231 protein-coding genes, 7 pseudogenes and 2 riboswitches (2 of these 240 cut by a window edge) are annotated in these 228227 nt (G+C 55.8%); of the genes and pseudogenes, 150 read left to right on the top strand and 88 right to left on the bottom strand.

Annotation, left to right across the window (positions count from 1 at the left end; translation table 11 throughout):
- Window positions 1-242, top strand: the 3' portion of a protein-coding gene (locus M3A44_14435) for an AbrB/MazE/SpoVT family DNA-binding domain-containing protein (GenBank protein ID MEQ6342803.1). 10 nt of this gene lie to the left of the window's left edge; only the last 242 of its 252 coding nucleotides appear in the window; its start codon lies beyond the left edge, outside the window; its stop codon occupies window positions 240-242.
- Complete coding sequence (locus M3A44_14430; GenBank protein ID MEQ6342802.1) at window positions 239-634, top strand: type II toxin-antitoxin system VapC family toxin; 396 nt, start codon at window positions 239-241, stop codon at window positions 632-634. Before M3A44_14435 ends, M3A44_14430 begins: the two co-directional genes overlap by 4 nt.
- A gap of 343 nt (window positions 635-977) precedes the next feature.
- On the opposite strand, the gene M3A44_14425 is transcribed toward M3A44_14430, so the two are convergent.
- Window positions 978-2144 carry an IS4 family transposase gene (locus M3A44_14425; protein ID MEQ6342801.1) on the bottom strand — a complete coding sequence of 389 codons (1167 nt, stop codon included), beginning with the start codon at window positions 2142-2144 and terminating at the stop codon, window positions 978-980.
- Window positions 2145-2392: 248 nt separating this feature from the next.
- Window positions 2393-2674: an XRE family transcriptional regulator gene (locus M3A44_14420; GenBank protein ID MEQ6342800.1), complete on the bottom strand. Its 282-nt coding sequence runs from the start codon at window positions 2672-2674 to the stop codon at window positions 2393-2395.
- Between the two features lie 574 nt (window positions 2675-3248).
- Here M3A44_14420 and M3A44_14415 point away from each other — a divergent pair.
- The 3 genes from M3A44_14415 (at window position 3249) to M3A44_14405 (ending at window position 5583) form a co-directional block, all read left to right on the top strand.
- On the top strand, window positions 3249-3821 hold the full coding sequence (locus M3A44_14415; protein ID MEQ6342799.1) for an LPP20 family lipoprotein: 573 nt from the start codon (window positions 3249-3251) through the stop codon (window positions 3819-3821).
- Window positions 3821-4432: a penicillin-binding protein activator LpoB gene (locus M3A44_14410; protein ID MEQ6342798.1), complete on the top strand. Its 612-nt coding sequence runs from the start codon at window positions 3821-3823 to the stop codon at window positions 4430-4432. The genes M3A44_14415 and M3A44_14410 overlap by 1 nt, the downstream gene beginning before the upstream one ends.
- 134 nt (window positions 4433-4566) lie before the next feature.
- A complete protein-coding gene (locus M3A44_14405) occupies window positions 4567-5583 on the top strand; it encodes an LPP20 family lipoprotein (GenBank protein MEQ6342797.1) in 1017 nt (338 codons plus the stop codon).
- 114 nt (window positions 5584-5697) lie between these two features.
- On the opposite strand, the gene mutS is transcribed toward M3A44_14405, so the two are convergent.
- From mutS to suhB, 3 genes and pseudogenes are all read right to left on the bottom strand, one after another.
- Entirely contained in the window at window positions 5698-8253 is a 2556-nt protein-coding gene (gene mutS / locus M3A44_14400; GenBank protein MEQ6342796.1) for a DNA mismatch repair protein MutS, read from the bottom strand.
- Window positions 8254-8320: 67 nt separating this feature from the next.
- Window positions 8321-8701 (bottom strand): annotated as a pseudogene (locus M3A44_14395) (GxxExxY protein).
- Between the two features lie 62 nt (window positions 8702-8763).
- Window positions 8764-9561, bottom strand: a complete 798-nt coding sequence (gene suhB / locus M3A44_14390; protein MEQ6342795.1) for an inositol-1-monophosphatase — start codon at window positions 9559-9561, stop codon at window positions 8764-8766.
- Between the two features lie 112 nt (window positions 9562-9673).
- Here suhB and M3A44_14385 point away from each other — a divergent pair, with 112 nt between their 5' ends.
- The 14 genes from M3A44_14385 (at window position 9674) to der (ending at window position 22678) form a co-directional block, all read left to right on the top strand.
- Complete coding sequence (locus M3A44_14385) at window positions 9674-10411, top strand: RNA methyltransferase (protein MEQ6342794.1); 738 nt, start codon at window positions 9674-9676, stop codon at window positions 10409-10411.
- A 65-nt stretch (window positions 10412-10476) separates the two neighbouring features.
- A complete protein-coding gene (gene cysE / locus M3A44_14380; GenBank protein MEQ6342793.1) occupies window positions 10477-11259 on the top strand; it encodes a serine O-acetyltransferase in 783 nt (260 codons plus the stop codon).
- Window positions 11260-11336: 77 nt separating this feature from the next.
- Window positions 11337-11810 carry a Fe-S cluster assembly transcriptional regulator IscR gene (gene iscR / locus M3A44_14375; protein MEQ6342792.1) on the top strand — a complete coding sequence of 158 codons (474 nt, stop codon included), beginning with the start codon at window positions 11337-11339 and terminating at the stop codon, window positions 11808-11810.
- A gap of 40 nt (window positions 11811-11850) precedes the next feature.
- Window positions 11851-13008, top strand: a complete 1158-nt coding sequence (locus M3A44_14370; GenBank protein ID MEQ6342791.1) for a cysteine desulfurase — start codon at window positions 11851-11853, stop codon at window positions 13006-13008.
- Between the two features lie 14 nt (window positions 13009-13022).
- Entirely contained in the window at window positions 13023-13346 is a 324-nt protein-coding gene (gene iscA, locus M3A44_14365) for an iron-sulfur cluster assembly protein IscA (GenBank protein MEQ6342790.1), read from the top strand.
- 134 nt (window positions 13347-13480) lie between these two features.
- Window positions 13481-13912 carry a nucleoside-diphosphate kinase gene (gene ndk / locus M3A44_14360; GenBank protein MEQ6342789.1) on the top strand — a complete coding sequence of 144 codons (432 nt, stop codon included), beginning with the start codon at window positions 13481-13483 and terminating at the stop codon, window positions 13910-13912.
- Window positions 13913-13939: 27 nt separating this feature from the next.
- Window positions 13940-15049, top strand: a complete 1110-nt coding sequence (gene rlmN, locus M3A44_14355; GenBank protein MEQ6342788.1) for a 23S rRNA (adenine(2503)-C(2))-methyltransferase RlmN — start codon at window positions 13940-13942, stop codon at window positions 15047-15049.
- Window positions 15050-15799: a type IV pilus biogenesis/stability protein PilW gene (gene pilW, locus M3A44_14350; protein MEQ6342787.1), complete on the top strand. Its 750-nt coding sequence runs from the start codon at window positions 15050-15052 to the stop codon at window positions 15797-15799.
- Window positions 15796-16773 (top strand): DUF4115 domain-containing protein, encoded by a 978-nt coding sequence (locus tag M3A44_14345; GenBank protein ID MEQ6342786.1) that lies wholly within the window; start codon window positions 15796-15798, stop codon window positions 16771-16773. The genes pilW and M3A44_14345 overlap by 4 nt, the downstream gene beginning before the upstream one ends.
- Window position 16774: 1 nt before the next feature.
- Window positions 16775-17866: a flavodoxin-dependent (E)-4-hydroxy-3-methylbut-2-enyl-diphosphate synthase gene (ispG, locus tag M3A44_14340; protein MEQ6342785.1), complete on the top strand. Its 1092-nt coding sequence runs from the start codon at window positions 16775-16777 to the stop codon at window positions 17864-17866.
- A gap of 63 nt (window positions 17867-17929) precedes the next feature.
- Window positions 17930-19201 carry a histidine--tRNA ligase gene (hisS, locus tag M3A44_14335; protein MEQ6342784.1) on the top strand — a complete coding sequence of 424 codons (1272 nt, stop codon included), beginning with the start codon at window positions 17930-17932 and terminating at the stop codon, window positions 19199-19201.
- Between the two features lie 58 nt (window positions 19202-19259).
- Window positions 19260-19892 carry a tetratricopeptide repeat protein gene (locus tag M3A44_14330; protein ID MEQ6342783.1) on the top strand — a complete coding sequence of 211 codons (633 nt, stop codon included), beginning with the start codon at window positions 19260-19262 and terminating at the stop codon, window positions 19890-19892.
- A complete protein-coding gene (gene bamB, locus M3A44_14325; protein ID MEQ6342782.1) occupies window positions 19873-21168 on the top strand; it encodes an outer membrane protein assembly factor BamB in 1296 nt (431 codons plus the stop codon). The genes M3A44_14330 and bamB overlap by 20 nt, the downstream gene beginning before the upstream one ends.
- Window positions 21169-21292: 124 nt before the next feature.
- Window positions 21293-22678, top strand: a complete 1386-nt coding sequence (der, locus tag M3A44_14320) for a ribosome biogenesis GTPase Der (GenBank protein ID MEQ6342781.1) — start codon at window positions 21293-21295, stop codon at window positions 22676-22678.
- A 34-nt stretch (window positions 22679-22712) separates the two neighbouring features.
- Here the strand turns inward: der and folE2 are convergent, their stop codons facing one another.
- From folE2 to M3A44_14300, 4 genes are all read right to left on the bottom strand, one after another.
- The gene (folE2, locus tag M3A44_14315; GenBank protein ID MEQ6342780.1) at window positions 22713-23528 is read right to left on the bottom strand and encodes a GTP cyclohydrolase FolE2; all 816 of its coding nucleotides are present in this window, start codon (window positions 23526-23528) and stop codon (window positions 22713-22715) included.
- A gap of 14 nt (window positions 23529-23542) precedes the next feature.
- Entirely contained in the window at window positions 23543-23923 is a 381-nt protein-coding gene (queD, locus tag M3A44_14310) for a 6-carboxytetrahydropterin synthase QueD (protein MEQ6342779.1), read from the bottom strand.
- 18 nt (window positions 23924-23941) lie between these two features.
- The gene (gene dxs / locus M3A44_14305; protein ID MEQ6342778.1) at window positions 23942-25840 is read right to left on the bottom strand and encodes a 1-deoxy-D-xylulose-5-phosphate synthase; all 1899 of its coding nucleotides are present in this window, start codon (window positions 25838-25840) and stop codon (window positions 23942-23944) included.
- Between the two features lie 90 nt (window positions 25841-25930).
- Complete coding sequence (locus tag M3A44_14300; GenBank protein MEQ6342777.1) at window positions 25931-27037, bottom strand: hypothetical protein; 1107 nt, start codon at window positions 27035-27037, stop codon at window positions 25931-25933.
- A 349-nt stretch (window positions 27038-27386) separates the two neighbouring features.
- On the opposite strand from M3A44_14300, the gene M3A44_14295 reads away from it, so the two are divergent.
- From M3A44_14295 to rplQ, 33 genes are all read left to right on the top strand, one after another.
- Window positions 27387-28262, top strand: a complete 876-nt coding sequence (locus M3A44_14295) for a DMT family transporter (protein MEQ6342776.1) — start codon at window positions 27387-27389, stop codon at window positions 28260-28262.
- Between the two features lie 270 nt (window positions 28263-28532).
- On the top strand, window positions 28533-28907 hold the full coding sequence (gene rpsL / locus M3A44_14290) for a 30S ribosomal protein S12 (protein MEQ6342775.1): 375 nt from the start codon (window positions 28533-28535) through the stop codon (window positions 28905-28907).
- 58 nt (window positions 28908-28965) lie between these two features.
- Window positions 28966-29436, top strand: a complete 471-nt coding sequence (gene rpsG, locus M3A44_14285; GenBank protein MEQ6342774.1) for a 30S ribosomal protein S7 — start codon at window positions 28966-28968, stop codon at window positions 29434-29436.
- A 53-nt stretch (window positions 29437-29489) separates the two neighbouring features.
- Window positions 29490-31592, top strand: a complete 2103-nt coding sequence (gene fusA, locus M3A44_14280; GenBank protein MEQ6342773.1) for an elongation factor G — start codon at window positions 29490-29492, stop codon at window positions 31590-31592.
- 32 nt (window positions 31593-31624) lie between these two features.
- The gene (gene tuf, locus M3A44_14275; GenBank protein MEQ6342772.1) at window positions 31625-32815 is read left to right on the top strand and encodes an elongation factor Tu; all 1191 of its coding nucleotides are present in this window, start codon (window positions 31625-31627) and stop codon (window positions 32813-32815) included.
- Window positions 32816-32819: 4 nt separating this feature from the next.
- Window positions 32820-33131: a 30S ribosomal protein S10 gene (rpsJ, locus tag M3A44_14270; GenBank protein ID MEQ6342771.1), complete on the top strand. Its 312-nt coding sequence runs from the start codon at window positions 32820-32822 to the stop codon at window positions 33129-33131.
- A gap of 74 nt (window positions 33132-33205) precedes the next feature.
- Window positions 33206-33850 carry a 50S ribosomal protein L3 gene (gene rplC, locus M3A44_14265; protein ID MEQ6342770.1) on the top strand — a complete coding sequence of 215 codons (645 nt, stop codon included), beginning with the start codon at window positions 33206-33208 and terminating at the stop codon, window positions 33848-33850.
- Window positions 33851-33860: 10 nt separating this feature from the next.
- Window positions 33861-34481, top strand: a complete 621-nt coding sequence (rplD, locus tag M3A44_14260; protein MEQ6342769.1) for a 50S ribosomal protein L4 — start codon at window positions 33861-33863, stop codon at window positions 34479-34481.
- A complete protein-coding gene (rplW, locus tag M3A44_14255) occupies window positions 34478-34774 on the top strand; it encodes a 50S ribosomal protein L23 (protein ID MEQ6342768.1) in 297 nt (98 codons plus the stop codon). Before rplD ends, rplW begins: the two co-directional genes overlap by 4 nt.
- Before the next feature lie 31 nt (window positions 34775-34805).
- Window positions 34806-35627: a 50S ribosomal protein L2 gene (rplB, locus tag M3A44_14250; protein MEQ6342767.1), complete on the top strand. Its 822-nt coding sequence runs from the start codon at window positions 34806-34808 to the stop codon at window positions 35625-35627.
- 18 nt (window positions 35628-35645) lie between these two features.
- Complete coding sequence (gene rpsS, locus M3A44_14245; protein ID MEQ6342766.1) at window positions 35646-35918, top strand: 30S ribosomal protein S19; 273 nt, start codon at window positions 35646-35648, stop codon at window positions 35916-35918.
- Between the two features lie 11 nt (window positions 35919-35929).
- Window positions 35930-36262: a 50S ribosomal protein L22 gene (gene rplV / locus M3A44_14240; protein MEQ6342765.1), complete on the top strand. Its 333-nt coding sequence runs from the start codon at window positions 35930-35932 to the stop codon at window positions 36260-36262.
- Between the two features lie 12 nt (window positions 36263-36274).
- A complete protein-coding gene (gene rpsC, locus M3A44_14235) occupies window positions 36275-36961 on the top strand; it encodes a 30S ribosomal protein S3 (protein MEQ6342764.1) in 687 nt (228 codons plus the stop codon).
- Window positions 36962-36976: 15 nt separating this feature from the next.
- Window positions 36977-37390 carry a 50S ribosomal protein L16 gene (gene rplP, locus M3A44_14230; protein ID MEQ6342763.1) on the top strand — a complete coding sequence of 138 codons (414 nt, stop codon included), beginning with the start codon at window positions 36977-36979 and terminating at the stop codon, window positions 37388-37390.
- Entirely contained in the window at window positions 37390-37587 is a 198-nt protein-coding gene (rpmC, locus tag M3A44_14225) for a 50S ribosomal protein L29 (protein ID MEQ6342762.1), read from the top strand. Before rplP ends, rpmC begins: the two co-directional genes overlap by 1 nt.
- A complete protein-coding gene (gene rpsQ, locus M3A44_14220; GenBank protein ID MEQ6342761.1) occupies window positions 37584-37844 on the top strand; it encodes a 30S ribosomal protein S17 in 261 nt (86 codons plus the stop codon). Before rpmC ends, rpsQ begins: the two co-directional genes overlap by 4 nt.
- Window positions 37845-37876: 32 nt before the next feature.
- Window positions 37877-38245 carry a 50S ribosomal protein L14 gene (gene rplN / locus M3A44_14215; protein ID MEQ6342760.1) on the top strand — a complete coding sequence of 123 codons (369 nt, stop codon included), beginning with the start codon at window positions 37877-37879 and terminating at the stop codon, window positions 38243-38245.
- 28 nt (window positions 38246-38273) lie between these two features.
- The gene (gene rplX / locus M3A44_14210) at window positions 38274-38591 is read left to right on the top strand and encodes a 50S ribosomal protein L24 (protein MEQ6342759.1); all 318 of its coding nucleotides are present in this window, start codon (window positions 38274-38276) and stop codon (window positions 38589-38591) included.
- Window positions 38592-38606: 15 nt separating this feature from the next.
- Complete coding sequence (gene rplE / locus M3A44_14205; GenBank protein MEQ6342758.1) at window positions 38607-39146, top strand: 50S ribosomal protein L5; 540 nt, start codon at window positions 38607-38609, stop codon at window positions 39144-39146.
- A 9-nt stretch (window positions 39147-39155) separates the two neighbouring features.
- Window positions 39156-39461 (top strand): 30S ribosomal protein S14, encoded by a 306-nt coding sequence (rpsN, locus tag M3A44_14200; protein ID MEQ6342757.1) that lies wholly within the window; start codon window positions 39156-39158, stop codon window positions 39459-39461.
- A 51-nt stretch (window positions 39462-39512) separates the two neighbouring features.
- Window positions 39513-39908, top strand: a complete 396-nt coding sequence (gene rpsH / locus M3A44_14195; GenBank protein MEQ6342756.1) for a 30S ribosomal protein S8 — start codon at window positions 39513-39515, stop codon at window positions 39906-39908.
- 15 nt (window positions 39909-39923) lie between these two features.
- Complete coding sequence (gene rplF / locus M3A44_14190) at window positions 39924-40457, top strand: 50S ribosomal protein L6 (GenBank protein ID MEQ6342755.1); 534 nt, start codon at window positions 39924-39926, stop codon at window positions 40455-40457.
- Between the two features lie 11 nt (window positions 40458-40468).
- Window positions 40469-40822 (top strand): 50S ribosomal protein L18, encoded by a 354-nt coding sequence (rplR, locus tag M3A44_14185; GenBank protein MEQ6342754.1) that lies wholly within the window; start codon window positions 40469-40471, stop codon window positions 40820-40822.
- Window positions 40823-40833: 11 nt separating this feature from the next.
- Window positions 40834-41340: a 30S ribosomal protein S5 gene (gene rpsE / locus M3A44_14180; GenBank protein MEQ6342753.1), complete on the top strand. Its 507-nt coding sequence runs from the start codon at window positions 40834-40836 to the stop codon at window positions 41338-41340.
- A gap of 5 nt (window positions 41341-41345) precedes the next feature.
- Window positions 41346-41540 carry a 50S ribosomal protein L30 gene (rpmD, locus tag M3A44_14175; GenBank protein ID MEQ6342752.1) on the top strand — a complete coding sequence of 65 codons (195 nt, stop codon included), beginning with the start codon at window positions 41346-41348 and terminating at the stop codon, window positions 41538-41540.
- Complete coding sequence (gene rplO, locus M3A44_14170; protein MEQ6342751.1) at window positions 41540-41971, top strand: 50S ribosomal protein L15; 432 nt, start codon at window positions 41540-41542, stop codon at window positions 41969-41971. Before rpmD ends, rplO begins: the two co-directional genes overlap by 1 nt.
- Window positions 41972-41986: 15 nt before the next feature.
- Window positions 41987-43327 (top strand): preprotein translocase subunit SecY, encoded by a 1341-nt coding sequence (gene secY, locus M3A44_14165; protein MEQ6342750.1) that lies wholly within the window; start codon window positions 41987-41989, stop codon window positions 43325-43327.
- A 151-nt stretch (window positions 43328-43478) separates the two neighbouring features.
- Entirely contained in the window at window positions 43479-43592 is a 114-nt protein-coding gene (gene rpmJ, locus M3A44_14160; protein MEQ6342749.1) for a 50S ribosomal protein L36, read from the top strand.
- Between the two features lie 105 nt (window positions 43593-43697).
- Window positions 43698-44054 carry a 30S ribosomal protein S13 gene (rpsM, locus tag M3A44_14155; protein ID MEQ6342748.1) on the top strand — a complete coding sequence of 119 codons (357 nt, stop codon included), beginning with the start codon at window positions 43698-43700 and terminating at the stop codon, window positions 44052-44054.
- 23 nt (window positions 44055-44077) lie between these two features.
- On the top strand, window positions 44078-44467 hold the full coding sequence (gene rpsK, locus M3A44_14150) for a 30S ribosomal protein S11 (GenBank protein ID MEQ6342747.1): 390 nt from the start codon (window positions 44078-44080) through the stop codon (window positions 44465-44467).
- Window positions 44468-44482: 15 nt separating this feature from the next.
- On the top strand, window positions 44483-45109 hold the full coding sequence (gene rpsD / locus M3A44_14145) for a 30S ribosomal protein S4 (GenBank protein ID MEQ6342746.1): 627 nt from the start codon (window positions 44483-44485) through the stop codon (window positions 45107-45109).
- 73 nt (window positions 45110-45182) lie between these two features.
- Window positions 45183-46184: a DNA-directed RNA polymerase subunit alpha gene (gene rpoA / locus M3A44_14140; protein MEQ6342745.1), complete on the top strand. Its 1002-nt coding sequence runs from the start codon at window positions 45183-45185 to the stop codon at window positions 46182-46184.
- A gap of 128 nt (window positions 46185-46312) precedes the next feature.
- Window positions 46313-46708, top strand: coding sequence for a 50S ribosomal protein L17 (gene rplQ / locus M3A44_14135; protein MEQ6342744.1), 396 nt, complete (start codon window positions 46313-46315; stop codon window positions 46706-46708).
- Between the two features lie 300 nt (window positions 46709-47008).
- Here rplQ and M3A44_14130 read toward each other — a convergent pair whose 3' ends face one another.
- The 3 genes from M3A44_14130 to M3A44_14120 all read right to left on the bottom strand — a co-directional run bounded on the left by M3A44_14130 (window position 47009) and on the right by M3A44_14120 (window position 49324).
- Window positions 47009-48517, bottom strand: coding sequence for an IS66 family transposase (locus tag M3A44_14130; protein MEQ6342743.1), 1509 nt, complete (start codon window positions 48515-48517; stop codon window positions 47009-47011).
- Between the two features lie 151 nt (window positions 48518-48668).
- On the bottom strand, window positions 48669-49010 hold the full coding sequence (gene tnpB / locus M3A44_14125; protein MEQ6342742.1) for an IS66 family insertion sequence element accessory protein TnpB: 342 nt from the start codon (window positions 49008-49010) through the stop codon (window positions 48669-48671).
- Window positions 49007-49324 carry an IS66 family insertion sequence element accessory protein TnpB gene (locus M3A44_14120; protein ID MEQ6342741.1) on the bottom strand — a complete coding sequence of 106 codons (318 nt, stop codon included), beginning with the start codon at window positions 49322-49324 and terminating at the stop codon, window positions 49007-49009. Before M3A44_14120 ends, tnpB (M3A44_14125) begins: the two co-directional genes overlap by 4 nt.
- Before the next feature lie 54 nt (window positions 49325-49378).
- Between M3A44_14120 and M3A44_14115 the strand changes: the two genes are divergently transcribed.
- Together M3A44_14115 and tnpB (M3A44_14110) are read left to right on the top strand one after the other, a co-directional pair.
- Complete coding sequence (locus M3A44_14115; protein MEQ6342740.1) at window positions 49379-49624, top strand: hypothetical protein; 246 nt, start codon at window positions 49379-49381, stop codon at window positions 49622-49624.
- Complete coding sequence (tnpB, locus tag M3A44_14110; GenBank protein ID MEQ6342739.1) at window positions 49621-49962, top strand: IS66 family insertion sequence element accessory protein TnpB; 342 nt, start codon at window positions 49621-49623, stop codon at window positions 49960-49962. Before M3A44_14115 ends, tnpB (M3A44_14110) begins: the two co-directional genes overlap by 4 nt.
- 86 nt (window positions 49963-50048) lie before the next feature.
- Here tnpB (M3A44_14110) and M3A44_14105 read toward each other — a convergent pair whose 3' ends face one another.
- The gene (locus tag M3A44_14105; GenBank protein MEQ6342738.1) at window positions 50049-50198 is read right to left on the bottom strand and encodes a hypothetical protein; all 150 of its coding nucleotides are present in this window, start codon (window positions 50196-50198) and stop codon (window positions 50049-50051) included.
- On the opposite strand from M3A44_14105, the pseudogene M3A44_14100 reads away from it, so the two are divergent.
- The 9 genes and pseudogenes from M3A44_14100 (at window position 50136) to M3A44_14060 (ending at window position 63573) form a co-directional block, all read left to right on the top strand.
- A pseudogene (locus tag M3A44_14100) lies at window positions 50136-51365 on the top strand (IS66 family transposase). The gene M3A44_14105 and the pseudogene M3A44_14100 overlap by 63 nt on opposite strands.
- A gap of 75 nt (window positions 51366-51440) precedes the next feature.
- Window positions 51441-52284 (top strand): annotated as a pseudogene (locus tag M3A44_14095) (IS66 family transposase).
- A gap of 449 nt (window positions 52285-52733) precedes the next feature.
- Window positions 52734-53699: a hypothetical protein gene (locus M3A44_14090; GenBank protein MEQ6342737.1), complete on the top strand. Its 966-nt coding sequence runs from the start codon at window positions 52734-52736 to the stop codon at window positions 53697-53699.
- Between the two features lie 481 nt (window positions 53700-54180).
- The gene (locus tag M3A44_14085; GenBank protein MEQ6342736.1) at window positions 54181-55032 is read left to right on the top strand and encodes an outer membrane lipoprotein-sorting protein; all 852 of its coding nucleotides are present in this window, start codon (window positions 54181-54183) and stop codon (window positions 55030-55032) included.
- A 290-nt stretch (window positions 55033-55322) separates the two neighbouring features.
- Complete coding sequence (locus M3A44_14080) at window positions 55323-55706, top strand: hypothetical protein (protein MEQ6342735.1); 384 nt, start codon at window positions 55323-55325, stop codon at window positions 55704-55706.
- Window positions 55703-57169: a hypothetical protein gene (locus M3A44_14075; protein ID MEQ6342734.1), complete on the top strand. Its 1467-nt coding sequence runs from the start codon at window positions 55703-55705 to the stop codon at window positions 57167-57169. The genes M3A44_14080 and M3A44_14075 overlap by 4 nt, the downstream gene beginning before the upstream one ends.
- Window positions 57170-57350: 181 nt before the next feature.
- Window positions 57351-59834: an MMPL family transporter gene (locus tag M3A44_14070; protein MEQ6342733.1), complete on the top strand. Its 2484-nt coding sequence runs from the start codon at window positions 57351-57353 to the stop codon at window positions 59832-59834.
- Window positions 59835-59841: 7 nt separating this feature from the next.
- Complete coding sequence (locus M3A44_14065) at window positions 59842-60762, top strand: hypothetical protein (protein ID MEQ6342732.1); 921 nt, start codon at window positions 59842-59844, stop codon at window positions 60760-60762.
- Window positions 60763-60843: 81 nt separating this feature from the next.
- Entirely contained in the window at window positions 60844-63573 is a 2730-nt protein-coding gene (locus M3A44_14060) for a tetratricopeptide repeat protein (protein MEQ6342731.1), read from the top strand.
- A gap of 7 nt (window positions 63574-63580) precedes the next feature.
- On the opposite strand, the gene M3A44_14055 is transcribed toward M3A44_14060, so the two are convergent.
- Window positions 63581-64306: an ABC transporter permease gene (locus tag M3A44_14055; protein ID MEQ6342730.1), complete on the bottom strand. Its 726-nt coding sequence runs from the start codon at window positions 64304-64306 to the stop codon at window positions 63581-63583.
- A 95-nt stretch (window positions 64307-64401) separates the two neighbouring features.
- On the bottom strand, window positions 64402-66036 hold the full coding sequence (locus tag M3A44_14050; protein ID MEQ6342729.1) for an ATP-binding cassette domain-containing protein: 1635 nt from the start codon (window positions 66034-66036) through the stop codon (window positions 64402-64404).
- A 156-nt stretch (window positions 66037-66192) separates the two neighbouring features.
- Between M3A44_14050 and tsaD the strand changes: the two genes are divergently transcribed.
- The 3 genes from tsaD (at window position 66193) to M3A44_14035 (ending at window position 69107) form a co-directional block, all read left to right on the top strand.
- Window positions 66193-67206, top strand: coding sequence for a tRNA (adenosine(37)-N6)-threonylcarbamoyltransferase complex transferase subunit TsaD (gene tsaD, locus M3A44_14045; GenBank protein MEQ6342728.1), 1014 nt, complete (start codon window positions 66193-66195; stop codon window positions 67204-67206).
- 17 nt (window positions 67207-67223) lie between these two features.
- Window positions 67224-68252 (top strand): VIT1/CCC1 transporter family protein, encoded by a 1029-nt coding sequence (locus M3A44_14040; protein ID MEQ6342727.1) that lies wholly within the window; start codon window positions 67224-67226, stop codon window positions 68250-68252.
- Window positions 68253-68372: 120 nt separating this feature from the next.
- The gene (locus tag M3A44_14035; protein ID MEQ6342726.1) at window positions 68373-69107 is read left to right on the top strand and encodes an outer membrane lipoprotein-sorting protein; all 735 of its coding nucleotides are present in this window, start codon (window positions 68373-68375) and stop codon (window positions 69105-69107) included.
- Between the two features lie 115 nt (window positions 69108-69222).
- On the opposite strand, the gene M3A44_14030 is transcribed toward M3A44_14035, so the two are convergent.
- From M3A44_14030 to M3A44_14015, 4 genes are all read right to left on the bottom strand, one after another.
- Entirely contained in the window at window positions 69223-70233 is a 1011-nt protein-coding gene (locus tag M3A44_14030) for a PstS family phosphate ABC transporter substrate-binding protein (GenBank protein ID MEQ6342725.1), read from the bottom strand.
- Window positions 70234-70266: 33 nt separating this feature from the next.
- Window positions 70267-71748 (bottom strand): porin, encoded by a 1482-nt coding sequence (locus M3A44_14025; GenBank protein ID MEQ6342724.1) that lies wholly within the window; start codon window positions 71746-71748, stop codon window positions 70267-70269.
- Between the two features lie 190 nt (window positions 71749-71938).
- Complete coding sequence (ispA, locus tag M3A44_14020) at window positions 71939-72838, bottom strand: (2E,6E)-farnesyl diphosphate synthase (GenBank protein MEQ6342723.1); 900 nt, start codon at window positions 72836-72838, stop codon at window positions 71939-71941.
- Entirely contained in the window at window positions 72828-73070 is a 243-nt protein-coding gene (locus tag M3A44_14015) for an exodeoxyribonuclease VII small subunit (GenBank protein MEQ6342722.1), read from the bottom strand. The genes ispA and M3A44_14015 overlap by 11 nt, the downstream gene beginning before the upstream one ends.
- 276 nt (window positions 73071-73346) lie before the next feature.
- Here M3A44_14015 and tgt point away from each other — a divergent pair, with 276 nt between their 5' ends.
- The 8 genes from tgt (at window position 73347) to M3A44_13975 (ending at window position 81173) form a co-directional block, all read left to right on the top strand.
- A complete protein-coding gene (tgt, locus tag M3A44_14010) occupies window positions 73347-74462 on the top strand; it encodes a tRNA guanosine(34) transglycosylase Tgt (GenBank protein MEQ6342721.1) in 1116 nt (371 codons plus the stop codon).
- Between the two features lie 78 nt (window positions 74463-74540).
- On the top strand, window positions 74541-74867 hold the full coding sequence (gene yajC / locus M3A44_14005) for a preprotein translocase subunit YajC (protein MEQ6342720.1): 327 nt from the start codon (window positions 74541-74543) through the stop codon (window positions 74865-74867).
- Window positions 74868-74935: 68 nt separating this feature from the next.
- A complete protein-coding gene (secD, locus tag M3A44_14000) occupies window positions 74936-76795 on the top strand; it encodes a protein translocase subunit SecD (protein MEQ6342719.1) in 1860 nt (619 codons plus the stop codon).
- Between the two features lie 16 nt (window positions 76796-76811).
- The gene (gene secF, locus M3A44_13995) at window positions 76812-77747 is read left to right on the top strand and encodes a protein translocase subunit SecF (protein MEQ6342718.1); all 936 of its coding nucleotides are present in this window, start codon (window positions 76812-76814) and stop codon (window positions 77745-77747) included.
- A gap of 290 nt (window positions 77748-78037) precedes the next feature.
- Window positions 78038-79000, top strand: coding sequence for an acetoin utilization protein AcuC (locus M3A44_13990; GenBank protein ID MEQ6342717.1), 963 nt, complete (start codon window positions 78038-78040; stop codon window positions 78998-79000).
- On the top strand, window positions 78997-79464 hold the full coding sequence (locus M3A44_13985; protein ID MEQ6342716.1) for a Mut7-C RNAse domain-containing protein: 468 nt from the start codon (window positions 78997-78999) through the stop codon (window positions 79462-79464). Before M3A44_13990 ends, M3A44_13985 begins: the two co-directional genes overlap by 4 nt.
- A 135-nt stretch (window positions 79465-79599) precedes the next feature.
- A complete protein-coding gene (htpX, locus tag M3A44_13980) occupies window positions 79600-80487 on the top strand; it encodes a protease HtpX (protein ID MEQ6342715.1) in 888 nt (295 codons plus the stop codon).
- A 143-nt stretch (window positions 80488-80630) separates the two neighbouring features.
- The gene (locus M3A44_13975; GenBank protein ID MEQ6342714.1) at window positions 80631-81173 is read left to right on the top strand and encodes an N-acetyltransferase; all 543 of its coding nucleotides are present in this window, start codon (window positions 80631-80633) and stop codon (window positions 81171-81173) included.
- Between the two features lie 68 nt (window positions 81174-81241).
- On the opposite strand, the gene M3A44_13970 is transcribed toward M3A44_13975, so the two are convergent.
- The 3 genes from M3A44_13970 to epmB all read right to left on the bottom strand — a co-directional run bounded on the left by M3A44_13970 (window position 81242) and on the right by epmB (window position 86057).
- A complete protein-coding gene (locus M3A44_13970) occupies window positions 81242-83035 on the bottom strand; it encodes a hypothetical protein (GenBank protein ID MEQ6342713.1) in 1794 nt (597 codons plus the stop codon).
- A gap of 156 nt (window positions 83036-83191) precedes the next feature.
- Window positions 83192-84949 carry a hypothetical protein gene (locus M3A44_13965; GenBank protein ID MEQ6342712.1) on the bottom strand — a complete coding sequence of 586 codons (1758 nt, stop codon included), beginning with the start codon at window positions 84947-84949 and terminating at the stop codon, window positions 83192-83194.
- A 100-nt stretch (window positions 84950-85049) separates the two neighbouring features.
- On the bottom strand, window positions 85050-86057 hold the full coding sequence (epmB, locus tag M3A44_13960) for an EF-P beta-lysylation protein EpmB (GenBank protein ID MEQ6342711.1): 1008 nt from the start codon (window positions 86055-86057) through the stop codon (window positions 85050-85052).
- A gap of 245 nt (window positions 86058-86302) precedes the next feature.
- Between epmB and efp the strand changes: the two genes are divergently transcribed.
- From efp to M3A44_13945, 3 genes are all read left to right on the top strand, one after another.
- On the top strand, window positions 86303-86872 hold the full coding sequence (efp, locus tag M3A44_13955) for an elongation factor P (GenBank protein ID MEQ6342710.1): 570 nt from the start codon (window positions 86303-86305) through the stop codon (window positions 86870-86872).
- 37 nt (window positions 86873-86909) lie between these two features.
- On the top strand, window positions 86910-87896 hold the full coding sequence (gene epmA / locus M3A44_13950) for an EF-P lysine aminoacylase EpmA (protein ID MEQ6342709.1): 987 nt from the start codon (window positions 86910-86912) through the stop codon (window positions 87894-87896).
- A gap of 331 nt (window positions 87897-88227) precedes the next feature.
- Window positions 88228-88566, top strand: coding sequence for a PilZ domain-containing protein (locus M3A44_13945; GenBank protein MEQ6342708.1), 339 nt, complete (start codon window positions 88228-88230; stop codon window positions 88564-88566).
- A 23-nt stretch (window positions 88567-88589) separates the two neighbouring features.
- On the opposite strand, the gene M3A44_13940 is transcribed toward M3A44_13945, so the two are convergent.
- From M3A44_13940 to M3A44_13930, 3 genes are all read right to left on the bottom strand, one after another.
- Window positions 88590-88775, bottom strand: a complete 186-nt coding sequence (locus M3A44_13940; protein ID MEQ6342707.1) for a DUF3330 domain-containing protein — start codon at window positions 88773-88775, stop codon at window positions 88590-88592.
- Between the two features lie 223 nt (window positions 88776-88998).
- A complete protein-coding gene (locus M3A44_13935) occupies window positions 88999-89535 on the bottom strand; it encodes an NUDIX hydrolase (GenBank protein MEQ6342706.1) in 537 nt (178 codons plus the stop codon).
- Window positions 89536-89550: 15 nt separating this feature from the next.
- Window positions 89551-90147, bottom strand: coding sequence for a class I SAM-dependent methyltransferase (locus M3A44_13930; protein ID MEQ6342705.1), 597 nt, complete (start codon window positions 90145-90147; stop codon window positions 89551-89553).
- 136 nt (window positions 90148-90283) lie between these two features.
- Between M3A44_13930 and M3A44_13925 the strand changes: the two genes are divergently transcribed.
- Both M3A44_13925 and M3A44_13920 read left to right on the top strand, forming a co-directional pair.
- The gene (locus M3A44_13925) at window positions 90284-92014 is read left to right on the top strand and encodes a Kef family K(+) transporter (protein ID MEQ6342704.1); all 1731 of its coding nucleotides are present in this window, start codon (window positions 90284-90286) and stop codon (window positions 92012-92014) included.
- Window positions 92015-92220: 206 nt separating this feature from the next.
- Entirely contained in the window at window positions 92221-92601 is a 381-nt protein-coding gene (locus M3A44_13920; protein MEQ6342703.1) for a hypothetical protein, read from the top strand.
- A gap of 169 nt (window positions 92602-92770) precedes the next feature.
- Here M3A44_13920 and M3A44_13915 read toward each other — a convergent pair.
- A pseudogene (locus M3A44_13915) lies at window positions 92771-94026 on the bottom strand (integrase).
- Window positions 94027-94149: 123 nt separating this feature from the next.
- Window positions 94150-94376: riboswitch (cobalamin riboswitch) on the top strand.
- A gap of 123 nt (window positions 94377-94499) precedes the next feature.
- On the opposite strand from M3A44_13915, the gene btuB reads away from it, so the two are divergent.
- The 24 genes and pseudogenes from btuB (at window position 94500) to M3A44_13795 (ending at window position 119568) form a co-directional block, all read left to right on the top strand.
- Window positions 94500-96347 (top strand): TonB-dependent vitamin B12 receptor, encoded by a 1848-nt coding sequence (gene btuB / locus M3A44_13910; GenBank protein MEQ6342702.1) that lies wholly within the window; start codon window positions 94500-94502, stop codon window positions 96345-96347.
- Window positions 96348-96359: 12 nt separating this feature from the next.
- Entirely contained in the window at window positions 96360-96941 is a 582-nt protein-coding gene (locus M3A44_13905; GenBank protein ID MEQ6342701.1) for a hypothetical protein, read from the top strand.
- Window positions 96938-97570, top strand: a complete 633-nt coding sequence (gene cobO / locus M3A44_13900; protein MEQ6342700.1) for a cob(I)yrinic acid a,c-diamide adenosyltransferase — start codon at window positions 96938-96940, stop codon at window positions 97568-97570. The genes M3A44_13905 and cobO overlap by 4 nt, the downstream gene beginning before the upstream one ends.
- Window positions 97567-98886, top strand: coding sequence for a cobyrinate a,c-diamide synthase (locus M3A44_13895; protein ID MEQ6342699.1), 1320 nt, complete (start codon window positions 97567-97569; stop codon window positions 98884-98886). Before cobO ends, M3A44_13895 begins: the two co-directional genes overlap by 4 nt.
- 13 nt (window positions 98887-98899) lie before the next feature.
- Window positions 98900-99085 carry a CbtB-domain containing protein gene (locus tag M3A44_13890; GenBank protein MEQ6342698.1) on the top strand — a complete coding sequence of 62 codons (186 nt, stop codon included), beginning with the start codon at window positions 98900-98902 and terminating at the stop codon, window positions 99083-99085.
- Window positions 99076-99798 carry a CbtA family protein gene (locus tag M3A44_13885; protein ID MEQ6342697.1) on the top strand — a complete coding sequence of 241 codons (723 nt, stop codon included), beginning with the start codon at window positions 99076-99078 and terminating at the stop codon, window positions 99796-99798. The genes M3A44_13890 and M3A44_13885 overlap by 10 nt, the downstream gene beginning before the upstream one ends.
- 2 nt (window positions 99799-99800) lie before the next feature.
- Window positions 99801-100595, top strand: a complete 795-nt coding sequence (cobM, locus tag M3A44_13880; GenBank protein ID MEQ6342696.1) for a precorrin-4 C(11)-methyltransferase — start codon at window positions 99801-99803, stop codon at window positions 100593-100595.
- Complete coding sequence (locus tag M3A44_13875; GenBank protein MEQ6342695.1) at window positions 100592-101518, top strand: sirohydrochlorin chelatase; 927 nt, start codon at window positions 100592-100594, stop codon at window positions 101516-101518. The genes cobM and M3A44_13875 overlap by 4 nt, the downstream gene beginning before the upstream one ends.
- A 175-nt stretch (window positions 101519-101693) precedes the next feature.
- Complete coding sequence (locus M3A44_13870; GenBank protein ID MEQ6342694.1) at window positions 101694-102377, top strand: precorrin-8X methylmutase; 684 nt, start codon at window positions 101694-101696, stop codon at window positions 102375-102377.
- Window positions 102378-102396: 19 nt separating this feature from the next.
- On the top strand, window positions 102397-103503 hold the full coding sequence (locus M3A44_13865) for a cobalt-precorrin-5B (C(1))-methyltransferase (GenBank protein ID MEQ6342693.1): 1107 nt from the start codon (window positions 102397-102399) through the stop codon (window positions 103501-103503).
- A gap of 14 nt (window positions 103504-103517) precedes the next feature.
- Window positions 103518-104843, top strand: a complete 1326-nt coding sequence (cbiE, locus tag M3A44_13860; protein ID MEQ6342692.1) for a precorrin-6y C5,15-methyltransferase (decarboxylating) subunit CbiE — start codon at window positions 103518-103520, stop codon at window positions 104841-104843.
- Window positions 104836-105627 carry a precorrin-2 C(20)-methyltransferase gene (gene cobI / locus M3A44_13855; protein ID MEQ6342691.1) on the top strand — a complete coding sequence of 264 codons (792 nt, stop codon included), beginning with the start codon at window positions 104836-104838 and terminating at the stop codon, window positions 105625-105627. The genes cbiE and cobI overlap by 8 nt, the downstream gene beginning before the upstream one ends.
- Before the next feature lie 246 nt (window positions 105628-105873).
- Window positions 105874-106617, top strand: coding sequence for a cobalamin biosynthesis protein CbiG (locus M3A44_13850; protein ID MEQ6342690.1), 744 nt, complete (start codon window positions 105874-105876; stop codon window positions 106615-106617).
- A complete protein-coding gene (locus tag M3A44_13845; GenBank protein ID MEQ6342689.1) occupies window positions 106617-107021 on the top strand; it encodes a cobalamin biosynthesis protein in 405 nt (134 codons plus the stop codon). Before M3A44_13850 ends, M3A44_13845 begins: the two co-directional genes overlap by 1 nt.
- The gene (cobJ, locus tag M3A44_13840) at window positions 107008-108336 is read left to right on the top strand and encodes a precorrin-3B C(17)-methyltransferase (GenBank protein ID MEQ6342688.1); all 1329 of its coding nucleotides are present in this window, start codon (window positions 107008-107010) and stop codon (window positions 108334-108336) included. The genes M3A44_13845 and cobJ overlap by 14 nt, the downstream gene beginning before the upstream one ends.
- A 199-nt stretch (window positions 108337-108535) precedes the next feature.
- Window positions 108536-108859 (top strand): ferredoxin, encoded by a 324-nt coding sequence (locus tag M3A44_13835; protein ID MEQ6342687.1) that lies wholly within the window; start codon window positions 108536-108538, stop codon window positions 108857-108859.
- Window positions 108846-110936, top strand: a complete 2091-nt coding sequence (cysG, locus tag M3A44_13830; GenBank protein MEQ6342686.1) for a siroheme synthase CysG — start codon at window positions 108846-108848, stop codon at window positions 110934-110936. Before M3A44_13835 ends, cysG begins: the two co-directional genes overlap by 14 nt.
- Window positions 110933-111844: an adenosylcobinamide-phosphate synthase CbiB gene (cbiB, locus tag M3A44_13825; GenBank protein ID MEQ6342685.1), complete on the top strand. Its 912-nt coding sequence runs from the start codon at window positions 110933-110935 to the stop codon at window positions 111842-111844. The genes cysG and cbiB overlap by 4 nt, the downstream gene beginning before the upstream one ends.
- A complete protein-coding gene (gene cobD, locus M3A44_13820; protein MEQ6342684.1) occupies window positions 111828-112862 on the top strand; it encodes a threonine-phosphate decarboxylase CobD in 1035 nt (344 codons plus the stop codon). Before cbiB ends, cobD begins: the two co-directional genes overlap by 17 nt.
- Window positions 112859-114392, top strand: a pseudogene (locus tag M3A44_13815) (cobyric acid synthase). The gene cobD and the pseudogene M3A44_13815 overlap by 4 nt, the downstream one beginning before the upstream one ends.
- Window positions 114393-114451: 59 nt before the next feature.
- Complete coding sequence (gene cobU / locus M3A44_13810; protein MEQ6342683.1) at window positions 114452-114973, top strand: bifunctional adenosylcobinamide kinase/adenosylcobinamide-phosphate guanylyltransferase; 522 nt, start codon at window positions 114452-114454, stop codon at window positions 114971-114973.
- On the top strand, window positions 114970-116022 hold the full coding sequence (cobT, locus tag M3A44_13805; GenBank protein MEQ6342682.1) for a nicotinate-nucleotide--dimethylbenzimidazole phosphoribosyltransferase: 1053 nt from the start codon (window positions 114970-114972) through the stop codon (window positions 116020-116022). Before cobU ends, cobT begins: the two co-directional genes overlap by 4 nt.
- A 49-nt stretch (window positions 116023-116071) precedes the next feature.
- Entirely contained in the window at window positions 116072-116821 is a 750-nt protein-coding gene (locus M3A44_13800) for an adenosylcobinamide-GDP ribazoletransferase (protein ID MEQ6342681.1), read from the top strand.
- Window positions 116822-117030: 209 nt separating this feature from the next.
- Complete coding sequence (locus M3A44_13795) at window positions 117031-119568, top strand: S8 family serine peptidase (protein ID MEQ6342680.1); 2538 nt, start codon at window positions 117031-117033, stop codon at window positions 119566-119568.
- A gap of 237 nt (window positions 119569-119805) precedes the next feature.
- Here the strand turns inward: M3A44_13795 and M3A44_13790 are convergent, their stop codons facing one another.
- Both M3A44_13790 and ccsA read right to left on the bottom strand, forming a co-directional pair.
- Window positions 119806-121095 (bottom strand): HlyC/CorC family transporter, encoded by a 1290-nt coding sequence (locus M3A44_13790; GenBank protein ID MEQ6342679.1) that lies wholly within the window; start codon window positions 121093-121095, stop codon window positions 119806-119808.
- Window positions 121095-121901, bottom strand: a complete 807-nt coding sequence (gene ccsA, locus M3A44_13785; GenBank protein ID MEQ6342678.1) for a cytochrome c biogenesis protein CcsA — start codon at window positions 121899-121901, stop codon at window positions 121095-121097. Before ccsA ends, M3A44_13790 begins: the two co-directional genes overlap by 1 nt.
- 202 nt (window positions 121902-122103) lie before the next feature.
- On the opposite strand from ccsA, the gene M3A44_13780 reads away from it, so the two are divergent.
- The 3 genes from M3A44_13780 to M3A44_13770 all read left to right on the top strand — a co-directional run bounded on the left by M3A44_13780 (window position 122104) and on the right by M3A44_13770 (window position 125350).
- Window positions 122104-122868: a 3',5'-cyclic-nucleotide phosphodiesterase gene (locus M3A44_13780; GenBank protein MEQ6342677.1), complete on the top strand. Its 765-nt coding sequence runs from the start codon at window positions 122104-122106 to the stop codon at window positions 122866-122868.
- Between the two features lie 49 nt (window positions 122869-122917).
- Window positions 122918-124399 carry a 4-hydroxy-3-polyprenylbenzoate decarboxylase gene (ubiD, locus tag M3A44_13775; protein MEQ6342676.1) on the top strand — a complete coding sequence of 494 codons (1482 nt, stop codon included), beginning with the start codon at window positions 122918-122920 and terminating at the stop codon, window positions 124397-124399.
- A gap of 210 nt (window positions 124400-124609) precedes the next feature.
- The gene (locus M3A44_13770; GenBank protein ID MEQ6342675.1) at window positions 124610-125350 is read left to right on the top strand and encodes a carbonic anhydrase; all 741 of its coding nucleotides are present in this window, start codon (window positions 124610-124612) and stop codon (window positions 125348-125350) included.
- 61 nt (window positions 125351-125411) lie between these two features.
- On the opposite strand, the gene M3A44_13765 is transcribed toward M3A44_13770, so the two are convergent.
- Complete coding sequence (locus tag M3A44_13765) at window positions 125412-126293, bottom strand: SDR family oxidoreductase (GenBank protein ID MEQ6342674.1); 882 nt, start codon at window positions 126291-126293, stop codon at window positions 125412-125414.
- 50 nt (window positions 126294-126343) lie between these two features.
- Between M3A44_13765 and M3A44_13760 the strand changes: the two genes are divergently transcribed.
- Window positions 126344-127357 carry a CDP-6-deoxy-delta-3,4-glucoseen reductase gene (locus tag M3A44_13760; protein ID MEQ6342673.1) on the top strand — a complete coding sequence of 338 codons (1014 nt, stop codon included), beginning with the start codon at window positions 126344-126346 and terminating at the stop codon, window positions 127355-127357.
- A gap of 146 nt (window positions 127358-127503) precedes the next feature.
- Window positions 127504-127635, top strand: a pseudogene (locus M3A44_13755) (group II intron reverse transcriptase/maturase).
- A gap of 132 nt (window positions 127636-127767) precedes the next feature.
- Here the strand turns inward: M3A44_13755 and M3A44_13750 are convergent.
- On the bottom strand, window positions 127768-129744 hold the full coding sequence (locus M3A44_13750; GenBank protein MEQ6342672.1) for a ThiF family adenylyltransferase: 1977 nt from the start codon (window positions 129742-129744) through the stop codon (window positions 127768-127770).
- Window positions 129745-130543: 799 nt separating this feature from the next.
- On the opposite strand from M3A44_13750, the gene M3A44_13745 reads away from it, so the two are divergent.
- The 3 genes from M3A44_13745 to M3A44_13735 all read left to right on the top strand — a co-directional run bounded on the left by M3A44_13745 (window position 130544) and on the right by M3A44_13735 (window position 134048).
- Complete coding sequence (locus M3A44_13745; protein ID MEQ6342671.1) at window positions 130544-131359, top strand: PEP-CTERM/exosortase system-associated acyltransferase; 816 nt, start codon at window positions 130544-130546, stop codon at window positions 131357-131359.
- A 203-nt stretch (window positions 131360-131562) separates the two neighbouring features.
- Window positions 131563-131808, top strand: coding sequence for a hypothetical protein (locus M3A44_13740; GenBank protein MEQ6342670.1), 246 nt, complete (start codon window positions 131563-131565; stop codon window positions 131806-131808).
- 206 nt (window positions 131809-132014) lie between these two features.
- The gene (locus M3A44_13735) at window positions 132015-134048 is read left to right on the top strand and encodes a S8 family serine peptidase (protein MEQ6342669.1); all 2034 of its coding nucleotides are present in this window, start codon (window positions 132015-132017) and stop codon (window positions 134046-134048) included.
- On the opposite strand, the gene M3A44_13730 is transcribed toward M3A44_13735, so the two are convergent.
- The 7 genes from M3A44_13730 to M3A44_13700 form a co-directional block, all read right to left on the bottom strand.
- Window positions 134039-136243 (bottom strand): outer membrane beta-barrel protein, encoded by a 2205-nt coding sequence (locus M3A44_13730; protein MEQ6342668.1) that lies wholly within the window; start codon window positions 136241-136243, stop codon window positions 134039-134041. The genes M3A44_13735 and M3A44_13730 overlap by 10 nt on opposite strands.
- Window positions 136244-137113: 870 nt before the next feature.
- Window positions 137114-139093, bottom strand: a complete 1980-nt coding sequence (locus M3A44_13725) for a dynamin family protein (protein MEQ6342667.1) — start codon at window positions 139091-139093, stop codon at window positions 137114-137116.
- 88 nt (window positions 139094-139181) lie between these two features.
- Complete coding sequence (locus M3A44_13720; protein ID MEQ6342666.1) at window positions 139182-139505, bottom strand: DUF167 family protein; 324 nt, start codon at window positions 139503-139505, stop codon at window positions 139182-139184.
- Entirely contained in the window at window positions 139502-140077 is a 576-nt protein-coding gene (locus M3A44_13715; protein ID MEQ6342665.1) for a YggT family protein, read from the bottom strand. Before M3A44_13715 ends, M3A44_13720 begins: the two co-directional genes overlap by 4 nt.
- On the bottom strand, window positions 140070-140909 hold the full coding sequence (gene proC / locus M3A44_13710; GenBank protein MEQ6342664.1) for a pyrroline-5-carboxylate reductase: 840 nt from the start codon (window positions 140907-140909) through the stop codon (window positions 140070-140072). Before proC ends, M3A44_13715 begins: the two co-directional genes overlap by 8 nt.
- A 178-nt stretch (window positions 140910-141087) precedes the next feature.
- The gene (locus M3A44_13705) at window positions 141088-141792 is read right to left on the bottom strand and encodes a YggS family pyridoxal phosphate-dependent enzyme (protein MEQ6342663.1); all 705 of its coding nucleotides are present in this window, start codon (window positions 141790-141792) and stop codon (window positions 141088-141090) included.
- Between the two features lie 13 nt (window positions 141793-141805).
- Window positions 141806-142876: an IS30 family transposase gene (locus M3A44_13700; GenBank protein ID MEQ6342662.1), complete on the bottom strand. Its 1071-nt coding sequence runs from the start codon at window positions 142874-142876 to the stop codon at window positions 141806-141808.
- A 123-nt stretch (window positions 142877-142999) separates the two neighbouring features.
- Here M3A44_13700 and M3A44_13695 point away from each other — a divergent pair, with 123 nt between their 5' ends.
- A complete protein-coding gene (locus tag M3A44_13695) occupies window positions 143000-144037 on the top strand; it encodes a type IV pilus twitching motility protein PilT (protein MEQ6342661.1) in 1038 nt (345 codons plus the stop codon).
- Window positions 144038-144086: 49 nt separating this feature from the next.
- Here M3A44_13695 and M3A44_13690 read toward each other — a convergent pair whose 3' ends face one another.
- The 5 genes from M3A44_13690 to M3A44_13670 all read right to left on the bottom strand — a co-directional run bounded on the left by M3A44_13690 (window position 144087) and on the right by M3A44_13670 (window position 147260).
- On the bottom strand, window positions 144087-144533 hold the full coding sequence (locus M3A44_13690) for a DUF2442 domain-containing protein (GenBank protein ID MEQ6342660.1): 447 nt from the start codon (window positions 144531-144533) through the stop codon (window positions 144087-144089).
- Window positions 144530-144763, bottom strand: a complete 234-nt coding sequence (locus tag M3A44_13685; protein MEQ6342659.1) for a DUF4160 domain-containing protein — start codon at window positions 144761-144763, stop codon at window positions 144530-144532. Before M3A44_13685 ends, M3A44_13690 begins: the two co-directional genes overlap by 4 nt.
- A 66-nt stretch (window positions 144764-144829) precedes the next feature.
- Window positions 144830-145600 carry an ABC transporter ATP-binding protein gene (locus M3A44_13680; protein ID MEQ6342658.1) on the bottom strand — a complete coding sequence of 257 codons (771 nt, stop codon included), beginning with the start codon at window positions 145598-145600 and terminating at the stop codon, window positions 144830-144832.
- Window positions 145600-146565, bottom strand: coding sequence for an iron ABC transporter permease (locus M3A44_13675; GenBank protein MEQ6342657.1), 966 nt, complete (start codon window positions 146563-146565; stop codon window positions 145600-145602). Before M3A44_13675 ends, M3A44_13680 begins: the two co-directional genes overlap by 1 nt.
- Before the next feature lie 11 nt (window positions 146566-146576).
- Window positions 146577-147260 carry an HAD-IB family hydrolase gene (locus M3A44_13670; GenBank protein MEQ6342656.1) on the bottom strand — a complete coding sequence of 228 codons (684 nt, stop codon included), beginning with the start codon at window positions 147258-147260 and terminating at the stop codon, window positions 146577-146579.
- A gap of 194 nt (window positions 147261-147454) precedes the next feature.
- On the opposite strand from M3A44_13670, the gene M3A44_13665 reads away from it, so the two are divergent.
- Together M3A44_13665 and ptsP are read left to right on the top strand one after the other, a co-directional pair.
- Window positions 147455-147997 carry an RNA pyrophosphohydrolase gene (locus M3A44_13665; protein ID MEQ6342655.1) on the top strand — a complete coding sequence of 181 codons (543 nt, stop codon included), beginning with the start codon at window positions 147455-147457 and terminating at the stop codon, window positions 147995-147997.
- 50 nt (window positions 147998-148047) lie between these two features.
- Window positions 148048-150363 carry a phosphoenolpyruvate--protein phosphotransferase gene (ptsP, locus tag M3A44_13660; GenBank protein MEQ6342654.1) on the top strand — a complete coding sequence of 772 codons (2316 nt, stop codon included), beginning with the start codon at window positions 148048-148050 and terminating at the stop codon, window positions 150361-150363.
- Between the two features lie 154 nt (window positions 150364-150517).
- Here the strand turns inward: ptsP and acnA are convergent, their stop codons facing one another.
- Window positions 150518-153319 (bottom strand): aconitate hydratase AcnA, encoded by a 2802-nt coding sequence (acnA, locus tag M3A44_13655; protein ID MEQ6342653.1) that lies wholly within the window; start codon window positions 153317-153319, stop codon window positions 150518-150520.
- 180 nt (window positions 153320-153499) lie between these two features.
- Between acnA and M3A44_13650 the strand changes: the two genes are divergently transcribed.
- Window positions 153500-154495: an HDOD domain-containing protein gene (locus M3A44_13650; protein ID MEQ6342652.1), complete on the top strand. Its 996-nt coding sequence runs from the start codon at window positions 153500-153502 to the stop codon at window positions 154493-154495.
- On the opposite strand, the gene M3A44_13645 is transcribed toward M3A44_13650, so the two are convergent.
- On the bottom strand, window positions 154450-155901 hold the full coding sequence (locus tag M3A44_13645; protein ID MEQ6342651.1) for an IS66 family transposase: 1452 nt from the start codon (window positions 155899-155901) through the stop codon (window positions 154450-154452). The genes M3A44_13650 and M3A44_13645 overlap by 46 nt on opposite strands.
- A gap of 446 nt (window positions 155902-156347) precedes the next feature.
- Between M3A44_13645 and M3A44_13640 the strand changes: the two genes are divergently transcribed.
- The 4 genes from M3A44_13640 (at window position 156348) to M3A44_13625 (ending at window position 159111) form a co-directional block, all read left to right on the top strand.
- Window positions 156348-156581: a hypothetical protein gene (locus M3A44_13640; protein MEQ6342650.1), complete on the top strand. Its 234-nt coding sequence runs from the start codon at window positions 156348-156350 to the stop codon at window positions 156579-156581.
- Window positions 156582-156676: 95 nt separating this feature from the next.
- Window positions 156677-156749, top strand: a riboswitch (SAM riboswitch).
- 82 nt (window positions 156750-156831) lie between these two features.
- A complete protein-coding gene (locus M3A44_13635) occupies window positions 156832-158040 on the top strand; it encodes an O-succinylhomoserine sulfhydrylase (protein ID MEQ6342649.1) in 1209 nt (402 codons plus the stop codon).
- A 64-nt stretch (window positions 158041-158104) separates the two neighbouring features.
- Window positions 158105-158728 carry a glutathione S-transferase N-terminal domain-containing protein gene (locus M3A44_13630; GenBank protein MEQ6342648.1) on the top strand — a complete coding sequence of 208 codons (624 nt, stop codon included), beginning with the start codon at window positions 158105-158107 and terminating at the stop codon, window positions 158726-158728.
- A 5-nt stretch (window positions 158729-158733) separates the two neighbouring features.
- A complete protein-coding gene (locus M3A44_13625) occupies window positions 158734-159111 on the top strand; it encodes a ClpXP protease specificity-enhancing factor (protein ID MEQ6342647.1) in 378 nt (125 codons plus the stop codon).
- A gap of 25 nt (window positions 159112-159136) precedes the next feature.
- Here M3A44_13625 and M3A44_13620 read toward each other — a convergent pair whose 3' ends face one another.
- The 3 genes from M3A44_13620 to argA are packed head-to-tail and all read right to left on the bottom strand — an operon-like array spanning window position 159137 to window position 161358.
- Complete coding sequence (locus M3A44_13620) at window positions 159137-159802, bottom strand: hypothetical protein (protein MEQ6342646.1); 666 nt, start codon at window positions 159800-159802, stop codon at window positions 159137-159139.
- A 6-nt stretch (window positions 159803-159808) separates the two neighbouring features.
- A complete protein-coding gene (locus M3A44_13615) occupies window positions 159809-160003 on the bottom strand; it encodes a hypothetical protein (GenBank protein ID MEQ6342645.1) in 195 nt (64 codons plus the stop codon).
- Window positions 160000-161358, bottom strand: coding sequence for an amino-acid N-acetyltransferase (gene argA, locus M3A44_13610; protein ID MEQ6342644.1), 1359 nt, complete (start codon window positions 161356-161358; stop codon window positions 160000-160002). Before argA ends, M3A44_13615 begins: the two co-directional genes overlap by 4 nt.
- Window positions 161359-161363: 5 nt before the next feature.
- On the opposite strand from argA, the gene M3A44_13605 reads away from it, so the two are divergent.
- Complete coding sequence (locus M3A44_13605; GenBank protein ID MEQ6342643.1) at window positions 161364-161501, top strand: hypothetical protein; 138 nt, start codon at window positions 161364-161366, stop codon at window positions 161499-161501.
- A gap of 392 nt (window positions 161502-161893) precedes the next feature.
- Here M3A44_13605 and M3A44_13600 read toward each other — a convergent pair whose 3' ends face one another.
- Window positions 161894-162850, bottom strand: coding sequence for a complex I NDUFA9 subunit family protein (locus M3A44_13600; protein ID MEQ6342642.1), 957 nt, complete (start codon window positions 162848-162850; stop codon window positions 161894-161896).
- A gap of 116 nt (window positions 162851-162966) precedes the next feature.
- Between M3A44_13600 and M3A44_13595 the strand changes: the two genes are divergently transcribed.
- A complete protein-coding gene (locus M3A44_13595; GenBank protein MEQ6342641.1) occupies window positions 162967-164334 on the top strand; it encodes an NAD-dependent succinate-semialdehyde dehydrogenase in 1368 nt (455 codons plus the stop codon).
- A 194-nt stretch (window positions 164335-164528) separates the two neighbouring features.
- On the opposite strand, the gene M3A44_13590 is transcribed toward M3A44_13595, so the two are convergent.
- A complete protein-coding gene (locus M3A44_13590; protein MEQ6342640.1) occupies window positions 164529-164906 on the bottom strand; it encodes a hypothetical protein in 378 nt (125 codons plus the stop codon).
- Window positions 164907-165131: 225 nt separating this feature from the next.
- Between M3A44_13590 and lpxB the strand changes: the two genes are divergently transcribed.
- Both lpxB and rnhB read left to right on the top strand, forming a co-directional pair.
- Window positions 165132-166289 (top strand): lipid-A-disaccharide synthase, encoded by a 1158-nt coding sequence (gene lpxB, locus M3A44_13585; GenBank protein ID MEQ6342639.1) that lies wholly within the window; start codon window positions 165132-165134, stop codon window positions 166287-166289.
- Window positions 166286-166861 (top strand): ribonuclease HII, encoded by a 576-nt coding sequence (rnhB, locus tag M3A44_13580; GenBank protein MEQ6342638.1) that lies wholly within the window; start codon window positions 166286-166288, stop codon window positions 166859-166861. The genes lpxB and rnhB overlap by 4 nt, the downstream gene beginning before the upstream one ends.
- A 7-nt stretch (window positions 166862-166868) precedes the next feature.
- Here rnhB and M3A44_13575 read toward each other — a convergent pair whose 3' ends face one another.
- The 12 genes from M3A44_13575 to M3A44_13520 form a co-directional block, all read right to left on the bottom strand.
- Window positions 166869-168941 (bottom strand): EAL domain-containing protein, encoded by a 2073-nt coding sequence (locus M3A44_13575; protein MEQ6342637.1) that lies wholly within the window; start codon window positions 168939-168941, stop codon window positions 166869-166871.
- A gap of 9 nt (window positions 168942-168950) precedes the next feature.
- Window positions 168951-169391: a response regulator gene (locus M3A44_13570; protein ID MEQ6342636.1), complete on the bottom strand. Its 441-nt coding sequence runs from the start codon at window positions 169389-169391 to the stop codon at window positions 168951-168953.
- Between the two features lie 526 nt (window positions 169392-169917).
- The gene (locus tag M3A44_13565; GenBank protein ID MEQ6342635.1) at window positions 169918-170331 is read right to left on the bottom strand and encodes a hypothetical protein; all 414 of its coding nucleotides are present in this window, start codon (window positions 170329-170331) and stop codon (window positions 169918-169920) included.
- A 129-nt stretch (window positions 170332-170460) separates the two neighbouring features.
- Window positions 170461-171681 (bottom strand): ABC transporter permease, encoded by a 1221-nt coding sequence (locus M3A44_13560; protein MEQ6342634.1) that lies wholly within the window; start codon window positions 171679-171681, stop codon window positions 170461-170463.
- Window positions 171681-172397: an ABC transporter ATP-binding protein gene (locus M3A44_13555; GenBank protein MEQ6342633.1), complete on the bottom strand. Its 717-nt coding sequence runs from the start codon at window positions 172395-172397 to the stop codon at window positions 171681-171683. The genes M3A44_13560 and M3A44_13555 overlap by 1 nt, the downstream gene beginning before the upstream one ends.
- Entirely contained in the window at window positions 172398-173579 is a 1182-nt protein-coding gene (locus tag M3A44_13550; protein ID MEQ6342632.1) for an efflux RND transporter periplasmic adaptor subunit, read from the bottom strand.
- A 42-nt stretch (window positions 173580-173621) separates the two neighbouring features.
- Complete coding sequence (locus M3A44_13545; protein MEQ6342631.1) at window positions 173622-175058, bottom strand: TolC family protein; 1437 nt, start codon at window positions 175056-175058, stop codon at window positions 173622-173624.
- A 157-nt stretch (window positions 175059-175215) separates the two neighbouring features.
- Entirely contained in the window at window positions 175216-175536 is a 321-nt protein-coding gene (locus M3A44_13540) for a DsrE family protein (GenBank protein ID MEQ6342630.1), read from the bottom strand.
- A complete protein-coding gene (locus tag M3A44_13535; GenBank protein MEQ6342629.1) occupies window positions 175533-176108 on the bottom strand; it encodes a class I SAM-dependent methyltransferase in 576 nt (191 codons plus the stop codon). The genes M3A44_13540 and M3A44_13535 overlap by 4 nt, the downstream gene beginning before the upstream one ends.
- A 137-nt stretch (window positions 176109-176245) precedes the next feature.
- Window positions 176246-176755: a Slp family lipoprotein gene (locus tag M3A44_13530; GenBank protein ID MEQ6342628.1), complete on the bottom strand. Its 510-nt coding sequence runs from the start codon at window positions 176753-176755 to the stop codon at window positions 176246-176248.
- A 3-nt stretch (window positions 176756-176758) separates the two neighbouring features.
- Entirely contained in the window at window positions 176759-177274 is a 516-nt protein-coding gene (locus tag M3A44_13525; protein MEQ6342627.1) for a Slp family lipoprotein, read from the bottom strand.
- Complete coding sequence (locus M3A44_13520) at window positions 177253-177534, bottom strand: hypothetical protein (protein ID MEQ6342626.1); 282 nt, start codon at window positions 177532-177534, stop codon at window positions 177253-177255. The genes M3A44_13525 and M3A44_13520 overlap by 22 nt, the downstream gene beginning before the upstream one ends.
- A 155-nt stretch (window positions 177535-177689) precedes the next feature.
- Between M3A44_13520 and M3A44_13515 the strand changes: the two genes are divergently transcribed.
- The 6 genes from M3A44_13515 (at window position 177690) to M3A44_13490 (ending at window position 181897) form a co-directional block, all read left to right on the top strand.
- Window positions 177690-178970 carry a NarK/NasA family nitrate transporter gene (locus tag M3A44_13515; protein MEQ6342625.1) on the top strand — a complete coding sequence of 427 codons (1281 nt, stop codon included), beginning with the start codon at window positions 177690-177692 and terminating at the stop codon, window positions 178968-178970.
- A gap of 135 nt (window positions 178971-179105) precedes the next feature.
- Window positions 179106-179345 carry an AbrB/MazE/SpoVT family DNA-binding domain-containing protein gene (locus tag M3A44_13510; GenBank protein MEQ6342624.1) on the top strand — a complete coding sequence of 80 codons (240 nt, stop codon included), beginning with the start codon at window positions 179106-179108 and terminating at the stop codon, window positions 179343-179345.
- 20 nt (window positions 179346-179365) lie between these two features.
- Window positions 179366-179740: a type II toxin-antitoxin system VapC family toxin gene (locus tag M3A44_13505; protein MEQ6342623.1), complete on the top strand. Its 375-nt coding sequence runs from the start codon at window positions 179366-179368 to the stop codon at window positions 179738-179740.
- 529 nt (window positions 179741-180269) lie between these two features.
- Window positions 180270-180560, top strand: coding sequence for a DUF1778 domain-containing protein (locus tag M3A44_13500; GenBank protein ID MEQ6342622.1), 291 nt, complete (start codon window positions 180270-180272; stop codon window positions 180558-180560).
- The gene (locus tag M3A44_13495; protein ID MEQ6342621.1) at window positions 180557-181054 is read left to right on the top strand and encodes a GNAT family N-acetyltransferase; all 498 of its coding nucleotides are present in this window, start codon (window positions 180557-180559) and stop codon (window positions 181052-181054) included. The genes M3A44_13500 and M3A44_13495 overlap by 4 nt, the downstream gene beginning before the upstream one ends.
- A gap of 351 nt (window positions 181055-181405) precedes the next feature.
- On the top strand, window positions 181406-181897 hold the full coding sequence (locus M3A44_13490; protein ID MEQ6342620.1) for a hypothetical protein: 492 nt from the start codon (window positions 181406-181408) through the stop codon (window positions 181895-181897).
- On the opposite strand, the gene M3A44_13485 is transcribed toward M3A44_13490, so the two are convergent.
- Window positions 181862-182617, bottom strand: a complete 756-nt coding sequence (locus M3A44_13485; protein MEQ6342619.1) for an IS5 family transposase — start codon at window positions 182615-182617, stop codon at window positions 181862-181864. The genes M3A44_13490 and M3A44_13485 overlap by 36 nt on opposite strands.
- Before the next feature lie 119 nt (window positions 182618-182736).
- Here M3A44_13485 and M3A44_13480 point away from each other — a divergent pair, with 119 nt between their 5' ends.
- Window positions 182737-183600: a hypothetical protein gene (locus M3A44_13480; protein ID MEQ6342618.1), complete on the top strand. Its 864-nt coding sequence runs from the start codon at window positions 182737-182739 to the stop codon at window positions 183598-183600.
- 144 nt (window positions 183601-183744) lie between these two features.
- On the opposite strand, the gene M3A44_13475 is transcribed toward M3A44_13480, so the two are convergent.
- The 3 genes from M3A44_13475 to M3A44_13465 form a co-directional block, all read right to left on the bottom strand.
- The gene (locus M3A44_13475; protein MEQ6342617.1) at window positions 183745-185031 is read right to left on the bottom strand and encodes an ISL3 family transposase; all 1287 of its coding nucleotides are present in this window, start codon (window positions 185029-185031) and stop codon (window positions 183745-183747) included.
- Window positions 185032-185313: 282 nt separating this feature from the next.
- Window positions 185314-185709 (bottom strand): type II toxin-antitoxin system VapC family toxin, encoded by a 396-nt coding sequence (locus M3A44_13470; GenBank protein MEQ6342616.1) that lies wholly within the window; start codon window positions 185707-185709, stop codon window positions 185314-185316.
- A complete protein-coding gene (locus M3A44_13465; GenBank protein MEQ6342615.1) occupies window positions 185710-185940 on the bottom strand; it encodes a CopG family transcriptional regulator in 231 nt (76 codons plus the stop codon). It abuts the gene before it with no gap.
- Window positions 185941-186223: 283 nt separating this feature from the next.
- Between M3A44_13465 and M3A44_13460 the strand changes: the two genes are divergently transcribed.
- From M3A44_13460 to M3A44_13445, 4 genes are all read left to right on the top strand, one after another.
- Window positions 186224-187921 (top strand): protein kinase, encoded by a 1698-nt coding sequence (locus M3A44_13460; GenBank protein MEQ6342614.1) that lies wholly within the window; start codon window positions 186224-186226, stop codon window positions 187919-187921.
- A 249-nt stretch (window positions 187922-188170) separates the two neighbouring features.
- A complete protein-coding gene (gene nirB / locus M3A44_13455; protein ID MEQ6342613.1) occupies window positions 188171-190615 on the top strand; it encodes a nitrite reductase large subunit NirB in 2445 nt (814 codons plus the stop codon).
- A 113-nt stretch (window positions 190616-190728) separates the two neighbouring features.
- Entirely contained in the window at window positions 190729-191052 is a 324-nt protein-coding gene (nirD, locus tag M3A44_13450; protein ID MEQ6342612.1) for a nitrite reductase small subunit NirD, read from the top strand.
- A 12-nt stretch (window positions 191053-191064) separates the two neighbouring features.
- Window positions 191065-193749 (top strand): molybdopterin-dependent oxidoreductase, encoded by a 2685-nt coding sequence (locus tag M3A44_13445; protein ID MEQ6342611.1) that lies wholly within the window; start codon window positions 191065-191067, stop codon window positions 193747-193749.
- 147 nt (window positions 193750-193896) lie between these two features.
- Here the strand turns inward: M3A44_13445 and M3A44_13440 are convergent, their stop codons facing one another.
- Together M3A44_13440 and M3A44_13435 are read right to left on the bottom strand one after the other, a co-directional pair.
- A complete protein-coding gene (locus M3A44_13440; protein ID MEQ6342610.1) occupies window positions 193897-195546 on the bottom strand; it encodes an electron transfer flavoprotein-ubiquinone oxidoreductase in 1650 nt (549 codons plus the stop codon).
- A gap of 167 nt (window positions 195547-195713) precedes the next feature.
- The gene (locus M3A44_13435; protein MEQ6342609.1) at window positions 195714-196640 is read right to left on the bottom strand and encodes a LysR family transcriptional regulator; all 927 of its coding nucleotides are present in this window, start codon (window positions 196638-196640) and stop codon (window positions 195714-195716) included.
- A 123-nt stretch (window positions 196641-196763) separates the two neighbouring features.
- Here M3A44_13435 and M3A44_13430 point away from each other — a divergent pair, with 123 nt between their 5' ends.
- From M3A44_13430 to M3A44_13420, 3 genes are read left to right on the top strand one after another with little or no spacing between them, the layout of a single operon-like run.
- Window positions 196764-197516, top strand: coding sequence for an electron transfer flavoprotein subunit beta/FixA family protein (locus M3A44_13430; protein MEQ6342608.1), 753 nt, complete (start codon window positions 196764-196766; stop codon window positions 197514-197516).
- Window positions 197513-198442: an FAD-binding protein gene (locus M3A44_13425; GenBank protein MEQ6342607.1), complete on the top strand. Its 930-nt coding sequence runs from the start codon at window positions 197513-197515 to the stop codon at window positions 198440-198442. Before M3A44_13430 ends, M3A44_13425 begins: the two co-directional genes overlap by 4 nt.
- Before the next feature lie 18 nt (window positions 198443-198460).
- Window positions 198461-199237 (top strand): ferredoxin--NADP reductase, encoded by a 777-nt coding sequence (locus tag M3A44_13420; GenBank protein ID MEQ6342606.1) that lies wholly within the window; start codon window positions 198461-198463, stop codon window positions 199235-199237.
- A gap of 53 nt (window positions 199238-199290) precedes the next feature.
- Here the strand turns inward: M3A44_13420 and recQ are convergent, their stop codons facing one another.
- A complete protein-coding gene (gene recQ, locus M3A44_13415) occupies window positions 199291-201126 on the bottom strand; it encodes a DNA helicase RecQ (GenBank protein MEQ6342605.1) in 1836 nt (611 codons plus the stop codon).
- 64 nt (window positions 201127-201190) lie between these two features.
- On the opposite strand from recQ, the gene folC reads away from it, so the two are divergent.
- The 3 genes from folC to M3A44_13400 are packed head-to-tail and all read left to right on the top strand — an operon-like array spanning window position 201191 to window position 203460.
- Window positions 201191-202456: a bifunctional tetrahydrofolate synthase/dihydrofolate synthase gene (gene folC, locus M3A44_13410; GenBank protein ID MEQ6342604.1), complete on the top strand. Its 1266-nt coding sequence runs from the start codon at window positions 201191-201193 to the stop codon at window positions 202454-202456.
- Window positions 202457-202491: 35 nt separating this feature from the next.
- Window positions 202492-202773 (top strand): ORF6N domain-containing protein, encoded by a 282-nt coding sequence (locus M3A44_13405; GenBank protein ID MEQ6342603.1) that lies wholly within the window; start codon window positions 202492-202494, stop codon window positions 202771-202773.
- 3 nt (window positions 202774-202776) lie between these two features.
- Window positions 202777-203460, top strand: coding sequence for an SPOR domain-containing protein (locus tag M3A44_13400; GenBank protein MEQ6342602.1), 684 nt, complete (start codon window positions 202777-202779; stop codon window positions 203458-203460).
- 115 nt (window positions 203461-203575) lie between these two features.
- Here M3A44_13400 and M3A44_13395 read toward each other — a convergent pair whose 3' ends face one another.
- Entirely contained in the window at window positions 203576-205069 is a 1494-nt protein-coding gene (locus tag M3A44_13395) for a DEAD/DEAH box helicase (GenBank protein ID MEQ6342601.1), read from the bottom strand.
- A 412-nt stretch (window positions 205070-205481) separates the two neighbouring features.
- Between M3A44_13395 and M3A44_13390 the strand changes: the two genes are divergently transcribed.
- The 8 genes from M3A44_13390 to M3A44_13355 all read left to right on the top strand — a co-directional run bounded on the left by M3A44_13390 (window position 205482) and on the right by M3A44_13355 (window position 212918).
- A complete protein-coding gene (locus M3A44_13390; GenBank protein ID MEQ6342600.1) occupies window positions 205482-206534 on the top strand; it encodes an SUMF1/EgtB/PvdO family nonheme iron enzyme in 1053 nt (350 codons plus the stop codon).
- A gap of 16 nt (window positions 206535-206550) precedes the next feature.
- Window positions 206551-207501 carry a formylglycine-generating enzyme family protein gene (locus tag M3A44_13385; GenBank protein MEQ6342599.1) on the top strand — a complete coding sequence of 317 codons (951 nt, stop codon included), beginning with the start codon at window positions 206551-206553 and terminating at the stop codon, window positions 207499-207501.
- A gap of 425 nt (window positions 207502-207926) precedes the next feature.
- Window positions 207927-208427 (top strand): CvpA family protein, encoded by a 501-nt coding sequence (locus tag M3A44_13380; GenBank protein MEQ6342598.1) that lies wholly within the window; start codon window positions 207927-207929, stop codon window positions 208425-208427.
- A 53-nt stretch (window positions 208428-208480) separates the two neighbouring features.
- On the top strand, window positions 208481-209998 hold the full coding sequence (gene purF, locus M3A44_13375; GenBank protein MEQ6342597.1) for an amidophosphoribosyltransferase: 1518 nt from the start codon (window positions 208481-208483) through the stop codon (window positions 209996-209998).
- Between the two features lie 524 nt (window positions 209999-210522).
- The gene (locus M3A44_13370) at window positions 210523-210825 is read left to right on the top strand and encodes an IS66 family insertion sequence element accessory protein TnpB (GenBank protein ID MEQ6342596.1); all 303 of its coding nucleotides are present in this window, start codon (window positions 210523-210525) and stop codon (window positions 210823-210825) included.
- Window positions 210822-211163 (top strand): IS66 family insertion sequence element accessory protein TnpB, encoded by a 342-nt coding sequence (tnpB, locus tag M3A44_13365; protein MEQ6342595.1) that lies wholly within the window; start codon window positions 210822-210824, stop codon window positions 211161-211163. Before M3A44_13370 ends, tnpB (M3A44_13365) begins: the two co-directional genes overlap by 4 nt.
- Before the next feature lie 80 nt (window positions 211164-211243).
- The gene (locus M3A44_13360; protein ID MEQ6342594.1) at window positions 211244-212746 is read left to right on the top strand and encodes an IS66 family transposase; all 1503 of its coding nucleotides are present in this window, start codon (window positions 211244-211246) and stop codon (window positions 212744-212746) included.
- A 31-nt stretch (window positions 212747-212777) separates the two neighbouring features.
- Window positions 212778-212918, top strand: a complete 141-nt coding sequence (locus M3A44_13355; protein MEQ6342593.1) for a hypothetical protein — start codon at window positions 212778-212780, stop codon at window positions 212916-212918.
- A 56-nt stretch (window positions 212919-212974) separates the two neighbouring features.
- Here M3A44_13355 and M3A44_13350 read toward each other — a convergent pair whose 3' ends face one another.
- From M3A44_13350 to M3A44_13325, 6 genes are all read right to left on the bottom strand, one after another.
- Window positions 212975-214291 (bottom strand): ATP-binding protein, encoded by a 1317-nt coding sequence (locus tag M3A44_13350; protein ID MEQ6342592.1) that lies wholly within the window; start codon window positions 214289-214291, stop codon window positions 212975-212977.
- Window positions 214288-214950: a response regulator gene (locus tag M3A44_13345; protein ID MEQ6342591.1), complete on the bottom strand. Its 663-nt coding sequence runs from the start codon at window positions 214948-214950 to the stop codon at window positions 214288-214290. The genes M3A44_13350 and M3A44_13345 overlap by 4 nt, the downstream gene beginning before the upstream one ends.
- Before the next feature lie 82 nt (window positions 214951-215032).
- Window positions 215033-215641 (bottom strand): DUF2076 family protein, encoded by a 609-nt coding sequence (locus M3A44_13340; protein MEQ6342590.1) that lies wholly within the window; start codon window positions 215639-215641, stop codon window positions 215033-215035.
- A 76-nt stretch (window positions 215642-215717) separates the two neighbouring features.
- Window positions 215718-216068 carry a PepSY domain-containing protein gene (locus M3A44_13335; protein ID MEQ6342589.1) on the bottom strand — a complete coding sequence of 117 codons (351 nt, stop codon included), beginning with the start codon at window positions 216066-216068 and terminating at the stop codon, window positions 215718-215720.
- A 76-nt stretch (window positions 216069-216144) separates the two neighbouring features.
- On the bottom strand, window positions 216145-217527 hold the full coding sequence (gene tilS / locus M3A44_13330; protein MEQ6342588.1) for a tRNA lysidine(34) synthetase TilS: 1383 nt from the start codon (window positions 217525-217527) through the stop codon (window positions 216145-216147).
- Between the two features lie 98 nt (window positions 217528-217625).
- Window positions 217626-218591 (bottom strand): acetyl-CoA carboxylase carboxyltransferase subunit alpha, encoded by a 966-nt coding sequence (locus M3A44_13325; GenBank protein MEQ6342587.1) that lies wholly within the window; start codon window positions 218589-218591, stop codon window positions 217626-217628.
- A 265-nt stretch (window positions 218592-218856) separates the two neighbouring features.
- On the opposite strand from M3A44_13325, the gene M3A44_13320 reads away from it, so the two are divergent.
- Window positions 218857-219315, top strand: a complete 459-nt coding sequence (locus M3A44_13320; GenBank protein MEQ6342586.1) for a CBS domain-containing protein — start codon at window positions 218857-218859, stop codon at window positions 219313-219315.
- Window positions 219316-219389: 74 nt separating this feature from the next.
- Here the strand turns inward: M3A44_13320 and M3A44_13315 are convergent, their stop codons facing one another.
- The 7 genes and pseudogenes from M3A44_13315 to M3A44_13285 form a co-directional block, all read right to left on the bottom strand.
- Window positions 219390-219755 (bottom strand): hypothetical protein, encoded by a 366-nt coding sequence (locus tag M3A44_13315; protein ID MEQ6342585.1) that lies wholly within the window; start codon window positions 219753-219755, stop codon window positions 219390-219392.
- Window positions 219756-219962: 207 nt separating this feature from the next.
- The gene (locus M3A44_13310; protein ID MEQ6342584.1) at window positions 219963-220148 is read right to left on the bottom strand and encodes a CsbD family protein; all 186 of its coding nucleotides are present in this window, start codon (window positions 220146-220148) and stop codon (window positions 219963-219965) included.
- 55 nt (window positions 220149-220203) lie between these two features.
- Window positions 220204-220530: a BON domain-containing protein gene (locus tag M3A44_13305; protein ID MEQ6342583.1), complete on the bottom strand. Its 327-nt coding sequence runs from the start codon at window positions 220528-220530 to the stop codon at window positions 220204-220206.
- A 133-nt stretch (window positions 220531-220663) separates the two neighbouring features.
- On the bottom strand, window positions 220664-221002 hold the full coding sequence (locus M3A44_13300) for a transposase (protein MEQ6342582.1): 339 nt from the start codon (window positions 221000-221002) through the stop codon (window positions 220664-220666).
- 395 nt (window positions 221003-221397) lie between these two features.
- Window positions 221398-222384, bottom strand: a pseudogene (locus M3A44_13295) (IS110 family transposase).
- A 111-nt stretch (window positions 222385-222495) separates the two neighbouring features.
- Window positions 222496-222810 carry a hypothetical protein gene (locus M3A44_13290; GenBank protein MEQ6342581.1) on the bottom strand — a complete coding sequence of 105 codons (315 nt, stop codon included), beginning with the start codon at window positions 222808-222810 and terminating at the stop codon, window positions 222496-222498.
- Between the two features lie 13 nt (window positions 222811-222823).
- Window positions 222824-223564: a hypothetical protein gene (locus M3A44_13285; GenBank protein ID MEQ6342580.1), complete on the bottom strand. Its 741-nt coding sequence runs from the start codon at window positions 223562-223564 to the stop codon at window positions 222824-222826.
- A 295-nt stretch (window positions 223565-223859) separates the two neighbouring features.
- On the opposite strand from M3A44_13285, the gene M3A44_13280 reads away from it, so the two are divergent.
- Window positions 223860-225311, top strand: a complete 1452-nt coding sequence (locus M3A44_13280; protein ID MEQ6342579.1) for an IS66 family transposase — start codon at window positions 223860-223862, stop codon at window positions 225309-225311.
- On the opposite strand, the gene M3A44_13275 is transcribed toward M3A44_13280, so the two are convergent.
- The 6 genes from M3A44_13275 to dnaE form a co-directional block, all read right to left on the bottom strand.
- Window positions 225266-225454, bottom strand: a complete 189-nt coding sequence (locus tag M3A44_13275) for a hypothetical protein (GenBank protein ID MEQ6342578.1) — start codon at window positions 225452-225454, stop codon at window positions 225266-225268. The genes M3A44_13280 and M3A44_13275 overlap by 46 nt on opposite strands.
- A 24-nt stretch (window positions 225455-225478) precedes the next feature.
- Complete coding sequence (locus M3A44_13270; protein MEQ6342577.1) at window positions 225479-226027, bottom strand: transposase; 549 nt, start codon at window positions 226025-226027, stop codon at window positions 225479-225481.
- A 314-nt stretch (window positions 226028-226341) separates the two neighbouring features.
- Window positions 226342-226770 carry an RES domain-containing protein gene (locus tag M3A44_13265; protein MEQ6342576.1) on the bottom strand — a complete coding sequence of 143 codons (429 nt, stop codon included), beginning with the start codon at window positions 226768-226770 and terminating at the stop codon, window positions 226342-226344.
- 40 nt (window positions 226771-226810) lie between these two features.
- Window positions 226811-227248 (bottom strand): DUF2384 domain-containing protein, encoded by a 438-nt coding sequence (locus M3A44_13260; GenBank protein MEQ6342575.1) that lies wholly within the window; start codon window positions 227246-227248, stop codon window positions 226811-226813.
- Window positions 227249-227486: 238 nt separating this feature from the next.
- The gene (locus tag M3A44_13255) at window positions 227487-227768 is read right to left on the bottom strand and encodes a DUF3579 domain-containing protein (GenBank protein ID MEQ6342574.1); all 282 of its coding nucleotides are present in this window, start codon (window positions 227766-227768) and stop codon (window positions 227487-227489) included.
- A 76-nt stretch (window positions 227769-227844) separates the two neighbouring features.
- Window positions 227845-228227: the final stretch of a DNA polymerase III subunit alpha gene (gene dnaE / locus M3A44_13250; protein ID MEQ6342573.1), read on the bottom strand. It continues 3091 nt past the right edge of the window; 383 of the gene's 3474 nt are visible here — the last part of the coding sequence; its start codon lies off the right edge, out of view; it ends in the stop codon at window positions 227845-227847.

The raw sequence follows: 228227 nt of genomic DNA, 5'->3' as shown, positions 1-228227 counted from the left end.
TGACTGTTACCGCACGGGGACAAGTGACGTTTAGAAAAGACGTGCTGCAACACCTCGGCATCAAGCCGGGCGAAAAGATCGAGCTGGATTTGCTGCCAGATGGCAGGGGTATACTTAAAGCATTCCGGCCTACTGGAACGATTGATGGCTTCGTCGGACTGCTCGCGGGCCGGACAAAAAAAGTCGCCACCCTTGAAGAAATCAACGAGGCGACCGCGCAAGGTTGGGCTGGTAAAGAATGAAGATCACTGTTGATACCAACGTCCTTATTCGTGCTGTCGTGCGTGACGACCCAGCGCAAGCGAGCGTCGCCGCCAAGGTCTTGACCGATGCTGGATTAATTGCGGTCGCGCTGCCGTGCCTGTGCGAATTTGTGTGGGTGCTGCTCCGGGTCTACGAATTCCAACCCTCCGACGCGGCCACCGCGATCCGCGCACTACTTGCCGTCGCCAACGTGGAAGTGAACAGACCGGCCGTGGAGGCTGGCCTGTCGGTGCTCGAAGCGGGCGGGGATTTCGCCGATGGCGTCATTGCCTACGAGGGGAGCTGGCTCGGCGGGGAAACCTTCGTTTCCTTCGACAAAAAGGCGGTTGCGCTTCTCACGGCGCAAGGTCAATCAGCGCGCCTTTTGTGAGCAAGTCCCGCAGGGTGGGCAAACAGCTTTTTTGCTTGCCAACGTGGACGAATGAACGTGACGCATGATGGGTGGTAGTCCAGCAGGTCGGGTTAGCGTAGCGTAACCCGACGTTTCTTCGCGGATCTGTTGGGTTACGCCCTGCGGGCTAACCCAACCTACACACTGATGAGCAAACGCGGACGAATGAACGTGACGCATGATGGGTGGTAGCAAGCGTAGTGTGCGCTGTGCGCACGAAATGGGTGTGGCACGCCAGCCCGGTAGGGTGGGCGCGCCTTCTGTGCCCACGCGGACAGGCGCGGAGACGAATGAACATGACAAATCAGAAGTGTCCGGTAATTTAATTGAATAGATTCAATTGGTTATTGTCTTTCTGCATGCTCATTTGCGTCTCCGCATTTTTAAGTAATTGATCGAGTGGCGTTTTCTCGAAAAGAGTCAGGCTCAAAATCTGTAGGATTGTGTAAAGCGAAGCCTCGGTATTGAGCCGCTTTTTCACGATGGCGACCACGACGTAAACCGCGATGGCGATCCATATTTGCGTCTTGACTGCATTCTCGGTGGTGCCATAGAACCGCTTGATTCGAAGATGCTGTTTGATCCACTTGAAGAATAGCTCGACCTGCCAGCGGCAACGATAAAGCTGAGCGATGGTCAGCGCAGGCAGGTCGAAGTTGTTGGTCAGAAAGACCAGAAACCTGTCGTGTTCGGCATCGTAGAACTTGATGCGTCGCAGGTGCTGCGGGTAATCCTTGCTGGCCTTGCGAGCAGTCAATGCAATGGTCTGGTCGCAGCGCAGTCCAGTGGACTTGTCCACGGTGCGAGAGTAGACGCGACGAAAGAGCAGATTGGATTTGCCACGGATGACAAAGAACGCCTGTGCTTGATGCAGGGTGAACCAGCGAGCGAAGTCGGTGAAGCCACGATCCATGATGTAAAAGCTGCCGGCTTCGGGTATCAGGATATCGAGCACATTGACCTCGTGCATCTTGCCATCGCTGATGTGGATGAAGGTTGGAATGTTGCCGCGCAGGTCGAGCAGCGTATGCATCTTGACGGCAGCTTTGGTGGAGCGGAAGCGTGCCCACGGAAAGACGCTCAAGCACAGGTCGATGGTCGTGGTATCGAGTGCGTAGACCGTCTGTTCCAGTTCGACCGCAAAGCTGTCGCTGGCGTAAAGCTTTCTGGCGGTCTGGATTAAGCTCATCGCGAAATCCGCGTAGATGCGACAGTCGCGTTGCTCGTTGGCATCGGCCAGCGTGCTCTTGGCGATGTTGCCTCGTATGCCCAAGTGATAGAGCTTGGCTTGGTGGGCGCGCAGACAGGTTTCGATGTCGCGCAGGCTTTCGCGGTAAGTCAGCTGCGCGAACGCCATGCAGAGAAATTGATCGAGATGCGAAAAAGTCTTGGTGGGATATTTGGAAGGGTAGCGCTGCACGCAGCGACGGAATGTGTGAAGGGGCAAATGCTCCATGAGTTGTGCGAACACCAACTGGCCTGAATACATGACGGAAACTCCTGGGGGGAAAGCCCCAGTTTCCCAAAAAATTCACGTTCAAGTCGGTGACACCCCTAAACACACACTTTCCTATTCAACATCATCATGTTATATAGCCGTCTTTGCGAAATTGCCGGACACTTCTGATGACAAATGATAAACCGCTGTGGTTGATGATGGCGCACTGCGTGGTGTAACCCAAAATCGGATTGCCCACCCTTGACTATTCGCTGACCTTTTATTCCCATTGGCTTGTTCTACGCGGCTTCCAGTGCGCGCATTTCAAAGTGCATGCCAGCGGTGGCCACCATGTTGGTCAGGGCATCAATGGCAAACAGGCCGATCTTGCCGCGCATGAGATCGGAGACGCTCGGTTGCGTGACGCCGAACAGCTTGGCGGCCTGCGACTGGCTCAGGCCGGCGCGGGTGATGTGATCTTTCAAAGCCATCATCAAGGCTGAGCGGAGCTTCATGTTTTCCGCTTCCTCGGGCGTGTCGGCAATCGTTTCCCACGCGCTGGAAAATCGCTTATCGCTTATCGCTCATCGTTCTATCTCCTTCAACAAATCCTGGTAACATTTCGCGCCCAAATATGGGCAATCTCTAAACCTTCAACAAGTTTAAGCCGATACAACGTCTCCAGTGCCTGCATTGAGGCAATGCGAGCCCTGCCGGGAGGCGATGGAGGCGTGTGCCGGTGCGCACTATTGGGGTCGTGGGGCGGGGCGACATATTCTGTGCGCTACTGGCACGAGGATATGAGCAGCTTGTTGTGGATCATAAGCAAGCGTGCGCTGTGCGTACGAAAAATGAAGGGGAGATATGTGCGACCGCTCTTGCGTATCTCGGTAGGGGTGAGTGGATGGCCAATCCCAGCAAACACGGCATCCGTGACCAAAAGGCTTCGGGTTCCGCAAAAAACACTCATTAGGCTACTTGCTAGCCGCAAAAGATACCAACATTAATATGCATTATAACAAATTGATAATTAAATAAATTAATCCATTTTTAATTTCTCAGTTAGACGCTAGAGCGTAGAGCGACGATAATAGCGTAATAGTTTTTTATTAATCACCTTAGTCCGGTAACCATACCTTTAATTTGGAGAAAACAATGAACAATCTTGGTTGTTTTAAGAAATGGTTTTCGTTGGTGGTGTTGACGATTGTAATTTCTGGTTGTGCCAGCGAACCCACGCAAGTTGAAAGTGATTTAGGCATCAAGGGCGCTCCAGATTGGGTGAATGAGGGCAGCAATATTTTGAGCACCAAGGACGGACGGCTGTTCCATGGCGTTGGCTCCGCTTCGCAAATGGGCGATATGGCGCTGCAGAAATCAGTCGCAGACGATAGGGCAAGAGCTGAAGTCGCGCGTGTACTTTCATCTTATCTGGATGTGGTTTCAAATGACTACATGGCATCCGCAAAGTCGGGCGATACCGGTGTGAATGAAGAGGCCGTGTCGCGCCAGATTAAAAATACTACCAAGGTTAACATGGCAGGCGCCAGAATTATTGGCAGTTGGCGCGACCCTAAATCGAACACGATATGGTCGGTTGCCGAGCTGGATATGAAGCATGTAAAGAGCACTATGGCGGGAGTAAACGACATGAATGTTGATTTGAAACGTTACATCGCAACCACTGCGGACAATATTTTCGATCGCATTGCAAAGGAGAAAAAATAATGCGTTTCCCATCACTTTTAAACAACAAGGTAGCGGTATTGATTGTTCTGGCGTTGTCATTGGGCGGGTGCTCCACAGCGGTTACACGCATGGATTCCGGGGAGGTTAAGGATCTTAGCGGTGCGTGGAACGACACGGACTCTCAGATGGTTGCGAAAGAGATGATGGATGACGTAATGAATCGTGCCTGGATAGGCGAGTTCAAGGGCGACAAAAAGCGCAAGCCAGCGGTAATTGTGGGTGAGATACGTAACCTGAGCCATGAGCACATCAACGTAAGCACCTTCGTGCAAGAGTTGCAGCGAAACATGATCAATGACGGGAAAGTTAAATTTGTTGCATCCTCCACCGAGCGCGAGGAAGTGCGTAGTGAGCGGGCTGACCAGGATATCAATGCCAGTGAAGATACCCGCAAAGCAATGGGCAAGGAGAAGGGTGCCGACTTTATGCTGAAGGGTACTATCAACACCATTATTGATACCAGCGGTAAAGATCAGGTACGTTTTTACCAGGTAAACTTGACCCTGATTAGCTTGATCGACAATGAGATAGTCTGGAACGGCGAAAAGAAAATAAAGAAATTTGTTGCGCGTAGCCGCCTCCGGTTCTAAGCGCAGGATTGGGAGATTTGGACGCAGTACGCATCTTGGCTGGCATACATTTGTGGGTGTTAGGCGCCCATAGCGTTAAAGTTGAATTATCCTAATTCGATATCCAATTAGCTTTCTGCTGTTAGGAAATGAGAATGAAATTATTACTAACCATTATATTTTCAGCCACGGTCTGGTTGTTGGGTGGCTGTGCCACCCAGCCGACCCAATCGGCCCAGCCGGATTGGGTTGTCGGCGAAAGTGCCAAATACAAGAGCGCCCAATATTTGATTGGGCGGGGTCAGGCTTCTACGATGGAAGAGGCTAAAGATCGTGCCCGCGCTGACTTGGCCAAGATTTTCCAGGTGGCGGTAGCGGTGGATAGCGAGGATGTGCAAAGCTTCAAGAGTGATGCTGCAGGTGGAGCAGGGCAGTATGCTGGAGAATCTTCGCGTCGTATCACCACCCGTACTGATCAGATTGTCAGAGGCATACAGATCGCGGAAATCTGGCAGGACCCCGTCAGCAAGAATCAGCATGTGCTGGCAATACTGCCTCGCTTGCAGGCTGCCGCTGCTTTGAGGCAACAGATTAATCAACTGGATGATGCGACACAAGGCAGCGTTGACCAGTCAAATAAAAATTCCGATCTGTTTATTAAAATTGCAGCCGCCAGCAAAGCGGTAGCGTCACAATTGGAGCGCGAGGGATTGCAGAAAGCGCTGCAAGTGGTAGACATAACGGGGCGTGGTTTAGAGTCCAAATTCAACAGCGGCAGACTTAAGGCCGATATGGACGATTTGTTAAAGCGTGTGCGGGTAGCGCCAAGGGTGTTGGAGGGTTCCGTCCCAGGGCTGGATGAGGTGGTGGCAGGTGCATTGTCTCAGGCCGGCTTCATGATCGACACCGGAGAAAAGCCAGATTTTCTACTTAAAGCAAGCCTTCAACTGACGGACCTTGGACTCAAGCAAGGTTGGTACTGGCAACGCGGCAATCTGGAAGTTTCCATGTCAGAGGCTGCCACCGGGCGTGTACTTGGCACACAACGCTGGCCTATCAAGGGCTCTGCAACAGACAAGGAAAGTGCAATCAGACGCGCTCTGGATGAGGCGGACGCTGTTCTGAAAAAGGAGTTAGGCGCTACGATTATTGGAATGGCTACGAGCAAGTAGCCTGGGTGAGCGCGGGCGAATCCGGGGTGGCGTCACGCATAATCACCCCGGCTTCCAGCGTGCATGCCAATTGTTCATTGCCCATCTCCCGGTAACGCTGGGCGATATTCCACGTCAATCTTTCAGTAAATCCTTAAGCCGGTACAACGTCTCCAATGCCTGTTTTGGACTGAGATTGTCGGGGTTGATTGTGTTCAACTCATCCACCACCGGATGATCGACTGCCGGTGGGAATAGCGAAATCTGTTGTTCGGGCAAGGTCGTTGGGCGCTGGATGCTGCCGTTCTCCAATTCTTTCAACCGCCGTTTGGCCTGTTCGATGACGGTGCGCGGTACGCCGGCCAGGGCCGCAACTTGCAGGCCGTAGCTCTGGTTGGCAGGGCCGTCTTTTACCGCGTGCAGGAACACGATGCTGTCGCCGTGTTCGACGGCGTCGAGGTGGGCGTTGGCGGTGCTGTCGATGCGGCTGGGCAACTCGGTGAGCTCGAAATAGTGGGTGGCGAACAGGGCGAAGGCGCGCACCTTGCGCGCCAAGTGCTCGGCGCAGGCCCAGGCCAGCGACAGGCCGTCGAAGGTGCTGGTGCCGCGTCCGATCTCATCCATCAGCACCAGGCTGTGTTCGGTGGCGTTGTGCAGAATATTGGCGGTTTCGGTCATTTCCACCATGAAGGTTGAGCGCCCGCCTGCCAGGTCATCCGAGGCGCCGATGCGGGTAAAGATGCGATCAATGGGGCCGAACACGGCGCGCTTGGCGGGCACGAAGCTGCCGATGTGGGCGAGCAGGGTGATCAGCGCTGTCTGGCGCATGTAAGTGGATTTGCCGCCCATGTTGGGGCCGGTGATGATGAGCATACGCCGCGCGTCGTGCAGGTCGATGTCGTTGGGGACGAACGGGCCATTCAGAGTCTGTTCCACAACCGGGTGGCGTCCACCTTCGATGTGCAGCAGGGGCGTGTCCAGCAGCTCTGGCGCGCTGAAGTTCAATGTGTCGGCGCGCTCGGCCAGGGTGGTCAGTACATCCACCTCGGCAAGTGCCGCTGCCGTGGCCTGTAACTTCGGCAGATGTGGCAGCAGGTCATCCAGCAGCGCCTCGTAGAGCATTTTCTCTCGCGCCAGAGACCGGTCGCGTGCGCTGAGTGCCTTGTCCTCGAACGCCTTCAATTCCGGGGTGATGTAGCGCTCCGCACCTTTCAGGGTCTGGCGGCGCTGGTAGTCGTCGGGCACACGCTCGGATTGCGCGCGGGTGACCTCAATATAGTAGCCATGCACGCGGTTGTAGCTGACCTTGAGGGTGTTGATGCCGCTGCGTTCACGCTCGCGAATCTCAAGGTCAAGCAGATACTGTCCGGCGTTTTCGCTCAAGCCCCGCAATTCGTCCAGTTCGGCGTCAAAGCCGGGTGCGATTACACCGCCGTCGCGGATCAGCATTGGCGGTGTTTCGATGATGGCACGCTGCAACAGTGCGTGGATCTCAGGATGTGTGCCGATCTGTTCGCGCAGCGCATGCAGCAGCGGCGAGTCTTTGTCTTGCAATAGATCGTGCAGGCCGGGCAGCGCGCCCAGCGCCTCGCGTGTGTGCGCCAGGTCGCGCGGGCGCGCCGATTTGAGCGCTACGCGCGCCAGAATACGTTCGATGTCGCCGATACCACGCAACAGGGTATGGAGGGCGGCGTGACCGTTATCATCAAGCAGGGTGCTGATACTGTGATAGCGCTGGCGCAATACGGCGTGATCACGCAGTGGGCGATTGATCCAGCGCCGCAGCAAACGGCTGCCCATTGCTGTGGCGGTGTGGTCCATGACCCAGCTCAGGGTGTTGTCGTGACCGCCCAGCAGGTTGGTTTCCAGCTCCAGATTGCGGCGGCTGGCGGCGTCGAGCAGGATGGCGTCCTCGCGCCGTTCCACCTTGATGTCCTGGATGTGCGGTAGCGCGGCGCGTTGCGTGTCACGCGCGTATTGCAGCAGGCAACCCGCTGCGGCAATTGCGGCAGGCAGGCCTTCCGCGCCGAAGCCGGATAGATCGCGAGTACCCATCTGCGCCGTGAGTAGGCGCGTGGCGCTGTCTGTTGCGAAATACCAGGGCGGCTGGTAGCGCACGCCACGGCGGCCTTCGAGTAGCGCGCGGCTGGCGGAGTCCTCGCTTACCAGTAATTCGGCGGGTTTGATTCTCTCCAGCTCATCAAGTGCGGCATTTTGTCCCTGCACTTCCAGAATGGTGAAGCGCCCGCTTGTGATGTCGAGCGTGGCAAGGCCGAACGTCTCGCCGCGCTGGTGCAGGGCGGCGAGCAGGTTGTCGCGGCGTTCATCCAGCAGCGCCTCGTCGGTGATGGTGCCGGGCGTGACGATGCGCATCACCTTGCGCTCTACCGGCCCCTTGGAGGTCGCCGGGTCGCCGATTTGTTCGCAGATCGCCACCGACTCGCCGAGTTTCACCAGCCGCGCCAGATAGCCGTCCGCAGAGTGATACGGCACGCCCGCCATGGCGATGGGTTCTCCCGCCGACTGGCCGCGTGTGGTGAGGGTGATGTCGAGCAGCCGCGCCGCCTTGCGCGCATCGTCGAAGAACAGCTCGTAAAAATCCCCCATGCGGTAGAACACCAGCATGTGGGGGTGTTCGCTCTTGATGCGCAGATATTGCTGCATCATCGGCGTGTGGGCGGCGGTATTCATCCTTGCGAGGCGAGCTTACTTAATGTCATGCATTGTCCACGAAAAACACGAAAGGCACGAAAAATCTTCATAGTACGATCCGTTCGATTGTTGCTTTCGGATAGCAGCCGAAGTTGACCAGCAAGCCTAAGCGCATTTTTGTGGCTTTCAGGTAGTTCAAAACCTGCGCCTTGTGTGCTCCCGTTGTGACAGAAAGCGCTTTAAGTTCGATAATAATGGATTCATGGCAAATAAAGTCAGGAATATAGGTTTGCTGCAATGCTTCACCTTTGTAGAAAAGCGTCAGCTCCTAGTGTGCTACAAAGGGAATCCCGCGCTTTGATAACTCCTTTTCCAGGCATTCTTGATAGACAGTCTCAAGAAAACCACAGCCCATTTCCCGATACACGTCAAACACTGCACCTTGTATCTGATAACACTCTTCTTTGTGCCAAACTTCCCCACCCATTTTTTCGTGTCTTTCGTGTTTTTCGTGGATGGCATCTTCCCATTGGAGGTGGGTAACATCGGTTACCTGGACAGATCCGGGGTCAAATGAGGTTGTATGGTTTTTAACATTTCCTGCAATATCTTGGGATTCCCGGCGACCACATTGCCGGTCTGCATGAAATCCTGTCCACCCGAGAAGTCGTTGACGATGCCTCCGGCCTCCTGAATCAGCAGCGCACCGGCGGCCATGTCCCACGGATTAAGGCCGATCTCCCAGAAGCCGTCGAGGCGGCCGGCTGCGACGTAGGCCAAATCCAGCGCGGCGGAACCGGCGCGGCGAATGCCGGCAGTGGGCGGAATAAAGTCTTTGAACATACCGAGATAGGCATCCAGGTGCCGCAAATCCTTGAACGGAAAGCCGGTGCCGAGCAGCGCGCCTTCGAGTCCCTTGGCCTTGGTTACGCGCATGCGGCAGTTATTGAGCTGTGCTCCTTCGCCGCGTGAGGCGGTGAACAGTTCCTGGCGCATCGGGTCGTAGATCACGGCTTGGGTCAGGATGCCTCTGTGCTGGAGCGCGATGGAGACCGCAAACTGAGGGAAGCCGTGCAGGTAGTTGGTGGTGCCGTCGAGCGGATCAATAATCCACAGATATTCATCGCCGTCCCGGCTGCCGCCCTCTTCGGCGAGGATGCCATGGCTGGGGTAGGCCTTGCGCAGGATCTTGATGATTTCACCTTCGGCCTGGAGGTCTACCTCGCTGACGAAATCGTTAGGCGTTTTGGAGGTGACGGTCAGCGAGTCGAGCCGCCCGGCGGAGCGCGAGATAACGTTGCCTGCGGCCCTGGCCGCACGTACCGCGATATTAAGCATGGGATGCATGATGGAAGTCCCGGGATTGGCGTATCAATAGATGGTAATGAGCGATTAATTCAACTCAATAGAATACCACAAATGTTAATATCGCTTCTTTGTCCCTATTGGATTAACAGGCATGCTGGCGAATATTAGAGTTGTTTTAGTCAACACCAGCCACCCCGGCAATATCGGGGCTGCGGCGCGAGCCATGAAGACCATGCGCCTGGAAAAGCTGTATCTGGTGCAGCCGGAGAAATTTCCCTGCGCCGAGGCTACTGCGCGCGCCTCGGGGGCTGATGACATTCTGGCGGCGGCGCACGTGTGCGATACGCTGGACGCCGCGCTGGCAGGTTGCAGTATAGTGTTCGGCGCCAGCGCCCGGCTGCGGACGATTGCGTGGCCTCAAGTTGGCCCCCGTGAATGTGCCCGGCTGGCGGTGGCGGAGAGCGCCGGCGGCGAAGTGGCCCTGGTATTTGGCCGTGAAGATTCCGGGTTGACCAACGCCGAGTTGGAGCGTTGTCACTATCTGGTGCAGATTCCCAGTAATCCCGCCTATCCCTCGCTTAATCTGGCGTCGGCGGTGCAGGTGATGGCCTATGAAGCCATGATGGCGTATGACATGGGTGCTGTGGATGATGCAAGCCTTGTCTGTGTCCCGGGCGAGTACATGGAACGTGTCACAGCGGATGAAATGGCGCAATTTTATGAGCATTTGCGGCAAACGATGATCGACATCGAGTTTTTTGATCCCGCCAAACCGCGCCGCTTGATGCGCCGTATGCACCGCATGTTTAACCGCATCCAGCTCGACAGAAATGAGTACAACATATTGCGCGGCATTTTGACGGCAGTGCAGAAAAAGCATACAAAATAGCAGTTATTCCATAGTATTATACTCTGGTATTTAACCTTAAATATTTTATGGTATTCTAGGCGACAATGTTTGATCATTTACGTGAAGATATCCGCTGCGTTTTCGACCGTGATCCGGCGGCGCGCACCACGTTTGAGGTGCTGACCACCTATGCGGGCGTGCATGCGGTGCTGTTTCACCGTCTCAATCATGCCCTGTGGGGCGCTAATCTCAAGTGGCTGGCGCGGTTTCTTTCGATGCTCGCGCGCTGGCTGACGGGGGTCGAGATCCATCCGGGCGCGAAGATCGGCCGGCGCTTCTTTATTGATCACGGCATGGGTGTGGTGATCGGCGAGACGGCAGAGATTGGCGATGACTGCACGCTGTATCACGGCGTTACCCTGGGGGGCACAAGCTGGAAGGCGGGCAAGCGCCATCCCACGCTGGGCAACGATGTGGTGGTCGGGGCGGGCGCCAAGGTGCTGGGGCCGATCACCATCGGCGACGGCGGGCGTGTCGGCTCCAACGCCGTGGTGGTGAAGGATGTTCCGCCCGGTGCGACGGTGGTCGGCATCCCGGGGCGGATAGTGCGCGCCAAGGACAAGGTGGAATCAGACCAGCGGCGGCGCGCCTTTGCGGAAAAAATTGGTTTCGATGCCTACGGCACGACGCAGGATATGCCTGACCCTGTGGTGAACGCGGTCAATGCCATGCTTGATCATATCCATGCCCTGGACGGGAGGGTGGAGCAGATGACCCAGGAGATCAGAAGGTTGGGCGGCAATGTGGAAGGTGCCGCTCTGCCTGGTCTTGAGCAGTTTGAGGTCAATGAACCGGCAAGCGATGAGCGTGCCACGGGAGATAGTTGACTATTTTTATCAACTAAGTATAATGATTTTTGTGGTTATTTTCCCCTCCAAATACTAAGGCTACCAGGAAGACGCAGATGAGATTAACAACAAAGGGTCGTTATGCAGTCACCGCCATGCTCGACCTGGCGGTTCATGCCGTGAATTCTCCCGTGCCATTAGCCGACATTTCGCAGCGCCAGGGTATATCCCTGTCCTATCTTGAACAGCTTTTCGCCCGATTGCGCAAGGAAGGCTTGGTAGACAGCGCCCGTGGCCCAGGCGGCGGTTACAAGCTAAGCCGTTCTGCGGCTGAGATTAGCGTGGTGCAGGTGATAAGCGCGATTGATGAGACGGTCGAAGCGACCCGCTGCGGCGGCCTGGCCAACTGCCAGGACGGCGAGCCTTGCCTGACGCACGAGCTGTGGACCGACCTGAGCCGCCAGATCTATGACTTTTTGAGCGGTATCAATCTTGCCCAACTGGTGGAGCGCCGCGAGGTTAAAGAGGTCGTGGTGCGCCAGGATCTGTTGCAGCGCGGGCGCGTTGCGGGTGGCGCGCTAGCAAGCTGATCTTGTTGGCCTTGATGGCGCACGTTGGCGGGATCGGTTAGTGGCCGTTTATCTTGACCATAATGCGACCACGCCACTGGATCCGCGGGTGCTGGAGGCCATGATGCCCTATCTGCGGGATCATCATGGCAATGCGTCCAGTGTTCACTCGTATGGCAGGTTGGCACGCAACGCCGTCGATCAGGCGCGTGAGCAGGTCGCTGCTCTGGTTAATGCCCAGTCGGCGCAAGTGGTATTCACCGGCTGCGGCACAGAGGCCAATAATCTTGCGCTCAAGGGCGTGGCGGCACGGTTGGCGGCGGGACGTGTCGCGGTGAGTGCCGTTGAGCACGCCTCGTTGCTGGGCCCGGCGTGCGCACTGGAGCGGCAGGGCTGGATCATTGACACCATCGCGGTGGACGATCAGTGCCGGATATCATTGGCGTCATTGTCCGAGGTGCTTGAAGACGCATCGTCTGATGTGATAAAAGCCGCGCCGCAAATCGTTTCGGTAATGATGGCGAATAACGAAACCGGCGTGATTCAGGATATACCCGCCATCAGCGCGCAAGCGCGCCGCGTTGGCGCCATCATGCATACCGATGCCGTGCAGGCCGCAGGCAAGATCCCGGTTGATTTTCCTGCCAGCGGCGCCCATCTTATGAGTCTCTCCGCGCACAAACTATATGGCCCTAAAGGCGTCGGCGCGCTGATCGTCGACAAGACCCTGGAATTGGAGCCTTTGCTGCATGGCGGAGGGCATGAGATGGGGCGGCGCGGCGGCACCGAAAATGTCGCCGGAATTGTAGGATTTGGCGCAGCGGCGGAGCTGGCGCTCAACGAGTTGGCAGTGCGTAGTGCTCATCTGTACAGGTTGCGGGATTTGCTTGAGGCTGGCTTGCGTGAACTGCCCGGTGTGGTGATCTTCGCCGAACGCGTCGAGCGCTTGCCTAATACGGTGCTGATCGGTGTTCCGGGTATTGATGGTGAGGCGCTATTGATGAACCTCGACCGCAAAGGCATCGCTGTTTCCAGTGGCTCGGCCTGCGCCAGCGGCAGTGGTGAACCCAGCCATGTGCTGCTTGCGATGGGTGTCGATCCCGACGTGGCGCGCCGCGTGATTCGGGTCAGTCTTGGGCAAGGGAATACCCCGGAGGATGTGTTGCGGTTCACTGCAGTGTTGCGCGAACAGATTGACTATTTGCAGGCCCATACATAGGGGATAAAAGCTATATGAGCATTACATTAACAGCGGCTGCAGCCGAGCATGTGCGGAAATTCCTTGCCAAGCAGGGCAAGGGAGAGGGGTTGCGCCTTGGTGTCAAGACAAACGGCTGCTCGGGATACGCCTATACGGTGGATGTCGCCGAGCGGATTGAGGCGGGCGATAAAGTGTATGAAGATCATGGGGTGAAGATTGTGGTTGATCCCAAGAGCCTGCTTTATCTGGCCGGTATGGAGCTTGACTATGTGAAAGAAGGCTTGAACGCGGAGTTCAAGTTCAACAACCCAAACGTCAAGAATACCTGCGGTTGTGGCGAGAGTTTCAGCGTCTGACGAGACCTCTGGGTGATCCAGTGATTGCTAGTGTCGCATCAACCGATTAAACTAGATAAGATTTTTTCACATACAAGCCCGCGTTTGTTCGCGGGTTTGTCTTTATTACCTAAATCATTGTTGGAGAATTCATAATGGCTGTCGAACGTACCTTATCCATCATCAAGCCCGATGCCGTTGCCAAGAATGTAATCGGTGAAATTTACAGCCGTTTTGAAAAAAACGGGCTGCGTATCGTTGCGGCGAAAATGGCGCAACTGACACGCGCGCAGGCCGAGGCGTTTTACGCCGTGCATAAAGAACGCCCGTTCTTCAAAGATCTGGTGGATTTCATGATCACCGGACCGGTGATGATCCAGGCGCTGGAAGGCGAAGGCGCCATTGCCAAGAACCGTGACCTGATGGGTGCCACCAATCCCAAGAATGCCGCGCCAGGCACCATCCGCGCCGATTTCGCCGATAGCGTGGAGGAGAACGCAGTGCATGGTTCCGACGCGCCGGAGACCGCCGAGCAGGAAATCAGCTTTTTCTTCAAGCCGGAAGATCTGTGTTCGCGCACACGCTAAATAGTTTCGACTTTTCCTGAGCCTGTGATGGAAACGCAACCGAAAACCAATTTGCTGGGATTAGACCGGCAGTCCATGGAAGCCTTCTTCGCCGGTATCGGCGAGAAGGCTTTTCGTGCTACCCAAGTGCTGCAATGGATACACCAAAATGGTGTCGATAATTTCGATGCCATGACCAACATCAGCAAGGATCTGCGCAAACGCTTGCAGGAAATCACCGAGATCAAGCCGCCAGAATTGGTGTTGGAGCAGGCATCGGCGGATGGCACGCGCAAATGGCTGTTGCGCCTGGACAGTGGCAACTGCATCGAGACAGTGTTCATCCCGGAACGTGATCGTGGCACTTTATGCGTGTCTTCGCAGGTAGGCTGCGCGCTGGACTGCACCTTTTGTTCCACTGCACAGCAGGGCTTTAACCGCAATCTCAGTGCTGCCGAGATCATCGGTCAGGTCTGGGTGGCAAATCGTGCTCTGGGCAAGGATCCAAAAGGTGAGCGCATCATCACCAACGTGGTGCTGATGGGTATGGGTGAGCCGTTGTTGAATTTCGACAACGTGGTCAAGGCCATGAATCTGATGATGGACGACTTCTGCTATGGCCTGTCAAAACGCCGCGTCACGTTGAGCACCGCAGGTGTGGTTCCGGCGCTGGACCGGCTGCGTGAAGTGAGCGATGTGGCCCTGGCGGTATCATTGCATGCGCCGAATGACGCGCTACGCAATGAGCTGGTGCCGCTCAACAAGAAATACCCGATCCGCGAGTTGCTCGATGCCTGCAAGCGTTACTTGGCAGGCAAGCCGCACAGCAGAATCACCTTTGAATATGTCATGCTGGACGGTATTAACGATAGCCCGCAACATGCCCGCGAGCTGATTAAGTTGTTACAGGACGTGCCGTCCAAGATCAATCTGATCCCATTCAACCCCTTCCCTGGTACGCGTTATACGCGATCCGGCGATGCGGCGATTATACGTTTCCGCGATATGCTGATAAATGCCGGCTATACGACCATCACGCGCAAAACCCGCGGTGATGATATTGATGCCGCGTGTGGACAATTGGCAGGCAAGGTGATGGATCGCAGCAAGCGGAAAATTAGATTGATGGCGGTTGAACAAGCGCGGGCGGCAGGATAAATGAAGGCATGGTGGTTGTCCGGGTTGCTGGTTCTGTCGCTGGCTGCATGCACTCAGCAGCCGCTGCGCACCGGATCTGGGCAGGGTGATTCCCTTGCCCAGATTTATACCAATCTTGGGCTTACCTATTTACAGCAAGGCAAGCGCGAGTTGGCGCTGGAAAAGCTACAGCGTGCTATCGAGGCTGACCCTGACCTGCCCGCGGCCAACCACTATCTCGCCGAGACTTACCAGCAGCTTGGGCAAGTAGAAGAAGCCGAGCGCTATTATCGGCGCGCGGTAAAGCTGGACCCGGGAAATCCGATGCTGCGCAATAATTTCGGTGCGTTTTTGTGCGGGCATGGAAGTCGCGATGAGGCGGAGCAGCAGTTTCTGCTGGCGGCCAAAAATCCCCGTTATGAAACGCCCGAGCAGGCCTATGAAAATGCGGGCATGTGTGCACAGCGTATCCCCGATGCAGAAAAAGCCGAGCAGAATTTTCGCGCAGCGTTGGGGATTAATTCAAAATTGCCGCGCACGCTCCATCAAATGGCGTCACTGAGCTATGAAAAGCAGCGTTATCTTCCGGCGCGTGCGTATCTGCAACGCTATCTGGAAGTGGCGCAACACACGTCGCAGAGTTTGTGGTTGGGTATTAAAATAGAGCGTGCGCTTGGCGATGATAACGCTGTAGCCAAATATGAGGCGCAGCTTAAAAGTAATTTCCCTGATTCTGAGGAGACCCGGTTGTTGGAAGCGGAGAAGAAATGACAACGGATGTAATACCCGATTTTGAGAAGCGGCCCGAAGAAGCCGCCAGTGTGCCTGGCCCGGTAGCGGATGCCACAGGGCCAGGGCGGCGTTTGCGCGAGGCGCGCGATGCACTCGGTATGAGCCAAGCCGATGTGTGTAGGCAGTTGCATCTTGAGCCCAAGATCGTCACCGCGCTAGAGGCCGACGATTATAAGAAACTGCCGCCGCCCACGTTCGTGAGTGGCTATTTGCGTAACTATGCGCGTTTGGTGAATCTGCCGGTTGAAGTGGTGATGGCCGACTATGAGCGCCTTGGTTTTGTCACGCAGCCGCCAGTGCGTCTGGGCACCACCGCCAATAAAAAACCCGAACACAAAAGTGATAAAGCGGTTCGCATTACCAGCTATCTGATTGCACTGGCCGTGATCGTGGCGCTGGTGGTGTGGTGGCAATATCAAGAAAGTTCGGAGCCGCAACAGCAAATCACCGCACCTGATAGCGCAGAGCTGCTCTCTCCCGAGATGCCGCCTGAACTGCCGGCCCAACCGCTGGTGCCACAGCCTCCCGAGGCAATCAGCCCGTCTGGCGTTGAAGGTGGGTTGCCTGTAGCGCCAGACGCCGCTGGGCAAGTGCTGCCACAGCCGGGTGCTGCACCAGCGACCCCAACCCCATCGCCTCAGTCATCGCTACCCGTGCCAGCACAGCCAACCCCGTCTCCTTCGGCCTCGCTTGATCGCGCCACCGTGCAGTTGCGTTTTGAAAAGGATTCCTGGGTGGAGATCAACGATGCCAACGGAAAGCGCTTGTTTTATGCCATGGGTAAGGCGGGTGAGACAAAGTCTCTGAAAGGCCCCGCACCGTTCGATGTTGTGCTGGGTCACGCGCCGGGGGTGAAGATCGAATATAATGGCGCTCCTTTTGACCAGAAGCCCTACACTCAAGGTGAAGTGGCGACGTTTACTCTCGGCAAACCAGTAGAGGCCACACGCTAACATGCGCCAGGAAAGTCCTATCAAGCGCCGCAAGTCGCGCCAAATCTGGGTGGGCAAGGTTCCTGTCGGGGGCGATGCGCCGATTTCCGTGCAGAGCATGACCAACACCGAGACCTGCGATGTGGCGGCGACCGTGGCGCAGATCCGTGCCTTGCAGCGCGCCGGCGTTGATATCGTGCGGGTGTCGGTACCCTCTATGGATGCCGCCGAGGCGTTTGGCATGATACGCAAAGAAGTGGATGTGCCGCTGATCGCGGATATCCACTTTGATTATAAAATCGCGTTGCGTGTCGCAACACTGGGTGTCGACTGCCTGCGTATCAATCCCGGTAACATCGGCCGCGATGATCGGGTGCGCGCCGTGGTTAATGCCGCTCGCGATAACAATATTCCCATTCGCATCGGAGTGAACGCGGGATCGCTGGAAAAAGACCTGCAAAAGAAATATGGCGAGCCGACGGCGGAGTCGCTGGTGGAATCCGCCATGCGCCATATTGATATTCTGGACAAGCTGGATTTTCAGAATTTCAAGGTCAGTCTCAAGGCCTCCGAAGTATTCATGACGGTGGCCGCGTATCGCATTTTGGCCGGGCAGATCGAACAGCCGCTGCATCTGGGCATCACCGAGGCAGGCGCGTTGCGTGCGGGCACTGTGAAGTCCGCTATCGGCCTGGGAATGCTGCTGATGGACGGCATTGGCGACACCCTGCGCGTGTCGCTGGCGGCGGACCCTGTGGAAGAGGTCAAGGTTGGTTTCGATATCCTCAAGAGCCTGCGCTTGCGCAACAAGGGGATCAATCTGATTGCCTGCCCGTCCTGTTCGCGCCAGGAATTCGATGTGATCGGCACGGTAAACGCCCTCGAAGCGCGCCTGGAAGATATCCTGGAGCCGCTGGATGTCGCCGTTATCGGTTGCGTGGTAAATGGCCCCGGCGAGGCGAAGGTGGCTCATATCGGCCTGGCGGGCGGCTCGCCTAATCTGCTGTACATCAATGGCAAACCGGCGCGCAAGCTCAGCAATGAAGAGCTTGTGGATGAGCTGGAGCGCGAAATCCGCGCAAAGTTGAAAAAAACATCGGAAGAGGTCATGTAGGGGCAGGCCCTGTGCCTGCCCGCCACCTGCGGGCAACCAGGGAGTGCTCCTGCAACACATATCATGGCTAAAACCATCCCAGCAATCCGCGGCATGAACGACATCCTGCCGGACCAATCCGCCTGCTGGCGGTTTGTCGAAGACAGTGCGCGTGCGGTGTTGACCGGTTATGGTTATGGCGAGATTCGTCTGCCGGTGGTGGAAAAGACTGAGCTGTTCGCCCGTACCTTGGGCGAGGTCACCGATATTGTTGAGAAAGAGATGTACACCTTTCTCGACCGTAACGGCGACAGCCTTACCCTGCGCCCGGAAGGCACCGCCAGTTGTACCCGCGCCGCCATCGAGAGCGGCCTGTTGCACAATCAGGTGCAGCGCCTGTGGTACCAGGGGCCGATGTTCCGTCATGAGCGTCCGCAACAGGGGCGTTATCGCCAGTTTCACCAGATCGGCGCCGAAACCTTCGGCATGGCAGGGCCGGACATCGACGCCGAGCTGATACTGGTCACCGCCCGCCTGTGGCGTATGCTGGGCTTGCAGGACGATCTGGTGCTGCATCTTAATTCGCTGGGTACGGCAGACGCGCGCAACGTCTACCGCGCGCAACTGGTGGAGTATTTCTCGGCGCATGTCGAACAGCTCGACGAGGACAGCCGGCGGCGCCTGCACGCCAATCCGCTACGCATCCTGGATAGCAAAAACCCATCGCTGCAAGCCTTGATCGAGGGCGCGCCGCGCTTCCTGGAAATGCTGGATGATGAATCACGTGAGCATTTCGAGAAATTGAAAACGCTGCTCGACGCTGCCGGAGTGCGTTATGTGGTGAATCCGCGCCTGGTGCGTGGACTGGATTATTATGGAAAGACCGTGTTTGAATGGGTCACCGATCGCCTTGGCGCACAAGGCACAGTCTGTGCGGGTGGGCGTTATGATGTGCTGGTTGAGGAACTAGGCGGCAGGCCCACCCCAGCGGCGGGTTTCGCCATGGGTGTCGAGCGCCTCGTCGCCTTACTGATAGACCGCAGTGTAACGCTACCCGCCGCGTTGCCTCATGCCTACCTGGTGGTAAGCGGCGATGCGGCGGAGCGGCAGGGTGTTCTGCTTGCGGAATCGCTACGCGACCGCGTGCCCGCTTTGCGCCTGCAAGTGAACTGCGGCGGTGGCAGCTTCAAGAGCCAGATTAAGAGGGCAGACAAGAGCGGTGCCACGTATGCGCTCCTGCTCGGCGAGGACGAAGCGGCGCGGCGCGAGGTGAGTATCAAGCCCCTGCGCGAAGACCGTCCGCAGCAGAACGTGTCACAGGCGGAATTGGCGGACTATTTGGCGAAGCTATTGTAGGTTAGGCTGCTGGCAGGGTGGGTTTGAAGCCCACCCCTCACATTTAGAGGGTTAGTGCGTGGAAGGCTACGTATCAGAAAACGAACAACTTGAATCTTTCAAGCAATGGTGGAAGAAATACGGCAAATTAGTCACTGCGGGTGTAGTGCTTGGCGTAGCCGCCCTGGCGGGTGGCCAGTGGTGGCGGCATAATCAAACGGTTCAGGCCGAGGCCGCCTCCGCCGAGTATCAGCAGCTGGTGGCTGGACTCACCAAGAATAACGCGCAAGTAGTGCAGGAGCGCGCATCGCGCATCATTAGCCAATATAGCAGCACACCCTATGCCGCGTTCGCCGCTCTAGCGTTGGCCAAGACCAAGCTGGATCAGGGCGACAGTAAGTCCGCGCGCACCCAGTTGCAATGGGTGCTGGATCACAGCGATCAACCCGGCGTGCAGAATATAGCGCGGCTGCGCTTGGCGAGAATCCTGTTCTCCGAGGGGCAGAACGCCCCCGCGCTGGCCACGCTCAATGCCGTCGAGTCTGGCGACTTTGCAACGCAGTACGAGGAATTGAAGGGCGATATCCAGATTGCACTGGGCAAGCCCGCCGAGGCGCGCGCCGCATACACCAAGGCGCTCGCCGCGCTGGAGCCGGGCGCTGCCGAGCGTGCGCAGTTACAGATGAAGCTGGATGATGTTGGAGCCAAATAACGTGCAGGGACGCACTAATCCTGCAGGCGGTCGCTTCCGGCATCCTGCCTTGCGCGACACTAGTGCATCCATGCACGTCGCACGACGCGCGGGAGCGGGGAACATGCCTGTGCGCGGCATAGCGGGCGTCTTGCTGCTGGCTCTCCTTGGAGGAGGTTGCAGCAGCATCATGACACCGGACAGAGAGCCACCACCCAAGCTGACTGTATTGGAGGGGGGGGTGCCGGTGCATGCACTCTGGTCAACCAACTTCGGCGCGAAGCTGGAAGGTCAATACCAGCGTTTCGCTCCCATCGTGGAAGGGGGCAAGCTGTTTGTTGCGGACGGCGAGGGGAGAGTGGCCAGCCTGGACGCTGCCAGCGGCAAGACCTTGTGGGTCGTCGAGACCAAGGCCAAAATCTCGGCGGGATTGGGCAGCGGCGAAGGCTTGCTGCTAGCGGGCACCCGCAATGCCGAAGTGCTGGCCTTGCGCAAGGATGATGCCGCAGTGGCGTGGCGCAGTCCGGTATCCAGCGAAGTGCTGGCCCCGCCGCGCACTGCCGAGGGCATGGTCGTGGCGCGCACGGTGGATGACAAAGTGCTTGCACTGGACGCCAAAAATGGCAACCGCCTGTGGATGCAGGGGCAAACCGTTCCTATCCTGACCTTGCGCGGCACGGGTGCGCCGTTGGTCTCGGGAGACAAGGTCATCGTGGGATTTGCCAACGGCAATCTTGCGGCTTTCAGTCTGGCCGATGGCAAGGCAGTGTGGGAGGTCAGAATCGCCGCGCCCCAAGGACGCTCCGAACTTGAGCAAATGGTGGATGTCGACGCAGATCCAGTCATTATGGATGACGTTGTTTATGCCGTATCTTTTCAGGGTCGGCTCGCTGCCGTGGCGCTGGACACAGGCCGCCTGCTCTGGGCGCGCGATATGTCATCCTTTAACAATATCGCCATGGATAAAGACAAAATCTACGCCACGGACAGCGAAGGCCAGGTATGGGCGCTCGATCGCACCAATGGCGTAGCGCTGTGGAAACAGGACAAGCTGAGTGGCCGCGGGCTAACTGCGCCCGTTATTCACGGTGATTATGTTGTGGCGGGTGACATCGAAGGCTATCTGCACTGGCTGGCGCGTGATGACGGCCACTTTGTGGCGCGTTACAGGGTAAACGATTCGGCCATAACGATTACCCCGGTAGTAGCGGGCGACACCCTCTATGTGCGCGGAAAAAACGGCGCTTTGAGCGCGATAGCTGTGCCCGGCGCTGCTCTCGGTAGTCCCTCTCCTTGAAAAAGAGGGGGTTAGTTTAGCCTCTCGCAAGCTTCCCCCTTTTCAACGTGCAATCCAGAGTTTGGTATACTCCCCTCACTTTCTCTTTACGTCTTACTAACCGGCATCTTCTCCCAAATCTCAAATGAAACCTGTTATCTCCCTGGTAGGCCGTCCCAATGTCGGCAAATCCACGCTATTTAACCGCCTCACTCAGTCGCGTGCTGCGCTGGTGGCCGATCAGCCGGGCCTGACCCGTGACCGCATCTACGGTGCAGGCAGAATCGGTGACCGGCCCTATATCGTTATTGATACCGGCGGCTTGAGCGGTGAGCGGGATGGCATAGACAGCCTGATGGCTGAACAAGCGCGGCTCGCCATGCAAGAGTCGGACATCATCCTGTTCCTCGTCGACGGCCGTGCCGGCATGACGGCAGGGGACGAAGAGATTGCAACGCGGCTGCGCCAGCTTGGCAAGCCGGTGTACCTCGTGCTCAACAAGGCCGAAGGCCTGGAAAGCGCGATTGTCGGCGCTGAGTTCCAGGCGATGGGGCTGGGGCAGCCCTATCCGGTGTCCGCCACCCACGGCGACGGTGTCGGGCGAATGATGGAGGTTGTGCTGTCTACCCTGCCCGTCGAGCTGGAGGAGGCGGTACAGCCCGGCATCAAGATCGCCGTCGCTGGACGACCCAATGTCGGAAAATCCACCCTCGTCAACCGCATACTCGGCGAGGAGCGCGTACTGGCCTTTGACTTGCCCGGCACCACGCGCGATAGCGTCTATATTCCCTTTGAACGCGGCGGGCAAGACTACACGCTGATCGACACCGCAGGCATACGCCGCCGCCACAAAGTGACCGAGGCGATAGAAAAATTCAGCGTAGTGAAAACCTTACAGGCGATTGAAGAGTCTCATGTGGTGATCCTGGTGCTGGACGCTACGGCGAGCATCACCGATCAGGACGCCAGTCTCGCCGGACTTGTTCTCGAGAGCGGCCGGGCGCTGGTGATTGCCGTGAATAAATGGGATGGTCTGGATGCCGAGCGCCGCACCTATCTCAAGCGCGAGTTGGAGCGCAAACTGCCGTTTCTCGACTTCGCCGGCGTTTACTTTATTTCCGCATTGCATGGCACGGGCGTCGACAAGCTGCTCGCCGCCGTGGACAACGCGCATCGCTGCGCCACCCAAAAACTATCCACCCCGCAACTGACGCGCCACCTGGCCGACATCATCGCCCAGCATCAGCCACCGTTGGTGCATGGCCGTCGCATCAAGCTACGTTATGCCCACCAGGGAGGACAAAATCCGCCCGTCATTGTGATTCATGGCAATCAGGTCGACTCCGTGCCCGACACTTACCGGCGCTACCTCTCCAACGCCTTTCGTCTCATCCTCAAGATTGAAGGCACGCCGGTACGCATAGAATTCAAAGGCAGCGAGAATCCTTATCGCGAAAAAAAGAACGTCCTCACCTCGCGCCAGCTCGACAAACGGCGGCGCCTGAAACGGCATATCAAGAAGTTTAAGTGATGGGTGCGCGCGTCATTGACAGGACGCGCCAAACTTACAGTTCCAGGCTTTTATCCCGCTCAATCAGCGCGTACGCCGAGTGATTGTGGATTGATTCGAAGTTCTCCGATTCCACGACATAGGCCGTGATGCGTGGATCGTCATTCAAGCGCGCGGCAACGTCGCGCACCATATCTTCGACGAATTTGGGATTTTCATAGGCGCGTTCGGTGACGTATTTTTCGTCCGGGCGCTTAAGGATGCCGTAGAGTTCGCAGGAGGCCTCTTTCTCTACGATGTCGATAACCTCCTCAATCCACACAAACCCCTCGGTGCGTACATTTACGGTGACGTGAGAGCGCTGGTTATGGGCGCCGTATTTGGAGATTTCCTTGGAGCAAGGGCACAAGCTGGTGACTGGCACAACAACTTTGATGGATGTGGTGGACTTTCCGCCAGTGATCTCGCCGATCAATGTGACGTTATAATCCATGAGGCTTCTCACGCCGGATACCGGCGCGGTTTTATTGACGAAATACGGGAATGTCATTTCGATATGCCCGGATTCGGCAGCGAGCAGCGTCGCCATTTCGGATAACATGTCCTTGAAGGACGCCACGCTGATTTCGCGTTCATGGTGATTAAGAATCTCCACGAAGCGTGACATATGCGTACCCTTGAAGTTGTGCGGTAGTCTCACGTACATGTTGAAAGTGGCGATGGTGTGCTGCTCACCGTCGCTGCGATCTTTGACGCGCACCGGATGCCGGATGTCCTTGACCCCGACCTTGTCGATAGCGATCCGCCGCGTATCCAGGCTGCCCTGGACATCGGCGATGCCAGCCGCCGGCTGGTTGATGTTTTGTTTCATGGTGCTCATGGTGGTTATTCCTCGGTGTAGCGCACGCATGCGCGCTCGGTTTCCCACAGGGTGACCGCGCTTACTTTCAAAACGCAGGAATTCAGCGTGTTAGACAATTCTTTGTAAAAATAGCTCGCGATGTTCTCGGCGGTCGGATTGATTTTGTCAAACGGCGGGATGTCGTTCAGGTAGTAGTGATCCAGGCGTCCCGCCAGTTCGCGCGCCGCATTCTTGATGACCTTGAAATCAAGACCCATGCCGACCTCATCCAGCGCGGTGGCGCACACCTCGACTTCGAGTTTCCAGTTATGGCCGTGCATACGGCTGCACGCACCGGGATAATCCCGCAAGGTGTGGGCAGCGGCGAAATCAGTCACGACTTTAAGGGTGTAGCGGGGGCTCATAAAATAAACTTGACTGATTTAGTAGGAATTTAACCGGATTGGGGCGGTTTGGCAAGCCCCCTCTCCGAAATGACGGGTAACGGTGCGAATAATTCCATTGGAATCAAGGCCGCACTCGGCCAGCAATTGCTCCCTGGCGCCCTGCTCGATAAAGCTGTCAGGCAAGCCGAGATTGACTATGGAGCATTGGACGCCGTGTGTCGCCAGGCATTCGTTGACGGCGCTGCCCGCCCCGCCCATCACGGCATTTTCTTCTATGGTGATAAGCAGTTCGTGCTCGCTGGCGAGCCGTAGCACCATGTCCTCGTCCAGTGGTTTCACGAAGCGCATGTTGGCGACAGTTGCATTAATCTGTCCGGCGGCATCAAGGGAGGCCGTGACCATGCTGCCGAAGGCAAGAATGGCGACCTTGTGCCCTTGGCGGCGCAGCTCCGCCTTGCCAATGGGTAGCGCGGACATCTTTTTCTGGATGGCAACACCCGGCCCCGACCCGCGCGGGTAACGCACCGCCGCAGGGCCGTTATGCTGAAAGCCGGTGTAGAGCATCTGGCGGCACTCGTTTTCGTCGGCGGGCGCCATAATGATCATGTTCGGTATGCAGCGCAGAAAGCTCAGATCGAAGCTGCCGGCATGGGTAGGCCCATCGGGGCCGACCAGGCCGCCCCGGTCGATGGCGAACAATACCGGCAGGTTTTGTATGGCGACATCGTGGATCAATTGGTCATAGGCGCGCTGCAAAAACGTCGAATAAATGGCCAGCACCGGCTTCATGCCGTCGCATGCCAGGCCAGCGGCGAGGGTGACGCTATGCTGCTCGGCAATGGCGACATCGAAATAGCGCGTCGGATAACGCTGGGAGAACTCCACCAGGCCTGACCCTTCGCGCATTGCCGGAGTGATGCCGACCAGACGCTCATCAAGCGCTGCCATGTCACACAGCCATTCACCGAACACCTGGGTGTAGGTCAGGCCGCCGCTGGTGGCGAGCATTTCACCCGTTTCCGGCTCGAAAGGCGGTACGCCATGGTAGGCGCATGGATTTTCTTCCGCAGGCGTGTATCCCTTGCCTTTTTTAGTGACAACGTGAAGGAACTGCGGCCCTTTCAGGGAGCGCAGGTTGGTGAGCGTCTTGACCAGGGTGGGGAGGTCATGGCCGTCGATGGGGCCTATGTAGTTGAAGCCCATTTCCTCGAACAGCGTGCCGGGCACAATCATGCCCTTCACATGTTCTTCCGCGCGGCGCGCCAGCTCCCACACGGGGGGCATCACGCCCAACACCTTTTTACTGCCCTCGCGCACCGTTGAATAAAGCTTGCCGGACAGTACCCGTGCTAGATAATGCGACAATCCCCCCACGTTAGGCGAGATCGACATATCGTTGTCGTTGAGGATTACCAGCAAGTCAGGGCTGATATCACCCGCGTGGTTCAGCGCCTCGAAGGCCATGCCTGCGGTCAGCGCGCCGTCGCCAATGATTGCCACCGCCTTGCGGTCGATGCCCTGCTGGCGCGCCGCCAGGGCCATGCCGAGCGCGGCACTGATCGACGTGCTGGAATGTCCTACACCGAAGGTGTCGTAAGGGCTTTCGCCACGCTTGGGAAAGCCCGCCAGACCGTCTTTCTTGCGAAGCGTAGCCATCTGCTCGCGGCGGCCGGTGAGGATCTTGTGAGGATAGGTCTGGTGGCCAACGTCCCAGACCAGTCGGTCTTCGGGGGTGTTGAAGACATAATGCAGTGCAATAGTCAGCTCCACCGTGCCCAGGCCTGCGGACAAATGCCCGCCGGTACGGCTCAGCGTCTGGATCAAAAAGCCGCGCAACTCTCCCGCCAGCGGGACGAGCTGTGACTCAGGGAGTCTGCGCAAGTCCTCCGGGGAGTTTATTGTCTTCAGCAGCGGGCAATGGTTTTGATCGGGCATCTTGCGGGCGGCCGGTTAGGTAAAAGTAAACTATGCATTATCTTAGGCTGCATGCGGGGTTGCAAGGAATATCGTGTTGTCCGGCGGGGATTAAGGTGCCGGTAGGGGGTGGCCTAATTGCCCGCCTTTGCCCTGCACGGCCATTTCCACTGTATCGAGCGCTCGGTTGGCATCCATGCCGCCCACTAAATAGATGGCATTTTTATGTATCGCCACAGCAGCGGCGCTTCTCGCAGCCTTCATCTGCGAAGTAAATAACCAGTCACCCACCTGGCCGTTCGCGTCAATCGGGGCGAATTCCACACTGTCCAGCCGGAATTGCCCATCATGTCCGCCCATCATATAAATATAGTCGTTCATCGCAAATGCGGTGGCGATGAAGCGCGGTGTTTGCAGTGAGGTTGGCTCGATGCGCCAGGTCTGGAGCGCCCCGTCACTGCCGATAGAGGCCATCTCCACGTCGCCATAGCTGACTTTCTGGGGGTCCCTGACATGTCCGCCCAGCAAATAGATCTTGTCGCCGAGAATGGCGGCGGAGTGGATGTAGCGGTCAATCACCGATTCTTCCTTCTCCAGTTGCCAACCGCTGAGTGTGCCGTCCGGATTGATTTCGGCACGTTCCACGGATTTGAGGAAGATACCGTTGTAACCGCCGATGGCATAGATTCGGTTCTTGTATGTGACAGTCTTCAGGCCGCGTCGTGGCGTGGTGAGATAATTTTCGAGTTGCCACGGCCCCAGGCTGCCATCGGGATTGATGCGCGCCTTTTCCACTGAGGCGATGGGCTGATTGTCGTCCCCGCGCGGGCCAGTCGCGCCGCCGAGCGCGTAGAGGTAGCCGTTCAATGTAACGGCGGCGAGATAGAAGCGCCCTTCTAGCAGGTTGGAGGTGGTTTGCCATTCGCCCAGCGTGCCGTCGGCATTGATGCGGGTAAATTCGACCTCTTTGACGTACTCGTCATTGTCATTGATGCCGCCCACCACATATAGATAATCACCCGCCACCGCCGCTGCCAGTGCGCGCCTCGGCAAATGAAAGTTGTTGACCGGCTTCCAGCCGCTGACCCAGCCCGGATCGTTCTGTGGCGTGGCACTGCTATTGAACAGCAGGAACATGAGTACGGCGATGAGCAGCGCACCGATGCTTGGCAGCAGCAGTGAAGTGTTCTTGCTTGAAGTGGGCGGCTTGTCCTGCATGCGGGTAGTGTATCCTAAAGGTTCAGAATGCTTCATCTGGTTGACAGGATGGTCGATCGGCAAAACCTTTTGACGCTGCGGTCAACCAAGGCCTATACTTTGCGCATGAACTTTACCCGCATCACCCAGATATTCCGCTTGAATAAGCTCACGCTGTGGCGACTGCTGCTGTCCGTCCGCTGTGGCCCGTGTGTTTCCGTCTGATTCCCTAAAATAACGAACAGCAAGCATGGCCGCGGATCTTCCCGCAGTCGTGTCTTCCGTTTTCGCTGCAAGATCCGCCGCCCAACATTAAGGATCTTGTGTGGCGCCCCCATCATTACACTCAATAAATAACAGGCGTGCCGTATTGGGCGCTGTTTACGCCCTTCTCGCCGCCGTTGGTTTTTCCGGCAAGGCGATATTGGTCAAGCTGGCCTACGGTTATTCCGTCGATGCCGTCACCTTGCTGGCATTGCGCATGTTGTTTTCCCTGCCGTTTTTTATCGCAATCGCCGTGTGGTCGGCGCGCAATGCCGGTGCCGTTAACCTTACGGCCCGGGACTGGCTGTCTGTCGTGTCGCTTGGGCTGTTGGGCTACTACCTGTCCAGCCTGCTCGATTTTTTGGGCCTTGCCTACATTCCGGCCAGCCTGGAACGCCTGATTCTGTTTCTTTATCCGACGATGGTTGTAATATTGTCGGCGCTGTTCCTGGCGCGGCGCATTACCGGCGGTGTAGTCGTTGCGCTGGCTCTCAGTTACGTCGGCATTGCGCTGGTGTTTGCAAGCGATGCCAGCCTGGGCCAGCGGAATGTCGTAATCGGGGCAAGTCTCGTTTTTGCCAGCACCTTGACCTATGCCATATATCTGGTCGGTAGTGGTCAAGTGATCGCCAAGCTTGGTCCGGCGCGCTTTACCGGCTATGCGTTGACGGTCTCCTGTGCTGCCGTCGTCCTGCACTTTGGAATGGTGAACGCGCCAGCGGCGCTGATTCAACCACTGCCGGTATATGGAATGGCGCTTGCCATGGCGCTATTTTCAACGGTATTGCCCGCGCTGCTGCTCGCCGAAGGTATGCGCAGGATTGGCGCGGACAAGACATCCATAATCGGCTCAATAGGCCCCGTCGCCACCATTTTTCTGGCTTATCTGTTTTTGGGTGAGTCTTTGTCGGTCATTCAGATGGCAGGAGCGGCGCTGGTACTGGCAGGAGTGCTGTTTATTAGTCTGCGCAAGAATAGCTAGAGAATGGCGCAGGCGAGAGATTTTAGAGGGAAGCCCCCGGCTTTTAGGCCGTCCCGCTCAGGATTTTGCGTATAAGCATGGTTTTGTCATGGAATCTTGCTTGACATATGGGCGTCGACTCCCTAAAATCTCCGCTTCTTTGATGGGCCGTTGCAGAACCTCCGGGCTGTCGTTGTAAATTCTTGGGCATTCCGCGTTAGTTGTCGCCGTTTTTAAGTGGCGCGTAGGGATGTTCGTTTGTGTCTGTTTTGTGCGGGAGTTAGTAAGCTAATGGCAACAGTTAATCAGTTGGTGCGCAAACCTCGGGTGCAGCAAAAGGTCAAAAGCAATGTGCCTGCGCTGGGTGAAAGCCCGCAAAAGCGCGGTGTATGCACGCGTGTTTACACAACCACGCCTAAGAAGCCGAATTCCGCGATGCGCAAAGTGGCGCGTGTCCGTCTCACCAATGGCATGGAGGTGAGCAGCTACATCGGCGGGGAAGGTCACAACCTGCAAGAGCACTCCGTGGTTCTGATCCGTGGCGGTCGCGTGAAGGATCTGCCAGGTGTTCGCTACCATACGGTGCGCGGCAGTCTTGACACCTCCGGTGTAAGTGCCCGCCGTCAGGGCCGTTCCAAATATGGGGCGAAGCGTCCCAAGTCGTAATCTTTGCGGGCTGGAAGATTAATTTTCGTAAACACCAGAATCGAATGCAGGTGAAGCGATGTCGAGAAGAAAAGTAGCTGTCAAGCGGGTTGTAATCGCTGATCCAAAGTACGGAAGCGAAACGCTGGCCAAGTTTATTAACGTGATCATGGAAAGCGGCAAGAAGTCTGTCGCCGAGAAGATTGTTTATGGCGCGCTTGATCAGTTGGCCAAAAAAGGCCGTGGCGATGCGCTGGACGTATTCAGTCAGGCACTCGATAATGTCCGCCCGCTGGTCGAAGTGAAGTCCCGCCGTGTAGGCGGTGCCACCTACCAGGTTCCGGTTGAGGTGCGCCCCTTGCGTCGCAATGCTTTGGCGATGCGCTGGCTGGTGGATTCTGCGCGGAAGCGCGGCGAAAAATCCATGGGCTTGCGTTTGGCTGCTGAAATCATGGATGCCTACGAGAGTCGCGGCACCGCAGTGAAGAAGCGCGAAGATACGCACCGCATGGCGGAAGCTAATAAGGCATTCGCGCATTACCGTTGGTAAGCATGAAAGGTTTCATTTGTTTGATGGCTGTATAATTGAAGGATTGTTGAGTCGTGGCCCGTACAACCCCTATTGAGTGTTACCGTAATATTGGCATCATGGCCCACATTGATGCCGGTAAAACGACGACCACCGAGCGTGTTCTGTATTACACCGGTGTCTCTCACAAGATTGGTGAGGTGCATGACGGTGCCGCCACCATGGACTGGATGGAGCAGGAGCAGGAGCGTGGCATTACCATCACCTCCGCCGCCACCACCTGTTACTGGAAGGGTATGGCTGGTCAGTTCCCGCCGCATCGTATCAACATCATTGATACCCCCGGTCACGTGGACTTCACTATCGAAGTGGAGCGTTCGCTGCGCGTGCTGGACGGCGCCTGCGCCCTTTTCTGCGCCGTGGGCGGGGTGGAGCCGCAGTCTGAAACCGTATGGCGTCAAGCCAACAAATATCGTGTGCCGCGTGTTGCTTTTGTCAACAAGATGGACCGTGCCGGCGCCAACTTTTTGCGTGTTGTCGAGCAGATCAAGAAGCGCCTAGGCGCAAATCCCGTAGTCATGCAACTTCCCATCGGAGCAGAAGAGCGCTTTGAAGGCGTGGTTGATCTCGTCAAGATGAAGGCCATCCATTGGGATGAGGCCAACATGGGCATGAGCTTCAAGGAAGGTGAGATTCCCTCCGAGATGCTGGCATCCTGTGAGGAGTGGCGCGAGAAGCTTATTGAGGCCGCCGCCGAAGCTGATGAAACATTGATGGAAAAGTATCTTGAGGGTGGCGATCTTTCTATTGAAGAGATCAAGAAGGGCGTGCGCGCCAGAACCCTGAGGAATGAAGTTGTCCCCGTATTGTGCGGTTCCGCCTTCAAAAACAAGGGTGTCCAGGCGATGTTGGATGCCGTGATCGAATACTTGCCTGCACCTACTGACGTAGAAGCAGTCAAGGGGCTGCGTGATGATGCTGCCGGTTCCGAGACGGAGCGCCATCCGTCCGATTCCGAACCGTTCTCTGCGCTGGCGTTCAAGATCGCTACCGATCCCTTCGTGGGAACGCTGACCTTTTTCCGCGTATATTCGGGTGTGTTGAGTTCCGGTGATACGGTGTACAACCCTATCAAGGACAGAAAAGAGCGTATTGGCCGTCTGCTGCAAATGCACGCCAATCACCGCGATGAGATCAAGGAAGTGCATGCTGGCGATATCGCAGCCGCCGTCGGTCTGAAGGATGTTACCACCGGCGATACCCTGTCCGACCTGAAAAATGTTATCATTCTGGAGCGGATGATATTCCCTGAGCCGGTGATTTCCCAGGCGCTGGAGCCAAAAACCAAGGCCGATCAGGAAAAGATGGGCATTGCGCTTTCCAAGCTTGCCGGCGAAGATCCCTCCTTCCGTGTTCATACCGATGAAGAGACTGGTCAGACTATCATTTCCGGGATGGGTGAGCTCCATCTGGAAATCATCGTGGACCGCATGAAACGCGAGTTCAAGGTTGAGGCCAATGTTGGCGCGCCGCAGGTTGCGTACCGTGAAACGATCCGCAAGAGCGTTGAGCAGGAAGGCAAGTTCGTGCGTCAGTCCGGTGGGCGCGGTCAGTACGGACACGTCTGGTTGCGCATTGAGCCGCGTGAGCCGGGTGCGGGCTATGAGTTCGTCAATGCGATCGTTGGTGGTACGGTACCGCGCGAATATATCGCCCCTGTCGATAAGGGTATTCAGGAACAGATGAAGAACGGCGTCATCGGCGGGTATCCCGTTGTCGATGTCAAGGTTACCCTGTTCGATGGTTCTTATCACGACGTGGATTCCAATGAAATGGCGTTTAAGATCGCTGGTTCAATGGGTTTCAAAGAGGGTGCCCGCAAGGCGAGTCCCGTGTTGCTCGAGCCGATCATGAAAGTTGAAGTGGTCACCCCTGAAGATTATATGGGTGATGTCATGGGCGATTTGAATCGCCGCCGGGGTATCGTTCTGGGCATGGATGATTCGCCATCCGGTAAGCTCGTGCATGCCGAAGTCCCATTGTCAGAGATGTTTGGTTACGCTACCGATTTGCGCTCCGCTACGCAGGGTCGGGCGACCTATGCGATGGAGTTTGCCAAGTATAATGAAGTCCCGGCGAGTATCGCTGAAGCCGTGATTAAGAAAGCATCGGCCTAAGAAATTGTAATTAATTTGAGAGGTAATGAACCGTGTCCAAGGGAAAGTTTGAGCGTACCAAGCCGCATGTTAACGTAGGCACGATTGGTCACGTAGATCATGGCAAGACCACGTTGACGGCAGCGTTGACGAAAGTGATGGCGGAGCGTCATGGCGGTGAATTCAAAGCCTATGACCAGATTGACTCGGCGCCCGAAGAGCGCGCACGCGGCATCACCATAGCCACCGCGCACGTCGAGTACGAATCCGACGCTCGTCACTATGCGCACGTAGACTGCCCCGGCCATGCCGACTATGTAAAGAACATGATCACCGGCGCAGCCCAGATGGACGGCGCAATCCTCGTCGTCTCCGCTGCTGACGGCCCCATGCCGCAGACCCGCGAGCACATCCTGCTGGCCCGCCAGGTCGGCGTGCCCTACATCGTCGTATTCCTGAACAAGGCCGACATGGTGGACGATCCCGAGCTCCTGGAGCTGGTGGAAATGGAAGTGCGCGAGCTGCTGGATAAATACAAATTCCCCGGCGACGACACCCCGATCATCACTGGTTCCGCCCTCAAGGCGCTCGAAGGCGACCAGAGCGATATCGGCGTACCTGCGGTGATCAAGCTGCTCGAAGCGATGGATTCGTACATTCCCTTGCCCGAACGCCCGATTGACAAGCCTTTCCTGTTGCCGATCGAAGACGTGTTCTCGATCTCTGGCCGTGGCACCGTCGTGACGGGCCGTGTTGAAAAGGGCATTGTCAAAGTTGGCGAAGAAGTGGAAATCGTCGGCTTGAAGCCCACCGTCAAGACCACCTGCACCGGCGTGGAAATGTTCCGCAAGCTGCTGGACGAAGGCCGTGCCGGTGACAACGTCGGCGTCCTGTTGCGCGGCACCAAGCGCGAAGACGTCGAGCGCGGACAGGTACTGTGCAAGCCGGGTTCAATCAAGCCGCACACCAAGTTCGAAGCCGAAGTGTACGTCTTGTCCAAGGACGAAGGTGGACGTCACACCCCGTTCTTCAATGGCTACCGTCCGCAGTTTTACTTCCGCACCACCGACGTTACCGGTTCGGTGGATCTGCCGGAGGGGATCGAGATGGTGATGCCGGGTGACAACGTGCGTGTCACGGTGAGCCTGATTGCCCCGATTGCTATGGACGAAGGATTGCGTTTTGCGATTCGTGAGGGTGGCCGTACTGTCGGCGCCGGTGTTGTAACTAAGGTGATCGAGTAAATCAATGGCTAATCAGAGAATACGCATCCGTTTGAAGGCTTTTGACCATCGGCTGATTGATCAGTCGGCGCGCGAAATAGCCGAGACTGCTAAGCGCACGGGCGCTCAGGTAAAAGGTCCGATTCCGCTGCCGACCAAGATAGAGCGTTTTACCATCCTTATCTCTCCTCATGTCGATAAGGATGCCCGTGACCAATACGAGATTCGTACTCACAAACGTTTGATGGACATCGTGGATCCAACGGATAAGACGGTCGATGCTCTGATGAAGCTGGACTTGGCCGCTGGCGTGGATGTACAGATCAAGTTGACATAAAAAGCGCTTCTCTAGCCAACCTTCCGCGTGAAGAGTTGGCGAGAGCCTGCTATTTTAAGAATAGGGTTTTAAAGATGGCAATCGGATTAATCGGTCGTAAGTGCGGAATGACCCGGGTGTTCACCGAAGATGGTGTATCCGTGCCTGTCACCGTGATAGAAGTTGAATCCAATCGCGTGACCCAGGTGAAAACCTTGGAGACCGATGGTTACCGTAGTCTGCAGGTAGCAGTGGGCACGCGCCGCGCGTCCCGTGTCACCAAGCCTATGGCGGGTCACTATGCCAAGGCCGGTGTCGGCGCCGGACGCAGTCTCTGGGAGTTCCGTCTTGATGGAAATGAAGGTGAAGGCATTGATGTCGGTGCTGAGCTGAAAGTTGATGTATTCCAGCCGGGACAAAAAATTGATGTGGTCGGCACCAGCATAGGTAAAGGTTTTACTGGTACAATCCGCCGTTATAACTTCACCATGGGTGATGCTACTCACGGTAACTCGCTCTCCCATCGGTCCCCTGGCTCTATTGGGCAGCGTCAGACACCTGGCCGCGTGTTCAAGGGCAAGAAGATGGCCGGGCATATGGGTAATGAGCGTTGCTGCGTTCAGAACCTTGAAGTAGTGCGTGTTGATAGCGAACGTGGTTTGTTGTTAGTGAAAGGTGCTGTGCCAGGTGCCAAGGGTGGCGATGTTATCGTTCGTCCTGCCGTTAAAGCGCGTGCGTGAAGGAAAGGTTATGGAATTACAACTGCAAAGTCTTAAAGCCGGTGTCCCTGCGGGGGTGATAGAGGTATCTGATACCACTTTCAATCGCCCGTATAGCGAAGCGCTGGTGCATCAGGTGGTAACTGCATACCTTGCAGGCGCCCGTGCTGGTACCCATGCACAGAAAACCCGCGCACAGGTCAGCGGCGGCGGAGCCAAGCCGTGGCGCCAGAAAGGTACGGGCCGCGCCCGCGCCGGTACCACACGAAGCCCGCTTTGGCGTAAAGGTGGTAAGGTTTTTGCCGCTGTGCCTGCTGATTATTCGCAAAAGGTTAACAAAAAGATGTATCGCGGCGCGATACAGGCCATTTTGTCTGAACTAATCAGGCAAAACCGGCTCATTGTAGTCGAAAATTTCTCCGTCTCCGCCCCTAAAACCAGCGAATTACTGCTCAAGTTGAAGGGGATGGATTTGAGCGACGTGCTCATTGTTACGGAAAACGCCGACGAGAATCTTTATTTGGCAGCACGTAATGTCTATCGTGTTGATGTGGTTGATGCCAAGAGTGTTGATCCAGTAAGTCTGGTCGGTTTTGGAAGTATTTTAATGACGGTTGGTGCTGTTAGGCAATTTGAGGAGGCGCTGGGATGAATCAGGAGCGTTTAATAGGCTTACTTTTGGCGCCCCATGTCTCGGAAAAAAGCACGCGCACGGCGGAAAGCAACAGGCAGTTCGTGTTCAAGGTTGCGAGCGATGCTACCAAGCCTGAAATTAAGGGTGCTGTTGAGTTAATGTTCAGCGTGCAGGTTTCCGCAGTTCGCGTGTGTAACGTGAAAGGTAAAGTGAAGCGCGCTGGCCGCATGCAAGGTCGTCGTTCCAACTGGAAGAAGGCGTATGTCACGTTAAAACCCGGTCATGATATTAGTTTCATGGGGCCGCAGTAAACGGGCGATCAGCGTATAAAGGATCTTAGTAATGGCATTAATTAAAGAAAAGCCTACCTCTGCGGGGCGCCGCTTTGTTGTAAAGATGGTGAACCCGGATTTGTACAAGGGTGACCCCTACGCCCCGTTATTGGAGAAACAATCCAAAAGCGCCGGGCGTAATAACCAGGGGCGTATTACTGTGCGCCACCAGGGCGGCGGTCATAAGCAGCATTACCGCATCATTGATTTTAAGCGCAATAAAGATGGCATACCGGCGAAGGTAGAGCGTATTGAATACGATCCCAACCGTAGCGCCAATATCGCCTTGATGCTGTATGCGGACGGTGAGCGCCGTTACATTATCGCCCCAAAAGGTGTCAAGGCAGGAGAGACGCTGGTTTCCGGTGCCGATGCACCCATTAAGATCGGTAACTGTCTGCCTCTGCGCAGCATTCCGGTGGGTAGCACGGTGCATTGTATCGAGCTGAAGCCTGGCAAGGGCGCGCAAGTTGCGCGTAGCGCGGGGACGGGGGTTCAGTTGGTTGCGCGTGAAAGTGGTTATGCAACTTTACGTTTGCGCTCGGGTGAGATACGCAAGATTCATGTGGATTGCAAAGCTACCATTGGCGAAGTGAGCAATGGTGAGCATAATCTGCGCTCTCTGGGCAAGGCGGGTGCTTCGCGGTGGCGCGGGGTTCGTCCCACAGTGCGCGGCGTAGCTATGAATCCAGTGGATCATCCGCATGGTGGTGGAGAAGGTAGAACTTCGGGTGGTCGTCATCCTGTTTCGCCTTGGGGTACCCCGACTAAGGGTTATAAGACGCGCAGTAATAAGCGTACCGTCGGCATGATTGTACGCCGTCGTAAGTGAAGTTAAGAGGATTGAAGCGTGCCACGTTCAATTAAAAAGGGTCCATTCATTGACTCCCACCTTATTCATAAGGTGGAGGCAGCTATTGCCACCAACAGCAAACGGCCGATCAAAACATGGTCGAGACGTTCGATGGTGATTCCTAATATGGTGGGTATGACTATCGCTGTGCATAATGGCAAGCAACATATTCCAGTGCTCGTGTCCGAGAACATGGTTGGGCATAAGCTGGGTGAGTTTGCGGCGACGCGTACATTTAAAGGTCATTCCGGTGACCGGAAGACGAAGTGACGGGGTTAGGAATGGAAACTGTTGCAAAGTTGAAATATGCGCGCCTTTCGGCCCAAAAGGGCCGGCTGGTTGCCGATCAGATCCGTGGTCTGCCAGTTGATCGCGCCTTGCAGTTGCTGACATTTAGTCCAAAAAAAGCAGCCGTAATACTTAAAAAGGTGCTAGAATCGGCGATTGCCAATGCAGAGCACAACGACGGTGCCGATGTTGACGAACTTAAGGTGTGTAAGATTTGCGTGGATGAAGGTCCGACACAAAAGCGCATGCACGCACGTGCCAAGGGTCGCGGCAATCGTATTCTTAAGCGTACCAGTCACATTACAGTGACTGTGGCAGCAAAATAGAGAGAGCTAGTCATGGGCCAGAAAGTACATCCCACAGGGATTCGTCTTGGCATAGTTAAGGATTGGACGTCTAAGTGGTACGCTGACTCCAAGCACTATCCCGAGTATCTCAACACGGATTTGCGCGTGCGCGCATTTTTAAAAAAGAAACTTGCTCAAGCTTCCGTGAGCAGAATACAGATTGAGCGTCCCGCGCGTAATGCGCGTATTACGATTCATACGGCGCGCCCTGGCATTGTTATTGGCAAAAAGGGTGAGGATATTGAGTCCTTGCGCAAGGAAGTTGCCACGATGATGAAAGTTCATGTGAACATGGTTCACATCAACATCGAGGAAATTCGTAAGCCTGAGCTAGACGCCACTTTGGTCGCAGAAAGTGTCGCTCAGCAGCTGGAACGCCGTATCATGTTCCGTCGCGCCATGAAACGAGCAGTTACCAATACCATGCGCTTGGGTGGCTTGGGTATCAAGATCAAGGTTGCCGGCCGTTTGGGTGGCGCTGAAATAGCGCGTACCGAATGGTATCGTGAGGGACGAGTACCACTCCACACTTTGCGCGCAGACATTGACTACGGTGTTGCTGAAGCGCATACCCCATCGGGTGTGATTGGTATTAAGGTTTGGATTTTCAAGGGTGAAGTTTTCGGCAAGGGAGAAAAGACCGATGCCGTAGCCCCTGAAAAGGCCGCCGCCAACTAATGAGGATGTACGGTTATGCTTCAGCCTAAAAAAACCAAATATCGCAAGCAGCACAAAGGCCGCAACCGCGGCTTGGCGACGACGGGCAATAAAGTCAGCTTTGGTGAGTTTGGACTCAAAGCTGTTGGTCGTGGGCAAATAACTGCGCGTCAGATTGAAGCTGCGCGTCGTGCCATGACCCGTTATGTGAAACGTGGCGGTAAAGTTTGGATACGCATTTTTCCGGACAAGCCCATTACCAAAAAGCCTCTTGAGGTGCGTATGGGCAGTGGTAAGGGTAATGTTGAATATTGGGTCGCCCAAATTCAGCCGGGCCGGATGTTGTATGAAATGGAAGGAGTCACGGAGGAGGTGGCACGCGAGGCATTTAAACTGGCCGCTGCCAAGCTGCCCGTGCAGACAACCTTTACAGTTCGGACGGTGATGTGATGGAAGCAAAAGATCTAAGAAGCAAAAGCAGTGCTGAGCTGAAGCAAGAGCTTTTAAATGTTATGCGTGAGCAATTCAACTTGCGTATGCAAAGAGGTTCGGGGCAGTTATCCAAGCCCCACCAGTTGAATGCAGCGCGTAAGAATGTTGCACGTATTAAAACCATACTGAATGAGAAAGCAGGTAAGGTGTCATGAGCGAAGAAGTGAAAATATCTCATGCGATGAGCGGACGTGTTGTCAGCAATAAGATGAACAAGTCCATCACGGTATTGATAGAGCGGAATGTACGGCATCCTTTGTACCAAAAGTACATTAAGCGTTCTACAAAGCTGCACGCTCATGATGAAAATAATGAATGTAATGAAGGTGATTTGGTTGTGATACAGCAGTGCCGTCCGCTGTCTAAAACCAAGTCTTGGCGCTTAGTCAAAGTTATTGAACGAGCGGGTTAATTCAGGCTCGAATGGTAGATTGGGGATAATCAATGATCCAAATGCAGACAGCGCTTGAGGCGGCGGACAATAGTGGCGCGCGCGAGTTGATGTGTATCAAAGTACTCGGTGGCTCGCATCGCCGCTATGCCAATATCGGTGACGTTATCAAAGTAAGCGTCAAAGATGCTATGCCGCGCAGCAAGGTTAAGAAGGGTGAAGTATACAACGCTGTGGTTGTTCGGACTCGGAAAGGAGTACGTCGTCCTGATGGTTCATTGATCCGTTTTGACGGCAATGCGGCGGTGTTGCTGAATAATCAGCTCCAGCCTATCGGTACCCGAATATTCGGGCCAGTGACACGTGAGTTGCGTACAGAGAAATTCATGAAAATTGTTTCTTTAGCTCCTGAAGTGTTGTGATTCGGTAAAACGGTAGGAATACTGAAAGATGCGAAAAATTCGTAAAGGTGATGACGTAGTAGTCCTCACCGGTAAAGACAAGGGAAAGCGTGGCGGTGTGTTGCGCGTTTTGATTAATGACCGCGTTGTCGTGGAAAACGTCAACATGGTAAAGCGGCATGTCAAGCCTAATCCTGCGCGTGGGCTGTCTGGAGGCATTTCTGAAAAAGAAATGTCCATTCATGTCTCTAATGTTGCACTGTTCAATCCTGTAACAAAAAAGGCTGACAGGATTGGTTTTAGAGTGCTGGAAGATGGGCGTAAAGTGCGTTACTTTAAGTCCAACAATGAAATAGTTGACGTCTAAGTTCGGAAAAATAGAATGGCAAGACTCCAAGAATACTATCGTGACACTGTAGTTAAGCAGCTTATGCAGCAGTATAACTATAAGAGTGTCATGGAGGTGCCTCAGATTACCAAAATCACCCTGAATATGGGGGTAGGTGAGGCTGTCGGCGATAAAAAAGTCATTGAAAATGCAGTCGCTGACATGATGAAAATTGCCGGACAAAAGCCCGTGATTACGCTTGCGCGTAAGTCGGTTGCTGGCTTTAAAGTCCGTGAAGGCTGGCCTGTTGGCTGTAAGGTTACTCTGCGCCGCCATCGCATGTATGAGTTTCTTGATCGGTTAATCAATATCGCCATGCCGCGTATTCGTGATTTTCGCGGAATTAGCCCAAAGTCTTTCGATGGGCGCGGAAACTACAGCATGGGTGTGCGCGAGCAGATTATTTTTCCTGAGATCGAATACGATAAGATAGATGCCTTGCGCGGGTTGGATGTGATAATTACGACTACAGCCAAGAACGATGACGAAGGCCGCGCCTTGTTGGCCGCCTTTAGTTTCCCTTTCAGGAAGTAAGGAAGATTTATGGCGAAATTGTGCATGATTAATCGCGAAGTTAAGCGCGCGCGTACTGTTCAAAAATATGCAGCACACCGGCTTCAGCTGAAAGCGATGATTGTTGATTTGAACCTTACTCCTGTGGAACGTGATGAGGCTCAGCGTAAGTTTCACGCCTTGCCGCGCGATGCCAGTCCTTGTCGTATCCGTAACCGCTGTCAAATTAGCGGCCGCCCTCGCGGTTTTTACCGTAAGTTTGGTTTGGCGCGGAATAAGTTACGCGAGGCTGCGATGCGTGGGGATGTTCCTGGGTTGGTTAAGGCCAGTTGGTAAATGCCCCGATTTCGCGAATGCGGAATTTTAATTGTAATGTGGAATTGAATTATGAGTATGACTGATCCTATAGCAGATATGCTGACCCGTATTCGTAACGCATTGGGAGCCTCCAAAGCGGTTGTAAGCATGCCCATGTCGAAACAGAAGCAGGCTATTGCCCAGGTGCTAAAAGATGAAGGTTACATCAATGCCTTTTCTGTTCAGGATCAGGATGGCAAACCGCTGCTTGTGATTGATCTGAAATATTATGAAGGCAGGCCGGTGATCGAGCAGATACGGCGTATTAGCCGACCCGGCTTGCGCGCTTATCGTGGCAAGGATGAACTTCCCAAGGTTATGGGTGGTTTAGGTATTAGCATCGTATCGACTTCGAAGGGCGTGATGACGGATCGCGCAGCGCGTGCTGCAGGGCATGGCGGTGAAGTCCTTTGTGTTATCTCATAAGGTGGGTGTGCAGTAATGTCGAGAGTTGCAAAAAAACCCGTTACTATTCCTGGTGGTGTTGATGTGACCCTTAGCGGTCAATCTGTCACTGTAAAAGGCAGCAAAGGCTCGTTGTCGTTTGATGTGCCTGATGTTGTTGAAATTCGTCAAGAGGGTAATGTTCTCACTTTCGCCCCGCGCGACACGAATACATTCTCCAATGCCATGGCGGGTACTGCTCGTGCGCTTATCAATAATATGGTAATTGGTGTCAGTACCGGTTTTCAGAAGAAGCTGGAGCTGGTAGGAGTAGGTTATCGTGCGCAGGTACAGGGTTCGGCGCTTAATTTGACGTTGGGATATTCGCACCCGATCAGCTTTTCTGCGCCCGCTGGGATTACGATTGAAACCCCAAGTCAGACTGAGGTCCTGGTTAAAGGTATCGACAAGAATCTGGTTGGTTTGATAGCAGCCAAAATTCGTGCCTACCGTCCACCGGAACCTTACAAGGGTAAAGGTGTTAAGTACTCGGACGAAGTGATTGTTCGTAAAGAAGCCAAGAAGAAGTAAAGGTGAGTTTCGTGGATAAAAAGCTGTCACGTCTGCGCCGTGCTCAACGAGCCCGCGCTAAAATAAGAGAGTTGGGTGTTTACCGGTTGTGCATTCATCGTACGCCTAGGCACATATATGCGCAGGTGATTGCACCCAGTGGGTCCGAGGTCGTAGCTTGCGCCTCTACTTTGGATGAGCAAGTGCGAAATGCAGTTAAAGGTACAGGCAACGTTGAGGCCGCGAGCATTGTGGGTAAGACCGTGGCAGAGCGAGCGTTGGCTGCTGGCGTTACGAAGATCGCTTTTGATCGCTCCGGGTTTAGGTATCATGGGCGCGTCAAAGCGTTGGCTGATGCCGCTCGTGAGCAAGGTCTCGAATTTTAAGGAATCAGGTCATGGCGAATTATGATGTGCCTCAGAATGGTGATGGGTTTCAGGAAAAACTGATCGCTGTTAGGCGTGTAGCCAAAGTAGTAAAAGGCGGTCGTCAGTTTGGTTTTTCGGCATTGACGGTTGTCGGTGATGGCCAGGGCAAGGTTGGATTCGGCCGAGGTAAGGCACGTGAAGTGCCCGCCGCTATCCAGAAAGCAATGGAGGATGCACGTAGAAATATGTGCACCATACGTCTGAATGGGAATACCTTGCAATATCCTGTAACCGTTCGCTTTGGCGCGTCAAAGGTGCATATGCAACCGGCGTCGGAAGGTACCGGAATTATTGCCGGCGGGGCTATGCGCGCAGTATTTGAAGTGCTTGGCGTGCAGAATGTTCTGGCCAAGTGTATTGGGTCGAGTAATCCAATAAATGTTGTCCGCGCTACGATACGTGGCCTCACCGGGATGGCTGATGCCGAGTCTGTTGCTGCGAAGCGCGGCAAGACGGTAGATGAGGTGACGGGATAAAGCTCATGTCGACAGTAACTAAAAAGTTGAAAGTAACGCTGGTGCGTAGCAGCAATGGGAAATTACCTAACCATAAAGCTTGCCTGTTGGGTTTGGGGCTTCGACGTATACAGCACAGTGTGGAGCTCGAAGATACGGCGTGTGTACGAGGTATGATTAACAAAGTCTCTTACATGGTTAAGACTGAGGAGATCGGATAATGCGGCTGAATACTATTAAGCCCGCTGTCGGCGAGAAAAAAGATGCAAAGCGTGTTGGGCGCGGCATTGGTTCAGGGTTGGGAAAGACCTGCGGTCGTGGCCACAAAGGTCAATCTGCTCGTGCCGGTGGATATCATAAAGTTGGGTTTGAGGGTGGTCAGATGCCACTTCAGCGCCGCCTGCCGAAATTCGGTTTTGCCTCTTTGAATGCCGATAAGGCAGCTGAAGTTACTTTGTCAGAGTTGGTTAAAATTGGCGGCAATGTTGATCTTGAAGCGCTGAAGCGTGCAAACGTTGTGCATCAATCGGCGGATCGCGCCAAGGTAATACTCTCGGGAACGATTGAGATAGCTGTTACCTTGCGTGGCGTTGCCGCGACAAAAGGTGCGCGTGCGGCGATCGAGGCGGCTGGCGGTAAGGTCGAGGATTAAGTGGCAGTTCCTCGTATGACATCGCCCGCCAGCATGGGTGGCGCAGGTAAGTTTGCTGAATTAAAGCAGCGCCTGCTTTTTCTTGTTGGTGCGTTAATAGTGTTCCGAGTCGGTGCATATATTCCTGTGCCGGGGATAGACCCGCATGCTCTCGCCACGCTGTTTGAACAACAGCGGGGAACTATTATTGACATGTTTAACATGTTCTCTGGCGGTGCACTTTCGCGGTTCACTGTGTTCGCGCTGGGCATTATGCCTTATATCTCTGCGTCCATTATTTTACAGCTGCTGGCGGTTGTATGGCCTACCCTTGAGCAGCTGAAAAAAGAGGGGGAGGCCGGGCGCCGCAAGATTACTCAATACACCCGCTATCTCACGGCTGTTTTGGCTGCTGGTCAGGCGGGTGGGGTTGCAATCGCGTTGCAGAAGCAACAGGTCGGTGGTATCAGTGTTGTTATTGAGCCGGGATACGGCTTTATTTTCATTGCGGTTTTGACGCTTGTTGCAGGCACACTCTTTCTCATGTGGTTGGGCGAGCAAATCACGGAGCGTGGTATTGGCAATGGTATTTCCATGATAATCTTTGCCGGTATTGCAGCTGGCTTGCCTGCCGCAATTGGTGGCACGCTGGAGTTGGCCCGCACGGGCGAAATGCACGCTCTGACAGTGTTAGTTCTTTTTGTTATGGCAATAGTCGTTACCGCAGCTGTCATTTTTATAGAGCGCGGTCAGCGTCGGATAACGGTAAATTACGCTAAACGTCAACAGGGCCGTAAAGTTTACGCGGCCCAGACGAGTCATTTGCCAATGAAGGTTAATATGGCCGGTGTTATACCGCCAATTTTTGCTTCTAGCATCATCCTTTTCCCGGGCACAATAGCGGGTATGGTTGGCCAAGGAGAAGGAATGGATTGGTTACGTGACTTGTCGACTGTATTATCGCCGGGGCAGCCTATTTACGTTATCTTGTATGCGGCCGCGATTATTTTCTTTTGTTTTTTTTACACTGCGTTGGTTTTTAATCCCAAAGATACGGCTGATAATTTAAAAAAATCGGGAGCTTTTATTCCTGGTGTCCGCCCTGGGGAGCAGACTGCGCGCTATATTGATACGGTGATGACTCGCTTAGCGGTTGCTGGGGCGCTGTATCTAACAGTGATTTGCTTGTTACCTGAGTTTCTGATTGTTTCGTGGAATGTCCCCTTCTACTTTGGAGGCACCTCACTTTTGATTATTGTGGTCGTGGTTATGGATTTCATGACCCAGTTGCAAGCCCATTTAATGTCTCATCAATATGAGGGCTTGCTGAAGAAAGCAAATCTAAAGGGGTATGGTGGGTCGGGTCTATTACGCTGAGAAAGTTTTTAAGACTTCACTTTACCTGACATTTTTCGTCAGATAATTACAGGTGTTTTTTTTGAGGCTTTTCGGGTACTTGGTATGCGTAAAGAGTGGTTATTTATCGATACGCATCCAGTAACTTTAGTGTGTTTTGTGGAGAATGGTCATGAAGGTTCGTGCTTCCGTAAAAAAGTTGTGCCGTAACTGTAAGGTAGTACGTCGCAAAGGTGTCGTGCGTATTATTTGCGCCGATACACGGCACAAACAGCGACAAGGCTGAGTATAGTAAGTTTTTTGAGATCTGCGAGGGAAGTCAATCCTTGATTTTCTGTTCGTAGATAAGTATAATAATCCGTTTTACCGGGTAGTATTAGCAGGAGGACGAATGGCCCGTATTGCCGGTGTAAATATACCTGTGCAGAAGCACGCTGTCATTGCGCTCACAGCTATTTATGGTGTTGGCCCGACTCGGGCGCGCTATATTTGTGACGCGGCGGGAGTGAAGCCTAACGCTAAAGTCAAGGAGCTTTCCGAGGCCGAGATCGAAGCGTTGCGTTCAGAGGTTTCCAAGTTAAAAGTTGAAGGCGACCTTCGTCGCGAAGTCTCCATGAGCATTAAGCGCTTGATGGATCTCGGTAGCTATCGCGGGCTGCGTCATCGCCGTGGACTGCCTGCCCGTGGTCAGCGTACTCGTACCAATGCGAGGACTCGAAAGGGTCCGCGCAAAGCGATACGCAAATAATTCAACAGAGCTAGGAACCGGATATGGCAAAAGTCAGCACGCGTACGCGCAAGCGTGTAAAAAAGAATGTGGTCGACGGCGTAGCGCATGTCTACGCTTCTTTTAATAACACAATTATAACTATTACCGACCGCCAGGGAAACGCCTTGTCTTGGGCGACCTCAGGTAGCTCGGGATTCCGTGGTTCTCGTAAGAGTACACCTTTTGCGGCTCAGGTTGCTGCAGAGAAAGCGGGATCTATTGTTCAAGAGTTTGGAATGAAGAACTTAGACGTTCTCGTAAAAGGCCCTGGGCCTGGCCGGGAGTCTGCGGTACGTGCGCTGCATGCTGCAGGTTTTAAAATAAATAGTATTACTGACGTTACTCCGATCCCGCACAATGGTTGCCGGCCGCCGAAGAAGCGTCGTGTTTAAAATTGGAGAGTAGCTGTGGCTAAATACACAGGATCAAAATGCCGCTTGTGCCGTCGTGAGGGTGTAAAGCTCTTTCTGAAGGGTGAGAAGTGTTATACCGCGAAATGCGCGATTGAGAAGCGTAATTCTCCTCCTGGTCAGCATGGTCAGAAAAAGCCACGCCTTACCGATTATGCCGGGCAGCTTCGTGCCAAGCAAAAACTTCGCCGTATTTATGGTGTCCTTGAGGGGCAATTCCGTGGATGTTACAAGCAGGCTGACCGACGAAAGGGGTCGACTGGCGAGCTTTTGTTGCAGCTTCTTGAAAGGCGCTTGGATAATGTCGTGTATCGCATGGGCTTTGCGGCTTCTCGCAGTGAAGCGAGACAGCTGGTGCGTCACAATGGGATTACAGTTAATGGAAGAAAGGTAAATATCCCCAGCTATTTAATCAATCCAAATGATTTAGTGGCTGTTACTGAAGGCTCTAAAAAACAGTTGCGTGTGCAGGCTGCCATGACTTTTGCTCAGCAGCGCGGTTTCGCAGGCTGGGTCGATGTGGATGTTGAGAAAATGCAGGGCATCTTCAAGGCAATTCCGGAGCGCAGCGATTTGCCTTCTGATATAAATGAAAACCTTGTTGTGGAGCTTTATTCCAAGTAATCGAATCTTGTGATTTTTGGATGGCTTGTGGGTACAAAAAGTACGTCACGCTTAACGTAAGAGAGGATTTTTCATGCAGGGTTCGGTGTTCGAATTTCTGAAGCCGCGTCTGGTTGATGTGCATGTGGTCAGCGGGATGCACGCCAAGGTTACATTGGAGCCGCTTGAGCGCGGGTTTGGTCACACTTTAGGGAATGCGTTACGCCGTATTTTATTGTCATCTATGCCCGGTTGTGCAGTCGTCGAGGCCGAGATTGAGGGCGTTCTGCACGAATACACCAGCCTCGAGGGTGTTCAGGAAGATATTATTGATATTTTGTTGAACCTGAAGGGTTTGGCTATACGCATGCATGGTCGCGATGAGGCGTGGGTCAATCTGAGAAAGAAAGGTCCTGGCGTTGTGTTGGCAAAAGATATTGAATTGCCTCATGACATCGAAATAGTGAACCCTAACCATGTGATCGCGAATCTTACTAAGCCCACTGAATTGGCTATGACCCTGTGCATCTCGCGGGGACGTGGATATCAGCCCGCGCTAAGCCGTCTGAATACTGAAGATGCCGGTAATTCAATTGGCAGATTACAGTTGGATGCATCGTTCAGCCCCGTGCGCAGAGTTTCTTATGTGGTAGAGAGCGCGCGCGTTGAGCAGCGCACCGACTTGGATAAGTTGGTTATAGATATTGAAACGAACGGTACGATTGATCCTGAGGAAGCTATTCGTCGCGCAGCCACTATCTTGCAGGAGCAACTTTCTGTTTTCGTGGAGTTGAAGGGCAAAGAAGAGGCGCAGACGGCGATCAAAGAAATGGAGGTCGACCCGATCTTGCTTCGACCTGTCGATGACCTTGAGTTAACGGTCCGTTCTGCGAATTGCTTGAAGGCTGAAAACATCTATTACATCGGTGATTTGATTCAGCGTACTGAGGTTGAGTTGTTGAAAACCCCTAATTTAGGTAAGAAGTCTTTGACTGAAATTAAGGATGTTTTGGCTTCTCATGGCCTGTCTTTGGGTATGTGCCTAGAGAATTGGCCCCCGGCGGGACTCCAGAGAAAAGAAAAGGCATCAGCCTGAATCTGGTAGCGGGATAAAAATATTTATTTCGTCTTTCCCCTGCTGTTTCCAGTTTTCTGAAGTTTCAAAACACTTTTAGCGCCTGCTCCTTAAAGGGGGCCGGTCAATTGGTTAAGGAAGTTTAAAAAATGCGTCATCGCAATATTGGGCGTCAACTCAGTCGGGATAGTAGTCATCGCAAGGCTATGCTCAGGAATATGACGATATCTCTGATTCGTCATGAGATCATAAAAACCACGCTACCTAAAGCCAAGGAGCTTCGTCGTGTGGCAGAGCCACTTATTACCTTGGCAAAAGTCGATAATGTTTCAAAAAGGCGACTTGCGTTTGCCCGGATACGTGATCGTGACATGGTAAGTAAGTTGTTCAACGAAGTTGGTCCTCGTTATAAAGCCCGTCCCGGCGGTTATCTGCGAATTCTTAAATGTGGATTTCGACCAGGCGATAAAGCACCAATGGCTATTGTTGAGCTTGTTGATCGCCCTCAGTCTGGGACGGAGACCAAACCCGTTAGTGCTGAATAGTTGGTTTTACTAACCTTTATTATTTTAGAAAACCGGGCGATGCCCGGTTTTTTTTTGCATGTATAGCGAGAGTGGCGCTCGACCAACCCCAGGCTTGCCTCCTGATTTGTAAGCGGCCAGCCGTCCCACCTGTAGTTTTCCGCGAAGCCCGTGCACTCTTGCTGCTTTTTCGGAGGGACTCCAGATGGCGAAGAGGCATGGGCAGGAATTCTGGCGAGAGCATCTTGAAGCCTGGCGTCGAAGTGATCTGACGCAGAGGGAATATTGTGCGTAAGCGTCCAGCCGCCCCATCTATACAACTCAGCCTGATGTCTGTACAGACCGCAATGGCAGCAGATCATCAATGCGGCTGTTAGGCCAGGTCGGCAGTTTCTCCAGCGTATCCTTCAGCCAGGCAGCCGGCTCGATGCCGTTGAGTTTCGCCGTTGCGAACAGGCTCTGGATGGCGGCGGCGCGGCGGCCCGCGCGTTCACTGCCGGTGAACAGCCAATTCTTTTTACCAAGCGCAATAGGACGGATAGCATTTTCCACCGGGTTGTTATCGATGGGGTAACGGCCATCCCCGAGGTAGCGCTTGATTGCATCCCAGCGTTTGAGGCTGTAGTCGATGGCCTTGGCGGTGCCGCTACCCGTGGCGGTGGTGAGCCGTGTGCGCTGGAGCCAGGCATGGAATTCGTCCAGCTTCGGCTTGGCGTGTTGCTGGCGTAATGCATGACGATCTTCGATGCCCAGGGTCTTGCCCTGATCTTCGATGGCGTAGAGTCCGGCAATGCGCTTCAATGCCTCGGCCGCAATCGGGCTCTGATGGGCGGCATGCAGATCGTAGAATTTCCGCCGCGCATGGGCCAGGCACGCCAGTTCCACCACGGCGTGGGCGAACAGGCCTTTGTAGCCGGCATAATCATCGACCATAAGGGCACCCTTCCAGCCTTGCAGGAAGTTCCTGGCATGTTTGCCGCGCCGGTCGGCCTGGTAGTCGAAGAGGACGAGGGGGTCTCCCTGTTCGAGATCGCAACTTCGGTAGGCCCAGAGGAAGGCGCGTAGCGTTTTTCCCCGTCCGGGGTCGAGTTGCTGCACCGGGGTCTCGTCGGCGTGCAGGACGGTGCGCTGGCGGAGTCTCTCGGCCAGCCGGTCGGCCAGCGGCTGGAGTGCCACGCCAATGCGACCTACCCATTCGGCCAAGGTGGAGCGTGACAGGGTAACCCCACTGCGGGCCGCGATCTGCTCCAGCCGGTAGAGAGGCAGGTGATCCATGAATTTGCTGACCATCACCCAGGTGAGCAAGCCCGGCGCCGCCATGCCGCCGTCGATGACCGCCGGCGGAATCGGCGCCGCACTGACGGTCTCACAAGCACGGCAAGCATACTGCGGACGAATGTGGCGATGCACGAAGAAGCGGGCGGGCTCGACATCCAGTTGCTCGCTGATGTCTTCGCCGATCTTGACCAGATCCTTGCCGCACTGGCCGCAGGTGCACGATTCTGGTTCATGGCGATGCTCGATACGCGGGAGATGATTCGGCAACGGCTGGCGACCGGCGCGTTCGCGCTTGGGTTGCCGGGTAGATGCCACCTGTTCCACTTCGGCTTCCAGCGCACTGGTGTCGGTATTCCAGCTTTCCTCGAACAACTCGCGCTGCTCCAAGGAGAATTGTTCACTCTTGTTGGTAAAGCGAATGCGCTTGTAGTAGGCGAGTTCGAAGGTCAGGGCCTGGATTTTGAGGTCGGCGTGTTTGAGCTGCTGGTCGCGCAGTGACAGTTGATCGCTTAACTGTTGTACTTTGTTACTCTTTTCGTCGAGCTGCTGCATCGCCAGCACAGCCCAGTTTTTGAGAGCGACAGGAGCGTCTTGCAGGGCTGCTTCGGCAACGTTTTTCATGACAAAATTATACCATGAAACACCGCAGAAAGCCGCATAAATACAGGTTTTTATTCACCATTTTTCATGGCGGCTTCAATCGTCACAAACGCCAGTCGGCCGCCGGTTGGGCCGACATCCGCTGCCAGTCGACACCAGCAATCAGCCACTGCCATTGGGCAAGTTCCAATGACCAGACCGGACTGTCCGCCTGCGGCCAGACGAAGCGCCCCCGATGCAACCGGCGCTGGCACAACCACACGCCATTGCCATCCCACAGCAACACCTTGAGCCGATCACCGCGACGGTTACGAAACACATAGGCCGAGCCATCGCAGGGGGCCTTGCCCAGCGCCTGCTGCACCCGCAGCGACAGACCATCGATGCCCACCCGCATGTCCATCGGCGCGACCGCCACCCAGATCGTATGCGGCTGCGCAATCATGACAAGCCCCGCAGCAAGGTTGCCAGCCAGCTTGCCGAAACACCGGACGGCAGCGTGAGCTGCCACCCCCCCGCGTTCTGCAACACCAACCCAGCACCGTTGACCTCCTCGATCTGCACGGGCACCAGCGTGACCGCATCCGTGCCGCTCACGCAAACGTCGTTTCGACGGTCTTTGGCGATCCGGTAGCGAAGCTGCTTCGGCACCAGTCCATGCTGCCTGCAATAATCAATCTGCTTCAGGCCACTACACCGCCAGGCCGCGACGTGCTGCTGCCAGTAGTGGCGACTTGCCTCCAACGATTTCATATTCATGTGCCGCTCTCCTGTGAAAACCACAGGGTGGCGCAAGGGTAACTATAAAAACAGGTGGGACGGCTGGACGCTTACTATTGTGCGAACCAAGGGTTGGGTGAGAAGGCGTTTTATCGCTGGCGGCGCAAGGAGAGGGAAGCCGTTGCATCGGCAAAGTCATCCCTCACCTTGGTGCCGGTCAGCGTGGGTGCACCGGTAACGGGGAACGTCGTACGGCTCCACAGTCCGGGCGGCTGGAGAATCGAGCTGCCGACAGAGGGCGCACCGTGGCTGGCCGACCTGTTGCGGCAACTGCCATGATCCCCACGCCCGCACAAGTCTGGCTGGTGGTCGAACCGATCGATATGCGTGCCGGCATTGATGGCCTCTCCCAGCGCATCCAGAACACGCTCGGCCGCTCCCCTTGCGACGGCACGGCCTACGCCTTCCGCAACCGGCGCCAGAACCGCCTCAAGCTCCTGATCTGGGACGGTACTGGCGTCTGGCTCTGTCAGCGTCGCCTGCATCGTGGTCACTTTATCTGGCCGACATCGGACGCCACCACCTTCGCCCTCACGCCAGCACAATGGGACTGGCTGACCGCCGGTGTCGACTGGCAAAGACTCTCGGCGCCACCGCCGTCACAGTGGCAAGTGTAAGCGCGTTATTTTAGTGGATAAACAGCCTAAAACCCTTGCTGTTACTGGCTTGCGGAGCATGCCAGTGGTAAAATACAGGCATGGATTTAGCCGCCGAACTCGCCCAATTCAAGCCCGATCCCGCCTTGGCGGAATGGATAGGCAAGCTGCTCGAAAGAACCCAAAAAGATGCGCTCAAAATCCAAGCCCTGACCTTCGAGCTCGCCTACTACAAGCGCATTCGCTTTTACCAACAAGAGCGAACAATTCTCCTTGGAGCAGCGCGAGTTGTTCGAGGAAAGCTGGAATACCGACACCAGTGCGCTGGAAGCCGAAGTGGAACAGGTGGCATCTACCCGGCAACCCAAGCGCGAACGCGCCGGTCGCCAGCCGTTGCCGGATCATCTCCCGCGCATCGAGCATCGCCACGAACCTGAGGGTTGCACCTGCGGCCAGTGCGGCAAGGATCTGGTCAAGATCGGCGAAGACATCAGCGAGCAACTGGATGTCGAGCCCGCCCGCTTCTTCGTGCATCGCCACATTCGTCCGCAGTATGCTTGCCGTGCTTGTGAGGCCGTCAGTGCGGCGCCGATTCCGCCGGCGGTCATCGACGGCGGCATGGCGGCGCCGGGCTTGCTCACCTGGGTGATGGTCAGCAAATTCATGGATCACCTGCCTCTCTACCGGCTGGAGCAGATCGCGGCCCGCAGTGGGGTTACCCTGTCACGCTCCACCTTGGCCGAATGGGTAGGTCGCATTGGCGTGGCACTCCAGCCGCTGGCCGACCGGCTGGCTGAGATACTTCGCCAGCGCACCGTCTTGCACGCCGACGAGACCCCGGTGCAGCAACTCGACCCCGGACGGGGAAAAACGCTACGCGCCTTCCTCTGGGCCTACCGAAGTTGTGATCTCGAACAGGGAGACCCCCTCGTCCTCTTCGACTACCAGGCCGACCGGCGCGGCAAACATGCCAGGAACTTCCTGCAAGGCTGGAAGGGTGCCCTTATGGTCGATGATTACGCCAGCAACACGCCAAGCCGAAGCTGGACGAATTCCATGCCTGGCTCCAGCGCACACGGCTCACCACCGCCACGGGTAGCGGCACCGCCAAGGCCATCGACTACAGCCTCAAACGCTGGGATGCAATCAAGCGCTACCTCGGGGATGGCCGTTACCCCATCGATAACAACCCGGTGGAAAATGCTATCCGTCCTATTGCGCTTGGTAAAAAGAATTGGCTGTTCACCGGCAGTGAACGCGCGGGCCGCCGCGCCGCCGCCATCCAGAGCCTGTTCGCAACGGCGAAACTCAACGGCATCGAGCCGGCTGCCTGGCTGAAGGATACGCTGGAGAAACTGCCGACCTGGCCTAACAGCCGCATTGATGAGCTGTTGCCGTTGCGGTCTGTGCAGGCATCAGGCTGAGCTGTACAGGTGGAGCGGCTGGACGCTTACGTTTGAGGGCCCGTTCATGCACATTGTCACCTTCACGGTGATATGGACGAAACCGTGGTGCAGGTGCTCAAAGAAAAAGGCAAGAGTCCTACGTCCAACAGTTACATGTGGGTGCAAACCGGCGGCCCGCCTGGCAAGCCGGTGGTGATCTATGACTACGACCCGAGTCGCAGTAGCGAGGTGCCGCTGCGCCTGCTGCAGGGCTATCAAGGCTATCTGATGACCGATGGCTATGACGGCTCAACCCGTTGGCCAAAACCGAGGGTATTGAGCGTCTGGTGTGCTGGGCGCATGTACGACGGCGCTTTGTCGAGGCTACTCGCGTGCAACCCAAGGGTAAGAAGGGCCGTGCCGATGAGGCGGTCGCCCTGATCGGCAGACTGTACGGCATAGAGCGTGAGCACAAAGCGTCCACCGATGACGCGCGCTTTCAGGCGCGCCAGAAACACAGTCTGCCGGTACTGGATGAACTGCATGCCTGGCTGGGGAAAACACTGCCAGGGGGGCACGCCCAAAAGTGCGCTCCGTACGGCACTGTCTTAATATGCGCGACTACTGGAGCATGCTGACGCGCTACACGGAACGCGGCGATCTGCCGATCGAGCGCGCAACTTACCCTCCGGGGTACAACAACCGCTGCGAAAATGCGATTCGCCCGTTCGTGATCGGTCGCAAAGCCTGGCTGCTTAGCGACACGCCTGCCAGTGCCAACGCCAGCGCTATTATTTACTCGCTGCTGCAGACGGCCAAGGCTAATGGCCAGGAGCCCTACGCCTGGTTGCGCCGCGTCATGCGTGACTTGCCCGCCGCCAGGACGGTGGAAGAAATGGAAGCGCTGTTGCCGTGGAATTTGCATGCGCTGGATTTAACCAGCGAAGTGACAACCTGAATAGGTTGGGGTTTGTGGAGCGTTTACGAACGATGCGTCATCGGACGGTTTACTTTCGTTCATCTTCTCAATACGTACCTGACATCTTTACGATGCCTTTTCCTCAGTCGCTCACTACCACGCCTTTTGATCGCAGCAGCACTGGGTGGTTTGAAGCCGGCTCCTGCAAGCCGACTTCGGGAGGCCTGCTCCCATCTTCAATACAACACCGCAAGCTTTCGCTTGCGTTCGTGACACACATCCGACAGGCTGCTAGGATAGGATATGGGTTTTGTGATGTTTGTCACATCTCTAGCCTAAAGATTTTCCCTGGATGAGCCGATAAATATTAATGGCCTTGACAAACATGTTGGCCCATGTTAAAAATAACCCCACAGATGTACTCAGGTGTTTTGGACGGGGCGATAAGTTTGCCTCTAAATTGGGTGTCATGATTGGGGAGATATGATATGCGTAACAAGATAATGTTTATGGCTTCCGCCGGTTCAGTGGCGATGATTTTATCGGGGGTGGCGATGGCGGCCGGCCCAGACAGCCTGACCAACTGGAGTGTGGCGGGTGGCACGATTGCCGCTGGGGCCTGCCCAACAAATTATAGCTGTGTGATTTTGATGACGGGCGATGGCTTCCTGCAGCGCCAGCTTACGGCAGGCAACGGCGCAGCTGAACCCGTGGGTACCAGCTACTATCAAACCATCGTCACAGATAAAGGTGCTACCGGTAATCCCACCAGCACGACCCCTCTTAGCTTCTTTGACTCGAACTTTGTCAAAATAGGCGCTGTGAACGGTATTTCGGACATGCAGTCGGTCAGTCAGCTCGGTTCATTACTACCGGTGCCGAGCACCATTGATTTTGTTACTACCAGTGCGGTGGATACGGGTTGGGCTTTGGCGAGCGGCAATTCGAAAATTACCCTGCATCAGAGTCTGACCGATACTGCAAGCATTTTCGTTTCAAATTTTGACATGGCGCAAGAAGCGAATGCCTCCGGTAGTCCCGTCATTAGTAAGGTCATGAGTATGGACCAGGTCGTCGGGCTGGCAGGGGCTGGACCTACTGCGGATACCCAGGTCTTCCGCATGCGCGAGGCGGGGGGTACTGCAGTCGCTGCGGGCGGCGCATTCTCATTGCCACCCTTGCCAACCTCTACCGGCGGTACCCAGACGCTCGCCTTTGCTGCGGGTGAAAATGTGAGGGCAACCTTGATTGGTCAGCAGGTGACCCTTGCCGGCACCGGTACCGGTTCCGCACAACAGGTATTCGGCTTCCAGGCCTATGATAAGGTTGATCCTGTTAGCGGTAATTCGACTGCTAATATCAACTACTTCAGCTTGACCGCTAAGCCGCTGTTTGACACGGCCCCTAACCCCACCTGGAAAACAGCCATCTTTGGCCCTGTGCCCACGTTCTGATAGCTGGGAAATCCGGTTGGTGTAAAGAAAAAAGAGGGGTCTAGGCCCCTCTTTTTTTATGTGTGATCGTTGCTAAGTTCGATTTAGCGTGGCCAGGTTTCTTTCATTTGGCGCGAGACTGCGGGGTCTTTCAGCGCTTTATCGTTATCTGCCATCGTTAGTACTCCTGGGTCGATATCTCCTTGATGCCTTGCATAACAGCCAAAAATGTTTGACAAGATTTGACCAGTCAGGGTAACTTCCTAGCCTCCATACACGGTCTGAAAAAAGGGCCTTCAGTGAATGTGTACAATAATCAATCTAATGGTCTCGATCCTATGGCGGTAATGCAGATCAATTCCACCTACAGGCATTTCAAAGAAAAGAGTGATCTAGAGAAGAGGTTGGGTTCCGTAACCTGAGCTTCAGGCTATTGGCGGAACCGAGCCCGTTTACCTTGGTCACCGGGATGAAGCCGTATCAAAACAAAACAGGAGTCACCATGGGTCCATTGATGGGTTTCAGTATTAAGCGTTATCTGATGGCGCTTTCATTGTTGTTGTCCGGTGTGGTCGTTACACCCCAGGTTCACGCGGCTCAAGACGGGGCAGGGAGTGTGACGGGTGAAGATGTCGTGAAAAACTGTGATTTCAAAAACCCCGGTAATGATCAGCGCTCAAAGTTGGCGATTATTCTCAAGGACAGCTCGGGGAGCGAGAGAAAAAATGTCTACCTCCGTTTGTGGAAGGATTATAAGGGGGCCGAGGGTGTCGCCGATAAAATGATTCTCTTCACGGAATATCCACCGGATGCCCAGGGTGCGGCCTTTATGCGTTGGGCATTTACCCGTGAGTCGGACAAGAATGCCGATCAGTGGATTTATCTGCCGGCATTGAGAAAGATACGGCGGGTTTCGATCAGGGATCCGGGTGATAGTTTTTTGGGGTCGGATTTGACGTATGCCGATATCAGTGGCAGGGCATGGGATGAGGATGAGCACAAGTTGATCCGAATCGAAACCGCCAACAATAATGACTTTTACGTGGTGGAGAGTACACCGAAGGAAAAAAGCCCGCTGTATAGCAAGCGACTATCCTGGTTCTTGAAGACACCTACTTGGGATGGTTGCATCAAGGCGCGAGTTGATTATTACGACAAAAGGGGCGATTTGCTGAAAAGGCAAAATTTGCGCTGGCAAAAAGTGGGGCCGGCATGGGTGTGGGATAAGGTTGTTGTTCAAAATGTACAAACCCTGCACTCTTCTCTGTTTGAGGTTACCAACGTCGAGATCAATGTTGGTCTGCAGGATAGCCTTTTTGCTGAAAGGACTTTGGAGAAAGGGTATAGCAAATAGGTCACCCCGCTGAATGTTCTATGGCGGGTGGCCGCGAGGGAATGCTCAATTATTAAATTTTCTCCCCCCTCTTCATGTGAGCTAGAGTGGGGGGCGAGTTTGTGTCTGTGTGTGTGAGCTGCCTTTACTATTTTTCCTCTTGCTGTTCCTGGCGGCATGACTTTCTTTTGGATTGTTGACTCGCCCTCGATTAATGTATAACATTTGTTTCTCATTGTTATACATTAATCGAGGGCGAGTTTATGCGTGAGAGGCCGATAACACAAGCACAGGCTATGCGAGATAAGGCAATGTCTGTTGCAATGAAGCGTAAGGAAGAATTTTTAGGGGCCAGGGTGCCTAAGGTGTTGCGGGATCGGGTGATGCAAAGAGCGAGTGATCTGGGCGTGCCTGTTTCCATCCTGATACGCACGATCCTTGAAGAGGCGTTTGCTGGGGGGCAGACCGCGGGGCGCAATGTTGCGGCACCGAGTCCACAAGCACCGATAAGCACGGTATCTCAACCGGTCAGGTTTCCTTCAGTTTTGGGGTGGGAAGAGATCAAGTTGAATAGACAAATGGATTGTTCTGGTTGTGGACGGCGGCTTGCACCGGGAATGTTGGTTACTTTGGGGTTAGGGCTGTCCGGCGAAGGTCATGTTATCCTTTGTGATCAATGTAAGGATCGGATTTGAAAGCAAGAAAGATAGTGCGATGTGCTGTTGCCCTGTGGGCGGCGGCTTTGATGGGTAGTCATCAATTCGTATATGCCGATGAGGCAAAAATACAAGGCGCTGATTTTGGGGTGGCCGCTGGGGAGGGTGAAGTCCAAAAGGAGAAGTCTTCCTTTTGGTCCAAGCTGAGTGTGAGCGGTTATTTGAAGAATGAAACTGCGTACCGAATCCGTGAGCCACGATCGATCACCAAGATACGGAACATTCTCTATGTGAACGCGCAATACCCTTTTAGTTCAAATGTTAAATTTAATTATACTGGCTGGGCCTATTATGACCTAGCCTATGATTTGTTTGATTACCGCACGATTGCGGCCAGGCCACAGCGAGATGCCCAGCAGCCTCTGGTTTTTGTTGAAAATCTTGAACATGAGAAAGACTCCCCAGTGGCAGCAACCCGGGAGCTTTATTTTGATGTGTTCCTCAAAAATCTCGATATTCGCCTGGGTAAGCAGTATGTTGTGTGGGGTGTGCTGGAAGGTGTCAGAATCGTAGACGAAGTAAATCCTGTCGACTTCAGGGAGCTGATCCTGCCAGATTTGCTGGATTATAGGATATCTCAGTGGACGCTGAAGATGGATCATTATCGCGGCGATACTACGTACCAATTCCTGGTGATACCCGATATCCAGTTTCACAAATCGGCGCCGCGTGGTTCTGAATGGGAGCTTCTTCAGGAGATTCGAGATAATTTTGGAACTGTATTAACCAAGAAACCTCAATCATTCAAGCTGGAGAACTCCGAGGTAGGGCTCAAGGCGACTACCAATATTTTCGATACTGAGGTGTCGCTGAGCTATTTATATACATGGGATTTTTTCCCCACGGTTTTTCGCACGATCAGGCTCGATAAGCAGGAAGATCCGGTCTTGTATCCAACCTATAACAGGATAGCGATGTACGGTGGAACCGCAGTCAAGCAGCTCGGTCCGGTTATTCTAAAGGGCGAGGCAGCCTATGTGACGGGTAAGTATTTTGGGTTGAAAAATACAGTGGATAGGAATGGCGACGGTTATCTTGATAATAATGGAGAACTTAAGCGGGATCATATCCGCTGGGGGATGGGGCTGGACTTCAATATAAAAGGCCTGGATCTGTCGCCAGGGGTTACCCAGTGGATAATTTTGAATCATGACCCGGAATTGATTCAGGCGCGGAATGACAGTTCTTTCAATCTTTTTGGCAGAAAAGAGTTTCCTCAACACTCCGCGACGGCTCAGTTTCTATGGATATATCTGATCAATATGAAGGAATCATACCTGAAGCCTAAGGTTACCTTTCAGGTGACCGACAAGTTCCAAGTAGGGGTTGGCATGGATCTTTTTTGGGGAAAAAAGGGCTTCTTTGGCGATCCCGGCGGGGGCATTTCGCCCATCGTTGCCGCTACGCAGCAAAGGCCGCAATTCCTTGGATATTTTCCATAATAACGACCGTATTTTTATGGATTTTAAGTATTCGTTCTAACGGCGTTGTTTAATGCGGAAGTTTTTTCACAAAACCCTTTTTTTGGGTTTTCTGTTATGTGAAATCAGCGCAGGATAAAGTTCGCAGGCGGGTGGGTTTATATACACCTGCCCGTTTATATATAAGGATGCCGCTACCGCCATGCTCAACAGGTTATACGCCCTAGTTACGAATTTCCCCAAGAGCGTGATGCTCGTCATCGCTGGAATTACGGTATTTTTTGCCTTTCAGTTGCCCAAGCTACACTGGGAGACGGACGCCCGTGTTTTCCTTCCTAAAGGACATGCCGCGATTCTCTATGATGAAAGGGTCGATGAGGTGTTTGGCGTCAAGGATGCCGTCATCATCGGTATTGTCAACGAGAAAGAGGGTATTTTTAACCCCAAGACGTTGGCGCGCATTGCGCGTATCACGGAAAAAATTTCGGCGCTGCCGGGGGTAATTGCCAATCGGACGATAGATGTGGCCTCATTGTCCACCGCCACTGTGTTCACTGGAACTGAATCGGAGTTGAGCACGCAGCGGCTCATGGAAACCGTGCCCACCGATCAGGTGGGCATCGAGCGGCTCAAGAGTGTCGTTTACGGCAATAGCGATTTGTTTGTAGGTAATATTGTTTCCAAGGATGGCACGGGGGCCATGATCCGAGCCAAGCTCAAGGAGGGGATAGCGAACCGGTATCAGACCTATTGGCAGATCAAGGGGATACTCGCGGCGGAGCAAGGGGGCGGATCGTGGGGTGGCCAGCCCGGAGCTGGTGGCGGCAATTGGCAGCAGGGTAAATGGCCGCAAGGCGGCGGGCAGGGTCAGTGGCAGCAACAGGCCAAGTCATCCGCAAAGAGCGATATGGCCGCTGACAAGGATGCGGATGTGTTTTACATGGCAGGCCGACCGGTCATCGAGGTTAGCTCGGGATTTTATGCCATGCAGGACATGAAGGTCATGATACCGCTGCTGATAGTGGCGATCATGGCTGTTCTCTTTATTGTGTTTAAAACATTGCGTGGCGTGGTTTTGCCCTTGCTGATAATGGCGGCTGGCATTATTTGGACTATGGGGACGATGGCGGCGCTGAATGTACCGTTGTATACCATTTCCACCATGCTGCCGGTGATACTGGTGGCTGTGGCGATAGGTAATGCCGTTCATCTGTTAACCAATTATTACGACAATGTCTTAAGCGACCCTTATCGGGAAGGAAAGGTGATTGTTGGGCAGGTGCTGGAGGAGCTCGGGCCGCCCTTGATCACGACGTCGCTTACGACGGCGATAGGTTTTCTTTCCCTGTTGTTTTCGGAAATGCCACCGTTCAAGACCTTTGGTTTGTTCACGGTGCTCGGCATCGTGTATTGCTGGCTGTTGTCTGTGACCTTTCTCCCCGCCGCATTGTGTCAATTGAAGCCGAAGGTTGGTGGTTATCTGGCAAAGCGGCGTGCGATGCGTGTTCATGCGGAGCAAGACCGGATTACCCGGACTTTGGTGGGCTGGGGCGAGGTCGCCCTCAAAAATAAAAAAAGCATGAGCCTTGCGCTGATTGTGATGACCGTGGTGGGTGTCTATGGTGCGACATTGCTGCATGTGGATTCAAGTTGGATGAGTGACTTCAAAAAAGACAGCGAGGTGGCGCTTTCCAATGACATGCTGAACAAGAAGTTCGACGGAACGATTTTCCTGAATGTGGTTGTCGAAGGCAAGCAAAAAGATGCTCTCAAGTCGCTGGCGATATTGAAGAAGATCGAGGCGCTGCAGAACAAGATTGAGGGCCTGCCTTATGTGGGCGATTCGCTGTCCGTGGTTGATTATTTGAAGAGCATGAACAAAACGCTTCATGCGGATGCACCTCAGTACAATGTATTGCCGGCATCTCAAGCGGAAGTTGCTGAAGACCTCTTTTTATTTTCCATATCTGGCCAGCCCGAGCTGCTGAATGAGGTAATAGATTATGATTACCGGCAGGCCAACGTAACCTTTTTCATCAAGACGGACCATACCGGCGATCTCAAGGTGATCATTGATGGGGTCAATGATTTTGTGAAGAAGGAAATGTCCGGATTGGATGTTGAGGTAAATTTGGCGGGTTCTGCAAATAATTCCTATATATGGGCAGAGCTGCTGATCAAGGGGCAGGGCATGGCCATTGTACTGTCAAAGCTGGGCATATTCCTGCTTGCGGCGCTGTTGTTCCGGTCTTTTTCCATGGGGCTGGTGACCATCATTCCCGTAACGCTAGCGACCGTGCTGATTGCAGGTTGTGCTGGTTTTATCGGTATTCCCATTGACGTTTCCACGACGCTGGCAACGGGCGTCGCTATCGGTGTGGGTGTGGATTACGCGATACATTATATTTTCCGTTATCGCCGTGAGCGGCAAAAAACTGATGATCACCGGATCGCTACGCTGGGTACGTTGCGTAGTGTCGGAAAGACCATTGTGTTTAATGCGATGATTGTTACGGTGGGATTTTTGGTGTTGTTCTTTTCCCAATTCCCTCCCAACCAGAAGCTGGGGTATTTTGTCGCCGCATACATGGTGGTGAGTTGTTTGGCGGCGTTGATGGCGCTGCCCGTGGTGTTTGCCTACTTCAAGCCGCGCCTTTCTCAAGGAAAGCATCAAGGTGTTGTGTAGAGATCTGATGCACAGGGTTTTTCTGCTATTCATCCCAGCCCTGGCAGGTATTTCGACGTTTTGCAATGTTGCCTATGCCAAACAGGATGAGTATCAATGGAGTTTTTCACCCATACTTGGGATTCACGCCCCTAATCTTAAAGTGCTGAATGAAGGTGTGTTCAGGGCGCCACTCAAGTATGAGGCCGATATACTTACGGCAGATACGCCCACTAGAATTATAGGTCAAGTGTTCAGCAACCCTCTGCCTGGTATTAACTATGCCCCTCTGGCAGGTATTGAGTTTCAATGGAAGCCCGATAAAAAAAATGCACTCTTGATTGGAGGAAGTACATGGGAAGGCTCATCGGCATCGACTGTCAATGGAAGGTTTCCTGTCCAGGGATTTGAGGCGAATGTTACAAACGACAGAAGGGCCACGCTTTCTTATAACGAGTTTTTTCTGGGCTGGAAACATACTGCGATAAGCCAGCCTGATAAATACAATCTGTATTTCCGTTTGTCACTGCATGAAATTTTTGATATCGGCTATCGGGAAGACTGGGTATTCCTGTATCTGGATGGTCCGGCGGCAACTTTCAAAAAGATCTTTGTTATTGAATCGAAAGCTACGGGAATTCTCATGTTGCAGCCGGGGGTTGGTGGGGAGGTTTTTTTAAAAAAATGGTTATCGCTTGGGTTTGAGACAAGTTATAGCTATGGCCTCAGGAAGTTTACGTTTAGAAATAATAATATCAACAGAGATTTTTTGCCCACTGATGGCATATTTATGAATACCCCTGTTCGACCCAATCCTTCGGAAAGCGGTGTTTCCGACCCTGAAGACGGCAATCTTGAATATCAGGCGGCAGATGGGTCGGGCTATAAAAAACTTAGACTATCCTTTGATGGATGGAAGGCATTGTTCAAGATAAATATTTATTATTAGCGGTGGAAAATAACAGAGGCAAGTTAATGGTTTTGTCATGCAAGAGTTCCGGTAAGAACGTACAGCCAAGGTAATCGATACGTGAAGAAAAGGCTGTTGTTGTTTTTCGTGTTTAATCTCTTATTGCTTCATGAGGCGAGTTTCGTCTTTGCTGCGGAGCAATCATCGGTTCCTGACATCAAAAAAACACCTTCCGAATCACTCGGACTTGAACAGGCTGTGGCGAGTGGTAAAGCCCAGATGGATAAGGATGATCTGGATGGCGCGTTGGGTAGTTTCAATTCTGCACTCAAGATTGTCCCCGAAAATGCCGAGGCTATTTATTACATCGGTGTTATTTACATGCGCAAGAACCAGCCGAATGAGGGTTTGGAATATATAAAGAAAAGTTCAATACTTGCGCCTGGAAATTTGAAAGTGCGTGCCTCTCTGGCTCTTGTTTACGAGCAATTGAACAGGTTGGATGATGCGATGAAGGAGTATAAATTCATCATGTCCAAGTCGCCAGGAACGGACGAGGCCAGGAATGCAGAGAAAGCCCTTTATCTGCTCCAGATCCGGCAATATGCGGAGGCCGGCGATTTCGATGCGGCTTTGGCCCTGGCGTCCGTGCTGCGTAGGGATTATCCCAATGATTCGCGTGTTCTGCATGCCGTGGGGCTGGCGTTTTTTAACTTTAATCGCCTGGATGATGCCGAGGGTGTTTTTAAGCAAGTGATGCAGCTTGTGCCCGGTAGTGCAACGCCCCATTTCTATCTTGCCAGGATCTATGAAAGAAGCGGCAAAATTCCGCTTGCTGTAGAACAGTTAAAACGGGCCATTACACTCGAGCCGGGAAGTGATATCGGACGCAGGGCCACGGTCAGGCTTGGGCTCATAAAAGGGGTTCAGTTACTCGAAAAGAAAGATCTCCAGGGGGGGTTAAAAGAGTTTCAAGGAGTCTTGACCATTGATCCTAATGAGCTGATGGCCCTTTTCAATATTGGAACGATTTATCGTGAATTAAAGCAACCGGATGAAGCGGTGGCTACGTTCAAGAAATTGCTGGAGATTGAGCCGCGCCATTTGGAGGCGCGATTACGGCTTGGCGTGATGTATATGGAGGTAAATAAATTCGTAGAGAGTTCCAGAGAGTTGGAGGCGGTGGTTTCCATTGGTGCCAACACGCCGCCTGGACAGCAGGCTGCCGCCATTCTTCGCAATATGCAGGAGACGTTTGGTGAAAAACTGGCTGAGGCGCGCAAACTGGCGGATGAAATGGAGGGGTATAAAAAGACTCTGGCGGTCAAACCTGATGACTTGGTGGCGCATTTTAATCTGGGAACACTCTATGCTAGGCAGTCGTTGCGGGATGAGGCGCTCCGTGAATTTGAAGCTGTGATTCGTATTAATCCTGATTATGCCAAGGCCCATTTCTATATTGGGCTGATTCAGGATGACCAGGGATTGTACGAGAAGGCGGTCGATGCCTATAACAAGGCTGCTGCGCTGGAAAAAGAACCTGCGGAGGCGGAGCGGATTAGAAATAAATTACAACTTGCCGTGGCAAGGGATTTGTACGCGAAAGATAAGTTGGATCTTGCAAAAGGGCATTTTGACGATATTCTTCAGAAGAATCCAAACGACATCATTGCCTTGTTTTACACGGCGCTGATTCAGTCACGAAAAGGTGAGCTAGGTGAGGCGGAGCGTACCTATCAACAGATTGTTGGCCTGAACCCCGATAATTTTAGCGCGCGCGGCAACCTTGCCTTGCTCTATGAAAACTCGAATCGTGAAGAAGATGCGCTCAAGGAATACAGGTTTATAGTGCAGAATGGGAGGGCAAGCCCGGTGGTGGTGGCGGCTGAGAAAAAAATCCCGGCGCTTGAACGCAAAATCAACGGATTTACCTATAACATGGGTTATTCGTTGACTTATGATAATAATACCAATCTGAGCAACATTGCGCCATTTTATGAATATATATCAAATCTTTCTCTGAATATGACCTACCGCTATAAGTTGAGCAGGAATGTTAGAAGTGGCTTGACGGTCAGCCCTGCTTATATGATGTACCATTTTTCACAGGCAGATTTTACAAGAATAGATGTTGGCCCGTTTGTTACTTGGGGTCCCAGTAACAGGAGTGTGACGCTGGGTGGGACGCGTACCGATATCTCAGGCCTGCTCAATGAACAAAGAGTCAGTGTGGGTAATAATGTCTATGCCGACACATTATGGCGCTTTGAAATGCCCTCTGTGTTCGGGAGGTTTGCAGCGCCGGGGGAAAGAAAAAGCGCGCCGACAATAATGAGATTCAATTTATCGTATAGGGATTTTACGAGTACTTCGAGCAGCTTTTTTGATTCTGTGACGTACTCAACAGGATTGACGTTCAATCAGGGGTTGGGGCTTGGGCGGTCGATTCTGCTGAGCTATGATTTTGCCGCCAATCGTAATACGCGGCCTGAAGGGCATGACTATGCATATCATGGTCATACCGGTACAGTGCGATTTGACAAGTCATTGTCGGAAAAAATGTCGGCTAACGTAGCGTATAGTTTTGCTTTAAATAATTACACGAATCCCGACTCGGTTTCCAATTTCCAGCAGCGTCGAACCAATGTGTTTAATTCCCTCTCCTTGGGTTTGAACTATGAAGTCAACGATAAGCTGAGGGCCTTCGCCAGTTATTCTTTCCAGAATAACAACTCGAATCTTCCTGTAGGTCTTATCCTGAATGCGACAGATATCATAGGCGTGCAAAGTAGGGCCTTGGGAGATTACTCCAAATCTCTCCTTACAGTTGGGATGACCTTGTTTTTTTAGTGGACTCTCACTCCCGCAAAGAATTAAACGCGCTCACTGCCCAGGCTAACGTGCCTCCCGCAAACACCAGCAGTACCAGTAGGCCCTTCCCATATACGCCGAAGTCGGGTGTTCCGATCAATACCGCTCTCACCGCTTCTACGGCATAATTGATGGGGTTGATGGCAGCAACATAGCCGATCCAGTCGGGCATGAAGTTTTCCGGCATGAGCGCGGTCGAGAAGAACATCAGTGGCAGGGTCATCAGGTTGCCTATCATGACCAGCGGTTCTTCGCGTTGCAGCATGATGGCGAAGCCGTTGGACAGGGCGGCGAAGCCTACCCCCAGCAGAAAGATGATCAGCATGGCCATGCTGATATACAGTGGGTTGATACTGGTGGCCGCGCCTATCGCCAGGGATACGGCGAGGATGATCAGGGTTTGGGCGAGCACCTGGACAGCGGAGTGCAGCACCCGGCTGAGGACAATGGCGGTGCGCGATACCGGCGCGACGAGCATTTTGTCGATAGTGCCTGCCGTGATCTCTCTTAAAAGACTAACCCCAGACCAGGACGATCCGAACAGGACAGTCATGATGAGTACGCCAGGGACAAAGAAATCGACGTAGCTGTTGGCTGGAAAGCCGGGGAGCTGGGAGATGTTTTTGAAAAGTTGGCCGAAGATTACCAGCCAGATCAGCGGTTGAATAAGGGTGAAGAGCGACCACCAGGGCATCCTGAGGGTGATCTTCATGTATTTACCAAATAAGTACCATGTATCCGCGAGCACGATGTTTACCCTGATGTGTGATGATGGGATGGATATAGCGTAAAGGGCAAATAAGGTTGTTAGCTTTTTTTGCCGGAGTCTTGGTTTTCACTGGTTTCATTCGATGGTGTGCTGCCTCGCTGATTGCTATTATCAGCAGGCCATGGAGTTTGACCCTTGTTGCGCCACCATTCCTCCATTTCTTCTTTTGTCCAGGTTTGTGCTGGATTCATGGGTTGTACAGAGGGTGGAGTGGCTTCCGGACTCGCTGGAGGGGCGTTGTCAGCGGAGCCAGGGTCACCCTGGTTCTGCCACCATCCTTCCATTTCTTCTTTTGTCCAGGTTTGTGCCGGATTCATGGGTTGTCCGGCGGGTGGCGTGACTGCCTGACGGGGTGGAGGGGTGCCAGGGGCACCGCTGGATTGACCTTGACTCTTCCACCATCCTTCCATTTCTTCCTTGGTCCATGTCTGTGCTGGATTCATGGGGCGCGCGGGGGGGCGGATGGGTTCCTCGCCGCCTTGCCCGGCATCGCCTGGAGCGGTATCGGAGACGCCGCTGGATTGGCCCTTGTTTTTCCACCATTCCGCCATCTCTTCTTTGGTCCATGCTTGCGCTGGGGACGAAGATGCGGTTTCTGGTGTTTCAGTATCCTTGGGATCGGAGCTTTCATCGCTGGCGTCTTCTTGCCCGCTGCCCCATTTCTTCTGCCAGTTGCCGCCCCCGCCTTTGCCGGCCCACTGCATCCACCATTCTTGTCCGGTATCTTCCTTGACTTCTTCCAGGCTGCTGCCGGTGTATTTCAGGAATACATCGTCCAGTGTCGGGCGGGAGAGGGACAAGGTCTTGATATTGACGCCTTGCTGTGATGCGATAAGGGCGATACGAGGCACGCTTGCCGCGCCGTTTTCAACATATATGTGCAGTTTGTTGCCTTGCCAGACGGTATCCTTGATTTCTGGCTGGTTTTTCAAGGTGTGGGCAAAGGCGCCCACTTGTGCGTCATTCTGCTCGAAGGTCAACTGCACAGAATCGCCGTGGATGCCGGTTTTCAGTTCCTCCGGCGTGCCGGTGATGCGTATCTTGCCTGCATTGATAATGGCAACCTGATGGGAAAGTTTGTCCGCCTCTTCCAGGTAGTGGGTGGTCAATAAAATGGTGAGTCCCAGTTCGCGGTTCAATTTTTCAATGTAGGCCCACAGGTTTTTGCGGCTCTTTATGTCCAGCCCTAGTGTCGGCTCGTCAAGGAATACGATTTTGGGGCGATGGATCAGCGCTGTGGCGATATCCAGCTTTCTGCGCATGCCCCCGGAATAGGTGGCGACCAATTGGTCCAGGCTGTCTTTTAGCTCGAAATAGGCGGCAAGCTCTTCGACCCGTTTCTGGATGTCAGCTTTTTTCATCCGATAGAGATGGCCCTGCAGGACAAGGTTCTCACGCCCGGTGAGAAAGTAGTCGATACCGGTCTGCTGCGCGACGACGCCGATGGATTCGCGGACCTTTTCAGGGTCTTTGTCGACGTCATAGCCCGCTACCTGCACGTTTCCGGCGTCAAAGCCGGAGAGCGTTGAGCAGATGCGTATGGTGGTGGTTTTCCCCGCGCCATTCGGACCGAGCAAGGCGAAGATCTCCCCTTCTTTTACGTGGAGATCCAGTCCATCCACGGCCTTGGTGCCGGAAGGGAATATCTTGGTTAAACCGCTTGCCTGTATCATAGGAGGTTCTTCATGGTTCCGAGAGAGGGCTGGCCAGGATGTTTCTCTGGTATTTTCAGCCCCTTAAACCTGAAAAGTATATATGATCTTGATGGATGATTGCGAAAGATTTGCGTGATCGTTGGGTGGAATAAGTGGGTGTAATAGGAAAAACGGATGCGTGTTGTCGGTATTGAAACCTCGTGCGACGAAACTGGTGTTGCTATATACGATTCAGCGCGTGGCCTCCTGGCGCATGCGCTACACAGCCAGATTGCGCTTCATGCGGAATACGGCGGTGTGGTGCCGGAGCTGGCCTCGCGCGATCATGTGCGTAAGGTGTTGCCCTTGTTGCGGCAGGTAATGGCCCAGTCGGACACTTGCCCAGACGATGTCGGTGGCGTTGCCTATACCGCGGGTCCTGGCCTGGTCGGCGCGCTACTGGTGGGAGCGGCGGTGGGACGCAGTCTGGCCTGGGCCTGGGGGGTGCCTGCGGTGGCTGTGCATCACATGGAGGGACATTTGCTCGCCCCAATGCTGGAGGATAATCCCCCCGAGTTCCCGTTTGTTGCACTGCTGGTGTCGGGCGGCCATACCCAACTGGTGCGCGTGGATGGCGTGGGACGTTACGCCATACTGGGCGAGTCGCTGGATGACGCCGCTGGCGAGGCTTTTGATAAGACCGCCAAGATGCTGGGGCTGGGGTATCCGGGCGGTCCGGCCCTGGCGCATCTGGCGCAGTCGGGTGATCCCGAACGCTTTCACTTCCCTCGCCCGATGACTAATCGACCTGGCCTGGATTTCAGCTTCAGTGGCCTCAAGACCTTTGCTGTAAACAGCCTGCGGACGCAGGGTGGCGATGATCAGACCCGTGCTGATATAGCGCGCGCCTTCCAAGATGCCGTGGTGGATACGTTGGCCATCAAGTGCCGGCGCGCACTCCAGCAGACTGGCCTGGTGCGTTTGGTGGTCTCCGGCGGTGTGAGCGCCAACACTGCATTGCGCGAACGTTTGGATATTATTGCGGGTGAGGAGGGCGCGCAGGTTTTTTATCCGCGCCTGGAGTTTTGCACTGATAACGGTGCGATGATTGCTTATGCCGGCTGCCGACGTATCCAGGCAGGGCAGGCCGAGCCGCTGGCATTCTCCGCCACGCCGCGCTGGCCGCTGGATGTGTTGACGCCACCGTAAACATCGAGGTTTCAAGCATGTCCATCATCGAAAGTTGGTTTGAAGAAAAACAATCGGCCTGGTTGTACCGCGCGGTGGCCCAAGCCGAGCAGGATGCACAAAAGAACAAGCTGTTTACCACTTTGGCGGATGCCGCGGAATCGCAGGCGCTGCTGTGGGAGCGGCGTATCCGTGAGAAGGGCGATGCAGTCCCTGTGTTTCATCCCTCGCTACGCGCACGTTTAGTCAGATGGTTAATTCAAAAACTCGGCCCGCGTACCGTGCGCCCGGTACTGGCGGCGATGAAGGTGCGTGGTGTGTCCGTGTATGGTGCCGGCGTCACAGGTCATCCAATGCCTACCTCTGTGGCGGAAATGGAGCGGCGTCATAAGAGAGGCTCCGGTGGTAATCTTCGTGCTGCAGTATTCGGTGTGAATGATGGCTTGGTGTCGAACACTAGCCTGATTATGGGTGTTGCTGGTGCGTCCAGCGATGCCAATATTATCTTATTGTCTGGCGTGGCCGGGTTGCTGGCAGGTGCGTTCTCTATGGCGGCAGGAGAATATGTTTCCATGCGTTCGCAGCGTGAGTTGTTTGAATATCAGATCGGGCTGGAACGTGAGGAGCTGGCGGAATATCCCGAGGAAGAGGCAGAGGAGCTTGCGCTGATCTATAACGCGCGCGGCTTGCCTCTGGAAGAGGCGCGCCATGTGGCGCGGGATTTAATGCGTGATCCGGAACATGCATTGAATACCCTGGCGCGTGAAGAGCTGGGATTGAACCCGCATGATCTGGGTTCTCCATGGGGTGCGGCGCTGTCCTCCTTCTTGGCATTCGCTGTTGGCGGCGTAGTGCCATTGTTGCCGTTTCTGCTGGGTGCGGCCCAAGATGCTGTCCTTGCGGCGGCTGCACTGGCGGGTGCTTCCTTATTTGCGGTAGGCGCGTTGTTGAGTCTTTTTACTGGCAAGAGTGCCTGGTACGGCGGATTGCGCATGGTTCTGATCGGAGGTGGGGCAGGCATAGTGACCTACCTTATTGGCAGTGTAATCGGAGTGAGTCTGAGTTAAATCACGGAGGTTTTTATGGGATATAGGAGAATTAGGATTGAGTGGTTAGGTGTGGTTCTTATTTTTCTCACGTGTGTTCCAGTCGTTGTCAATGCGGATGAACTTTCCGCAGATGCCGTCATGAGAAAATCCTTTCAGGTCTATGGCGGGGATGATTCCCTGTCGAAAATCACCTTTATTTTTCAGGAAAAAGGAGAGCCGGAAAAAAAGCTGGTGTACTCCATGGCGTGGAAAAAATTCCAGGGAGCAGGCGATGCCGACACAAAGGTCATAATGTTCCGTGACTTTCCTCCCGATGCCAAAGGCGTCTCTTATTTAGGGATTTTTTATAAGCCAGAACTTAATAAAAACGACGATGAGTGGATATACCTGCCCGAATTGCGAATGGTTAGAAGATTGAGCCATACCGGGCCGAAGCATGCTAAGGAGGAGGAGTTTTCAAAGTCGGAGTTGCGGCAATTCGATCTTGTGCCACGAAATCCCGATGATGACACGCACCAATTATTACCGTCCGAAGCCATGGATGGTGTTGCTTGCCATGTCGTAGAGAGTGCTCCCAAAAAAGGCGGCGCGGAAATTTATCCCTATGGGAGGGTTGTGCGATGGATATCAAAGGACAATTTCTTGCCGCTGCGCATTGATTATTATGATGAGCGTAATAAATTACAAAAACAGCAATTCACAAAATGGAAAAAGATTAATGATGTCTGGGCGTGGGAGGAGGTGGTGGGTGTGAATGTTCAAACGGGCAATAAGACCCTGTTGACTATCACCGACATCAAAGTGAATGTTGGCCTTACCGATGAATCTTTTTCAAAGCGCACAATGCAGTTGGGTATTGAAAATGTCAAATGATGGGGCGGTATCATTTGATGGTCGAAGATGAGCATTGGACGGCCCAAATTCAGGTAACAAAAAACCCTCTCTCCGTGCAGAGAGAGGGTGAACAGGCAATTAGAAATAAAACCGGTTACAGCTTTCCTTCGCGCCGCATCAGTTCATCAATGGTTACGCCCACTTCGGGTACGCCGCCGAAAAGGCTGCCCAGCTTGCGCTTGTTGGCGTTTTCCAGCACCAGATTATAATCGGTGGCGGACAGGGGGATGTAGCTTACCTGCTTGACCAGATTGGATGCGTTCTTCAGATAGAACTCAACGAACTCCTTGACTTCAGGTTTCTGGATGGATTTCGCGTTGACATAAATGAAGATCGGGCGCGATAGTGGCTGGTAACTGCCATTTATTACCGCGGTAGGGCCAGGTGCGACGGCGGCTTTTCCGTCCCGCACCGAGATGGGCACCGCCTTCAGCTTGCTGGCGTTTTCGGCGTAATAGGCGTAGCCGAAGTAACCCAGTGCGTTCTTGTCGCGTATGACGCCCTGTACCAGCACGTTATCATCCTCGCTGGCGGTATAATCGCCACGGCTGGATTTGGCCTTGCCTACGACAGCTTCGGTGAAGTAATCGAAGGTGCCGGAGTCAGAGCCCGCGCCGAACAAGCGGATGGGTGCGTCGGGCCAGGAGGGGTCGATCTGGTTCCATTTGCTGATTTTGCCTTGCGCGCTTGGCTCCCACATCTTCTTGAGTTGGGCCACGGTCAGGCTCTTTACCCAGCTATTTTCGGAGTTGACCACTACAGTGAGGGCGTCATAGGCTACGGGCAGTTCCATGTATTGGATGCCGGCCGCTTTGCATGATTCCATTTCACCCGCCAGAATCGGGCGCGAGGCATCCTGAATATCGGTTTCGCCACGGCAGAATTTCTTGAACCCGCCGCCTGTGCCGGAGATGCCCACAGTGACGCGGACTGTCCCTTTCTTGGCTTTCTGAAACTCTTCGGCGACCGCTTCGGTGATGGGGAAAACGGTGCTGGAGCCGTCGGCCTTGATAGTGGGTACAGCGATAGCCGTCATTGACAAGCTCGACAGACCGCCCAGAACGGCGGTCATGGCTATCGATTTTCTGATGGATCTATTTAACATGCGTGTTGCCTCAATGGTTAGGGTAGGTTTGACTTAGAAATCAAACTGGGCGCGCAGTGTGGCGGCTTTTTCGCTCTTGCTGGTGACGCCATTGACAGTGACCGGGGTGTCAAAGTCAGTTTGTACATAGTTCAACATAAAGCGCGTATTGGGGTTGACGATCCATTTTACACCTGCGGTCCATGCGCCTGCCTTATTGGTGTAGGCGGTTGTTGCTGAGGAGGCGGCGAGGCGTCCGGTTCCGGCAGCATTGGCAGCACTAAAGTCGGAGGCATCGTACTCGGCGAAGCGTAGCCCCACCTCCCAGGCACCCCAGCCTTCAGCCAGCGATCCGGGCTGGAAGTTGGTGTTGGGACGGATGCGGCCAAACGCGCCAGCTTTGTAATTGTCCGCATATTTCTCGCCAGTGATCATCCAGTTGATCGAGGCATACCAGGCGCTGATGTCCCGGTCAAAGTTGACGCCAGCTTTGCTGTTGCCCTGATAGTTGGCCGTCAAGTATTCGCCCTGTAACTTGACGGGGCCGCGCGCGGCCGCACCTTCGAAGCCATAGCGTGTGCGATCAAAATTCTCGCCATCGAAAGTCGCAGTCTGGAAGAAACTGGCGCCCCTGGCCTGAGAGCGGGCGCTCAATACGCCGTCGCCGGGCGCTTGTTCGCCCTTGGAGAAGGCTAGGCCTGCGTGATAGACGGCATCCTTCTGCTTAAGAATCTCAGCGAAATTGGCGGTGATGCGGCCAATCACATCCATCTTGTCCGCCTTGGCGTTGTTCTGACTGGTCGTGGTATCGATGTTCGAAAGCTCTGCCCGGTTGATGCCGCGCCCGTTCGATAGCGCCAGGCCATAATTGACGCCCTTGGTGATCTCGCCGAATGCCATTGCGCCGATTTCCTTGCCGGGCACCAGTTGATCGGCGAGGGAACGTTCCTGGAAGTCAATGAAATTGGAGCTGGTAAGCTGCTCAAGCCCCATCGGCATTTTGAACTGTCCAAAACGCAAGCCCAGTTTCGGCCACCACAGGGCATCCAGATGGGCGATGTCGAGCGCCGCGCCACCCGCTCCGAATTCGCCAATCACTTGCACTTCGTAGCGGTCATAGAATTTGGCTTTGGCACCAACACGGGCGCGACGCATCTCGAAGGTGTCGGCAGTCATGCCGTCATTGCCCAGGTAATTGCGATAATCGGCATGCACGCGACCGGTGAGAGAAAGGCTGAAATCCTTACTGGCAGATTCGATGGCAATGCCATCCTTGAATACCGGCTTTAATTCGCCGCGCTTGGCTTCGGCTTCGCTTTGCTTGATCTCCCGAAGGGTGTCCTTGATCTGGCCGTACTCTTCATTGCTTAGTACCCCTTTTTCCTTCAAGGTCTTTACTAGCTCGGAAACGGCCTCATTCGCGTGCGCAGGCACCTGCATCGCGGCACACAGCAGGCCGACGGACAGCGCTATGCCTGCGCGGTGCCTGGATGGATTGTTACGCCGCTCTTTATAGGACATCTTGGTTGTATTCACCGTTATCTTTCCTCCAGTTATGGTGTCGCCTTGCCGTACGGCAGGTTTCCCTTCTATGAAAATGTTAAGAAAATGTTAACAACGGAGGAAATTTTAATGTCAAATACGTGACAGTATTGTGACGAAATTATGACAATTTGATGACAAGACGAAGAGACGCGGCACCGGCTGGTGCAAGTGCAGGATTGGGTTAGCTGATCCGTTCTACTACATACTCCGCGATCCACCGCAATGGATCGGCGCGCTCGTCAAGTGTGCCGAGGCAATTCAGCGCTTCCTGGTGCAGGTCCCTGGCGCGCTGTTTGGCCTCTGCCATGCCGAGCAGGGCGGGGTAGGTGGGTTTGTCGCGGGCGATGTCCGCGCCCTGGGTTTTGCCGAGGGTTACGGTGTCGCTTTCGATGTCAAGGATGTCGTCGCGAATCTGGAATGCCAAGCCGATACACTTGGCGTAGCGATCGAGGCGGTTGAAGACATCGAGGTCAATGTCCGGTTTGCCAAGTGCGCCGAGTGTCACGCTGGCGCGGATTAGGGCGCCGGTCTTGTGGATGTGCATGTCTTCCAGCTCCCCGAACGTCAGCGTACGTCCTACGGCGGCCAGGTCGATGGCCTGTCCGCCCGCCATGCCACGCGAGCCGGAGGCCAGCGCCAGAGTCTCAATCATCTTCAGCCGTGCGGTGGCGTTCGCCTGGATGGCGGGGTCGTGGGCGAGGACATAAAAGGCCAGTGTTTGCAGGGCATCGCCGGCGAGTATTGCGGTGGGTTCGTCAAACGCCTTGTGGCAGGTGGGCTTGCCGCGCCGCAGATCGTCGTCATCCATGGCGGGCAGGTCATCATGCACCAGTGAGTAGACGTGAATCAGCTCCACGGCGCAGGCTGGTCCGTCGAGTGCGGCGTTCTCCACGCCTAGCGCGCCGCCAGCTGCATACACTAGCAATGGGCGAATGCGCTTGCCGCCGCCCAGCACGGCATAGCGCATTGCTTCATGTAAATGCGCGGGATGAATCGTGGCCGCCGGCAGCCAGTGGTCGAGGTTTTTCTCGACACGTTCCTGGCAGGCTGCAAGCCAGCCCTTGAAGTCGTTAGTTTTCATTAGCGAACGGTTGCAGTTCCGGCTGCCCGTCTTTTTCGATTAACACCTGAATTTTTTGCTCCGCTTCTTTGAGAGATTGCTGGCAAGTGCGTGTCAGGTTGATGCCGCGCTCGAAGCAGGCGAGTGACTCTTCGAGCGAGATATCGCCTTGCTCCATGCGGCCCACCAGAGTTTCCAATTCTTTGAGAGCTGATTCAAAATTGGGCGGGGTCGTTGTCTTTTTTTTGGTCAAGTCTGAAAAACTCCATATGAATTGACTTGCAAGTAATTCTGTCTTTGCGTCAGAGCGTTTCTGCATGAGCTAACCCGAATGTTTCATAAATTCGCGCGTCCTCGCTGGTCTTTTGATCGATATGGGAATTTTGTTCAGTCGGCCGTATGAATAACTACGGCGCTTCCTCACAAAATTCCCCTATCAATCAAAATCCTGCGCGATCATCACGCGAATTTATGAAACATTCGGGTTAAAAAAGGAACTCTATCAAAAATCCGGCTATAATCACAGCCCATGAAATTTGAACTTTTGCATACCGACCACGCCGCGCGGCGTGGTCGTCTGATATTTGAGCGCGGCATGGTAGAGACCCCAGCTTTTATGCCGGTGGGCACTTATGGCACCGTCAAGGCCATGACCCCCGAGGAGCTGCGTGAGGCCGGTGCCGAAATCATTCTCGGCAATACCTTTCACCTAATGCTACGTCCCGGCGTTGAAATAATCGGCATGCACGGTGATCTGCACGGCTTTATGCACTGGGAGGGGCCGATCCTCACCGATTCGGGCGGATTTCAGGTCTTTAGTCTGGGTGAGATGAGGAAAATTACAGAGCAAGGCGTGGAATTCCGTTCACCGGTGAACGGCGACAAGGTGTTTCTCGATCCGGAGCGTTCCATGGCTGTGCAGCGCGCGCTGGGGGCGGACATTGTGATGGTGTTCGATGAATGCACACCTTATCCTGCCACCGAACAGCAGGCGCGTGACTCCATGGAGATGTCGCTGCGCTGGGCGAAGCGCAGCCGTGAGGCCCATGGTGACAACCCCGCAGCACTGTTCGGCATTGTGCAGGGTGGCATGTATCCCACCTTGCGCGAGGCATCGGCAGCGGGCCTGCTGGAGATTGGCTTTGATGGTTACGCGATTGGCGGCCTGTCGGTGGGCGAGCCCAAGGATGACCGTGAACGTGTTCTGGAGCATACCATTCCCCACCTGCCGGTGGCGCAACCTCGCTATCTGATGGGTGTCGGCACGCCGGTGGATATTGTGGAGGCGGTACGGCGCGGCATCGATATGTTCGACTGCGTGATGCCCACGCGCAACGCCCGCAATGGCCACCTGTTCGTGCATGGCGGCGAGATTCGCATCCGCAACAGCACTTACCGCAACGATACCCGGCCGCTGGACGAGACGTGCGGTTGCTATACCTGCCGCAATTACAGCCGTGCCTATCTGAGCCATCTGGATAAGTGCCGCGAAATCCTGGGCGCGCGGCTCAATACCATTCACAACCTTTATTATTATCAGGAGCTGATGCGCGGCCTGCGCGCGGCCATCAGCGAGGGTAAATTGCATGACTTTGTGGCCGAGTTTTATGCCAGACGCGCGCAAAACGTACCGGCTGTGCAATAATAGCCAGTTATGGGTTTCGGGTCATAGCGAACAACCCGAAGCCCGCAAGCCAAAACTTTAAGAAAAGAAGGAAACCGTATGAGCTTTTTTATCTCCGATGCCTGGGCCGAAGCCGCCCCTGCCTCCGCCGCACCCAGCATTATGGAATTTGTCCCCCTGCTGCTGATTTTTGTGGTGTTTTATTTCCTGCTGATTCGCCCGCAGATGAAGCGTGCCAAGGAACATAAAAAAATGACCGAGGCGCTGGCGAAGAATGACGAAGTGGTCACCACTGGCGGCCTGCTGGGGAAGATCGCCCGTATTGATGAGAGCTTTGTTACCTTGGAAATCGCCGATGGCGTCGAAATCAAGGTGCAGCGTAGCGCCATCACTGCCTTGATGCCCAAGGGAACCTATAAATCATAAGGTGTGAAACCGCCTGCCTTGTTTTGCTATCCCGTTATTTTGAGTGTTGCTGGCCGGAAGGATGATTCATGATTAATCAGTATCCCCTGTGGAAATACCTGCTGATTCTGGCGGTGCTCGCCGTCGGTGCGTTGTATGCATTGCCCAATCTCTATGGTGAGGATCCTGCGCTGCAGATATCATCGAGCCGTGGTACTCCCATCGATATGTCCACGCGCACCAAAGTACAGGATACCCTCAGGCAGGCCGGAATCACCTCGCAGCCGATTGAGGCAGTAGCGAGCAGTCTGCTGGTGCGCTTTTCCAACACCGATGACCAGCTCAAGGCCAAGGACGCAGTTGCCGCAGCGCTGGGCGATGACTATATAACGGCTCTGAACCTTGCGCCTGCCACCCCCGGCTGGCTGACCTCCCTGGCCGCCGCGCCGATGTACCTCGGGCTGGATTTGCGCGGCGGCGTGCACTTCCAGATGCAGGTGGATACCGTGGCTGCACTGGCTCAGGCGGAAGAGCGCTATGTTGGTGAGGTGCGCACTTTGCTGCGCGACAAAAAATTGCGGTACTTGACCGTGGCGCGGCAAAATACCGGCAGCCTGGAAGTCAAATTCCGTGATGCGGGGGAGCGTGACCAGGCCCTCAATACAATCAAGAAGGAGTACCCGAGTTTAGTTATCAAAGATGAGGATCGCGGCGGCGAATACTATCTGCTGGCTTCGATCAGCGAAAAAGAGAAGCTTGAGATAAGCAAATTCGCTGTGCAGCAGAACATCACCGCCCTGCGCAACCGCGTCAACGAACTGGGCGTCTCTGAGCCGGTGATTCTGCAGCAGGGTGCGGACCGCATTGTCGTGCAACTGGCTGGTGTGCAGGATACTGCGCGCGCCAAGGATATTCTGGGCGCTACCGCCACCCTGGAATTCCGGCTGGTGGATACGGAGCACAATGTCCAGGATGCCGTGGCCGGACGCGTGCCGCTTGGCTCTAAGCTCTATAAAGAGCGCAAGGGCGCCCCTGTATTACTCCAGAAGCGCGTGATCATTACCGGGCAGGATATCACTGATGCCTCATCGGGTCTTGATCAGCGCGATGGCAGTTCAGCAGTGTTTATTTCGCTGGACGGCAAGGGTTCCAAGATGATGTATAACATCACCAAGGACAATGTCGGCAAGCCGATGGCCGTGGTGTTCATCGAGAACAAGACCGAGACGCGTATGGTCGACGGCAAAGCCGTCAAGACCAAGAAAACGGTCGAAGAGGTCATCAATATCGCAACCATCCGCGAGGCGCTCAGCAAACGCTTCCAGATCACCGGATTGGACGGCTCCAACGAAGCACGCGATCTTGCCTTGCTGTTGCGTGCGGGTGCGCTGGCCGCACCGATGGATATCGTCGAAGAGCGCACTGTGGGCCCGAGTCTGGGCGCAGAGAACATCGCCAAAGGGTTCAACTCCACGCTCATCGGTTTCGCCGCTATCGCCATTTTCATGAGCGTCTATTATCGGGTCTTTGGTGTTATCGCGAGTGTTTCGCTGTTTATGAACATGGTGTTGCTGATGTCGGTGTTGTCCGTGTTGCAAGCAACACTTACCCTGCCGGGCATTGCAGGTATCGCGCTCACGATTGGTATGGCGATCGATGCCAACGTCCTCATTTTCGAGCGTATCCGCGAGGAGCTGCGCAATGGCAATACGCCCCAGGCGGCGATTCATGCCGGTTATGAACGCGCCTGGGGTACTATTCTGGATTCGAACATTACGACGTTGATTGCCGGTTTCGCGCTGTTCCTGCTGGGTTCCGGTCCAGTGCGCGGCTTCGCAGTGGTGTTGTGCATCGGCATCCTGACATCCATGTTCAGCGCAGTGATGGTGTCGCGCGCCATGGTTAATTTGATTTACGGTGGGCGCAAGCTCTCCAAACTGCCGATTTAATTTCGAGGATAGTTAGATGGAATTTTTCCGCATCAAGCACGATATTCCGTTCATGCGCTACGCGCGCATTACAACGGTAATCTCGGCCGTGATGTTTGCCCTGGCGGTCGGGGCCCTTTTCATGCGCGGGCTGAATCTGAGCATCGAGTTCACCGGTGGTACGGTAGTTGAGGTTCATTACCCGCACGCAGTAGACGTGGAGCATATTCGTACCGGGCTTCTAGGGGCAGGCTATCACGATGTGACAGTACAAAACTTCGGCACCACCCAGGATGTGCTCATCCGTCTGCCCGCAAAGCAGAACATGTCCTCGGCGACGCTCAGCGATGAGATTATGCACGCGCTCAAGACGCTGGATGCCAGCGTGGAGCGGCGGCGAGTGGAGTTCGTTGGTCCGCAGGTCGGCCAGGAATTGTATGAGGGTGGCGGGCTGGCGCTCCTGTTGGTGTGCGCCGGAATTATGGCCTATCTCGCGATACGTTTCGAATGGCGTTTCTCGATTGCCGCGATCGTCGCCAATATGCACGATGTCGTTATCATCCTGGGTTTCTTTGCTTTCTTTCAGTGGGAGTTCTCCTTGACAGTGCTGGCGGGTGTGCTCGCCATTCTTGGCTACTCGGTGAATGAGTCGGTGGTGGTGTTTGACAGGATTCGCGAAAACTTCCGCAAGATGCGCAAAGCATCCGTTCCGGAAGTCATCGACAACGCTATTACCCGCACTATGTCACGCACCGTTATCACCCACACGATGACGGAATTGGTGGTGCTGTCCATGCTGTTTTTCGGCGGCGAGTCGCTGTTCTATTTCGCGTTGGCGCTCACCATTGGTATTGTGTTCGGCATCTATTCCTCGGTGCTGGTGGCCAGTCCTATCGTGATGTGGTTGGGTGTCGACAGAAGTAATCTGATGCCCGTCAAGAAAGAGGGTGAGGGTGTTGACGCCCGTCCGTAAGGTTTCTCGTTAGTTGAGTACAGAAAGCCCGCAACTGCGGGCTTTCTGTTTTGTAAAGGACGAAAAAACGCTGGAAATCAGCATTATTTGGTCCTTTACGATGATGATGCGCCGGCTGTAACCTCATCTTTATGGCTATGGTTTTTGGGGGTGCAGGATGGACACTTTGGTGAAATTGGTGCAGGCGGTGAATCAGATCGACCGGCAATTGGCGGCGATTTTGGTTGTGGGGGTTGCGCTCGTCGTGTTGGCGTTGATCGTTTTGCATGGCGGCCAGAGGCCATAAGCCGATGCCAATTGCAAACGATAACCGCGTGTGTGTCTACCTCGGCGAAGGCCTCGCCCGCTACGCTTTCCCCGGTGGCCATCCCTTCGGGGCCGGGCGGATGGAGGCCTTTTGGGATGAAATGATCCGCAACGGCCTGGATGGCGGCGTAACCGTCCGCGCGCCGGTAATGGCGGCGCAGGAGGTGATCGAGCGCTTCCATACACATGCTCACGTGGCGCGCATCAAGGCGATGTCGGCGCGGGGCTGGGGGGATTTCGACGCTGGCGATACCCCTGCCTTTGCAGGTGTCTATGAAGCGGCGGCATATGTGGTGGGTTCCACCGTCGATGCCGTGAAGTGCATCATGGAGCGTAGCTGCCGCCGTGCTTTCGTCCCCATCGCCGGGTTGCACCATGCGGCACGCGATGCCGCGACGGGTTTTTGCATTTTCAACGATATCGGCGTGGCGATTGAGATCTTGCGCAGTGGTTATGGTGTGCAGCGCATCGCTTATGTGGATATTGATGTCCATCACGGTGATGGGGTGTTTTATGCTTATGAGACCGATCCGCAGATATACATCGTCGATGTCCATGAAAATGGCCGTTATCTCTTTCCCGGCACCGGCGCGGCGCACGAGATTGGGCGTGGCGCGGCGGCAGGCAGCAAGCTCAACATCCCCTTGTCGCCGGGTGCCGGAGATACGGCCTTTTTACAAGTCTGGCCGCGTATCGAGGCATTTGTGCGCCATGCCCGTCCTGAATTCATCATTCTGCAATGCGGTGCCGATAGTCTGGCAGGCGACCCCTTGGCAAACCTGACGTATTCGCCCGCCACCCACGCCTATGCGGCGACCCGGTTGTGCGAAATCGCTGAGGAATGCTGTGAGGGGCGCATCCTGGCCTTGGGTGGAGGTGGCTATAACCTGGACAATCTGGCCCGTGCCTGGACAGCAGTGGTGCGGGCGTTCATCGAAACGCCATGAAGTTCCTGTGTGACGAGATGCTCAAGCGCCTGGGGCGCTGGCTGCGCGCGGCGGGGTATGACACGGTGATCGAGGGAGACGGAGTCCGCGACCGCGATCTGATCCAGCGTGCGGTGCGGGAAGGGCGGCTGTTGATCACGCGCGACCGCAAACTCACGGAATTCCGTGATGCGCCGGGTGTGGTGATCCTGCTGCGTTCCAACACGGTGCAGGATTGCATCCAGGAGCTGACCGGGCAGATCGGGATCGACTGGACGTTCCGGCCATTCACGCGCTGTCTGGTGTGCAACACGCCGTTGATCGAGGCCCCGCCCGAGCTGTGGTGTGAGGTGCCGCATCGTTCGCGCGCGATGGTTCGCCACCTTAATTATTGCCCGCAGTGCGGTAAGGTCTATTGGGAGGGCAGTCATGTGCGGCGCATGCACAGCAAGCTGGAGGCCTGGCGGGCCAATAGCGGGTTATAGGAGGCTTATTTATAACTTATTGTAATTATGATAAAATCCCCTTTCACTTCTGGGATTCTCCGGCTACGGAAGACTTGAACTTTTCATGATCTGCCCCTATCTAATGACTTGTGTTTATAACTTACGAGGTTTTGAATGAAACGCATTTTTCTGTTCCTGCTTACCAACATCGCTGTGCTGGTTGTACTCAGCGTTTCGATGCGTCTGTTAGGGATTGAAGGTATTCTCGACCAGCAGGGAGTCGATTTGAATATGACTTCGCTGCTCATCTATGCCGGCATCATCGGCATGAGTGGCTCGTTCATCTCGTTGGCGATCTCCAAATGGAGCGCAAAGAATATGACCGGGGCGCGCGTGATCGAGCGCCCGGCAAATGCCACCGAGGCATGGTTGGTGGATACCGTGAAGCGCCAGGCACAAAAGGCCGGTATCGGAATGCCGGAAGTGGCGATCTATGACTCGCCCGACGTGAATGCCTTCGCCACTGGCATGTGGCGTAACAACGCCCTGGTGGCGGTGAGCACCGGCCTGTTGCGTTCCATGAGTCAGGATGAGGCTGAGGCCGTGCTGGCGCATGAGGTCAGCCACGTCGCCAATGGTGACATGATAACCCTGGCGCTGATTCAAGGTGTGGTGAACACCTTTGTGATTGTGCTGTCGCGGGTAGTTGGCCATTTGGTAGACCGGCTGGTGTTCAAGACCGAGCGCGGCCATGGCCCGGCTTTCTGGGTAACTTCCATAGTCGCTGAGCTGGTGCTGGGCGTATTGGCCAGCGCCATCGTCATGTGGTTCAGCCGTCGCCGCGAATTTCGCGCCGATGCCGGTGGCGCGAGCCTGGCCGGGCGGGAAAAGATGATTGCTGCTCTGGAGCGTTTGAAAATGGGGGCTAACCAGGCTCATCTTCCGGACCAGATGGCTGCGTTTGGCATTTCGGGTGGGATCGGTCACGGGCTGAAACGCCTGTTTATGAGCCATCCTCCGCTGGAAGAACGCATTGCCACGCTACGTTCCCAGCGTAGCTAATAAGGTAAACAGAGGCGCCCTTGAAGGGCGCCTCTGTCATTTGGGGCAGGCTGCTGGGGCAGGCTGCTATTAAAGAAAATGGATTCCCCGCCGATGTAGGCTGTATCCAAACAAAGCTGTATCCAAGCAAGGAGAACAATAAAATGACCATGACAGATATTACCGTCCGGCAGGAAACAGCGGCTGACGTGCGCGCGATTGATGTTGTTAATCTTAGCGCTTTCGAAGGCGAAGCGGAGGCGATTCTGGTCACCGTGTTACGACAGTCCGAGCATTTCATTCCCGAATTATCTCTCGTTGCTGAAATAGATAACCGTATCGTGGGGCATATCCTGCTGTCGCGAGCCTATCTTGGCCGTCCAGGAGGCGAGTTCGATGTGCTGGCGCTAGCGCCGATGGCGGTGGTACCCTCGCAGTCGCATCGTGGCATAGGCTCTGCCCTGGTGCGGGCCGCAATCACCAAGGCGGCGAGTCTTGGGCACAAGGCTATTGTGGTAGTGGGGCATCCCGAGTTTTATGTGCGGTTCGGCCTTGAAAAGGCCTCCAAATGGGATATCCGGTGCCTTTTGCCTGTGCCTGAAGAGTCTGTGCAGGCTATAGAGCTGGCAAAAGGTGCATTAAGCGGTGGTGGAACGCTTCGCTATCCTGTGGTGCTTACTGAGTTCTTTCGGCAAACAGTACAGTAACCGGATAAAAGTCCGGAGAAAATATGCCGTCACGAAGCTGGCGAGTTCAGAAGCTTTTTGGCGGTATTTCACATCCATTCAAATCCTTTGTCTCCCATCTGCGCGCCGGATGCAAGCGTGCTATCGTTGACGTCATGTTCCGGCGCGAAACGGAATTGTACGAAGAGGCCAGTGTTTTGCAAAGGATCGGCGAGCAACGTGGCATGCATGCTTCCGCCTTTGCCGCCATGAGTCTTTATGGCTACTTTATGTCCGGCGCTGAAGATATGGGCGGGCACTATTACGGTGGCAGGTTGATTGATAGTCTTGATCTCTGGCAATAGTAGCCCTGCCGTCTGATCAGTGGCGCTCTTTTCAATGCCATAACGGCTTAGTGTTATTGACTCAGCGATGGGGGCCATCATCTGAATGCCAAACTCCATCCGTGAATTTTTGACGTTTTTCATCCAACGTATGACCGCTACGCCCCATTCCTGAAGGTTTCCCTGGGTTGTGATGCGGATGCCCACCAACTCACCAATCTTGAATTTCACCGATTTTTTGTTTCCTTCCCATGCCAGGCACGCGCCGTTGGCACTTTCGTTGACAACGGCGCATTCATACGTTGCAAAGGGAAGTGTTGCGGCCGGGGGTGGTGCAGGCTGTTTCTCCTGTTGCTTTGCGAAGTACGTAGTTTGATTGATTACATTCCATACGTCCTGTTGATCCTTCTCCGCTTCCTGCGCATCCCAATTATCTTCCGCACCATACAGCCCGGTTACAGGGCGGCTTGTGAAACTGGCTTTGCCTTTACGTGTTTCGTTCGCGGGGGATGCTGAAGCTCCATTGATGGCGTTATGAATAGCGCCCAGGCCTACTGTCACAACAAGTACGGAGTTTTTATTGATGCGGGAGAAACTGCGTTGCGGGATTGTTCCCCATGATGACATGAGTCTGACCAAAAGCTCGTGAGGCAACAATGACTTTTGTGATTCCTGGGTTTCTTGTTGACTGAGAGTATTACGCAGATGATCAATCAGGGGTGAGGTATCCAGCACCCGGCATGATTTGGAAAAGCAATTTTTTTTTGTTGTTGGTGATGAAGTGGGCTCGTCTTTTTCCGGGTCGATCATGAATGATTCTGCCAGATTGGTGGCGTCGGAAACGGGTCCCAGTCGACTGAGGGATGACCATTGGCCAAGAATCCCAACTACGCTGCCTATTTCGTTTTGAGATAAATGATAAGGATTGGCCAATGCCAGCAGCAACGCCTGCTTGTAGAGATCGCTGATGCTGTGGCGTGCAATAGGCGCGTCTTCCGTGTCCAGGATGGCGCTTTCATGGAGATGCTTTTGTTCGGCGTAATGATAGAGCTGATGAATGTCCCGCCATACTGTGTTTGGGCAGGGTGTATATATTTGATAGGAGGTCAGTAGTGCGTCAATCAGGTGCTGCATGGCATGATGCAGCAGCAGCAAGGCCTTGCCGGCGGTGAATGCCGAGGATTGATGTGTGATCAGATTGTTGAGGGTAACTTTATAGCCATTCGCCATTTCGCTATAAAGGTCGCGTGCCAGATGAGCATCTTTAAGGTTTGACTCCGATAACGGAAAGGCTGCGCCGATATACTGTTTTTTTAGTGCCGCTATTACTCTGCGGGTTGGTGTTCTGAACAATGCCAGAATCTGGCAACGGTGTTGTACCGGAAGGGTGGTACGGTTCAGCTTTGTCAGTGCGCAATAGAGCGCGTGCGCGGTTTCTCCGGTATTAACCAGAGGCAAATGTTCGATCCACCCTTTTATCTTGACAGGATGTGGATCAAAGTCCATCCCCAGGCTTTTGTCCAGGCACGGCGTTTGTAAATTGAGGGTGGCATTTTCCATGGCGGGCCATTCTCCTTGAACATATTTCAGGGGGTATTATTACTATCGGCCAGGATTTTCAAATATTTAGAATAGGGTAGGGAAAATCGGAAAAATTTCCGTTGAATGGAGTGGAGTGCTGGCGAAATACATATATGAGGGAGGATCCACCTCCCATCATATAAAAGCCCAAAGTAGCTCGAAATCCTTGTCGTGTGTCTGGACGGCAGAAGCCAGGGTTTCAGGGGTCATAACCTGAACGGGCATGAAAAGAAATTGCATGAAGCCGCCAGTGTCCTCCAGTGATTCCGTGAGTAGTGCGTGACGTGTTCCGCTGTTCGTGCTGAGGATGATTTCCTTGCCGGTCTGAAATGCGTGTGCGGGTGTTATCAAGGTGGCGGATTGATTGGTGGCTGTGAGTTCGGGCAACAGCAGGCCATTCAGCGGAGCATCGCCGGATCTGTCCGCGGCATGGGTACGTATCAACACCGCCTCGGCGGTCGGCGCCAGCATCTCAATGCCGAATTCCACCTCCGAGCTGGTCACATCCTTTAACCAGCGAATGACGGCGATTCCCCATTCATTGTTACTCATTCCATTGGCGGTTTGAATGCCAATTATTTCTCCGGCTTTGAACGGAGTTGAATTACCGTCTACTTTCCATAGCAAGCCGGAACCGCCTGCGCTTTCATTGATTATTGTGCACGTGTGTGTTGCGTGGGCGCGAGAGGTGTCAACGTTTCTATGTGCCGTGTTTTGCAGGCTGCGGGAGAACAAGGCGATAGGGTCGTTATTTGCTCTGGGTGGGTTGGGTGGCGAAGCAGGCGCGGGGTGAATATCTTTCTTTCTGAAAGAAAGCGTTGCATCCACCACGGATGTTTTTCTGATGAAATGATGGATGGCGTCGAGCCCGATGGCGATATTGATCCGTCCGGTTTTTCTTAGGCGTGCAAAGCTGCGCCTGGAGACAATGCCCCATGCCGAGATTAGCCATCGTGCCAATCCAGAAGCTATTGGTGACGCGGAGGTGTCGTTGCGCGTAGCGTTTGGCTCAGGTGAGCCAGCCTCGTTTTCCAATATTTGATAGAGGCGATATATCAAATCCGTGGTGTCTAACGCCCGGCATGATTCAGCGCTACAATTGTTGTTCACTGCCAGCGATGTGGGTGGATCATCCCCCGTTAAATTGATTATGAACGATCCAGCCGCGTCGCCGGGATTCGATACGGTATTCAACAGGCCATAAGGCGCCAATGTGACCAGTGCTGTATATACCTCTGTGATCCCATCCTGTGATAGCTGGTAGGGATTCGCCAAGGCCAGTAGCAATGCCTGCTTGTAGATGTCGTTGATGCTGCGCTGCGGACTGAGAGTATTCTGGTTGTCCAGCACGGGGCTTTCGTGCAGCTTTTTATGTTCCGCGTAGCGGTACATCTGGTGCATGTCATGCCATGCTGTAGTTGGGGACGGCGCATACATCTGATAAGAGGTAAGCAGCGCTTCGCTCAGGTAGCGCATGGCGCGGTGCATGTGCGTCAGCGTCATGCTTGCGGTGGATTCATTGGTCAGCAGGTTGTCGATGATGATCTTATAGCCGTTTGCCATCTCCAGGTAGAGTTCCCGCGTGAGTTGTGCGGTTTTGATGGCGATGTTGGATAGCGGCAAGGTTGAGCAAAGGTAATGTTTTTTTAGCGCGTTCGCGACATGATGGACCGATGGCCTGAAGGATTCGAGAATCTGGAAACGGTGCTGGGCGCCAATTGTCGTACGGTTCAGCGCGGTCAGCTCCTGGTAGACCAAGCGTGCTGTTTCGCCGGTGTTGTCTAGCGGAAGACGCTCCAGCCACTCCTTTATTTTCAGGGGATGGGGTGGACAGGCTAAATTCTGGGGTTCGTCTTTTTGTGGGAAGTGCAATATGATGCCGCTATTTTCCATGGGGGATATTTCCAGCAATCAGTTGGTTCATGCCACTGTATCGGCTTGGCCAGCCGATTTTTTAGAGCTGGAAAATCTAGTGCTAAGCGGTGCTTTCGGTTTACAGCAGGGGTAGTTTGCTCGGAGCGCCGGCCTGTTCATGCACCAGGCGGGGGACGAGATAGCCGGGCAGGTGGTTGCGCAGTTCTTTCATGAGCTCACGCGCGCGTGCTTCCTCGGTTTCAAAATGGGCGGCGCCTTGCACTTTGTCCAGCAGGTGCAGGTAATACGGTGTTACCCCGGCTTCAAACAGGGCCTCGCTAAGATCGGCCAGGGCTGTGGTGGAGTCATTCACGCCGCGCAGCAGTACGGTCTGGTTGAATAAAGCCACCCCAGCCTGCGCAAGGCGCGACAGCGCATCGCGTACTGAGCCATCAATCTCATTGGCATGGTTGGCGTGGACCACCATCACCGGTTTCAGGCGGCTTGTGTCCAGCCAGGCAAGCAGGGCGTTATCCACGCGTTCCGGCAATACGATCGGCAGGCGCGTGTGGATGCGCAGCCGTTTAAGATGCGGGATGGCGGATAAGCGTTGTGCCAGGGGAGCCAGGCGTTGGTCGGTAAGCGTCAAAGGATCGCCGCCGCTCAAAAGAACCTCGCTTACGGTTGTGTCGGCGGCGATATAGTCCAGCGCCGCATCCCAACCATGGGCGGCGGGATTGGCGTCGCTGTAAGGAAAGTGGCGGCGAAAACAATAGCGGCAATGGATGGCGCACGCGCCGGTGGTCACCAGCAGCACGCGCCCTTCATACTTATGCAGCACGCCGGGGGCGGGCATGGCGGCAAGGTCGCCCACCGGATCGGTGTTAAAACCTGTGGCAAGGAATTCTTCGTCGCTGAGCGGAAATACCTGGCGCAGCAACGGGTCGTTAGGGTCGCTCTTGCGCATCCGCGCCACATAGCTACGCGGCACGCGCAGGGCGAATTGGCGCCGGGCAGCATATCCCAAAGACAGCGCATCCGGCGCAAGATCGAGCATCGCCAGCAGTTCAAGCGGATCACTAATGGCCTGGGCAAGCAATTTTTGCCAGGAACTGGTCTGCCAAGATGGTGAAATTCGCGGTAACATAGGCATAGTTTACCGGAGTCTAAGAAACTGTTCACGATCTCGATCAAGGGATGCAGTGCAAGGCAAAATCGAGCGAAAAAGTGGGGCATACATGAAGTATGTGAGCATTTTGAGTTCGCCCGGATATATAAGGGTAACGCCGCAATGCGCCCTTCAGCGAGGTTGTGAACAGTTTCTAAAGGCAGGGTGTGGGATTGATTATCCTGCATTATCACGCAACCGCTGTATTTTTGAACGAGGATGGCATGGCCACATATAGCACCAATGAATTTAAGTCTGGCCTCAAAATCATGATGGATAATGATCCCTGTTCGATTTTGGAAAATGAGTTCGTCAAGCCCGGTAAAGGGCAGGCGTTTAGCCGTGTTAAATTCCGCAACCTCAAGAATGGGCGCGTTATTGAGCGCACCTTTAAATCCGGCGACACTGTGGAGGCCGCCGATGTCGTCGATGTCGAGATGCAGTATCTGTATAGCGATGGCCAGCACTGGCATTTCATGGTGCCGGAGACCTTCGAGCAGATTGCTGCGGATGCCCCCGCCGTGGAAGATGCCATCAAATGGCTCAAGGAACAGGATGTCTGCGTGATTACGCTGTGGAATGGCGTACCGCTTAGCGTGATGCCGCCGAATACGGTTACGCTCAAGGTGGTGGATACTGATCCTGGTCTGCGTGGTGACACCTCGGGTGGCGGCACCAAACCGGCTACGCTAGAGACAGGCGCCGTGGTGCGTGTGCCGCTGTTTGTCGAGATCGGCGATCTGCTCAAGGTGAATACGCGTACCGGGGAGTACCTGTCGCGGGCCAAGGCTTAAGTTTTGGTGGCGAAAAAAATCGCAATTAAAGCATAGCTTGCAAGATAATTTTCCCATCGAATGGCGGCCTACCGCAAGCCTTGAAAACCTGCGGCTGCGCGCCCGCGTGCTGGCCGCCATTCGCAGCTTTTTCTCCGAACGCGGTGTGCTGGAGGTGGAAACGCCAACACTGTCCTCTACGACGGTGACCGACCCCCATCTGCACAGCTTTACCACCCGTTATACCGGCCCCGGCGCACCTCAAGGCCGCACCTTGTGCCTGCAGACCTCCCCGGAATTCGCCATGAAACGTCTGCTCGCCGCCGGGAGTGGGCCGATCTACCAGTTGGGCAAGGTGTTCAGGAACGAAGAGGCGGGGCGGCGGCATAATCCTGAATTTACCCTCCTGGAATGGTATCGTCCGGAATTTGATCTTGCGGCGCTGATGAGCGAGGTCGAGGCTCTGGTAGGTCTCCTGATCGGCGCGCCGCAGGCGGAGCGCCTCAGCTATGCCGATGCCTTTGTCCGCCATGTCGGCATCAACCCCCATGCCGCAACGGTGGAGGAACTTAAACATTGCGCCTTGATCCAAAACATAAGTGAGCCACCGGGGCTTGATGATAGTGGCCGGGATGGTTGGCTGGACCTGCTGTTGACGCATGTGGTCGAGCCTCAGCTTGGTATAGGGCGTCCTACCTTCATCTTTGACTACCCCCCGTCTCAGGCGGCTCTGGCGCGCGTGCGGCCCGGCAATCCGGCGGTGGCGGAACGCTTTGAGTTGTACATCAGTGGCATCGAGCTGGCCAACGGCTATCACGAGCTGGGTGATGCCGGTGAGCAGCGGCGGCGTTTTGACGCGGATCGCGCAAAACGCCATGCCGCCGGTCTGCCCGATATTCTCCCGGACGAACGTCTGCTTGCCGCTCTGCAACACGGTCTGCCGGATTGTTGCGGCGTCGCGCTGGGGGTGGACCGGCTGCTTATGATTGCGGCGCAGGCTCAAACGATAGACGAGGTAATGGCGTTTCCTGTTAGTCGTGTTTGATTTTGCAAAAAAGCGGAACACTTTTCCGATTCTTTTTGTTGCCCGGAGTGGTGACATTTCAAGTCAAGTGTAAAGTATTGACGAATAAGTGTCGGTAAACTTTACACTTCGCATCATTTTTGATCACTCTATGATTAGGGTGGTGTTCTTCTTTTATTTTATTAGTGAATTAATAACAATTAGTTGCTGCGCCTGTCATCGTTTTATGGATCGTATTTTGCGTGCTTAATAACAGTGTTATTTTTATGTCAGTTGTGTCTGGGTAGAGAGGCCTTTTGGGGGTCTTTGCTTCATCTTATTTTCACATGGGCGAAATTTGGAGAGTAATGTCATGGAGCGCCGCTGGACAGCACGGGCACCCATATATCTTGATGTCGGACTTTTTTTTCATGGCCAAGAGATATCGGTGTGCAAGACGCGAGATATTGGTTTGGGCGGAGTGTTTCTTGAGTCTGCCCAACCGCTGTTGCCAAAGGAGGCGCAGGTTGAGCTGATTTTCATGTTAGGCTCAGGCGAGCAGCGTATCAAGCATAAAATTCGGGCAAAGGTCGCGCGCTTAACGGAAGAGGGAATGGGCCTCGTGTTCCGTGATTTCGATGCAACCGCGTTCCGCTCCCTCCAGGAAGTGATGCGTCACAAGGAGAAGGACGGTGTTGAAATGCCGCATTGAGCCGCGTGCTTCATCGCCAACCGTTAATCCTTGCCGGTTTTTACGGAATTCTTCTCTTTATTCAGCCATTTATCAAAGCAATCCGCCCCGCAAAAATGGTGGACATAGTCCTCGGCTTCAAAGTTCTTGGCGGCCGATGCGGGAATCTCCTTCAGGCAGACTTCGCAGCTCAGTATGCCTTCCTGGTTTGTGGCAGGTTTGGGTTCCATAAAATACCTCCCCTTGGGTTTTCGCAAGATCCCGGGATTAATGCCGCAATCCCACCAATAATTAAGATTGGGTTCCTGGCGGTGTTTATCAATACGTAAATCACCCTGAATTCCCGATCGACAGTTGGGCGTGCGTAAAGCTGTTCGTGATTCGAACAAAATCAGCAAGAGAAAATTCTTACGTTGTTGCTATGCTTCCGGTCGCCGAATGTAAAAACGTCGGTTATCGGCGTAACTTATAGACCATTCTCATTATTGATTCATCCACGCTGTAGTCGCCTATTTTTGCAATCGGCACCCAAGCAAGATCCTTCGATTCAGCGCTGATTACTAGAGGTGCATGACGATCCGCCTCGAACAGAAAACGCACGTCATGGTGAAGGTGGGCGGGTTCCTTGGGTGTGGCGGGGATGAGGTGCACGTCGGTGTCATAGATGCCCTCCGACACTGGCTTGATCCCCTCAAGGCCAGATTCCTCACGCGCCTCGCGCCAGGCGACATTCAGAATGTCGGGGTCGCCGTCGGCATGGCCGCCCAGCTGTAACCACCGGTCCAGCTTGCGGTGATGTGTCAGCAACACATGAGTTCTTTCCCTGTCGACAATCCATGCCGAACCTGTGATGTGGCCGATTTCCAGTGAGCGTTCAAAGCAGCGTGGCTGGGCATGTACAAACCGCTCAATCACCGTCGCCATGCGTTTTTCGGCCTGATCGAACGCGGTATAGGAGTCAAGTTTTTCCAGTAATGGGTTCCTGTGCATGATCTTTAGCCCTTGTTATGCTTTGCGCCACACCAAAGTGCGATTGTTGGCAGGCATGGCATGATCCTGTAGTAAAGACATGCCCGCCGTCCGCGCGAGTTCCTCCAGCGACTCAAAATCGCGGATGCCGCTTAACGGGTCGCGCGCTTTCAGGCATATGTCGAAACGAGCGTTGCTGGGGCTGGTATACGTGCCGCCATAATTGAATGGCCCATACAAACAAAACACCCCATTGTCCTGTAAAATGTGCCCGACACCTGCAAACATCCGCTTCACTTGCGGCCAGGACATGATGTGTGTGGTATTGGCGCTGAAGACTGCGTCTACCTGTGCCCTCGGCCACGGATCGTCATCCACGTCGAGCGCCAGCGGTGGCAGCACATTTGGCAGCGCGGCCTCATCCAGCCAGGCGCATATCCCACCATGATGCATCGCCACATCGCTGGTCTGCCACATCAGGTGCGGGAGATGCCGCCCGAAATAGACCGCGTGCTGCCCCGTGCCGCTACCGATCTCCAGTGCCCGGCGCGAATGCGCAAACTCTTTTTGGAGTACGGCGAGAATCGGGTCTTTGTTTTGATCGCAGGATTCTGAATAGGGTTTGAGTGTCATAATGGGGTCATTATGAAGCCCGAAACAGTGAAAGGCAAAAAAACGCTGTTGTGGGAAAATGAGTGCTGGTAGATGACGCCCCGGTCTTGGAGATAACAATGAATATGTGTCTGCGCCACACTACAGGGTCAATCAAGTGCCTCACAATATCAGCCTGATAACAACCATCGCCGCCGCGCTGGGATTGGCGATGGTTCTGGGTTTTATTACGTCGCGTTTGAGAATGCCGCCGTTGGTTGGCTATCTCCTGGCGGGGATCGTGATCGGTCCGGCTACGCCAGGCTTTGTCGCGGATGTCGAACTTACCAGCCAGCTCGCCGAAATAGGGGTGATGCTGCTGATGTTCGGCGTCGGGCTGCATTTCTCGCTAGATGACCTGCTTGCTGTCCGGCGCATCGCAGTCCCGGGAGCCATAGTGCAGATCGTCGTGGCCACTGTGCTGGGGATGGTGGCTGCCACGATTTGGGGTTGGGATATCGGCGCAGCGCTAGTCTTCGGCCTCGCCTTGTCGGTTGCCAGCACGGTAGTGCTATTACGTGCCCTGGAGGCCCGAGGCGTGCTGGATTCGGTCAACGGCCGCATTGCCGTAGGCTGGCTGGTCGTCGAAGATCTGGTGATGGTTTTGGTGCTGGTACTGTTGCCTCCGCTTGCGAGCCTGCTGGGCGGGAAGACGGATGCCGTGGCCCATGCCGCCTCCGGCGGGAGTCTATGGATAACCTTGGGGATCACGTTCGCCAAAGTCGCTGCATTTATCGCGCTGATGCTGGTGGTGGGGCGACGCGTATTCCCTCGCGTGCTCTGGCTGGTGGCGCGCACCGGCTCACGAGAGCTATTCACGTTGTGCGTGATTTCTGTGGCCGTTGGGGTGGCCTATAGCTCAGCGATACTGTTCGACGTATCGTTCGCGCTAGGCGCGTTCTTTGCCGGGATGATGATGCGCGAGTCGGAGTTCAGCCACCGTGCCGCCGCCGAATCCTTGCCATTGCGCGACGCGTTTTCAGTGCTGTTCTTCGTGTCGGTCGGCATGCTGTTTGATCCGCAGGTGCTAATCGAGCAACCCATCAAGGTGATGGTGGTGGTGGCCATCATCATGGTGGGCAAAACCCTTGCCGCCATCGCCCTGGTGCTGGCGTTCCGTTACCCGCTCAACACCGCGCTCACGGTTGGGGCGAGTTTGGCGCAGATCGGCGAGTTCTCGTTTATCCTGGCCGGATTGGGTGTCGCGCTAGGTCTGCTGCCTATCGAGGGCCAAAGCCTGATTCTCGCCGGAGCACTGATTTCTATCGCCCTCAATTCGTTCGTCTTCACGGCCATCGAGCCGGCGCAAATATGGATACGCACACGATCCCGCCTCGCGCGGCGACTGGAGCAGAGAGATGACCCGCTCGCTGAGCTTCCGATGTCGGTCGATCAATCGTTCCTGGCTGGACAGGTTGTTCTGGTCGGTTATGGACGCGTCGGACGCCGGATCGCCCAGGCGCTTGGTGAAAGGAACATACCCTACGTGGTTACCGAGCAGAACCGCGAATTTGTCGAACAACTGCGCGCACGAAACATCCCGGCGGTATATGGAGACGCATCCGATCCCGCAGTGCTGATTCAGGCGCACATCGCGGGGGCCAGCATGCTGGTCATCGCGACCCCGGACACCTTTCATGTGCGCAAAATGGTGGAGATCGCCCGAACACTCAATCCGGCGATTGAGACCGTGCTGCGGACCCATAACGAGGAAGAAGCCGAACTGCTGCAAAAGGAAGGCATCGGGAAGGTGTTCATGGGCGAGCATGAACTGGCGACTGGCATGACCAGGCATATTCTGGCCCGCATGCGCGAGGAAACGCATTCCGGGCAGCGTGAGCGCTCATGACTTGCGGCGTGGCCTACTCCCCATGGGATAGGCAGTTTTTCCCTGCACCGCAACGGGCAATCGCCCTTCGTTTCTCCTGTCAGAGCCTTCTCATGTCGAAAAAGCCAAATATCTACCCTTTCTACGCCAATGCTACTAATATTGACGTGCAGACCACAGGCAAGAAGTGTTGGTCTCCATTCGCTCGTACAACCAGGAGGTGCGCCGTGACCATCAGAAAACTTTTATTTTCCCTACCCATACTATTCCTCATCTGTGGAGCGCAGCTTGCGCTTGCCGCAACACAGGCGGTTCGTGATATGGCGGGCATTCTAGCCCATCTGGAGCATCGCCCCAGTGGCGCGGAAAAAGGCACGCTGAAAGCCATCATCGACAACAAAGCCACGACGGCGCAAGAGCGCGTGCTGGCCACAGCAATTTCCAATTTTGAGCACGCAGCGGCGGATGCCGACAAGCCCAAGCTCAAACAAGTGATGAACGATGCTTCCGCCCCTGCCGAGGTGCGGGAGATGGCGGGTATCGTCCTTGATATGAGTCATCACCCGAGCGGGTCTGAAAAAGACAAATTGCAGAAGATGATGAAATAAGGTGACGGATCGAGAGTAGCCCCGTATCGAAGGTCATCGCATTCCTTATTTGTGGTGCTCTCTTCGGTACGGGTTTTTTTTGCGGCTTATCCGCAGGCAAGTCCTGCGCACAGTTCAGTATTTTCCAATCCAGACATGAGCCTGAGCGAGGGCATGGGTGAGATATTGCTCAGGCGGCACGGTGTTGGGTTTTGTTAATCAATTGAAAGAGCGTTGTCCGCGCCTCATTGAGGCGTTGGGCAGCCTCATTATCGCTGCATTCTGTGGCCATTGCATCCAGTTTTTCCAGAGTGATTCCCGGGACGAGATGTTCTTCCACCTTCGGCAGTGAGCGCAGCTTCTCATAGGGCGTCATCATATCCTGATAGCGGTAGCGCTTGCGTATCCGTCCTTTTTTGTCCGTGCATTCTGTTGGAAAGTGACAGGGACGGTGAAAGTTCAGGTAAGGCGACAGCACCTCGACGGTAAACGCATTCACCCGGCTGGCGAAGTGCTGCGGGATATGGCTGTAACCCAGGTGCTTGCGTACCGTCGACGCATTCTTGCTTTCTGCCAACGCATTATCATTGGTCTGGCGCGAGCGTGATTTGGTCTGCTCGATGCGCAGCTTCTCCAACAGTTCTGCCACCTTGTGATTGATGTACTCCGATCCGTTATCGCTGTGAAACCCGCGAATTATAAAGGGAAACGCCCCCATCATGGCTGCCAGCACCGGCAGCGGAACGCCTCGCTGATTTTCTCCACGGCACAGATCGCCTGGCACTGGGTGACCTCGTCCACCGCATTGATGAGGTACACGCCCTTGATCCCGTCCAGATCGCCTTGATGCACGCTGTCCACGCGCAGATAGCCGGGGCAACCGCCAGGTGCAGGTTTGCGTCGTTCGCCAATGTTGACCCGGGTCGGGCGGGTCTTGTCGAATGATCCGCGCACCGACAGATAGGTTTTATGTTGACGCAGATTGTACAGATGGCCGTTGGAAATGCCCGCCAGACGCGTGTAACGGGTATCCCCATGCACTTTAAACGCCCGCTCACACAGCTTGCGTGTGGTAGTGCCGGCGAGGGTACCATGCAGGGCATCCATCTGCGCCAACAGGCGAATATCCTCGGCCGTATAGCGCCGCACAAACGGTACTGCGGGCGCACGGCGCCGGTCCTGGATGCAGCCGCCGTCGGTGAACTGCGAAATACAGCGCGCCACCTGGGCACGGGAAAACCCCGTCACCTTGCGCAGGTACTGCCGCAGCAGGCCTTTGTCGGCACGCTTGCAGCGCGTGTAACCAAACAGCCGGAGCGTGTCGGTCATCCAGCAGTAGGCTTTGTTGCGATCCGTCAATGTAAACGAGATGGGCTCGTTGCCCGACACAAAGGCGCGCACCTGTGCCAGCGTTTGTAATCTTTGGGTATGCAATGTCACGATCATGCCTCCATGATCCCAACTTTCGCCCCGCCAGGCTCATCTCACGGTGGAAATACACCCCTTCGTTCAGGCTCATGTGTCATTGGACAAGGCTAGTTCTTGACGCTTCCCCCCGCCAACCTCTACAATTCGCCCTTCGCTTCAGGTGGCCCGAAGGCATTCGCCCAAGGGCTTAAACGGGAAGCCGGTGTGTTCTGCCTTTCAAGGTGTTAGAACAAAGCCGGCGCTGCCCCCGCAACGGTATGCGAGTCAAAGAGTAGCAACACGCCACTGTGCATTGCATGGGAAGGCGCTGCTCTTGGGAATTTTCCCGCTCGTAAGCCCGGAGACCGGCCTGATGCGCTGTGATGACATTGCGGAGGGCGATGTCCGGGCGTTCAGGTCTCATCCCCTGTTTTTGCCTGGCTGTTCTCCTCTCGCGTGCCTTAATTTCCAACCCACCATCGCGCGCTTGTGCGAGAGAGGAATATTTTTCAATGAAACTGCGTCTTATGCCGACAGCCGTGCTGTTGCTCGGCCCTTATCCTGTTTATGCTGCAAACAACGTCGCACCACTTGATACCGTTATTGTTACCGCCACCCGCACAGCGCAGACAGTGGATGAATCCCTTGCGGCGGTGACTGTCATCACCCGCCAGGACATTGAACGCCAGCAGGCGCAGTCTGTGCAGGATGTGTTGCGCGGCACGCCTGGGCTATCCATCGCCAATAATGGCGGGGCAGGAAAACAGACTTCTTTTTTCCTGCGGGGTACTGAATCTGACCATGTGTTGGTGTTGATCGATGGCATCAAAGTCGGTTCGGCGACAACAGGCATGGCGGCGTTTCAGGATTACCCCATTGACCAGATTGAGCGTATTGAGATCGTGCGTGGGCCGCGCTCAAGCTTGTATGGTTCAGAGGCTATCGGTGGCGTGATCCAGATTTTCACGCGCAAAGGCGGCGGGGCGTTGACACCTTCCTTCAGCGTGGGAGGGGGTTCCTACAATACCTACAAGGCTTCCGCCGGAGTTTCGGGCGGCGGCGAGAATAGTTGGTTTAATGCAAGCGTGAGCGGTATGAATAGCAGCGGTTTCAACGCCTGCAACGGTAAGCCTTTTCCCGGCGGCGCGGGTTGTTTTACCGTGGAGCCGGATAAGGACGGTTACCGCAATAAATCGGGGACATTGCGTGGGGGCTATCGTTTCGGCAAGCTCGGAGAGGTGGACCTGCATTGGCTGGGCACTGAAGGCCGAGTCCACTACGACGGCAGTTTCCAGAACGAATCAAAATCAACGCAGCAGGTGTATGGCGGCCGCTTGCTTCTTAATCCCGTAGACGCGCTACGCTTGTCTCTGGCCGCTGGGCGCAGCCAGGATGACTCTGACAACTTCAAGGATGGCATTTTCAGCAGCCGCTTCAATTCCGAGCGTGACACTGTGTCGCTGCAAGGTGATATTTCCGTCGCCGCTCAACATCTGTTGACGGCAGGTTTTGACTACCAGAACGACCGTGTTGACAGTACCGCCATTTACAGTGTTGCTTCACGCGATAATAAAGGGCTGTTCACTCAATACCAGGGAGCGTTCGGTGCGCATGATGTGCAGGCCAGTGTACGCCACGACAAAAATCAGCAATTTGGCGAGAAAACCACGGGTGGGCTGGCCTGGGGCTACGCGATCAACAATCTAGTGCGCGTAACCGCTAATTACGGCACGGCGTTCAAGGCACCTACCTTTAACGAGCTCTATTATCCTGGTTATGGAAACCCCAACTTGAGATCGGAGCAATCACGCAGCATCGAGCTTGGTCTGCGAGGTGCGCCGGCGTGGGGCAGTTGGTCTGCCCATGTTTTTCGGACGGCAGTTAATGATCTGATTGGCTTTGATCCAACAACGTTCGCCCCTGTCAATATTGATTCTGCCCGCCTGCGCGGGGTGGAAGGCGCCGTTGCCACACAGCTCGCCGGCTGGCACATGAACACCAGCCTCACTCTGCTGGATCCCGAGAACCGTGCGTCTGGCACTTACAATGGCAATGTGCTGCCGCGCCGTGCCGAACAAACACTGCGGGTAAATATGGATCGTGGCTTCGGACATTACCGTGTTGGTGCAACGCTTTTTGCTGAAGGCAAGCGTTTCGATGACCTCGCTAATACACGCACCATGGGTGGCTACACTACGCTTGATCTGCGTGTCGAGCGCGCACTTGCCAAAAACTGGTTGGTGCAGGCGCGCATTGCCAACCTGTTTGATAAGCGCTATGAAACGGCGTCGTATTACAATCAGGCGGGACGCAACTTCTTCATCACGTTCCGTTACCAACCCGGCAAGTCACCCACATAAGAGGTAAGGCACATGTCAACGCTTGCTCCACGTCACCAGCTCATGATAGGCGCTGTGTTGGTGGCACTGATGGCCGCCACGCGCGGCCAGCATTTCGCCACGCTGAACAACCTGCCAGGCGCGTCCTGGGCGGTGTTTTTTCTTGCCGGGGTATATCTGCGCCCCCTTTGGGTGTTTCCCATGTTGATCGCCACGGTGACGCTTCTGGATTATTCTGCCGTCACCTGGGGCGGCGCCGGCACTTTTTGCATCACACCGGCCTACGCATTTTTGCTGCCGGCCTATGGTGCGCTTTGGCTCGCGGGCCGTTGGTATGCGCAATATCACCACGCCACGATGACAAGGATGATTGGGCGGCTTACACTCAGCCTGCTCGTCGGCGCGCTGCTGTGTGAGTTGTTCTCCAGTGGCGGTTTTTACTTTCTTTCAGGCCGCTTTGCGCAGACTAGCCTAGTGGAGTTTGGTGCGCGGCTGGTGAAATACTTTCCGCATGATCTGTCATCGCTGGCATTCTATGTTGGCATTGCAGCGGTGATTCACGCCGCACTTTCTGCTGTGAACAAGCACAACGTAGAGAGCACTATCTCAAGATGAGCGACGTGGCCGATGTGCCGGGCGCGCCGGATACCTCAAGAGAGGAGCGTCACCGGCTGCGCATGCAACGCAAAAAGGCGGTGGTGGACGCTCATATTGCGTCGGCCACGGAAGAACGCGGCGTGCTCATCGTCAATACCGGTAACGGCAAAGGCAAGAGCACGGCGGCTTTCGGCATGGTGGCGCGGGCACTCGGCCACGGTATGCGGGTGGGTGTGGTGCAGTTCATCAAAGGCAGTTTTTCCACCGGCGAAGAGGCTTTCTTTCGGCGCTTTCCGGAGATCAGCTATCACGTGATGGGCGAAGGCTTTACCTGGGAGACGCAAGATCGTAGTCGTGACATTCAGGCTGCACAAGCGGCTTGGGCGGTGGCGGCAACGCTGCTGCGTGATGCGGATACGGCGCTGGTGGTGCTGGACGAACTCAATATCGCGCTCAAATACGGCTATCTGTCGCTGGATGATGTACTCGATACAGTGGGTGCGCGCCCCGCTCGTCAGCATGTGGTGATCACTGGCCGCGCCGCTCCTCCCGCGCTCATTGAGGCTGCGGACACCGTTACCGAAATGACCCTCATCAAGCACGCCTTCCAGGCGGGCATGCGCGCACAAAACGGTGTTGAATTGTGAGCGCGCCTCGCCACTGCCCGGCGCTGCTCATCACCGCCCCCGCATCGGGCCAAGGCAAGACCATCACCACGGCCGCGCTGGCGCGCTATCATCGCAACCAAGGGCGGCGGGTGCGTGTGTTCAAGACGGGGCCGGATTTTCTTGATCCCATGATTCTTGAACGCGCATCGGGAAACCCAGTGTATCAGCTTGATCTGTGGATGGTCGGCGAGGCGCATTGCCGGCAATTATTGTGGGAGGCGATCGTCGACGCGGACCTGATTCTGGTTGAGGGCGTGATGGGTCTTTTTGATGGACAACCTTCAAGCGCGGATCTTGCTGTCAAATTCGGTCTGCCGGTGCTTGCCGTGATCGACGCAGGCGCCATGGCCCAAACCTTCGGTGCTGTCGCGTATGGGCTGGCACATTACCGGGAGGATCTTGTTTGCGCGGGTGTGGCGGCCAATATGGTTGCAGGGGAGCATCACTCCGCCATGCTGGCTGAAAGCCTGCCAGAAGGCTTGCGCTTGTGGGCGAGCCTGCCGCGAGATGCCGATATCGCGCTTCCTGACCGGCATCTCGGCTTGGTTCAAGCGGCGGAAATCATTGACATCGAAAAACGTCTCGATCACCTGGCGGATGTCTGGATGAAACACGGTTTTACCGATCTTCCCGATACCATTTCATTTGATCCTGTGAACACTACACCGCTGTCGCCGTTGCTCGAAGGTGTGCGCATCGCGGTGGCGCGTGACGCGGCGTTTTCATTTCTTTATCAGGCCAATCTCGACCTGCTCACCGCGCTGGGGGCGGAGCTGGTCTTTTTCTCACCCCTGCGTGACGCCGCACTTCCTCAAGCAGACAGCCTGTATCTGCCCGGCGGCTACCCGGAATTGCACAGTGTACAACTCGCCGCCAACCATGGCATGATCGAATCCGTGCGTACTCATCACGCGGCGGGCAAGCCCATCGTCGCCGAGTGTGGCGGCATGTTGTATCTGCTGGAGTCGCTTACCGATCTTCACGGCCATAAAGCGGAGATGGTTGGGTTACTTTCAGGTAGTGCAAAAATGCAGGAGAAGCTTGCCAACCTCGGACTGCACAGCGTAGCGTTGCCTGAAGGGTCGATGCGCGGCCACACGTTTCACTACTCGCAGATGGAGAGTCCGCTGGCACCTGTCGCCGTCAGCGAAGGCGTGCGCGCGGGACGACGCGGCGAGGCAGTCTATCGTGCCGGTCGAACCAACGCCTCCTATCTGCACCTCTATTTTCCATCGAACCCGAGAGCGACGGCACGCCTCTTCGTACCGTCGCCCTTATTAACATCACTAACCTAAAAAGGAGAAAACCATGCACATTGAACATAGTTTAGAGATCCCTGCCGCAACGTCAGGTGCAGCCCGTCGCCGCTTGCCGGCAGTGCTGGCGGCGCTCTTTGGTTTGGCGCTCGTCTTTGTTGCAGGGTTCGCTGAAAACCAGATGGTACACAGTGCGGCGCACGATACGCGCCATGCAACGGGATTTCCATGTCATTAAGCCGTGCAACGACGATGAGTCTGGGCACATTTAAAAACAGAATTGCCGTAGCCGCGCTGGTGGGGCTGCTGGTGGGGCTGTTATTAACGCTGGTGCAACAATTCCAGGTGATACCGCAGCTGCTGGAGGCGGAGCAGTATGAGCAGGCGGCTGGGCATCAGCTCAGTGCAGAGCACGACCATGCTGCGGCTGACCACGGGCATGAACATGGCGGCTGGCAGCCCGCAGAGGGGTGGGAGCGCACACTCTTCACGGCTGGGGCCAATATTGTGGTGGCGTTTGGTTTTACCCTCTTGCTGGGGGCTTTGGTAACGCTGCGTAATGCAAAGCTGACCTGGCGTTCAGGTCTGCTGTGGGGGCTGGGTGGTTACGCAGTATTTTTTGTTGCGCCATCACTCGGTCTGCCGCCTGAACTGCCTGGTACCGAGTCGGCGGCGTTAATGGCGCGGCAGCTCTGGTGGGGAGGGACGGTGATCGCCACGGCGAGCGCTCTCTGGCTGATCGTTTTTTCGCCCCGTACTGCCTTTAAAATCCTGGGTGTGGTGGTGCTCATTGCGCCCCATCTTATCGGCGCGCCACAGCCCGACATCCATGTCAGCACGGCCCCGGCGGAGTTGGTACACGCTTTTGTCGTGGCCACAGCGATCGCCAACGCTCTCTTTTGGCTGAGTTTGGGTGCTCTTTATGGTCTCTTTCAGAAGTGGGTGGATTGACGATGGGCAAGGTGTGGTTTGTCGGCGCCGGGCCGGGTGATCCTGATCTGATTACGGTCAAGGGACGTGATCTGATCGCCGCTGCCTCCGCCATCATCTACGCCGGTTCTCTGGTCTCAGAGGCGGCGATGCGCTGGGCGCCAGCAGGGTGCGAGATCGCCGATTCGAAAGATATGGCGTTGGAGGAGATCACTGGCTGGCTCATCGCCAAGGCGCAAGCGCATGAGACAGTCATACGTCTGCAAACAGGCGATCCCGGCCTTTATGGCGCCTTGATCGAGATGGTGCAACCGCTGGATGCGGCGGGCATCGAGGTCGGCGTGGTGCCTGGGGTCTCATCCGCCATGGCCTCCGCCGCCACGGCGGTTGAGAGCCTGACGCTGCCCGAGGTGACACAGACCGTGATCCTCACCCGTGTCGAGGGGCGTACCCCGATGCCGGAAGGTGAATCGCTGCAAGCGCTGGCGCAACACCACTCCACGCTATGCATCTTCCTCTCGATCACCCTGTTAAAAAAGGTGCAGGGCGAACTGCTGGCGGCAGGCTGGAGCGAGGATGCGCCGGTGCTGGTAGTACAGAAGGCGAGCTGGCCCGATGAGGAGAAGATCGTTCGCGGCACCCTGAGCGATATCCGCGACAGGTGCATCGCCGAGAAGATCACCAGTCAGGCGATGATTATCGTCAGCCCGGCGCTGGGCGCACGCCACTGGCCAGAGTTGAAGAAGTCAAAACTCTACGACAAAACATTTACCCATCGCTTTCGTAAAGCGGAAAAACCGGCAGGTAACGAGCAATGAAGAGCACCATCCTGTTAGTGGGCCACGGCTCACGCCACACACCCGGCAATGTCGAGATCGATCAGTTCGCGGCGCAGTGGGCCAAGAAAAATCCGCAGTGGCGTATCGAAACCTGCTTCATCGAATTTGCCGATGTGCTGCTCGACCAGGGGCTCGACACCGCTGCCAACGATTCAGCACAGGTCATCGTTATTCCGCTGATCTTGAATGCAGCGGGCCACGTCAAGATGGAGATTCCGCACCACATCGACAAGGCGCGCCAACGTCATCCCGAAATTGAATTCATCTACGCCCGCCACATCGGTGCGACCGATCAGATACTCACCATCCTTAAGCGCAACCTGCGCAAGGTGCTGGCCAAGTTGGATATGCCCGACCCCAAAACGACCGGCGTCATCCTGCTGGGGCGCGGCTCATCCGACCGGATCGCCAATGGCGAAGTGGCCAAGATGGCGCGCTGGCTCTTCGAAGAGAGCGACCACGAACTGGTCGATATCGCCTTTACCGGCATCACCCACCCACGCCTTGAGGGCGTGGTGCAACGTCATGCCAAACTGGGCATGACCCAGATCGCCGTGCTCCCCTACTACCTCTTTACCGGCACCCTGATCGAGCGCATCAAACGGCAGGTGGCGCGCTTGCAGGAGCAGTATCCACAGCTGGCCATCGCCCACGGCGACTACTTCGGTTTTGAAAAAGAGATCTACGAGACACTCAACAGCCGTGTGCGTGACGCGCGTGGCGAAACGACTCACTGTGAAAAGACCATGATGGAGTGTGATGGCTGTCAATATCGCCTCCTCGCCGAAGAGAGTGATCATGGGCATCACCATCATCACGATCACGATGACCATGGCGAACACCATCATGATGAGCATGAGCACTGCCACCATGATCATGATCATGATCACAGCCATAAATAGATGTAGGGTGGGCACGTTGTTTGTGCCCACCAGCTGTGCTGTTAGGCACTCCTTTAAAAAACTGCGCACGCTTGGTGGGCACAAAAGCGTGTCCACCCTACATTTGATAGGTCTACATTTGATAGCGCATCGTTGAAGTTAATAGCATTGACCATAAGATTGAGATAAGAGACAAATGGGCAATATCAATACGATTACCGAGCAGCTGACCCAGGCGGGGCAACAGATCGAACACGACTCCTTCGCCATCGTTGACCAAGAGGTCGGTGCCCACAGCTACAGCCTCGACCAGTGGCCCCTCGTGCGGCGCATGATTCACGCCACGGCGGACTTCGAGTTCAACGGCCTGACGCGGTTTCACCCAGACGCCATAGAAGCGGGCGTCGCCGCCATCCTCAACGGCAAACCGATCATCGCCGATGTCGAGATGATCTGCGTTGGCGTATCGCGGCCTCGCCTTGCCCATTTTGGTGTTGAGCTGCATCAATTCATCAGCGACCAGGATGTGATCGAAGAGGCGCGCGCCGTCAACAGCACCCGTGCCGTGCAGGCGATGCGCAAGGCGCAGCGGCAGGGGCTGCTCGACGGCGCCATCGTCGCCATCGGTAATGCGCCTACTGCGCTGCTGGAGGTTGTGCGTCTGATCAATGAAGAGCAGACGCGTCCGGCGCTGATCATCGGCATGCCGGTGGGGTTTGTCTCTGCCGCCGAATCGAAGGAGATCGTCAGCGAACTGCAAGAGACCCCCTGGATCATCACCCATGGCCGCAAGGGTGGCTCGACGCTGGTGGTCGCCGCGATCCATGCACTGCTGGCGCTGGCTGAGGCGCAACAGTCCTCATCGTCGCCACAGGGATAATCCAGAGAGCCGCGCCGCCGTGATGGAGAAAAAACCCAAAGGGACACGCACCGGTTTTACCACCGGCGCCTGCGCAGCGGCGGCGGCCCGCGCGGCCACGCTCGGCCTGGTGCAGGGCCAGGTTCCCGAAAGTGTGGAGTGTCTGCTGCCCAACGGTCAGCAGGTCATTTTTTCAGTCACCGAAGGACGAGTCGATGGCCACTGTGCCCATGCAGTGATCATCAAGGATGCGGGCGATGACCCGGACTGTACTCACGGCGCCCATCTCACTGCTGATGTCTGTCTGCTCGCCTCTTCACCGGATGAAGTAGTGCTCAAGGGTGGCGCTGGTGTTGGTGCCATCACTATGCCCGGCCTCGGGCTCGATGTGGGTGGCCCGGCGATCAATCCAGTACCACGGCGCAACATCGAAGAGAATGTGCGAGCCGTTGCCGCTTCATTGCTGGGGCAGCAGGGGCTGGAAGTAACCATCTCCGTCCCCGGTGGTGAGGCGATGGCGAAGAAAACATTGAACGCCCGGCTCGGCATCATCGGCGGCATCTCCATCCTCGGCACCACCGGTATCGTGCGCCCCTACTCCACCGCCGCTTTCCGCGCCAGTGTCATTCAAGGAATAGAGGTCGCCGCTGCACAGGGTCAAGACACCGTTGTGCTCACCACGGGTGGGCGCACCGAAAAATTTGTGATGAGGGAGTTGCCGCAACTGGCCACCGCCTGTTTTGTACAGATGGGCGACTTCCTCCGTTACGCACTGGATACAGTGGTCAAAGGGAAGATTCCCCATGTTGTGATCGGCGGCATGGTCGGCAAGCTCACCAAGATGGCGCAGGGCGAGACCATTACCCACGCCGGACGCGCCGAAGTCGATACCGCCCTGCTGGCCGATATCGCTGCCGATCTTGGTGTGGATGAAGATACCTGCAACGACATCCGCAATAACGAAACGGCGCGTTATGCCAGTGAACGGCTGGAGGCGCTGGGCTTGAGCAGCGCCTTCCACTACGCACTGGCGCAGCGTGTTGTCGCCACCATTGCAGTGCGTTACCCGCGCCAGTTCAGTTTAAAAGTGCTGGTCTGCGATTTTGATGGCAACAAGATCGCCGAAGCTGAAGGAAATTTAGCATGAGCAAAGATGAATTCATGACCTCTGGCGATCATCTCGCTCAGCCCTGCCGCATCATCGGTGTACTCGATGATGGCGGCGCCAGCCTCACGCCGCGCGCGCTGGCATATATCGCAGAGGCCGATCTTGTCATCGGTGGTACACGCACCCTGCAACTCTTTGAAAACCATTTTGCTGCCCATACCGAGCAGCGCGATCTGACCGGCCAGCTGACACAAGTGCCAGAGTGGATACGCGCTGCGCTGGCAGAAGATAAACGTGTGGTGGTGCTGGCGACGGGTGATCCGCTCTGCCACGGCATCGCGCCATTTCTGCAATCACGGCTCTGTATCGAAGCGCGTGAAGTGCTGCCCAATGTTTCGACGATACAGCTGGCCTGCGCCCGCCTCGGCATCCCCTGGCAGGAGATGAAGATCTGTTCAGTGCACAGCCGCGATGCGGGTGAGTGGCAACAAGGGGCTGGTCGCGAACATGGGCTTTACCCCGTGCTGCACGCCGTACAACAGCACGACCGGCTGGCGATCCTCACCAGCCCCGCCAATACACCTGACCGTATCGCCCGCATGTTGCTGGCCGAAGGTCTGGATGGTGATTTCCGCATGGCAGTGGCCGAACATCTGTTGCAGGCCGATGAGCGCATCGTCGCCGATTGCGCGATAGCCGATGCCGCTGTCATGCGTTTTGCAGAACCCAACGTCGTGGTGTTGTGGCGTGCTACAGTGGCAAAAAACGATGTGCTGTTTGGCCTGGCCGATGAGCGTTTCCGCCAGCGCTACCCCGACAAGGGGCTGATCACCAAACGTGAAGTGCGCGCCGTATCACTGGCGCGCATGCAGCTACACGCTGACAGCATCGTCTGGGATATTGGCGCCGGTTCTGGCTCTGTGGGGCTGGAGGCAGCCCGGTTGTGTGCCGATGGTTATGTCTGCGCCATCGAAAAAAACAGCGACGACTTTGCCATCGCCACCGAGAACTGCCGCAACCTCGGCATACACAACTACTCACTCACCCATGGCAAGGCACCGCAGGGGATGGAGCAGTGGCCCGATCCCGATGCTGTTTTCATCGGTGGTTCCGGTGGTGAACTGAATGAACTGATCCGCCTGATCCTATCACGCCTTAAACCCAATGGCTGGCTGGTGATGAACTTCGTCACCTTCGAGAATGTCGCCATCGCCATGGCCACTCTGAAAGCGCTGGATGCAGAGTGGGATATCACCCAACTCCAGGCATCACGCAGCCGCCCCATACTCGACATGCACCGCCTGGCTGCCGAGAACCCGGTCTGGATACTCTGCGCCACACGCGGCGACGCCACTGCAAGGGATCAAGACAATGGTTAACAAAGGGACGCTCTATGGCCTCTCGCTCGGCCCCGGTGATCCGGGACTCATCACCCGCCGCGCCTGGGATCTGCTGCACAGCGATGCACTCTGGAGCTATCCCGTGCGCAAAAAAGGGGGCGAGAGCTACGCCCTTGCCATTGCCCAGCGTGCAGAGCTGACCATACCTGAATCAGCCACGCCGCTGCACTTCCCAATGACACACGACGCCGGGATCCTCGCCAAGTATTGGCTTACGGCGGCACAAACAGTATTGGATGTTCTGGAGGGCGGCCGTGATGTCGCATTTTTGGTGGAGGGTGATGCCTCGACCTACTCCACCTTTGGCCATCTGGCGCGTACTGTTGCCGCGCTCGATGCAAGCGTGCGCATCGAAACCATCCCCGGTGTCGCCGCCTATCATGCAGCAGCGGCCCACCTCGGCATGCCGCTGGCCGACACCGATGACGCCGTCGCCATTATCCCCGCCGCCTACGGCATCGACACTATCGAAACACTGTTGAGCGAGTTCGACATGCTGGTTCTGCTCAAGGTCAAACCGCTGCTCGATGATGTGATTGCACTACTGGAGCGCAAAGGGCTGTTGGAACATGCTCGTTTTATTGAAAAGGTCGGCGCGCCAGAAGAGCGCACCGTTATCGATGTGACCACACTGCGCAATACCAAGGTGAACTACCTCTCGCTGATGCTGGTGCGCAATCCCAATCGTCCACGCGGCGAGCTAATAAGGGGCTGCCGCAAAAAATCGCAGTCAGAATTAGAATTTGATGAGGTAAATGCATGACTAATGCCATTACCAACACCATTAAATCAAACGATGCCCCATCAAATGTACGAGTGCATGGATGCACGAGGTAGAGCAACGCAGGAGCAGTTGCCGAGGGTGCGCACGTTTTTTTGTGCCCACCAAGCGTGCGCAGCACGCAACCTGTTTTTATGATGAGTGCCTCGCGGCACAGCTGGTGGGCACAAACAGCGTGCCCACCCTTCATCCTATTGGCCAGCGGCTTAACTCAAGGGCTTAGAACATATGACGACTCAACAACCCAAAATCGCTCTGGTCGCCATCACCAAACACGGTGCGGCGCAGGTCGCCGGTATCGCAGCGCAGATGCCAGAGGCCGATGTCATTGTCTCTGAAAAATTTACCGAGACTATGTGCAATCTACCCAACAACGTAAATAGCTATAGCGGCGCACTGAGTGCGCAGATCGCCCCGCTCTTTGGCCGTTACGATCAGATTGTCTTTTTTGTCTCACTCGGTGCAGTGGTGCGCCTAATCGCCCCGCATCTCAAATCGAAGGATGAAGATCCCGGTGTGCTGGTAGTGGACGACGCGGCACAGTTTGTCATCCCGGTATTGTCCGGCCACGTCGGCGGCGCCAACGCCTATGCCGAACAGATGGCTGCGCTGATCGGCGCCACAGCGGTAGTCACAACCGCCTCCGATGTCGGCAAGACCATCCCTGTCGATATTCTGGGGCGTGAATTGGGCTGGAAGGTGGAAGCGCCAAAGATCAACATCACCCGTGTTTCGGCCCATGTAGTGAATGAGGAGCCCATCGCCATGGTGCAGGAGAGCGGCGCCAGAAATTGGTGGACACGCCCAACGCCGCTGCCAAAAAACATTCACCTCTTCGATAACTTTGACGCCGTTGATCTGGACAGATACAAGGCGGTGCTCTGGATCACCGAACGTGACATCCCTGAAACGCTCTGGCAACAGATGGAGGAGCGGCTGGTAGTCTATCGGCCGCCACAGGGTCAGGCCTGATGAAGATTGTTCTCGGCATGGGGTGTGATCGTGGCACCTCGCTCCAGACACTGGAGACCGCCATTGATCAGGCGCTGGCCATCGTCGGCGAGTCACGCCGTGCAGTAACAGCGTTAGCGACCATCGACAAAAAAAATGATGAAGCTGCGCTGCTGGCGCTCTCTGCACAATATGGCTGGCCCATGCACTTCTACTCTGCCATGCAACTGGCGCAGGTCGAGGTGCCAAACCCATCGGAAGTGGTGCGCAGACATATGGGCACCCCCGCAGTTGCCGAAGCGGCTGCAATGCTAACGGCCAACTGTGGCATCGAACATCTGATTCTGGAAAAACATAAATACCATGGTGATGACGGCAAAAACGCCACGGTATCCATCGTGAGGTTAGACAATGAGCAAGGGTAAGATTTTATTGGTCGGCTTCGGCCCCGGCGCCGAGCAGCACATGAGCTACCGCGCCCGTGAGGCAATTGCCGAGGCCGATGTGGTCATCGGCTACTCCACCTACATCAAACTGGTTGAAGATCTGCTGGATGGCAAAGAGGTGGTGCGTAAGGGCATGACCGAAGAAATTGACCGCTGCATCGAGGCCTATGATCAGGCCAAACTCGGCAAGGTCGTTGCCTTGATCTCCTCCGGTGATATCGGCGTCTACGGCATGGCCGGCCCCACCTACGAAGTGCTGTTGCAGTCGGGTTGGAACCCCGCCAGCGACATCACCGTTGAAGTGATTCCCGGCAGCACTGCGCTCTCTGCCTGCGCCTCGCTGGTAGGCGCGCCGCTGACACACGACTTCTGTTCGATATCGCTCTCCGACCTGCTCACCCCGTGGCCCACCATCGCCAAGCGTATTGATGCCGCTGGCCGCAGCGATTTTGTCGTCGCCCTCTACAACCCCAAGAGCGGCCGCCGTACTCGACAGATCGTCGAGGCGCAACGCATCCTGTTGCAGTATCGCAAGGCGGATACGCCTGTGGCCATCGTCAAATCGGCCTACCGTGAGATGCAGGAGATCCAGCTGGTAACACTGGACAAAATGGCCGACTGCAAGATCGGCATGCTCACCACGGTGTTGATCGGCAACAGCAGCACCTATGTGCAAGAGGGGTTGATGATCACCCCGCGTGGTTATGCCAACAAATACGACGCCATCACCGGCGATGTGAAGGATGGCGAAAGAGCAGGACGCTCCCTGAGCATGGGGCTGGAGGGGTGGAAGGGGTGCGTGCGCAAGTATATGCGCGACAGCGATGCCCACTCACTACGTGATGTCGCCCGCCACTTCGATGTTCCCATGGGTGAGATACTCTCTGCCATCGGCGAGGCGAGTAACGATGATGGTGCCAGTGAGTACAGCAGCGCCAGAGTGAGTCATGAAAATCTCGCCGCACTTCTCGACGCTACTCGCCAGTGGGGCCGGTTACGCGCAGTGGTACGCAGCAGCGCCGGTGCAGTCAGCGAGCTGATGATCAATGGCGATGAGTTCCAGCGACGCGGTGACTGGCTGGCGATTGAAAACGATCACTTCCATCTGCATATCGAGTGGTCGCGTGTTGCAGCGGCGTGGTTCGTGCGCCGTGGTGAGACGCTGCGTGGCGTTCACTTTGTTGATGCGGCGTGTGAGACGGTTTTCAACCTATCCCTGCTGCGTAAGGATGGCGCGTTCGACAAAATCGCCGAGCAGCAATTCGAACAGAGCTGGCGTGAATTATCAATGTAGGGTGGGCACGCTGTTTGTGCCCACCAGCCGTGCCGTTAGGCACTCATTATAAAAACAGGTTGTGTGCTGCGCACGCTTGGTGGGCACAAACAGCGTGCCCACCCTACATTTTATAAAGCAGCTACCACCACCGTTCACACGATTTTACCCGGAGTTCTAAATGAGCGATAACAAAACAGTCCCTTTGGAAAAACCTAAGATGGGCGACTACAAACGCCATCTACTCGTATGCGTAGGGCCGCGTTGCACGCAAGAAGGAGAAGCACAGGAGCTGTTCGACAAGCTGGGTGAGAAGTTCAAGGCCGCAGGCATCGATAGCGGCGATCTACGCGTCAAACGGACCCGCACCCACTGTTTTGCCACCTGCAAATCTGGCCCCATCATGTGTGTGCAACCCGACGGGGTCTGGTACTACAACGCCACGGAAGCGAATCTCGACCGCATCATCAAGGAGCATCTCGTTGAAGGCAACCCGGTCGAAGAGCTGATCTACCATCGTGGTCCCGAGCATGCCGAAGCTTAACCAGCGTCACTGGCTACCGCTGTTTGTCGACTTTGAGGGTAAGCCCTGCCTCATCGTTGGCGGCGGCGTCATCGCTGCACGCAAGGCGCAACGCCTCCTCCTGGCGGGGGCGCGACTGACTGTCGTTGCCCCGGAGTTGGGGACAACAATGGCGGCGCTCGTCGCCGATAGCAAGATCACCCACCACTGCCGCAGATATCAGGGCAGTGATCTCGAAGGCCATATGCTCATCGTCGCCGCCACTGACGATGAGTCACTCAATGCCGCCATTGCCGCAGCCGCCCATGCACGCGATATTCCTGTCAACGTCGCGGCTCCCGGTCATTTAAGCACGGCTACCCTGCCCAAAGTGATTGACCGCGCCCCCGTGCAGATCGCCATCTCCAGTGGCGGCGCATCACCGGCGCTGATGCGACAGCTCAATCGTCATGTCGCAGCGCTGATTCCACAAGCCTACGGTGATCTGGCAGCACTGCTGGCTGAGTTCAGAGATGAGATCATTGCACGATTTGACGATGCCGAAGAGCGCCGTCACTTTCATGATTCGATTATCGCAGGCCCCATTGCCGAGCAGATATTCACCGGCCAACAGGCACTCGCGCGCCAAACGTTACAGGAGGCCATCAGGCAAGGCATGTCACCGGCATCGGGCGAAGTCTATATTGTTGGCGCCGGACCTGGTGACCCAGAGCTGTTAACGCTGCGCGCCCTGCGCCTGATGCAGAAGGCCGATGTGGTGGTCTACGATCGTTTGATCGGACCAAAGGTGCTCGAACTGTTGCGCTCAGATGCCGAGCGCTATTACGTCGGCAAGGCCCGCGACAACCACGCCCGCACCCAGGATGAGATCAATCAACTGTTGGTGGTACATGCACGTGCAGGCAAGCGCGTGCTACGCCTGAAGGGCGGCGACCCGTTCATGTTTGGTCGCGGTGGTGAAGAGATCGAAACATTGATGGCGGCGAAGATCCCCTTTCACGTCGTGCCCGGCATCACTGCCGCCACCGGCTGCGCCGCCTATGCCGGAATTCCGCTCACACATCGCGAGATGGCGCACGCCTGCATTTTTCTGACAGGCCATTTCTCTGATGGCGAAACTCATGTCGACTGGCGCTCACTGGCGCAGCCCCACCAGACTCTTGTCTTCTACATGGGCGTCTACAATCTGAAAAAGATTTGCGATCGTCTGCTGGAACATGGCATCGCCCCAACAACGCCTGCCGCTGTTGTGCAGAACGGCACTCTGCCAAATCAACACGTCATTACCGCCACCGTCGGTACACTCAACAGTCAGCCGACTATTGATCACTCAATACCGGGGCTGGTGATCGTTAGCGAGACAGTAAAACTGAGCCCCCATTATCTGCCGCCAACCGAGCGCAGTGAACCTGCCACCGCTACAGCGCCACACTTCACTGCTGCCGACAGAGAGAGCCTCTACCGCATCATCAGCGCCCGTCGTGACATGCGTCACTTCACGCCCAACACAAAGGTCGACGATGAGGTCTTCGCCCGCATACTGCGCGCCGCGCATCAATCCCCCTCTGTTGGTCTGATGCAACCCTGGCGCTTCATGCGCATTCGCGATGAAAGCCTGCGCGCGCGCATCGCTGAACAGGTATCTGCCGAACGAGACGCGACCGCCGACGCCCTGGGCGAACACGGATCGGAATTCCTGCGGCTCAAGGTGGAAGGCATACGTGAGTGCGCTGAACTATTGGTGGCCGCACTTGCCCCCGACGACGGTACCGTGTTCGGCCGCCGCACCATGCCGGAAGAGATGGCACTGTGTTCTGTGGCCTGCGCCATCCAAAACCTGTGGCTCGCCGCCCGTGCCGAGAACCTGGGCATGGGTTGGGTCTCGATGTTCGACCCTGCGGCACTGGCACAATTACTGAAGATGCCGCCGGGCAGCAAGCCCGTGGCAATTCTCTGCCTGGGACCGGTGGATACGTTTTATTCGGCACCGATGTTGGAACAGGAAGGTTGGCGACAAGGGCGGCCTTTGCACGAGCTGGTGTTTCACGACAACTGGGGTAACACGCTCACCGAGCAGAGATCGGAAGAGCAGCCATGACGACGGCGCTGATCGTGTTCGCGGCACTTGTTCTTGATGCCTGTCTCGGCGAGCCGCGCCGTTTTCATCCGCTGGTCGGCTTCGGGCGCCTTGCGCAAGCGTTCGAGCGACGCATCTATATTGACTCGCACGCACGCGGCGTAGCAGCGGTACTGCTGCTGCTCGCGCCGTTCACCCTGCTCGCTTGGGTTTCGCAATGGTTGCCCTGGGGTGCTGCGCTCGATGCGCTGCTGCTCTATCTCGCCATCGGTTGGAACAGTCTCGGTGAACATGCCGGGCGTGTGCGCAACGCATTGGCAGCGGATGATCTGTCCGTGGCGCGGCAACGGGTCGGGTTCATGGTCAGCCGCGATACGACTACACTCGACCATGAGGGTGCGGTCAAAGCGACAGTCGAATCCGTGTTGGAAAACGGCAACGACGCCATCTTCGGTGCTATCTTCTGGTTCGTGGTGGCGGGCGCGCCGGGTGTGGTGCTTTATCGCCTTGCCAACACGCTGGACGCCATGTGGGGCTATCGCAACGAACGCTACCTGCGTTTCGGCTGGGCTGCGGCGCGGCTGGATGATGTGTTGAACTTCGTGCCGGCGCGGCTGACGGCGCTGGGCTATGCCGTGGCTGGCCATTTTACGCGCGCGCTGCGGTGTTGGCGTACCCAAGGTGCCGCCTGGAAGAGCCCGAACGCCGGGCCGGTGATGGCAGCGGGCGCCGGCAGTCTCGGTGTGTTGATCGGCGGGCCAGCGATTTATCACGGTGTGACGCAGATGCGTTCACCGCTCGGTGAAGGACAGGCACCTGATGCCCACGACATTGACCGCGCGCTGCGCCTGATAAATCGCTCACTGGTGATCTGGTTGCTGGTTTTGTTTGTGGGAGGATGGTTGGTCGACTATGTCACGTCACGCTGAACAGCAGGGCCTATTGCACCACGGTGGCCGTCTGCGTCTGGCCGCTGCGCGCTACGATATTCCTCTCGCAGAGTGGCTTGATCTCTCCACCGGCATCAATCCCAACGGCTGGCCCGTGACGATGGTCCCGGCCTCGGCCTGGTCACGTCTTCCCGAAGACGATGACGGACTCGAACAGGCTGCGCGAGCGTATTACGGCGCCGAACATCTCTTGCCGGTCGCCGGTTCACAGGCGGCGATCCAGGCGCTGCCACAACTGCGCGTGCACTCTCGTGTCAGCGTGCTTGATCCAGGCTACGCCGAGCATGCGGCAGCCTGGCGGCGCGCGGGTCATACGGTGATGCCCGTCACCACCGAACAAGTGAATGATGCCGTGCCGTCATCGGATGTGCTGGTGCTCATTCATCCCAACAATCCCACTGGCGCGCGCTTCGCGGTGGATCAATTGCTCGATTGGCATGCGCAGCTCGCCGCCTGCGGCGGCTGGCTGGTGGTGGATGAGGCGTTCATGGATATCACGCCTGAACACAGCCTTTGCAATCACAGCTGGCGGCCCGGCCTGATAGTGTTGCGTTCGCTGGGCAAGTTTTTCGGTCTGGCTGGCGCGCGCGTGGGTTTTGTGTGCGCGCAACCTGAATTGCTGTCGCGACTCCACACACACCTTGGTCCCTGGGCCGTCACCGCGCCTGCGCGTTGGGTGGCTACGGCGGCGCTTGGAGATCGCGTGTGGCAGAACAGGGCGCGCCAAAGCCTTCTCGACGACAGCGCACGCCTGCGCGCGTTACTTGCGCAGCACGGATTCGCGCCCGACGGCGGCTGTGCCCTGTTCCAGTGGCTGCTCACGCCGCAGGCGGCCTATCTGCATGACAGACTCGCGCGCGCGAGCATCCTGACGCGTCTGTTTACCGAACCATGCAGTCTGCGCTTCGGTCTGCCGGGATGCGAGTCTGACTGGCAGCGACTGAACACTGCACTGGCCCACATGACTGCGATGAATCTCACCCAGGCCAGCACATGACCGCCCGCACCCTGATGATCCAGGGCACCACCTCCGATGCCGGCAAGAGCACGTTGGTCACGGCGCTGTGCCGCTGGCTGGCGCGGAAGGGTGTGCGCGTGGCGCCATTCAAACCGCAGAACATGGCACTGAACAGTGCTGTAACCGCGGACGGCGGCGAAATCGGCCGCGCTCAGGCGGTGCAGGCGCAGGCGTGTGGCTTGCCACCCCACACCGACTTCAACCCGGTGCTGCTCAAACCCAACACTGATGTGGGTGCGCAAGTCATCATTCACGGGCACGCTATTGGCAAGATGGATGCCCGCGCCTACCACGACTACAAGCGCGTGGCGCGCGACGCCGTCCTGACATCCCATGCGCGATTGCTGGCCGATTACGAGGCGATTGTGGTGGAGGGTGCAGGCAGCCCGGCGGAGATCAATCTGCGCGCGGGCGATATCGCCAATATGGGCTTTGCCGAAGCGGTGGACTGTCCCGTCATCCTGATCGCCGACATCGACCGTGGCGGTGTCTTCGCCCATCTCGTCGGCACGTTGGCGCTGCTGTCTGAAAGCGAGCAGGCGCGTGTAGCCGGTTTTGTCATCAACCGCTTCCGTGGTGATCTGGCCTTGCTCCAGCCGGGCCTGGACTGGCTGGAAGACAAAACAAAAAAGCCGGTGCTTGGCGTATTGCCCTATCTGCATGGGCTGCATCTGGAGGCGGAAGACGCGCTGCCGCGCGGCGTAGCGTTGCAAGAGACACAGGCTGAACATTTGCGCGTCGTCGCTCCCGCCATCCATGGCTCTCGCGACATTAGCGCCATCCCTGCACGTCATCACTCCCGCCATCCATGGCTCTCGCGACATTAGCGCATCCCTGCACGTCATTGTCCCAGCGCTGCCGCGCATCAGCAACCACACCGACTTCGACCCGCTGCGCCTGCATCCCCAAATCGCGTTCCGCTATGTGGGGCCGGACGAAACGCCCCCGCCCGCCGATCTCATCATCCTGCCCGGCAGCAAGAGCGTGCGTGCCGACCTGGCCTGGTTGCGCGAACACGGCTGGGAGCAGGCCATCCAGCGCCACCTGCGTTACGGCGGCAAGCTGATCGGCATTTGCGGCGGTTTTCAGATGCTCGGCCATGACATCCACGACCCCCACGGCCTTGAAGGCGAGCCGGGCGCAAGTCTTGGGTTAGGATTGCTCGATATACGCACGACGCTGGAGCCAGAAAAACAGTTGCGCACAGTGCGTGGCACGCTCGCAGTCTCCGGGGCAGAGGTTACGGGATACGAAATCCACGCGGGCGTCACCACCGGGCCTGCACTCGAAAATCCTGTTGTGCTGTTCGACATCGGCGGTACCGATGGCGCCGTGTCCAACGACGGGCAAGTCCTCGGCACGTACCTGCATGGCGTGTTTGAAAACAGAGATGCTTGTTTGGAGTTGCTGCGCTGGGCAGGGCTTGCAGGGGCGCAACCCGTGGACTACGCCGCCCTGCGTGAGAGCGCTATCGAGCGTTTGGCGGATACGGTGGATGCGCATCTCGACATGGCCACCCTGACCCGGCTTTTGGTATTGAATCTCGCCGCCAAAGAGGACATGGCCCCATGAAAGAATTGATCCTGGGTGGCGTGCGCTCCGGCAAGAGCCGCTTGGCCGAACAGCGCGCGCTGACCAGCGGCCTGAATGTCACCTACATCGCCACGGCGACAACGGGTGATGAAGAAATGCGCCAGCGCATTCAAGTGCATCAGCTTAGACGCCCGTCCGACTGGAAACTGATCGAGGAGCCACACAACCTGGCTGCGGTATTGGAGGCACATGCCCATCCCGACTACTGCCTGGTGGTGGACTGCCTGACATTATGGTTAACCAACCTGCTGATTAAAAACAATGGCGCGGATTACGCCACGCAACGCGAGGCGCTGCTCACCGCGTTGCCCCACCTGCCGGGACATATCATTCTGGTCAGCAACGAAACCGGGTTGGGCGTGGTGCCGCTGGGCGAATTGACCCGCCGCTTCTGCGACGAAGCCGGGTGGCTGCATCAAGCACTGGCAGGACTGTGCGAACGCGTGACACTCACCGTTGCGGGTCTGCCCCTAACACTAAAAGGAGAGTCTTTGTGAATATCGAATGGTTATACCCCCCTTGTCAGTCCCTGAACGCAGCGGCAGGCAGCGCCGCGCAAGCGCGGCAAATGCAACTGACCAAGCCGCCCGGCGCACTGGGCGAACTTGAAAACCTGGCGATACGCCTCGCAGCCATGCAAGGCACGGAACAGCCCGTCGTTGACGCAGTATGGATCGCCGTATTTGCTGGCGACCATGGCGTTGCTGCCGAGGGTGTCTCCGCCTTTCCTCAGGCCGTCACCGGCGAGATGGTGCGTAATTTTGCGCACGGTGGTGCCGCCATCAGCGTACTGGCGCGGACGCTGGGCGCCGACCTGGAAGTCATCAATCTGGGAACGGTGAATGACCCTGGTGACATAGCGAATGTCACACGCCTGTGCCTTGGGCCGGGCACGGCCAATTTCACCGTAGAAGCCGCCATGACCCCAGCGCAGTACGCCGCCGCACTGCATGCCGGCCGAGACAGCGCCGCGCGCGCCAAACAGGCCGGGGCGCAACTCTATATTGGTGGTGAAATGGGCATAGGCAACACCACCGCCGCGGCCGCACTGGCGTGCGCGCTGCTCAATGAAACACCGCAACACCTGGCGGGACCAGGAACCGGCCTCGACCGCGCCGGGGTAGATCATAAAGTTGAAGTCATCCAGCGCGCGTTGACCCTGCACGCCGATCATCTTGCCGACCCCAGCGAGGCCTTGCGCCGTCTGGGAGGCTTCGAGATTGCCGCCCTCGCGGGCGCCTACCTCGCCTGCGCAAAAACAGGCCTGCCCATACTGGTGGATGGTTTCATCAGCTCAGCGGCGGCGCTGACCGCCGAACGGTTGTGCCCCGGCACCGCGCAATGGTTCATGTACGCCCACAGTTCCGCCGAGCCCGGCCACACCCGCATCCTCACCGCCCTCGACGCCAAACCCCTGCTCAATCTCGGTATGCGCCTGGGCGAAGGCAGCGGCGCGGCAATGGCCGTACCACTGTTGCGGCTTGCCTGCGCACTCCATAACGGCATGGCTACCTTCGCCGAAGCCGCCGTATCTAAGAAGTGTTGATCCCGATTTCATTTCTTTCAACAGGGCAGGGGGAGGGTGAAAATCCAACATGAACATCCTCCAACCCCTGCTCATCGCCCTGCAATTTCTCACTCGCCTGCCAATCCGGCTGCGTGAAATACCCAGCCAGCAAATGCTCGGCCGCTCTATGCTCTACTATCCCCTGGTAGGCCTGCTCATCGGCCTGCTGCTCGCCGGGCTGAACGCCTTGTTGCACAACGCCGACACGTTATTGCGCGCCGCACTTCTGCTCGCCGCCTGGGTGCTGATCACTGGCGCATTACACCTCGACGGCCTCGCCGACAGCGCCGACGCCTGGCTCGGCGGTCACGGTGACTACGAACGCACACTAGCCATCATGAAAGACCCCTGCTGTGGCCCCGCTGGCGTGGTTGCACTGGTGGTTGTGTTGCTCATCAAATTCGCCGCCCTCGTGGCTGTCATATCAGCGCAAAACACCTTCGCACTCATCGCAGCCCCCATCATTGGTCGCACTGCACTACCCCTGCTGTTCCTCACCACCACCTATGTACGCGCCAATGGTCTGGGATCGGCCATGGCAGCACACCTGCCCAGAAAATCCGGCATCATCGTAATCACTGCCACAGCCATAGTCCTCATCAGCGCCGCCGGTGCGCAAGGGCTCTGGCTATTGCTGGCCTGCGTCAGCGTATTTATCTCATTGCGCCTGTTGATGATAAAACGCATTGGCGGCGCAACAGGCGATACCGCCGGGGCATTGGTCGAAATTGCCGAAGCAACCACTCTCGTGACGCTTGCGCTGCTTAGTGTGGGGTGAAAACGAACACGTACCTCACGCAGGCGCTGGTAGTCGCCCGGCCTTCTTGCCAATGAGGTGATTCACCCTGCGATCCCACTATTGATTGATTTTATATAAATCCGAAGCATTTTTGATCTGCGTCAAAAATGCTTCGATCATCATGTGGTTCAATGACTCTGCCGTGCCAGAAATACAATAAATTCTTTACCCTTGCAGGGAGATGAGCCATGAAAACCCAGGTGGATTTTTACGTGTCAGAGAAAGTGATGCAACTCACAAGGCAGTTCGTTATCGCCTTCTCGTCATTGCTGCTTATTTTTACGAGTGTGCCATTGTACGCAACAGCATATACGCCGCTTTCCTGGCAAGAAGTTGTGAAGTCGCACTCGAATCCCATCCTGATTGGGCAGCACAAGCATCTCACCTGGGTTCGCGACCAGAACCGCAACTTCATCGACGACGAGATAGAGGCGCGTTTCGGCCCCAAAGATCACACGAATATCATTCTCGCACTAAACCGTTGCCTGCCTCCGGCGCAGGTGCAGGAAATCTTTTCCCGATACGGAAAAATAACCTATATAGGCAAGCTGGTCAGTTTTGTTTTCCTCAACGATGTTCCCGTTTCCGACTTGTCCGCACTTGCTGCCCGGCCCGAGGTGGCGATGATCGAGTGGCAGGTGCCGGAAACCCTGGAGCTGGACGTTGCCTCCCGCGCCATTCAAGCGCATGCCAGCGCCCAATACCTGAACCAATCTGCCCAGGATCTGGGGTTGACTGGGAGCGGGGTTAATATCGCCATCGTCGACACGGGAGTCAACGATGGATCCCTGAATACGCTCCCATCCTCGGCATTCGTTGCCGGATACGATGCCTGGGACAGCACAGATTCGGGAAACGGATTGAGGAATCCAACGGACACCGTCGGCAACCATGGCACCACGATGGCCGTAATGGCGCTGGGGCGAGGCGTTGCCGGCCAGACCTGTAGAAATCCTGGCGGCGGCCCCGCCGCCAACTGCGCCGGGATCGCGCCGGGCGCAGGTCTTATTGATGTCAACCGTTGCGGGACCACTTCTTCTGGTTCTTCTGTTCAATACAATTGCGACTCCGCCTTTACCGCCAGGGCGGTGGACTGGGTTGGCATCAATGCCCAGAAATTCAAGATTCGCGTGGTCAACCTGTCTTTTTCGCGCTGCGTCGATGATGACGGCAAGGATGCGCTATCGCAGCAAGCCAACTATCTTTCGGCGCTAGGGTTGGTGGTGGTGGCCTCCTACGCCAACGCCAATAACGGTACAGCGTCATGCCCCGCCTCTTCGCCAGGCACTAAAATCACGAAGCCACCTGCCTCGGCCTCTTTCGCTATCAGTGTCAATGCCACGGATGACAAGAACACAGTGGCACGCAGCGACGACACTCATTGGACTAATTACCTGACAGGCCCGCGAAAGGACTTCAATTTCACATCGCCGAATCTGTTGGCGTTGAAACCCGATCTCTCTGCGCCGGGAGAGAACCTGAGTACCACTACGCTCACGGGAATCCCCGGAACATCTCCCGCTGCGGCGATGACATCGGGTGCTGCGGCCCTAGTATTGCAAAAATTTCCTGCGATGACACCAGACAGCCTGAAACAGTTGCTGATAACGTCTGCTGACAACTCGCGCAATACGCCATATTCATCTACGACAGGCGTGTGGGACACGGCGCTGGGCTGGGGTTTGTTGAGCGTCGGCGCGGCACTGCAAAATGCGATGGCACAATCCACTGATGTTCGCTTTCCGAATTGCCAGAGTGGTGGTGCTTCTGGGCAACCCTGCCCGCTCAAGAGCGGTGATCCGGCCTGGAATAATCAGGTTGACATAACAACGAATACTCCCGCGAAGGCCGGCGTTCCGAATCAAATCAATGTCAAAATAGAAAATACAGGCAACTCCCCCATTACAATACTGGTGAATTTTGGTGTATACAGTTTTGCGGTCGGAAATAATCAATTCCATCACCTCGGCACAAAACAGGTAACTATCAATCCTCATGCAACCCTCCCCGTGAGTCAGGTGTGGACACCGGCATTCTCCGATCATCAATGCGCCCAGATCTCGATCGCCTATGGACTCGACGCGGATTACACCAACAACGTCACCCAACGAAATCTTCAGATCAGCCCCTCGGTATACAACGTCCGTGTCGAGAATTCACTCATGGCACCTGCGAGGTTTGAGATCAAGGCGGTTTCCGATCGCGCCGGGTGGCGCTGTACGGTGAGCGATGCCGCCTTTGCGCTGGACCCGTTTACCGACTGTGCACGGAACGTGAAAGTTGCCTTTAACGCCCCTGCCGGTACACGCCCTGGCCGCCAGGCCAACTGCAACATAGCAGTGTATGCGACCCCTAATGACGGTGAACGGCGGCTGATCGGCGGCGTTACGGTGCGCACCTATGTTCCGCGGCCTTGCCGCGCCTTCGGCGAGGTGGTGGATGCCAATGGTCACCCTGTTGCCGGAGCACGTATACTGACCAAGCTGGCCTCGCCGGGAAAAGCCACTTTCCTATACCGAGAGGCGTTGGCCATGACCAACAGAGACGGGGTTTTCTCCCTCTCAATCGTGCCGGACGTTCCACAGACATTCAGTGTGCAGCGGGCTGGCGTTGGCCGGGGCAAGGTCATTCTCCGCCCAGGGTGCGGACTCGACCTGCCGCGGCTGGTGCTCACCGCGCAGGGGTTGCGCGCCGAACCCATCCGCTATGCAGGTGGAAGCGAGTAGTGTATAGGGTCTCGGCAACCGCCCCATGGAGCGGTTGCCGAGACCCCTAACTACATTTATCAAAAAAGCTATTGAACCGCAGAGGACGCGGAGAACGCAAAGAAATTCGGATGGTTAGCGTAAAACGTGCTTTCACCCAGCGGGTGGCGCGACACAACTTGCCAAGGTCTTTTTTCCTCTGCGTTCTCCGCGTCCTCTGCGGTGAATCGCTGTTTTTAGGTTTATGACACAGCAGGACTAGAACTCTTCAGCAACGTCAGGCTTTTTCAGCCCCGGATTGATCTTGACTGTTTTTACGGCATTGCCGGTGGTTTGGACTATCTCGACAGGGTAGCCCGCCAACATCAGGCTGGTGCCGGGTTCCGGGATGGTTTCCAGATATTCCAGAATCAGGCCGTTGAGGGTTTTCGGGCCGTTCGTGGGGAGGTCCCAGTGCATGATCCGGTTTAATACCCGGATATTGGCGCTGCCGTCTACCAAGTAAGTGCCATCTTTTAACGGGTGTACTTCCTTGCCGATGGCTGAAATATCGGTAGTGAATTCGCCGACGATTTCTTCCAGGATGTCTTCCAGTGTTACCAATCCCTGAATGTCGCCGTATTCGTCCACCACCAATGCAACGCGGCGCTTTTGCTGTTGAAAGTTCAGCAGTTGTTTGTTCAGTGGCGTGCCTTCAGGGATAAAGTAGGGCTCTTTTATCACTTGCAGCAAAGCCAGTTCGTCAAATTCGCCCTTGGCCAGCAGGGGCAGTGCATTGCGCACATGCAAAAAGCCGATGATCTGGTCGATATGATCCCGGTATACCGGCAGGCGTGTGTGCTGGCTGGTGGTTAATTGCCGGACGATGTCATCCCACTCGCTATTAAGATCCATGCCCACTATGTCATTGCGCGGGACCATGATGTCTTCCACTGTGGCCTTTTCCAGATCCATGATGCTGAGCAGCATCTTCTGGTGGCTACGCGGCATCATGGCGCCTGCCTCGTTGATCACGGTGCGTATTTCTTCGCTGCCCAGCGTCCGGGTTGCGGTGTCCTTGGGCGAGACGCCGAACAGTTTCAACAGGCTGTTGGCCATGCCGTTGACCATCCAGACCAAGGGGTAGATTAACTTCAACAATGGCCCCAGCACAAAGGCGCTGGGGAAGGCGATGCGTTCGGGATGCAGTGCGGCCAGCGTCTTGGGCGCAAGATCAGTAAAGATCAGCACAATCAGGGCAATTGCAATCGTTGCTATAACAATAGTGCTTTCCTGTTCGCCAAGCAGCCGTATGGCGGTCACCGTGGTCAGGGTGGAAAGGAGTGCATTGATGAAGTTGCTGCCGAGCAGAATCACACCGATCAAGCGGTCCGGCCGTTTCAGCAGAAACTGAGCGCGCCTTGCGCCTTGATTGCCGATTTTGGCCAAATGCCGCAGGCGATAACGGTCCAGCGTCATCAGGGAGATTTCGGCAGCGGAAAAAAACGCCGACAACACAACCAAAAACACCAGCGCGCCGAATAAGACGCTTAACGGGATATCGTCCATCAGCGGTGCAGCACGAGTTCCAGCACCAGCTTGCTGCCGAAATAAGCCAGCATCAATGCCACCGCGCCGCTGATCGTCCAGCGAATTGCGGTGCGCCCCCGCCAGCCGAAGCGCCAGCGCCCCCACAATAGCACTGCAAATACCAGCCACGCGATGATGGAAAGAACAGTCTTATGCACCAGGTGTTGCGCGAACAGGTTCTCCAGAAAGAATACACCTGTGATCAAAGACAGGCTTTGCAGCACAAACCCTGCTCCGATCATCTGGAACAGAAGCGTCTCCATGGTTTGCAGCGGTGGCAGTGCTCGAATGAATCCTCCTGGCTGCCGGGCGCGCAGGTATCTGTCCTGAATGGACAGGAGGATGGCTTGCATGGCGGCGATGCTGAGAAGGCTGTACGCGAGCACCGAAATCAGGATGTGTGCCTGAATGCCTGGCGTGGTTTTTTCCAGGAACAGATACTGGGATGGGAACATGATCTCCAACGCGATGGCCAAACCGGCCAGCGGGAAGATGGCGATCCCCAGATTTTCGACCGGTTTTGTAAAAGAGGCCAGCAGTACCAGCAGCGCAATCAGCCAAGACAGCAGTGAAAACGCATTGAAGAACCCGAGGTTTAGTCCAAGTGTGGTAAACAGGCTTTGATACAAGGCGATGGCGTGCAGCGCAACGGCGGCCATGCCCATGGCGATCAATCCCGCTCTGGAGATTGGCGCATTCTCCCTCTTATAGAGGGAGAATGCGAGCAGGAAGCCCGTTAAGCAATACAAAATAACGGCGGCAAAGCTGATTACAATAGTGCTCATGTTTCCGTGGCTCAATCTACAATTGGAGATAATCTCATATCTGCGGCTGTCATTGAAGGGGCAGACTCATGTTTCAGGATAAATTGGCCGATGTAAAGGAGTGTGTGATTTAGAGGCCTATGGGCCGGTATATCTCTTTGGTTCAAGCCTCATGTATAGTCAGGAGCGGTGGAGAGATCATGGGAAAACAGGACGGTGACACATGAACGTGCGCGTGTTGGGGGCGAGTGGGGGGGTTGGAACCGGGCTTAGAACCACGTCTTTGTTGATCGACGAGGATATCCTTATCGATGCGGGCAGCGGCGTGGGGGATTTAAGCTTTGATGAGATGGCCGCCATTCGCCACATATTCATAACACATTCCCATCTTGATCACATTGCCTTTCTGCCGTTGCTGCTGGATAGCATCTTCGACTCCATACACGATCCTATCGTAGTTCACGGTCAAGCCGCCACCCTGCGGGCGCTGCAAGAGCACATTTTCAACTGGGTGATTTGGCCCGACTTTGCCAGATTGCCCAGCCCAGAAAAGCCGGTGCTGCGCTATGAGGTCATGCTCCCTGGCGAAGTTTGTGCGATTGCGGGGCGCACGCTGGAAATGATTCCCGTCAATCACACTGTTCCGGGCGTCGGCTATTATGTTGAATGTCCCACTGGCGCCTTTGCCTTCACTGGTGATACCACCAGCAACGACAGTCTATGGAGCGCGCTGAACGCCCATCAACGCCTGGACGTGCTCATTGTCGAAGCGGCCTTCGCCAATCACAATCTGGAACTTAGCCGCCTGGCCCACCATTATTGTCCCGTATTGCTGGCGGAAGATATAGTGAAACTTCGTCATGACCCGCTGGTGTACATTACTCACAATAAGCCCGGTGACGAGGATGTCATCTTCACGGAGTGCCAGGCCGCCATGGCCGGACGCAATCTGCGGAGGTTGCAGGGTGGAGAGATTATTCGTTTATAGCTCATCATCGGGCTAGGCGAAACTTCCAGAACATTGCTATGATCCGGGCATGAAATATCATGACCTGCGCGACTTCATCGCTAAATTGGAGAAAGAGGGGGAGCTTAAACGCATCACCCTTGAAGTTGATCCCATTCTTGAAATGACCGAGATCTGCGACCGCACGCTGCGGGCGGGCGGGCCGGCATTGTTGTTTGAAAATCCCAAGGGCTACTCCATTCCAGTGCTCGGCAATCTGTTCGGCACACCGCGCCGTGTCGCGTTAGGCATGGGGGAAGATTCAGTCGAGGCGCTGCGCGAGGTGGGCAAGACGTTGGCCTTTTTGAAGGAGCCCGAGCCGCCCAAAGGGATGCGCGATGCCTGGGATAAATTGCCTATCTTCAAACAGGTGTTGAACATGGCGCCCAAGGTGGTGAGCCGCGCCGCTTGCCAGGAGAATGTCATTGAGGCGGCGGATGTCGATCTGTCCACGCTCCCCATTCAGACCTGCTGGCCTGGCGATGCAGGGCCGCTCATCACCTGGGCGCTGGTGGTAACCAAGGGGCCGCATAAAGAGCGGCAGAATCTGGGGATCTATCGCCAGCAGGTGATAGCGCGTAACAAGGTCATCATGCGCTGGCTATCGCACCGTGGTGGGGCTTTGGATTTTCGCGAGTGGCAGCTTGCCCATCCCGGCAAGCGCTTTCCGGTGGCGGTAGCGCTGGGTGCAGACCCAGCGACGATACTCGGCGCGGTGACGCCGGTGCCGGATACGCTGTCCGAATATGCCTTTGCCGGGCTGCTGCGCGGGGCCAAGACCGAGGTGGTGAAGTGCCAGACCAATGATTTGCAGGTGCCCGCCAGTGCCGAGTTCGTACTGGAGGGTTATATTGAGCCGGGTGAAGAGGCCCCCGAAGGCCCGTTTGGCGACCATACTGGCTACTACAATGAAGTGGATACCTTTCCGGTGTTCACCATCGAGCGCATCACCCACCGCGACAATCCCATCTACCACAGCACCTACACAGGCAGGCCGCCGGACGAGCCTGCGGTGCTGGGCGTGGCGCTCAATGAAGTGTTCGTGCCGATTCTGCAAAAGCAGTTCCCGGAGATCGTCGATTTCTATCTGCCGCCCGAGGGTTGTTCCTATCGCCTGGCAGTGGTGAGCATGCGCAAACAATATCCTGGTCACGCCAAGCGTGTGATGCTGGGGGTGTGGTCGTTTCTGCGCCAGTTTATGTATACCAAGTTTGTTATCGTCACGGATGAGGATGTGAACGTGCGTGATTGGAAGGACGTGATCTGGGCGATGACCACGCGCATGGACCCTGGGCGTGACACCACCATCATCGAAAACACCCCCATTGATTATCTGGATTTTGCGTCCCCAGTGTCGGGTCTGGGTTCCAAGATCGGTTTCGATGCCACCAATAAATGGAAGGGCGAAACTAGTCGTGAGTGGGGGCAGCCGATCAGCATGAGCGAGGATGTGAAAAGGCGCGTGGATACGATGTGGCAGGATTTGGGAATTTCCGATGAAACTGGTCAATAAATGGGCTTGCTATCCGCGCGTTCCTATGTAATATAGAACGGTCAGCGTTTGGGCCATAGTTGTCTGTTTTTTGGGTTTTTTCAAAGCACATTCAAACGATGGGGATGGGGGAAGAGGGCGTCCAACCGTGCAGTGCCGGACGTAACCATCTCAAAGCGCCGATAGTAAAATGAATCTAGTTAAACATTATAAAAGGTGGAGGATGTAGGGATGTATAAATCAGCAAAAACCTGTTTCGCCGTTCTGTCTTTGCCCGCGATCCTCTTTGCAGGACAAGCCTTGGCAGCTGACGCTCATGACGCTCACTCGACTGCCGCTGCGGGAAACGAAAAGGCGCAAATCAGGGCGATCGTCAAAAATCTCGTGGATGACAACCAGAGTTTCGTCAAGGCAAGCGGCGCCGCTCACTTTGCCGAACACATTAAAGGGCAGAAGCCCCGCGCTACGGTGGTGACCTGCTCCGACTCGCGCGTCCACACTCATGCGTTGGACAAAGACCCCGAGGGCGATTTGTTCATGGTGCGTGATATCGGCAATCAGATAGCGACCGCCGAGGGCTCCGTCGAATACGGCGTGCGTCATTTGCACACGCCATTGCTGCTGGTTATCGGCCATTCTGCTTGTGGCGCCGTGAAGGCGGCGATGGGTGATTACTCCAGCATCGAAGCACCTATCAAGCGTGAACTCGACACCATTAAAGTGCCTGGCAAGAACGCTGGTGACAACAAAGAGGTGATGACCAGCGTGGAGGCAAACGTCAACAATCAGGTTGCCTTCGCCATGGAGAAATTCGCCGCCGAAGTTAAGGCAGGCAAGCTGGCGGTCATGGGCGGCGTGTACGACTTCCGCAATGACTACAGCCTGGGACATGGCAAACTGGTGATCACCAATGTCAACGGTGACACAGACCCGGCCAAGATCAAGGCTGCAGGCATCCTGCCCACCAAGTAATCCGCATCTGTAGTTGCAGTATTGCGCCCGACACCGGCTCCCGGTGCCGGGCGTTTTTGATTTATCCCTTGTCAGCAGGCAAACAGGCTGCCAAGCCGGATTCCAGTTTGGGATAAAGCAATTCCATCCCCAATTCCTCCCGCATCTTGCTGTTGTCGATGCGCCGTGATTCTTCCAGAAATGACACCATGCCCGGCGTGAGTTGCCGGCGCGCCTCGGCCATGTTCACGGCAGGCGGGTGGGGGAGGTTTAGTGCATCCGCGACTTGGTAAAAGTAATCAGTCATGGTGGTGGGCTGGTCGTCGCTGATGTTGTAGACCTCCCCGGCACGTCCCCGATTTGCTGCGGCGACGCAGACGCGCGCCAAGTCGTCGGCGTGGATGCGGTTGCTGTAGGGTGCTTCTTCTTCGCGTACCACTGGGGTGCCTTGTCGGATGCGTTCCAGCGGTAGGCGGCCAGGCCCATAAATACCCGGCACGCGCAGGATCACCACCGGCACGCCGCTGGCGCGATGCCAGTCGAGCAAGGCGGTTTCGGCGTCAAGCCGCCGCGCGCCGCGTGCGCTGCGTGGATGGGTGGGCGTTTCCTCCGTTACCCATCCGCCCTGGCAGTCGCCATACACGCCGGTGGTGCTGATGTAGACGATGCGGGTAGGCCAGTTTGGGGGAGTTAGCGCAGCGAGCGTGGCACGCATGCGTGGATCGCCCGGCCCATCACCGGGTGGCGGGGCAAAATAGAATAAAACGGAGCATTTAACCGGCAAGCTGTGCAGCGTATCGGGTCGATCCAGGTCACCACTGACTGGGGTGATGCCACTGTCGGCCAGCGATTGCGCACGCTCTGCCGAACGAGCCAGTGCGCTCACCGAGCCGCCTGCTGTCTGCCACAGTTTGGCCACGCGCTGGCCGATGTCGCCACAGCCGATGATAAATGCATGATTCATGAGTTGCTCCGGTGTAAAATTAGGCGACAACAGCATACCAAGGTTAGCCCATGCGCTTCAAAGTTCATATCCATCCCGGAGATCGTGATTTCATCGTTGAAACAGGTGAGACCCTCATCGACGCCGCTGTGCGTCAGGGCGTGCCGCTGCCCTACGGTTGCCGCAACGGCCAGTGCGGGGCGTGCAAGGGAAAGATTTTGGAAGGCCGTGTCGATTACGGAGATTTTTCCCCGCATGCCTTGAACGAACAGGAAATTAATGCGGGCATGGCGCTGTTCTGCAAAGCAACGCCCCTGAGCGATATTGCAATTGAGCCGCGCGGCGTCCACGTTGCGCAGGATGTGGTGGTGAAGAAACTGCCGTGCCGGGTGGAAAAGATGGAGCTGCTCGCGCCCGAGGTGATACGCCTGCATCTCAAGTTGCCCAATACCGAGCGCTTGCAGTATGCCGCGGGGCAATACATCAATATCATTCTGCGCGATGGGCGCAGGCGCAGCTTTTCGATTGCCAACCCTCCGCATGAGGATGGATTCATTGAGCTGCATATCGGTCTGGTCGAGGGCGGGGAGTTCACTGGGCACGTGTTCAATGGCATGAAGGAGAAAGACATCCTGCGTATCGAGGGGCCGCTGGGTGACTTCACTCTGCGCAAGGAATCGGTGCGGCCCATTATCCTCATGGCGGCAGGCACGGGCTTTGCGCCCATCAAAGGCATCGTGGAGGACGCACTAACGCAGGGAGTGCGTCGCCCCATTTATCTTTACTGGGGCGCATCCACGAAACAGGATCTTTATCTGGACAGGGTGGTGCGCGGTTGGGTAAGCGAGGTCGAAAATCTCGAATACGCGCCGGTATTGTCGAGGCTTGAAGTGGATGATGGCTGGCGTGGCAGGCGCGGCTATGTGCAGGATGCTGTGGTTGGAGATTTTCCAGACCTGAGCGCTTTTGACGTCTATGCCAGTGGCTCGCCAGTAATGGTCAACGCCGCGCGGGAAACCTGCCTTGCACGTGGCTTGCCGCGCGAACATTTTTACTTCGATGCTTTTGAATTTGAGGAGCGTTGACTAATGGGATGGTCGCCCCTTCCCCTAACGGCATCTGAGTGCCAAAGTGGAGATGTGACATTTCCAATAACGAAGAGAGGCTGATTTAGCAAGCGTTGCTGCAACCGCTGCTCGCCCCTGGCTTCAGCGAGCACAGCTACGGCTTTCGTCCGGGCAAGCGTGCGCTGGCACTATTGCGGCGCCTCTACGTCAAGCTGCACTTGATCGTCAACGAGACCAAAAGTGCAGTAGCCAGCGTGTTCGGCCGCAAGTTCCTCGGGTTCAGCTTCTGGGTCGCACTGTATGGCTGCTCCCTATGCCGATTATCCAGCAACTCTTTGCGACCCACTCGCAGCAGGCGTAAAGTTTTCCGATAAATGCTATGAGTGTGTAACCGGGCCGGGGCTAGCTAGTCTGACACAGGGGGCGGGTTAGCCCCGCGTCATGAGCCGCGCAACGGAGAGCCTTAGAGAGCGCGCCTGAGCCGCGGGGCCGGCGCCAATTCTACCCATGAAGGTAGCTCTTGAAGCTGGGCTTGGACTTAATAGATTGTTGAGCTCTGCAGCCAGTTGTCCCGCTTTATTCTTGATCGAATCGTCCCCCGTAAATTTCAGGCCATTGCGCGCGTAGCGGGAGAAGATGAGCGGCGTCATCTCCGGCTGTAACTGCAAACCGAGGCTGGTGGCGGTGAGCCAAAAACGCTGGACCGCCCGGCCTGCGGCCACGTAATCGTCTATCTTTTCAGGGGCTTTGTGGGCCAGAATGGCAAAATGGGCGGCACAGGCAATGCCAGGTATCAAGTCAAGTTGAATCCGCGGTGCTAGGGTGCCCGCCAAAAAAGCGTTAAAAAATTCGACACGTTTCCAGCTTTGCATTACCCAGCCCATCAGTCGGGTAGTTAGGGGGTCGAGTCCGATCGCCTGGTCGGGCACCTTGTCTTCGCTGAAACGGGCATTCCACTGGATAACGCTGCGGTGCACCTCGTAGGCTTCGCGCATGGTGAGGCGCAGCTCGGCGTTGGCGAACATCAGCCGCGCCGTGCGCCATTTGTTGCCGAATCCCTCCAGCCACAGAATCCGGAAAGTGCCGCCCACGGCTGCTTCAAGCGTGCGCTTTTCCTGCGGAGTTAGTGCTCGCGTTTGCATGGGGCGGCGCTGCACGCTGCGCTTCGGAATGAATGGAATCAGCGGGTCCGGCTGGATCTGTGGATCGGGCTCGAAAGATACATCAAAAGTGGGTGTGGTTTCCGGCAAATCCACGCGGCGCTGGATCGACGCCCTTAGCCCATGGCCAGTGGCCGCGATGGAAATAGTCTCAAGCAAGGCCCCCAGGGCGATCTGGCTAGGGTGGCCGTCGAGGTCGTAAACGCAATAGTCGCGTGTATCGAAGCCGTGGACCATGAGCTGGTGATCGCTGACGATTTCGAACCGCCACGGCTGGGTGTTGTCGCCACTCGGCGCCCAGCGCGCCAGATCGAGAATCGTTTCAATCACTGACTGAGGGGCGGATTCCGTAACTTCAGGACTTTTCGTGGGTACGGGGCAGGTCTGTTTGCTAAGATAGCGCTTGGCGATCGACAGCGCCAGACGTTGCATGGGGTTGTTATTGCCGCCGGGGCGCCAGGTGCGCGCCATCTTGTAGCGATAGGCGTCAAAGTGCAGTCCGTGGGGGGCGGCAATAACCTTGCCCCGATTCAGCAGGATTTTTAGTGCTTCAGTCGCTGCCACGCCGGCGCATAACTGGCAGGCCATGATGGTGGAGGGGCCGCGGTGCTGGGCCAGGTCTACGCGCGTTGGGTCTGCCAGATAGCCGAGTTGCAGGCGCGCCGGTGCAAGGCCGAGCATGAAGCGCAGTGCCTTTTCCTCTTCTGGCCGGTCGTTCAGGCAAAAGTATTCTTCGAAGGTCATTTTACCCGGCAAAAAGTTGAGCAGGGCGGCACCCATCCCCAGGGGGGCCACGGTAATGGCGGGGATGCCCAGTCTTGCGCATGCGGCGAAGGTGGCCTGGCGCGCCGAAAAGGCAAAAAAATCCAGCCCGTCGACATAGAGATCCACGCCTGTAAAAAATTCCGACAGATTGTATTCATCAATGCCCGATGGAAAGGATTTGATGTTTATTTCAGGGTTGATGTCCTTGGCCATCTCCGTGAGGACTTCGACCTTGGGTCGCCCGAGGGCGCTCATGGTGGCGCCGACTTGGCGGTTGAAATTGGCGATCTCGAAGGTGTCAAGATCGGCAATATGAAATGCACCCACGCCGAGTCGTGCCAGGGTGAGGAGGTGTATGCCCCCAACGCCGCCCATACCGGCGATAGCGATCGTTTTGCCCCGCAGTATCTGCTGCTCCCGCTCGGTTACCCAGCCGATGTTCCGGCTGAATGCTTCCTCATAATTAAACTGGAAAGACATGTCTTTCTATGTGTCCCTTAGAGAATCGTCGTCTGGGCGGTATGGAACATTTTTACTGCCTGCTAATCGAAGAGAGTTTAATTTAATTTAACTGATGTTACGTAAACATGGGAAAACCCCATCTTTGACACTGCATATTGTGTCTGTGGCAAGGGAGGAAACACCATGTAAAGGGCGCCTGCGTATCAGTCATTTAATCAAAATTTGCGCTTGAGAGATACCCCTTAGTTTTAAATGGTTATGTCTCTAGCCGGAGACGGTGTATTTATCGGCAAATCATTATGATTTTTTAAAATAAGAAAATTTTGTCTCTGTATAACAACAAAATACGGCATGGGAAAGCTTGCTTTTATTATGTATGCTTATGTTTATTATTGAATAAATTTTAATGGTCTGATAATTGCATATGAGGATAAGTTGCTGCTATTTGCAGTGAGCCAGCCAATTATTTTTTTTACTTAGTTCTGGACACTGCTGGAAGATCAATAAGGTACTTTGTTGCGCACTCCTTACTTTCTATTGTTCTGTGTGCTGTTTAGTCCGTCTTCAGTGCGGTTTGCTCATGGTTTTCAAGGTTGTTCGGACTTGGAAAGTTCACTCGCGTGAATAAAGCAAGCCTCGCCCTTGCTCGGGTTATTGCGTCACCCTCAGGGCAATTTCTTTTTGTCTCAATTAGGAGACAATAATTTGCGCTCTATGCCTAATGATCAATATTGCATAAACCATGATGACTAAGGTGATGATTTTGAAAAATGTGAACAGTGCACGGACATTCGATTCTACAAAGGATATGGTAAACATGTCACGAAATAGAGAGCGGCTGGTTCGTCAAGCGGACAGCGCGGAGGTGAGCATGAGTGAGTTGATGGAGAGCTTTACACGTTATTTTAACGTCAGAACAGCCACGACCCCTGATCAGGTGGAGCAGGCGTTGCGTCTGCGCTACCAGGTCTATTGCTTGGAGCACGCATTTGAAAATCCCAGCGAGCACCCTGACGGACTGGAGTGCGATCAATTTGATAAGCGGTCTGTACACAGCTTGCTCGTACATCAGGGACTGAGCATGGTTGCAGGGACGGTGCGCCTGGTTCTTAATGATCATGATTGCCCGGGTGCACAATTTCCCATAGAGCAAATCTGTGACATGAGAGTGCATAAACCTTCATTTGATCTGGCACGAGTGCCGCGGAGTGCCTTCGCGGAGATTTCTCGTTTTGCAATTTCGAAAGAATTTAAAAAGAGGTTTGCGGAGACCGAGTTTGCTTGGGGCGGCTCGCCAGAGGTGAATGATCCCCAAGTAATCGCCTTGATAGAGCGGCGCTTGATCCCGCACATAGTAATAGGCCTGTTTGGCGGCATAGTGCAGATGAGCGCTGAATACGGCATAACTCACTGGTACGCAGTGATGGAGCCTGCCCTGTTGCGATTGCTTAGACGCTTCAGTATCCACTTTGAACCCGTTGGACCCCTGATTGACTATCATGGGAAGCGCCAGCCCTGTGTCGCTGTGGCGGGCGAGGTTATGGCGGCGATGGAAAACGGCTGCTTTGAGGTGTGGAAGGTAATTACGAAGAATGGGACGATTTGGCCTTCTGCTCAATCAGTCGCGGCGTGATGCCTGCCGAATGTGTCTCATGCCATAGTTCTGGGGTATAGAATTCGGGCGATGGTCAACTTTTGCTTGCATGGCAAGCAAAAACTGAAGAATTCCGATGGTGCAACGGCATCGTTGCGACCTGTTCAACATGACGGAAGTGGGCGCTGCAGGCTGTTGACGCTAAACCAATATTGACCATTTAGTAGACGCGCTTGTGCGCGTTGAATATTGACCAGGTAACCCACGCAAACACCATTAAGAAGTGGCTCAGGGCGACAGACGGAACAGAGCCTTCAAATCACAGAGTCAAAGCTATCGTCAAGCTGACGCCCATTGAGGCCAAGCTGAAGTTGCGGCTGGAAGCCGACGCACACCGTCCAAAGCGCGACCGACGCACCGCGTTGATGCTGTTTGAAGGTAAGCGCTCCAGCAATCCCAGCCTATTCAGCGAGGGACGTGCCGGCTAATGTTGCCGCATGGAAATCCCACGGCAACAACACTTCCATTTCTTCAGCGGTTCTTGCTGCGGGCAGGTGCTCCAGCACATGGCGTAGCCATGTTGGCGTGCCCCTTGTATCTTAACGTTGTAAGTCAGACGGTCATTAGCTAAAGAATCCCTTCTCTTCAGCCGATAACAGAAGCATGTGTCCCTTGGATAGGCGCTTCTGTTGTCATGGTCGACAAACCCCCCACTCATTCTGAATACAGACAAACACGCCCAGCGGTGATTATCACGCTATTCGTGCTATTGGGCGCATGTTTGTCTCACGACAGCATTGAAAGCATATCATGGAGCCTGGGATATACCGGTTCTCCTCTGCGTTATACGGTGAACGAGGAGCCGGATAAAATTCCCAGTAATGTCGAGGCGGCAGCGGCCTCCAAGGTGGATCGCCTCTGGACGGCGCCCTATAACCTCTCAGGCAGTGGCGTGGTGATTGGCGCCTGGGATGAAGGGGCGGCGCAGGCATCCCATCCCGATTTGGCGGGCCGCGTCACCATGGCCGAAGGAAGCACCGTCTCCGGTCATGCTACTCACGTTGCAGGTACCCTGATCGGCTCAGGCCTCGCCTCTCCCATGGCGCGAGGCATGGCGCCAGGCGCCTCCCTGCTGTCCCATGACTATTATGGCGACACGCTTGGGCAGCAGGTTGAGGCGCAAGCATCGAAGGGGATGGCGCTGAGCAATCACTCGTGGAATTACGCTGCCGGCTGGCAATACAACCGCTATGGTGGCGGTAAGTGGGTGTGGTACGGCGGCCCGAGCAACACCAAAGAGCCGGATTTTGGCGCCTATGGCTATGTTACGCGCCTGTGGGATCAGCTTGTCGCCGATCATGCCCTGATTGTCGTCAAATCGGCGGGTAACGACCGCAGCGATACCGGCGCTGGTAATGCGCCCCATTACCACATCGGCGACTCATCCACCCTGCATACTGATGAGCACGCGCCGGACGGTGACTATGACAGCATCGGGCTGGTGGGTGTCGCCAAGAATATCATCACCGTCGGCGCTGTGGATCAGGCCGGGGGTATGACTACTTTCAGCTCATGGGGCCCCACCGACGATGGTCGAATCAAACCCGATATCGTCGCCGATGGCGTGGGCCTGTACTCCACGTATCTGAACAACGGTTACACCCGTTTGAGCGGCACGTCGATGTCCACGCCCACCGTGAGTGGGGCCGTTGCTCTGATCATTGAGCGCTATCGCGCCAAAGCCAAGGGTGAGACACCCTCTCCGCACATGGTCAAAGCCCTGCTCACCCACACCGCCAAGGATCTGGGCAACAAAGGGCCTGACTATGCCTACGGGTGGGGGCTACTGGATGCCCAGGCCGCTACAGGCATCGTCAGCGCCGGTGTTGGCGACGGGCGGCGCATGGATACCGGCAGCGTGGCGGAGGGCACGGAACAGGTGCTCCCCCTCGCGGTGCCGGAAGCGACGCCCAAGCTGAAGGTCACTATCGCATGGACTGATCTTCCCGGCACGCCGGACGCCACCAAGGCGCTGGTCAATGATCTCGATCTTGAACTCATCGCACCCAATGGCGTGACCTACTATCCCTATAGTCTCGCAGGCCTCGCAAATCCTGCCGCCCCGGCCATCGCCAGCGGCCCCAACCGGGTGGATAACATAGAGCAGGTCGAGGTCGATACTCCGATGGCCGGCGCCTGGCATGTGAAGGTCAAAGGCATTAAAGTGCAGGGCGATCAGGCCTATGCGCTGGTGAGCAGCCTGCCCATCACTGGCAGCGCTTCCCTGGCCCAGGTCTCGATAAACATCAACCAAGGGGCAACCGAGGTATCTTCAAGAAATGTCACCGTATCTCTGAACGGCAGCAGTGATGTGGGCGTAAGCGGCTACTACCTCACCGAACATCCCACCCCGCCCTCTGATGCCGATTTCACCCCGACACCCATTGCCACCAGTTATCAGGCGAGCCTTCCCTATACCTTGAGCGCTGGAGGCGGCAACAAAACCGTTTACGCCTGGCTGAGGGATGCCACCGGCAACATCAGTCCGGCGGCTTCCGATACGGTTAATTTGGCCGCCTCGGAGACTGCTGGAGGAGGCGGCGCGTTTGATATGGCGGCATTGATTTGTATGGGGATGGCGGCGTGGCTCAACCGTGTGCGCAAAAGAAAACCGGGCATGGTGGCCCGGTTTTCTCCTCCTGCAGCAGATGCAAACGATCAGAAGTGATAGGCTGCGCCGAGCGAGAAGAAATTGGCCCAATCGCTGCTCACCTGATAGCGCTCATACTCGGCACGCAACTCCCACTTGGGATGAGGCATGAACCGCGCACCCACGCCAAACATGCCATTGGTGCCATTCGCGCCGCGTGAGGTGCTCAACCCGCTCGATACTTCTTTGATATCGACATCTGCCGTCCAGGCAAACAGCCCCGCCTTGGCAAACAAGGACACTGTCGGTTTTACCGGCCATATGCCAACGCCCGCCAGTGTCCAGCCCTTGGCCAGATAGCCGTGCACGTCGGCGGCATCATTTAGCAATGGCTGGGGAATGTTGGCCGGATCGGTCTTCCCCTTGACCGTGGAGGTGATATCCCCCAGGTCAACATAGCTGGCCTCGGCGGCAATGAACGGGTTGAACTGATAACCGCCAAACAGCTTCCAGCCAGTGTCAGTGTTGTCAACATTTACTGAGTCCAGGCTGTTGTAGCCCTTGGCCGCCAAGTCCCCCTGGAGGTCGGATGAGCTGAATTTGCCCTTCGTCCATCCGCCGCTGGCGCCCGCGTACCAGCCGGGAACAGCCGCCAGTGCAGGCGGGGTTGCGATGACAGCGGTTGTAACTACCAGACAGCTTAACAGGCCAGCTACCACAGTCCTGCGTCTCCTGCTGATCAAGGCAAACCCCGCACAGCCTAACCCCAGCGCCAGGTCCAGCAGACCTATGCTGCCTCCGCCGCCCTTGCCTTCAAGGGTGAAGTCTTGCGGAATAGCGGTGGATTGAGCTTCCTTCCACTCGTTGGTCGCCACCTGTGAGCACACTTGTTGGCCTATTTCATTTGTGAAGCAAACCTCTATTTTGTCAGTGCCTACAAAGCCATTACTCTGATAGGTGAAACTGACATTCCCTGCCGAGTCTGATTTACAGTCTCCAGGGTTGCAGGTTCCGGTAGCCTCCGCATTTGGTCCCGATATAAACTTGAATGTCACAGGCACACCACCTTGCGGGTTACCCTGTGGATCGGCAAGCGCTGCTGTAACGGTATGGCTTCCTCCGGCTGTATTGGTGGACACCGTCGGTGTTAATGCCACACCTATGCTAACCACCCATGCTTTTGTCACCACCTGCGAGCATATTTTCTGACTTCCACCGTTGACGTAACAGGCCTTTATCTGATCAGCGCCCACAGCACCATTGCTCTTGTAAGTGAAGCTGACGTTACCCGCCGCATCTGACTTGCAGTCTCCAGGGTTGCAGGTTCCAGTGGCACCCGCATTTACTCCTCCCGCAAGAACCTCGAATCCCACCAAAACGCCAACGGTCGGCTTGCCCAGCAGATCGGTGAGGTTGGCGGTAACGGTATGGTTCCCCCCGGTTGGGTTGGTGGCGGCCACTGGCGCTAATGTTATGCCTGCCACCGTGACACCGCAGGGCAGATTGGAGGGGTTGAATGGCTGCTGCAACTCCTGTACCCACATCTTCCTCAGGTTCTTTGAGCCATCGTTCGTGCTGGTAGGGTTCAGGTAGTCAACATCCAGTCCGTTATAGATGATCAGCCCCGCATCTGTCCCAGCGGGATATTTGGCGTAGGTATGCACCGGCCCCGTGATCTGGTTAGCGTTGGTGCCAGACATATCTACGCACCAGTTGGGATCAAATGTAGTCATTACATTCATATCCCCCACCGCATCCGTGCTCCCTCCTAGGAAAGTTGCGTCGATGTAATGTACATTTGCCGGGTCCTTGGACGAAAGTGTGTTTTCCTCAAGGATGTTTAGAGTCCCATTCGCGCCCTGGGCGCCCGGATTGGCAGTGGTGAAGGGGAACGGCAGCCAGCTGTAGTCCTGGGTGGAGCACTCGCTGTCGAAGATGACCAGCTTCTTGCCGCTCTTGACGAAATTCACCAGATCCGTTTTCTGGCTTGCGGTGAGCTTGTTTAAGTTGCAAGCCATGTCATTGCTGGCGACGTTCAACACAGCCGTGTCGTAGTTCGCCAGAGTGGCCGTACTCACATCCGCTGAGACCATCCCAGCGAAGGTAAAATCCCCCAGCTCGCCAGTGGCTCCGGTAACAGGAAAGCACCCACCATTCCTTACCCTGTTGGCATCTGTGCCGACGCAGGAATCACTGGCCGTCGCCCCACCGATGATCACCACATTCTTTGACATGCCAGTGTGGGGGTCGGCCTGTACCATTTGAATTGGCAAAACCCCACACATGACAATCAGAACTAATAGTATTAGTCCTGATGTTTTCCTTCCCGCCGCCGTCGGCTCCACACCGTGTAGCGCCGCCCTTAAGGCGGTCGTCCTCACTAATGTCTTTTGTTTAATGGCGTTCATATACCCTTCCTTTTATCGCTCATTACTTTATGAATATGTTCGGCGAATTCCCGGGATAAGGGATGGCCTCACGCCCGAAACAAAGCCCCCGCACCTTAAGTTATCGATCATCTTTTCTATCCCACCCCCTTTTACAGTCGCCACTTGACGAAAAATCGCGGAAACAGAAGATGCTGTTCTCTTTATGTTATTGAAAGGTATTGGAACAGCTAATTTAGCTGGGATAAGTACATCAGATTTATATTAAGTTGTATTTGATCTATATCAATAAAGGCTCAAGTTTTTCAAAATTCATAAACCAAGCAAAAAGCTGGGATATTTTTAGGACGGCAGCGTGCGCTATGCGCGCGAGACGATGGCAGTCAACGCACTGGCAACGTTGTGCTCCGGGTTTGTCGTATTTCGCGTATGTGCGCGGCGGGGTGGGTGAGGTGAAAAATCTCTAATATGCGCGGGTGCTATTGAGGCTGATGACGGATAACCGTGGTGTCAGGTGCGATCAGATGACATCGTAATGATTCATGAAATTAACCCAGATTGTCAATTACATTAGGCGAAATAGAGCGCACACCACCGTTCGTGGTGAGCTTGTCGAACCATGAACGGCCCTTCGACAGGCTCAGGGCAAACGGTTTTGGGGCTAATGGACGATCTGGGATTAATGGCAGACAGCTTTGCTTTCTGCCCGACAGGAGGTGGTTGTGTCCGTGGATTGACGGCGTGAATGTTTTTTCTTCACGCCACGCTCGAAAGGCGTTCCGGCATGGCGGGCGCACCCTCGCCAGGGAGAGGCATGCGTATTGTTTTTTCCATCTCGGCCAGCGTAGCAAGTTGTGCCTCAAGTGCTGCGTTTTGCATTTCGAGTTCTTTGAGCTTTTCCTGCAGATTGTCCTTGGAGTCGTTCACCTTGTTCAAGGTTGCCATTTGCTGTTCGAGTTGCAGCTTACTTTCGTTGATCTGTTTTACCAGCGGGTGCATGATTTCTTTAAGCCAGGTGTCAGCCTCCTGGCTGGCCTTGGAGATAATGTACCGGGCGTGGCTTCCCAGTGAGATGAAGAATTTTTTGACGACAAAGCTCTGTTCCGTCATGGTGGTTACAGGACTGTTGCGGAATTTTTCAGCCTCCCAATAGAGCTTCTCGAAATCCTCCGAGTATTTCTTCACGGAGAACATTTTCGGCATGACGTGGGAGGGGCCGCCGTCCTCATGGAATTTGTTATAAATCGTTTGGATTACGGCGTAGGTTTGATCGGCCTGCCTGGATACGATCTGCATGGTGTCGCGCATGTTGTCGAAAAATGTCTGCATGCCTTTTTTCAGCCCACCCGTGCTCCAGCTGCCTTCCATCTCCTTGCGCGCAGACCCCATCATGGTGTCAAAGACGGGGAGGCTGAGTGCATCCATAATGATTTTTGCCTGCTGCGCCAGGACGCGGCGGCTGGACTGAAAGTGTTCCATTTTTTTGTTGAAGGCGGCCTGTTTTTCACGTGTTTTGCGCACTAAATGTTGCAGCACATCCGCGTTGGTGTTTTCCAGTCCCTTCAGTCCATCAATTTGCTGTTGGGTGTTGTGCATCCGTGATTCGAGGGTGTGGCGAACATCGCCGAGCAGGGCGCCAGCTATGCCCACGATATTGTCGCGCACAATGGATTGTTTGGCGGGCACAATATTGTCGGACAGGAATGCTTCTAGCGTCGGAAGTCGGCTGCGTTCCAGCAGGTCATGATCCTGGCGGATCTTTGCCAGCAGCGCTTTTTGCGCCGATACGGGGAATACATTGCCAGCATCGATGCCGAGCATGCGTGCGGTCTCCCGCAACTGCGACTCAATGGTGGCGTCGACTTCTGCCGGATTTTTTATTTCATCCCACAGGGTGTCAATCTTGTTGAGCGCAGCCACCAGGCCATTGTTCCCTTCGCCGCGACAGCCTTTGATGTGGTTTTGCCACATATCGAGATCGCTGCGGGTGACGCCGGTATCCGCCGCCAGCACAAACAGCACTGCCTGGGCGCTGGGCAGCATGTTCAGAGTAAGTTCCGGCTCGTTACCGAGGGCGTTGAGTCCCGGCGTATCTAATATCACCAGGCCTTGCTGGAGGAGGGGGTGAGGAAAGCTAATGAGTGCGTGGCGCCACTGCGGAATTTCCGCCGTGTCCGGGGCGACATCGCCCGCGTTCATGCTGGCATTCATGTCTTCGTTATAAAGCCCTAGACGCTGCGCTTCGGCGATGGGTACGTGCTTGACCTTGACTACCTGTTGCAGCGTCTCCGCCATGCTTTCCGGAGAATTGATATTCAGGGGGAAGGTGGTCCAGCGCGAAAGATCACGTTTCAGGTCGGCGATACTGACATCCTCTTGCCGTGTCTCAATGGGCAGCAGGCGAATATAGGCATCATCCTCCACGGTGTCGTAAAACAGCTCGGTGGGGCACATTGTTGTTCTGCCGGCATCGGATGGCAGCAGGCGGCGCTTGTAGTCGGCGAAGAAAATGGCGTTGATCAGCTCGGTCTTGCCACGCGAGAATTCCGCCACGAAGGCGATGGTCAAGCGGTCGGAACGCAGCGTTTCAATCACATTATAAAGGCGCAAACCCATTTCGGGGGTGCCCAGTTGCTGGCTGTCGAGCCAGTCCATGAAGCTCTGGATGGTTCGCGCGGTATCGGCCTTCCAATGATCGAAGGCGCGCATTTGTTGTTTAAAACGATCTTCTTCCATGCCCCTCACTCACTGCCTGTGAACATAACTATCACCTGATTTCTCCAGCCCAAAGGCCCAGCCGTGTTTTCACTATCTCTGTTATCGGTCATTTCCCAGCAGGCTTTAGCGGTGGATCGATAAAGGGTGGAAGCGCGCGCGGCCCTTGGATGCTTATACGCTTGATCCGTCCTGCCTCGCCGCTCAGTATCGTTATGTTTGATCTCGCCACTTTGAATGCACCAGACAAAAATTCAATTAAATGGGCGTTAGCCTTGCCATCCACTGGAGGCGCGGCGATGCGTATCTTTAAATGATCGCCCTGGCCTGTGACCATCTCATCCTTGCTGGCGCGCGGTTGTACCCTGATAGTCAGAAGCAGGGTATCGTTATGCCCTGGCAGATCTGCGCGCTCCCAGCGATACCATTTCAACCCAATCCGCGCCCCATATCAGTCAGCGGCGCAACTACCAGAATCTTGAGTAGTTGGAATACTATCAGCACCACAATGGGCGACAAATCAAAGCCGGCTATCGCCGGAATCACGCGGCGCACTGGTGCCAGAAGGGGATTGTTGAGGGCATGCAGTGGTCCGGCGAGGGGGTTGCGGGTTTGTGGCCCCACCCAGCTTAGAATAACTTCGAGTATGAGGGTGATCGTGTAGAGGCCGAGCAGCAGTTCGATAAAGTCGGCGAGGGACAGCACCAACAGTCCCGCGACCGACGTAGCTTGGGCGGCGATGATGTGAATCAGCAATACTTTCACAACTTGCAATACGGCAATCACGATTACTGATGCGATGTCGATACCGCCCACGCCGGGGATGATGCGGCGCAACGGGATCAACACCGGGTTGGTAACTTTCATCAGAAACTGGCTGACCGGGTTGCGAAAGTCGGCGCGCACCCATTGCAGTAAAAAGCGCAGCAGCACCGCGCCGATGAATAAATCAAATGCTGTTTTGACCAGGAATACCGAGGAGGCTGATAGATAAGGATTATCCACGAGTCCTCCCCAGCAGTTCAGCCATCTCAATGGAGCGCCCGTGGGCGGCGGCGAGGGCCTTGGAGAACAGATTTTTGATCTGCCCTTCTTGCAATACCTTGATTGCCTGCTCCGTGGTGCCGCCGGGGGAGGTGACGCGCGTGCGCAGCGTGGCGCTGTCTTCGGTGCTTTCCAATGCCATTTTTGCCGCGCCGAAGGCGGTCTGCAAGGTCAACAGCCGCGCGGTTTCCGGTGGCAGGCCAAGTTCTCGCCCGGCATTTTCCATTGCTTCCATTATCAGGAAGAAATAGGCCGGGCCGCTCCCTGACAGCGCCGTGACGGCATCCATCTGCGCCTCATGGTCCAGCCACAGTGCCAGCCCAACAGCGCGCATGATCGACTCTGCCAGATCATGCTGGTGCTTTGATACCCGTGCATTGGCATACAGCGCAGTGGCGCCGCTGCCTACCAGTGCCGGGGTGTTGGGCATGGCGCGCACGATGGGGATATCGCCGCCCAGCCAGGCATTCAGTGCAGACTCGCGGATGCCCGCCGCAATGGAGATGATTAACGGCTTTGTGTGTTGCGCAGCTTTTGCCAAACCCTCGGCTACAGTCTGTAGAACCTGCGGCTTTACGGCGAGAATTACGGCATCGGCGTGTTTGATGGCATCCTGGTTTGATGCGACGGTATGCACCGCAAAATTTTTCTTTATCTCGTCACGCTGACCCTGGTCAGGGTCGGAGACCCAGATGTTTTGTGCGTCATAGCCATCGGCAAGCAACCCGCCAATCAGGCTGCGCGCCATATTTCCTCCGCCGATAAAGGCGATGGTGCTGTTTTTCGTGGTCATGATTTTGTCTCTCCGTTATACATAAACCTAAAAAACTCAGTTATCCACGAAAGTCACGAAAAAACACGAAAATATTCGAATGCATATCACGTGTTACTTGCCGCCCATGCTTTTGTTTTATTTCGTGACAACGTGTTTTTCGTGGACAAAAAGAGGTTTTAAGGATAAACAATGCCTTTTACGTGGTTCGTTCCCCAAAAATCGCGCTGCCGATGCGCACCAGGGTGGCGCCTTCGGCAATGGCTGCCTCCATGTCGCCGGACATGCCCATCGACAGAGTATCAAGCGCCAGTCCGCTGTCATTAAGTCCTTCCAGCGCCTTACGCACAATTCGGAACGCATGGCGCTGTTCTTCAATATTATCCGCCGGAGGAGGGATAGCCATCAATCCGCGCAATTTAAGGTGCGGCAGTGTTGCCACGGCGCTGGCAAGAGCAGGCAACTCTTTCGCCCTGACCCCCGCCTTTTGCGGCTCGTTGCCGACGTTGACCTGTAAGCAGACATTCAGCGGCGCCATGTGCAGCGGACGTTGCGCATTCAGCCGTTCGGCAATGATCAGCCTGTCAACGCCATGCGCCCAATCAAAATGCAGCGCGATATTTTTTGTTTTATTGGATTGAATCGGGCCGATGAAGTGCCACTCCAAGCCCTTGCCCGGCAGCGCCGCAATCTTTGGCAGCGCCTCTTGCAGATAGCTTTCGCCAAAGCGGGTCTGGCCCGCCTCGACAGCAGCGAGGATATCCGCCACCGGCCAGGTCTTGCTCACTGCTAATAGTGCCACTGTGCCGGTCGGCCTGCCATGCCGTCGTTCCGCCTCGGCAACGCGCCGCCGCACCGCATCAAGACGCGCCTGTATCGAATCCGTGGGTGAATTGCTGCTCATAAGCATGGCGGTTTCAATGACCAAGTGCAAAAAGCGCAGCGTGATGCTGCCTGAAATCGAAAGAGTCTGGTGTAAACAACTCGGCTGGGCATTTGAAGCCCAGTGACTTGCGTGGTCGGGTATTGAGTTGCCAGGCAATCGCATCCAGCTCCTCCTGCGTGAAACCACTCAAGTCACTCCCCTTGGGCAGGTACTGCCGCAACAGACCATTGGTATTCTCGTTGATGCCGCGCTGCCAGGGGCTGTGTGGATCGGCAAAATATACTTTCACCCCTGTGGTTTCTGTCAGCCGTTGGTGTGCCGCCATTTCCCTGCCTTGATCGTACGTCAACGAGAGGCGCTTTTGCGCATCAATGCGGTTGAGCACATGACTGAAGCCGGTCAACGTCGCCTCAGCAGTGGCATTTTCCATTTTTGCCAGTACCGTGAACAGCGTGGTCCGTTCCACCAGCGTACCGACAGATGAGCGATTATGCGCGCCCTTGATGAAGTCACCCTCCCAGTGGCCCGGGATCAACCGCTCTTCAATCTCAGGCGGACGGTCATGAATGCTGACCATGTCAGGAATCCGTCCGCGCCGGTCTTCGCCACGCGCACGGGGACGGCGCTTGGCATGGCCGAAACGCAACCAGCCAATCACTTCCGTGCGCAGTTCGCCACGCGGCATGGCGTAGATGGCGGTGTAGATGGTCTCATGGGAAACCTGCAAGGTAGGGGTATCTGGATGCACAAGCGCCAGTGTGCCAGCAATCTGCTCCGGTGAGTAGCCTGCTTTCAGGTGGCGCATGACTGAATCCCACAGCGTGGTTCCCAGTCGCAGGCGACCCTCAACACGCGGCTTGATCGTGCAGCCATGCGCACGTTTGTGGGCTGCCTCGGCACGATAGCCTCCCGCCACAGCCGGTCGTCCAGGGCCGCGAGGCGTTTTCGGGCGGCTCCAGCCATTGCGCCGAAGTTCACGTGAGACGGTAGAGGCTGACCGGGTTATGGACTTGGCAATTGCGGCAGGTTTGACCCCCATCTCCAGTTGCGTTTGTATCATTGCCCGCTCTTCAATACTCAATTGATCGTAGTTTTTTCCCATGCAACATTATCCCCTAAAAATGTTGCACTTGGTTTTTGAGCGCGCCCATTCAAAAGGTCGTGCAACGTGCCGCTAATATCTTCATTACGGTCCCTGATCAGCGTTATTTTAGAGGTATACAAGATGGATGTAGCAGAATTACTCGCGTTCAGTGTCAAAAACAAGGCCTCTGATCTCCATCTCTCGGCGGGGTTGCCGCCCATGATACGTGTGGATGGCGACGTGCGGCGCATCAATGTCCCGCCGCTGGATCACAAGGCCGTGCAGGGCATGCTTTACGACATCATGAATGACCGGCAGCGCAAGGACTTCGAAGAGCTGTTCGAAACCGACTTCTCCTTCGAGATACCTGATCTGGCACGCTTCCGTGTTAACGTATTTAACCATAATCGCGGCGCGGGGGGTGTATTCCGCACCATTCCCTCAACCATCCTGTCGCTGGAAGATTTGGGTTGCCCGGCCGTGTTCAAGGAAATTGCCGACAACCCGCGCGGCCTGGTGCTGGTGACTGGGCCTACCGGATCGGGTAAATCCACCACCCTTGCGGCGATGGTCGATTACAAGAACAATAACGAATTCGGCCATATCCTCACCATCGAAGACCCCATCGAGTTCGTCCACACCAGCAAAAAGTGCCTGGTCAACCAGCGCGAGGTACACCGCGACACCTTGGGATTCAGCCAATCCCTGCGTTCCGCGCTGCGTGAAGACCCTGACATTATTCTGGTCGGTGAAATGCGCGACCCGGAAACCATCCGTCTGGCGCTGACCGCGGCGGAAACCGGCCACCTGGTGTTCGGCACCCTGCACACCAACTCCGCAGCCAAGACCATCGACCGTATCATCGACGTGTTCCCCGCAGCGGAAAAGGACATGGTGCGTTCCATGCTCTCGGAATCGCTGCGCGCGGTTATCTCCCAGGCATTGTTGAAAAAAGTGGGGGGAGGGCGTGTCGCGGCCCACGAGATCATGATCGGCACCCCTGCCATCCGCAACCTGATCCGCGAAAACAAGATACCGCAGATGTACTCCGCCATCCAGACCGGCCAGGCCATCGGCATGCAAACCCTCGACCAGACGTTGATCGAGCTGGTGCGCAAGGGGGTTGTCAGCCGTATAGACGCACGGTCGAGGGCGGTGAACAAAGAGTCATTTAAGTAGGGCGGATTGAGATCATGAACAGGTTCTGAGAGAAGCAGGCTGCTGCAACTCAGGCGGCCCGCTTCTCTCGGGCATGGTCATATCCAGCGCACGCCAGCCGCACGATCTTCGGTATTGGTTTGGTTCCTGAATGGTAATAAGCCACCATGCGGCGGGAAAGGCCAAGTGCCATAGCCGCCATTGAGAGCGATAAGCCGTTGCGTTTCATCCAGGCCCTGAATTCCTCGACGGGCATCAGTTCGCCCACCTGCTCCTTACACCGCTCGTATAGCTGATCTGCGCCCAGATCGATGTCTTCCGTCCATTCCACTCCATGGCCCGCATAGCCTACTTTGGCTGTCGAGAACAACTTTTTATTTTTTAAGGGTGCGAGGATGGCGAAACGCCCGATCCAATCGCCGATATCCGTTTCCATCGTTTCGCCGGTGCTCCATTCGATACGCAGTACGGCGGGTGGAACCGTTGACACACTGATAACGCGAGGCGGTTTACTCATCGGGTAATCTCCTTCCACTTTTTCAACAAGAGCGAGCGATTTTCCGCTGCCCAGTCCAGCGCCTCATCGAGTTTGTTCATGGGGCGAATCGTGCCGCTGAGAATATCAAGTGTTTCGATAGCCACACCACAGCGGTCTCCATCCAGAAACTCGACATGAAAATGGGGAATGCCATGCTCGCGTGGATAGATCATGATACGGCCATTTTTGAAGCGCTTGATTGTGGGCATACCGCAATAATAGTGCAATTGTTGCACCACGTTCAAGATGTTTGTGACACTGCGCCACCCAACCCATCACCCTGCCACAAAAACCCGCCTCCCTTCCACCTCCGCACACCGGATGGGATGTCCATAAAGCCGTGCCAGATTGGTTGCCGTCAACACTTCAGACGCCGCACCTTGCAAGGTTTCCCCCTCCCCGAACAACATTAGGACGTGATCGCAATAACGTGCCGTCAGGTTTAGGTCGTGGCCGATCATGAGCAGTGCCTTGCCGCGCTCACGGGTTTGGCGGACGAGCAGGTCGAGGATGGTGATCTGGTGATGAAGGTCGAGGTGATTGGCGGGCTCGTCTAGCAGCAGCAGTTGCGGATCCTGGGTGAGCAGGGTGGCGATGGCGAGTCGCTGCCGTTCACCGCCGGAAAGTGTGCCGGCCTGACGATACGCCATGCCGTCCATGCCCACCGCGGCGAGAGCCTGCCGCGCCAGTGTTTGATCTTCTTCGCTTTCCCAGTCCCACGCGTTCAGATAAGGGTGCCGTCCAATCAGGGCGGTTTCCAGTACCGTGCTGGGGAACGGGTCTTCGCTATGCTGAAAGAGTACGCCGATGGATTGAGCGATATGGCGGCGTGGCAGACGGGTTAGCGGCTGTTCCTCCAGATAGATTACCCCGGCATCGGGTGCACGCAGACCGGCCAGGGTATGGAGCAGAGTAGTCTTGCCAATACCGTTGCGCCCCAGTATTCCCCAGCACTGGCCGCGCTCGATGGCGAGATTTAATCCGCGGCAGGCACTCTTGTCCGCGATGGAGACGGTCAGGTCGTTGGCTGTTAGTAATGCAGGCATCAGCGGTGGCTGCGTCGGAGCAGATAGAGAAACACCGGCACACCCAGCAGCGCCGTAATTACGCCCACCGGCAATTGCTGAGGGGCTGCCACGGTGCGTGCCAGGGTGTCGGCGATAGTCAGCAGGCTGCCGCCGAGCAGCACCGCAGCGGGGAGCAGCAGGCGCTGGTCATTGCCGATGGCCAGGCGCAGCAGGTGCGGTACGACCAGGCCGACAAAGCCGACGCTGCCCGCCAACGTCACCGCCACGGCGGTGAGCAGCGAGGCGATTAGGTAGATCTGCCAACGCAACGGTGCAACCGCCACTCCCAACGCACCAGCCTGCAGCTCGCCACGTGAAAGTACATTGAGATTGCGGGCCAGGGGCAGGCATGCCACCACCCCCAGCGCCAGCACCATTAGTCCCGGCCACGGGTCATCGGCGTGGCTGAGGTCGCCCATCAACCAGAACAGCATGCCGCGTAGCTGGGCATCGGGGCTGATGGCGAGGATAAAGCTGATCACCGCGCCCCAGCCTGCGGCACAGACCACGCCTGTCAAAAGCAGGCGGGATGAAGTCCAGCTGCCATGACCATGCGCCAGCGTGAACACCAGCAGCATGGACAGCAGGGCGCCGCCAAAGGCGCTGCCGGTGAGCCATGCGCCACCTGCGCCCAACAGCATGGAGAGCAGTGCGCCCACGGCCGCGCCGCCTGAGATGCCCAGAATGTAAGGATCGGCCAACGGATTGCGCAACAGCACTTGCATCAACGCGCCAGCCAGCGCCAGCAGGCCGCCAGTGGCAAACGCGGAAGCCGCGCGCGGCAGGCGCAGATCCAGCACCAAGCTGCGGTTCAATCCGCCTGCGCCATTGAGCACCGCCCACAGCTCCTGCCAGCGTATCGTCACACTGCCGAATGCCAGTGCGAGGATCAGGCTTGCCACGGAAACCACGAGCAGGCTGGGCAGGAGGAGGCGTTTTCGCACCCAAACCTTTTTCAAAGGGGGGATGATGCTGCTTTGTCGACGGATCTAAGGCTGATGATCGGCCATCCTCTCATCCGGGCGTGGTCGGCCAGGGTGTCATCCGGATCCACCGCCACGGGGTGGGTAACCATCTCCAGCAGCGGCAGATCGTTTAACGAGTCGCTGTAAAACCAGCTCGATGCCAGATTTATGCCGTTGCTTTTTAACCAGTTTTCCAGGCACTTTACTTTGCCTTCGCGGAAGCTGGGAACACCTGTCACGTTGCCGGTATAACGTCCATTCATCATCTCTGGTTCCGTGGCGATAAGATGATCCACGTTCAGCGCAGCGGCGATAAGTTCTGTGACAAAGCGATTGGTGGCGGTAATGATCAGCAGCAGGTGGCCCTGTGCGCGGTGTTTTTCCAACAGGTCACGCGCGGCCGGGAGCATGATGGGCGCTATTTTTTCCTGCATGAAGGTGTCGCGCCAGGTGTGCAGGGTTTCAACATCGTGTTCCGCCAGGGGGCGTAGTGAAAAGCGCAAAAATTCGTGGATATCCAGTGTGCCCACTTTGTATTCTTCATAGAAGCGCCGGTTTTCACGCTCGTAGCTTTCGCTGTCGACGATGCCCTGTTCCACCAGAAATCGCCCCCACAGGTAATCGCTATCGCCGCCCAGCAGGGTGTTGTCCAGGTCAAAAATCGCAAGATTCAAAACGGGTGCTCCAAATTGTTTGAGGATAGTGAAACAAAAGCATAGAGGGGAAAGTCGAACAGGTAAAGCGCGGGTTGAAACTCGCGGCAAGCGACGTTCGCCACAATCATCAAGCGCCATGATTTCGCATTTGCGGAACAGCATGGATTTGTGGAACAATGCGGTTAAGTTAGTTATTTTAAAGCGGCGCGCAAGTGATTGATGCAGATGGTTACAGACCCAATGTAGGGATCATCGTCAGCAACCTGTCCGGCCGGGTGTTCTGGGCACGGCGCATCGGACAGGACGCTTGGCAATTCCCGCAAGGCGGCATCCGGGAGCACGAGTCCCCGGAGGAGGCGATGTATCGCGAATTGTACGAGGAGGTTGGGCTGCACGCCTCCGATGTCGCAATCATTGGCCACACCCGTGGCTGGCTGCGTTACCGCCTGCCCCACAAGCTGATCCGTCATGGCTGCAAGCCGTTGTGCATCGGCCAGAAACAGGTATGGTATATGTTGCGCCTGGACAGTGACGAGAGCTGTGTCAGGCTGGATCGGAGCGACAAGCCGGAGTTTGATTGCTGGCGCTGGGTAAACTACTGGCATCCACTGCGGGAGATTGTGTCATTCAAGCGCCGCGTCTATCAGCGCGCCCTGTGTGAACTGGCGCCTTTGCTCAAGCCGCACAATCAGCGCAAAGAGCCGTACCGTCCACTGATACTGGAAAGCAGCATGCAACACAAAGCGGGGCGTTGACCACCCCCGTAGTCGCACACCCCTAAAAGGCGCTCACAGCTCAATTAATCATGCTCGACATCCTGCGCCGCATTATCCAAGAGGTCAACACCGCCCAGAATTTGGGGCAGGCGCTCGCCATTATCGTCAAGCGCGTCAAGCAAGAGATGACCGTTGAGGTTTGCTCGGTATATCTGGCCGACCCTGACACCGAGCACTATGTGCTGATGGCCAGCGACGGGCTGAACCCAGCCGCTATCGGCGTGGTGCGCCTGGCACCGAGCGAGGGCATCATCAGCGTGGTCGCTGAGACCGCCGAGCCGCTCAATCTTGACAGCGCCACCAGCCATCCGCGTTACCGTTTCATCGCCGAGACCGGGGAGGAGTACTATCATGCCTTTCTCGGCGTGCCAATCATTCATCATCGCAGGGTGTTGGGCGTGCTTGTGGTGCGTCAGTTTGCCCGTCGTCGCTTTGGGGAAGACGAGGTCGCCTTTCTGGTGACCGTTGCAGCCCAGCTTTCCGGAGCTATCGCCCATGCCCAGGCGAGCGGCGGAATCGACGGGCTGAATGGTAGCGCCGCGCACGAGCTGCGCCCCATTGATGGCCTGCCCGGCGCGCCGGGCGTAGCCATAGGCACGGCGATGGTCGTCTATCCCGCTGCGGATCTGGACGCCGTGCCGGATCGCAAAATCACCAATATTGACGCTGAAGTGACCGCCTTCATGGCGGCGGTTGAAGCGGTGCGGGCCGACATCCAGACGCTTAGCGAGCGCCTCAGCCCACTCCTGCAAGCCGAAGACCGCGCGTTGTTCGATGCCTACCGGCTTATGCTGGGCAGCGACAGCCTGGTAGACAACACGGTGCAGCGCATCCGCGCCGGGAGCTGGGCTTCCGGCGCCTTGCGCGAAACGGTCAACGAACACGCGCGCATCTTCGACGAGATGGATGACCCCTACATCCGCGAACGCGCCGAAGATATCCGCGACCTGGGGCGGCGCATTCTGGTATGTCTGCAAAGCGGCAAGCGTAGCCAACCGCCGTATCCACCAAGGACTATCCTGGTGGGTGAAGAGATTACCGCCACCCTGCTTGCCGAAGTGCCCCATGAGCGGCTGGTCGGTGTGATATCGGCGCGCGGCTCCAGCTCCTCGCATGTCGCCATTCTCGCGCGCGCGATGGGCATCCCTGCCGTAGTGGGCGCGAACGATCTGCCCGTGGCGCGCATGGATGGGCAGGAAATGATCGTCGATGGCCATATGGGCAGGGTGTACGTAAAACCCACTGCCAGTCTGCGCGTTGAATACGCTCGCCTGGAGCGCGAAGAGGCGGAGATCGCCGCCGGTCTTGCGGAATTGCGCGACCTCCCCGCCGTGACATTGGACGGCATCCATGTTCCCCTGTATGCCAATACCGGATTGCTGTCGGATGTCGCCTCGTCGCTCAACAGCGGCGCGGAGGGTATCGGGCTGTACCGCACCGAAATCCCTTTCATGATCCGCCAGCGCTTTCCGAGCGAAGAGGAGCAGAGCCGGGTCTACCGTCAGGTGCTGGAGGCCTACGCGCCCCGGCCAGTGACGCTGCGCACACTGGATGTGGGCGGTGACAAGGATTTGCCGTATTTTCCCATCAGCGAAGACAACCCCTTCCTCGGTTGGCGCGGCATCCGCATTACCTTGGACCATCCCGAAATTTTTATCGTGCAGCTGCGCGCCATGTTGCGCGCCAGCTCGGGGTTGAACAACCTGCACGTGCTGTTGCCCATGATCAGTGGTGTCACCGAAATCGACGAGGCGCAGAGACTACTGGACCGCGCCTACCGGGAATTGGTCGAGGCAGGCGAAACCATCGTGCGGCCCCGTGTCGGCGCGATGGTGGAGGTGCCCTCTGCGGTGTACCAGACGGAAGCACTGGCGCGGCGCGTGGATTTCCTTTCGGTCGGCACCAACGACCTTACCCAGTATCTGCTTGCCGTAGACCGCAACAACGCCCGCGTCGCAAACCTCTACGATTCGCTGCACCCCGCTGTGCTACGCGCCCTCATGCAAGTGGTCGAAGGCGCGCACCGGCAAGGCAAACCTGTCAGCGTATGCGGAGAAATGGCCGGTGATCCGGCGGCGGCGCTGCTGTTGCTGGGCATGGGTATCGACAGCCTGAGCATGAGCGCCGCCAGCCTGCCGCGCATCAAATGGGTGATACGCAACATCAGTCGCACCCATGCACGGGAGATGCTTGAACATGCACTCGCCCTGGAAGACCCTGCCTCTATCCGCACTTACCTCAATGCCCGGCTGGAAGATGCCGGCCTTGGCAGTCTGGTAAGAGGGGGCGCGCCGTCCGCGAAGCATGTTTTGCCTGGCAAGGCGAAGATTGCGGGCGGTGGCTGAGGAACCCCTGTATTTCGAGTGAAGATTTGATGTTACGCACGTCCAACGACATTGCCACCTTTACGGTGGGAAGGTGCGGTCTACGAAAAACACGAACCATTTTTTCGTGCCTTTCGTGCCTTTCGTGGGCGGTGCGCAAGGCTCCAGATCCAACTTACCGCACCGACTGCCGTAGCACATACGGCAAGATGCCGCCGTGGCGGAAGTATTCCACTTCGTTTGCGGTATCAATGCGCGACTGGACGGTGAAGCGCTTGATGCTGCCGTCGGTGGCGGTTGCTACGACTTCGATCTTCTGTCCTGGCGTGAGTGCGGTGATGCCGGCGATGTCGTAGGTCTCGTGTCCGGTCAGCCCCAGCGTCTGGGCACTTTCGCCGGGCAGGAATTGCAGCGGCAGAATGCCCATGCCCACCAGGTTGGAACGGTGGATGCGCTCGAAGCTTTCGGCGATCACGGCGTGGATGCCGAGCAGTTTGGGTCCTTTGGCCGCCCAGTCGCGCGACGAGCCAGTGCCGTATTCCTTGCCGGCGATGACGATGAGCGGCGTGCCTTGGGCCTGGTAGCGAACAGAGGCGTCGTAGATCGACATCTGTTCGCCGCCCGGCAGGTGCAGTGTCACACCGCCTTCAACACCTTCGACCAGCTTGTTTTTCAGGCGCACATTGGCGAAGGTGCCGCGCACCATGACCTCATGGTTGCCGCGCCGTGCGCCGTAGGAATTGAAATCGGTGGCGGGCACGCCCAGGCCGATCAGGTATTTCCCGGCGGGACTGGTTTTGCCTATGGAGCCGGCAGGGGATATGTGGTCGGTGGTGACGGAATCTCCCAGCAGCGCCAGCACGCGCGCCTGGACGATGTCGGTGAGTGGCGCGGGCGTGGTGGTGATGCCGTCAAAGAAAGGCGGCTCCTTGATGTAAGTGGAATCATTATTCCAGTCAAACAACTGGCCACTGGGCACTGCCAGGCTGTTCCATTCGCTATTACCGTGAAAGATGTCCGAGTAGGTGCGCTTGTACTGGGTAGACACCACGTGGGTATGCGCCAGGTCGGCAATCTCCTCGTTGGTCGGCCAGATGTCCTTGAGGTAGACCATCTCGCCGGTGGGGGTGATGCCGAGGGGGTCTACCGTCAGGTCGATGTTGATGTTGCCTGCCAGGGCATAAGCTACCACCAGCGGTGGCGAGCCAAGATAGTTGGCGCGTACCAGTGGATTGACGCGCCCTTCGAAATTGCGGTTGCCGGACAGCACCGATGCCACCGCGAGATCGCCGTCGAGAATAGCCTGCGATATGTGGTCGGACAAGGGGCCGCTATTGCCGATGCAGGTGGTGCAGCCGTAACCCACCAGATGGAAGCGCAATGCCTCCAAATACGGCATAAGGCCGGACTTGATAAGGTAGTCGGTGACTACCCTTGATCCGGGCGCGAGGCTGGTCTTGACCCAAGGCTTGACCTGCAGGCCGCGCTGTACCGCGTTTTTCGCCAGCAGCGCAGCAGCGATCATCACGGATGGATTGGAGGTGTTGGTGCAACTGGTGATGGCGGCGATGACCACCGAGCCGTGGCAGAGCTTGTAGGCCAAGCCATCGGGCTGGCGCACCGGCACGCAGGTACCGAACACATTCAGCGCCTCGTCCGGATGGGTGGGCGCCAGCTCCGGGGTAATAAGGACGGGGTTGCCACCCTCATTCAGCCAGTGATTGAGATCTTCTTTATGCAGGGCGGAGGCTTCTTCTTTGTACTGATTGGCAAGCAACTTGCGGAACGAGTTGCGTACTTCAGCAAGCGGGGTGCGGTCTTGCGGACGCGATGGGCCGGCCAGGCATGGAACGACGGAGCCCAGGTCGAACACCACAGTTTCCGAGTAGGCCGGCTCGGGTTGATCCGGCGAATACCACAGCCCTTGTGCTTGATAATAGGCCTCCACCAGCGGTATCAGATGTTCCCGTCCAGTGAGGCGCAGATAGCCGGTGGTCTGACTGTCCACCGGGAAGATGCCGCAGGTCGCGCCATATTCCGGGGCCATGTTGGCGATAGTGGCACGGTCGGCCAGGGTCAGATGGGCAAGGCCGGGGCCGTAAAATTCCACGAATTTGCCCACCACGCCCTTTTTGCGCAACACCTGGGTGATAGTCAGCACCAGGTCGGTGGCAGTGGCCCCGGCAGGCAGTTTGCCGGCGAGCTTGAATCCCACCACTTGCGGGATGAGCATGGAGCTGGGTTGACCAAGCAACGCCGCCTCAGCCTCGATGCCGCCCACGCCCCAGCCCAGTACGCCCAGGCCGTTGATCATGGTGGTGTGGGAGTCGGTGCCGATCACAGTGTCGGGATAGATCCAGGCAATGCCATCCTGCTCGGCAACCATCGCCACCGGAGCCAGGTATTCGAGGTTGATCTGATGGACGATGCCGTTGTCTGGCGGCACGACGTGGAAGTTGTTGAAGGCGTTTTGTCCCCAGCGCAGAAACTGGTAGCGCTCGCTGTTGCGTTCGAATTCGCGGGTGGCGTTGGCCTGGAAGGCCGTGGAGCTGCCGTACTGGTCTACCTGTACCGAATGGTCGATCACCAGATCGGCGGGCGTATAAGGGTTGATCTTGCTGGGGTCGCCGCCTAGGCGTTGCAGCGCGGCACGCATCGCTGCCAGATCGGCAACGGCGGGCACACCAGTGAAGTCCTGGAGCAGCACCCGTGATGGCATGAAAAAGATTTCCCGGTCAGGTTCGGCCGTGGGATTCCACTGTGTCAGGGCCTCGATATCAGCCTTTTTGACCGCAACGCCGTCTTCCTGGCGCAACAGGTTTTCCAGCAGGATCTTGAGCGAAAAGGGCAGCTGCGCACTATCGCCGAGACCAGCCTTGGCGAGCGCCGGCAGCGAGTGGTAGAGGTAATTTTTTCCGTCAACGGTGAGGGTAGACTGGGTGCCGAAGCTGTTCAGGTTGTCTTTTTGCGTCGCCATAATAATGTCTCAATGCCAAAGTCGAAATAGGATACCTTGGATTTTGCCACAGAAGCACCGGCGCAGTCTTCCGCAAATTGCGAGAACATGGGGTCAATATGCCGCCCTCCCAATAGCGGCCCTTCTGTAAACAGCGCAGGTGCCGACATAACCATAACACTACCATCATATGGATCCACCATGCTTGACATCTATATTGGCAGGCAACCCATCTATGATCGCCAACTGAAGGTTGTCGCTTACGAGTTGCTTTATCGCGATGGCTCCCAAAACCGCGCACAATTTGTCGATGGTGATGCCGCCAGCCGTCAGGTGGTTATCAATACCTTTCTTGAGATCGGTCTGGATCAACTGGTCGAAAAACATCAGAAAGCCTTCATCAATTTGACCCGTAACTTCTTCCTGCACACCAACCCCATGCCTTTCCCCAAAGAACAGGTGGTGTTGGAAGTCCTGGAAGACATAGTCTTCGACGAAGAAATGCTGACGGCGCTGCAACGGCTTGTACAAGAAGGCTATACCCTGGCGCTGGACGACTTCATATTCAGCGAGCAGGCCAGGGCGGCGTGTGAGATAGCAAAGATTGTCAAGATCGACGTGCTGGCGCTCGATACGAAGGGCCTCGAAGAACATGTCCGGCTGCTTCGCACGTTCAATGTCAAGTTGCTGGCCGAGAAGGTTGAAACTCATGCCATGCTGATGCAGTGCAAGGAGCTCGGTTTTGACTATTTTCAGGGATATTTCCTGTCTCGCCCGAATATCGTCGCGGGAAAGAGTCCGCCCTCTATGCGCATTACTACGCTACGTACGCTCGGCGTGCTGCAAAACCCCCGGCTGGATTTAGAAGAGCTGGCGGAAGTCATTGCCCAGGACGTGTCGCTCAGTTATAAGTTGCTGCGCTACATCAATTCGGCCGCTGTGGCCATGCCGAGAAAAATCGACTCCGTACGTCAGGCGCTCGTTATCGCCGGGCTGAATTGCATCCGCTCCTGGGCAACGCTCATTGCACTTTCAAGCATCGACGACAAGCCCCAGGAGCTTATGTCCATCGCCTTGATCCGAGGTAAAATGTGCGAACTGATTGCAGAAAAAACGCGCGAAAAAGATAAAGAAACGTTCTTTATCGGTAACTACTCACCCCCGATTAAGTTGACCTCACCCGCGAGAGCCATTTGAATCGCAATAAGAGGATTATGTCCCTTGTTGGCCATAGTTTGCAGATAGCTTGATATTCGGCAATAAGTCTGAGCATAAATCTCTGAGCGGAAACAGCCAGAGACCTTTTGCTTCACCTTGGACATTCTCAAATCACGCTCGGCCCGGTTATTGGTGAAGGCGACATGCGGGTTTTTGGCGAACAGCAGGACGGATGCCTCATGTTTTTGCAATCGCTCCAGCAGATTGTGTGCATCTGACTTGGCGAGTTTGCCGCGTTTCCCGCTGGGCTTTTGGGGAATAGGTGGAAGCTCTTTTTCGCCACGGGTGAGAATCGTGCGGTAGCGCTTTTGCAACCGCGCCAGTGCTTCATCGGTCAATCTCTTTTCCGTGCTTCTGGAGACGGTGGCGCAGCTCTCCTGTAAAAGGCGTTTCATGTGGCGCGCCCAGGCGTAGTCATTGGCGTCAACAATGAACGTCAATTCGCGCAGCAGATGCGAGCCGCACAGGCCGTGAGAGCAGTGATCATAGGACAAGTAGGATGACCAACAGTCATGGATAATGGCGCCACCGTAGCGCGGAATAATATCAATCGACGAAATCGCTGCCGTGCCCCGTTTTCGATGTAAAAACTTGAGGGTGATCTCCCCTGCGGAGTACACGTGTATCCAGTGGTTTTGCTTATCCACCCGCAAGGAGGTCTCATCCACATGCATGGAGGGTGCTTTCAGCAGCTGTGCGGTGGCGTGCTGCTCCCACCGCTCCAAGGCGCGATGAAGACGCAGCACGAAGGCCAGAAGAGTGGCTTCAGAGATCACGACACCGATCATGGAGGTCAGCAGCGTTTGCGCGCGATTGATCGCGACCATCTGAGACACCAGTAAATTGATGACAAAGGCCTTTAAGCCATCGCCGTATTGCAACGGGCCGTGCATATCCGCCGGGAACTTCCCTTTGACCGTCGCATCGCAGACCGGGCACTGCTTGACCTCGGCATCCACATGCTCAACGACTTTCTCAAAAACAATATCGATCTTCGTCCGTCTTTCATGGTGACTACAGGGCGTATTATCCAGATCTTCGCCACATACATCGCAGAGGCGGACTCTAGAAAGAGTCACACTCTCTTTGACGCGCGTGTTTTTCAGCAGGGCGCCGTTTTCGTTTTTCCCCTTACCCTGGCTCCCCGGATGACTCAACGAGGAGTCGTCCTTTTCCGTTTGGGAGGAGGGCTTGCTGGAGTTGCGGCTGTCTTTCTTGGTTATTCTTTCCAGAAAAATGGAGAGCATCAGCTCCATCATCATGAACATGCTATTCATAAGCACCTGAGTTTCGCGAGGCACTTTACCGTCGCAACTGAGCTGCTCAAAATCCGCTTTCAACCGGCTGACTTCGTTTCTGACCGAGGTTTTGTCTAGGCTTGCCATTAATAAGGGGGGCTATACGTTTGGAATAGCCAAAGGATAACATGGCATTTTTCGACCCCCTGATAACGGTCAGATCAGGCTGAAATGGTTTTTTCGACTTGAAATGGCAAGGCGGCTCATTGAAGAGATCAAAGCCCCTGCCAGCGGCAATAGAGAATAGATTTTACACCGAGATAAGGAAGTGGTTTTTTCGATAGAAAAAACCTGTCAAGAGATTTTTAAGTTATTTTTCGTGTGAAGGGAGTGGGTAGTTACACCGACAAGATGATCGGACAAATAGATCTAGGCATCTATCAGTGGCGACAGCGGGCAGAGTTTATGCTGAGATAAGAAACCGATCTTTTGTGCTGAAAAAACCTGTCAAGGGGTTTTACAACTTTATTTTCGGGTGAGGGGGGCGAGTAGTTACCTTTATCGTTGGCCTGTTTTCCACGCTTGATGCCCTCATGGACCAGCCGCTGGAGATAATACTCAGTCCTTTACCCCTGACGGAACACATCAAAAACGCGCTGCTGCGCCATGAGGGCTCATTGGGCCGGGCATTGCGCGCTACCCTGGCTTACGAACAGGGTGGCGCGCCGGAGGAGATCGACGCTACAGGCCTACCTTTCGATATCCTCAGGAACGCCTATCTGGAAGCCTTGATCTGGAGCAGGGAAACCAGCAAAGCGTTGTTTTGAAAAAACCTGAGTGGATACAGCCCCGCCCGCCATTGAATAGCCGATAGGACTATAGTGCTTGGGCTGAGTGTTGACTTTTATCCCCTGATTTCCTATTCTTCATTCGCGCCGATTTGATTCAGCTTGCGGGCGCGTAATAAATGCAGCTAAAGAGGGGAACCTGCTTTGGCGAATGCTGTAAGCGGGTTTTTTTATGCCTGAAAATCCCTCTGCCTCGTGCATAACATCCAACCCCAGGGAGAAAAGCGGCATGCCACACTTTGATTTCGATGAATATGGTTTCGACACCCGCGCCGTGCGCGCAGGACACGTGCGCACCAATGAAGGCGAGCAGTCCGAGCCGATTTTTGCCACATCCAGTTACACCTTCGGTAGCGCCGCTGAAGCCGCTGCGCGCTTCTCCGGGGCTACGACCGGCAACATCTACTCGCGTTTCACTAATCCTACGGTGCGCGTCTTTGAGCAGCGTCTTGCCTCGCTGGAAGGGGGCGAGCGCTGCGTGGCTACTGCATCGGGCATGGCGGCGATCCTGACCACGTGCATGGGGCTGCTGAAGGCGGGTGATCATATTGTTGCCTCGCGCAGCATCTTTGGCCCCACGGTGTTGCTGTTCAATACGATACTGGCGCGTTTCGGCGTGGAGACCACCTTCGTGCCGCAGACCGAGATTGATGCGTGGGAGAAGGCGATACGCCCGAATACCCGGTTGCTGTTTCTGGAGACACCCTCCAATCCCTTGATCGAGGTGGCGGATATCGCAGCGTTGGCGGATGTGGCGCACCGGCATGGCTGCTGGCTGGCGGTGGACAACTGTTTTTGTACGCCCGTCCTGCAGCGGCCCCTGTCTCTGGGCGCCGATATCGTCATCCATTCCGCTACCAAGTATATCGACGGACAGGGCCGCTGTATCGGCGGCGCGGTGGTGGGCAGCGAAGCGCTAGTGGGCGGGGGCATCTATGGCTTTTTGCGCACTGCGGGGCCAAGCATGAGCCCATTCAACGCCTGGGTATTCCTTAAAGGGCTTGAGACCTTGCGTTTACGCATGCAGGCGCATTGCGCCAGCGCCTTGCAGTTGGCGCAATGGCTGGAAGGGCAGCCGGGCGTGACGCGCGTTAATTATCCCGGCCTTGCGTCGCATCCCCAGTACGCGCTGGCGGCGCGCCAGCAGACAGCGTTCGGCGGCGTGCTGTCTTTTGAGCTGGAAGGAGGGCGCGAGGCAGCGTGGAAGCTCATTGATTCCGTGCGGTTGATCTCTATCACCGCCAATCTGGGCGACAGCAAGAGCACCATCACTCACCCGGCCACCACCACCCACGGTCGTATCAGCCCCGAAGCGCGCGCGGCGGCGGGCATCACCGAAGGACTGGTGCGTATTGCGGTGGGATTGGAAGATGTAGCGGATCTTCAGGCGGATTTACAGCGCGGCTTCGAGTCGATTTACCAGCCTGGAATGCGCTGACGCCGATTGTTGCATTACGTTATAATGCGCCGAGACTCGAAGGTTCGAGCTGGAGAATCACTCAATGGCGCTACCTGCCAGCAGACGATCGGTGATGACGTTGTATTCGCGGGCGACATGCCCCTATTGCCATCGGGTGCGCATGGTGCTCGCAGAAAAGCGCGTCAGCGTTGATATCATCAATGTTGACGGCGCCAGCTTGCCGGAGGATCTTCTCGACCTTAACCCATACAACACGCTTCCGACACTGACAGACCGTGATCTGGCGCTATATAACTCGCAGATCATCATGGAGTATCTGGAAGACCGTTACCCGCATCCGCCCCTTATGCCTGTGGATCCAGTGTCGAAGGCGCGCACCCGGCTCTTTTTGTATCGCATCGATCATGACTGGTACAGCATGCTGAATGACATTGCTGGCGGCGACGAAAAGGTGGCGGGCAAGGCGCGCAACGCCCTGCGCGATAGCCTGACGGTGGTTGCCCCCACCTTTAAGCAGAAACCGTTTTTCATGAGCGATGAGATTTCCCTGGTGGATTGCAGTCTTGCCCCCTTGCTATGGCGGCTTCCGTCCTACGGCATTGAGCTGCCGGTGCAGGCCAAACCGCTCATGCAATACGCCGAGCGCATTTTTGCGCGGGAAGCATTCCGCGCCAGCCTGTCCTCTGCCGAACGTGAAATAAGATAATGAACATGACCTCCAGCCGCCCTTATCTGATCCGTGCCATTTATGAATGGATAGTCGAAAATGGCATGACGCCCCACATCCTGGTGAGTACACAATCCTCCGCGGTGAGCGTCCCCGTACAGTTCGTCGAAAACGGCAAGATCATTCTCAATGTTGCCCCGCATGCCGTGCAGGCCTTGGTGCTGGGTAATGACATAATCCGCTTCAGCGCCCGCTTCAGCGGAACACCGATGAACGTTGCAGTGCCGCCCGGTTCCGTGCTTGCCATCTATGCCAAGGAAAACGGCAAGGGCATGGTATTTGGTGAGGATGATGACGGCGGACAACCCACTGAGCCTGCTCCCGAAAAGCCACGCCGGCCCACGTTGAAAGTCGTCAAGTAGGAGTAGGGAGAAATCCGCCACGATGTCATGTGCCAGGCAGATCCACCCCACCTTTGGTGTCGACTGAAAAACGGTATGGTTCCTGACCGCTCAAATGCGTCATCAGTGCTGAGTGCGAGCGGCTTTCACCGGATGCAAGCTCGTCATAATCGCTAACCTCATCGGTGCCAATCGGTGCTTGGCTTTTGTTGAATAGCGTCACACGGGCGTGAGGGTAGACCCGGTGGGTTGCGGTATTCTCGAACACTAACCGGTATTCGTATCTCTTTTGGCCGTTGCGGTTGACGACTGAGAACATAATATTCTTCAAGTACCCTTTGTTTATCGGGATCACCTTGTCGAACTGCATGTCAATGAGCGCGGGGGGCTGCTCCTTGGCGATCTGTAGCGGGACTTCCTCCCGCCGTGGCTTCAGGGCGGATAACGCCAGCTTTGCATCAGTCAATTCCGCAGCAAGCCTATTGGCATGTTTCGTTATTTGCGCAAGCTCCAGCCCCAAATAAACTGTGAGCACCAGCAGCAAGGCGAGAAAAATGCCGAGCCAGGCAATGATCACCACCATGCGCGGGTTTGCCTGGCGGCTGCGTGTATGATGTCGGCTACGTGAGCCGCGGCGGGTGGCCGAGCGCTTGTTGCGGTCTGAAGGTTCTAGCGCGGAGTCCGCAACTTGAGCGCCATTATCATTATCCATCTGCTGTCACCTTTTTCGCCGCCGCCGGACAACATCCCACGCCATGGCGCCCATGATAACAGCGCCGGCCACCACGGCTATAATCATCACCCACAGCTCGGTTTCCGGGCTCACCAGCCCCCCAATAAGCATATGCACAACATAAGTCCATAACAGCAGCGAGCTAATGGCGACAAACAGGTAAACCAGAATCTCTTTCATTTTGCTTGTATAACCTTGATAAATACCTTTGATTTGCGCTGGTAGTTGTACATGCGCTGGCGTGTGATGGGCAGATCGTTGATTTCCCCCGGCTGGAAGCCGCGCTCCTGGAACCAGTGGGGAGTATGTGTCGTGAGTGCAAACAGATGGTGTATCCCTTGCTGCACCGCAATGCGTTCGAGATAGCCGAGCAGCGCCTCACCCCTGCCCGTGTTGCGATACGCAGGGTGGACGGCAAGGCAGGCCAGTTCGCCCATGCCCTGAGCCTTGAATGGGTATAGCGCGGCGGTGGCGATAATCATGCCGTCGCGTTCCACCACAGTGAAGTGCTCGATTTCTGTTTCAAGCCGTTCGCGAGAACGGCGTACCAGCACACCTTCCGCCTCCAATGGGGCAATCAGCTCCAGAATGCCGCCCACGTCATCAATAGTGGCCTTGCGTGTGTCTTCGTAGGCGTCCGACGTGATCAGCGTGCCAATGCCGTCGCGGGTGAAGAGTTCCAGCAGCAGAGCGCCGTCGACATGTCTGTCGACCAGATGAGCGCGGCGCACGCCTTGGCGGCATGCCCGCACCGCACCGTTAAAGTAAGCCGCCACTCCCTCATCGACAAGTTGCGTCGACAGCCATTGTTCCGCCTCGGCCAGCGTCAACTGCCGCACCAGATCTTTGTGCGCATCCATCAGGCCACCTGTTTCCACCAGGCACAACAGCTTGTCGGCATTGAGTGCCGCCGCCGTGGCTGTGGCCACTTCGATGGCGGTGAGATTAAACACCTCTCCAGTGGGTGAATAGCCAAGTGGCGAGAGCAACACAATGGCGCCGTCGTCCAGACGCTGCCGTATCGCCTCGACATCGATGCGGCGTACCTCTCCGGTATGGCAATAATCGACCCCGTCACGGACCCCCAGCGGTTTTGCGGCCACGAAATTGCCCGACGCTGCGCGAATCCGTGCGCCTGCCATTGGTGAATTGGCCAGCCCCATCGACAGCAGCGCCTCAATCTCCACGCGCAACATACCGACGGCCTCTTTGACGCCGGTCAGCGCTGTGTCGCCAGTAACCCGCAGGCCGCCGGCATATTCGATGGCGGTGCCGGAGGCGCGCAGCCGCTGCTCGATTTGCGGACGGGCGCCATGCACCAGCACCAGGCGCACCCCCAGGCTGTTGAGCAGGGCGACATCATGAATCAGGTTGGCAAAGCGCTCATCCGCCACCGCCTCGCCCCCGAACATGATGACAAACGTGCGGCCACGGAAGGCGTTGATGTAGGGGGATGAACCACGGAACCAAGCGACGAACTGTGATTCGTCGTGCCCGTTGGCCAGGGATGTTTTCTGAATAGTATTGGTTGGCATCAAAAATGAACGATCAAGCTGCGATTGATAAGGCATTGATTTTGTATCACGCCATCCATTATGGCAATCACTCTACTGAAAATGATGGTTTCGATGTGGGTGGACCCGAAAATTACCATAATTTTTGCATAGGATTTACCTAAAAAAACCATAGCAAAAACAAGGAAATTGTGCTGAAAAAATTATTTTTCAAAAGGGCTTGCAAAATACCCAACCATTTTGCTATGGTTTTTCCACCAAAGTTACTATGGAAATTAACTTTGGTGCTGACATCTACGTGTAAAAATTCCTGAGAGAGGAGATTATTTATGAAGAGCGCAACCAAAGGCGATATATTGATTCCGGCGTACTTGTTCGGGATAGTCAGCTTCCTGTATGTGGTGGGCATGAGCCTGGCGCATTTTCCGGCTGGCCACTAAGTAAAAAAGCATTACCCATCAGGGATCGGAGATGACTGGCTCCGGTCCCTGATGTTTGCCTCACCGCTAATCTCCCTCACGCTTAATCCCTTACTTCTCCCAAGAGCGCGCCTACGTTAATCACGCCCCGCGACGCGCCGGAAATCGTAATAACGCGCACGCTGGTCACGCCGGTTCAGATATAAAGGCACCGCAGTCTCAACGCTGGTTTGCTGTGTGCCGAACACTGCAGGAAATTCGCCGTGGCACACACTGTCTACCTGCATCGACAGATAATTGTCGCGGGTCAGTGGTTTGCCGGGCGCGTGCTCCATAATCCCCGCCATGATGCGCGACAGGGTGTCACCAAGGCCGATGATCGGGCGCTTTACGCCGATGACGGAGGCGGCGTATTCCATCAACTCTTCCAGCGTATAAGTGCGCGGTCCGCACAGATCATAGCGCTGGCCAAGGGTGGCGCGCTCATCAAGCGCCACCATAAAAGCATGCACAACATCGCCAACATACACTGGCGCGAAGCGTGCGTCGGGGCAGGCCAGTGGGATGAGGGGTGCGTACCTGAGCAATCCAGCGAAGCGGTTGAAGAGGTGGTCATTGGGGCCGAAGATCACAGAAGGCCGGAAGCTGGTTACACGCAGGCCCTGTTCTGACGCGCTGTGCACGACATCTTCAGCTTCGCCCTTGCTGCGCAGATAAGCGCTGGCGCCTTGCCTGGCGTCGGCGTTGAGCGCGCTCATGTGCAGCAGGCGTTTGACACCTTGGGCCAGGCAGGCCTGCGCCACATTGCGAGCCAGATCGACATGAACAGTTTGAAACGTGGTTTTTTTGCTCTCATTGAGAATGGCAACCAGATTAACGACCGTGTCGCAGCCCGCAAAGTGTGTGTGCAGTGCTTGTGCGTCGTGAATGTTGGCCTCTACCACATCGACCGTGGGCCAAATCAAAAGATCCCGCTGGCGTTCAATGCGGCGCGTAATCAAGCGCACGTGATGGCCCGCCTTGACCAGTTGATTAACCAGGTGACGGCCGACAAAGCCGCTGCCGCCCAGGATACAGATCATATGTTTTTTCATTTATGGACTCGAATCAGATGCTAATAATCGTAGCGCGCTGAGCGCTTTTGCAGCCGCACAAGAATACCGGCAAACGGACTATACTACCGCAATAGTATATTAGAGGAGGCCACATCATGTCGTTCAAATCCGTCAACCCGGCCAATGGTGCGGCACTCCAGGAATTTGCGGTGTGGAATGACGCGCAACTGGATGCCGCGCTGCGCGAAGTCGCCAATGCCACGCCAGTGTGGGCCACAACCCCGCTGGAAGAACGCTGCCGGTTGATGCGCAAGGCCGCGCAATACCTGCGCGATCACCGCGACCGCTTGGCGCGCATCATCACCCTCGAAATGGGCAAGCTGATCAAAGAGGCCCGCGCTGAGGTGGAAAAATGCGCTACGGCGTGTGATTTCTATGCGGAGCACGGGCCGAAATTCCTGGAGGATGAGTTTATCGGCTCCGATGCGGCTAAAAGCTATGTCGCCTACCAACCGCTGGGCACCGTGCTTGCGGTAATGCCATGGAATTTCCCTTTCTGGCAGGTATTCCGTTTTGCAGCCCCCGCGCTGGTGGCGGGCAATACTGGCGTCCTGAAACACGCCTCCAATGTGCCGCAGTGCGCACTGGCTATCGAGCAGGTATTCCAGTCGTGTGGCTTTCCGCAGGGCGTGTTCCGCACTCTGATGATCGCAAGCAGCCAAGTGGAACAGGTCATTGCCGATCCGCGCATTCATGCCGTGACGCTTACCGGCAGCGAGGCGGCAGGGCGTGCAGTGGCGGCGTGCGCCGGAACCCATCTAAAAAAACTGGTGTTGGAGCTGGGAGGGTCGGACGCCTTTATTGTGCTGGAAGATGCCGATCTGGAGCTTGCCGTGAAAAACGCCGTGGCCTCGCGTTTTCTTAATGCCGGACAAAGCTGCATCGCTGCCAAGCGCTTTATCGTGGTGGACGCGATTGCCGATCTCTTCGTCGCGCAATTCAAGGCGGCGGTGGAGTCGTGGCTTGCGCCGGGGGATCCGCTGGATGAGGCCGCCACACTTGCCCCGATGGCGCGTCCTGATCTGCGTGATGAGCTGCACCAACAGGTCACGGACAGCATCCGCCAAGGCGCTGTGGCCGTTACCGGCTGCGCACCCCATGATGGACTGGGCGCGTATTATCAGGCGTCGATTATTGATCATGTAACAGCCGAACAACGTGCCTTCGGCGAGGAGCTGTTTGGCCCCGTGGCGATAGTGATCCGCGCCCGTGATGAACTGCATGCCCTGCGTCTGGCAAACGGTTCGCGTTTTGGCCTTGCCGGCAGCGTCTGGACGCGCGATAGTCGACGCGGCGAGGCCTTGGCGCTACGGGTCGAGGCGGGCGCCTGTTTTGTCAACGGCATGGTAAAGAGCGACCCGCGCCTGCCGTTCGGCGGCATCAAGGCCTCCGGTTATGGGCGTGAGCTGTCTCACCACGGCATGCGTGAGTTTCTTAATGCGAAAACGGTGTGGGTACGATAATTCCAAATTGCCCATTGGCCCTATAACCGTTCACTTAAAGGTTGGGTCTCGGCAACCGCTCCATGGCGGCTCTTGCGCATCCTGCCCGGCGCGTTGCCCTACCTCCGATACACAGGGAAGAGCGGCAGCGAAGGGTTCTGCGAGTTCCGGACCCAACACTAACTGTTGGGTCCGCTTGACTCAATCTACACTCTTTACTTTGACATCGGATGCCCTTTCATTCCATCATGTCCCGGCATGTCTTTGTGCATTTCCCTCATGCTTTTCCATTTTTCCGCCATTTCATCGTCTTTTTTAATGATCTCGTCAAGGCGGGTGATCATCTGGCCCAGCTTTTGTTTTTCCGCGGCGCTGGGCTGGTGGTTGATGTCCTTGAGTATCATCATTACATCTTTCAGCATGCCCTTAACCTCGCGCATGGTCTGATGATGCTCCTTCATCATTTCGCCCCGCATCATCATGTGGTCCTTTTTGGCATCACCCATCGCGGCCATGTCATCGGCAGCGAGGGCGTTGCCAGCAAATAGCGCACTGGCGAGTGTAACTGCGGTAAGTATTCTTGGTGCTTTCATCGTAATCTCTCCTGATTGCAGTTGGTTGGTAAGCGTTTTTAAAAACCGGCATGCCTGTGGTTGAGCTAGAATTTATAGGCGCGCGCGGGGTAAGTGTCAAGCAATGCTTTGCGGTGATGAGAGTGGCCCTTATGCCGCGCCTGATATATGATCCGCGCGTCTGGCGATGGTTCCAGGAAGCATGGTTATGGGCAGCTATTTTATGAAGATGGATAAAAACGCTAAATGATTCGAATCGGTATTGTGGCAGGCGAGGCTTCTGGTGATCTGCTCGGTGCAGGCTTGATCCGCGCCATCAAGGCGCGTTTTCCGGATGCAGTGATTGAAGGCATCGCCGGGCCGGCGATGATTGCGCAAGGCGCCACGGCGCTTTACCCGCTCGAAAGACTCTCGGTGATGGGCATTGTTGAAGTGCTGGGGCGCTTCCGCGAGCTGCACGCGATGCGGGCCAGTTTGCTGCGGCATTTCCTGGAAAATCCGCCGGATGTGTTCGTCGGCATCGACGCCCCGGATTTCACGCTGGGCCTGGAGCGCAAGCTCAAGGATGCTGGGATTCCAACCGTTCATTATGTGAGTCCATCGGTATGGGCGTGGCGCCAGTGGCGTATCCGCAAGATTGCGCGTTCCACTGATCTGATGCTGACGCTGCTCCCTTTTGAAGCCCGGTTTTACGAAGAACATCATGTGCCGGTGCGCTTTGTCGGCCATCCCCTGGCGGAGATGATTCCCCCACTGGCCGACCCGCAGGCCGCGCGCGCCGCGCTTGGGCTGCCATCGCGAGGGGAAATCGTGGCGCTATTGCCGGGCAGCCGCATGAGCGAGATCAACTTCCTCGCCGCAATCTTTATTCAAGCCGCCGTATGGTGTGTGCGGCAGCGGCCCGGATTGCAATTTGTCATCCCGTTGGCGACGCCCGCGACGCGTGAACGTTTCACCGAGATACTCAACAGCGTAGCGCCCGATCTTCCTGTGACGGTATTCGAAGGCCGTTCACGCGAGGTGATGGCGGCGGCGGATGTCGTGCTGCTTGCCTCCGGCACGGCGACGCTGGAGGCGATGCTGCTGAAACGCCCCATGGTGATGGCCTACCGCCTTGCGCCGCTGACCTATTGGCTTGCCAAACGATTGGTGAAAATCCCTTATTTCTCATTACCCAACTTGCTCGCCGCAAAACCCCTCGTGCCTGAGTTTATCCAGGATGCCGCCACGCCGGAAAATCTTGGTCATGCCATACTGGACTATTTAATCCACCCGGCATCCGCTGTGGCGCTACAGGAGACATTTGCCGGGATCCACGCCTCGCTACGTCAAGGGGCGGATCAGCAGGCGGCGGATGCGGTGTTGAGTCTGATTTCTCCCAATAAGCGTAAGGAGGCCATGTGAGCTTTGCATATCTTCTTTTGGCAGGCGTCGACGAGGTGGGGCGCGGACCACTTGCCGGGCCGGTGGTGGCTGCGGCAGTCATTCTCGATCCGGCACGCCCCATTGCGGGTCTTGCGGATTCCAAGGCGTTGACGGAAAAGCGCCGCCAGGCATTGGATGTCGAGATCCGCGAGAAGGCCTTGGCGTGGGCGCTGGGGCGGGCGGAGGTGGAGGAGATCGATGCGCTGAATATCCTGCAAGCGAGTTTGTTGGCCATGCAGCGTGCAGTGGCAGCACTATCGGTGACGCCGCACCGTGCGCTAGTGGATGGTAACCGCTGCCCTGTGTTGGCCTGCCCCGCCGAGGCGGTGATCAAGGGCGATCAGACCGTGCCCGTCATCAGTGCCGCCTCAATCATCGCCAAAGTGGCGCGCGATGCGGAAATGGTGGCGCTGGGTGCAGTTTATCCCGGTTATGGGTTTGCGGTGCATAAGGGATATCCCACCAAAGCACATCTGGAGGCGCTTGACCGGCTGGGTGTTTTGCCCGTCCATCGACGTTCCTTCGCGCCGGTGCGGAATCTGCTTCGGTAGCGGCCTCTCAGCACCGGTTTCTGAGCCATTGTGTCATCTCTGTGGCGGCCATCGGAGGGCTGATGAGGTTGCCCTGCACTACGTCGCATTCAAGCACGCCCAGCATGCTCAGGGTGTCCTGATTCTCCACGCCTTCGGCGATGACATCCATGCCCAGATTGTGACCCAGGTGGATGATGGATTGTACGAGGGCGGCATCATCTTTGCTGATTAGCATCTTGCTGATGAAGGAAAGGTCGATCTTGAGGGTAGAGATGGGCAGCTTCCTCAGGTGAGAGAGGGAGGTGTAGCCTGTGCCAAAATCGTCGATGGACAGGATCACCCCCAGATCATGAATGCGGCGCAGGGTTTCCGTGGCGCGCAGAGGATCGACGATAATCGCGCTCTCTGTAATTTCCAGCTCCAGATAGTGGGGGGCGATCTGATATCTCTCCAGCAACACCGCAATCTTGTCCGGCAGATCGCTATCCTGCAAGTTACGAGCGGAGATGTTCGCCGCAACGTTGGCCTTGATTCCCATATCATGCCATTCCCGCATCTGTTGCAGCACATTGTCTAGCACCCATTGCGTGAGCGGCATGATGAGGTCGCTGACTTCCGCCAGAGGAATAAATTCATTGGGAGCGACCAGGCCATGTTGCGGATGTTGCCAGCGGATTAAGGCCTCCATGCCAATGACATCATGGTCTTTGAGGCTGATTTTCGGTTGGTAGTGCAATACGAGCTGATTTTCCAGTATAGCGATTCTCAGGCTGGTGATGAGGGACAGGCGGCGCGGGCTATAGATGTCGAGCGTGGGGTTGTAGACGGCGTAGCCGCCGCCGTTTTTCTTGGCAAGATACATAGCGATATCCGCGCAACGCATCATGGAGTGAGGGTCATCACTGTGATCGGGATACAATGCGATGCCGATACTGGCGCCGATCTGCACTTTCAGCCCTTCCAGATCAAAGGGCTGGCAGATAACAGCCAGCACTTTCTCGGCGGCATGAAGCGCATCCTCTTCGCTGTTTATGTGTGGCAGCACTAATCCAAACTCGTCGCCCCCCAACCGCGCCACGTTTGCCGGGATATCCACTGCAGTGCATAAACGCGGTGCGATCTGCTTTAGCAGGATATCACCGGCCTGATGGCCCAGGGCATCGTTGATTTCCTTGAAGCGGTCCAGATCGATGAGCATGAATGCCATGCGCTTGCCCGATAGCCGGGTTTCCTCGACAACCTTGTCCAGGTCTTTGCTGAGCTGGAACCGGTTGGGGAGACCGGTTAGAGAATCGTGCGCAGCTTGATATTCCAGGGCGGCGGTATGCGCCTTGCGCTGGGTGATATTGCGAAAGACACCTTGGGACGCAACTGGCATGCCATCCACAAAACGGCAGCTTATGTTGCCTTCAACTTCCACATATTGACCGTTTTTGGCTATGAAGGTGGTTTCCAGATTGTCGTAGTGTCCTCCGCTCATTACTTTGTCAAACAGGGCTGTGCAGTGGTCCAGCAATTCAGGCAGAATAATATCGAACACGCTAAGCGACTTCACTTCATCCAGTGTGTATCCCATCGTCTCCAGCCAGGCGCGGTTGACGAATTGGAAGCGTCCGTCAGGAGCCACGCTTTGAATCATGTCGTGGGCGCTTTCAAACAGATTCCGGTAGCGCTCTTCGCTTTCCCGTAGCATTGCCTCGGCCTGGCGGCGTTTACGCCTTTCTCCTGTTTCGATCAATTCACGCTCAATCGCGGGCGCAAGCCGTATCAAATTGTCCTTCATCAGGTAGTCATGTGCGCCGGCCTTCATCATGGCCACGGCGATTTCCTCGCCGATGCTGCCGGAGACGATGATAAAGGGTAGGTCTATGCCGCTTTCCTTGAGCAGGGTAAGCGCGGCGGGAGCACCAAAATCCGGCATTGAGTAGTCGGCCAGGACGATATCCCAGGTTTGGGTTTGCAACGCGGCTTTCATGGCGGTGGCGGTGTCAACGCGCTCAAACACCGGATCATAACCACAACGCCGCAACTCGCGCAGTATTAATACCGCGTCATCTTCAGAATCTTCAATCATCAATACGTGCAGCGGAGTGCTCATATTGCATCCTTACAGGATCGGTGAAGTCTCGTTTAAAACCAGCCAATACAAACCTAGTTGACGCACTGCCTCCATGAATTGCGCAAAATCCACCGGCTTGCGCACATAGCTGTTGGCGCCGAGTTGATAGCTATTGACAATGTCGGCTTCTTCGCTTGAAGAAGTCAGAATCACCGCCGGTAGGAGCTTCGTTCTGGCATCGGCGCGCAGACGGCGCAGCACTTCCAGCCCATCAACTTTGGGCAGTTTCAAATCGAGCAGGATAAGCTGTGGCATTATGCTGATGTCCCGGCCAGCATAAGGTCCCATAGCGAACAGGAAATCCAGCGCCTCGACGCCGTCGCGCGCCACCACGACTTCGTTGAGAATATTGTTCTTTTTCAAAGCGCGCAGGGTTAATGCCTCGTCATCGGGGTTGTCTTCCACCAGCATAATGATTTTAGTAGGCATAATGTTTTCCTTGGGCTAAGTGTAGCGCTTCCTTGCGTGGTTCTGACGTGACTGGCATCACATTTCCCATTTGATATTTTTTAATCGGGCAATCTGATTGTTGCGGTTCATGTTAGGACTACACCGCGCGCCATGGCTTCTGCGATTTTTCATTGTGGACATAACTTGATTGTTTTTGTCAATATTTTTTGCCATACCCCGGGGTAAATTTGTTCTCAAGGAACCCGTGTCCCCGCGACTGCAGAGTTCTGAGTCATCCGCAGATAGTCGAAGACAAGGCGGGTACGGAAGCTGAGTTTTCGCATCATCTCGGCGATGTATTGAGTGGATTTCTGAAATTCCTTGAGTATTCCGACCGCGAAGCGGCGCAGACGAGAAGCGTTTTCCGGGCCGAAACCGGTACGGATACGGCTGCGATCTTCGTCGTAGTTCCAATCGATGATGTAATGAACGCTTTCGATACTCCAATGCCCGCGATTGACAGCCAGTACCCGTTGTGGCGAAGCTTCTTGCGGAGTGCGACTCGTTAACCCCAGAGCACAACACGCGAGTACTCGCCGTTTTTTTTCAGGATGGATTCACGCTCGATCAGAAAGACCTGGCCGACACCAGGAAAGTCGATGTACGCATTGATCGCCGAACTGCGCCAAATTCGCCGCGTTTCAATGCGACCGTGATCAGGGGGCGTAACTTCGACGAAGTCAGGGGCGCCACGTGTCTCGAACAGCAGGGCAATATCGCGCTCCAGTCCGGGTTGGTTGCCTTTGGCCGTGAAGTGATAATGCGCGTGCTGCCCGACGATATAGCTTGCCAGTGCGCGCTGGGTCAGTAGAGCGTCGCCTGTGATGTCGCGGCCTGCGAAGTCACAGGCGACGAGCAACGGAATCGCCATGCCGATTTCGTTGGCGCGCTTCTGCTCATCACCGCCCTCTACGGGCAAGGTGCCTATCTGGTGGCGGTGGAAGCGATGAAGCGCTGGTTTTATAGGCGCTTTGCCATTGATTAATTAACAAACAGCTTGGAGTCTTGGTATTTTTTCGTATTGCCGTGGCGAAGCTCTGCGGCAATCTTATTGATAACGCAAGGCATCTATAGGCTTCAGGTTGGCCGCTTTGCGGGCGGGATAAAAACCGAAAAAGATACCGATCGCAGCGGCGACCAAAAACGACATTACGATGGACCAGGCTGTGATCACAACAGGGGTGTCCATGAGCTTGTTGACCAGCCAGGCGCCACCCACGCCCAGAATTGCACCGACCAGGCAACCCACGATAGAAATAATGACCGCCTCCAACAGAAATTGAAGCAGGATGTCGAACGCACGGGCGCCGACGGCAATCCGTATGCCGATTTCACGCGTCCGTTCCGTGACTGATACCAGCATGATATTCATGATTCCGATGCCGCCTACCAGCAGTGAAATAGAGGCGATTGCCCCGAGCATCATAGACATGATGCGGGTTGTCTGGGCGGCGGCTTCTGCCATGGCAGTGAGGTTTCTTACGGTGAAGTCGCTATCGGTGTTTTGGGAAAGGTGATGGCGCTGACGCAGCAGGTCGTTTAAGTCTCGCTCTGCTTTATTCATGGCCTGGGCCGATGTGGCTTGCGCCATGATCATACGCACGCTACCCCTGAACTGAGTGCCAAATAATTTGCGCTGGGCTGTGGTGACCGGGATCAGTATCGTATCGTCCTGGTCTCGGCCGTCGAGGCTTTGCCCCTTGGCGCCCAGCACGCCGACCACGAGGTAAGGGCTGTTGCGGATGCGGATGGTTTTGCCGACCGGGTCTTCGTCGCCGAAAAGATTTGTCACTATGGTCTGGCCGAGCAAGGCGACGCGTGTTGCCGAGCGCACGTCCGAATCCGTGAAGGGATAGCCGGAAGTCACATTCCAGTTCCGTACTATGAGGAAACTCGGCGTGGTGCCGTATACCTGGGTCGCCCAGTTGTTGGATCCGTATACGATCTGTGCGGAACCCGGCGCCATGGGTGCGACCGCCGCTATGGAAGGCAGATCGGTCATTGCCTGCGCGTCCTCAGCCGTCAGCGTAGGCGCGGCTCCGGTGGTAGTGCGCACACCCCCTGAGGTTGTGCCCCCTGAGAGTATGATGAACAGATTGCTGCCCATCGAGGAGATCGATTGCTCAACCATGAACTGCGCGCCCTGGCCGATGGCGAGCATCAGGACGACCGCGCCAACGCCGATCATCATTCCCAGCATTGTCAGGAACGTGCGCAGCCGGTTCGCGCGCATGGCGTGCCAGGCTTGCCGTTGCATGGAAAAAAATATCATGCCACCTCCCTTGCCTTGCGGGGTGGCGGTGCCCCATCGTAAACAATCTGGCCATCGACGAATCGCACCAGGCGCTTGGCGTAACTGGCAATATCGGGTTCATGGGTGACCAGAACAATGGTAATACTGTCGGATTCGTTTAGTTTCGTAAGGATATCCATGATTTCATAACTGGTTGCCGTGTCGAGGTTGCCGGTGGGTTCGTCGGCCAGGATCAGGTTCGGGTGGTTGACGAGCGCGCGGGCAATTGCTACCCGTTGCTGCTGACCACCGGACATCTGGTTGGGCAAAAAATCCGTGAACTGGCCGAGGCCCATTTTCTCCAACATTTCCTGGGCGCGCATCCGCATTTCGGAAACCGGTGCACCTGAATACACGAGCGGAAGCGAAACATTGTCGCGCGCGCTTAACCGTGGCAGCAGGTTGTAGCCTTGAAATACGAAGCCGATGAATTTGTTGCGAAGATGCGCAAGCTGATTGCGACCAAGTACCGTAACGTCCTGGCCATTGACGTAGTAGTGCCCGCTGGTAGCCGTATCCAGACAGCCGAGGATGTTCATGAAAGTGGACTTCCCGGAACCTGATGGTCCCATGATTGCCAGGAACTCCCCCCGCTCAACCGTTAAGTTAATACCCTTCAACACTGGAGAAATGCCCGCTGCGGTTTCGTACTGCTTGAGCAGGTGCTCTGTCTGGATGACGTGCTCTGGCATTTAGAACATCCTGACCCGGAATGATTGCGCCGATCCGGCACCACCGCCGGCTTGCTCGTTCAAGTCGTCGGTAACGACCTTGTCACCTGGCTTGAGGTCGCCGCCCAGCACTTCAGTGTACTTATTGTCTGTGATGCCGATCCGTACCTTGACAGGTTTCAGTTGTCCCTCTTTCAGCACATAGACAGTTGCAGACCCGGGCTCCCGTTTTTTTCGCGCGGGTGTAACTTTGCCGGCCGGTTGTTGCTCTTCCTTGGGTTTGAAACGCATCGCCGCATTGGGAATTAATGGCACGTTGTTGCGCTGGGTGACGACGATGTTGATATATGCAGTCATGCCCGGGAACAGGGTCTTGTCGGGGTTTTCCACGCCTACGACCACATCGTACGTTACGACGTTCTGCACCGTGATCGGGTTGAGCCGAATTTGTTTCACGGTACCCTGGAACGAGCGGTTAGGAAAGGCGTCCACGTTGAACCGAACCAGTTGGCCGACACGGACGTTACCGACATCCGCTTCCGCGACATTAGTGTCGATCTGCATCTGGCGCACATCCTGGGCGATGGTGAACAGTACCGGCGTCTGGAAGCTGGCGGCGACGGTTTGGCCCAGATCGACCACCCGGGATACAACGACTCCTGAAACCGGGGAACGGATGATGGTATAGCCGAGATTTGTCCGGTCGCGCCTGAGCTGAGCCTGCGCGAGATGGAGTTGCGCCTGTGCCGACTCGCGGGCCTGCACGGACTGGTCGAGTTCCTGTCTGGATACATATTCCTGACCGTATAATTCCCTGGTACGTTTCTCGTTCGCCTGGGCGAGCTTCAGTGATGCTTCAGCGTTGGCGACGGAGGCTCTGCTCTGCCCGACGGCTGCTTCGTAGATTGAAGGGTCCAGCTCAAGCAACTTTTGGCCTGCAGTGACTTGGCCGTTGAAATCCGCATAGAGCTTTTTGACGGTCCCCGATACTTGCGTGCCTACATTCACCAACACCACGGGGTTGATTGTCCCATTGGCTGTGACGGTCATTGCGACATCGCCATAACTCACCACTTCGGTCACATAACGTTTCTCTGCGGGAAGGGCGCGTTTCGTGTTCCACCAGGAGTAGGCTCCGGCGATAATCGCGAGCAGCACTACTACTGCGACCATTTTTGCCAGGGAAAACTTCGACTGCGCCATGCTTGATGATCCTTTCTGGTCAGGGTTTCTGCGCAGCAGCCATCACTGTGAGGTTGATGCGATGCTGGAAAAATCCAGCCGCCCAATCGCTTGCGCAAGCCTCGCTTTGGCGACATGCCAATTGTATTGCGACTGAATGCGTTGCAGGCGCGCATTGGCAAGACTCGCCTGTGCAGTGAGCAGATCCAGGATGGTTCCCGCTCCCGCCTTGTATCGGCCGAGTGCTACACGTTCCGCCTGCGTGGCGCTGGCGACCAGATCAGCGGTGCTCCTCAGTGTCTCCCGCGTGGTGTTGAGCGCGTGATAAGCGCTCCATGTGTCCAGCGCCACCTGGTTCTTGACTTGGTCTCGCTGGGCGGCCGTAACCTCTGCTTGCGCACGGGCCGCACGAATCCGGTAGGTGTTGTTAAAGCCAGTGAATATTGGAACGTTGATCGAAACCCCCAGTGCCGTGGTTTGCGGTTGCTCGACGACGTTGGAATGACTGTATCCGTAGTTGGCGAACAGGGAAATTATCGGCTTCCCGGTTGCTTCCGTCGACTTGATGTTTTGTATTGCAGCATTGACTTGGGCTTCCGCCGCAGCGAGATCGGGACGCTGCTGTTTTGCGGTGGTAATCAGTTCGCGCACCTTTTGTTCCTGGCCTTCATCCGGCTCCTGAATCCGTGGTGGCAGGATCTCAATCCCATAATCCGGGTCTATCCCAATGACATTCGCCAAGGTTCCTTTTGCAATTTGCGCGTTTCCCTCCGCCTGTATGCGATTGAGTTTGGCTTGCGCATAAGCAGTTTGAGCCTGTAATTTGTCGGCGGGTGTCACGACGCCCGCCTTGTAGCGCGACTCGGCGGCGTTCATGGCCTCCAAGCTGGATTTTTCCGCCTCTGATGCCGAGATAACCGTGGCTTGCGCTGCGAACATCAGGTAATAATCCTGCACTGCGGAAAAAAACACATTTTGCAGCGTTGCATTTTGTGTCCAGTTCGCAGCGGCAAGCGATTGGCGTGCGCTTTCAAGGGTGGCATTGCGACCGCCAAAATCGAACAACAAATAGTTCATTGCAGGCGTTGCGCTGATTAGCGTTTGAGCCAGGGCTGGGCGCGTGTTGGTGGAAGAGGCGAGGGAGCGTGCGGTCTGCCCGGTGAGGTTCAGGCTGGGAAGAAAGGCTGATTCAGCAACACCGACCTGCGCCGCCTGCACTTTTGCGGTTGCCCACGCTTGGTGGGTTTGCGGATTGTTGCACAGTGCGTGCTCGATCACATCAACCAATCCCAATGCATTCTTTCCGTTGGGAGGGAAGGCGCAGGATAGCTCGCCGCCTTCTGTTCCGCCAAGGTTCGCAGGGCTCGCGCTCGTCAGCGTGCCGGTGGAGAACGGGTCATCGAGATTCTGAAATAGTGATGCCGGAAGGGCATCCGCCGGGCCTAGCAGACAGAGTATGGCGAGCAGGAGCTGCCGCTCTTTCGCCCGATTTTGCCTCATTGTGCCCTTTATGGGTATGCCACCGCATCCCTTGATCACTTTGTCACACAGCAGGACTAATAAACTTCGGACGAACGCAAAAGGTCGGCGCATATCGTTGGAGTTCAGCGGCGCGCTTTAGCGCGTCCGCTGCAACGACTTGAGTTAGGCGCGCGGCTCAAAATGAAATAACCTTGTCAGCCCACTCAACCATATTCACACAATCAAGCATCGTTGATATTGGGCAAACGTCGGTTTCACTTTGATTGCGTGATTTAAGACAGGTTCCGCAAGCCAAAACGACCCCGCCATTTTTTGCGAACTCTTCAATCTGCACTTTTGCGTTGTATTTTTCATGAGTGATATTTTCTATTTCAACGCCGGCACTCATTAAAAAGATTTTTGCCTCATGCCCTTGCTTCAGGGCGGCGTTACCGAAGCGAACCGCATTCCAAGCCTTTTCCGGTTCATTTGATTCAATGATGATACCCATTTTCATGCCGACACCTCTTTGACCAATTGAATACCCCAATGGTACGGCTCCAGTATTCTACTGTTGCCTTGATAGCGCAAATTTAGCCCTTCACATGCATTTAGTATTTGAGTTATATCTGGCCGAAGATCAAGAGCCGGGCCACGCGGAGTAGGAATGTCCTTTCTCCAATGAATAATTGCCACAACGCCTCCTTTCTTGAGAATGCGTGATGCTTCGGCAAGCAGCATTCTTCTTTCACTGAAGTGAAGGATATTAAAAAGCAAAACCATGTCCGCGCTATTGGACTCAATGCCTGCTCCCTGCTCAAGAATATCTCGCAAGCTGAATATTACGTTTGACAGCCCGAATTTGTATACATTCTCCCGCGAGATTTCAATCATTGATGGCTCAATGTCAAAAGCGTAGATATTGCCTCCCGATTTCTTTGCTATGGGGACAGTGAAGGTGCCATACCCGCAACCAATTTCAACAATCGTGGAGTCTTTTGTAATCGCCAGCCAATCAACTATGCCTTCGATGTCAAACAAGCTATTCCAATAGGCTTCTTCTGGCATACCGCTATCATTGACTTTCATTTCTTGCTCTTTTGTAAGCGCCCAAGATACGAATGGAGGTGTTGCGTGCGTATCTCTTGCAGGAATACGTTTACTACATGCATGACGAGGACGGTACTCAATCAGTCAGTGTTACCCTTGGATGCGGCTTTATATTGCTAACGTATAATCCCGACCCCGACCCCGACCCCGACTCCGATACTAAACCGGGACGCGCCGGCACTGCGGAGCGGCCAGAGGTAAATCCTGTCTGCTTTTACGACCGGGTAGTGATAGGGGCTGTCACCCACGCGGCCCTCCGTAACCTCATCTACCATCCCCACCACAGTGATCTCGCGTTTTGGGGAGTATATCAGGGGTTCCAGGTATTCAGGCCGCCGCACCAGAAAGCGGCCGATGGATGTCTTGGCAGTTTCAGGTCGCTGGCTGGAGTCGAGCGGGTAACCAAGCACAGTCAGCTCGGTATAGTCGTTCATATTGCGGCTGTCGACTATCACCCCTCCCCATAATACGGCGGTTTTCGGCGCAATATTGTTTTGCGATACGTGCTGCGGAGTGAGGCTGCGGTCCACCATCATCAGCTTCTCCGCAGAGAAAGGCGGATTAGCGGCGCAGCCGCTTACCAGCACCACCATCAACAAGCCGAGCCAGCGCGATGTATTATTCATTGTTTACCACCAGGGGTAAGGGCTATAAGGCCAATAGGGGCCGTAGAAGGGGTTCCAGAAGGGATCTCGATAGGGGACATAAATCACATTGGGCCGTTGCGGCCACAGGTACACCGTCTCCAGCCTAAGCTTGGGAAACACATAGCGATAGTTGTCTACAGTGCCGGATTCGACGCCATCGAGCACTCCAGTAACCGTAATTTCACGTCCTGCGGCATATACCGCCGGGTCATAAAAGGCCGGCGCGCATCCGATGAAGCGTCCCAGTGCGTTATCGCTGCGTTCCGGGCGTGCACTGCTGTCGAGGGGGAGCGCCAGCACGCGAAAGCAGGTTTCCTTCGCGCCGGGCGTTGTATCGACAATTACTCCGCCCCAGCGTACCCGCTGTCCATCATGTTTTACAGTCTGGGCCTCTTGCGGCGTCACCTGGGTGTAAGGACCCTTAGTAAGCTCGGCCGGTATCGTGGCGCAGGCACCGAGCAGCAGGCCCGGCAAGACTAGCCATAATAATCGGTACATGATGCGCCTCTCTGGAATAAATCGAATCTATCGCCAATGCAGTGAAACATATTGAACCATATCATGGTAGTGACTTTTTTACCCAGATCAAAAAAGCGCCAAACTTTTTCAAACTGAGCCACTTTTGTTTCCCCGGCACCTCTGTTTCCGGGAAGTCTCATTTTGATTGCAGTCTTCTCATCAATCGCACCAAATTGATAAAGGGTCGATGGTTTGCGCTCGAAGTTGGTGCGCAAGAGCCATTCTGAATCCCCCGCCATTTTATGGTGCGCTTATTTTATCTTTATATATTAATAATATCAGATCAATTCTCCGAAGTTGGCACACGGCTTGCTCTGCATGAGTGCATGTGCACTTATTTAGTATGCGATCCAGCCCGGTGCGAGCATAGCGCCGGTAATCAGAGGTGTAGAGGATGAATTTTCAGGATTTCAAACAGGCAGGGCATTGGCCCACGCTGTTGGCGGCATTTTTATATTTTGATATCAGCTTCATGGTGTGGGTGGTGCTCGGGCCGCTGTCGTTGTATATCACCCAGGAGCTGGGCCTGCCCATTGAAGAGAAATTCACGATTGTCGCTATACCCATCCTGGCGGGTGCGCTGCTGCGTGTGCCGATGGGGATGCTGGCGGATCACATCGGCCCGAAACGCGCAGGGCAGTTGGGGCAGATCATTGTCATGGTGGGGTTGGCCTATGCCTGGCTGTCTGGGCTGCATAGCAAGCTGGAGGTGGAGCTGTTCGGGGTGATTCTCGGGTTTGCAGGCGCGAGCTTTGCGGTGGCACTGCCGCAGGCCAGCCGCTGGTATCCTCCGCATTATCAGGGCATCGTGCTCGGCATCGCCGGGGCGGGCAATATGGGCGTGGTGCTGGACGCCATGATCGTGCCGTCGCTGGCGGAAAATTTTGGCTGGCAGGCGGTATTCGGTTTTCTGCTGATCCCTGTCGTGCTGGTCTTCCTGCTCTATAGCTGGATGGCCAAGGATGCGCCGCACCAACCCACACCGGTGACGCTGGCGAACTATGCCACAGTGCTCAAGGATGCCGATACCTGGTGGTTTATGTTCTTCTATTCGATAACCTTCGGGGGTTTCGTGGGCCTGGGCAATGCGCTGCCACTGTATTTTACGACGTGGTATCACGCATCCGGCGTGGCCGCGGGCATGATGGTGGCTATTGTAGTGTTTGCAGGTTCACTATTCCGCCCGGTGGGGGGTTGGCTGGCGGACCGCATGGGTGGCATCAAGACATTACAGGTGTTATTCGTGGTCGTGGCGCTCTCGTATTTGAGCATCTCTTTGATGCCGGAAGGTCCCGCGCCTGTCGCAGGAACGGTAGCGGATGCCAAGGTAAGTGGCTGGGGGCTGTTCGAGTTGCCCGGTGTTGCCTGGGGCGCGGTGGCCATCTTCTTCGTCGGCGCGATGGCGCTGGGCATGGGCAATGGTTCGGTGTTTCAGCTCGTGCCGCAGCGCTTCCGTCGTGAAATGGGTGTGATGACAGGATTGGTAGGCGCGGCAGGTGGCGTGGGCGGATTCTTTCTCGCCAAAGCGCTGGGTTGGTCCAAAGGCATGACGGGTGACTTTGCGACCGGTTTCTGGATATTCGCCGGGTTGGCCTTGATTGGCTTGGTTGGCCTGGTACGCGTAAAGACCCGCTGGCGCACCACCTGGGGCGCGGTGTCGGGGGCGAGAGTTTGAAAAAACTTCAATATCAGGCGTCATTAATCGAGGGAAAGAAGACATCGGCCTTGAGCGGGAAGCGCATTGACTCGGCATCTGTCCTTGCTGCATAGTAAGGATAGGTGTAATTGGTAATTATTCGGGGCATTAATCATGAGCGCGGCGACAATAACCAGCAAAGGCCAGATTACTATTCCAAAGGACGTAAGATCCCGTCTTGGCGTTAGCACCGGTGACCGAGTGGAGTTCGTCGAAATCCAAGCGGGTGTCTTTCAGATCGTTGCCGCAACGCAAGACGTGCGATCCCTCAAAGGCATCGTGGCAAAACCAAAAAAACCAGTCACCATTGAAGACATGGACAGAGCCATTATTGAAATGGGAGGATCGAATTGATCGGGTTGGATACCAATGTCGTGATCCGTTATCTGGTGCAAGATGACAAGAAGCAGTCGGCCATTGCAACTCGCTTCGTCGAGAAGACCTTAACAATGGAAGCGCCAGGTTATATCAATCACATCACGCTGTGCGAAATCACGTGGGTGCTTCAGCGCTGTTACGGTGTTACCAAGCCGCAGCTAAAAGAGATCATAGAAGGGCTGCTGACAACTAAGCAGTTGCTGATCGAAAATGTCGAAGTAGCGTGGAAGGCACTGCGCGCTTTCGATGCAAATAGTGCGGATTTCTGTGATGCCCTGATCGGGCAGGCAAACGTCTATGACGGGTGCGAACATACCGTCACTTTCGATAAGAAAGCGTCATCTTTGCCAGGGTTTAATTTTCTCGGATAGGAGGCCTGGCGGTGATGGGTGCAGCCGGGGAAATTCGTCGAGCAAGAAGGTCTTTGCGCACCAGGGCATCCGACACGCGCTTGGCGTACAGCGGCGAATCTTCTGCGATGTAATTGTGAATATTATGGCGAAGCTGGGGCCAAGGCATGATTGGTCCATTTCACCATGATTGGATATCTCGCAACACCTGCTCGGCGGGCGTGGTCTTGCCTTTCTCGACGTCTTCCTGCCCGCGCCGGATATTCTCCAGCACATAGAGCCGGTACATGATTTCTTCCATGTCCGCATCATCGGGCAGGCTGGTAATGACGTTGATGGCATCTTTTCTTTAGCGGTTCCATAAAATTGACCTCAGTAGTGTAGGTTGGCCTTTCCATTTTCAGCCGTCGGCCGCCTGTTTATCTATGGGCGTGCGCGCTGCCGTCAGCGCTGCCCAACAAAGTTTCCGAAACGACAGCTTGACTCTTCGTAATGACAAAGACGTTACGTGCCGCTATAATATAACAAAATAGCCAATGAGGAGCTTTCGATGAAAACCACCATCCTTGCAAAACCGCGCCGTGACACACTGAATCTGCGGATTCCGGCGGCGGAGCGCAACCTGATTGACCGTGCTGCACTCTCAACTGGCAAAACGCGGACGGATTTCATTCTGGAGGCTGCCCGCCGGGCGGCAGAAGATGCCTTACTTGACCGCGCCCTCCTGTCGGTCGGCGCCGAGGCCTATGCGGAGTTCCTGACCCGCCTGGATGCTCCCGCGCAACCCAATGAACGGCTGCGCCGCACGATGCGCGTCACGCCGCCTTGGGCTAAGGACTGATGCTATCGGCTCCCGAGCCCCTGGGCAATCACCATCAGATTGCGGCCTTCGACTCTGGCGTTCCCTCGCTTGATGACTGGCTGAAGCGCCGCGCCGCGCAAAACCAGCTCAGCGGTGCATCACGTGCTTTCGTTACGTGTGACGGGGAGCAGATAGTCGGCTATTACGCCCTCGCATCGAGCGCGGTCGCGCCAGCGGCAGCCCCAGGACGGTTTCGGCGCAACATGCCTGACCCGATTCCAGTGGTCGTGCTGGCGCGTCTCGCGGTGGCGCGGTCGCACCAAGGCCAAGGCATCGGTCGCGCTTTGTTCCAGGACGCGGCACGGCGCGTGATCCACGCCGCCGAGGCGATAGGTATTCGCGGTCTACTGGTGCATGCGCTATCCGAAGAAGCCAAGGCTTTCTACCTGCGCCTTGGCCTCGACCCTTCCCCGCTTGAACCAATGACCTTGATGGCCACCATCGCTGATCTGCGGGTGGCTTTGGCAGAGTAGCGCCAACAGGGGAGGGTGGTGCGCAATCAATACGTCACGTTGGGTGTCCTTCGGTTTGGTCCTGCGGTTATCGTAAATGCGCGCGGTGTCGATGTTGGCGTGACCCAGCGTGGTTGGGCGAATGAAATGAAGCCCAACAATCGAGGGCGATGCGAGGGCGATGATGTTATTGAAAAGTGGATGGTGAAATTTTGTTTTATTGTGGATCATGAGGTATGCGTAATAGTGAACATTGGCTTGATGTGTTGGGCTTCGCGAACTCAGCCCAGCCTGCCGCGCTCATTGGATCAATGGAAAGGGACCCAGCTATGATGTGTTTTTTCCTTTTTGATTTTATCCTTCGAAAACAGCATGACAAAATTTATATTTAAGAAGGGCCAGCGTATCGGAGGGTGGACACTGGGTAAATGCCTAGGAAAAGGTGGAAATGCTGCCGTTTGGCGTGTAATGAGTAATGGTGAACACGTTGCTCTCAAAATTCTAACTGGTCATCATACTGAACGAAGTGAGCCTTTCCAGAGATTTCAATTTGAAGTGGGATTATTAGAGCGCCTCAATGGGACGTTAGGAGTAATGCCTTTCAAAAGTGCTTTCTTACCTCTGCGGTTAGATGCAGAGACCCCCGCTTGGCTCGCTATGCCAATAGCGCATAAGTTGGAAGATCAACTTAAAAAAGGTTCGTCATTAAAGAATATTGTTGAGGCTATTGCAGCCTACGCGAAAACCCTGGCGAAACTCCATGAACAACAGATATATCATCGAGATATAAAGCCAGAAAACCTTTTTTGGTTAGGTTCTGTTGACGTTTCATCTCAGCCACAAAAGTACCGCCGCAAAAGATAGCATTCCCATGTAATTAACAGCTTTTTTCTCATATCGAGTAGCAATCCGGCGATAATGCTTGAGCTTGCCAAACATGCATTCGACGGCATGTCGCTCCTTATAAAGCCAATAATCACAGTCAATTTTCTCTTTTCGGTTCGACTTCGGCGGAATCACAACCTCTATCCCACGCGCCTTTAACCACGCGCGCAGCTCGTTTGTGTCGTAGCCTTTATCCGCCAGAAGTGCTGATGTTTGGATGCCTTCCAGCAGCGGTATTGCGACCGTGCACTCCGCCGTTTGGCCACCCGTCAGAATGAATTCAATCGGCATGCCAAGTGCATCACAGGCCGCATGAATCTTACAGCTAAACCCACCTTTGGAGCGCCCCAGCGCTTCTTTTTCAGCCGAACTGCCCGCCGCGCCTGCGGCACAGGCGTGCGCTCTTGTCACCGTTCCATCAATAGAAACATCTTGTAAATCAGCATCTTCAGAAAAATAAGTGAGCAATCTATCCCATGCGCCATTCGCACACCAACGTGAGTATCGCTTGAAGACGCTATTCCATTTGCCATGCTCTGGCGGCAGCGTCCGCCACTGCGCGCCGGTGCGCAGTATCCACAATGATGCGCCCATAAATCGCCTGCATTTATCGGGCGATCCGAGATGCACGCCCGTCAATTTAGTTAAGTGTGACAATATACGCACCCACTCACTATCGCTTATTTTGGTTCTGTCCATGCCAACCTAAAACGGCGGATTCTACCAAAACCGCGAAACGTCAACAGAACCTAGATGGAAATTGGATTATCGGAGACTTTGGAATTGCATCATTTCCCGATAAGCCTGAGTTAACGCCTATGGGGCGCAAGTTTGGTCCTCTGTTCTATCAGGCTCCTGAGTTACTCGGAGGTGCGCGGGATGCCGCTGGCGGTCCTGCGGATGTTTATTCACTCGCAAAGACGCTTTGGAAGCTGGGGACTGCGCAGTCATTTCCTATGCCGGGTACGCTACATTTGACAGTTCCTGCGCTGCGTCTTTCGACCTGGGTAGGGAAGCAAGCAGATTTGCTCGATTCTGTATTAGAGCGGGCAACCTTGCGTGAACCAGGAGAGCGCCTCACAATGGCCGAGTTCGAAGCGGAACTTCGTGCTTGGATTAAACCCCTGCCGGAGAAACCTGATATGGAGAGTATTGATCAATATTTACGTGAAATTAATCTACGGCTCGAGTCTGATCGTAGGAATCAGGAGCGCCAGCTCATCGAGCAACGTGAATTCGCAGAACTTGAGCGGCGTCTACAGCATGAAATGCAAGAAATACAGAGGTGGTATGCCGCAATGGGGTCTCCCTCCGGAGTTGGTTTGGGCGATATAAATTTAATGGGGTTGATGACAATCGCTCAGGAAGTTGAGCCCATTCCGCGTGAGCAAATACTCCTATCAAAAACAGTTGGATATATGACTGTTCTTAAAGGGGCTGGAGTTTATTCTGGCGTCGCATTACGTATTACTAACGATGCACATCTTGCCTTGACCGCTGCACATCTGTTCTCCGCGCCTGGTCACAACTCAGTACGTGAAATTATCTGGTCAGACACGTCGCGGGTTCCGTATGGCGGGCCGCAACAGGAACTTGCTGTGCATAATCTTTTACGCAATTTAATCTCGTTTTTTCCGAAAGTGGTTGATCGAGTCCAGCGGTATCTTCAAGACCATGCGTAATCCGCTCAATGTGATTGCCGCACTAACGGTCGCGCACGGTACCAGGTCTTGCAATACAACATCGCCCATTTAAGGCATCATCGCCAGCAGATGTATATATTAATACGGCTCTTCGCGTGATCGTGTGGGTAAATTTCATGTTTTTTAGAGCCTCGGGAGCATAGACGTGAGTATTTTTAGTCGCAGATATTCTTCATCGCGCAGACCATATGCACGGCGTTGGATGACGCGTATCTTATTGTTGAGCCCCTCAACAAAGCCGAGTGAAACTTTATTCTCTGGCTTGCAATAGGCTGCGATCCCATCCCAATGGCGCTCAATCATCTCGGCAAATTTCTCGTAAGGTTTCAGGCGCTGCCACTTCAGGCTGGTTTTCCAATTCTCGAAGAAACGCCGCGCCCATGCTTCGCTCCTGTAATCCCACAACTGGCCAAACGACTCTTTCAGCAGGTACGCCGTGTTCAGCCGTTTGTTCGCTGCCAGCAAAGCCTTCAAAGAACGTCTGCCGTCCAGTGTCATATTTTCGTGATTGGAAAGCAGTACGTATTTCTGCCCCTTAATGTAGCGCCTATCCTTGCCCTGAAGACGTGCATATTCCATCTTTCTGACTTTATCCAGAGCATCGCCGAGATGGCTCATGATGTGGAATTTGTCGAACAGGATGGCCGCCTGCGGGGCGCGTTCGTTGGTTACGTTACGAAAGGGCTTCCACATATCCATCACTGCAAGACAAATGCCTTTGGATTTCTTCTCTCCCAGCCAGTCATAGAACTGTCGCATGCTGTCCTCCGAACGGTCGGCACCGCCAAACCAGATGGGACGACCACGGATCAAGTCGCTGACTACAATGCGATAGGTATGTCCTTTGCGAATCGATATTTCGTCGATGCCAATGGCCTTGGGTGCTGGCGTTCCGGCGCGTTCCAGTTGCGCGGTCATGTATTGCTTGTCCAGTTCCTTGACGGTGTGCCAGTCCAGAAGCAATTCGCGGGCAATGTCCGACACCGTGCTGGCGCGACACCGTCTGCCTACATACCAAGAAAATCGCTTTGTATAGAGTGGGTTGTCGGCGAGAAAGTCGAGTCGTTCGCGTTTCACTTTCCCGCAGTGCCGACAAAGCACCCGTCGAATTTCGATTTCCAGATAGATACGTGTGTCGCCACAGGAGAGGTCGCGAACTCGTCGAAGCCTCTTGTCGTACCAACCAGAGCGCGTTCTGCCGCAACTGTTGCAGGCCGTTTTTTTGAGCGCCGAACGAGCGTGATGATCCGTGCTTTGGAGTCGCCAAAGATGCCGCGTATCTTTTCCAGCGGGCGAAAACAGGGGAATCGGTATGCGTCGAGAATGCGTTTGGGTTTGCGTGAAATAGCCATTGAAAAAACCTCCCATTTTCTGCAACAGGTGCAGGATGCATTTTGCCTGATGCCACAAGGCTTGCGGAGGTTTTCATGTTAAATTTCACCCACTCGATTTCACGAAGACCCATTAATACAAGACGCCAAGTTTCTCGCTGGCTGTCGAAGGCAAACAGGTAAACCTGACGCCCGGCATGGCCGTGACGGTGGAGATCAAGACCGGCAAGCGGCGGGTGATCGAATATTTCCTCAGCCCACCGTTGCAATATGGGCAGGAGAGTTTGTGGGAGCGGTAGCCGGGCCGGGAGAACGCTACACAGCCTCACCGAACAAATGGCCCATGGGCGAAGCGCGGCTTTTATTCGTACCAGTCCGCCAAAAAAAGCTTTGGCACCCGCTTGAATTCCCGCGTGTTGTGCGTAACAAGAATTGCTCGCTGAGCTATGGCGGTTCCGGCGATGAGGGTATCCAAGGGGCCAATGGGATGTCCGCGACCTTCGAGCGCTGCCCTTACGCCAGCAGCGGCGGATGCGGCCGCCTGGTCGAACGGCACTACCTTGATGACGCTCAGCAATTCTGCAAGCTGGCGCCGCCGCTTGACAGGCTGCGCGGATTTGGCTATGCCGACCTCGATTTCGTAAATCACCAGGGTGGGTACGGCCACTTCCATCGGTGATGTGGACAATAATCGTTCAGCTACCCGGCCCTGGCCCTTGAAAAAATAGATTAGGGTGTTGGTGTCCAGCAGATACATTCAGAGTGGCTCCCGCGTGTGGTCCTCGCCCTGCGCGCGTCGCAATTCCTCTGGCTCGGGAAAATCCGGCCAAGCGCCAGCAAGTTTGAACACCGATTCGGGCCATGTCGTGCGAGTTTTTTCCTCCACCAGCGCCGCCACCCAGCGGCTCACCGGTATGCCCGCTGCCTTGGCTGCTGATTTGAGTCGCTTCTCGATGTCATCTTCAAAATAAACAGTGACCTGTCCCATGTCTGTCCTCCATAAAATTATATGTTAAATTATATGTCAAACTCATTGGGCTCGCAACTGGCGAGGAGCAATCCAGCACTCGTGGAGAGGTTCCACGGCTTAACGTTTTCGGCGCAAGTGTTGTCAACACGTAATCGCGCCGCACGCTTTTTTCACTCTGCCAGCACAGCTTGCTCGATTTTATAGAGACGCCCGAAAAAAGCAGCAAGCAGCAAGCAATAAAATGCAAGATAATGGAAGGTAGTGAAGGTTTTTTTCTTGCGTCTTATATTTTTGAGTCTTTATGTCCAGCGACCATCTCCAAACCCGTATCGGTTTCACCAGCATCACAGGTAAGCGTGATACCAACCAGGATTATGTAGGCACATATCTGGACAATACCCGCTCCAATGCCCGGCGCAGCGTCGTTGCGGCAGTTGCGGATGGTGTGGGTGGTGCGAAGGGCGGGCGTGAGGCCGCAGAGACTACGGTTCGGGGCTTCATCGAAGGTTATTATGGCCTGCCGGAAACCCTGGGGGTGGAGCGTGCCGCAGCCCGCGCCCTGGGTGCGATTAACCGCTGGGTTTATTTCCAGGGGCGGCAGGACCGCCGCCTTGAAGGCATGGCCACCACCTTGAGCGCACTCATTCTGCGTGGCCGCCAGGCGCATGTGGTGCATGTGGGGGACTCGCGCATCTACCGCTTGCGTGGCCAAAAGCTTGCCCGGCTGACTGAGGATCACACCCTTGCCCATCCTGATCTGAGCCATGTGCTGTTTCGCGCCGTGGGTATCGAGGAAAATCTGCGTATCGATTATTCGGCCCACAGCCTGGAATTGCATGACCGCTTTCTGCTGTGCAGCGATGGTGTGCATGGTGTGCTGTCGGATCGCCGTATTTTGCCTTTGTTGATGGCGCGCGCCGCGCCGGAAGAGGACGCCCAGGCCATAGTGCAGGCGGCGCAGGAGGCGGGCAGCCAGGACAACATCACCGCCATGGTGATTGATGTTATCGGCTTGCCTGCGGCAGAGCAGTCCGATCTTGAAATGGCCATCGATGCCTTACCGATCCATGATCTGCCCAACGAAGGTGACGTGGTAGATGGTTTCCGTTTGGTCGAAAAGATTTCCGACGGCCATTACAGTCGATTGTTCAAGGCCGAGGACACGTTTGAGTCACGCACCGTGGTGCTCAAGTTCCCTCACCCCCGTGTCGCCAGCGAAGAGGCATATCGCCGCGCCTTTGTGCGCGAGGCCTGGATCGCAGCCAGGGTGCGTAGCCCTTGGATCGCGGGAGTCATTGAGCTACCACCGGGGCGGCAGACGCGCCTGTATTCGGTGATGCCTTATTACCAGGGCGTAACGCTTGAAGCGCGCCTGCTGCGTCTCCCGAAGATATCCATTGATGAAGGCGTCGATGTTGGCATTAAGCTTGCCAAGGCGGTTTATGCACTCAACAGGTTGCGAATCATCCATCGCGACATCAAGCCGGACAATGTGTTGTTGCAGGAAGGCGGTGGCCTGAAGCTGCTGGATTTAGGTGTGGCACGTCTGCCCGGATTTGAGGAATTATCTCGTGCCGAGATCCCGGGCACACCCAGCTACATGGCACCGGAATTATTCGATGGCGAATTGGGCGACGAGCAATCCGATGTCTATGCTCTGGGCGTAACGCTTTATCGCATGTTCAGCGGCGGCCACTATCCTTATGGTGAGGTGGAGCCTTTTTCGCGGCCACGCTTTAACAAGCGCACCGCTTTGACGCATCACCGCCCGGACTTGCCCGCGTGGCTGGATATGCAGCTTGCGCAGGCCGCCGCAGTGGAGAAAGGCAAGCGTCTGGGTGATGCAATGGAACTGGCATTCGAGCTGGAAAATGGCTTGGCGCGCGGCATTCGCACGGTGCCGGTCAAACAGCCGCTCTATCACCGCAATCCCGTTGTGTTCTGGCAGATAATTTCGGCCATGCTTTTATTGGCATTGATTGCAGCGCTGGCACATTAAATGTGCATCATAAGATTAGCGCACCAAGATGGATGCATCTAAGTAAAAGGGCCGCACATTAATGGTGCATTACCGGCTGGCGGTGAAGTGCTCAAACCCCTCGTACATAAATCATAGAATTACTAACACATTGTCATAAAAGAGATAATTGTCGCATTAATATACCAGAACGCATCTGGCACGCATATTGCCCTTAAGGTTTAAGAAGATGGCCCTCAGGGCTTATGGGCAAGATGCGAGGATTTGGCAATGAAAGAAAAACTGGTTTTGATCGGCAACGGCATGGCGGGTGTGCGCACCCTTGAAGAACTGCTGAAAATTGCACCGGACAAATACGACATCACAGTATTCGGCGCCGAACCGTATGGCAATTACAACCGCATCCTGCTTTCGCCGGTGCTGGCGGGCGAAAAGACCATCGACCAGATCATGCTCAATGACAAGCAATGGTATGTCGACAATGGCATCACCCTGCATTGCGGCAAAGAAAAGGAAGTAGTGCAGATTGACCGCCGCAAGCGCAAGGTCATCGCCTCAGACGGCACCACGGCGGAATACGACTTCCTATTGCTGGCCACGGGCTCTAATCCCTTCATCGTGCCCGTGCCGGGCAATGACCTGCCGGGCGTTGTGACGTTTCGCGATATCCACGATGTCGACCTCATGCTGGAGGCCTCAAAACAACATCAGCACGCGGTGGTGATCGGCGGTGGCCTGCTGGGCCTGGAGGCGGCCAATGGTCTGATGCTCCAAGGCATGAGTGTCACCGTGGTGCATATTCAGGACACGCTGATGGAGCGTCAGCTCGACAAGGCTGCGGGTGCGCTATTGCGTAAGTCACTTGAAGAGCGCGGCATGCACTTTTATATGCCGGCGCAGACCACGGCGATCATCGGCGAAGACCGCGTGCGTGGTGTGCGTTTCAAGGACGGTAGCGAGCTGTATGCCGACCTGGTGGTGATGGCGGTGGGGATTCGCCCCAATATCGAACTGGCCAAAAAATCCGGCATCCACTGCGAGCGTGGCATTGTGGCTAATGATACCTTGCAGACCTTCGATCCGCGCGTCTACGCCGTCGGCGAGTGTGTGCAGCACCGCGGCCAGGCCTATGGCCTGGTGGCGCCGCTGTTCGAGCAGGCCAAGGTATGCGCCAATCACTTGGCCCATTTGGGTTACGCCCGTTACCAGGGTTCCATGACCTCCACCAAGCTCAAGGTCACGGGCATTGATCTGTTCTCCGCGGGAGATTTCACCGGCGACGAAACCACAGAAGAGATCGTGATCAAGGATGCCGCGCGCGGCATGTACAAAAAAATCGTGCTGAAAGACAACCGTATCCATGGTGCGGTGATGTACGGTGATACCGTCGACGGCGCATGGTATTTCCAGCTGATGCGCGACGGTACCGATATCTCGGCGTTCCGCGATCATCTGATGTTCGGCGAATCACACCTGGGTGATGCCGGCCATGGCGGGCAGAACAAGGCCGCCAGCATGAGCGACAGTATGGAGGTGTGCGGCTGCAACGGTGTGTGCAAGGGCACTATCGTCAAGGCTGTCACCGAGAAAGGTTTGTTCACGCTTGATGAGGTGCGTACGCATACCAAGGCATCGTCGTCATGCGGTTCATGCACTGGATTGGTAGAGCAGATCATGTCTTCGGTGCTGGGTGGCGGCTATTCTGCCGCGCCCAAGGAAAAGCCGGTGTGCAAATGCACCGATCACACCCACGACGAAGTGCGCAAGGTGATACGCCAGCAGCATCTACTGAGCATTCCCGATGTAATGCGCTATCTGGAGTGGCGCACCCCGAATGGATGCCACTCATGCCGTCCCGCGCTTAATTATTATCTGCTGTGCGCCTGGCCTGCCGAATACAAGGACGATGCGCAGTCGCGTTTTATCAACGAGCGCGTCCATGCCAACATCCAGAAGGATGGCACTTACTCCGTCGTGCCGCGCATGTGGGGCGGCGTCACCACGCCCGATGAGCTGCGCACCATCGCGGATGTCGCGGATAAATATAAAATCCCCACCGTGAAAGTGACAGGCGGTCAACGTATCGACCTGCTCGGTGTCAAGAAGGAGGATCTGCCTGGCGTGTGGCGCGATTTGAACAAAGGCGGAATGGTGTCGGGACACGCCTATGCGAAGGGATTGCGCACCGTTAAAACCTGCGTAGGCAAAGAGTGGTGCCGCTTCGGCACGCAGGATTCCACCGCAATGGGTATCGAGTTGGAGAAACGCACCTGGGGATCGTGGATGCCGCACAAGTTTAAAATGGCAGTGTCAGGCTGCCCGCGCAACTGCGCCGAGGCCACCATCAAGGATTTCGGTATCGTGGCGGTGGAGTCGGGCTGGGAGTTGCACGTTGGCGGCAACGGCGGTGTTAAGGTGCGCGCAACTGATCTGCTGTGCAAGGTTACCACCGACGCCGAGGTGGAGGAATATTGCTATGCCTTCATCCAGCTCTACCGCGAAGAGGCGCATTATCTGGATCGCACCGCGCCGTGGATCGAGCGTGTTGGGTTAGAATATGTCAAACAACGCATTGTGGAAGATGCGGAAGGCCGCAAGGCGCTGCGCGAACGCTTTGTCGAATCACAGAAGTATGCTCAGGTTGACCCGTGGGAAGAGCGTGCCAGCCATGATGTGGAGCGGCATGAATTTGTTCCGCTTAAATTGGTGGGTTAATTCCAATTCCATTAAACATATCCCCTCGCCCCGCTTGCGGGGAGAGGGTTAGGGAGAGGGGATAAAAATACACAATTATGAACGCTATTGCTGCAAGAAAAATGGTTGAAATAATGACTGACTGGATTGAAATCGGGACACTTGAGGATATCCCGCGCCTGGGTTCGCGCGTGGTGCGCACCACGCAGGGCGACATAGCAGTCTTTCGCACTGCGGAGGATGAAGTGTTTGCGTTGAATGATTCCTGCCCGCACAAGGGCGGCCCTTTGTCGCAAGGCATCGTGCATGGCAAGCGCGTCACCTGCCCGCTGCACAACTGGGTACTTGAATTGAGCGACGGCACCGCCGTGGCACCAGACCAGGGTCATACGGCCTGTTTCCCGGTCAAGGTTGAAGATGGCATCGTGCGGCTTTCATTGCAGCGCCAGCACACTTGATAGCCTAAGGTAATGATCAATGTCATCGAGGCCGGCGCGCCTATAAAAACCACGTGCCCGTATTGTGGCGTGGGCTGCGGTGTGCTGGCCAGCGTTGCGCACGACGGAAGCGTGGAAGTTCGTGGTGACGAACAGCACCCATCCAACTACGGGCGCTTATGCTCCAAGGGTTCCGCGCTGGGCGAGACGGTTGATCTCAACGGACGTCTGCTTTATCCCGAGATACGCGGCAAGCGTGTCGATTGGGATTCCGCGCTGGGTGCCGTGGCCGAGGGTTTTATGCGTATCATCCGCGAGCATGGGCCGGATGCCGTGGCGTTTTATGTTTCCGGGCAGCTTCTTACCGAAGACTATTATGTCGCCAACAAGCTGATGAAGGGGTTCATTGGTTCGGCCAACATTGACACCAATTCACGATTGTGTATGGCCTCCTCGGTTGCAGGGCATAAGCGCGCCTTTGGATCGGATACGGTGCCAGGCAACTATACCGATCTGGAGCTGGCGAATCTGATCGTACTGGTGGGCTCCAATACCGCGTGGTGCCATCCGGTGATTTTTCAGCGCATCACCCAGGCCAAAAAGCAGAATCCCGATTTAAAAATTGTTGTAATTGACCCGCGCCGCACCCAGACCTGCGATATCGCGGATTTGCATCTCGCCATCAAGCCGGGCATGGATACGGTGCTGTTTAATGGGCTGCTTACGTATCTAAACAATAATGGCGACGCCAACTCCCACTTTATCGCCACGCATACCGAAGGCCTGGATGCCGCGCTGGATGCAGCCATCACCAGTGCGCCTTCCGTTGATGCAGTGGCTCAACACTGTGGTCTCGCCGCGACCGATGTCGCGCAATTTTACCGCTGGTTTTCTCGCACAGAGAAGGTGGTGAGCGCCTATTCGCAGGGTGTAAATCAGTCTTCGTGCGGCACCGACAAGGTCAATGCCATTATCAATTGTCATTTGCTGACGGGCCGCATCGGGCGTCCCGGCATGGGGCCGTTTTCCATCACCGGCCAGCCCAATGCCATGGGCGGGCGTGAGGTGGGCGGGCTTGCCAATCAACTGGCAGTGCACATGGAGCTTGAGAATCCGCAGCACCGGCAGATCGTGCAGCGCTTCTGGGGTGCACCAGTGATCGCCGATAAAGCTGGACTCAAGGCGGTGGATTTGTTCCAGGCCATCGGCGAGGGCCGTGTCAAAGCGGTGTGGATCATCGCCACCAATCCGGTGGACAGCCTGCCTGATGCTGATGCGGTGCGACGGGCCTTGCAGGGTTGTGAGCTGGTAGTGGTTTCAGATTGCATCCGCAGCACCGACACCACGGCATGCGCACACATCCTGCTGCCTGCTACGGGGTGGGGCGAGAAAGACGGCACCGTCACCAACTCGGAACGGCGCATCTCGCGTCAACGTTCATTCTTGCCTTTGCCCGGTGAAGCCAAACCCGATTGGTGGATCATCAACGAGGTTGCCAGGCGTATGGGATTTGGCGAGGCCTTTCACTACGAATCCCCGGCGCAGATCTTTCGCGAGTATGCTGCATTATCCGGTGTGGACAACGCAGGTAGCCGTGATTTTGATATCAGCGGTTTGGCACTCCACAGCGATGCCGAGTATGACGCGATGACGTCTGTGCAATGGCCGGTCAATGCGAAGCAGCCCCGCGGCACCGAACGCATGTTTGGCGATGGGCGGTTTTTTACGCCCAGTGGACGGGCGCGTTTTATTGCCATCACACCGCGTCCGCCACGCAATGAAATTGATGTTGAATATCCATTAGTCCTCAACACTGGCCGTGTGCGCGATCAATGGCATACCATGACACGCACTGGCAAATCGCCACGCCTGTCAGTGCACATTACTGAACCCTATGCCGAGCTGCATCCTGAGGATGCCGTGCAGATCGGCGCAAAAGACGGCGGGCTGGCACGTCTCAATAGTCGCTGGGGCTCGATGATCGCACGCGTCAAAGTCACGCCGGATCAGCGGCGTGGCAGCGTCTTTGTGCCTATGCACTGGAATGACCAGTTCGCCAGCAGCGGGCGCGTCGATGCGCTGGTCAACCCTGTTACCGACCCCATTTCTGGTCAACCCGAACTCAAGCATACGCCGGTGCACGTCGAACCCTATGCCCCGGTTTGGCATGGCTTCCTGCTCTCGCGGCGGAGTCTTCTGGTCTTCGAGGGCGTTGATTATTGGGTCAGCGCCGCAGGCAAGAGCTTCTGGCGCTATGAGCTGGCAGGTGAACACAAGCCAGAGGAATGGGCGCGCTGGGCGCGGAGTTTGCTGTGCGCAGCCGATGACAAGGTGGAATGGATCGAATATATGGACAAGGCCGCCGGACGCTATCGCGGCGCGCGCATCGTCAACAATCGCCTGGAAAGCTGCGTGTTCGTCGCACCCAGCTTTGATCTGCCACCACGTACCTGGCTGGCCAGCCTGTTCGCAGAAGAAGAGTTATCGCCCGAAGTGCGCCCCAGCATCCTCGCAGGCCGCCCCGGCAAAGGTCAGGCCGACGCAGGCCGCATCGTCTGCGCCTGTTTCAGCGTAGGCATCAACACCATCGTCGAGGCAATACGCAAAGACCACCTCGTCACCACCGATGCCATCGGCCAGGCGCTCAAGGCAGGAACTAACTGTGGCTCCTGCATTCCTGAGTTGAAGGCGTTGATCGCGGCGGAATCGCTTGTTTAACGGGTTAATCCCAATACTGTTCACTTAAGCCGTTCGTGGTGAGCCTGTCGAACCATGAATGGCTAGTTTTCCGCCCTTCGACAAGCTCAGGGCGAACGGTTAGTATTGGGGTTAATCCCGATTGTTAACGCGTGCATCGATCTTACTCTACATGCTCTGATAGTTTGGCCCGCCGCCCCCTTCCGGCACTGTCCAGACAATGTTCTGCGTCGGATCCTTGATGTCGCAGGCCTTGCAGTGTACGCAGTTCTGGGCGTTAATCTGTAAGTGGGGTTGACCGCTCTCCGTTACGATCTCATACACGCCCGCCGGGCAATAGCGTTGCTCCGGCGCGTCGAAGCGTGCGAGGTTGACCGCAATCGGCACGCTGGCGTCCTTGAGGCGCAGGTGGCAGGGCTGATTTTCTTCGTGGTTCGTGTTTGACAGGTAAACGGAAGAGAGCTTGTCGAAGGTGAGCACACCGTCTGGTTTAGGGTAGTGTATAGGGCTGGTCTCGCTGGCCGGTTTCAGGCTGGTATGATCTGGCTGGCCATGTTTCAGCGTCCACGGCACGTTTACGCCGAGGCAGTGCAGCCACATGTCGAGGCCGCCATACAGCGTGCCGAGCACAGTGCCGAACTTCGTCAAGGCCGGCTTAACATTGCGCACCTTGTAGAGATCTTTCTGAATCCACGAGGCGTTAAGCGCCTCAGGGTAGGCTGTTAACTCATCGTTGGCGCGGCCTTCCATGATCGCGTCGGCTATGGCCTGCGCCGCCAGCATGCCGGACTTCATGGCATTGTGACTGCCTTTGATGCGTGGCACATTGACGAAGCCCGCTGAGCATCCGATCAAGGCACCGCCCGGAAAGCACAGTTTGGGGATGGATTGCAGGCCACCTTCGTTAACCGCGCGAGCACCGTAGGCGAGTCGTTGCCCACCCTGGAAAAAACTGCGGATCGCGGGATGGGTCTTGAATCGCTGGAATTCGTCGTAGGGAGAGAGGTGTGGGTTCTCATAATTGAGATGCACAACGAAGCCGACGGCGACCAGATTGTCCGCCAGGTGGTAGAGGAAAGAGCCTCCCCCTGTATGGCTGCCGAGCGGCCAGCCTTGTGAATGTAATACCAATCCAGACTGGTGTCGGGAGGGATCGATCCGCCACAACTCCTTAAAGCCTATCCCGTATTTCTGCGGCTCAATGTCGTCGCGCAGCTTGAATCGCTGTTCGATTTCCCGTGCGAGTGAGCCGCGCACGCCTTCGGCGATCAGGGTATATTTCGCGTGCAGCTCCATGCCTTGGGTGTAGTTGGCGGTGTGGCTGCCGTCCTTGGCGATGCCCATGTCGCCAGTCGCAACCCCTGTGACGGCCCCGTTGGCGTCGTACAAGACCTCGGCAGCGGCGAAGCCGCAGTAGATCTCCACGCCAATTTCCTCCGCCTGTCGTGCGAGCCATCGGCAGAGGTCACCAAGACTGGCAACGTAGCAGCCGTTGTTGCGCATCAGTGGCGGTAGCAACCCGTTCGGGATTCGCCAGCTGCTGCTCTCTGTGAGAACGAGAAAATGCTCTTCGGTGACAGGGGCATGGAGTGGAGCCCCTTTGGCCTGCCAGTCAGGGATGAGCTCATTCAGCGCGATAGGATCGATCACGGCGCCGGACAATATATGCGCGCCCACCTCCGAGCCTTTTTCCAGCACGCAGACGCTAAGCTCCTGCCCGCTCTCGATTGCCAATTGTTTTAGGCGAATCGCTGCGGCAAGCCCGGCCGGGCCGGCGCCGACGATCACCACGTCATAGCTCATTGATTCACGTTCCATACTACACTCCATACCAGTTGGATATATTCATTCCAGATTGTCCATTAGGCAAATAGAGCGCACAACGCCGTTCGTGGTGAACTTGTCGAACCATGAACGGCCCTTCGACAGGCTCAGGGCGAACGGTTCTGGGGCTAATGGACAATCTTTCATCAAAGGGATAACGCTCACGTCGGCCGTGGCAGGACGATCTCGTCGCTGTAACGGACGTTGACTGAGACCTTTTGACAGAGCGCCAGGAATTCCTGCATACCATGGGTGCGGAATTTCTGCTTATGCAGCAGGAAATGGAAATGGCGTCCGAAATCGAGACCCTTCACCGTCAGCGGCACAAGGTTGCCACGCCGGAACGCGTCCTTGAGCGCGAGCCGGGAGATGCAGCTAATCCCCAATCCTGACTCTACCGCTCGTTTAATCGCTTCAGTGTGTTCTAGTTCGAGTAGGATATTAAGCTGGGATAATACGCTACGCATCGCATGATCGAAGGTCTGGCGCGTACCGGAACCTGGCTCGCGTACGATCCATTTAGCGGATACCAGGTCGTCTAAAGAGACTTCGGACTGTTGAGCAAGGGGATGCTCCGGAGCTGCAAAGATCATCAGTTCGTCTGCGACCCACGGGATGACTTCAAGGTCGTGGTGCTGGCAATCGCCCTCGATCAACCCCAGGTCAAGGTCAAAATGGGCCACGCGCTGGATGATGGAGGCGCTATTGGCTACATCCAGATGAACATGGCAGCTCGGATGTTGCTGCATGAAATTCCCGATCAGCAAAGTGGCGAGATAATTGCCTATTGTCAACGACGCACCAATCCGCAGCGGCCCGAACCCGGCATCACCCGCCAACAGGCTTTCAATAGCCTTGGCCCGATCCAGCAATTCGATGGCTTTCGGTAACAATAAGTGGCCGAGTTCGTTGAGTTGCAGCCGCTTGCTGGCACGGTCGAAGAGGCGGGTATCAAACTGTTTTTCCAGTTCGATCAGCGCCATACTGGTTGCGGATTGGCTGAGCGACAACGCCTCCGCCGCGCGCGAGACGTTGTCGTAACGGCTGATGGCGACAAAAACTTCAAGCTGTCGTAGCGAAAATCTCATATAAATAAAATTGATTAATAATATTAATATAATTAACTTAACAAATATTCTACTATCTATTAGAATCGCCGTAAATAGCTTGTGTAAGTTTATCGCGACCGTGTTCGGGCATTGGAGTTTTTAATGAAGCTACTCGTTGCAATAAAACGTGTTGTCGACTACAACATCAAGGTGCGGCCCAAGGCGGATGGCTCGGATGTCGATATCGCCACTGTCAAAATGAGCATAAATCCCTTCGACGAAGTCGCCGTGGAAGAGGCGTTGCGCCTCAGGGAAGCGGGCATCGCCACCGAGATCGTCGCCGTGGCGGTGGGCACCGCCCAGAGCCAGGATGTGTTGCGCCACGCGCTGGCTATGGGCGTGGATCGGGCGATTCTGGTCGAAACGGACGCGGTGACTGAGCCGCTGGCAACCGCCAAACTACTCAAGGCCGTCGTGCAGCGTGAGCAGCCGCAGCTCACCCTCATCGGCAAGCAGGCCATCGATGACGATGCTGCCGAAACCGGGCAAATGCTGGCGGCGCTACTTAACGTCGGGCAGGGTACATTCGCCTCGAAACTCGAATTGACGGCCGACCGCGTGGTGGTTACGCGGGAAATCAGCGGCGGACAAGAAAAGGTGTCGCTGCCACTACCAGCCGTGATTACGACTGACTTGCGGCTCAACGAGCCACGCTACGTTAAGCTGCCTAACCTCATGCAGGCCAAGAAAAAACCGATTGAAACCCTAAAGTCGTCCGACTTGGGTGTAGATCAGGCGCCGCGTCTGAAGCTGCTGCGGGTGGCGGAGCCGCCTGCACGAGCGCCGGGAATCAAGGTGTCCAGCGTATCGGAACTGCTGCAAAAACTACGCGATGAAGCCAAGGTGTTGCCATGACTATCCTCATTGTTGCCGAACACGACCATCACGAACTCAAACCCGCCACCCGCTCGGCCGTCACCGCAGCGACGGCCTTGGGCGGCGATATTCATCTCCTGATAACCGGCCATGGCGTGGATAAAGTGGCTCAGGCCGCCGCCAAGGTGCAGGGCGTCACCCGGGTTCGGGTAGTCGATGATCTGGCTTATGCCCATGGCCTGCCGGAAAACCTCGCCCCCCTGCTGGTACGCATCGCGCCGGATTACACCACAGTGATGGCGGCCGCCGACAGTTTTGGCAAAAACCTGCTGCCACGCGTAGCCGCCTTGCTGGACGTGGCGGTGGTGTCGGAAATCACTCAGATTGTGGATCAGAACACCTTTGTGCGGCCGATATACGCCGGTAATCTGAACGCCACGGTGCAAACCACCGACGCGATCAAGGTGCTCACTGTGCGTGCGACCTCGTTTCCGGCCGCCCCCGACGGTGGTGTCGCGGCAATCGATACTCTGCCGACGACAGGTGATGCTGGTCTTTCGGCATGGCTCAGCACCGAAATTCAGCCGACCGATCGCGTAGAACTCTCCACTGCCCGCGTCGTCGTCAGCGGTGGTCGGGCGCTGGGCAGCGCCGAGCAGTTCCAGCAGGTTCTTGCGCCGCTCGCGGCCAAACTTAATGCGGCACTTGGGGCAACTCGCGCTGCAGTCGATGCCGGTTATGCCCCTAACGAATGGCAGGTCGGACAAACCGGCACGGTCGTCGCCCCGGATCTTTACATCGCCGTCGGCGTCTCCGGCGCCGTGCAGCATCTCGCCGGCATGAAGGACAGCCGGGTGATCGTGGCAATCAACCACGACCCGGACGCCCCGATCTTCCAATGGGCGGACTATGGGTTGGTCGCGGACCTGTTTGAAACGGTAAAAGAATTGGAACACAACCTCTAAAATAGTCGAGATTGAAACATGGCCACTTATTCAACTGAGCGCGTATTGAGCGTACATCACTGGAACAGCACGCTGTTCAGCTTTACTACAACGCGTGATCCAGGGCTACGATTTGAGAATGGCCAATTCGTTATGATTGGCATGGAAGTCGATGGGCGGCCTTTGATGCGCGCCTACAGCATCGTCAGCGCAAATTACGAAGAGCATCTCGAATTCTTCAGCATCAAGGTGCCGGATGGCCCGCTCACCTCACGTCTGCAACACTTGCAGGTGGGAGATCCGCTGTTTGTCAGCCGCAAACCCACCGGCACACTGGTGCTGGATGATCTGCTGCCCGGAAAAACGCTGTATTTGTTGAGCACCGGAACGGGCCTGGCCGCGTTCATGAGCATCATCAAGGATCCTGAAGCCTACGAGCGGTATGAAAAGGTTGTGCTGGTGCATGGCGTGCGCCACGTCAACGAACTGGCCTACTCCGACTTCATCAAAGACCATCTGCCGCAAAACGAATACTTTGGCGAGAGCGTGCGCGAGAAACTTATTTACTATCCCACCGTAACGCGGGAAGCCTTTGAAAACCAGGGGCGACTCACTGATCTGATTGAAACCGGCAAGTTGTTTAAAGATATCGGTTTGCCCCCGCTGAATCCGGAACATGATCGGGTGATGCTCTGTGGCAGCCCCGGCATGCTCGCTGAAACCTGTGCGTTACTGGATAAACGAGGATTTGTTGTATCGCCGCGCATCGGCGACCCAGGCCACTATGTTATCGAGCGTGCTTTTGTCGAGAAGTAGGCACAATGCGGGTGGTGAAACGCTTAGGTGCCCTTCATGATGCCGATGGGCGCCTAAGCAAAATCCACCAGCACTTCCAAAAATTCCTCGCCGTAATGTTCGAGTTTCTGTTTGCCAATGCCAGGGATGGCGGCGAGTTGTGCCAGTCGTTGCGGGCGCCGCTCTACCATCTCCCGTAAGGTGCTGTCGTGGAATATTACATAGGGTGGCACGCCCTGCTCGCGGGCTAGTTCCATACGCTTTGACTTGAGTGCTTGCCACAAAGCCTCGGATTCGGGTGAGTCAAAGTGGTATGCCGCTTTGGATGAAAGCGCGGATTGCGAGGATTTGGGTTTCTTGCCGCTGGATTCCGGGTCTTTGCGCAAGGCGATTTTTTGTTCGCCGCGCAACAGGGGACGGCTTTCATCGGTCAGTCTCAGGCCGCCATGCCCTTCCATGTCCACCGCCAGCATTCCCGCTGCCACAAGTTGCCGGAAGATGCCGCTCCATTGCGTTTGGCTGAATTCCTTGCCGATGCCGAAGGTGCTTAGTTTACTGTGGCCAAAACGCTGCACCTGGTCGGTGGATTTGCCAAGCAGCACATCGGTCAGGTGTCCCACGCCGAAGCGCTGCCCGGTGCGGTAAACGCAGGATAATCCCATCTGCGCGGCGATGGTGCCGTCCCAGGTCTGCACGGGTTCCAGGCAGTTGTCACAATTACCGCAGGACGCGCTATATTGCTCGCCAAAATAATTGAGCAGCACCTGGCGGCGGCACAGCGTGCTCTCACAGAGGCCGAGCAGGGCATCGAGCTTTTGCCGTTCCAGCCGCTTGCGTTGCTCATTGGCCTCGCCGCTGTCGACCATCTGACGCAGGGTGATGACATCGCCCAGCCCATAGGCCATCCAGGCATTGCTGGGCAGGCCGTCGCGTCCTGCGCGTCCAGTTTCCTGATAGTAGCCTTCCATGCTTTTCGGTAGATCCAGATGCGCGACAAACCGCACGTTGGGTTTGTCGATGCCCATGCCGAAAGCCACGGTGGCGACCATGATGACACCCTCTTCGCGCAGAAAGCGTTGCTGGTTTTTCTGGCGTGTGTCACTGTCCAGTCCGGCGTGGTAGGGCAGGGCATCCCAGCCGCGTTCTGCCAGCCATGCAGCGGTTTCTTCAACCCGTTTGCGCGACAGGCAATAGATAATCCCGGCGTCGCCGCGATGCTCTGTCTCCAGAAAGGCCTGTAGTTGCTGGCGGGTGTTGGCCTTTTGCACGATGCGGTAGCGGATGTTGGGGCGGTCGAAGCTGGAGACGAATTGCTGTGCCTCGGACAGCCCCAGGCGCTCGACGATTTCATGGCGGGTAGGCGTGTCAGCAGTGGCGGTGAGGGCAATGCGCGGCACGTCAGGAAAGCGTTCGTGCAGCACAGAGAGTTGCAAGTATTCGGCGCGAAAATCGTGCCCCCATTGCGAGACGCAGTGCGCCTCGTCAATGGCGAACAGCGCGAGTTCGGCGCGTTCCAGCAATTGCAAGAAGCGCGGCGTCATGAGACGTTCCGGCGCGACATACAGCAGGTCCAGCTCACCACGCAGTAGTTGCTGTTCGACCTGTGAGGCTGCTTGCCCAGTCAGGCTGGAATTGAGGAACGCAGCCTTAACGCCTGCCTGCAGCAAGGCATCCACCTGATTCTGCATTAGTGCAATTAGTGGTGATATCACGATCCCTACGCCACGCCGGACCAGCGCCGGGATCTGGTAACACAATGATTTTCCGCCGCCAGTCGGCATCAACACCAGCGCATCGCCGCCGTTGATAATATGTTCGACAATCGCAGCCTGATTGCCGCGGAATTCGCTGTAGCCAAAAACGGCGTGGAGTGTTTGCAGTGCGGGGGTCATGGTTATCAATGATAACATCACGGGTGGCTTTCATGCCGATTCATGACATAATTCACGCATACAAAGAAAGGTCTTGTAAGCAATGCGATTCACTACTCTCAACGAATGGCTCACCTGGCAAGAGACACTCCACCCTGCGGAAATCGAGCTGGGTCTGGAGCGGGTGCGGCCGGTGCTGGAGCGTATGGGTCTGGGGCGCCCCGAATTTACCGTGGTGACGGTCGGCGGCACCAACGGCAAGGGGTCGAGTGTGGCCATGCTGGAGTCCATCCTTGAAGCCGCCGGATACCGGACTGGCGTGTATACCTCGCCGCACCTGCGGCACTATAACGAACGTGTCAGGATATGCGGTGTGGAGGTTCGGGATTCCGCGTTATGCGAGGCGTTTGAGCGCGTCGATCAGGCGCGTCATGGCATCTCGCTGACCTATTTCGAATTCGGCACTCTTGCGGCGCTGGAAATCTTCTCTCGCTCGCTGCTGGATGTCGCCATCCTTGAGGTGGGTATGGGTGGCCGCCTGGATGCCGTTAATTTGCTGGATGCCGATGTGGCGCTGGTGACATCCATCGGCATAGATCACGCCGAGTGGCTGGGGAATACCCGCGAGGCGATTGCTCGCGAGAAGGCTGGGATTTTTCGCCCCGGACGGCCCGCCGTCTGTGGCGACCTCGATCCCCCGGTAACGCTGCTGCAGCATGCTGAAACGCTGGGGACGCCACTGTATCGCGCCGGACGTGATTTCGGTTATACAGTAGAAGGGGCAGGGTGGTCATGGTGGAGTGTTGCGCGCCGCCGCACGGCATTGCCACACCCCGCCTTGCGCGGCGCTTTCCAATTGCAGAACGCAGCGGCGGTGCTGATGGTGCTGGAGTTGCTGGAGGCCCACCTGCCTGTCAGCCAGAATGACGTGCGCCATGGCTTGGAGACGGTATATTTACCGGGACGTTTTCAGGTGATATCCGATGGTGGTGTCACACGCATATTCGACGTGGCGCACAATCCACACGGCGCACAGGTGCTGGCGGAAACGCTGCGTGCTCATCCCTGCACGGGTCAAACTCATGCGGTGCTGGCGATGCTGGCGGACAAGGATATTGATGGCGTGATAAGCGCCATGCGTGATGTTGTTGATGTATGGCACGTGGCAGGCCTCGATATCAAGCGCGGTGCATCAGGTGCATACCTTGCCGAACGTTTGCTGGCTTCAGGCGTGCAATCCCCCGTACATACTTACGCCGATGTCACCACTGCGTATACTCTAGCTGTTGCTGGCGCACAACCGCAGGATCGGGTACTTGCTTTCGGCTCCTTTTATACTGTGGCAGAGGCAATGAAGCAGGCGGTATAATCACCGTTTTCAGGATGATTCCCACGGATACCCGCGTGAAAATCAGTGCTGATCTTTTCCAAAATTCTCACCTGAAAACGTTCAAGCAAATCGACGAGATGCTGAGCCGCCCCAAAGGGACAGCGTTTCGCGCCTTTAAGCGTATGCAGCACCGCTTCATCGAAGGCGAGCATTTTTACTGTGTTGATGCCCGGGTCGATGCCGATGCTGTTGCGGAATTGCGCCAGGCGGGAAAAATCTATATCTCCACAGTCAATGTCGTTTTCATCACCGAATCCGGATTACCGTTACTTTTAGCCGAACTTGCCGAGTCATAACCCATGGAAAAAAATCAATTGAAACATCGCTTGATAGGCGCGCTGGTGCTGGTTTCGCTGGCCGTCATACTTATTCCGCTGTTCCTTCCTGATAATGAAAAAGAGCAGGGGCCCGCGCCGATCGCTGCTGTTCCTCCCGCGCCTTCCTTGCCAGATCAGAGTTCTGTTGCGCAAGCCTTTCCTGCGCCGGGAGATGCGGATGGCAGCGCGCCAGGCGAAAACACCCCCGCTATGGATGTTACGGCAGACACTGTTGTGGACTCGCTAATCCCCGCGCCTTCCTCAACGCCACCTCCCGCCGAGCCAAAGCCCTCGATAACCTCAATCCCCGCATCCGAGTCCTCGAAGTCGGTTGAGCCCAAGCCCGCGAAGCCAAAAACAGTGGCGCCTAAACCGGCAGAGTCAAAACCGGTGGCGACACCCCATCCCAGCCCGAGTCCTGTCAACGTTCCTACCGCATGGGTAGTGCAGCTTGGCAGTTTTTCCAGTGAGCAGAATGCGCTCGTGCTGCGTGACCGGCTGCGCGCCAAAGGCTATACCGCGTTTGTTGAACGTATTGCCGAGGGGGAGGGTGCGGCCATCCGGGTGCGTATCGGCCCTGAACTGTTGAGATCCAATGCAGAGGCATTGCAACAGAAGCTGGAGCAGGAGATGAAACTGAAGGGTATCGTGATGCGGTACAAATAGGAAATCACAGCGGCGGTTAAATTAAGGGCTGTTTTCCGAAGGACAAAAAAAGGGGCGGGTATGAACCCGCCCCTTTTACCTGAAACCCTCAAGGGTTTTCAGAAACCTCTAGCTATCAGAAGCTTCGCGGTGCGGGCCGTTTCTGTGGCCGCGCTGCAAAGGAGATTTTCGGACGGTCGCCCGATGTCCTGGGACGGGGGGCGCCGTTATCATTGGAGCGCGTGTTCCCGTTTGCATTTCCGCTTGTGTTTCCGTTGCCATAGCCAGTGCTTTTTGCCCGTTGTTGTGCATAAGGCTGGCTAAAGCCCTCGCCCTGGCTGCGGGATTGCCCTCCTCGGGGGGCTGAGGACGGCGAGCGAGGTGCTGATGATGACGAGCGGGGACGCGCTGCGCCGGCACCGGCGCCATTGCGCGCGAAGCCCGGACGGCCGCCACGGGGCTTGTCGCCGCCGGCACCGCCTCTAGGCTCCGAACGGGTCGGCTCCAGGCCTGGCAGAACGCTGCGCTCCAGGCGATGCCCGGTGAGCCGCTCGATTTGCGCCAGCTTGCCCCAATCCTGCGGGCCAATCAGCGAAACTGCCACACCAAAGGCGCCGGCGCGGCCGGTACGGCCAATGCGATGCACGTAATCTTCAGCCACCATCGGCAGGTCAAAGTTGATGACGTGCGTGATGCCCGTGATATCCAGGCCGCGCGCCGCCACGTCGGTGGCAACCAGGACTTTTACATCACCGCGGCGCATACGCTGCACAGTGCGATTGCGGGCACCCTGCTTCATGTCGCCATGCAATGCCGCACAGGTGTGACCCTGCTCACTCAGCTCGCCGGCCAGTTCATCGGCGCCGCGTTTGGTCGAGGTGAAGATGATAGCCTGGCTGAGATCCTGGGAATTCAGCACATGGCTCAGCAACAGATGTTTATGTTTGTAGTCGTCCGCCTGATGAACACGCTGTTCGATTTGCGTGTGTTTTTCTTTCGATCCTGCGATTTGGATCCGGACAGGATCTTTGAGCAGGGTCCGCGCCAGTTTTTCCACATTGCCTTCGAACGTTGCGGAAAACAACAGGATCTGGCGTGTGGCAGGCGTGGCCGCGCTGATGCGTTCAACAGGCTCAATGAAGCCCATATCCAGCATGCGGTCCGCTTCGTCCAGTACCAGCATTTCCAGGCGGGAGAAATCCACCCGTCCGCGATCCATGTGATCGATCAATCGGCCAGGTGTGGCGACCAGCAGATCCAGCGGAGAACGTAAGAGGCGTTCCTGGAGAGGGTAGGGCGCGCCACCCACGATGGAGCCGCAGCTCAGCTTGGTGAAGCGGGCGTAACGCTTGATGGACTCCTGGATCTGCGCAGCCAGCTCGCGGGTTGGGGTGAGGATCAGCACGCGCGGCCCACGGCCTTGAACCTTGGAGGGTTCCTGTAATTTTTGCAGTGCAGGTAATACAAAGGATGCTGTTTTGCCGGTGCCGGTCTGGGCGGAGGCCATCAGATCGTTGCCTGCAAGAGCGACAGGAATGGCTTGGCGCTGGATTTCGGTAGGAGTGGTGTAGCCGCTCGCCTCAATGGCGCGCATAAGGTCGGAGCTTAAGTTAAGTTCTTGGAAAGACAAAGTAATACCCTCTTCCGCCGCCACAGAACGGAAATTATTGATGAATGAATGTGTATGGCCAGATAAAAAATATATCTGGCAGGGCGGGTACCGCTGTGGCTGGTGGCGACCGCCTGGTTGCTGAAACGTCGCCAACCAATATGATGCTGCACTAGACAGCGGAGAGGTCAGAGACGAGGAGTGTCCGTTTGTTACGGCACGAAGCGCACTATACACAAGAGCTTTAGAAAAAGCTAATGAATTTTAGTGTTTGTGGATAATGGCTGGCCGCAATAGTAGGCAAGGGTTGCCTGGATGCTTTATGCTTGGTTCCTTATAGTTGACCGGAATGCTGTGACAAGAGGCGTACGGTTGAGGGGGGCAGGGTTGTATGTGGCGTACTAGATACACATGGTGTTTCCATGGTTTCCTTTTGACATTATTGCTGGTGGTCATCGGCGGTGTTGCTGCTGCCCAGTCGCGCCGTGCGGCGAGCGTGACGCCTCGGCCCGCGCAAGGGCCGTGCGCGCAGTGTCATCAGGATAAGGAGCACCCTGTTTCCATGGCAGTATTCACCAGCGAGTGCCTGGCATGTCATAGCCAGGGGTTACCGGGTGGCCTGCAAAAGACTGCGCGGCGTGTGCTCAAGCCCAAGGCGGATCCCGTATTGGAAATACCCCCCGAGCCGCCGCAGGCAGGGAAGTCCTTCCCGAAGGCCGAGGGCCAGGGGCCAGGCATGAGTGTGTCCATGTATTATGAGCAGGCCAGAATAGGCGCGGCGCCGAATGAGATGGCGCTGATCCCCGCAGGCGAGTTTATCCGGGGATCGAACCAGCGTTTGTCCGATGAAGGCCCGCAGCACACCCTTTCCCTGGGTGATTTCTATATCGACAAGTATGAAGTCACGAACCTCCAGTACGGGCAATTTATAGACTCAACCCATCGCAAATCCCCCGATCATTTTGAAAACAGGACGTTCCCGCCTGGCAAAGCGGATCACCCGGTTGTTTTCGTCACTTGGTACGACGCCAATGCGTATTGCGAATGGGCAGGCAAGCGCCTGCCCACCGATCAGGAATGGGAAAAGGCAGCGCGTGGTACGGACGGTAGAACCTATCCTTGGGGCAATGTTTTTGATGTCGACAAAGTAAACAGCCCGGTACGCTGGACAACACTAAAGCTCGAAGGTGACACCACGCCGGCGGGTGCTTTCGAGGGTGGCGTCAGCCCTTATGGTGTCCATGATATGTCCGGCAATGTGTGGGAGTGGACGGACTCCTGGTATCAGGCCTATCCGGGGAATACTAAGCCAACGGAAAATTACGGGGAAAAGTACAAGACGCTGAAAGGTGGCTCGTGGTGGGATTGCTCGTTCTATAAATGCGGCATCTCCGCGCCCGTGTATAACCGCTCCTTCTTTTTGAGAAACACCAAAAACAAGAGCTTCGGATTCAGATGCGCCAAAGATGCAAAACCGGTTCAATGATAGGGGAGGGTATTTAATGAAAGCAGGCGTGCAACTAAAAAAAATCGCAGTATTAGCCATGCTGTTTTCGCCGGGCGTGCAAGCAGTCACGGCGATTCATGACGCAGACATGGTAAAAGTGCCCGCCGGTGAGTTTGTGATGGGCAGCAACAAGGTGGATCGTTCCAAGAAGGCGGGCGAATTTGGCGCCACCAAGCCCTGGTATCAGGACGAACATCCCGAGCGCAAAGTCAATCTCAAGGCGTTCCTGATCGACAAATATGAAGTCACCAACGTGCAGTACAAAGACTTCATGACCAAAAACAACGCCCCGCCGCCGGATCACTGGATGGAAACGGGGTACATCATCAGCATGAAAAAGGAGAAGCTTCAAGAGCTGGAGGTGGAGCAGTTAAGAAAGACGGCGGTTAAGGTTTTTCATCTGGATATGGATACCCGCGCCATGAGCAAGGAAGATTTGTTGAAGGAGATCGAAAAGAAATTTCAGGCTATCGACAAGCTGCCTGTAACCTATGTGTCCTGGCAGGACGCCAGCGCCTACTGTAAATGGGTGGGCAAGCGTCTGCCCAGCGAGGCGGAATGGGAAAAGGCCGCGCGCGGCGAGCATGGCCAGGAATTCCCGTGGGGCGATGAGTGGAAGGCGGGCCTCTCCAACACCGGTGAAGAATCATGGGAATACGGCGCCGCGCCAGTGGGCTCCTACAAAACCGACAAGTCCCCATATGATGTTTACGACATGGGCGGTAACGTCAGGGAGTGGGTGGCGGACTGGTACAAGGCGTATCCTGGCGCAGCCTATAAGGCCAAGGAATTCGGTGAAAAATACAAGGTTGTAAGAGGGGCGGGGTCAGGCGGTCAAGGCCATTATGCCCTGAGCCTGTTCCAGCGCACAGCGTACCGCGGCATTCTTGATCCTAACGCCACCTATAGCGATGTCGGGGTTCGTTGCGCGAAGGATGCGCGGTGATGGGGGCGCACGCCCATCGTTGATGTCTGCCGGGCTAAATGCAGGGTGGGTTCGCGCTTTTTGCGTAACCCACCAAGCGTTGCAAGCAACACAACGCATTATTCAATGGGTGCCTGGCGGCACATCAGGTGGGTTACGGCGCAAGCTTCACGCCCGCTCTTCGTATCTCTTGTCTTTTGCATAGCCCCATAATTTGCTAAAATGCTTCTTTAGCGCGGGCGTGTGCTCTCGCATCCCCCATGATTTTTGCAGTATGGCAGGAATTGCTAACAGCCCTTTAATTCTAAATATTCGTAATAAAAAGTGAAATATCGTAGGGTGCGTTCCACGCACCATTATCCCATTATCATTGATGCGTGGAACGCACCCTACAACATCATTGTCGTTTTTAACACAAATTGGAATAGGGCCTGATAGGGTTGTTTATGAGCTGGGTTGATTACGCCATTTTCGCCATTCTTGGGCTTTCGGCACTGGTAGGCATAATCCGTGGTTTCGTGCGCGAGGTGCTCTCTCTGGTGGTATGGGTGTTGTCCTTCTGGATAGCGCTAAACTATGCTTCCAAACTTGACGGCCTTTTTGCCGATCACATAGCCATGTCTTCCATGCGCCTTGCCGTGGCGTTTGCAGCGCTTTTTTTAGCCACCTTCATTCTTGGCGGCATTTTCAAGTATTTGATTTCAAGCTGGGTGCGCAAAAGCGTAATCAGCAGCACGGATCGTTCAGTCGGCATGCTCTTCGGATTGGTGCGGGGCGTGCTGGTGGTATCTGTGCTGGTGGTGGTGATTGGCGTAACGCCACTGGTTCAGGCTCAGTGGTGGAAAACGTCAGCGTTCGTAGATTATTTTCAGGGTATGGTGTTGTGGGTGCGCGACTGGCTGCCGCATGGCGTCGCCCGTAGCTTCATTGATGGGCTGAAGCGTTGAGCATATCCCGAATTTCCTCTGTTTTTTGTAAACCCAATGGGTAGGTGATCCTCATGTGTGCCATTATCGGTATCGTCGCTAACAGCAGTGTCAATCAGGCCTTATATGATGGCCTCACTGTCCTCCAGCATCGTGGACAGGACGCTGCGGGAATTGTCACCTGCGACAGCAGCGGCAAGTTTTACCTGCGCAAGGACAACGGCCTGGTGCGCGATGTATTCCGTTCCCGGCACATGCTCAATCTGCGCGGCAACATGGGTATCGGCCATGTGCGTTATCCGACGGCAGGTTGCGCTACCTCGGCCGAGGCTCAACCGTTCTATGTCAACTCCCCCTTCGGCATTGCGCTTGCGCACAATGGCAACCTGACCAACGCCAGTCAGCTAAAGCAAGATATGTTTCTTGAAGACCGGCGTCACATCAACACCGATTCTGATTCCGAAATCCTGTTGAATGTGTTCGCGCATGAATTGCAAGAGCAGGACAAGCTCAAAATCGGCGCGCAGGATATCTTTAATGCCGTGGCGGGTGTACATCGGCGCTGCCGTGGCAGTTACGCCGTGGTGGCAATGATCAGCGGCCATGGCATCGTCGGTTTCCGCGATCCCTTTGGCATCCGCCCCGTTGTCTTCGGCAAGCGTGAGACAGACAAGGGCACGGAATACATGATCGCCTCCGAGAGCGTCGCGCTGGACGGACTCGGTTTTCAGCGGGTACGCGACATCGCCCCCGGCGAGGCGGTGTTTATTGACCTTGAGGGCGGGCTTCATATCCAGCAATGTGCCGAGAACCCGGTATATTCACCGTGTATCTTCGAGTACGTGTATCTGGCGCGCCCAGACTCGATCATTGATGATGTGTCGGTGTATAAGGCGCGCCTGCGCATGGGCGATAAACTGGCTGACAAAATTTTGCGCGAATGGCCGGATCACGATATCGACGTAGTGATCCCCATCCCTGACACCAGCCGTACCGCCGCCATGCAATTGGCCAACAGGCTGGGCGTGACATACCGCGAAGGGTTTATCAAGAACCGCTACATCGGCCGTACCTTCATTATGCCGGGGCAAAAGCAGCGCAAGAAATCCGTGCGCCAGAAACTCAACCCCATCGACCTCGAATTCAAACGCAAGACCGTGCTGCTGGTGGACGACTCCATTGTGCGCGGCACCACTTCGCAGCAAATCATCCAGATGGCCCGCGAGGCCGGCGCACGCAAGGTCTACTTCGCCTCCGCCTCCCCGCCAGTGCGCTATCCGAACGTCTATGGCATCGACATGCCCGCCGCCAGCGAACTGATCGCCCATGGCAGAAGCGAGGCCGAAGTGGCTGAAGCCATTGGCGCGGACAAGCTGATATTCCAGGATCTGCTGGATTTAATCGAATCCGTACGCAAAGGCAATCCCAAGCTGGAACGCTTCGACGCCTCCGTGTTTACGGGCGAATACGTTACCGGCGACATAGGTAAAGACTATCTCGATCACCTCGAACAGCGTCGCTGCGACCTCACCACCGCGGCTCAAGCCCGCGATGCCGAGGCCTCGATGATTGACTTGTACAATTCCCCTTAGGGTGAATGGCGCTGACTTAAGCCGCAGAGGTATTAGCACGCTGGGCTAATAGATTGAAATAAAAGGGAAGGCTGGCCACCGAGATGGGTAGGATGTTGTTACCACACATCACCCGCCAACCACCGCGAGGCCAGCCTTGAGCAATCGTAATGCCAAAGTAACTACTCACCCCCTACCAATCAAATTCACCCTTAAGCGCCATTTGAACAGCGATAAGTGGATTGTGTCCTTTGTTCGTAAGCGTCCAGCCGCTCCACCTGTACAGCTCAGTCTGATGCCTGTACAGACCGCAACGGCAACAGCTCATCAATGCAGCTGTTAGGCCAGGTCGGCAGTTTCTCCGTAAGCGTCCAGCCGCTCCACCTGTACAGTTCAGCCTGATGCCTGCACAGACCGCAACGGCAACAGCTCATCAATGCGGCTGTTAGGCCAGGTCGGCAGTTTCTCCGTAAGCGGCCAGCCGTCCCACCTGTAGTTTTCCGCGAAGCCCGTGCACTCTTGCTGCTTTTTCGGAGGGACTCCAGATGGCGAAGAGGCATGGGCAGGAATTCTGGCGAGAGCATCTTGAAGCCTGGCGTCGAAGTGATCTGACGCAGAGGGAATATTGTGCGAACCAAGGGTTGGGTGAGAAGGCGTTTTATCGCTGGCGGCGCAAGGAGAGGGAAGCCGTTGCATCGGCAAAGTCATCCCTCACCTTGGTGCCGGTCAGCGTGGGTGCACCGGTAACGGGGAACGTCGTACGGCTCCACAGTCCGGGCGGCTGGAGAATCGAGCTGCCGACAGAGGGCGCACCGTGGCTGGCCGACCTGTTGCGGCAACTGCCATGATCCCCACGCCCGCACAAGTCTGGCTGGTGGTCGAACCGATCGATATGCGTGCCGGCATTGATGGCCTCTCCCAGCGGGTACAAAACACGCTCGGCCGGTCCCCTTGCGACGGCACGGCCTACGCCTTCCGCAACCGACGCCAGAACCGCCTCAAGCTCCTGATCTGGGATGGCACCGGCGTCTGGCTCTGTCAGCGTCGCCTGCATCGTGGTCACTTTATCTGGCCGACATCGGACGCCACCACCTTCGCCCTCACGCCAGCACAATGGGACTGGCTGACCGCCGGTGTCGACTGGCAAAGACTCTCGGCGCCACCGCCGTCACAGTGGCAAGTGTGAGCGCGTTATTTTAGTGAATAAACAGCCTAAAACCCTTGCCGTTACTGGCTTGCGGAGCATGCCAGTGGTAAAATACAGGCATGGATTTAGCCGCCGAACTCGCCCAATTCAAGCCCGATCCCGCCTTGGCGGAATGGATAGGCAAGCTGCTCGAAAGAACCCAAAAAGATGCGCTCAAAATCCAAGCCCTGACCTTCGATCTCGCCTACTACAAGCGCATTCGCTTTGCCAGCAAGAGCGAACAGTTCTCCTTGGAGCAGCGCGAGCTGTTCGAGGAAAGCTGGAATACCGACACCAGTGCGCTGGAAGCCGAAGTGGAACAGGTGGCATCTACCCGGCAACCCAAGCGCGAACGCGCCGGTCGCCAGCCGTTGCCGGATCATCTCCCGCGCATCGAGCATCGCCACGAACCTGAGGGTTGCACCTGCGGCCAGTGCGGCAAGGATCTGGTCAAGATCGGCGAAGACATCAGCGAGCAACTGGATGTCGAGCCCGCCCGCTTCTTCGTGCATCGCCACATTCGTCCGCAGTATGCTTGCCGTGCTTGTGAGACCGTCAGTGCGGCGCCGATTCCGCCGGCGGTCATCGACGGCGGCATGGCGGCGCCGGGCTTGCTCACCTGGGTGATGGTCAGCAAATTCATGGATCACCTGCCTCTCTACCGGCTGGAGCAGATCGCGGCCCGCAGTGGGGTTACCCTGTCACGCTCCACCTTGGCCGAATGGGTAGGTCGCATTGGCGTGGCACTCCAGCCGCTGGCCGAGAGACTCCGCCAGCGCACCGTCCTGCACGCCGACGAGACCCCGGTGCAGCAACTCGACCCCGGACGGGGAAAAACGCTACGCGCCTATCTCTGGGCCTACCGAAGTTGCGATCTCGAACAGGGAGACCCCCTCGTCCTCTTCGACTACCAGACCGACCGGCGCGGCAAACATGCCAGGAACTTCCTGCAAGGCTGGAAGGGTGCCCTTATGGTCGATGATTATGCCGGCTACAAAGGCCTGTTCGCCCACGCCGTGGTGGAACTGGCGTGCCTGGCCCATGCGCGGCGGAAATTCTACGATCTGCATGCCGCCCATCAGAGCCCGATTGCGGCCGAGGCATTGAAGCGCATTGCCGGACTCTACGCCATCGAAGATCAGGGCAAGACCCTGGGCATCGAAGATCGTCATGCATTACGCCAGCAACACGCCAAGCCGAAGCTGGACGAATTCCATGCCTGGCTCCAGCGCACACGGCTCACCACCGCCACGGGTAGCGGCACCGCCAAGGCCATCGACTACAGCCTCAAACGCTGGGATGCAATCAAGCGCTACCTCGGGGATGGCCGTTACCCCATCGATAACAACCCGGTGGAAAATGCTATCCGTCCTATTGCGCTTGGTAAAAAGAATTGGCTGTTCACCGGCAGTGAACGCGCGGGCCGCCGCGCCGCCGCCATCCAGAGCCTGTTCGCAACGGCGAAACTCAACGGCATCGAGCCGGCTGCCTGGCTGAAGGATACGCTGGAGAAACTGCCGACCTGGCCTAACAGCCGCATTGATGAGCTGTTGCCATTGCGGTCTGTGCAGGCATCAGGCTGAGCTGTACAGGTGGAGCGGCTGGACGCTTACGATGCTGATGGTGATGGCTGCAGACAAACGTATTATGCGGCAATTTGTAATTTCATTCCGGCTCAAAGCACTCGGCTGGATTGCCACATTTGTCATGGGGCTGGTCGCCGTGGCGATGTTCATCACAATCTTCGCGACCTGAAACGACGAGTTCTACTGGATGTCGATGAGTTGTAGCGCCCACCGGTCTGTTCTTGATCAGGTTGCGCCCATTGCGACAAATTCGATGCGAGCCCGTACCCCGCCGCCGCTCGTCTCGCCAAGGGTCACTGTGGCACCGTGGCTTTCTGCAATCGCCTTGACAATCGCCAGCCCCAGTCCACTGCCTGTCTCTTCGGTTCCAGCGCGGCGATAGAATCGGTCGAATACCCGCTCGCGGTCTTCGGGCGGAATCCCCGGTCCGGTGTCGGCGACTTCCGCAAATGGCCGTCCCTCCTCGATACCAACCGACACATCGACCTTACCACCCGCGGGAGTGTAGCGAATCGCGTTCTCGACCAGATTCGCAATCAAAATGCGTAGCGCATCGGCGTCGCCCTGCACCAGCACGTTGTTATCCGCCGAAGAGACACCAAGATCAATCTGCCTGGCTTCGGCCAAGCGAATATGCTCCGCGACAACCAGACGGACAAGCTCCCCGAACTTCACTGGCGCAAATGGGCGCTCGACCTCACCCGGTTCCTGGCGTGCAAGAGTGAGCAACTGTTGCACCGCATGAATCGTGCGTTGCAACCCTTGTTCCAGCTCCGCAATAGTCTCAGTGCGTTCCTGCGCATCCGTTGCCCTTTTGACGAGTTGTACTTGAAGCTGCAAGGCGGCGAGTGGCGTGCGCAGCTCGTGGGCGGCATCGGCGATGAAATCACGCTGAGCCTCCATGGCGCTTTTCAGCCTTGCCAGGAGATCATTGAGCGCGTGCACCAGCGGCTGCACTTCTTCCGGCGCCCGTTGCTCAGATAGTGGATCCAGAGCTGCTGGCGTCCGGGCGGTCACCGCTTGCGCGATTTGCGCAAGCGGTGACAAGCCGCAGCCTACAACAACCCATATCAGCACACCCAACACCGGCAGCAGGATAAAGAACGGCATCAAGGTGCGCAGAGCGGCCTCAGCGGCCAGTTCGTTGCGCACGCTCATCGGCTGGGCGACCTGAATGGTCTGTCCGCGCAACTGGGCGGTGAATACGCGCCATGCGCCGTCTCTGGCCTGGATGGTGGAAAAACCGAGCTGTGCGTGATCGGGTAGCGCGCTATGCGGATGCGAATAGTAGAGCCTCACGCCTTCCCGATCCCATACCTGGATGACGAAATCGAAATCTTCCTCATCGGCTTCGCCTTTGGGTGCCACCGCACTTTCAAATGCCTGGTCGCGCAGCGAAAGTGCGACTTGCCGCAAGTGGTAATCGAAAATTTCATCCGCCTCCTCACGTGCCATACGATACATGGCAAATGCACCGAGCAGCATCACGGTAGTTACCGCCACGAGCAGTGCCACCAGCAGATAGCGGCGGATTGATGTCACGGCTCTTTCTGCACCATGTAGCCCACACCCCGGATGTTCTTGATAAACTCCACGCCCAGTTTGCGCCGCAACGAGTGTATATATACCTCAACCGCATTGCTCTCGATCTCTTCACCCCAGCCGTAGATTCGCTCCTCCAACTGAGCCCGGGAGAGAGGTACGCCGGGCCGTTCGAGCAGTGCATGCAATAATGAAAATTCCCGCGCCGATAAGTTCACTCGCACATCGTCGAGAAGTACCTCATGAGTGGCAGGGTATACAGCGAGTCTGCCATGCTCAATGATCGGCTCAGCGCGGCCAGCTTGCCGCCGCATCAGCGCGCGGATGCGCGCGGCAAGCTCGTCGAGATCAAAAGGCTTCACGAGGTAGTCATCTGCGCCTGCATCAAGTCCCTTCACACGATCAGCCACAGAGTCCCTTGCTGTAAGGATGAGCACAGGAATGAGATTTTTTCTGCGGCGAAGGTTAGCGAGGACATCAAGCCCAGCCTTGCGCGGTAGCCCAAGGTCAAGCAGCACCATGTCATACACGCCATTCTCCAACGCCAACTCGGCGGCCTGTCCATCGCGAACCCAATCGACCGTGTAGCCGTCCTGCTTGAGCCCTTTCTGGGCGCTTTTACCAATCATGGCATCGTCTTCGACGAGCAACAGACGCATGGATCTACCTCACCAATAAAAATATGTCATCACGCTGTTCCATCACCGTAGCCTGCTCACGTCACTATGGTAATCATTATGTTTAGATAAACGTGCCGCTGTCACCCCAGGGATCATCATCCGCTGCTCCATCAGAGGATGTCAAAAAATCCCCACTTCCCATCGAATTGGACTGGGCGGTATCCGGATAGTAATTGTTGACAGTGGTATTCTCAACGATCCCATCTGTTGGCGTGCCGAAGCCATTACCACCAGAGCCATGATGACCGAAAAGGCTTTCGACCCCTTGAAACAGGAACGCGCCACCAGCCACGCCTGCTGCCGTAGCGGCGATGTTCTTGAGCCACGGTGATCCACCTGACGGAACAGCGGCAGGGGCAGAGGCAGACGCTGGCGCTGCAGCAAAAGGTTGCGCAGGTGTGACAGGCGCCTGGAACGTGTTGCCGGAAGTGCGCGGATCACTGTTTCTGGCAATTTGCAGCGCGGCTTGCTGTTGGGCGACTTGTTCCTTGACGTGGTCGAGCGCGTTCTCCAGCAACAGCACACGCTGGGTGAGCAGGTATGCGGCATCCGGCTGCTGGGCGACAGCTTGTGCAATCAACCCATCCGCTTGAGGATCTTTTTCTATGCCGCGCACACGAACAAGTTGTTCCAACATCAGGGTAAGCCGGGTAATGTCTTGGTTAGTCATATTGTCTCTCCAAAATAAAAGGCATTAAGTTAGTCTATGCGCATGAGACGGGGGCAGGTACCTGCCCCCGCTTGGCTTACCCCTCATCTTCCTCCTGCCCTTCACGCTCAGCGTCGGCCTTGTCCGGCTTGGCACTGATGATTTTGCCGTCAATGCTATCGACCTGAACGTCCATTACCTTTTGTGCGCTCGCGACCTCGACATTGTAGACAAGGCGGCCATGCTCATCTTCCAGCGAAGCGCGCGAGGCCTTTCCGGACACATGCTGCTCCGCGACTGTGATCGCCTGGGAAAGCGAAACCTTCGTCTTCGCCAGCTCTGCGAAAGCATCGTTCTCATGCTTCTTCTCGGAATCCGCATAAGCAAATGCGCCAGCCGTACCCAACACGATGAGTGTGCCCATCAAGATAATCGTTTTCTTAGCCATGATTACTCTCCATTCAATGTGAATCATCGATCCGGCATGATTGCCGTTTCGTGGAGGTCATACTAGAGGTAGATACTTAAATGAGGCTTAAAGTCGAAAAGGAATTTTGACGGCTCCATTCCAGGGCAATCCCAGCTTCGCCATTCCCGGCCTGAAACGGTTCGCAGACCCACAGCCCAGCCACAGCCGCGAGTTGATCGCCGATATAAATCAGCGGTAGGAGGTCGCGCTGCCAGGGTGGTATGCCCTGCTCCTGCAAGAGTTTTTTCAGGATGTGGGTGTGCCCGCGTCCGGCGGGGCGGCATCGCTCACCGCCTTGACGGAAGCGCACGCTAACGGTTGATGCGCGGCACAGTGATGCCTTGAGACCACCGCCCATCACGCAGTGCGCAGTCAATCTTCCATTACAATTCGGCAATAGCAGAGGTTGATCCAGATCCCATGCCAACACAGCGTTGGCATCATGCGCGGGCAATGGAGGCATGGCATAAATCAGGTCGCGATAGCGACGCACCTCGGCGCCGGCCCAGCGCACGCACGGCGTGCTGTCTTCGGCAGCGGCCAGCACGTCGTCCTGAATCCTCTGGAGGTGCGCCGCCCACGGCGCAGGGAGGCCCAACTTTTTGAACCAGCGGCGCAGCGCATTGCGCTGGCGCGCATCGTCCAGCTTTAACAATTGACTGACCGGCAATGTGCCCGGTAGTGGGCCACGCAACGCTTGCAGATCATTGTCCGCCAGCACATCCAGCAATGCCGCCGCCTCGGCAGCGTTTGTAGCAGCGCGCGACAGCGTGTTTGCACATGCCGGCCAGCGTTGCATGAAATGTGGCATGACTTCATGGCGCAGGTAATTGCGCTCAAAGCCGGTGTCGAAGTTGCTGTGGTCATCGACCCAGGAAAGATCATGCTGCGCGGCATAGGCGGCCAGTTCGTCTCGCGTAAAGCCAAGCAGCGGGCGCGCGAGACATCCATTGGCAAACGGGGTATTCACGGGCATGGCGGCCAGACCATGCGGGCCGGCGCCGCGCAGCAGTTGCAGCAGCAGGGTTTCGGCTTGGTCATCCTGATGATGGGCGGTGAGCAGGCAGTCGTCTGCCTCAATGAGCGAGGCAATGGCCTGGTAACGTGCCTGGCGTGCTGCCGCTTCGGGACTCTCACCGGGCTGGGGCGCGGCATTGACGCGCAGCGTATGACAAGGAATGCCAAGCCGGGCACAGACTGCCTCACAATGACGCGCCCATTCGCCCGAGTGAGGACTCAGGCCGTGATCGACATGTACGGCACACAACAGTAAATCGGGGGACAGGAAGGCGCGTATTCCAGAGAGTGCATGCAGCAGCACGGTAGAATCGCGTCCGCCGCTGTAAGCTACCCAAAAGCGTAGCGCGGGCGGCAACTGGTTTAGCGCATTGAGAAGGCGTCGTGAGAAGGCGTCTGCGGGGGGGGGGCGGGCAGTCATGAATGATTCAGCTTCACATCATGAGACAAAGGCAAGCAGGCAGATGCCTTCTCCTCCTCCCTCTTCAATTTAAGACGGGACGCCGCAAAAACGCCCACTCACTTACGGGCAGAGGCATAATGACCAAAGTTCATGAGCCGTGCATAACGGGTTTCGAGCAGCTTGTCGATATCGATCTGGCTGAGGCGGTCCAAATCCTTCGCCAGCACTGCCTTGAGGGTGGCTGCCATGGCGTCAGGGTCACGATGGCTGCCGCCCAACGGTTCTTCGATCACATTATCCACCAGACCCAGCGCCTTGAGTTTGGCGGAGGTAATACCTAAGGCTGCGGCCGCCTCGGCGGCCTTGTCCGCGCTTTTCCATAGAATGGAGGCACAACCCTCGGGCGAAATCACTGAATAGGTACTGTATTGCAACATCTGCACATGATCGCCCACCCCAATGGCGAGTGCGCCGCCGGAACCGCCCTCGCCGATAACGGTGCAAATGATAGGGATGCGCAATTCGGACATCACTAACAGATTGCGCGCGATGGCCTCACTCTGATTGCGCTCCTCGGCGTCAATGCCGGGATAAGCGCCGGGGGTGTCGATGAAGGTAAGCAGAGGCAACTTGAAACGCTCGGCCATCTGCATTAGGCGCAACGCCTTGCGGTAACCTTCCGGTCGCGGCATGCCATAATTGCGCCGTACCCTTTCCTTGGTATCACGTCCCTTTTGCTGGCCGACCACCATCACCGGCTTGTCATCCAGGCGCGCAACGCCACCGACAATTGCGGCGTCATCGGCATAACTGCGGTCACCATGCAATTCTTCAAAATCGGTGAAAATCCGGCTCATGTAATCCAGCATGTAGGGACGCTGCGGATGGCGCGCCAACTGGGCGGTCTGCCATGCAGTAAGCGAAGAAAAGATTGATTTTGTCAACACCCTGCTGCGCGCTTCGAGGCGCGTAATCTCTTCGCTGATATTGATCTCATTGTCGCTACCTACGTAACGCAATTCTTCGATCTTGGCCTCCAGCTCGGCGATAGGGCGTTCAAATTCAAGGAAGTTCAGATTCATAGGGTTTACGTAGTGAGATGTTCGGTTGGAATAACGAAGGTGGCGGCACGGCAAGCACTGCACCTATTTCTGCCGCAAACAACCAATATAAATATACTCCGATGCCCGACGCTTGCCAAGCAGCATGCCTATTGCATGCCATCGCCAGGGGACCGGGATGGTGGCGCAGCAGGGAATGCCCGCATCAGTTGGACACTGGCGTAAAAGTGTGTATAAATAGAACGATGGTTAGTGATGATTTTTGCTTGTGTAGAGGAACAAGAGCATGAAAGTAAACCACATTTTGAAGCAGAAAGGACCCAACATTTACAGCATCACCCCAGATCGGTTATTGACCGAGGCGGTGGCGCTGATGATGCAAAACCGGATTGGATCACTGGTGGTGATGGATGAGGGCCGCCTTGCCAGTATTGTCACGGAGCGCGATGTGATGGGGGCGGTGGACAAGTACGCTGCCAATCTGGCGGATGTACGGGTACGCGATGTCATGGCGCCGAAGCTGATTACCTGCGATGCCCAGGACACTCTCGACCATGTCATGAATTTAATGATGCGCAATAGCCTCGGACATCGCGTTCGCCACTTGCCGGTCATGCGCGATGGCGAATTTGCCGGCCTGATCTCCATCGTCGACATTGTGCAAGCCCTGCTCACCGAAACCCAGTTCGAGAACAACCTGCTCAAGAATTACATCAAAAACTGGCCGGAATCCGAAGAAGCGTAGACGCAACAGGACTGTTTTTCATCCCTGATTGAAATCTTCAATTTGCAGGCATGTAGGGCGGGTTCTACCCGCCATTAATCAATCAACCTCACCAAATTCTCCATCAAGATCTCCTCCCACCCATATAGAAGACCACAAGTGCGGTAGCCGGATGTGATGGTCTGGCTCTTGGTGTCCACCTGGTAGATGAATTCGCCGAGGACGCTGTATTTGTATTCCCAGTAGCCCATGCGGGGGTCGGTCATGCTGCGCTTGCGGCTACGCAGGTCGTAGATGAGCTCGACCTTTTTTTCGGCCAAACACCGCAATACTGGATCAACCTGCAAAGCCATTACGACATGGACTGCGCAATGGACAACATAGACGAAGGCTTCGCTATGAAATAGCACCGCTGCAGGCTGCTTGAGGCATGCGGCCAACCCGGTAGGGCTGGTTTTCAATAGACAACCAGAGATAACCAGTTACACAGATATTTGCACACCCTCTCGTCGCCAGTTTTTTCCGTGCGCCAACTTGTGATTATGCGAAAATATGAAGCTTTACTAACGTAGTTATTAGCAAGCACTCATGAGCGCTCAGGCCAACTGAGCCCGAAAAAAAACGCGGTGACTGGAGTTACTTTCCAGTCACCGCATTAGCGGTTAAGTTTAACGACCTTTAACAGCGTCTTTGATGTTTTCTTTGGCATTGCCAACGGCTTTTTGCACCTTTCCTTCAAGTTGTTTTCCAAGGCCCTTTACTTGCTGCTGTTCATTGCCTATTGCTTCGCCAACTTTTTGTTGCACTTTACCGGCAACGTCTTTCACTGCACCTTTCACTTGATCTTTGTTCATGGTAAGTCTCCTTTTAAATAATTAATATTCGCGTTTTTTGTTAAAAACTACGGCGTTATTTATCGGCCTTGATTACAATCTCGCTTTTAACAGAGGTTACTCCTTTGGTCGCGCGCGCAATTGAAACAGCCTTGTCAGCCTCTGCTTGAGTAGAGGCAGTCCCACTCAACAACACCGCGCCGGCGTTATCGGTATCGACTTTAAGCTTCGTCGCGCTGGTAAGGTGTTCCGCTGCCAGCTTGGCCTTTATCTTGGTTGTTATTACCGAATCCTTAACGAAGGCGGCAGGGTGCGAACGGTCCATGTCTGCATCCGCATAGACCATAACAGGTGTCAGTAAAGTACCGATGATAAAGCAAGTTGCCGAAAATGTGACTTTCATAGTGTGCTCCTTCAGTGAGAGAGCATATGATCCCACCACTTCTTGCAAATAGTCTGTACGCTGGCACACACAAGATAGTGACCCAGCGCAGGGCCAGGCCTTGCTTTTTGCCATTCCCTAACTGGCAATAATTTCAGGCTACTTGCTTTGTCCCTTGCCGGCCCGGCGGCGAGACAACCAGGCCGCGTTGTTCAATCGCTCGCCACGACCGATGCGTAACGGTCGTTTTGATGATTCGCCAACGGGTAGAAAAATCAGCGTCGCCGTCCGGGAGTGACCAGATGCAATGCATGTGATCCGGCAATAGTACCCAGGCATCAATGGCGAACGGTAGCGTTTGTCGTACCCGTGCAACGCCTACGCGCAGCGCCGACCGAACATCGGGATCGATCAAAAACGGTTGGCGCCGATACGTATTTACCGTGAAAAAATAAGTGGCTCCACCGAGCCTCGCGCGCCGGGAGTTGGGCATGATGATTCATCCAGGCAATGGAAGGTTGAAACCCCAATGTTAGTGGTTTTTTTGGCATTGTTATGGCGGGTGTGACCCGCCCTACCAGGCTCAACCCATATATGGTCTCCTCCCGTTTTGCAAGACACCATGCACACTCTGACAGGGACAGGATTGCTTCCATATATCCGGCCTATTTATGAGGAAGTTTCTCCTCTGGCCTCGATGTGATCTGCGCGTATCGTCCTCATCATCCTACCGGCGTTCAACAGCCTTTGGGTTGAACAGGTTTTCAATACGCTGGTCTTACCTGTGGTGTCATCATGTTTACACTGTCTTCGCAATCGTCGGCAGGTCTACCTCTTTTGCTCTCTTACACTCTTACACTCTTACACTCACTGCAACGCTATTCCGGCCTATGCCGGACAATACACCGTCTCATTGCGCAACAGCGCCCAGCCGGCCTACGCGCCAGTTTGTTGGCCAATGCCACGGCGGCTTTGTTGGTGCCGCGCCGCTCACGGATACGGTTGACCCAGCGGCTTAAGGCATCCTCCTTGTTCTTGGCATGCAGCACGACGCTGCGCGCGCCGTGGATCAACAAACTGCGCAGGTACTTGTCGCCCCGTTTGCTGATCCCCAGCAACACCTCCTTGCCGCCGCTGGAGTGTTGGCGCGGCACCAGCCCGAGCGAGGCGGAAACAGCGCGCCCGCATTTGTAGGCACTGCCATCGCCGACATGGCTGGCAAACACGCTGGCGACAATCGGACCGTAGCCGGGCAGTGTTTGCAGGCGGCGGACTTGCGCGTTCTGGCGGCTGTGCGCTTCGACCTGGCGCGTGTAGGGTCGATGTGTTCTTCGAGTTCAACAAGCTGTTCATAGCCCCGCGCCAGCAGCGCACGGAACATGTCGCTCAGTCCATTCTCGGCATCCTCCAGCAGCAGGGGGATACCGCGCCTCACCGTCGCCACGCCTTTGTTCATTACAATGCCATACTCCGTCACCAAGGCGCGTAACTGGTTGCAGAGCGCGGTCCTCTCCTTGACGCGTTGCTGACGCAACCGGTGCAGCGCCTGAATGTCCTGTTGCTCTACCGTCTTGATGCCGACAAACCGCATCCCCGGGCGTCGTTGTAGTCGTTCTTGTTGCCCTTCACATAAGGCTTCACAAACTGCGGCGGGATCAGCTTCACCGTGTGCCCCAGCTTTTCCAGCTCACGCCCCCAGTAATGTGCACCGGCGCACGCTTCCATCGCCACAAGACACCGCTCGAGTTGCGCGAAATACTCCCTCACCTGGCTATGCCGCAACATTCGTTTACTGACCTCCTTATGCTTCTCGTCAAAACAGACGACATGAAACACGCTCTTTGCCAGATCCAGCCCAATCGTTGTAATCTTCATCTCGGTCTCCTCTCCTTATTCATTTCGATGGTTTGTTACAACTCCATCGTGGCGCATTCGACGCTGGTTTAGAAGGGGGAGGAGACCATCACATCAGGCTACTTGCTTTGTTCACCAATCACATCGGTTTCCTTCTGTACGATAGCCAACGATAATGCCTTGCGGATTAACCTCCCAGTGGATAATACATCCTTCTCTTTCAGGCGCGACATAAACCCAATTACCGTTCTCAAGTTTATATCGTCTATCTTTCCAACCTATACGTGATGCGTAGCTTCCGGGTCGCGCTCCAGCCTCGATATAACTATTAATTGGCTGACCGACCACACCATTAACATATTCAGTAAATGGACGAATTTGTGACATACACCCAAAAAGTGTTATGGATAATATATTTAATGGAATAACATAAAATACTTTTTTCATCCCAGCCACCAAATTACCACTCCCTCTTGGATTGAGTTACCGTCAATACTCCCCCGGGTACGTCATCAAGTAGGGCTGCCGACGTTATAGCAGCGGCTGGAATCATGCCAGGCACATTAAACACATTCCTCGCAAAATTACCACCCCACTCATCCAACCGAATTTGGAATACATCATGCAATCCGCTTACTGCATTGACTCCGGGAATATGGTTGGCAAATCTGCTAACGATTCCACCCTCACCCCACCAAGAGCTTGGGTCAACAGTGCCAGCTGTCCCGATGTTGATCGCACCCTTGACTGGCATGTCGAATGTTCGTTTATTTACCGCGCCTTCTCCTTTTTGCCATGTGACGTCGTATTTCACAGCTTCGTTATAGGCATATGATGCCGACGAAGTCATAACTGCGAATTTAAACCCATCCCTGAACTGCCCTCCCTGTAACTCAGAAGACACCCCACCCGCCACAGAATTCGCCGCCACTCTCTGCAAATTCCAGGTGTCCCCGAAGTATCCGCCGACTCCGCCCGTGAGGCCGCCTCCGACGCCTCCTCGCACTGCGGGCTTGAGCTCCCCGCCGCTGGACAGCAATCCCGCCGTGAATCCTCCCGTCGCGCCGGCGATGGCGCCGGCCGTCGTGGTCATCACCGTGGCGCTGCCCGTGGCAACGGCCAGTCCGGCGGCGGCGGAACTTCCCAGGAATGCGCTTGCCGCCGCGCCGCCCGTGTAAACCGCCGCGACGACGATGGCCACCGTCTTCACCGTCTCCCTAAACCACTTCTGCTTCCAAAACGTAACTACTCACTCCCTTCACACGAAAAATAACTTAAAAATCTCTTGACAGGTTTTTTCTATCGAAAAAACCACTTCCTTATCTCGGTGTAAAATCTATTCTCTATTGCCGCTGGCAGGGGCTTTGATCTCTTCAATGAGCCGCCTTGCCATTTCAAGTCGAAAAAACCATTTCAGCCTGATCTGACCGTTATCAGGGGGTCGAAAAATGCCATGTTATCCTTTGGCTATTCCAAACGTATAGCCCCCCTTATTAATGGCAAGCCTAGACAAAACCTCGGTCAGAAACGAAGTCAGCCGGTTGAAAGCGGATTTTGAGCAGCTCAGTTGCGACGGTAAAGTGCCTCGCGAAACTCAGGTGCTTATGAATAGCATGTTCATGATGATGGAGCTGATGCTCTCCATTTTTCTGGAAAGAATAACCAAGAAAGACAGCCGCAACTCCAGCAAGCCCTCCTCCCAAACGGAAAAGGACGACTCCTCGTTGAGTCATCCGGGGAGCCAGGGTAAGGGGAAAAACGAAAACGGCGCCCTGCTGAAAAACACGCGCGTCAAAGAGAGTGTGACTCTTTCTAGAGTCCGCCTCTGCGATGTATGTGGCGAAGATCTGGATAATACGCCCTGTAGTCACCATGAAAGACGGACGAAGATCGATATTGTTTTTGAGAAAGTCGTTGAGCATGTGGATGCCGAGGTCAAGCAGTGCCCGGTCTGCGATGCGACGGTCAAAGGGAAGTTCCCGGCGGATATGCACGGCCCGTTGCAATACGGCGATGGCTTAAAGGCCTTTGTCATCAATTTACTGGTGTCTCAGATGGTCGCGATCAATCGCGCGCAAACGCTGCTGACCTCCATGATCGGTGTTGTGATCTCTGAAGCCACTCTTCTGGCTTTTGTGCTGCGGCTTCATCGTGCCTTGGAGCGGTGGGAGCAGCACGCCACCGCACAGCTGCTGAAAGCACCCTCTATGCATGTGGATGAGACCTCCTTGCGGGTGGATAAGCAAAACCACTGGATACACGTGTACTCCGCAGGGGAGATCACCCTCAAGTTTTTACATCGAAAACGGGGCACGGCAGCGATTTCGTCGATTGATATTATTCCGCGCTACGGTGGCGCCATTATCCATGACTGTTGGTCATCCTACTTGTCCTATGATCACTGCTCTCACGGCCTGTGCGGCTCGCATCTGCTGCGCGAATTGACGTTCATTGTTGACGCCAATGACTACGCCTGGGCGCGCCACATGAAACGCCTTTTACAGGAGAGCTGCGCCACCGTCTCCAGAAGCACGGAAAAGAGATTGACCGATGAAGCGCTGGCGCGGTTGCAAAAGCGCTACCGCACGATTCTCACCCGTGGCGAAAAAGAGCTTCCACCTATTCCCCAAAAGCCCAGCGGCAAACGCGGCAAACTCGCCAAGTCAGATGCGCACAATCTGCTGGAGCGATTGCAAAAACATGAGGCATCCGTCCTGCTGTTCGCCAAAAACCCGCATGTCTCCTTCACCAATAATCGGGCCGAGCGTGATTTGAGAATGTCCAAGGTGAAGCAAAAGGTCTCAGGCTGTTTCCGCTCAGAGATTTATGCTCAGGCTTATTGCCGAATATCAAGCTATCTGCAAACCATGGCCAACAAGGGGCATAATCCTCTTCTTGCGATTCAAATGGCTCTCGCGGGTGAGGTCAACTTAATCGGGGGTGAGTAGTTACTCCAAAACTTCTTATACCCGGTCGGATCAGTATACTTCAGCGGGTTGTTGTTGACATAGGCGTAGCGGTTGAGGTCTTGCAGGTTGGTGAGGTTTTGGATATACGGGTCGGCCTGGGTAAAGCCAAGTAGGGTGGGCACGTGGTTTGCGCCCACGCAGCCATATCATTCACCAAATGTTCCAGCCCGTACCCCACTCTCGACACCACCCCAATCAAGCGCATAGGCACCTTGTGCGACATGGCGGTGAAATGTTGAATGGGGCCATTCCGATACCTGTTGGCATAACCCATGTTTGACCGGATTGTAATGGATGTAATCCACATGCCGTATAAAATCCATTTCATCACGGATTTGGTGTTCCCAATAACGGCGTTGCCACAGCGCCGATTCCCGGTGTTTCCGTTTCGATGCGGTAAGCCAATCGGGACGCTTATACGCCGCCGCACAGGCCACGCTTACCCGCCGTTTGATCATGCTCCAGCGTAACGGGAAGTCAGTATCGTCCGGTGGCAATGTCCAGATACAATGCAAATGATCAGGCAGCAGAACCCATGCGTCAATGTTGAATGGCCGTTGTTCGCGCACCGCAACAATCGCGTCTCGCAACGCCGTGCGTATAGGCGCATCGCACAAAATCGCTTGGCGGCGATACGTCACCAGCGTAAAAAAATAGGTGGCCCCCGCAGTATTGGCCCGGCGATAGCGTGACATAACGACATTATTGCATCATGGGTTAAGTTTATTTTACGCGTGGGCACAGGAGACGTGTCCACGCATCATGTGATGCATCAACATCATGGCACGGCCGTGTGATCAGGTACCCGTCCCGCCGTTTGGATCCCCCCGGACGACCAAGAAGCAACAAAAAAATCAAATCAACCATTGGCATACGTCGTAATCATTGATCCCGCGTGGGCACAAAAAACGTGCCCACCCTACCGGATCTTGCAATCCAATATCACCTATTTGAGGCACCATTGCCAACAGACATATGGTTAATGCAAGCCATGCCCCCATTAGCCCGGTCAGGGTCTGGGAGTGGCTCTGGATGGCTGCAACCGTGAGTCGAATTGAAATGGCTGCGGTTCGGCCCAGCGGATGCGCGTAAAATCAGGATGAACTGGATTCAATAAAAAGTTGTTCTCTTCTGAAATTACCGCCGAGGCTACCGCCAACACGGCGGTCTCGCGCCGTGCAAACCACATGGCGCCGATCTCTTGTAACGCATCGGGCGGCGGATAGTCTTTCCAGTTGGACGGCAAATCGCCGATGGCCACATGCTCCACCGGAATGTCATCGGGAATGTCCAGCGCAAAGGACATCAAATCGTCGGGCAACAGGTCGTAGTCGGCATGGACGAGGAGTTCAAGAGTGGCGAGGGCAAGCGACGACGTGTACGCCCTTGGGGTTCCAGCGGCCGCCAGCGAGACGGGCGCCGTCGCCGGTGAAGGCATTCTTGACGAATTCCGCCTTCACTAAGCGCCAGACGCGCATTTAACCGGCAACGCCGTGTTCGAGGCGGGTCAACACGTCATCTACCTGCGAGGTTCCCAAGTCAGTATCGAGCAAGGATAACGGGGAGCAGTTGCCGAGGCCACGATTTGGACGATGCAGCCACTGCGCGGCCTTCTCCGAGGTTCCCAGGGCGGCAGTTGCGTGTACGGCCACGCGCGCAAGGCGCATCAATCGGTCGGATTCCGCCGCCTGCAGGTGCTGGGCCTGTTTGCGCCGGGTCAATGTGCGGGTCGGCAGGGCGAGGACAGTTTCAATTTCCTCGCGGGTCAAATCCATGGCATCTATTACCCGTTCTAACGCGATGTAGGGGAAGCCTGCCCGGACTACCGCCAACAAATCCGCGTGAGTTTGTACAGGCCGCCCCAGGGTCTTGGGGCCACCTAAGAGATTGGTGATGCCCTGTAATACATAGCTCATGTGAAAAACCTCATTTGGCCATTAGTCCTTATAGCATCGGCCATATGGCCGAACAACCCAAGGTTGGTGCAAAACCAACGTCCAGCATCATCAAAGCACATAGACCACTGCCGGAATAAAACTACGGCGCCAGCGGCGGTGGCGGCAAAAGCGAGGGCGGGGACTTTGTCAGGCGGGGATTCAGAATTTCTTTGGGGGCTGTCAGATCGGATCGTGACTACTACGCAACAGGACTATTTTATCCCTGCTGGAAATCTTCAATTTGCAGGTGGTTGCTTTTGGCGAAGTTCATCAGAAAAGCAAACACCAGTGGTTCGTCCTGTTCCAGGCTTTTGTCTACCAGCACGCAACTGATTCCCTCGATGGTGATCATGCTGACCTTGGGATGAAACTCGATGCGGCGGCCTGCGCCGACTTTGCCAACCGCAGTGGTGATGCGCTCGGCCCAATCACTGGGACGAAACTTTCTGCCGTCCTCGGTAACGCCCCTGATAATAATTTTTCCAGTTACGCCGCTCATTATCTAACCGTGTCCGTGTCCAATTTCATCCAGCAAGATGCTCGTTTTCCCGGTGCTTGTCAAACGTCAACAGAGCCTAGTAAACCACCCTCACTCTGCCCTCTCCCGCCAACTCCTGTAGACGATGCAATAGTTCATCGCTGGGGTGAACGCGCCATTCCTGGCCCAAGGCGAGCTGCGCGCGCGCGGTGTGTGCGCGGTATTCAATCCATACCGGGCACACGCCCTCGCGGAACGGCGCCAGCCGCTGCGCCAACTCGCCGACGAAGCCATTGTTCGCCTGGCGCTCTTCGACATCGATAACTAACCGCTTGGCATAGGCCTCGCGCGCTTGATCGATATCAAAAATCTTGTCCGCACTCATCTTGAAACCTCCGGAATACTCGTCCACGCTTACGGTGCCTTCCACCACTAGCAGCTTGTCTTTGATGATGAGGTTACGGTATTGACGGAAGTTTT

It is taken from the genome of Gammaproteobacteria bacterium, from assembly GCA_040183005.1.
Lineage (GTDB): Bacteria > Pseudomonadota > Gammaproteobacteria.
The sequence above is the reverse complement of the archived record's forward strand: the minus strand, read 5'-3'. Positions and strand labels throughout refer to the sequence as shown.

Excerpts from the sequence above, each read along its gene's own strand:
- M3A44_14430 (MEQ6342802.1), top strand. The coding sequence starts at position 239 with ATGAAGATCACTGTTGATACCAACGTCCTTATTCGTGCTGTCGTGCGT.
- M3A44_14425 (MEQ6342801.1), bottom strand. The coding sequence starts at position 2,144 with ATGTATTCAGGCCAGTTGGTGTTCGCACAACTCATGGAGCATTTGCCC.
- M3A44_14415 (MEQ6342799.1), top strand. The coding sequence starts at position 3,249 with ATGAACAATCTTGGTTGTTTTAAGAAATGGTTTTCGTTGGTGGTGTTG.
- M3A44_14410 (MEQ6342798.1), top strand. The coding sequence starts at position 3,821 with ATGCGTTTCCCATCACTTTTAAACAACAAGGTAGCGGTATTGATTGTT.
- M3A44_14405 (MEQ6342797.1), top strand. The coding sequence starts at position 4,567 with ATGAAATTATTACTAACCATTATATTTTCAGCCACGGTCTGGTTGTTG.
- mutS (MEQ6342796.1), bottom strand. The coding sequence starts at position 8,253 with ATGAATACCGCCGCCCACACGCCGATGATGCAGCAATATCTGCGCATC.
- suhB (MEQ6342795.1), bottom strand. The coding sequence starts at position 9,561 with ATGCATCCCATGCTTAATATCGCGGTACGTGCGGCCAGGGCCGCAGGC.
- M3A44_14385 (MEQ6342794.1), top strand. The coding sequence starts at position 9,674 with ATGCTGGCGAATATTAGAGTTGTTTTAGTCAACACCAGCCACCCCGGC.
- cysE (MEQ6342793.1), top strand. The coding sequence starts at position 10,477 with ATGTTTGATCATTTACGTGAAGATATCCGCTGCGTTTTCGACCGTGAT.
- iscR (MEQ6342792.1), top strand. The coding sequence starts at position 11,337 with ATGAGATTAACAACAAAGGGTCGTTATGCAGTCACCGCCATGCTCGAC.
- iscA (MEQ6342790.1), top strand. The coding sequence starts at position 13,023 with ATGAGCATTACATTAACAGCGGCTGCAGCCGAGCATGTGCGGAAATTC.
- ndk (MEQ6342789.1), top strand. The coding sequence starts at position 13,481 with ATGGCTGTCGAACGTACCTTATCCATCATCAAGCCCGATGCCGTTGCC.
- rlmN (MEQ6342788.1), top strand. The coding sequence starts at position 13,940 with ATGGAAACGCAACCGAAAACCAATTTGCTGGGATTAGACCGGCAGTCC.
- pilW (MEQ6342787.1), top strand. The coding sequence starts at position 15,050 with ATGAAGGCATGGTGGTTGTCCGGGTTGCTGGTTCTGTCGCTGGCTGCA.
- M3A44_14345 (MEQ6342786.1), top strand. The coding sequence starts at position 15,796 with ATGACAACGGATGTAATACCCGATTTTGAGAAGCGGCCCGAAGAAGCC.
- ispG (MEQ6342785.1), top strand. The coding sequence starts at position 16,775 with ATGCGCCAGGAAAGTCCTATCAAGCGCCGCAAGTCGCGCCAAATCTGG.
- hisS (MEQ6342784.1), top strand. The coding sequence starts at position 17,930 with ATGGCTAAAACCATCCCAGCAATCCGCGGCATGAACGACATCCTGCCG.
- bamB (MEQ6342782.1), top strand. The coding sequence starts at position 19,873 with ATGATGTTGGAGCCAAATAACGTGCAGGGACGCACTAATCCTGCAGGC.
- der (MEQ6342781.1), top strand. The coding sequence starts at position 21,293 with ATGAAACCTGTTATCTCCCTGGTAGGCCGTCCCAATGTCGGCAAATCC.
- folE2 (MEQ6342780.1), bottom strand. The coding sequence starts at position 23,528 with ATGAAACAAAACATCAACCAGCCGGCGGCTGGCATCGCCGATGTCCAG.
- queD (MEQ6342779.1), bottom strand. The coding sequence starts at position 23,923 with ATGAGCCCCCGCTACACCCTTAAAGTCGTGACTGATTTCGCCGCTGCC.
- dxs (MEQ6342778.1), bottom strand. The coding sequence starts at position 25,840 with ATGCCCGATCAAAACCATTGCCCGCTGCTGAAGACAATAAACTCCCCG.
- M3A44_14300 (MEQ6342777.1), bottom strand. The coding sequence starts at position 27,037 with ATGCAGGACAAGCCGCCCACTTCAAGCAAGAACACTTCACTGCTGCTG.
- rpsL (MEQ6342775.1), top strand. The coding sequence starts at position 28,533 with ATGGCAACAGTTAATCAGTTGGTGCGCAAACCTCGGGTGCAGCAAAAG.
- rpsG (MEQ6342774.1), top strand. The coding sequence starts at position 28,966 with ATGTCGAGAAGAAAAGTAGCTGTCAAGCGGGTTGTAATCGCTGATCCA.
- rpsJ (MEQ6342771.1), top strand. The coding sequence starts at position 32,820 with ATGGCTAATCAGAGAATACGCATCCGTTTGAAGGCTTTTGACCATCGG.
- rplC (MEQ6342770.1), top strand. The coding sequence starts at position 33,206 with ATGGCAATCGGATTAATCGGTCGTAAGTGCGGAATGACCCGGGTGTTC.
- rplD (MEQ6342769.1), top strand. The coding sequence starts at position 33,861 with ATGGAATTACAACTGCAAAGTCTTAAAGCCGGTGTCCCTGCGGGGGTG.
- rplW (MEQ6342768.1), top strand. The coding sequence starts at position 34,478 with ATGAATCAGGAGCGTTTAATAGGCTTACTTTTGGCGCCCCATGTCTCG.
- rplB (MEQ6342767.1), top strand. The coding sequence starts at position 34,806 with ATGGCATTAATTAAAGAAAAGCCTACCTCTGCGGGGCGCCGCTTTGTT.
- rplV (MEQ6342765.1), top strand. The coding sequence starts at position 35,930 with ATGGAAACTGTTGCAAAGTTGAAATATGCGCGCCTTTCGGCCCAAAAG.
- rpsC (MEQ6342764.1), top strand. The coding sequence starts at position 36,275 with ATGGGCCAGAAAGTACATCCCACAGGGATTCGTCTTGGCATAGTTAAG.
- rplP (MEQ6342763.1), top strand. The coding sequence starts at position 36,977 with ATGCTTCAGCCTAAAAAAACCAAATATCGCAAGCAGCACAAAGGCCGC.
- rpmC (MEQ6342762.1), top strand. The coding sequence starts at position 37,390 with ATGGAAGCAAAAGATCTAAGAAGCAAAAGCAGTGCTGAGCTGAAGCAA.
- rpsQ (MEQ6342761.1), top strand. The coding sequence starts at position 37,584 with ATGAGCGAAGAAGTGAAAATATCTCATGCGATGAGCGGACGTGTTGTC.
- rplN (MEQ6342760.1), top strand. The coding sequence starts at position 37,877 with ATGATCCAAATGCAGACAGCGCTTGAGGCGGCGGACAATAGTGGCGCG.
- rplX (MEQ6342759.1), top strand. The coding sequence starts at position 38,274 with ATGCGAAAAATTCGTAAAGGTGATGACGTAGTAGTCCTCACCGGTAAA.
- rplE (MEQ6342758.1), top strand. The coding sequence starts at position 38,607 with ATGGCAAGACTCCAAGAATACTATCGTGACACTGTAGTTAAGCAGCTT.
- rpsN (MEQ6342757.1), top strand. The coding sequence starts at position 39,156 with ATGGCGAAATTGTGCATGATTAATCGCGAAGTTAAGCGCGCGCGTACT.
- rpsH (MEQ6342756.1), top strand. The coding sequence starts at position 39,513 with ATGAGTATGACTGATCCTATAGCAGATATGCTGACCCGTATTCGTAAC.
- rplF (MEQ6342755.1), top strand. The coding sequence starts at position 39,924 with ATGTCGAGAGTTGCAAAAAAACCCGTTACTATTCCTGGTGGTGTTGAT.
- rpsE (MEQ6342753.1), top strand. The coding sequence starts at position 40,834 with ATGGCGAATTATGATGTGCCTCAGAATGGTGATGGGTTTCAGGAAAAA.
- rpmD (MEQ6342752.1), top strand. The coding sequence starts at position 41,346 with ATGTCGACAGTAACTAAAAAGTTGAAAGTAACGCTGGTGCGTAGCAGC.
- rplO (MEQ6342751.1), top strand. The coding sequence starts at position 41,540 with ATGCGGCTGAATACTATTAAGCCCGCTGTCGGCGAGAAAAAAGATGCA.
- secY (MEQ6342750.1), top strand. The coding sequence starts at position 41,987 with ATGACATCGCCCGCCAGCATGGGTGGCGCAGGTAAGTTTGCTGAATTA.
- rpmJ (MEQ6342749.1), top strand. The coding sequence starts at position 43,479 with ATGAAGGTTCGTGCTTCCGTAAAAAAGTTGTGCCGTAACTGTAAGGTA.
- rpsM (MEQ6342748.1), top strand. The coding sequence starts at position 43,698 with ATGGCCCGTATTGCCGGTGTAAATATACCTGTGCAGAAGCACGCTGTC.
- rpsK (MEQ6342747.1), top strand. The coding sequence starts at position 44,078 with ATGGCAAAAGTCAGCACGCGTACGCGCAAGCGTGTAAAAAAGAATGTG.
- rpoA (MEQ6342745.1), top strand. The coding sequence starts at position 45,183 with ATGCAGGGTTCGGTGTTCGAATTTCTGAAGCCGCGTCTGGTTGATGTG.
- rplQ (MEQ6342744.1), top strand. The coding sequence starts at position 46,313 with ATGCGTCATCGCAATATTGGGCGTCAACTCAGTCGGGATAGTAGTCAT.
- M3A44_14130 (MEQ6342743.1), bottom strand. The coding sequence starts at position 48,517 with ATGCAGCAGCTCGACGAAAAGAGTAACAAAGTACAACAGTTAAGCGAT.
- tnpB (MEQ6342742.1), bottom strand. The coding sequence starts at position 49,010 with ATGATTGCGCAGCCGCATACGATCTGGGTGGCGGTCGCGCCGATGGAC.
- M3A44_14120 (MEQ6342741.1), bottom strand. The coding sequence starts at position 49,324 with ATGAATATGAAATCGTTGGAGGCAAGTCGCCACTACTGGCAGCAGCAC.
- tnpB (MEQ6342739.1), top strand. The coding sequence starts at position 49,621 with ATGATCCCCACGCCCGCACAAGTCTGGCTGGTGGTCGAACCGATCGAT.
- M3A44_14090 (MEQ6342737.1), top strand. The coding sequence starts at position 52,734 with ATGCGTAACAAGATAATGTTTATGGCTTCCGCCGGTTCAGTGGCGATG.
- M3A44_14085 (MEQ6342736.1), top strand. The coding sequence starts at position 54,181 with ATGGGTCCATTGATGGGTTTCAGTATTAAGCGTTATCTGATGGCGCTT.
- M3A44_14080 (MEQ6342735.1), top strand. The coding sequence starts at position 55,323 with ATGTCTGTTGCAATGAAGCGTAAGGAAGAATTTTTAGGGGCCAGGGTG.
- M3A44_14070 (MEQ6342733.1), top strand. The coding sequence starts at position 57,351 with ATGCTCAACAGGTTATACGCCCTAGTTACGAATTTCCCCAAGAGCGTG.
- M3A44_14065 (MEQ6342732.1), top strand. The coding sequence starts at position 59,842 with ATGCACAGGGTTTTTCTGCTATTCATCCCAGCCCTGGCAGGTATTTCG.
- M3A44_14055 (MEQ6342730.1), bottom strand. The coding sequence starts at position 64,306 with ATGAAGATCACCCTCAGGATGCCCTGGTGGTCGCTCTTCACCCTTATT.
- M3A44_14050 (MEQ6342729.1), bottom strand. The coding sequence starts at position 66,036 with ATGATACAGGCAAGCGGTTTAACCAAGATATTCCCTTCCGGCACCAAG.
- tsaD (MEQ6342728.1), top strand. The coding sequence starts at position 66,193 with ATGCGTGTTGTCGGTATTGAAACCTCGTGCGACGAAACTGGTGTTGCT.
- M3A44_14040 (MEQ6342727.1), top strand. The coding sequence starts at position 67,224 with ATGTCCATCATCGAAAGTTGGTTTGAAGAAAAACAATCGGCCTGGTTG.
- M3A44_14035 (MEQ6342726.1), top strand. The coding sequence starts at position 68,373 with ATGAGAAAATCCTTTCAGGTCTATGGCGGGGATGATTCCCTGTCGAAA.
- M3A44_14030 (MEQ6342725.1), bottom strand. The coding sequence starts at position 70,233 with ATGTTAAATAGATCCATCAGAAAATCGATAGCCATGACCGCCGTTCTG.
- ispA (MEQ6342723.1), bottom strand. The coding sequence starts at position 72,838 with ATGAAAACTAACGACTTCAAGGGCTGGCTTGCAGCCTGCCAGGAACGT.
- tgt (MEQ6342721.1), top strand. The coding sequence starts at position 73,347 with ATGAAATTTGAACTTTTGCATACCGACCACGCCGCGCGGCGTGGTCGT.
- yajC (MEQ6342720.1), top strand. The coding sequence starts at position 74,541 with ATGAGCTTTTTTATCTCCGATGCCTGGGCCGAAGCCGCCCCTGCCTCC.
- secD (MEQ6342719.1), top strand. The coding sequence starts at position 74,936 with ATGATTAATCAGTATCCCCTGTGGAAATACCTGCTGATTCTGGCGGTG.
- secF (MEQ6342718.1), top strand. The coding sequence starts at position 76,812 with ATGGAATTTTTCCGCATCAAGCACGATATTCCGTTCATGCGCTACGCG.
- M3A44_13990 (MEQ6342717.1), top strand. The coding sequence starts at position 78,038 with ATGCCAATTGCAAACGATAACCGCGTGTGTGTCTACCTCGGCGAAGGC.
- M3A44_13985 (MEQ6342716.1), top strand. The coding sequence starts at position 78,997 with ATGAAGTTCCTGTGTGACGAGATGCTCAAGCGCCTGGGGCGCTGGCTG.
- htpX (MEQ6342715.1), top strand. The coding sequence starts at position 79,600 with ATGAAACGCATTTTTCTGTTCCTGCTTACCAACATCGCTGTGCTGGTT.
- M3A44_13975 (MEQ6342714.1), top strand. The coding sequence starts at position 80,631 with ATGACCATGACAGATATTACCGTCCGGCAGGAAACAGCGGCTGACGTG.
- M3A44_13970 (MEQ6342713.1), bottom strand. The coding sequence starts at position 83,035 with ATGGAAAATGCCACCCTCAATTTACAAACGCCGTGCCTGGACAAAAGC.
- M3A44_13965 (MEQ6342712.1), bottom strand. The coding sequence starts at position 84,949 with ATGGAAAATAGCGGCATCATATTGCACTTCCCACAAAAAGACGAACCC.
- epmB (MEQ6342711.1), bottom strand. The coding sequence starts at position 86,057 with ATGTTACCGCGAATTTCACCATCTTGGCAGACCAGTTCCTGGCAAAAA.
- efp (MEQ6342710.1), top strand. The coding sequence starts at position 86,303 with ATGGCCACATATAGCACCAATGAATTTAAGTCTGGCCTCAAAATCATG.
- M3A44_13945 (MEQ6342708.1), top strand. The coding sequence starts at position 88,228 with ATGGAGCGCCGCTGGACAGCACGGGCACCCATATATCTTGATGTCGGA.
- M3A44_13940 (MEQ6342707.1), bottom strand. The coding sequence starts at position 88,775 with ATGGAACCCAAACCTGCCACAAACCAGGAAGGCATACTGAGCTGCGAA.
- M3A44_13935 (MEQ6342706.1), bottom strand. The coding sequence starts at position 89,535 with ATGCACAGGAACCCATTACTGGAAAAACTTGACTCCTATACCGCGTTC.
- M3A44_13930 (MEQ6342705.1), bottom strand. The coding sequence starts at position 90,147 with ATGACACTCAAACCCTATTCAGAATCCTGCGATCAAAACAAAGACCCG.
- btuB (MEQ6342702.1), top strand. The coding sequence starts at position 94,500 with ATGAAACTGCGTCTTATGCCGACAGCCGTGCTGTTGCTCGGCCCTTAT.
- M3A44_13905 (MEQ6342701.1), top strand. The coding sequence starts at position 96,360 with ATGTCAACGCTTGCTCCACGTCACCAGCTCATGATAGGCGCTGTGTTG.
- cobO (MEQ6342700.1), top strand. The coding sequence starts at position 96,938 with ATGAGCGACGTGGCCGATGTGCCGGGCGCGCCGGATACCTCAAGAGAG.
- M3A44_13890 (MEQ6342698.1), top strand. The coding sequence starts at position 98,900 with ATGCACATTGAACATAGTTTAGAGATCCCTGCCGCAACGTCAGGTGCA.
- M3A44_13885 (MEQ6342697.1), top strand. The coding sequence starts at position 99,076 with ATGTCATTAAGCCGTGCAACGACGATGAGTCTGGGCACATTTAAAAAC.
- cobM (MEQ6342696.1), top strand. The coding sequence starts at position 99,801 with ATGGGCAAGGTGTGGTTTGTCGGCGCCGGGCCGGGTGATCCTGATCTG.
- M3A44_13875 (MEQ6342695.1), top strand. The coding sequence starts at position 100,592 with ATGAAGAGCACCATCCTGTTAGTGGGCCACGGCTCACGCCACACACCC.
- M3A44_13870 (MEQ6342694.1), top strand. The coding sequence starts at position 101,694 with ATGGGCAATATCAATACGATTACCGAGCAGCTGACCCAGGCGGGGCAA.
- cbiE (MEQ6342692.1), top strand. The coding sequence starts at position 103,518 with ATGACCTCTGGCGATCATCTCGCTCAGCCCTGCCGCATCATCGGTGTA.
- cobI (MEQ6342691.1), top strand. The coding sequence starts at position 104,836 with ATGGTTAACAAAGGGACGCTCTATGGCCTCTCGCTCGGCCCCGGTGAT.
- M3A44_13850 (MEQ6342690.1), top strand. The coding sequence starts at position 105,874 with ATGACGACTCAACAACCCAAAATCGCTCTGGTCGCCATCACCAAACAC.
- M3A44_13845 (MEQ6342689.1), top strand. The coding sequence starts at position 106,617 with ATGAAGATTGTTCTCGGCATGGGGTGTGATCGTGGCACCTCGCTCCAG.
- cobJ (MEQ6342688.1), top strand. The coding sequence starts at position 107,008 with ATGAGCAAGGGTAAGATTTTATTGGTCGGCTTCGGCCCCGGCGCCGAG.
- M3A44_13835 (MEQ6342687.1), top strand. The coding sequence starts at position 108,536 with ATGGGCGACTACAAACGCCATCTACTCGTATGCGTAGGGCCGCGTTGC.
- cysG (MEQ6342686.1), top strand. The coding sequence starts at position 108,846 with ATGCCGAAGCTTAACCAGCGTCACTGGCTACCGCTGTTTGTCGACTTT.
- cbiB (MEQ6342685.1), top strand. The coding sequence starts at position 110,933 with ATGACGACGGCGCTGATCGTGTTCGCGGCACTTGTTCTTGATGCCTGT.
- cobD (MEQ6342684.1), top strand. The coding sequence starts at position 111,828 with ATGTCACGTCACGCTGAACAGCAGGGCCTATTGCACCACGGTGGCCGT.
- cobU (MEQ6342683.1), top strand. The coding sequence starts at position 114,452 with ATGAAAGAATTGATCCTGGGTGGCGTGCGCTCCGGCAAGAGCCGCTTG.
- M3A44_13800 (MEQ6342681.1), top strand. The coding sequence starts at position 116,072 with ATGAACATCCTCCAACCCCTGCTCATCGCCCTGCAATTTCTCACTCGC.
- M3A44_13795 (MEQ6342680.1), top strand. The coding sequence starts at position 117,031 with ATGAAAACCCAGGTGGATTTTTACGTGTCAGAGAAAGTGATGCAACTC.
- M3A44_13790 (MEQ6342679.1), bottom strand. The coding sequence starts at position 121,095 with ATGGACGATATCCCGTTAAGCGTCTTATTCGGCGCGCTGGTGTTTTTG.
- ccsA (MEQ6342678.1), bottom strand. The coding sequence starts at position 121,901 with ATGAGCACTATTGTAATCAGCTTTGCCGCCGTTATTTTGTATTGCTTA.
- M3A44_13780 (MEQ6342677.1), top strand. The coding sequence starts at position 122,104 with ATGAACGTGCGCGTGTTGGGGGCGAGTGGGGGGGTTGGAACCGGGCTT.
- ubiD (MEQ6342676.1), top strand. The coding sequence starts at position 122,918 with ATGAAATATCATGACCTGCGCGACTTCATCGCTAAATTGGAGAAAGAG.
- M3A44_13770 (MEQ6342675.1), top strand. The coding sequence starts at position 124,610 with ATGTATAAATCAGCAAAAACCTGTTTCGCCGTTCTGTCTTTGCCCGCG.
- M3A44_13765 (MEQ6342674.1), bottom strand. The coding sequence starts at position 126,293 with ATGAATCATGCATTTATCATCGGCTGTGGCGACATCGGCCAGCGCGTG.
- M3A44_13760 (MEQ6342673.1), top strand. The coding sequence starts at position 126,344 with ATGCGCTTCAAAGTTCATATCCATCCCGGAGATCGTGATTTCATCGTT.
- M3A44_13750 (MEQ6342672.1), bottom strand. The coding sequence starts at position 129,744 with ATGTCTTTCCAGTTTAATTATGAGGAAGCATTCAGCCGGAACATCGGC.
- M3A44_13745 (MEQ6342671.1), top strand. The coding sequence starts at position 130,544 with ATGTCACGAAATAGAGAGCGGCTGGTTCGTCAAGCGGACAGCGCGGAG.
- M3A44_13735 (MEQ6342669.1), top strand. The coding sequence starts at position 132,015 with ATGGTCGACAAACCCCCCACTCATTCTGAATACAGACAAACACGCCCA.
- M3A44_13725 (MEQ6342667.1), bottom strand. The coding sequence starts at position 139,093 with ATGGAAGAAGATCGTTTTAAACAACAAATGCGCGCCTTCGATCATTGG.
- proC (MEQ6342664.1), bottom strand. The coding sequence starts at position 140,909 with ATGACCACGAAAAACAGCACCATCGCCTTTATCGGCGGAGGAAATATG.
- M3A44_13705 (MEQ6342663.1), bottom strand. The coding sequence starts at position 141,792 with ATGAGCAGCAATTCACCCACGGATTCGATACAGGCGCGTCTTGATGCG.
- M3A44_13700 (MEQ6342662.1), bottom strand. The coding sequence starts at position 142,876 with ATGGGAAAAAACTACGATCAATTGAGTATTGAAGAGCGGGCAATGATA.
- M3A44_13695 (MEQ6342661.1), top strand. The coding sequence starts at position 143,000 with ATGGATGTAGCAGAATTACTCGCGTTCAGTGTCAAAAACAAGGCCTCT.
- M3A44_13690 (MEQ6342660.1), bottom strand. The coding sequence starts at position 144,533 with ATGAGTAAACCGCCTCGCGTTATCAGTGTGTCAACGGTTCCACCCGCC.
- M3A44_13685 (MEQ6342659.1), bottom strand. The coding sequence starts at position 144,763 with ATGCCCACAATCAAGCGCTTCAAAAATGGCCGTATCATGATCTATCCA.
- M3A44_13680 (MEQ6342658.1), bottom strand. The coding sequence starts at position 145,600 with ATGCCTGCATTACTAACAGCCAACGACCTGACCGTCTCCATCGCGGAC.
- ptsP (MEQ6342654.1), top strand. The coding sequence starts at position 148,048 with ATGCTCGACATCCTGCGCCGCATTATCCAAGAGGTCAACACCGCCCAG.
- acnA (MEQ6342653.1), bottom strand. The coding sequence starts at position 153,319 with ATGGCGACGCAAAAAGACAACCTGAACAGCTTCGGCACCCAGTCTACC.
- M3A44_13650 (MEQ6342652.1), top strand. The coding sequence starts at position 153,500 with ATGCTTGACATCTATATTGGCAGGCAACCCATCTATGATCGCCAACTG.
- M3A44_13645 (MEQ6342651.1), bottom strand. The coding sequence starts at position 155,901 with ATGGCAAGCCTAGACAAAACCTCGGTCAGAAACGAAGTCAGCCGGTTG.
- M3A44_13640 (MEQ6342650.1), top strand. The coding sequence starts at position 156,348 with ATGGACCAGCCGCTGGAGATAATACTCAGTCCTTTACCCCTGACGGAA.
- M3A44_13635 (MEQ6342649.1), top strand. The coding sequence starts at position 156,832 with ATGCCACACTTTGATTTCGATGAATATGGTTTCGACACCCGCGCCGTG.
- M3A44_13630 (MEQ6342648.1), top strand. The coding sequence starts at position 158,105 with ATGGCGCTACCTGCCAGCAGACGATCGGTGATGACGTTGTATTCGCGG.
- M3A44_13625 (MEQ6342647.1), top strand. The coding sequence starts at position 158,734 with ATGACCTCCAGCCGCCCTTATCTGATCCGTGCCATTTATGAATGGATA.
- M3A44_13620 (MEQ6342646.1), bottom strand. The coding sequence starts at position 159,802 with ATGGATAATGATAATGGCGCTCAAGTTGCGGACTCCGCGCTAGAACCT.
- M3A44_13615 (MEQ6342645.1), bottom strand. The coding sequence starts at position 160,003 with ATGAAAGAGATTCTGGTTTACCTGTTTGTCGCCATTAGCTCGCTGCTG.
- argA (MEQ6342644.1), bottom strand. The coding sequence starts at position 161,358 with ATGCCAACCAATACTATTCAGAAAACATCCCTGGCCAACGGGCACGAC.
- M3A44_13605 (MEQ6342643.1), top strand. The coding sequence starts at position 161,364 with ATGAACGATCAAGCTGCGATTGATAAGGCATTGATTTTGTATCACGCC.
- M3A44_13600 (MEQ6342642.1), bottom strand. The coding sequence starts at position 162,850 with ATGAAAAAACATATGATCTGTATCCTGGGCGGCAGCGGCTTTGTCGGC.
- M3A44_13595 (MEQ6342641.1), top strand. The coding sequence starts at position 162,967 with ATGTCGTTCAAATCCGTCAACCCGGCCAATGGTGCGGCACTCCAGGAA.
- M3A44_13590 (MEQ6342640.1), bottom strand. The coding sequence starts at position 164,906 with ATGAAAGCACCAAGAATACTTACCGCAGTTACACTCGCCAGTGCGCTA.
- lpxB (MEQ6342639.1), top strand. The coding sequence starts at position 165,132 with ATGATTCGAATCGGTATTGTGGCAGGCGAGGCTTCTGGTGATCTGCTC.
- M3A44_13575 (MEQ6342637.1), bottom strand. The coding sequence starts at position 168,941 with ATGAGCACTCCGCTGCACGTATTGATGATTGAAGATTCTGAAGATGAC.
- M3A44_13570 (MEQ6342636.1), bottom strand. The coding sequence starts at position 169,391 with ATGCCTACTAAAATCATTATGCTGGTGGAAGACAACCCCGATGACGAG.
- M3A44_13555 (MEQ6342633.1), bottom strand. The coding sequence starts at position 172,397 with ATGCCAGAGCACGTCATCCAGACAGAGCACCTGCTCAAGCAGTACGAA.
- M3A44_13550 (MEQ6342632.1), bottom strand. The coding sequence starts at position 173,579 with ATGGCGCAGTCGAAGTTTTCCCTGGCAAAAATGGTCGCAGTAGTAGTG.
- M3A44_13545 (MEQ6342631.1), bottom strand. The coding sequence starts at position 175,058 with ATGAGGCAAAATCGGGCGAAAGAGCGGCAGCTCCTGCTCGCCATACTC.
- M3A44_13540 (MEQ6342630.1), bottom strand. The coding sequence starts at position 175,536 with ATGAAAATGGGTATCATCATTGAATCAAATGAACCGGAAAAGGCTTGG.
- M3A44_13535 (MEQ6342629.1), bottom strand. The coding sequence starts at position 176,108 with ATGAAAGTCAATGATAGCGGTATGCCAGAAGAAGCCTATTGGAATAGC.
- M3A44_13530 (MEQ6342628.1), bottom strand. The coding sequence starts at position 176,755 with ATGAATAATACATCGCGCTGGCTCGGCTTGTTGATGGTGGTGCTGGTA.
- M3A44_13525 (MEQ6342627.1), bottom strand. The coding sequence starts at position 177,274 with ATGTACCGATTATTATGGCTAGTCTTGCCGGGCCTGCTGCTCGGTGCC.
- M3A44_13520 (MEQ6342626.1), bottom strand. The coding sequence starts at position 177,534 with ATGGCGGGGGATTCAGAATGGCTCTTGCGCACCAACTTCGAGCGCAAA.
- M3A44_13515 (MEQ6342625.1), top strand. The coding sequence starts at position 177,690 with ATGAATTTTCAGGATTTCAAACAGGCAGGGCATTGGCCCACGCTGTTG.
- M3A44_13510 (MEQ6342624.1), top strand. The coding sequence starts at position 179,106 with ATGAGCGCGGCGACAATAACCAGCAAAGGCCAGATTACTATTCCAAAG.
- M3A44_13500 (MEQ6342622.1), top strand. The coding sequence starts at position 180,270 with ATGAAAACCACCATCCTTGCAAAACCGCGCCGTGACACACTGAATCTG.
- M3A44_13490 (MEQ6342620.1), top strand. The coding sequence starts at position 181,406 with ATGACAAAATTTATATTTAAGAAGGGCCAGCGTATCGGAGGGTGGACA.
- M3A44_13485 (MEQ6342619.1), bottom strand. The coding sequence starts at position 182,617 with ATGGACAGAACCAAAATAAGCGATAGTGAGTGGGTGCGTATATTGTCA.
- M3A44_13480 (MEQ6342618.1), top strand. The coding sequence starts at position 182,737 with ATGGGGCGCAAGTTTGGTCCTCTGTTCTATCAGGCTCCTGAGTTACTC.
- M3A44_13470 (MEQ6342616.1), bottom strand. The coding sequence starts at position 185,709 with ATGTATCTGCTGGACACCAACACCCTAATCTATTTTTTCAAGGGCCAG.
- M3A44_13465 (MEQ6342615.1), bottom strand. The coding sequence starts at position 185,940 with ATGGGACAGGTCACTGTTTATTTTGAAGATGACATCGAGAAGCGACTC.
- M3A44_13460 (MEQ6342614.1), top strand. The coding sequence starts at position 186,224 with ATGTCCAGCGACCATCTCCAAACCCGTATCGGTTTCACCAGCATCACA.
- nirB (MEQ6342613.1), top strand. The coding sequence starts at position 188,171 with ATGAAAGAAAAACTGGTTTTGATCGGCAACGGCATGGCGGGTGTGCGC.
- nirD (MEQ6342612.1), top strand. The coding sequence starts at position 190,729 with ATGACTGACTGGATTGAAATCGGGACACTTGAGGATATCCCGCGCCTG.
- M3A44_13445 (MEQ6342611.1), top strand. The coding sequence starts at position 191,065 with ATGATCAATGTCATCGAGGCCGGCGCGCCTATAAAAACCACGTGCCCG.
- M3A44_13440 (MEQ6342610.1), bottom strand. The coding sequence starts at position 195,546 with ATGGAACGTGAATCAATGAGCTATGACGTGGTGATCGTCGGCGCCGGC.
- M3A44_13435 (MEQ6342609.1), bottom strand. The coding sequence starts at position 196,640 with ATGAGATTTTCGCTACGACAGCTTGAAGTTTTTGTCGCCATCAGCCGT.
- M3A44_13430 (MEQ6342608.1), top strand. The coding sequence starts at position 196,764 with ATGAAGCTACTCGTTGCAATAAAACGTGTTGTCGACTACAACATCAAG.
- M3A44_13425 (MEQ6342607.1), top strand. The coding sequence starts at position 197,513 with ATGACTATCCTCATTGTTGCCGAACACGACCATCACGAACTCAAACCC.
- M3A44_13420 (MEQ6342606.1), top strand. The coding sequence starts at position 198,461 with ATGGCCACTTATTCAACTGAGCGCGTATTGAGCGTACATCACTGGAAC.
- recQ (MEQ6342605.1), bottom strand. The coding sequence starts at position 201,126 with ATGTTATCATTGATAACCATGACCCCCGCACTGCAAACACTCCACGCC.
- folC (MEQ6342604.1), top strand. The coding sequence starts at position 201,191 with ATGCGATTCACTACTCTCAACGAATGGCTCACCTGGCAAGAGACACTC.
- M3A44_13400 (MEQ6342602.1), top strand. The coding sequence starts at position 202,777 with ATGGAAAAAAATCAATTGAAACATCGCTTGATAGGCGCGCTGGTGCTG.
- M3A44_13385 (MEQ6342599.1), top strand. The coding sequence starts at position 206,551 with ATGAAAGCAGGCGTGCAACTAAAAAAAATCGCAGTATTAGCCATGCTG.
- M3A44_13380 (MEQ6342598.1), top strand. The coding sequence starts at position 207,927 with ATGAGCTGGGTTGATTACGCCATTTTCGCCATTCTTGGGCTTTCGGCA.
- purF (MEQ6342597.1), top strand. The coding sequence starts at position 208,481 with ATGTGTGCCATTATCGGTATCGTCGCTAACAGCAGTGTCAATCAGGCC.
- M3A44_13370 (MEQ6342596.1), top strand. The coding sequence starts at position 210,523 with ATGGCGAAGAGGCATGGGCAGGAATTCTGGCGAGAGCATCTTGAAGCC.
- tnpB (MEQ6342595.1), top strand. The coding sequence starts at position 210,822 with ATGATCCCCACGCCCGCACAAGTCTGGCTGGTGGTCGAACCGATCGAT.
- M3A44_13360 (MEQ6342594.1), top strand. The coding sequence starts at position 211,244 with ATGGATTTAGCCGCCGAACTCGCCCAATTCAAGCCCGATCCCGCCTTG.
- M3A44_13355 (MEQ6342593.1), top strand. The coding sequence starts at position 212,778 with ATGCTGATGGTGATGGCTGCAGACAAACGTATTATGCGGCAATTTGTA.
- M3A44_13345 (MEQ6342591.1), bottom strand. The coding sequence starts at position 214,950 with ATGCGTCTGTTGCTCGTCGAAGACGATGCCATGATTGGTAAAAGCGCC.
- M3A44_13340 (MEQ6342590.1), bottom strand. The coding sequence starts at position 215,641 with ATGACTAACCAAGACATTACCCGGCTTACCCTGATGTTGGAACAACTT.
- M3A44_13335 (MEQ6342589.1), bottom strand. The coding sequence starts at position 216,068 with ATGGCTAAGAAAACGATTATCTTGATGGGCACACTCATCGTGTTGGGT.
- tilS (MEQ6342588.1), bottom strand. The coding sequence starts at position 217,527 with ATGACTGCCCGCCCCCCCCCCGCAGACGCCTTCTCACGACGCCTTCTC.
- M3A44_13325 (MEQ6342587.1), bottom strand. The coding sequence starts at position 218,591 with ATGAATCTGAACTTCCTTGAATTTGAACGCCCTATCGCCGAGCTGGAG.
- M3A44_13320 (MEQ6342586.1), top strand. The coding sequence starts at position 218,857 with ATGAAAGTAAACCACATTTTGAAGCAGAAAGGACCCAACATTTACAGC.
- M3A44_13310 (MEQ6342584.1), bottom strand. The coding sequence starts at position 220,148 with ATGAACAAAGATCAAGTGAAAGGTGCAGTGAAAGACGTTGCCGGTAAA.
- M3A44_13305 (MEQ6342583.1), bottom strand. The coding sequence starts at position 220,530 with ATGAAAGTCACATTTTCGGCAACTTGCTTTATCATCGGTACTTTACTG.
- M3A44_13300 (MEQ6342582.1), bottom strand. The coding sequence starts at position 221,002 with ATGCCCAACTCCCGGCGCGCGAGGCTCGGTGGAGCCACTTATTTTTTC.
- M3A44_13290 (MEQ6342581.1), bottom strand. The coding sequence starts at position 222,810 with ATGAAAAAAGTATTTTATGTTATTCCATTAAATATATTATCCATAACA.
- M3A44_13280 (MEQ6342579.1), top strand. The coding sequence starts at position 223,860 with ATGGCAAGCCTAGACAAAACCTCGGTCAGAAACGAAGTCAGCCGGTTG.
- M3A44_13270 (MEQ6342577.1), bottom strand. The coding sequence starts at position 226,027 with ATGTCACGCTATCGCCGGGCCAATACTGCGGGGGCCACCTATTTTTTT.
- M3A44_13265 (MEQ6342576.1), bottom strand. The coding sequence starts at position 226,770 with ATGCCTTCACCGGCGACGGCGCCCGTCTCGCTGGCGGCCGCTGGAACC.
- M3A44_13260 (MEQ6342575.1), bottom strand. The coding sequence starts at position 227,248 with ATGAGCTATGTATTACAGGGCATCACCAATCTCTTAGGTGGCCCCAAG.
- M3A44_13255 (MEQ6342574.1), bottom strand. The coding sequence starts at position 227,768 with ATGAGCGGCGTAACTGGAAAAATTATTATCAGGGGCGTTACCGAGGAC.